Below are 228547 nucleotides of genomic sequence, written 5' to 3' on the forward strand. Positions count from 1 at the left end.
TCGACGGAAACGGCACGGGTCGGTCAGACCGCGGCATGAGACGGGTAGCACCGTGCCCAACCGAGCGCACTCCAGCGACGTCAGGCGACGTCAGTGACGCCGAGGTCAGCCAGCAGTTTCGTTCTCAACTTCACGAAAGACCCGCCCGCCTTGGTGCGGGGATGCGGCAGATCGATCTGGGTGTCCGAAACGAACTTCCCGCCCTCCATGACCAACACTCGATCGGCGAGCAGGATCGCCTCCTCCACGTCGTGGGTCACAAGCAGGACTCCGGGCCGGTGGGCGCGGAACAACTCGAGCAGCAGCGCGTGCATCTTGATCTTCGTCAAAGCGTCCAGCGCACCGAACGGCTCATCAAGGACCATCAGCTGAGGCTCGCGGATGAGCGCCCTCGCGAGAGAGGCCCGCTGGGCCTCCCCGCCTGAGAGCGTGAGCGGCCAGGCATCCGCGCGGTGCTCGAGCCCGACCTCCTGCAAGGTGCGCTGGGCCCGCCGCTTCAGGTCGGAACCGGGAAGCCCGAGTGCGACGTTGCGCCATACCTTCTTCCACGGCAGCAGTCGAGGTTCCTGGAAGCCGACGGAGAGGCGGTCGGTGACGGCGATCCGGCCAGTCGCACCGGTGTCGAGTCCCGTCACGATCCGCAGGAGCGTACTCTTGCCGGTTCCCGACCGCCCGAGCAGCGCGACGAATTGTCCACTCTCGATGTCGAGGTCGATATCCGAGAGCACCTTCGTATCCCCAAACGAGCGCGACACGTCGCGCAGCGACACGACAAGGGCACCGAGGCCAACATCTGCCTTCTCGGGTGCCTTCGCACTCATACCGTCTCCAATCCCTGACGCCAGGCCAGTGTGCGCTTCTCGATGAGCCTCACGAGCAGGTCGGACAGATAGCCCGCAGCCGCGTAGATCAGGATGCCGAGCACGATCACGTCTGTGCGCAAATACAAACGCGCGTTGTTCATGAGGTACCCGACGCCCTCGTTGGCATTGACCTGCTCGCTGATGACAAGGATCAGCCAGGCCACGCCCAGTGACATCCGCAGACCAGTCAGGAATCCGGGCAGCGCGCCGGGAAGCACGATGTGCCGGATCCGTCCGATGGGTGTGAGTCGCACGATCGTCCCCACCTCCATGAGCTTGCGATCGACCCCGCGGATGCCGGCGTATGTGTTCAGGTACACCGGGAACACCACAGCCAGCGCGATCATGAGCACTTTGGACGGCTCGCCGATACCGAACCAGAGGATGAACAGCGGAACCAGCGCGAGGACCGGCACGGTGCGCATCATCTGCATGAGGGGATCGATCAGCGCGTCGCCGACCTTCCAGATGCCGGAGAGGAGTGCCATCACCAAACCGATGCTCACGCCGAGCAGGACGGCATAGGCGATTCGCTCCAGGGACACCAGCAGGTGCATCTGGAGTTCACCCGTCTGCAAGAGTTCCCACCCCGTGACGAACACCTCGGAAGGCGGAGGCAGGACGGTCGGCGGCACCAGACCGGTCATGGTCGTGACCTGCCACAACACCAGGACGATGACCGGTCCGGCCGTGCGCAACGGCTTCATGCGCGACCACCACTGAGTGCGCTTGGGTGCGTGACGCGGTTCGGGCCCGATGTTTCTCGCGTGGGGTTCGGTGAGAGCGGAGGAATTTTGCGTCGCCATGACAGGGCCGCGGTCAGCTCGCGGGAACAGAAGCGACGTCGAACACGATGTCCTTCGCCGCGAGCTTCTCGCTCAGCGTACCGATCTCGTTCCAGCTGTCGATGCTCTCCTGAAGCTCGGCGAGCGTCTGAGCGTCGTAGGCTTCGTACACGAGCAGCCGATCGAAGATGTAGTCCATCTGCTCCGGGCTGAAGTCGTTCGCGGTCTTCTGGATCGACAGATACTCGTCGGGATCCTCGATCACGTGCTGACCGCCTTTGGTGTAGCCCTTCAGCACGGCGGCCGTGACCTCGGGGTGCGCCTCGGCGAAGAAACGGGTCACGACGAGCACCGGGTAGTCGAACTTTCCGGTCAACTCGTCATCGCCGGTGATCAGCACACGTGCTCCCATCTTGGTGACGGCCGCAGGGATAAAGATGTCGAAGGCCGCCCATGCGTCGATCGAACCCTGGATGAACGCGCCGGCCGCGTCGCCTGGGCCGAGGTAGACCTTCTTGATCGAGTCGGCCGGCATGCCGTGGTTGAGCATCGCCTGGTCCACGATGTACTCGCCGGCCGCGCCCTTGGTGACCGCGACCGACTTGCCGGCCAGGTCTTCCACCGTCTTGATGTCGCTGCCGGCCGGCACCACGATCGACGAGCTCTGTCCTGCCGAGGCCTTGGCCACGCCGAGGAAGAGGTAGTCGCCGGTGCCGGTGAGTCCGGTGAGTGCCCCGGAGGTCACGATCGTGGCGAAGTCTGCCGCACCGCCGCTGAGTGCTTCGAGGGCTGGCTGGGTGGAGGGGAAGTAGCCAGCGTCCTCCGCCCCGCCTCCGGCTGCTTCGACGGCCATAGGGATGTCGTCGAAGAGGAACCCCACGTTGGTGCCGGGGGTGCCGACAGTGACGATGCGGGCGATCGGCTTCTCCGAATCGCCGCTGGTGCTGTCGCCGGTCTCGCCTGCGCAGGCGCTGACCGCGAGAACGCTCACCAGAAGAGCAGGAAGGACGGTGGTTCGGAAACGGTGACGAGCGGACACGGTGCCTCCATTGACGGGTGGGTTGGAGCATCTATCAAAAGCGGTCGTTACCGGGCCATAGTCGCGATGTTCGTATACGAACTTGCCCGTGGCGTCCATTTACGCATGCTCCCGGGAAAACTGCAACCCATTGCATTCGGGAGATGGCTACAGCGTTCCGTGGACCACATCCCCTCCGATGACGATGGCTGAGGCGCGGATCGCTCTGAGTGCGCTCGCGGGGCAAGTAAGCGGATCGTGGTCGAGCACGGCGAAATCCGCCGCCATGCCCGTCGCCAGTGCCCCGCGAGTATCCTGCTCTCCGGTGGCCGAGGCCCCGCCCCTCGCGGCTGCGATCAGGGCTTCCTCGCGAGACAGGGCATTCTCCGGTCCAATAGCGGCTCCGCTCTCGGTGAGGCGCTCGGTTACCGCGTAGATCGACTCCCAGATCGAGATCGGAACGTTATCGCTACCGAACGCGAACGGCACTCCGGCAGCTTTCAGTGCAGGCAGAGGCAGAATGCTTCCCGGGGCCGAACCACCGCGGAGGAGTGCGTCGCCGCCTCGAATCAGGGTGTACGGCGCGATGGTGGTCACCATCATCCCCAAGTGTGCGATCTGATCGATCTGTTCCGGAGACAGAACGGGGTGGTGCGACAGCACCCAGCCCAGCGGCGTGACAGGTGTGACGGCGTCGACTTCGGCGATGAGAGGCAGCAGGCGCGCGTCTAGGCCCGACACGCGGATGCCTGCCTCAGCCGCCCTGTGCAAGAGGCGAAGAAGCTGCTCCTCGGGAAGCGCCGCTCCCGTCGTAAAGCCGGCCCAGCCGGAGTGTGAACGTCCCCGAGCGCGCAGCGCGGCATCGCCGGAGCCGTCATCGATCTCGACGAACACCCCCTGCAGATCAAGGCGCGAATCGGCCGCCTGCAGTTGGCGTCGCCGGCCGGCCAGCAGCGCGCCGACCTCATCCGGATCATCCTGAGTCCAGTTGGAACTCCACATCAGGGACGCACGCAAGCCCCCAGCACCAACCTGCTGGTAGGCGTCCAGGACATCGTCCGACAGCCCGTGGCCCTCGAAGAAAGCGGTGGTGCCATAGCCCGCGTAAGCGGCAGCTCCGGCCCTGATCGCCCTGGCTCGTTGCGCGGTCGTGAACGTCGGCGCATCTGCCAGCAGGGTGTGCTCGAGGATGGGGTTTCGGACGCGCTCGACGAAGACGCCCGTCAACTCTCCTGACGAGTCGCGGAGGAGCTCGACCGTGGCGCTGGGCGACCGCGTCGTGCGCAGATCGATACCGGCCGCCCGGAGTGCGGCGGTGTTCGCCGCCGAAACAAGGTCGAGCTCCGCATTCCAGTAACCCCAGATCGGGCGGATGTACACCGGGTTGTCGGGGGCGACCCGGTCGAGTTGCGCACGAGTCGGGACGAGAGAACCCTCACCCAATCGGGCACGCTCGTAGTGCGGCGGCGCCCCGATCGGCCGAGTCACGATCCACTCGCCCGGCTCCCGGGTCTCGACCGCGTGCGCGATCACTTCGAGCACATCGGCGACGCTCACGCAGTCCTCGAAGCCGGGGAGATCTGCACCGAGACCGTAGCGGTCCAGGTGAGCGTGGGCGTCCGTGAGGCCGGGGATGACGGTTCGACCCGCGAAGTCCACCGCATCAGCAGGATCGGCGCCGGTCAGTGCCAGTACGTCACGATCGCTGCCGACGGCCACGACGGCGCCATCGCACCATGCCATTGCGGTTGCGCGCGAGGAGTGATCATCAAGGGTCAGGATGTGACCGCCGAGCGCGATCCGGAGTGGTTGAGCCTGCGTGCTGTCCATGCGTATACGATACGAGCCGCCTCTTGTCAGCCGCCCCTGGAACTCATCAGCATCAGGATGCCTTGCCCTGCCCGGCTTCGTACCGGGCGCGCAACTCCTCGTCGATCTCCGGCCACTCGCTTTCTGCGGTCCAGCCGAGCACCCAATCGCGGGCATCGTCCAGTCTGCGTCGCACGACGTTCATGTCGGACGTGAGGTGGGTGCCGTTGTGGACCACCAACTCGCCGTCGACATAGACGCTGCGGAGATTACGCGCCGTGGCCTGGTACACGACGAAATCAGCGGCGGTGCCGGCGCCCAGACCGAACGGCGCCGTGTCGATGACGAGCAGGTCAGCGCGCTTTCCTGGCGTGACCGTGCCGATCTGCTTCTCGAGCCCGAGCACGCGTGCACCGTCGATCGTCGCCATCCGCAGCAAGTCCATCGTGTCGAGGCTCGGATGCGACGCCGTTCGCGTGCCAGGTCGGTTCTGAGCGCGTTCGGTCTGTGTGTCGATCGTCCGGGTCACCGCTCGAGCGATCCGGAGCTGCGCGAACAGGCTGCCGTTGATACCCGACGGAACGTCTGTTCCGATGGAGACGGGAACACCGCGACGTCGTGCGGCGCCAACGCGAGGTGCGACGCCCATCATCGCCGCCTCCACTTCAGGTGTGAAGGCGATGGAACCGCCGTGCTCGGCGAGCAGAGCGATCTCATCGTCGTCGATGGCGGCAGCGTGCACCCAGCTCAAGTCTTCGCCGAGGAGCCCGTTCCGCGCTGACAGCGCGACCTGTCCAGGCAGGTTCGAGTGCAAGCTCTGGCGCAATCCCAGTGACCGTGCCGCGCCGACCTCCTCGGCATGCACCCTTGGAGGGACGTGGTCGATGTTGTTGAGGGCGACGCCCAGGCCCAGCCGATCATGACTCTTCCAGTCTGAGACGAGTTCTGCGAGAACATCGAACCGCTCCTGGAGCGTCGTGAATCCTTCCACGACGGCCTCTGGACGATGACGAAAACAGAACCCGAAGAGACCGCGGATGCCGGATTCGTCGAGCGCCTGCAATGAGGCCTCCGCATGCTCGCGGGAGTTGGTCGCGTGACAGAAATCGAAGACCGTGGTGGTCCCGGACAGCAGGAGCTCGATGGCGCCTCCGAGAGTGGACGCATGCATGTCTGATGCGCGGAACCTGCCCGACAGCGGATGCACGAGGCCGAAGTACTCGCGTGCCCACGTCCCGGAGGCGATACCACGGATCGCGGACTGCCACAGGTGGATGTGCGTGTCCACGAGGCCCGGCATCACGATCGCACCGCCAAGTTCGACGATATCGGCGGCGTCGGCGCGAATCGATTCGGCGATCTCGATGATGACGCCGTCCTCGATCAGCACATCACCGCCGCGTTCGCCGATCTGGTCGTCCAGAGCCAGCACATGGGCGTTTCGAAGGATCGTTCGTCGTGTCATCGTCAGCTTCCTTCCGTGGCCACCGTTTGCGGGTCAGATCACGGCGCCCTGGTGTCATGCTAGAGGTGGAGGCGCCTCAACTGCAATCGGTTGTAGTAAATTCTGAGCACGACTCGCCTGTCGTGCAGTTCCCAATGGTCTGGAACCCACGCACGCCTCTCTCTCGATCTCTTGTTTCATTGCAATCGATTGTGTAGTGTGATCGCCACATAGCGATGCCGGTGCCATCCGGTGCTGGTGAGGAAGGTGTAGATGATGACGAGCGCTCCCGAAACCCGAGCAAGCGATACAGCGATCGATCACGCCCACAGCATGTGCGACCAGCTGCGCTCTCACGCCGCGGCCGCGGACACGGAGCGCCACCTCGACCCGGCTGACGTCGAGGCGATCACCAGTGCCGGTCTGACGTCTCTGCTGACTCCGACCCGGTTTGGTGGCGGCGAGGCATCATTCCGCACCGTCGTTGAGACTGCGATCCTGCTCGGCCAGGGCGACGCGGCGGCCGGCTGGTTCATGGGTGTGAACAATGCGGCGGCATTCGTGTTCGCACTGTTCAGCGAGCAGGCCAAGGCGGAGATCTGGGCTGGTGGTGCCGGAGTCCGCGGGGCCGGCGTGCTCGCTCCGTCAGGCCACGCGGAGGCTCGCGAAGGGGGTATCGAGCTCACAGGTCGTTGGCCCTACATGTCAGGCGTCACCGTCGCAGACTGGATCTTCGTCACCGCACCGCTGAACGGGAGTCTCGGTCCGGGGGCAGAGCTCGGGTTCGTGTTGCTGCCCCGCGAAGACATCACGGTGGACGACACGTGGTTCGTCACCGGGATGCGTGCCACGGCCAGCTCGACGGCCGTGATCGACGGGGTCTTCGTCCCGGAGCACCGAATCCTTCGCTGGCGCGACTACGACAGCAGCGTCTACCAGGGCATCTACCGCTCCCATATTTATTCTGTGCTGAACATTGCGATCGTGAGCACTCTGGTCGGCGAAGCGGAGCATGCGCTCGAACTGGTCACCGGCAAAGCAGCCTCGCGGCCGATCGTGACCACGACCTACCGGACACAGGCGGAGTCCGCCGCCTTTCAGGTGGAGTTGGGGCGGGCGACCCAGATCATCGAGACCGCGCGGCTGCGGATGCTAGCCGTGGCCGATGATCTGGATCGGATCGTCGCTGAATCGAGGCCGGCCAATGATCACGAGAAGACCAAGAACCGAGCGGACTGCGCCTACGTCGCACAGGCGTGCTGGGAGGCAGTGGACGCACTGGCGAGCGCGCACGGTACGTCGACCTTCTCCCAGGTGAACCCGCTGGAGCGGATCTGGCGGAACACCGCCGTCGGAAGCCGCCATGCAGGGCTCTCCGGTCGCGTCGGATACGAACTCCTGGGGCGTGATGTTCTCGGCATCGAGACCCAGTCGATCGGGCCGACCCTCTAGGAGGAACACCCGTGGCTGCCGCGAGTGACATCGTGCGACAGCACCGGATCCAGCACGAATTCATGGATCCGTCCCAATGCCGGCGACTTCACCTGGAGTCGCCGCACGCCTCAGAACGATGCCGCCAGAGTTGGTCGGTTGCGTGACGAGATTTCAGCACTACTCGAGTTGAAGGTGGGTCACAGTGGTCAATTCCGATGGACAGATTCAGATCGCAGCAGTCTGCGGGAGTCAGCGCGCCGGCTCGTACAACGCCGGCCTCATCCGGGCTCTGCAGGAGATCGCGCAGAAGCGCGGAACCATGGTCATCACGCCGGTCGACGGTCTCTCCGACCTGCCGTTCGCCAGCGTCGAGTACTACTTCGGCGAGGTGCCGGACAGCGTGAAGCATGTTCACGGCCAGATCGGTGCGGCCGACGGTGTGATCATCGCAACGCCGGAGTTCTGCTACTCGCTCCCGGCAGTGCTGAAGAACTTCTTCGACTGGCAGACTTTGCCCGTTCCGGCGCTCAACCCGTTGCGGCACAAGCCGCTGGGGATCATCGGCGCATCGATCGGCACCATCGGCACCAATCGCGCGCAGATGGACCTGCGAAAGATCGCGCTCTACTCCGACCTCGAGGTCATGGGTCGCCCCGAGATCTACGTGAACCACGCGGGGGAGAAGTTTACTCAGGAAGGCGACCTCACCGATGAGGGCGTCCGCACCCTGCTGGAGCGCTGGCTCGACGACTACGAGGAGTTCGCCCGGTCCACGATCGCTCGCGACCTTGCGAGCAAGAACCGCGAGTACCTCGTGACGTGACAACCGAGCCGCGCACGGGGTGCGAGCCGCGTGCGCGGCACGGTATCAGTCGGTACTCGGTCCACATCCCCATGCGGGCGCATTCGCGCTCGTCACCTGAAGGGAGAGCACATGCAACCATTCAGCGATGCTGAACACCTCCTGTCGATCGGCTCGGCGGAGGAGGTGTACGGAATCCCTGGCCTCCCCTTCACGCCAGCGATTCGGGTGGTCGGCAACCACGAGCTCATCTTCGTCGCAGGGGTGCTCGGACCTCCGACGTCCGACGAGCCGTCCGATTCTGTTGAAGCAGAGGTCATCCGGGCATATCGGAACCTCGAGCGGATCCTGGTCGCGGCTGGCGGGACGCTGAGCGACATCGTGTCGATGACGAAGTACGTCCGCGACATCGAAAAGAACAACGCTGTCGTCGAGGCCGTGACCAAGACGTCACTGCCCCACCTCACGACGACGACCACTGTCGAAATCGTGCGCCTCGTTCCCGCGGCTCTCAACTTCGAAGTCAGCGCCATCGCAGCGGTCCGGACGTGACGCGATGCACATGCGCGCGACGTCCCAGCGGCTTCGACCCAAGTAATCGATCGCCAACCAACCAGATTGGGAACCATCATGTCCACTTTCGCCGGAGCGCAGGCCACTGAGATCGCGGCCGCAGTCACCTCGGGGGATCGGAGCGTTGAAGAGATCGTGGACGATGCGCTGAACGCGATCGAGAACGCGGAGCCGCACCTCAACGCTTTCACTCACATCGATCCCGAAGGCGCGCGAGAATCCGCACGCCGACTGCAGCGACGCATCCAAGCCGGCGAGGACGTCGGAATCCTTGCGGGGGTTCCGACGGCGATGAAGGATCTGTACAACATGTACCCGGGTTGGCCGTCCACCTTCGGGGGAGCGCTCCAGCGCACTGGATTCGTCGGGGACATCTCATCCACGTTTCCGCGCCGGATGGAAGCCGCGGGTGCGATCATCGTGGGGACGACCAACAGCCCGGCACTCGGATTCCGCGGGACATGCGACAACGCAATTTTCGGCGCGACGAGCAATCCTTTCGACCTGCGGCGTAACAGCGGTGGCTCCTCTGGAGGAAGCGCGGCACTCGTCGGGGCGGGTGTACTCGCGGTCGCCGACGGCACGGACGGCGGTGGATCGATCAGGATCCCGTCAGCGTGGAGCGGCACATTCGGGTTCCAGCCCTCATTCGGGCGCGTACCGATCGTCATGCGACCGAATGCCTTCGGCGGTACGGCGCCGTTCGTCTACGAGGGGCCGATCACCCGCAGCGTGGCTGATGCGGCGCTCGCACTCCAGGCGCTGAGCGGTCGTGATCGACTCGACCCATACTCGCTGAGGGAGACCGTGGACTGGAGCGGCAGTCTCGACGGCGCGATCGCCGGGAAACGTATCGGTTACACGCGGGACTTCGGAGTCTTCGCGGTCGATCGCCGCATCTCCGAAGCCGTCGAGGCGAGCCTCAATGCGTTCGAACAGCAGGGGGCGATCATCGTGCCCCTGGATGTCCGACTGCCGTTCTCTCGAACCGAGTTGAGCGACCTGTGGTGCCGCATGATCAGTACGGGCAACCTTGCTGCTGTCAAAGGATTCAGGCAGGCCGGACTCGACATGATCCCGCAGCTTCCGGATCATGTCCTGCACTGGATGGACGTCGCCGGTGGTGCCGGCTTCGACGACCTCCAGCGGGACCAGATGATGCGCACTCGTGTTCATGACATCGTCGACGGGCTCTTCGACCAGGTCGACTTCATCGCGTCGCCGACGGTCGGTGCTCTGGCGGTGGAGAATCGTGAGCACGGTGAGACGGTCGGTCCCTCGATGGTCGACGGTGAACAGGTGAATCCGCTCATCGGCTGGTGCCTGACCTACCTCACGAACTTCAGTGGGCACCCGGCTGCTTCCCTGCCGGGCGGGCTCATCGACGGCCTCCCCTTCGGCATCCAACTCATCGCCCCTCGTTTCGAGGACGGAATGCTGATGTCGGCGTGCGCACGCTTCGAAGAAGCAGCACCCTGGCGATGGATGTACGAACAGATCGCGCCCGAACTGCGTGGGGTCGCCGCCGCGGAATAGAGCCTTGAGGCACCGTGAGCGACGCCTGATGCGCAACAGCGTTGCGCGCGTACGCGGCACCTCAAAGGAAAAGCAATCGATTGTTAAATGAAGGAGCACGTTATGACCGCTAAGGCGACTGTGGGTTGGATCGGCGTAGGACGTATGGGGTACCAACTGGCAAAGCGCCTGCTGGATGCGGGATACGACGTCGCGGTCTACAACCGCACGCGTACGAAGGCCGAGGCGCTGACAGAGTACGGTGCCACCGTCGTGGACAAGCCGGTCGAGTTGGCCGACAGGGACATCGTCTTCAGCATGGTCTCTGCATCCCCAGACCTCGAGCACGTCATGCTCGGGCCCGATGGTCTGCTCACCGACAAGAGCCGGGTGCCGAAGATCATCGGCGATGCATCGACGGTCTCATCACAGGCGAGCGCCATGGTCCGTGAGAAGGCCGAGTCGCGCGGCGTGGGCTTCCTGGCCACACCTGTCTCCGGAAATCCGAAGGTCATCTCGACGGGCAAGCTCACTGTGGCCGTCTCCGGCCCACGCGACGTCTTCTCGGTTGCGCTTCCACTTCTGGAGACGTGGGGACGCGGCGTCACGTACGTCGGCGAGGGGGAAGTCGCTCGTACCGTGAAGATCGCGCACAATGTGTTCCTCGGTGTCGTGACCCAGTCTCTCGCCGAGATCACGGTTCTCGCTGAGAAGTCCGGTGTCACGAGGGAGGCATTCCTCTCCTTCCTGAACGACTCCGTCATGGGGTCCGTCTTCACTCAGTACAAGACGCCTGCCCTGGTGAATCTGGACTTCACGCCCACGTTCACTCATGAGCTGCTCCAGAAGGACTTCGACCTCGGTCTGGCGGCTGCGCGCGAACTGGGCGTCGTCATGCCCGTCGCCTCGGTGACACGCAACATCGTCGCTCAGGAAGTCGGCAACGGCAATGTCGAGCAGGACTTCGCCTCGCTCATCCTGACGTCCGCGCATGGCTCGGGGTTGGATCTCCTCCCCGAGGGCGTGGCCGTCAGCGACGGCCTGGAGGAGGAATGACCAGCCTGCAGTTCAGCGGAATGGTCTTCGTCGCGAACCATTGCTGAGCACAGCACTCGGGGTGGGGCCGAGCCTCTCGACCCCACCCCGAGCGTCGTGTCAGGAGGCGGGCAACTGGTGGCGGGAGAAGAACTCCCACATCAGTTCGCTGGCGTTGATGGACATGTCAGTCGGTCCGAACGGGTCTTCGGGCAGAATGAATCCAGCTCCCGGCCACGTGTGTCCGCCGCCTTCGACGGTGTAGAAGATGACTTCGGCATCCTCTGGGCACGGATACGCCGCGCTCTTGACAGTCGGAGTCACCGATTCGATCGTCGGTTCGCCTTCGCAGCCGTTTATGGACGCCCACTGCTCGACGGCGGTATCGACTCCGTAGCCGAAGTTGGTCGTAGTGCCGGTGCCGCCCGTGAACCTGTTGATCGGATCCGCATCGCCATGAAAGGCGATCACGGGGACGGGACGCGCGGGGTGGCAGTCCGTCGGGTCCGGCTCCGGGCCGGCCCGCAGGCCGCCGACGGCGCCGAACGCCGCGATCAGATCTGCATTCGTGCACGCGAGACGCGAGGCCATACGTCCACCCGCTGAGAATCCCGTTGCATAGATGCGTGTCGCATCGGTGCAGACGACCTGTTGCACTTCTTCGATGAGGTCTCTCACCATGAGATCGTCATCGGGTGTGCCCTCGGCTGCCAACTCCGTCCCGCCGTACAGCGGGAATCCGGGGAAGTTCCAGATGTATCCGCGGGTGAACTCGACCGCTCCTGTCGGAGATGCGATGGCGAAAACATGCTCGTCCGCCACCGACATCATGGCGCTGTAGGCGAGGTGTTCCGCCCCGTCGCTCGTGCTGCCGTGACCGTTGATCACGATGGGGATCGGCGTATGTCCGTCGTAGTCGGCAGGGACGTAAAGCTGGAACGGCCGAGACACGCCACCGGACTCCAGGGGAACCTCATTGATGCCGGGCTCGACGTCCAGTGCGCAGCTCTCCGCGGAGGGGGTGCTCGTCGCTTCTGTCGTGAGAGTAGGTACGCATGCGGTGAGGCCTACTGCTGTCGCAAGTGCCGTGATCATCGCGCCGGCTCTGGTGCATCGGCGCAACTTCCGGGCCGCCGCGGTTGTCGTGTCGGGCATGGCTGTGTCCTTTCCGTTGTGTTTCGACGGCGCACCTGTCATGGCCAGACAGAATCTGCAATCGATTGCGGTAGCTTAGGGGCGCGCAAGGATCAGCACAAGAGGTTTAGCAATCGGTTGTAGAGTCGTTTCGACTTCGGGCGAGAGCCGTCCATGGAGGGTGTGCCAATAGCATGTTCGTTGCAGAGCATGAGGTAGTCAGGGGTGAGGCAACGGTGCGTAACGGACGTCCGACGATTGCCGACGTGGCCGCGCTCGCGGAAGTCCACAAGGGCACCGCTTCCCGCGCGCTCAATGCCAGCACGAGGTCGATGGTCAACGCGCGGACCGTTGAGCGCGTTGTTCGCGCCGCAGAGCAACTGGGCTATGTTCCGAATACTCTTGCGCGCGGCCTTCGCACGAACAGTTCGATGACCGTGGGTGTCGTCATCCCAGACATCACCAATCCGCTTTTTCCGCCTCTTGTTCGCGCAATCGAAGCCCACCTGCAACCCCATGGTTACTCCGTCCTCATCGCGAATACAGACGGTTTCGCGGCGGGTGAACGCGGCGCACTCACGTCGTTGCTCGATCGGCGCGTCGACGGATTGATCATCGCCTCAGGCCAGCGCGACGAGTCGCCGATCGCCGATCTCTACGAGGCGGGAGTGAAGGTGGTGCTCCTGAACCGTGACGCTGGCCCCGTGCCCTATCCGCTCGTGGCCGGCAACGATGCGAGCGGCATCACGGCGGCTGTTCGCAGTCTTCACGATCTCGGGCACCGTCGACTTCTGCACATCGCCGGGCCGAGCAACCTCTCGACGAGCACGACGAGAGCCGACGCCTTCGAAGCGGCGTGGCGTTCCTTCGGTGATATGACGGGAACGGTTGTGATCGCCCAAGCTCTGTCGATCGAGGCGGGTCGTGCGGCGATGCTGCCTCTTCTCCACGACCGATCTCACGGCGCCACCGGTGTCGTGGCCAGCAACGACCTGATCGCCGTCGGAATCCTGCGTGCCATGAGGCAGACCGGGATCGAGTGCCCTCGTGACATGTCGCTCATCGGCTTCAACGACGTTCAGTTCGCAGAGGACTTGGCACCGCCGCTGAGCACCGTTCGTGTTCCGGCGACGAGCATGGGCATCCGCGCCGCTCAGCTTCTGCTGGAGGCGCTTTCCGGTGCCGAGCAGGTGCAGGAGACGATCATGCTTCCGGTCAGCCTGATCATGCGCGGATCGACCGCGGCGGTATCAGGGTAATAGTCTGACGAGCGTGGGTGCCCGCTTTGTCGGGAGGCCCACTCTCGTCATTGTGAGCTGTCGGGCTGAACCCTCGGAGCACTCTGCAGCAGGTCGACGGGCAACGAGATTGGATAGTAGGGTCACGAACCCTACTATTCATGTGAGGGGCACGAACCTTGCCGGGTGCGGTGTGGCTCAGACATATCCCAGCATGGAATTCAGATCCCACGGTCCCCAGCAGTGTCCCAGAACGGCCCGAAGTGGATAGGAACGCGCGGACTCAGCGCGAACCCGCGCTGCCGTTGATGTGGTGTGTGGTGTGCGGCAGGCATGTGGGAAGTGCATGTTTTCGCCTGTGATGGGCGCAAGACGGCCCTGCTAAGGTGGATTCCCTTTTCGGACATTAGAGGTATAAGCGGCAACCAGAGGTCGGAGTCCCATCGTCTCCGGCAGGAGTCGCGGCCGGGCTTCTAGATTCACGACGACCACGAAGCTCGCAAGAGCCCTCGATCTGATGCTCGCACTCACGCGTCGCGCGCTGACCAATCGGCGTGGAGTCTCGTGGCAACGTCGTGGCAACAACTGAATCCAATCGACTCCGAACCACCTGATCGCCCGCGAACTCGAATCCCAGTGGTTCCGCGCGAAACGAGGCTTTCATATCGAGCCTGATCTCGTCTTCATGGGTTCAAATCCCACCGTCACCGCCATGGAAACCCCCTCTTCGTGAGGGGGTTTCTTTCGTGTTCGGCGCAGGCAGATACCGAGATCTCCGTCTCCGACGGCAACGGGCGCATCAGGCATCGTCGAGCATGCGGCACTCGTCAGGATCAGCGGAGCGCACCGCGATGTATCAGCGAGCTGCCGACCGCGCTCTTCCTAGTGGGCGACCTAACGGGGTCGTCAGATTCAGAAGAATGCACTCGACGAGATCGATGTCATCGGAAGCGGCCGTCAGCGCCGTTTCCATCCGCATCGATCTATGGAAGGAAGATTCGTATGAGCACCCTGAATGTGGAGAGTTTCGGGTCCGTGGAACTCCTGCGCGCGTACCGGACGCTGGGCATGTCGCCCGGCGATCTGGCGACCGTGATCGAGGACGAGGCCCGACGCATCATCGAGGAGGCCGGCGGGAACCGGCAGAGGGCGATCGGTCTCGGCATCCGGCGCATGCGCGCCAACGGCCTCATCGCCGACGTCGACGTGAAGCGCCTGGAGCAGGTGGCCCGCATCGTCTTCCAGGTCGACGCGGGGAAGCAGTCCTCCGAGGACGCCACGGCGACGCTCGACACGCTGTTCCGGGAATCACTGGACGATCCCGATGCGAGCGCGATGGGCTCGACGATGGTCGGTGCCACCTACGCCGCGCGGAACAGCACGGTCGCCCCGGCGGCAGGGTTGTTCGGCATGCTCATCGGCGGACTGCTCACCGGAGGATCGGGAGGCATGCTGATCGGCGGTCTCATCGGCTGGGGTGTCGGCAAGGTCTGCGGAGACGAGGAGGATTGACATGGCCATTCTGAGACTCACATCGATCGCCTGCCTGGGGCAGGCGGAGACCTTCAGCGATGAGCTGTACGTGACGTTCAACGGCACGAAGAGGGCCCTGCCCAACATGACCAAGGGCGACACGAAGACACTCGGCGATGAGTTCCTCTTCGACGGGTCTCGGCAGCTCAGCCTGTTCGAGAACGATGGAGACCACTGGTACGACCGGGACGACTTCATCGCGAAGCACACGGTCACCGAGTCGCCGGGGGACTCGACGCTCGACTTCGCGACGAACAGCGGCAACGCCGCAGGCGCGCACTACGCCCTGAGCGTGCGGGTGGGCTCGCCGGCTGGTTCGGCCATCCTCCGCCTCCGGTCGATCACGTGTCTGGAGCAGGCGGAGACGTTCGCGGACGAGCTGTATGTGACCTTCAACGGAACGAAGCGCGCGCTGCCGAACATGACCCAGGGACAGACGCAGGTCCTCAGTGATGAGTTCCTCTTCGTCGGCTCGCGGGAACTCAGTCTGTTCGAGAACGATGGAGACCATTGGTACGACCGGGATGACTTCATCGCCAAGCACATGATCTCGACATCGCCGGCCGATCTGACGTTCGAATTCGAGGCGACCAGCGGCAATGCCGAGCCCGCGCACTACGCGCTCAGCGTGAGCGTCGCGGCTGCGCCCTAGAAGGGAAAGAGGATGCGCCATGCCAGTGAGAGAGAAGTTCGTCCGCGCAGGAGACTGGCGGACCTTGGAAACCTTCTGGAACGTGACGACCACGGCTTGGTTCCAGGGTCCAGCCGGCGCCGAGGTCAAGATCCGCTACTCCGGCTGGTGGTTCGGTGCTGACCGGCAGCGCCAACGCCTCGACGGAACCACCGTGAAACGACTCGTCATCAGCCGCTGGTCCGTGTTCACTGCTCGTCTCCAGATTCGAGTGCAGGCCGACACCGCCGTCATCTATGTGGTCGAGCCCGGCAACGTCGCGAACCTGCCACCCGGCATCTCGTTCTAATCCCACGGCGCCACTACCCGCAACTGCAGCGGGCGTATGACGCACACCGAGACCCATGGAGTCGACGGCGTTCATCCCGGCCGATGAGTTGCGCCGAGCATCGATGCCGATGTGGGAACAACTGAATCGAATCGACTCTGATCCGCCGGATCGAATCCGAGGCGAACCCAAGCGATTCCGGCCGAAATCCGGCATTCACGTCGAAGCTGATCTCGGATCTATGGGTTCAAATCCCACCGTCACCGCCATGGAAACCCCCGAGAAATCGGGGGTTTTTCCGTATCCGGGGTTCGGTTCCTGGCTGAGGGCGCCGGAATCGTAGACGCCCCACGCACGTGCGTCGGGCCGATCCTCGGACTCTATGCCGGTGCGGCCGTTGCGGGCATCGCTCCGGTCGGCTTCTCATCCGTGCCCTTGATCACCCAGTGGACGACGGCGACAGCGAGAATGCCGATGACCGGTGTCAGGAAGGCCGCCCAGGCGGTGCCGAGAGGGGCGAAGCCGACCGAGAAGGCGGCGACATCCCAGATGCCGTGCAGGGCCATGGCCCAGATGAGGGAGCCGGTGACCCGACGCACGATGTAGAAACAGGTTCCCGACATCGCGGCGAGCACCACCTGTCCGAGAGTGTTCAAAAATGGTGCACCGAGGGCGGCGTTGATGAGGTGCATCGCGCCGAAGAGGAGCGAGGTGAGCAGCCAGACCCAGACCTCGGAGAGGCGCGAGCGGAACGCTGTCAGCAGGAGGCCTCGCGTCATCAGCTCTTCGCAGAATCCGACGGCGACTCCGAGGGCGAGCAATGACAGGAGGAAAGACGCGTCGAACTTGGACCAGTCGGTGCTGAACAGGTTCACCACGGCGACGACGAGCATGATCGCCGGGACAAAGATCGGCCATTTGTGATGTGACCGCTTCCGCTCGAACAACGCAGGCTTCCACCATCCCAACAGCCAGGTGGTGATGGCGAGCAGGACAGCACCGGCCGCGAGGTCGAGCACCGCTCCGCGCCAGGTGAACTCGGCGGACTTCCCGATGTCGGTGTACGCGACCCCGCTGAGTTTCGATACGACGAAGATGACGAGGACGTATCCGACGTAGATCGCCAAGCCGATCCAGATACGAGGGGTGACGCGCATGCGCTGTTGCCTTCCGTCGGCGAGCAGTTCCAATCCCAACCTATCGACGCTCGGCTTGGGAGTTCTACCCACGGAGTATTCGGGGTGACGGTGGGATCACCTCCCACCGTCACCGCCCGAGAAACCCCGAGAAGTCGGGGGGCTTCTCCATTCCCAGGGGCATGCGTGGCGACATCGGCGACGTCTGCGGCCATCGCACTCGGATCAGGTGACGCGGATGAGCGAGCGCTGCCAGCCCGACGATCCGTCGGGAGCGATCGGTGCGCGTTCCTCGATCTGGAGGTCGCCGTTCTTGTTCACCGCGCGGACGGCGACGTAGTGCGTGCCGGGAGTCGCGTCCCACTCCATGAACCACTGCACCCACGTGTCGTCGTTGATGGGCGTCGACATGGTGGCGGGCATCCACTCGCCGTCGTCGATGCGCACCTCCACGCGCTCGATCCCCACGGACTGCGCCCAGGCCACGCCGGCAAGGGGGATGGTGCCCGCCGGAACGGCCTGGCCGATGCTGGGGGTGTCGAGCCGGGACGAGAACTTGATGGGCGCCTCTGCGCTGTACCCGCGCGGAGTCCAGTAGGCCTCGTCGTCGGCGAAGGTGGTGACCTTGAGCTCGGTCAGCCACTTCGTCGCCGACACGTAGCCGTAGAGTCCTGGTACGACCATGCGCACCGGGAAGCCATGCTCGAGCGGGAGCGGTTCGCCGTTCATACCGACCGCCAGGATCGCGTCGAGGTCCTCGTCGGTCAAGGCCGCGAGCGGTGTGCTCGCGGTGTATCCATCGACGCTGCGCGACAGCACCATGTCGGCGCCGGCCTTCACGCCGGCCTTCTTCAGCACGTCGCGCAACGGCACGCCGAGCCACATCGCGTTACCCACGAGCTCGCCGCCGACCTCGTTCGAGACGCAGGTCAGGGTGATCGCGTATTCGTCGAGACCCATGTCGAGGATGTCCTGGAACGACATCTCGATGCGCTGGTCGACCATCCCGTCGATCACGAGACGCCAGGTCTCTGGATCGATCGTCGGAACTGTGAGGGCGGTGTCGACGCGGTAGAAGTCCTTGTTCGGCGTGAAGAGGGTGCTCAGGCCCTCGATGTCGAGTTCTGCCCCCTTCGGAACCGTCACCTTCGTGCGCGCGGCCGGGAGTCTGAGAGCGCTGCGGATCGAATCGACCGACCCCACCGCCATGCTCACGGTGCGCGCCGTGATGCCGACGATGACGGCGGATGCTCCCGAGATCGCGGCGAGTATGAAGAAGCGGCGGCGGTCGAAGCCCTTCGGGGCGGCTGGGTTCTCGGGTACTGCGTCGGTCAGAATGTCGTCCGACCGCTCCCCGAGCGCCGTGTCCCGCCATGTGCGCAGGCGACCGATGAGCAGGATGAGGATGAGCGCGCCGGCGATCGTTCCGAGGAGGGGCGGTACGAATGCGAGCGGCGTCACGCCGGCGCGGGTGACGATCGCAGCGGTCGACAGTACACCCGCGATGATCAGTGCGACGACGCCGAGCGGCGGGCGCACCCATTGCAGCACGCCGGCGATCGCCGAGGCGATGACCACGGCGAGGCCGAGCCCCGCCAGCAGGGCGATCTTGTCGTACTCGCCGAACGTGGCGATCGCGAACTCCTTGAACGGCTGCGGCACGATGTCGATCACGAAGCCGCCCACCGCCAGGATCGGACTGGCCGCGCGCGCGAAGAGCAGTGCGAACAGCTCGGCGGTCGCCAAGAAGACGGCGCCGCCGATCACGCCCGCGAGGGCAGCCCACGCGATGAATCGTCTTCCGCTGCGGCGCTGGGCCATGATCGTCTCCTGTCCACCGGGGTGTTCCCTGGTTGTTCGGAGGCGACGCCCGAACGGATCGGACGACCTGCCCGTGCATCGGTAGCAGTGGCATCCGAAAGCAGCTAGCGCCCTACGGATGCCGCGCCATACGATCCAATGAGATCGCTCACCATGGAGGAGTCCGTCGATGACGCAGCACACGCTCGAGCTACCAGAGGTCGACCTCGTCTACGACGTCCACGGACCACTGCCGACCGTGGATGGCCGTCCGCCGCTGGTCATGATCGGCCAGCCGATGGACGCGAGCGGTTTCCAGGCCCAGGTGAAGCTGTTCGAGGATCGCACCGTCGTGACCTACGACCCGCGCGGACTGGGTCGGAGCACGCGGAAGGATGGCGAAGTCACGAACCGGCCGGAGACTCAGGCCGAGGACGTTCACGCGATCATCGAGGCGCTCAATTCCGGACCTGTAGACATGCTCGCCAGCAGCGGCGGGGCGGTGACCGCGCTCGCTTTGGTCACGGCATACCCGCACGACATATCGACCCTGGTCGCGCACGAACCGCCGATCGACTGCGTGCTGCCGGATGCGGAAGCTGTCCAGCGAGCTCGAGCGGCCTACACCCAGGTGTATCAGGACAGGGGCTGGGGCGCCGGGATGGCAGCGTTCATCGCGATGACCTCGTGGGAGGGCGAGATCACCGACGAGTACCTCGCTCAGCCGGCGCCGGACCCGGCCGCATTCGGGATGCCGACCGAAGACGACGGCACGCGGGGGGACCCGCTGCTGTCGGACCGGTCCTGGGCAGTGTGCCTCTATGAGCCAGACCTCGAGGCCCTGAAGGCGGCGCCGACCCGCATCGTCGTCGGCGTCGGTGAGGAGTCACTGAAGGTCTACACGGGTCGGACTGCGATCGCCCTGGCTGAACAGCTCGGCCAGGAGGCGACGGTCTTCCCCAGCCACCACGGAGGCTTCATGGGTGGCGAGTTCGGCTACGCCGGCCAGCCCGAGGCCTTCGCGGCCAAGCTCCGCGAAGTACTGAACCTGACCTGAGTCGCTTCGCCGGCGGGTCAACGCAGCGTCGAGTGCTCTCCGAGTCGGTGCCAGGTGCGGTTGTGATAGACCAGCGCGCCGCCGCCGTCAGCGGAGTCCGCATCGCGAGCGAGATGGTGCTGCAGCGCCAACGCCGTGATCACCGTGGATCCACCCGCATCCATCCGATTCACAATCGCGCAGCGCACCCAGGCCCGCACACCGGGGAAGACCGGCTCGCCAGTCGCGAGTCGGGCCCAGGCGGTCGTGTCGGCGAAACGGTCCACACCGCTGGTCGCACCCCGCTTCGCAAGATCGACATCGTGCTCGTCGAGCAGGTGCACCACGATCGAGGCGGATGCGGAGATCGCCGCCGTCGCCGAAGACTGTGAAGACAACGAGAACACCAGCAACGGGGGATCGGCGCTGACCGATGCGACCGACGTCGCGGTCAACGCCACCGGTCCGGAGCCAGGGTCGGCAGTGATGACGGCGACGCCGCCGGGGTGGCCGCGGAACACGGACTTGAAGTCGTCAGCGGCGAGGCTCGCTGCATTGTGCGGCGCGCGGATGGAGTCGCTGCGCGAGATACGGGTCATGGTCGGAACGCTAACCGCCGGCGAATCCTGCCGGCGGTCCCGATCGTGATTGTTTCTTCAGGCGTGTCTTTATGACCTTCGGTGTCGCCTCCATTAACCCGCATGACGCCCCCGCGCTGCAGCGATTTGGCGGTCACCTCCGGGCCTCTGATTCTGAGGTGACCCGCCCGATTCGCCGGCGTCACGCCGCTTCCCACGAGGCGCCGTGGACCCCCACCAGGAGAGATCATGACCCCGACTCCCAGCAGCACGCTCCGCCCCGCACCGGCGGCGAGCGTGAGCCTCGCCGGCCGCGAGGTGCCGCGCCTCGGCTTCGGCGCGCTCCACCTCGCGGGCCCAGGCGGCTGGGGAGCACCGGTCGACCGCCGTGCCGCGATCGCACTCGTGCGCGGCGCCGTCGATGCCGGCATCCGCTACATCGACACGGCAGACAGCCTTGGGCCCGATGTCAGCGAGGCGGTCATCGCGGAGGCATTGTGGCCGTATCCGCGGGACGTCGTGATCGCGACCAAGGCCGGGATGCTGCGCACGGGCCCGACGGGGTGGAGTGCGCTCGGCCAGCCCGCGTACCTGCGACAGCAAGCGCACGCGTCAGCCCTGCGGCTGCGGTTGGACTCGATCCCGCTCTTCTACCTCCACCGCATCGATCCGACCTACCCCCTCGAGGATCAGGTCGGCGCACTTCTCGAGCTCCGCGACGAAGGCGTCATCGAGCACATCGGCTTGAGCGCCGTCACTCTCTCGCAGCTGCACGCGGCGCAGCAGATCGCCCCGATCGCTGCAGTGCAGAACCACTACAACGTGGTCAGCCGAGGATCCGGCGACGTCCTCGCCGCGGCAGAAGACGCCGGCATTCCCTTCGTCTCCTTCTGGAGCCTGGGGCACGGACGCACGCTTCTCGACGACCCGGCGATCGTTGCGCTCGCCGCCGAGGCGCGCCTATCGGCGGCGACGCTTCTCCTCGCGTGGATCCTGCACAGCTCCCGCGCATCGCTGCCGTTGGTGGGCACCGGCCGAATTGTGCACCTCCACGACAACGTGGAGGCGCTCCGCGTCGAGCTGCCCGCTGGAGTCCTCGGCCGACTCGATGCGTGGGCGGCGAACCGCGACCCCGTTCCCGCCTTCCAGACTCGCTGATCACCCGACACCCATACCCTCACAGCACTCCCCAGGAGAACCCATGAAACGCCGAATCACTCTCGCTGCCGCGCTGCCGGTGGTGCTGCTTCTCACCTCGTGTGCCGGGGGTGGAACCAGCACGTCACCTTCCGACGAAGCATCCCGTCGCTTCGTCTACCTCAGCGACCTCGAGCCGACCTGCTTCGACACCGCCGCGTACAAGAATCTCGCGAACTACAACGTGATCCGACAGATCATCGATCCGCTCGTTCGGCAGGACGCCTCGGGAGCCTTCTCCCCGGGCCTTGCGACCGAGTGGGAATCGAACGAAGACGGCACGGTGTGGACCTTCACGCTGCGCGACGACGTCACCTTCCATGATGGCGAGCAGTTGACGGCGGATGCCGTACAGGCGAGCTTCGACCGGTTCATCGCCGACGGCAGCACTTTGAGCGCACCACGCTGGTACGCATCCTCGCGGGCGATCGACGATCTCACGTGGGAGCTCACCCTCACGCAGCCGACCGCGAACATCCTGCAGCAGCTCTCGAACCCCGACTACCCGATCTTCTCGCTCGCGTCACTCGAGAAGTACGACGACGGCGACCGCTGCGCCGACCCGCTTGCGCTCGTCGGAACGGGCCCGTTCGTGCCGGTCGAATACGACCAAGGCGCGAAGCTCATCTTCGAGCGCAACGACGACTACGAGTGGGGTCCCGAGTTCGCCGAGCACACGGGCCCTGCCTACCTCGAGGAGGTCGAGATCCAGTTCGTCCCCGAGGCGCAGGTCCGCATCGGTGCGCTCACCAGCGGCTCTGCGGATGCGATCTCCAGCCTGCCTCCGCTGAACGCCGATGCCGTCGAGGAAGCAGGGTTCGCCCTCGCGAGCGCCCCCGCAACCGGAGTCCCGTTCGTCGCGCCTTTGAACACGACGGACGGCCCGACAGCGGACGTGCGGGTGCGAGAAGCGCTGCGCACGGCCGTCGACTGGGATGCACTCGTCGAGACGATCTACAAGGGGCGATACGACCGCGCATGGACGCCTCTGGCGCCGACGACGGCACCAGAGGGCGCCTACAACGCGGAGATCGAGGGCAGCTACGAGTTCGACTCGGACGCGGCCACTGCGCTTCTGGCGGAGGCCGGATACACCGAGACCGACAGCGACGGCTACCTGACCAAGGGCGGCGAGCGTCTGGTGCTGCGCTGGATCAGCGACGCGAGCGACATTCGCGATCAGCGCGACGTGGTCGCTGAGGCAGTCCAGGCGCAGGCCCGTGAATCCGGTATCGAGATCACCATCGAGCAACTCGACACGTCGGCATACCTCGAGCGGGTCGCGGCGAGCGACTATGAGATCGTCGCGGAATCGTGGGGGCAGTCTGATGCTGCGGTGTTCGGATCCGCGACCAACCCGAAGGGCATCGCCCCGAACGGGATCAACTACTCCCGCTACGGCGACGACGACCTCGCCGCGTGGGTGCCCGAAGCGGCTTCGTCCGCTGATCCGGAACGTCGCGCCGAGCTGTATCGCCTCATCCAGCAGCGGGTGAACGAACAGGTGTCGATCATCCCGATCTACATCCAGTCGTTCCTGGTCGCATCGAAGGACTCGGTGTCGGGAATCGCGTTCGATCCGGTCGGATACCCGACTGCGTTCTACGACGTGCAGATCGCCGATTGACACCCGTGCGGGCGGGGGCTGCCATCGCCCCGCCCGCACTCACTTTCCACCGACGAAGGGCCAGGGCACATGTCTGACACTCTGATCGAGGTGCGTCCGGTGGACGACGCCACCCCGTCGCCCGCCCGCCGGCCGAGTGCCGTCGTCGCGCTCCGATTCGCACGCGCACGAGCGATCGACATTGCGCTGGTCATGGTCGCGGCAGCAACGCTCTCGTTCCTCACCCTGCAGATGATGCCGGGCAACCCGGTGGACACCCTCCTTCGCGGCACGTTCGAGATCACCCCCGAGATGCGTCGGGATGTCGCCGTCGCGTACGGGCTCGACCAGCCCGTGTGGCTGCAGTACATCCGCTACCTCGGTGGGCTGCTCGTCGGCGATCTCGGCGTCAGCTACCAGCAGCGCGCATCGGTCAACGAGATCATCGGCACGGCGCTGCCGCCGACGGCGGCGCTCACCGCATTCGCGATGGTGCTGGCGATCGGCTTCGCCCTCGTCGGTGCACTGATCTCGGCCGGCCGTGGACGCGGAGCGCGTTTCCTGGCCCAGGGCATCGAGCTCGTCGCCATCGCCGTGCCCTCGTTCTGGATCGGACTCATCCTGCTGAGCGTCTTCGCCTTCGCGATTCCCCTGTTCCCGTCGACCGGAGCGGACGGCTTCGGCTCGCTCGTACTGCCCGCGGTCACACTGGCGCTGCCCCTCGCCGGCGTCTTGGGGCAGATCCTGCGAGAGCGCCTCGACGAGACCCTGGAACAGCCGCACGCGCTCACAGCCCGTACCCGCGGAGCGAGCGCCGCGCGGGTGCGGGTCCGGCACGGGCTTCGACACTCGGTGATCCCGGCACTCACCGTCTCCGGTGCGATCGTCGGGTCGCTCCTGGTGGGCACCACCGTCATCGAGACGCTCTTCTCCAGGCCGGGGATCGGCCGCGTGCTGCTCAACGCCGTGATGTCGAAGGATGCTCCGGTGATCATGGGGGTCGTCATCTTCTCGGCGATCGTATTCGTGGTCGTGAACACCGTCGTCGACCTGCTCGCACTGATCGTCGATCCCCGCACCCGTACCCAGAAGGGGCTGGTGGGAGCATGGTGACTCTCGACGTGCCCCTGCCTCGCGCGCAGGCGCGACTCCTGCGTACGGATGTTCCGGTCGGCATGGTCCTCGCCGCAGGCATCCTGATCCTGCTGATCGTGATGGCGATCACGCCTGCCCTGTTCACCGACACCGATCCGCTGCGGACCGACCCGCTGGCGGCATTCCAGCCCCCGGGCGCCGCGCACCCGTTCGGCACCGACCAGCTCGGACGCGATCAGTTCGCCCGCGTGATCCACGGAGCACGACTGAGTCTCGGGATGGGATTCGGGGCCACCGTCATCGGGCTGATCGCCGGGCTCGCCCTCGGACTGCTCGCCGGTCTCTCGCGGGGCTGGGGCGACCGCGTGCTCTCTCGGATCATCGACGTCCTCTACGCCTTCCCCGAGATGCTCCTCGCGATCATCGCGGTTGCGGTGCTGGGCACCGGATTCTCGACGCTGCTGATCGCGATCGGCATCGGATCCATTCCCAGCTACGCACGGGTCCTGCGGTCGCAGGTGCTCCAGGTGCGCTCATCCGGCTACGCCGAGTCGGCTGTCACGCTCGGACAGCGCCCCGCTCTGATCGCCTGGCGCCACGTGCTGCCCAATTCGATCGGGCCGGTGCTCGTGCTGGCCACGATCGGCGTGGGCACTGCCATCATCTTCGGCTCCGCGCTCAGCTTCGTCGGCCTCGGCGCCCAGCCGCCGACCCCGGAATGGGGACTCATGCTCTCAGACAGTCGCAACTACCTCTCGCTCGCACCGTGGCTCGCCCTGTGGCCGGGAATCTTCCTCGCCGCGACAGTGATCTCGGTGACGGTGATCGGACGCTGGTTGCAGCGACGATTCGTCAGCCCGTTGGGAGGTCGGCGATGACCGACGTCCTCAGCCGGCCGGTGCTCTCGACATCGGACGCCGATGCGCAGCCGGTCGCCCAGGGAACGCCTCTGCTCAGCGTCCGCGACCTCACGGTCACCTTCCACGGCGGTCGGGTGCCGGTCCGTGCCGTGCGCGGAGTGTCCTTCGACATCCGCGCCGGCGAGTCCGTCGCCATCGTCGGGGAGTCAGGGTCGGGCAAGAGCGTCACCGCGCGGGCGCTGCTCGGCGTCGCCGGAGCCGGCGCCGCCGTGAACGCCGAGCGGCTGAGCTGGGCGGATGCCGATCTCCGCCGTTTCACCGAACGCCAGTGGCGCGGCATCCGGGGTCGACGAATCGGACTGGTGCTCCAGGACGCGCTGAGCTCGCTCGATCCCCTTCGCCGGATCGGGGCGGAGGTCGCTGAACCGCTCGCGGTGCACCGTCTCCTCACGCGAGGGCAGCACAGGTTCCGGGTGCGCGAGTTGCTGACCAGCGTCGGCATCCCCCGTCCGGATGTCCGCGCTCGCCAGTACCCGCACGAGCTCTCCGGAGGATTGCGTCAGCGGGCGCTCATCGCATCGGCGCTCGCCGGCGCACCGGAGCTCATCGTCGCCGACGAACCGACCACGGCGCTCGATGTGACCGTCCAGGCGCAGATCCTCGACCTGCTCGCCGACCTCAGATCCCGAGGCACCGCTCTGCTGGTCATCAGCCACGATCTCGCCGTCGTCGCCCAGATCGCCGACCGTGTTCTGGTGATGCGCGACGGAGTCGTGGTCGAAGAGGGGCCGACGAGGAGGGTGCTGACCGCGCCTCGTCACGAGTACACGCGACAGCTGCTCGATGCGGTCCCTGGGTCGGGCTCGCGCGGGCGACGGCTGTCCGACGATCGCGAGCGGACGGGACAGGACGACGCCACTCCCGCCGTCGTGGGCTCGGCGCCCGTCGTCGTGCGTGCCGACCGCCTTCGCAAGACGTATCGTGCGCCGGGAGGAGAGGACACGGTCGCCCTCGAGGAGGTGTCGTTCGCGCTTCATCGGTCGGAGATCGTCGGCATCGTCGGGGAGTCGGGGTCGGGAAAGTCGACGGCAGCCCGCGTCGTCCTGGGCCTGGCAGAGCCGGACTCCGGCTCCGTGGAATTCCTCGGCGAGGCGTGGTCCGGAATCCCCGAGCAGAAGCGGCGGATGCGGCGACCTCGCATTCAGCACATCTCGCAGGATCCGCTGGGCTCGTTCGATCCCCGACAGCGCGTGGGCGTGATCATCGCCGAGGCGCTCGCCCGTGTCGGCGTTCCCCGCGCGGAGCGCGCCGGCGAAGTCGGGCGACTGCTGGAATCCGTCGGCCTGACGGCGGATGTGACAGGGCGCCGACCGTCATCGCTCTCCGGCGGCCAGCGACAGCGGGTCGCGATCGCGCGTGCCCTCGCGACCCGGCCAGAGGTGATCGTCTGCGATGAGGCGGTATCCGCGCTCGATGTCTCGGTTCAGGCGCAGGTCCTCGACCTGCTCGTCGAGCTCCGCGACCGCACCGGCGTGGCGCTGCTGTTCATCTCCCACGACCTCGGCGTCATCCATCACATCGCTGATCGCGTCCTCGTCATGAAGGACGGGCGCGTGGTCGAGCAGGGCGACGTCCACGAGGTCTTCACCGCACCGCGGCATCCGTACACCCAGCAGCTTCTCGCATCTCTTCCCACCCTCCCGCCGCGGGAGGCCACCCCCGAAAGGATCCTCGATGCCCAGGATTGATCTCTTCTACTACGGCGACACCTCACCAGGGCAATCGGCTGCCGAACTGTACCGCGACATCGAGGAGCAGGTCGTGCTCGGCGACCAGCTCGGATACAACGGCGTGTGGGTGACGGAGCACCATCTCGACATGCGCGGCGAGATCCCTGATCCGCTCTTGCTGCTCGCCCGTCTCAGCGGCGTCACCAGCCGGATCAGGCTCGGCACCTCGATCGTGTGCGCGCCGTTCTATCATCCGATCCGGCTCGCCGAGTCGGCGCTGCTGCTCGACGCGCTCTCCGGTGGGCGCCTCGACCTCGGTGTGGGCTCCGGGGTGGGCGACGACCGATTCCTCTCGGTGTGGGGGGTGACTCGGGCGGAGTCCTCGGCACGTGCTGCGGAAGTCTTCGAGATCCTCCGACAGGCGATCGACATCGGCGCGGTGAACTTCCACGGCGAGTTCTACGACTTCACCGACGTGATCGTCTCTCCGCCGGCCGGCAGGAGCGCGCGTGATCTCATCTGGGCCGCCGCGGGGCGCAATGCGATCCCGCTCGCGGAGAAGCACGGGTACCGTCTGATGATTCCGCGGCCGCTTCCCCTTGAGGAGCGCCTGCGCATCAACCGCGACTATCGGGCCGTGACAGGGGAGTCCGGCGAGGTGATCCACCTCCGCAGCGGCCTGGTCGCCGCGACTCGTGAGCAGGCCCGGCGCGATTCCGTGGAGTTCCTCCGCGAATACGCGCGTATCTATCTCAAGGTCGATTGGCGCGGCGGACCGGACAGCGCGCAGTTCGACGAGATCGCCGAACAGCTCAGCTTCGCGATCGGCACCGCGGGAGATGTCGCGGAGAAGTTCTGGGACTGGACGGCGCAGTTCGACGGCACCGAACAGACCGCGATCCAGTTCCAGGGGCCCGGCGTCTCGCACGCCAATGTCCTCAAGGCCATCGAGCTCTTCGCCGATGAGCTCCCCGGGCTGCAGGCGGTCAGCTCTGCACCCACCGTCGACCTGGCCGCATCGGCCTAGAAGGATCCGTCATGACTCAAGAACTTCCCCGCACTCATCTGCCGGTGCAGCCCGCCGCGGATCGTCATCTGAGACTCGGGTTCATCACTCACCTCGACCACACCGACGATCTCGAACGGGTGTACGCGGAGAATCTCCGGTTCATCCAGGAGCTCGAGAAGCTCGGGTACGACAGCGCGTGGGTCGCGACGCGCCACTTCCACTCCGGATGGGCGAACCTTCCCAGCCCGTTCGCGTTCTACGGGGCCGCGGCCGCATTGACCTCCACGATCACACTCGGCACCGCTGTGGTCCCGATCATCGTCGACGACCCGGTGCGCCTCGCGGAGGAGGTCTCGGTGCTCGATCACCTGTCGGGAGGTCGTCTGCAGCTCGGCCTCGGGAAGGGTGTTCCCTCGACGGGATATCACGTCTTCGCGCGGTGGGGGAGTGAGCGCGAGAACGACTACCTGACCAAGGTCGAGCAGTTGCACTGGGCGCTCCGCGGGGAGCAGATTCCCGATTCTCAGGCGCGCATCCATCCGCCGAACCACGACCTGCGCGGACGGATCTACCACGGCACATCGACGTGGTCGACGATCCGACGCGCGGCGCAACTCGGTGATGGATTCATCCTGGAGCGGTTCGGGAACGGCGATGAGCGGACGCCGGAGAACCGCCCGGTGTTCCTGAAGCGCCAGGCCGACTCCATCCTCGAGTACCGATCGGAGTTCACGCGCTCGTGGGGGACGGAACGCACGCCCCATGTGGTGCTGTCGCGGTCCGCGTGGCCGGCGGACACGACAGCCCAGGCGCTCGCGGAACTCACCGAGGCCACCCGGGAATGGAACGCGTCCGCGCGATCGGTCGGCCGGCTGCCCGAAGGTCTGAGCCCCGCCGAGGAGCTCATCTCGGACAACGTGGCCTGGGGTACGGTCGACGACCTCGTCGCCGACCTCACGGCCGATCCGTCGTTCGCGCTCTCGGACGAACTCGTCCTCGGGCTGCATCCCGGGCGGTACACGATCCCGGTCGCCATTGAAAAGGCTCGGACGCTCATCGAGCAGGCATACCCGCTGCTGGATGCCGAATGGCGGCGCGCTCAGAAGTCGTTGGGTGAACGCGTCGCCGAGTACGATGCCTCACGCGAATCCGTGATCGCATGATCGCCGTCATCCGAAAGGAACCAGCATGACCTCTGCCCCTGGTCGTACCGATCTCGACGCCGAACGGGAGTCCCGTTGGCGCTCTGTCTCAGGCGAGTACGGGATCGCCTCGCTGAGGCACACGCACTGGCTGGATGCCGAGCATCGTTCCTACCCCGGAGCGCCCGGCTCCTGGGCAGGTCGTGACGGGCGGGTCGTCGGCATCGTCCCGCTCGACCCGGATGCCGAGCCCGAAGAGGTGGCGCTGTCACCGGGGGAGGACGCACGGGTCGGGAAGCTCCGTCTCCGCGCGATCGACCGCGATGGCGCGCTGGCGTTGCGGGTCTTCGATCCGGACGCGCCCAGTCGATCCGAGCTGCGCGAGATCCTCTCCTTCCCCCCGAACGACGACTGGGTGGTCGACGGCGTGTTCATTCCTGCGGCATCCGGAGAGACCAGGGTCGTGCGCAGCGTGGACGGATATGAACGCGAGGAGACCGCCGTCGGAGAAATCGCTCTCGAGGTCGGCGGTGAATCCGTGCGCCTCACCGTCTCCGGCGGCTCGACGGGGTTCAGTGCCGTCATCGCCGACGCCACCAGCGGCGACGACGCCTATCGATTCCGGTTCCTGCCGATCGGGGCGCCGGACTCCGACGGTACGGTGGTCGTCGATTTCAACCGCGCCTACCTCCCGCCCTGCGCTTTCAGTGACCAGTACGTCTGCCCCCTTCCTCCCGCGGGGAACCGGTTGCGGGTGCGGGTCGAGGCCGGCGAGCGGATCGTGGATCGGGCGGCGTAGAGGATCGACACAAAAGGAAACGCAGGCCGCGGCTCCTCCCGCGCTGCGGTCGACGCCGGCCGGGGTAGGTGAGGCAGCGAGAGCAAGTGGAAGTCCTGTTCAGGCGGCTTATCCGAGCGCGTGTGGCGATGAAATCGAGGTTCGAGCGATGCTCTGCTCGGGGCCCGGTTGAAACGCGACGTCACACGATCGTGGACTCGGCCGTGCGCGCGGATGGTCGTCCGTAGTCTGACTGCACGACAACGATCGGCAGGATTCCATGCACCCCTCGAAGCACTCCGCCCACGACGCGTGGTCACACGGCTGGTCCGCCTCGTGAGCCGGTACATCGTCATCGGCGCCGGCGCAGTCGGCGCGTTGCTTGCTGCGCAGTGGACCAGCGCCCGCGTGCCGGTGACGCTGGTCGGTCGAGGCCGCGCGCTCGAGGTCATCGAGCGGGATGGGGTGCGAGTTCGTCGGCCGGGTGGAGACGAGGTGATCGAAGTCGATGTCGTCGGTTCGATCCAGGAGGCGCGTCCGCGTCTGTCCGATGCGATCGTTCTGGCGGTCAAGTCCCAGGATGTGGAGCGCGTCATCGCTGATATCGCCTGGGTGGAACTCGCCGACGGGCTCGGAGTCGTGGCAGATCTGCCGATCCTCACTCTGCAGAACGGGCTGGCGAGCGAGGAGATCGCGCTGCGGAGGTTCGACAGAGTGATCGGCGTTTCAGTCGGCATTCCCGCGAGTCATCTCGAGCCGGGCGTGATCGTCTCACCGGGCCGGCCCGTCGTCGGCGTCGCCTGGATCGGCGGGTATCCCCGGTCGATCCCGGCCGAGGAGGAGCGGCACCGTGGTGCGTTCACTCGGGCCGGCTTCGCTGCGATCATCGAGCCGGACATCGCCGCGGCCAAGCGCCGCAAGCTCATCGCGAACCTGCGGAACATCGTCGACGTGTTCGGAGCGACCAACGAACAGCAGGAGTATGCCGAAGACGCCCTCGCCGGTGAAGCCCGACGCGTGTTCGCCGAGGCGGGGCTGTCGGTCGCTCCCGCCGCGTGGGACGCGCCGCGTCTTGATGTCGATCCCGTGCCGGGGCATGTGCCGGGTCACCTATCGACCTGGCAGAGTTTCGCTCGGGGGACGACGAGCGAAGTCGACTTCCTGAGCGGCGAGGTCGCGCTCATCGCCAGACGGCACGGCCTGGCGGCACCGCTCAACGCTGCGGTCGCGCGCGAACTCGGCATCCACGCAGCGCGCAAGGGGCGACCAGGGGAGTTACCGCTCCCGCCGGAGTTCACGTCCGGATCGCTGCTCGCCGAGCGTGCATGGTGAGGACTGAACTCGGCGCATCGATGCGCACCGTGGCGCGCATCCATCCCTGAGTCATCCGGGTGCGCCGTCTGCCCGCGGCAGCAGGTCGAGGTCGGGATGCTTGTCGACGAGGGCGCGCACGGCCTCGATGGTCGCCTGCACTCGGCGCAGGGGAAGCCCGATCTCCGGAGCGATCATCCAGTAGGCGCGCTTCACGGCGAACGACTCCGGCAGAACGGGGACGAGGCGCGGTTCCCGCTCTCCGATGAATGTGGGAAGCGGTGCGATGCCCAGCCCGTTGATCGCCGCCTGGACCTGACCGGTGATGTTGTTGCACTGCACGCGAGCGTGTGCTCCGGCGAGAATCGTGTCGAGCAGTCGTAGCGGCCGCACGTCCAGCATCGAATCGATGTACCAGATGACGCTGTGTCCGTCGATCACGTCCCGTGTGCTCGAGGGTTCGCCGTTGCGGCGGAGGTAGTCGGCGGAGGCGTAGAGCCGCAGCTCGTACTCGGCGAGCGGTGCGGCACGCACGGTGGGGACGTTCGAGGGCTCGAGTGAGATCGCCACGTCGAAGTCGCGTGCGGTGACGGCGCCCTGACTCGTCGCCGTCGAGATCTCGAGTGTGAGATCAGGGTGCTGGTCCCGAAGATCAGCGAGGCCGGGAATCAGGACGTAGACGCCGAATCCATCCGGTGCGAGCACGCGGATGGCCCCGCTCAAGGTCTGCCGAGATGTCGAGAGCTCGTCGACCGCGGCGAGCCGAGCGTTCTCGATCGCTTCGGCGTGGGGGATCAGTATCTCGCCGGCCGCCGTGAGCTGCCAGCCGTGTCGTCCGCGATCGATGAGCCGGCTGCCCACGCTCTGCTCGAGCCGTGCAAGTCGACGTGACACGGTCGTCTCGTCGAGTTGCATGCGGCCGGCGACGGCGTTGAGTCGCCCCGTGCGCGACAGCTCCAGCAGGATGCGGAGATCATCGGTGTTCATCCCCGCAGGCTACTGCATTTCTGCAGGTCAGCCTGCGGAAACTGCCATTGACGCCTGCGGTCCTGCAGGAGACGCTGAGGCGTGCCCGCATCCGGGCGACAGTACGGAGGAGTGAAGCATGGTTTTCCAGGTCGCGGTCCCTTCGGATCTCCGCATCGGCGGCGGATCCCTCGCACAACTGCCCGACGTGCTGCGGCGCCTCGGTTCTGCTCGGCCATTGATCGTCACCGATGGGTTCCTCACCGGCAACGGCACGGCCGATCGAGTCGCCGCTCTGCTCAGAGACGCGGGCCTGCACCCTGCGGTCTTCTCGGGTGTGGTGCCGGATCCGACCACGATCTCGCTCCGCGGTGGACTCGAAGCCGCGAAGGAGCACCAGGCGGATGTCCTCGTCGGACTGGGCGGCGGGAGTCCGATCGACACCGCGAAGGCGCTCGCTGTGCTCGCCGTGCGCGGCGGCCAGCTGCGCGATCTCAAGGCTCCGTTCAGCTATGACGGGCCCGCTCTCCCCGTCGTCGCCGTGCCCACGACGGCCGGTACCGGCTCAGAAGCGACGCGGTTCACCGTCATCACCGACAGCGACACGGGAGAGAAGATGCTGTGCGCGGGCCCGTCGTACCTCCCGGTCGCCGGAATCGTCGACTTCGAGCTGACCATGAGCATGCCCCCTCGCCTCACAGCCGACACCGGGATCGATGCGCTCACCCACGCGGTCGAGGCTTACGTCAGTCGTCATCGGAACGCCTTCTCCGACTCTGTCGCCCTTCGCGCGATGACCATCATCGGGCGCAATCTGCGCGCGGCCTATCGTGACGGCGGTGACCGAGACGCCCGCGCCGCGATGATGGAGGCGGCCACACTCGCCGGCATCGCCTTCTCGAACTCGAGCGTCGCGCTCGTCCACGGCATGAGCCGTCCGCTCGGTGCGCACTTCCACGTGAGTCACGGCATGTCGAATGCGATGCTCTTCGCCGCCGTCACCGAGTTCTCGCTCGGCGTCGCCGACGACCGCTACGCGGACTGCGCCCGTGCTCTGGGGCTGGTCGACGACAGCATCGCGGATGCGGATGCCGCCATCGCTCTGGTCGACGAACTCCGCGCGCTCGCGACCGAACTCGCGGTCCCGACCCCGGAGGAGTTCGGAGTCTCGAGCGCGGACTGGGCGGCACTCGTCCCCACCATGGCCGAGCAGGCGCTGGCCTCCGGGTCGCCGGGCAACAACCCTCGGGTGCCGACGGCATCCGACATCGAACGCCTCTACCACCGCGTCTTCGACGGCGGCATTCGATGACGAACCACAGCCGAGAACATCAGAAAGGCATCACCGACGTGACCCCCACCGCAGACATCCCCGTCATCTCCCACTGGATCGACGGCGCCGAGAGCGCCTCGACGAGCGGCCGCACCGCGCCCGTGTTCAACCCCGCCACCGGTTCGGTGAGTGCGCATGTCGCACTCGCCGACCAGGCGGAGATCGACGCCGCGATCGCCTCGGCCAAGCGCGGCTACCAGATCTGGAGCGGTTACTCGGTCGCGAAGCGACAGACCGTGCTGTTCGCGTTCCGTGAGCTGCTCAACGCCCGCAAGCAGGAACTCGCCGAGATCATCACCGCCGAGCACGGCAAGGTCATCTCCGACGCGATGGGCGAGATCCTCCGCGGCCAGGAGGTCGTCGAGTTCGCCACGGGCTTCCCGCACCTGATCAAGGGTGCTTTCACCGAGAACGCCTCCACCGGCATCGACGTGTACTCGTTGAAGCAGCCGCTCGGCGTGGTCGGCGTCATCAGCCCGTTCAACTTCCCGGTGATGGTGCCGATGTGGTTCTTCCCGATCGCGATCGCCGCCGGCAACGCGGTCGTGCTCAAGCCTTCGGAGAAGGACCCGTCTGCCGCACTGTGGATGGCGCGGCTCTGGAAGGAAGCCGGCCTGCCGGACGGCGTCTTCACGGTGCTGCAGGGCGACAAGCTCGCCGTGGACGGGCTGCTGGAGAGCCCGGATGTGAAGTCGATCTCCTTCGTGGGCTCCACACCGATCGCGCAGTACATCTACGAGACGGCGTCGAAGAACGGCAAGCGGGTCCAAGCGCTCGGCGGTGCGAAGAACCACATGCTCGTGCTGCCGGATGCCGATCTCGATCTGGTCGCCGACCAGGCCGTCAACGCGGGATACGGTGCCGCGGGCGAGCGGTGCATGGCGATCTCGGTGGTGCTGGCCGTGGAGCCGGTCGCCGACGAGCTGATCGAGAAGATCTCCGAGCGCATCAGTCGACTGCGGATCGGAAACGGGGCCGGCGACTCGGCAGGTGAGCCCGACCTCGGCCCGTTGATCACCGGTGTGCATCGCGACAAGGTGTCGGGATACGTCGACATCGCCGAGCAGGACGGTGCCACGATCGTCGTCGACGGGCGCGGTTGCTCGGTCGACGGGCACGAGGACGGGTTCTGGTTCGGACCGACTCTCATCGATGCGATTCCGACCACCTCACGCGCCTATCAGGAGGAGATCTTCGGGCCGGTGCTCTCGGTGGTCAGGGTCGCGTCCTTCCAAGACGGGCTCGATCTGATCAACTCGGGCGCCTTCGGCAACGGCACGGCCATCTTCACCAACGACGGCGGCGCGGCCCGCCGGTTCCAGAGCGAGGTGGAGGTCGGCATGATCGGCATCAACGTCCCGATTCCGGTGCCGGTCGCGTACCACTCGTTCGGCGGATGGAAGGCGTCGCTGTTCGGCGACGCCAAGGCATACGGCGTGCACGGGTTCGACTTCTTCACTCGGGAGAAGGCGATCACGAGCCGCTGGCTCGACCCGGCGACCCACGGCGGCATCAACCTCGGATTCCCCCAGAACGACTGAACGACCTGAAGAAGCCCCGGCGGGAACATCCTGCCGGGGCTTCTTCGCGTGTGCACGCAGAGGGCGTTTCAGCTCTGCGCATCCTGGTGCTGTGCGTCCCAGAAGCCGTGAAGAACCGTGGCGAGGTCGCGCGAGACGCGGAAGCGGCGATCGTAGTGCGCCGACATGACGGCGTCGGGCTGGTAGACGTGCCTCGTGCGGGTCATGCGTGCGGCCGCGGCTTCGTAGTCGGGGAACACCCCGGCGCCGACGCCCGCGCTCAGCGCCGCTCCCAGCGCGCCCGTCTCGTCTTCGGCCGCGACCGCGATCGGGAGGCGAAGGCAGTCTGCGAGCATCTGCCCCCACACCGCACTGCGGGAGCCGCCTCCGGAGAGGGTGGCCTTGTCGATCTGCGCTCCGGCGTCGCGAAGACGTTCGATGTGCCGGCGGTGCTCGAACACGACGCCTTCGAACAGAGCCCTGATCAGGTGTCCCTCGCCGTGCCAGCCGGCCACTCCGTTGAACCCGGCGCGATGCTCGGCGCCCTGCGGTGATCCGTAGAGATACGGGTGGAAGTACGGATCGTCGATCCGCGGGGCGACCTCGGCCAGCCGCAGATGGCAGAAGCCGAAGGGGTCGTCGTGATGGCTGCCTCGTTCGACGAACTCGCGGACGTACCACTCCAGCTGCGACGCCGACGTGGCGCTGTTGTCCATGATCATGAATCGCTCGGATCCGAAGGCCGCGACCATGAGGACGTCACGGTTCACCACCGGCTCCTCGGCCAGGTACTGGTTCACCGACCAGGTTCCGGCGATGATCGAGGTCGCGCCGGTCTCGACGACGCCCGCGCCGAGCGCACTGGCGATCACGTCGAAGAGTCCACCGACGACCGGCGTGCCCTCAGCGAGACCCGTCTGGGCAGCCGCATCCGCCGTGACCGTTCCGGCGATCTCGGTCGGATCGACCAGCCGCGGCAGAAGCGATCGCAGTCCGTCCAGGCCGTAGAGAGCGAGCAGCTCGTCGTCGTACCGGCATTCCGGCATCTTCAACAGTCCCGCTCCGGACATGTCCGAGATGTCGCTGACCTTCTGCCCCGTGAGCTTGAACGTGATGTAGTCCTTGCACATCAGGAGGGTGCCGGCGCGTTCGATCACTTCGGGGCGGTTCTGTCGCATCCAGGCCAGCAGGACAGGGGTCTGCGACGGCCACGGCTCCTGCAGCGCAGCAGCGTGCAGAGCATCGCCGTGAGCGGCCGCCAGCTCGCCGGCGACGCCGGCCGCACGCGTGTCCAGCGACTGGATCCCGACGAGCGGCCGATCGTCGTGATCGAGGAGATAGAGGCCGTTGCCGTGCCCGGCGCATCCGGCCGCCACGATCTGGCGGGGATCGATTCCGGCCGCGACGATGCAGTGCTGCAGCGCCTCTCTTGCGTTGCGCCAGAGCTCTTCGAGATCCCGCTCCACGTGCCCCGGCTCCGGGGTCGTCGACTGGCCGTCGATCGCATACGACGCGACCCGTTCGCCGTCGAGATCGAACAGCACCGCCTTGATGACGGTGTTGCCGACGTCGATTCCGAGGAGGTACTGCTTCTCGTCAGCCGGCATTGTAGATATCCCACGCTTCGGCGCCGGAGGCGCCCCGGTGGACGATCCCCATCAGTGCGTCGACGACGGCCTTCGGGTTCTCGTGCTGGTAGATGTTGCGGCCGTAGACGAGTCCGGATGCGCCCTGTGCCATCAGGGCCGCCGACTTCGCCAGCACCGACTCGAGTCCTTCCTTGCCGCCGCCTCTGACCAGCACCGGCACGCGGGCGGCTTCGACGACGCGATGGAAGTCCTCGGGGTCGTCGGTCGGGTCGGCCTTGATGATGTCGGCACCCATCTCGCTGGCGAGGCGCACGAGCGTCACGATCTTCTCGGCGTCGCCGTCGACCTGGTAGCCGCCTCTGACGTCGTTGGGCAGCATGACCAGCGGTTCGATCATGAGCGGCATCCCGTACTTGGCGCACGAAGCGCGGACTCTGCTGATGTTCTCGACGCACTGGCGGAAGAGCTCTGGTTCGTCCGGCAGCATGAAGAGATTCACGACGACGCACGCCGCATCCATCTCCAGCGCCCCGATGATCGGCTCGTCGTGGTTCTGCAGCATGGACCACATCACCCGGTGCTTCTGAGCGTTGTAGGGGTTGCCCATGTCGATGCGCATGACGAGTGCGGGCTTGTCCTTGCCGGGGGTGGACTGCAGCAGGTCGGCCTGTCCGTATGCCATCTGGATGGCGTCGGGCATCGCATCGATCAGTGACGAGACGACGCTCGGCATGTCTTCCAGTCCGACCAGGAAGCCGGGCTCGTTGCACACTCCGTGATCGATGGCGACATCCAGACAGCCCCCATCGCTGAAGAGACGGTTCATCCTCGCAAGGTTGCTCAGGCGCATCACACGGTCCTTTCCATAGTTCGACGGTCGAGGGCGTCGCGGTCGACGCGGTGATACCTCTCGAGATCCGTCACCAGTTCACCGATCTCGGCGAGACGGCGTTCGTCATTCCAACCCAGTTCCGCTGCAGCGACGGTGGCGATCGTCTCGATCAGGCCGGCATCCACTGCCCCCGTGATCGCGACCGCCGTGCGGCGCAGGATCAGGTCACCGAGTCTGGTGGCGTACTCGTGATGCACCATGAAGGCGATCTCGGCCGCAGTGAGCTGCACGCCGGCGCCGATCGGCTGATCGTCGTCGCGTCCGGCGCAGTACTCCATGACCTCGGACGCCCGGGTGCCGTACGCGTCGACGAGATGCGCCGCGCGGGCATCGGACACGCCCCACTGCGCGATCAGCGCGGCTTCGATGCGCGACGCATCGACGAAACCCCGCCCTCCGCCGATTCCCAGTTCCGCGGACGACGTGGTGCGTTCGCGTCCGAGCTCGGCGAGAACCTCATCGGTCATGTCCTCGGCGAAGGCGCGGAACGTCGTCCATTTGCCGCCGATCATGCAGAACTGGGGAACGTCGCCGTCGATCCGCTTCACATCGTGACCGCGAGTGATCCTCCCGGTGAAGTCGTGTTCGCTCTTGAGCAGCGGGCGGATGCCGCTGAAGGAGTAGACGATCTGGTCCGTGGACACCGGCACCCTGGGGAAGACGGCCTGCAGGGACTCGAGGATGTAGTCGCGCTCGTCGTCTTCGCACCGCACGCGCTCCGCTCGCTCGACCTTGATGTCGGTGGAGCCCGCGAGTACGCGGCCGAGATAGCCGAAGGCGATGCAGATCCGGCCGTCGGAGTTGTCGAAGTACACCATGTGCCCGTCGAGGGCGTCGTGCAGTTCCGGATTGTCGAGAACGAGATGCGACCCCTTCGTGCCCTCGACCAGCTGACCCGGCAGGTCGCCGGCGGGGACGAGCGTGGCGAGGGATTCGTCGAGCCACGCGCCGGTGGCGTTCACGACCGTCTTCGTCGTCACCGGGTATCGCGTGCCCGTCTCGCTGTCGGTCACCACGAAGCCCGACCCGTCACTGGCGATCTCGGCGTAGTTGAGCGCGATGGAACCGGGCGCCATCTCCGACGTGTCCATGACCAGCTCCACACCCAGCCGCTCCGGGTAGCTGATCCACGCGTCGTAGAAGACGGCGGCGAACTTCATGCGCTCGGTGAGTTTCGGCCACTGCTGGAACGCGGCGCGGGTGCCGAGGAAACGGTGTCGGGGCAGCGCCCGGCGCTCTCGGGTGACCCAGTCGTAGATGCTCAGTCCGATCCGCAAGGGCACGGCCCCGCGTCTGGCCGGCCGGGTGGAGAGCCGGAAGAAGCTCGCAGCGGCGTTGAACAGACCGGAGAACACCGAGGTGATCGGGACCACCGTCGGCAGGGGGCGCACCATGTGCGGTGCATTGCGCAGCAGCGCATCGCGCTCCCGCAGAGATTCGCGCACGAGGCCGAACTCGCCGTTCTCCAAGTACCGGAGTCCGCCATGGATCATCCGGGACGGGGCGGCGCTGCAACCGGAGCAGAAGTCCACGCGTTCGACCAGTAGCACTCGAAGGCCCTGGAGGGACAGCTCCCGGAACACTCCGACGCCGTTGATCCCGCCGCCGACCACGATCGCATCGAACGAGCCGTCGGCACGGATCTGATCGAACCTGGCGCTCCTGGGGGTGGTCATGAGTCTTCCTCCTGCGTGCTCCGTCGGTGGGATGGCCGATCTGTCGACCGCGGCCGCGGGGTCATGCGTCGAGATCGGTCAGGCTCAGTGCCGCGGCGTCGTCGATCAGCTCGAGCTCGTCGCCGGACAGTCGGATGCGTCCCGCCGCGGCGTTCTCCCGAGCCTGCTGCGGATTGCGTGCACCGCAGAGCGAGTAGGTGATGCCCGGTTGCTGCAGCGTCCACGCGATCACGATCTGCGCCTTGGTCGCGGCGTGCGCCTCGGCGACGGGTTCGATCGCCTGCATCAATCGGGCGACCTTCTCCCGATTCGCGAGCGAGAAGCGGGGGTTGTCCTTGCGCTGGTCGTCGCCCGAGAAGGTCCGGTCGGGACCCATGCTCCCGGACAGGAGTCCGAGTGCGAGCGACGAGTAGCTCAGCGTCGAGACGCCGGCGCCCTGGGCGATCGGCAGGAGATCCTTCTCGATGCCGCGGGCGATCATCGAATACTCCTCCTGAATGGCATCCAGAGCGCCCGTCGCCAGGTAGGAACGCAGGTTCTCCTCTGAGACGTTGCTCGCGCCGATGGCGCGGATCTTGCCCTGCTCACGCAGCTGGACGAGCGCCGCGACCGTCTCATCGATCGGAGTCGTGGGGTCCTGCCAATGGGTGATGTACAGATCGATGTGGTCGGTTCCGAGGCGCCGCAGACTCTCCTCCACTTCGTGGACGATCGATTCGCGGCCGAGATAGCGATGCACGGGTTCTCCGTCGTAGTCGAAGAAGTGGTTGCCCTTCCGGGTGTGCCACACGAGACCGCATTTGGTCGCGAGGACCACGTCGTCTCGACGCCCCCGGATCGCCGCGCCGAGGATCTCCTCGGCGCGCCCCTGCCCGTACGCCGGCGCCGTGTCGATGAGCGAGATCCCCTCGTCGATCGAGGCCTGGATGGCGGCGATGGACTCCGACTCATCGGTGCCGCCCCACATCCACCCGCCGATGGCCCAGGTGCCCAGACCCACTGCGGATGCCTCGATCGATGAGTGTCCGATCGTGCGCGTGAGCATCTCAGTCATTTCTCTCCTTCTGGGCCGGTGCGACCACCGACGCCGCGGTCTGCTCATCGACGATGAGCGATCGGATGAAGCCGCCGGCCAGGGCGGCGCGGATGGGGCGCACCTTCTCCGGGCCGACGGCGACGCCGATCGAGGTCGGGCACGCGGAGAGCTCGGACGGGCTGAGCGCCAGCAGACGCGAGTTCAGCGGCGAATCCGCGAGCGATCCGTCGTCGTTGATCACGTGGGCGAGGAACTCTCCGCCGACGTCGCCGCTGCGCAGCAGCTCGCGATCCGACTCCGAGAGCGGTGCGAGATCGTAGTAGCTGGACCCCTCCGTCTCCACCGATCCGATGCCGACCAGCGCCACGTTCGCGCGCCGAGCGAGATCGAACGCGTGCTTGATCGAGCCGACTTCCATGAGGGTGTCTCGCTGTTCGCGGCTTTCCGCGAACAGCGGGGCGTGGAGCAGCACGGCCCTGCCGCCGAGGCGGTCGGCGAGCTGGGTCGCCAGGTGGTTGACGTCGGTGTAGTACTTGCCCTGCACGCCACCGGTGAGCGGGACGACCGTCACATCGAAGACGCGGTCCGGCGCGAGGCCGTCGACGACGGCGCTGAGCGCCTTGCCACCGGTGATCGCGATCACGTCGCCGTCGCGGATCGTCGCGAGCAGTTCGTTGGCGGCAGCGCGTCCGACGACCTGCAGATTCGTGTCGGGGTTTCCCTCCACAGTGGGCGTCACGACCGCGTTGCCGAGCCCTGTCGTCCGGACCAGTTCGCCTTCAAGATCGACGAGCGGCTGGAACGGCCCCGCATCGATCGTGATCTTGACCATGCCGAGCTCGCGCCCTCGCCGGATGAGCCGATTCACTTTGGAAGTGGAGAGATTCAGACGGGTGGCGAGCTCGGACTGCGTCATTCCCTCGACGAAGTGAAGCGTGACGACGGTGTGGATCTGACGGATGGTCGCGATGTCTTCTCTGTTCTCGAACACCATGATCACGCCCCCCGTCGACGCGACAGGTAGTGGTCGACGAGGAGGGCGGCGAGCAGGATGCTGCCGCGCACGATGTCCTGCCAGTAGACCGAGACGTCGAGAAGGGTCAGCGAGCTCGAGACCACCGAGAGCAGGATCGCGCCGAGCGTTGCTCCGAAGATGGTCCCTGACCCGCCCTTGAGGCTCGCTCCGCCGATGACGGCCGCGGCGATGACGTTCAGCTCCATTCCGATTCCGAACGTCGGCTGCGCGGATCCGAACCGTGCCATGTAGATGATGCCGGCCACGCCGCAGAGCGCGGAGCACAGCACGGTCGTGAAGAAGATCGCGCGCTTCGTGCGGATGCCCGAGTACGCGGCGGCCTTCTCGTTGCTTCCGGTGTAGAACACCTTCCGGAACGCGGTCGTGCGTCGAAGCATGAAGTCGAAGGCGATGACCACGACCAGGAAGATGACGATCACGAGCGGGATCGGTCCGAGGGAGCCTTGGCCGATGAACTTGAACTCACTCGGCAGCGAATACAGTCCCAGAGGGCGGCCGCCGGTGAGGAGGAGGCAGACTCCGCGGGCGATGACCATCACGGCGAGCGTGACCACGAAGTGGTTCAGCCCGACCTTGGTCACCAGGACTCCCATCACGGCGCCGGTGGCGATGCTCGCCAGGATCGCGATGCCCGAGGCCAGCCAGGGATCGATGCCCTGCAGGTAGAGCCACCCGGCCAGCACCATCGACAAGGCCGTCACCGAACCGACCGACAGGTCGATGCCGCCGGAGATGAGCAGGATCGTCATGCCGACGACCACGATCCCCTCGACCGCGAAGACCATGGCCATCGCCTCGATGTTGGCGATCGTGAGGAAGTGCGGTGAGGCGAACGACATCGCGACGACCAGGACGAGCAGGATCAGGATCAGACCCGTCTCGCGCATCCGGAGGAAACGGGAGACGTAGTGCTTCAGATCGGGTCGCGCGTCGGGCGCCGCCGGCATGGGCGGCGCGGTCATCAAAGTCTGAGATTGGGTCATCATCACACCAGCTCCTGCTTCCGCTCGACCATCGAGGCCAAGCTCAAGATGTTCTCTTCTGTCATGTCATCGCCGGTGACTTCGCCGCTGGTCTCGCCTTCCCGGATGACGATCACCCGGTCCGAGACGCCGATCAGTTCCGGCATCTCCGAGGAGATGACCACGATGCCGATCCCTTTTCGCGCGAGATCGCGCAGAAGGGCATGGATCTCCGCCTTGGCCCCGACATCCACCCCGCGGGTGGGTTCGTCGAGGAAGATCACCTGCGGGTTGACGGCCAGCAGTTTGGCCAGAGCGACCTTCTGCTGATTGCCTCCGGAGAGCGTCGAGACGGCATCGTCGAGTTCGCCGAACTTGAGGCGCAGCCCGCGGCCGACCTTTGCGGCGAGGCGATGCTCGCGACGTCTGCCGATCAGGCCGAAGCGCGAGATCTCGCGTAGCGACATCGCCGAAGTGTTCTCCGCGATCGACATGTCGAGGAAGACGCCCTCGCCTTTTCGATCCTCGGACAGGTAGACGATGCCGTGGGCGATGCAGTCCTGATAGTGCTTCAGGCGAAGAGGCGCTCCCTTGAGGATCACCTCACCCTTCGCATCCCCCTCCAGCCGGCAGATGCCCTTGGCGATCTCACTGCGGCCGGCGCCGATGAGACCGCCGAGGCCGAGGATCTCTCCCCGGCGCACGTCGAAGGAGATGTCCTGGTATCGGGGGGTGTCGGTCAGACCCCGCACCGACAGGATGACGTCATCTGAGCGCTCATCCTCCCGTTGCTTCTCGGGGTACTGATTGTCGAGTGCGCGTCCCACCATCGAGCGGACCAGCTCCGATGGGGTGGTCTCGGCGACGTTGCTGGTCATGATGTGCTGACCGTCGCGGAACACGGAGACCCGGTCGCAGTTCTCGAAGATCTCCACCATCCGATGGGAGATGTAGATGATCGAGATGCCGCGGGCGGAGAGCTCCCGCATGATGCGGAACAGCGTCTGCGCCTCGATCTCGGTGAGGGCGGCCGTCGGCTCGTCCAGGATGAGCACGCGGCAGTCGAGGGTGAGCGCCTTCGCGATCTCCACGAGCTGCTGGTTCGAGATCGACAGATCTCGAACCAGCGCCCGCGGATCGATGTTGCCGAGCTGCCGGAGGATCTCACCCGCTCTGCGTTCGAGCGAGTCCGGGTCCATCAGCCACGAGCGACTCGCGTTGGTGGCTGCCATGAACATGTTCTCGGCGACCGTCACATCGGGGCACAGCTCGATCTCCTGATGCACGAACCCGATGCCGAGCTTCTGGGCCACGGCCGGCGAAGAGATCTCGACCGGCTGGCCATCGAGCAGGATCGTGCCGCTGTCGGGCCGCACGATCCCGTCGATGACGTTCATCAGGGTGGACTTGCCCGCGCCGTTCTCGCCGGCGATGGCGTGGATCTCCCCCTTGCGGAGGCTGAAGTCGATGGACCTCAGTGCATGGATCGAACCGAACGACTTGCTGACGTTCTTGATATCGAGGATCGTCGTGGGTTCCATGGTTGTCTCCATCCATCGAGCTCGAGGGCAAGGGGCGGGGGCAGGGCAGAGTTACTCGGTCGTGCGCCCTTCCATGTACTTCTCGAGGTCGAACGACGCGGCGTTCTCCTTGGTGATGACGGAGAATCCGTTGTCGACGAACGGGACCTGGGCGGGGTTGTACGCGGACTCCTTGTAGTCGTTGAACGGATCGATCAGGTCGGGGTGCGCCGCCATGAAGAGCGTCATGAAGCCCATGAATCCCTGGATGCCCTGGTTCGGGTTCACCGACAGGTGGATCGTTCCGTCCTTGATGAGGTCGAGCGTCGTGGGAGTGATGTCGGCGTGGAGGATCAGCACGTCGGCGTTCGCTTCGGTGATGGCAGCGGCGGCGCCTTCGGCGGAGCCGGCTTCGGGGATCCACATCGCATCGAGGTCGGGGTTGGCCTGCAGGATCGAGCCGGTGGCCTGGTATGCCTTGGTGCTGTCTTGGTTGGTCGCCTGGCGGCCGACGAGCTTCATGTTCGGGTACTTGTTCTCCATGTACTCGATGAATGCGGTGACGCGCAGGTCGTGGTTGCTCTGACCGGGGTTCTCGAGAACCGCGTACTCGCCTTCCTCGCCGACGACCTTGACGATCTCTTCGGCCGCGAAGGCAGCCTCAGCACGGTTGTCGGAGGTGACGTAGGAGGTCCGGTTGGACTCGGGCGAGTCGGCGGCGAAGGTGACCACCTCGACCCCGTCTTCGATGGCGGAGTTGATCGGCTCGATGAACGGGTCCGCCTGCATCGGGTGCAGCAGCACGCCGGCGGGCTTCTCGACCAGATCCTGTTCGAACGAGGCGAGCTGCTTGCTGATGTCGTAGTCGGGAGTGCCGGAGAACACCGTCTCGCATCCCATCGCCTCAGCGGCCTGCTTGAACCCCTGGTAGACGGGAACCCAGTACTGGTGGGCGGAGACCATGACGTTCATCACGTAGGTCTCGCCTTCGGCGCACTGGAACCCTTCGGATTCCGAGGCGGTCGGCTTCTTGTCGGCTGGCGCCGTGCAACCGGTGATCGCGAGGACAGCGAATGCTGCGACGACGGCGGCGGTGGTGCGGGAGATCTTCATTGATTGCCCCTTACTTGGTGTGGATGATGCAGGACGACTGATTGATGGTGACAGAGTTCCTGCCTCGATGCAATAGATTTCGTTGGCTGAAATATCTTGCACCTGTGGCGTGTTGCGACGCGTGCGTTCTCACCCGCGAGAGCGAGGCGGTTCGCCCGGATGAGGGACGCTCGCGCGAACGCGGCGCTCCAGGCTGGATGCATGACGAATCAACGAGGCGCAGCATCCGTTTCCGCTCCAGAGAGCACCCTCGGTGCGCGCACCCCCGCAGACCGGTTGACCATCGCCGCAGGCGTGTCGCTGCTCGTGATCTGCGCTCTTCACACGGCCCTCTTCGCGGTGCATCCATGGTGGGGGGAGTGGCTGGCCGGTCCGTTCCGGACCACGCAGCCGCCGGTCGACGCGAGCGTGCAGTTCTGGGGACTGCCCGGTGGCTTCGTCGTTCCGGGAGTGCTTCTGGCGCTCCTGATTCTCGGAGCCGGCCGGCGTGGGAAGACGATGCCCGCATACGTCGGCACGGCTCTCGGGCTCTGGGCGCTCGCGTGCTTCTGGATGGTCGGTCCCAGCGGCTTCGTGATGGTCCTGGTGCCCGCTGTGCTGATGATCGTCGCACGAGCCCGATCGCGGCGTCGTGGCGCAGAGGCGGCCGGATGAGCGTGCGGGGCGGACGACTCGTGGTGCGTCAGTCGGCGGATGCGGACGGTCGGCGACGATAGCCGGTCGGACTGATTCCGTACAGCCGGGAAAATCGCCGGGAGAAGTACAGCGGGTCGGACAGGCCCACATCGCGCGCGATGTCGTTCACCGCGCGATCGGTCGTGGTGAGGAGCTGCGCCGCACGAGCGAGCCGCTCGCGTTCCACGTAGCGCTGGGGTGAGACTCCGAGGCTTTCGGTGAAGAGGTGGGAGAGGCGCGAGGGCGACAGCCTTGCCACACCGGTGAGTGCCGGCACGCTCAGGTCGGCGGCGAGGCTGCTGCCGATGTGCTCGATCACGCGGAGCAGGCGTTCGTCCATGCGACCGCGCAGAGGGTTCTGGGTATCGATCCACAGCAGCGCGGACTCGAGGCTGTTCATCGCGAAGAGCTCCGACTGCGGCATGGATCCTGCGGAGAACGCGGCAGACGTTCGCAGCCCGCCGAGGATGCGCAGCCGCACCTCGCCCGGTGCGTGCACGAACCCGACGCCTCCACCTCGGATCGGCCAGTCCAGAAGCGGCGCCCACTCCGCGCGTGCGTGGAAATGGGCGTAGGCCAGGGTCCACGCGCTCGCCGCCGTGCCGTAGTCGTGCCGCGCATGCGGGCGCAGGAGGATGCTGTCGCCGGCCGCGGTGATGACGTCACCTGCGGGTCCGGCCACCCGACCCGCGCCGGCGATGGTGTGGATGAGGAGCCAGTCCGCCGTGCCGTTCTCGCGCCAGGTCGAGTAATCGCTGCCTGCGGCGAACTCGCCGGCGATGACGCGGATGACATGAGGGTGCGGTGTCTCCGCCGGAGGAACCGCGCTGACAATCACAGCAGAATCTTCCATGTCATCGACAGAAAATGCAATGGCGCAGGCGGGATTCGCGGACCAGAGTTACTGTCATGTCCATCTCAAGCAGTGTCACCTCAACCCTCGCCGTCGACTATGAGAACCGCGGCGTCGTCCAGCTTCGCGGCCTCCTGAGCGCGGCCGAGACCGCCGAGATCCGCGACGTGTTCATGGATCAGGTGCAGACCGACAACGACTTCGGCCACGACGACCGCATCAGCGATGGTGATCCCCTTGCCCGGTATCCGCGCTTCATCCATCCGCATCGACGCACCGAGCTGGCTGTCGGTCGTCTGGCACGTCAGTGGATGCTGGACCCACGCATCGTCGATCGGGTGCAGGAGATGGTCGGGCCGGTGTACGCGGCCCAGTCGATGTTCTACTTCAAGCCGCCGGGAGCCCGCGGACAGGCGCTTCATCAGGACAACATCTTCCTGCAGGCGCACCCGGAGACCTGCATCGCAGCGTGGGTCGCGATCGACGACTGCGACGGTGTGAATGGCGGGCTGAAGGTGGTGCCCGGCTCGCATCGCTACGAGATCATCTGCCCGGGCGAAGCCGACCCGGAGGAATCCTTCACGAGCACCGAGATCACCCTGCCCGAAGGCTTCTCCGCCGAGCAGACCGAGCTCGCCTCGGGAGATGTGCTCTTCTTCCACGGGAGCATGGTCCACGGTTCGGGTCCGAACCGGTCGGACGATCGTTTCCGGCGATCGCTCATCTTTCACTACGTCCCGGTGGACAGCATCGAGATCTCGAAGTTCTACAACCCCCTGCTGCGTCTCGACGGCAGCGAGGTCACGATCGCCGAATCCGCTGATGGCGGAGCATGCGGTGACGGGTGGACGCCGACCGCTCCTCACTGAGTCCGCTGTGAGCTCATCGGTTCCGATACGGTAGCGGGATGCACCAGGCCCTCCGCACATTCGGGCGCATCCTCGCCCGGCACTGGCTAGCGCTCATGGCCTGGTACCTCGGTGGAGAGGCCCTGCACGAGGTGCTCGTGCAGGGCGCCGGGTTCGTCGGAGGTCACACCACGCTCGGCGGCCTGCTGCTGTTGCCGCTGGCCGTCGCCGCACGGCTCATCTCCTATGTCGCGATGTACCTGACGGTGCGCTCGTCTTTGCCGCACGTCGCGGCAGACGACGCGGAGAGTAAGTACCGCGGCTTCGCGCGGTCGACCCTCGTCGCGATCCTGCCGTTCTTCGCTTTCTACGCGGCCTGGGGAATGCTGGACGCCGACATGAAGGACTTCTTCGCGATCGCGATCAGTATCGCCTTCGAAGAGTCCGGTTACGGGATCGACGAGGCGATCGGCGATCGCGGCGGTCTGATCTCTGTCGGGCTGATTCCGGTGGTCGTTCTGGTGGTCGCGCTCGTCGCTCGTCTGTTCCTCGCGCGGTTCCGTGAGCGGCTGCCGTCGTGGACACTCGCGCTCGCCGCATACACGGAGGTGCTGTGGACCTTCATGCTCTTCACTCTCGTCGGCCAGTGGTGGGCGGGAGTGAAGGAGTGGTTCTCCGGACGTGCCGGGGCGGTATGGCTGGATGGAATCGGCGACTGGGTCGCGGCATCCCTCCCGCCGCTGGCATCGCTGTGGGAGGCTGCGCTGTGGCTCGTCGGCATCATCGCCGCTGCGGTGATCGTTCCGGCCGCCTGGCTCGCCGTCGCCGGCGTGATCTACGGCGCCGACTTCGACACCTTGCCGCCGCTGCTGCGGCGGGGGACCGAATCGCTGCGCGGCGCCGTCGGCAGTCTGTCCCGGACCCTGTTGCAGCGCCTCGAGGATCTGTGGGCCGCGATCGCCGCGATCTGGCGCGGTGGGCCCCTGCTGTTCGGCCTGTTCGCCTGCGTCTATGCCGTCTGGGCTCTCGCTGAGCGGGTCGGGGCGCGAGGAGTGCTGCAGCTGATCGGAGGCCACGAGAACAACTTCTGGAGTGCGTACTTCCCCTTGATCATGGTGGGAGTCGCCGTCATCGCCGAGCCGCTGCGGGTCGCCATCGTTGCGACGGCCTTCGACTCGATCGTCGCCAGGCCCGGCGCCGGAATCGGGGTGCGATCGTCAGAGTTCGATACGGAATCGCGCGGTCTCGTCGATCCCGACGGGAACGTCGAGCCAGAAGGGGCCGGTCGCGTCCTCCGGCAGCAGGAAGACCGAGAGGATGCGATAGAAGGGTGATTCTTCCCTGCACGTCGCCTCAGCGTCACGCGCGTCCGCATCGGAAGAGGTGTCCAGGTCGGACTGCGCATCGAGCCACGTGCGACTCCCGCTCATCTCCGTGAGCGTGATGCTTCTGCACGGGGCAGCGTCATCGTCGCTGCGAGGGTCGAGCCATACGCTCAGCGTCTTCGAGCCCGCAGGCGCTTCGAACTCGCCCGGCCTCGTGGAGATGAGCGTCAGCTCGTGTCCGCCGATCTCCGTCGTTCCCTCGGCGAGGACGTACGCCGGCTGCTCCGGTCCTCCCGCCTGCAGCACATCGAACCAGATGTGCACTCCCACCGTGGCCGTGGCCGCCACCAGCAGGGCCGCCAGCGCGCGGCCATGCGTCCGCCGCCAGGTCATGGTGCCCCGATTCGCGGCGCGTCGAGTTCGATGCTCGATGCGGTCGGCGCTCCGTCGAGCGGAACAGTGATCGTGATGACGTCGTCGAGTTCGGGTGTCAGATATTCATGCGTCAGCCGCAGTTCGCCGACGCCTCCGCGCAGACCCTCCGGAAGCTCGAACGCCAGGGTGCCCACCGTGTCGGTACCGACATGCAAGCGGGTATTCAGCAGCGACTTCGGCGCCCGCTCGCTCGCATGGAACACGAGGCCGTCGATGTGCAGGGTCGCCAGCGGGATCTCTGCATCCACCTCTGTGCGAGCAGCCGACACCGCGAGTTCCACCACCAGCCAGTTGCCCTCGGCCTCCCATTCCCCATCTGCCGACACGACGCGGTCCGCGAATGAGGCGCCGGAGACGGTCGCGATCAGCATGCGCGAGGTCACTGTGTCCGCGGAGTCCCCCCTGATGAGGAACGGGTCGACGAGGGAATCCTGAGAGGGGGTGACGCCGCTCACGAGACCTGCGGCGACGACGAGCGCAGCGCCGATCAGCCAGGGGCGTGCTCGCCTCACGACCGCACCTCTACGGCGATGCGGGTCGCCAGCTCGGTGCGACGCCAGGTCACTGCGGACGCCGACAGGATGGCCTGCCCTGTCCGCTCTCTGGCATCGAAGACGTCGAGGTGCGCGATGCCGTCGGGGAAGGAGCCTTCGGGGACCGGCCAGACGAGCCGGACTTCGGCGGGGACCCCGGGCTGCAGGATGACCCCGCGGAGCGTGCCGTCGGTGCGCCAGGCGCGGGGGTCTTCTGTTGCCGTGACGCCGGAAAGGGCCAGCAGCGGCTCTTGGGCGCGGATCAGCTGTGATTTGACGCGATCGGCCCCCTGGTCGACGCCGACCGCCTGTGAGCTCAGGTTCTCGAGCCGAACCGTGACGATGAGCAGGTCGTCGTCTGGTTCTGCCTCGAAGAGCTGCTCGTCGACGGAGTCGGCGAGCTCGGCGCTCAGCACGGTCACGGCGTACAGCGATGTGCGCGCTTCTTCGCCCGCAGGCGTGAGGGTCGGGGAGCTCTCGGCCTGCCGCAGGCCACCGAACGCGATGAATCCGAGGATGACTGCGAGCGCGACGATCGCGGCGATCCATATCGGCGCGGAAGAAGAGGCGAACAGCGAGCGCCTGGTCCGACCCCAGAAGGTGCCGACCTTCGCGGCGACACCCCCCGAGTTCGTCATGGGGTCAGCCTACCCACCGTCCCGAGCGAGGTAGGCGTCGTAGCCCAGGCGGCCGCGAGTGACGATGATCAGCACGAGGGCGGTGGCGGTGAACCCGATCAGCACGGGCAGAAGCCCGTAGTCGTCGAAGATCGGTGCGGGAAAGAGCGGGTATCCGACCTTGTTCGCGAACGTGTTGAACGATGCGTGCATCAGCATCATGAGAAGCACGCTGCCCCTCGCATGGTTGAAGACCCAGGTCATCATGATCGTCAGCGCCGTGATCATGACGACGAACATGACCATGTTCGGGATCGTCGGAGGGGTCCACACGCCGCTCCAGAAGAGCGGGAAGTGCCACAGCGCCCACAGCACTCCGAGGATCAGGCTGCCCCACAGCGGGCCGTTGCGCTCCTGCAATCTCGGCAAGGCGAAGCCTCGCCAACCCGGCTCCTCTCCCAGCGGACCGCCGAAGAGGAATGTCATCAGGAAAGCCAGCGGATAGGCGGCGAGCAGAGTGCCGAGGATGGGCTGAAACGACTCCAGGGCGCCCGGCACCACGATCGTGCCCAGGATGATGATGATCGGCACACCGACCAGCAGGAACAGATACCACAGGAGCCCCACACGCCACCGGACGCATCGGCGCAGCAGGTGGACGACGCCGCTCCTGCCCTCCGTCACGCCGGTCATGACGAACGCCGCGACCATGGGCCCGAAGGTCGCGGCGATGATGGCGATCGCCACTGCCGGTTTCGGAATCACCGGGATGATTCCGTGCGTCGAGAGGGCGACGGGTATCTCGATGAGCCATGAGAAGAGGTACGCGATCGTGAAGAACGAGATGAGCGGGTATCGGGCGAGGATGCCGCCTCGAGCGATACCGGACGATGAAACGGGGTTGTCGACGACGCTCATGCTGCGGTCCTCCCAGTCCGGGATAGGCCCGTGGTGACGCGGGCCCGGTGTGTCATGCCTCAGTGTTCCACTCGGGGGCCCGTGCCGCCAGAGGCATATATCGCGCTGCCGCTGACCGCTCGTTCAACTGCACGACCGTTCAACGAGGACAGAGCTCGAACACGTAGCCCTCGTCGCCCGGAGTGACGAGGTTGCGATCACGCAGCACCATCGAGGCCGGCGACCGGTCATCGGCGCACATCTCCGCGAACGATCGGGGCAGGTCGTCGGCGTACTCGATGTCGATGACGTGCTCGCCGTAGACGGCTTCGTAGCCGCCGCACTCCTCATAGACCGCGCACTCCTCGGTCACCGCGAAGTCGAATCCGGCGTGCTCGTGGAGTGCCGGGGCATCTTCGGCCGCGTTCTTCTGCCCGGCGGCCAGGCCGGCGGCATGGGCGGCATCGACGAGCATCGTGGCGAGAGCCAGATTGTTCTCCAGCGTCAGTGCGCCGTGAGAACGCGTGTACGAGTCGAGGTTGTCGAACTCCACGGCATCGAAACCGGAATCGGCGCAGCCCTCGACCCAGTCGACCACCACGTCACTGATCCGTTGCCGACGCTCTGCGGTCGACGTGTCGAGCAGGGCCTCGTCCGGCCAGTCCGGATCGAACACCGTCTCGCCGTCGCGCTGGAGCAGCAGGTCGGACGGCCACGACTCGATCTCGCCCGGCTGCGTCTGGAACCCGTTGACGTAACAGATCGAGTAGGTGCCGGATGCCGGCGAGGCGCTGCGATCCCGACCCACAACGCCGACCCCGGCCTCGGGTTCGTAGGCGCCGCCGAGCTGGTAGTCGGGGAGGGCGCCGGGCGGCGGCAGCGTCACCGTGGCCGGCGGTGTCGAGCACCCGGTGAGGGCCCATGCGAGCGCGAGCGCCCCCGTCGCAGCGACCGCAGCCACCGCGCGCAGGGGTCGACCGACGCGAATCAGCTTCCTGCTCCGTACAATTCCGCGATCTCCTTCGAGCCCATGCCGCGCGAGTGGGGCGGATGCCGCGGCCACCCGTCCGGCTTATCCTGCCACTCCTCCCGGCGTCCGCACGGGAGTTCGCCGGAAGTCGTCAACGGGGACGCGGAACGCCGCCCGTAGACTGGCCGGCGTGGTGCGCGCGGATGCCGGTGAGATCGATGCGGTCGGCGAGCTGCGAGCGATGGTCCTCTCCGGCGAGTTCTCGGCGGGAGCGCGCCTGCCCACCGAAGTCGAGCTCGCCACGCGGCAGGGGGCATCGCGCGGCGCCGTTCGCGGTGCGCTCGCCGCGCTCGCTCGACAGGGCTTGATCGAATCGCGCCGCGGCTCGGGCTGGTTCGTGACCTCAGCGCAGCCGCACGGCTTCGACCGCATGATCTCGTTCGCGCAGTGGGCGCGGGGGTGGGGCAGGACACCCGGCGGCCGCGTCTTTTCGCGAGAGCTGCGGCGGGCCACGCCACGCGAGGCTCGATTGCTGGGGATCGGCACGGCCGCACAGGTGCTGTATGTCGTCAGGGTGCGCACTCTGGAGGGGCGCGAGGTCATGATCGAACGTTCGACCTGGGCTCCCTGGGTGATCGGACACATCGAGCGCATGCCCGACGACGCCGTCTCCACCACGCGGCTGCTCGCCGATGCCGGCATCGTCATCACCCACGGCGATCACCGCATCGAAGCCGTCGCCGCCTCGAGTGAAGACGCGCGGCTGCTCCATGTGCGTCGCTCGAGCCCGATGCTGCAGGTGCGCCGCGAGACCTACGCCGCAGACGGACGACCGGTTGAATGCGGTGAAGACCGATATCTGCCGCACACGATCTCGTTCAAGGGACAGGCTGCGGGCGCGGCGGAGCGGCCGGACACGCGCTGATCGCGCCCCGAGCATCCGGAAAAGCCCACTGTGCGCAGTGGGCTGTCGGATTCGCTCGATCCCTCAGCTCTGTCGCCCAGACGTCTCGTCGCGTTCACCCGATGGACACGTTCGGCCGGTGTTCTGGCAGGGTTCCGACCCAGGTCACCCGAAGGACGTATCGTGTCGCAGCCCTCTGCCCCCACCTCTCCCGCCGCCGCCCGCCGTTCCTGGCGTCGCGCGGCACTGATCGTCGCCACGACGACGGCGCTCGCCGTCAGTGTCGTCACTCCCGCCTACGCCTCGTCGATGCCGCTCGCTCCGGCTGCCGCGTCGCCCTCCACGGTGCCGACGAGCACGCCGGCACCGACACCGAACGCCGAAGCGCCACTCAGCGCCCGGACCGGAGACGCGACGCCAGTGCCGGCGAGCGCCTCGCTCGGCGACGTGATCGCGTTCTCCGCGCCCACCGGACTCGGGGGTGAACTCGTCGTCACGGTGACCAGCCCCGACGGCGTGGTCGCCGCGGTGAGCCCGGGCGACGACGGCCTCTACCGGTTCACGCCGGCTCTCGCGGGCGACTACGAGGTCGCCTTCTCGGCGACGGATGCCGCCGGCGAGATCACTCAGGAGACGCAGGTCGTCGCGGTCACCGGGAGAGCAGTCGAACAGCCGGCGCCCGAGGCATCCGCACCGGCATCCGCAGCGATTGAGGAGGCTCCCGCTACGGGCGAACCCGACATCCGCTTCGCAGCGATCGGCGACATCCACAACAACTGGAGCGAGCTCGCCGAGGCGTACGACTTCTGGAAGGCCGAGAACGTCGACACCGCGCTGTTCGTGGGTGACCTGACGAACAACGCCACCGCGAGCGAGTACGCCGGATTGAAGTCCACCCTCGATTCCAAGGCCGGCCTCGGCATCAAGCTCGTCGCCTCGCTGGGAAACCACGATGTCGCCGCCATCTCCTCGTACGACCTGTTCACGCAGGCCACCGGAGGGCAGAAGCCGAACGCGGACTACACGATCAACGGCTACCACTTCATCACCGTGTCGCCGGGCGCCGGGACCCTCGACCCGACGACGGGCAAGCCCTCGTCGGCGAGCTCCGGAAACTACGCCTACGCCGCGTCCTGGCTGCAGCAGCGACTCGCGGCCGCCACGGCCGAAGATCCCACGAAGCCCGTCATCGTGCTGGTGCACCACCCGCTGCAGTGCACGCACTACGTCTCGAACGAGTGGTACGGCACGGGGCTGTCGAGCGGATGCGGCGACACGCTGCAGTCGGTGTTCGACGACTTCCCCCAGGCAGTCGTCTGGGGCGGCCACATCCACACGCCGCAGAACATCCCGACCTCGGTCTGGCAGGGGCAGGAGGATCGCAGCGGCGACAAGGCGGGCAAGGGCTTCACGACGGTGAATGCCCCGCCGCTGGCCTACTACGAGTTCGAGTCCGGTGTCGTGAACACCAGCCCGACCAGCCGCTCCAATGACACGACGCCGGATGACGCCGGCAACAACCGTCAGACGGCCATCGTCGAGATCACCGGTTCGAAGGTCACGATCAAGAACTACGATCTGCTCGCCGACGAGTGGATCGATCAGACCTGGTCGTGGGATGTCGCTGCGTCCGCCGACACCAGCAAGAGCTACGACGAGCGCTTCCCGCTCAATAACACCCACCGTGCGAGCCTGAGCCAGGCGCCCGTGTGGCCAGCAGGCTCCGCGGTGGCCGTCGACGGGATCGCGGAGGACAAGGCCATGGTCGCCTTCCCGCAGGCGGTACCGGCACCCAACACCGTGCAGGACATCGTGCACAAGTACCGCTACACCACCGTCGACGTGGCCTCGGGTCAGACCGTCAACACCTTCCTGCAGTGGTCGGGCTTCTACAACCTGCCGATGCCCGCGAACCGCAATCACGAGGTGTGGAACCTGCGCCCGTCGCGCGACTACGAGGTCAGAGTCACCCCGATCAACGCCTGGGGCAAGGAGGGCGCGCCCCTCACAGCGCGGTTCACGACCAGCGGTTCGACAGGACCGATGGACCCGCCCTTCGACCCGGCATCCCTCACTTTCGACGATCTGCGCGAGCAGATGCCGAAGGCCGACCTGCTCGACGTCTCCTTCGCCGACGGCAAGGCAGCGGATGCCTCGCCCAAGGCGTGGACGTTGACGGCAGGCAGCGCGGCGAAGGTCGCCGACGATGCCGACCTGGGAGCTCAGGTCGCCGTCGGCGCGCAGGGCACGGCATCCGCCATCCGTACAGCGGCGTGGAGCGATGCGGACTATGCGCGACTCCAGGACGGTTTCACACTCGACGTCACCTTCAAGGTCGACTCGATCGACAAGCCCGTCGGCGGCTATGTCGACATCTTCGGCGGCATGCAGGGCGGCGGTATCGGTCTTGAAGCGGTGCGCACATCTTCGGCGGAGAACTTCGACCTGGAGTTCTGGTACTCGAACCCCCGCCCGACCGTGCAACTGGAGTACGGCACCTGGTACCACGTCACCGGATGGTACGACGGCACGGACGCGCGTCTGTACGTCGACGGTCTGGAGGTGGCTTCGGCGGACAGCGTCACGTTCCCGGTCAAGCCGACCAGCGCCGAAGCCCGCTACATGACGATCGGCGGAGACGCGAACACGAGCGGTTCGCTCGATGACGCCACCTTCAACGGCCGCATCGCGAGTGCGGAGATCTACAGCACCGCGCTCTCGGACAAGAACGTGTACCGGGTGGCCAACCGCGAGCTGAAGCTGCTCGACGAGACCCCGCCCCAGGTGCAGGTCGTCCCCGCACCCGGTGCGAATGCGGTGGTGGGCCACGCCTACATCGCCCCGGCTCCGCAGGCGGTGGACAACTCGGGCGTCGTCAAGGTCGCCGTCGAGGTGACCGATCCGTCGGGCGGCGTCATCGACGTCACCCGCACGAGCGGCGGCCGTTTCACCTTCACCCCGACCGCGCCGGGCGCGCACACGGTCACCTATGTGATCACCGACGCGGCCGCGCGCCAGACGCAGAAGACGTTCACGGTGACCGCCGTGAACGGGTCGGCGGAATTGGCCGAGCTGCTCGAGCCGCTTCCGGTCGCGGACCTGCTCGATCTCGACTACGTCGGCGGCAAGCCCGTCGATCGGTCGCCTGGTGCGCATGCCGTCACCGCGGGCACAGCGGCGGTGGCGGTGGATGCCGCACTCGGCAGCGAGGCGGCGACGTTCACGGCCAGCTCCGCCGAGGGCGCGCGCATCCCCTGGTCCGACTCCGACTATGCGAAGACGGAGGACGGCTTCGCCATCGAGTCGGTCTTCCAAGTGCCGGCGATCACCGCCGAGCGCGACATGATCTCGAACACCCAGAGCTCGGGGCAGGGGCTGGAGATGCTGCCAGGCACCCAGCCCGGCAAGGTGACGCCCGAACTGTGGGTACGCGTCGGCGGCAAGTACGTCGTCGCACGGGCCGAGAACGCGGTCACGGCGGGGAAGTGGACGCACATCGTGGCGACGTACGACGCCCAGAGCGGCGATCTGCGCGTCTACGTCGACGGGCGCGAGGCCGGTTCGGCCGTCGCAGCCGGAGGCGGCAAGGTGCAGAACCCGTCGGGAGCCGCACGCTCCTTCGTGATCGGCGGCGACATCTCCTCGTCTGGTGCCGTCGAGTACCCGTTCGAGGGTGTCATCGCGACGGCGAACATCTACGGCGATGTGCCATCGGTGAGCGACATCACGCGGCTCGCTGCGGCCGCATTGAAGAGCAACGACGTGACGGCGCCGCTGCTGGAGGTCGTCCCCGAACCCGCTTCGACCGCGACCCCTGGCGCCGAGTACACCGTGCCGGCCGGCGTCGCCGGAGACGACTCGGGTTCGGCGACCGTCGCGATCACGGTGTCCGGACCGATCGGAACGGACGTGCCGCTCGAACCGGGCGTCATCGTGCCGCCGACTGCGGGCGAGTACACGCTGACGTACACGGCTGCCGATGCCGCCGGCAACACCACCACCGCCGACTACGTCGTCACCGTGGAGCTGCCGGCGCCGGTCGCCACCGTGGCGCCGAGCATCACCGGAACAGCCGAGGTCGGCGGCATCCTCTTCGTGAACCCTGGCGAGTGGGATGCGGACGGGCTGACCTTCACGTACCAGTGGAGTGCGGACGGCGAGGAGCTCTCCGGGGAGACCGGTTCCCAGCTGAAGGTCGGGCCGGCGCTCAACGGCGCCGAGGTCGCGGTGACCGTCACAGCGAGCGGTGCGGATCTCGCTCCCGGCGTGGCCGAATCGGCGCCCGTGCAGGTCAGGGCGCTCCCGGTCTGGAAGTCAGGGCAGGTCTACGGGGCCGGCGACACGGTGCTGCACTCGGGTCGCGTGTTCGTGGCGCAGTGGTGGACGAAGGGCAACGTGCCGGGTGCCGCTGACCGCAACGGTGCCTGGGCCGAACGCGGCGTCGAGGTGAGTACGTCGCGCGGCGTCGTGCGCGCCTGGACCGCGTCCTGGATCTACACGGGCGGAGAGACCGTGGCGCACAAGGGGCACCTCTATCGCGCATCGTGGTGGACCCGCGGCCAGGAGCCCGGTGCCGCGAAGCCCAAGCACTCGGCATGGGTGGACCTCGGTGCGTACTGAATCACGACGCGTCAGGAGCACGCGCACCCTGCGCGTGCTCCTGTGCGCCCTCGCCGCCGCCTGCTTCCTCCTCCCTGCCGCACCCGCTGCCGCGCACAGCTATGCCGCGACGGTGTTCGCCGAGGTGACCGAACCCGAGCCGGGCCTCGTGCGCACGGTTCTCGAGGTCGAGTACGTGCTGCTTGCGACCGACGGTGCCAGAGAGATGGGCGACAGTGCGTTCGAGGCGGAGGCCTACGCCGACGTGCAGGCATCAGGGCGTGACGCGTCGAAGCTCACGACCGCGGTGCTGGAAGAGCACTCCGACACGGTGCTCGGCTACATCCTGCCGCGCTACTCCGTCACGGTGGAGGCAGCGGCGGCGGATGCCGGAACCGCGGCGGAGCCTTGCCAGAATGCGCTCGCCGAGCCGTACGCGATCACACTGCGTGACGGTGTTCCGTACGCGCGGATCGTCGTGGATTCCGACTGCCGCTCGGAGGTCGGCGCGGCCCCGGCGGTGTATCGGATCGGCACGGAGCTGTTCCCGGGGACCGCACCAGGGGGCAAGACGACGACGATCGTCAGCTACGACCTGCGCTCAGGCTCCGGCGTCACGAACCTCGACACCGACACGGACCCGACGATGACCACGACGCAGGACTGGGGATCCCAGATGGGGGATTTCCTGATCCTGGGTGCCGAGCATCTGCTGCTCGGCCCGGATCACCTCCTGTTCCTGCTCGCGCTCATCGCCGGATCGCGTCGCCTGCGCGACATCGTCGTGGTCGCAACGGCGTTCACGGTCGCCCACTCGCTGACGTTCGTGCTGGCCGCGCTCGGCGTCGTGAGCATCCCGGCGGCCATCGTGGAGCCGATCATCGCGCTCTCGATCGCCGTCGTGGCGCTCTGGAGCGTCTGGGTGCACCGGCGCGGTCGGATCGACGCAGGAGTGCCGGTCGACTCCTCGCGCGCGGATTCCGACGGGCGGCAGACCGCCGCATCCGTTGCCGGCGCGCCCAGGACCGCGGGTGGTCTGGCTGTGCGCGAACGCGTCGCCACTGCAGCACCGCACGGTCGGCAGGATGCTCGCCGCGGATTCAGCCGGTCGGACCTCGTGCGGGTCGCGGTCGTCTTCGCGTTCGGACTGATCCACGGGGTCGGCTTCGCGGGCGCGCTCGGCATCGACGAACCGTTCTCGTGGGGCCTGCTCGGCGCGCTCCTCGTGTTCAACGTGGGCATCGAGCTGGCGCAGCTGCTCATCATTGCGGTCGCCTTCCCGCTCCTGCTCTGGGTCCGGCGTAGGCTCCCGCGGGTGCCGCTGTGGATCGAGATCGCCGTGGCCGCCGTCGGACTCTTCTGGTTCGTCGAACGGCTCCTCAGCCTGGGATGACTGGCGGCTGAGTGAGGGGCGCTCACCCCTCCTGTGCTGCGGGGGCGGCGCCGTCAGGCTCAGCCTCCACCGGGTTCCGCCGGATGCCGATCCAGGACACGACGCCGCCGAGCGCCATCAGTGCCGCCGTCACCCACGCTGCGCTGTGGAAGCCATCGAGGTCGAGCGTGCCGCCCACGATGGTCGACAGCACGGCGACGACGAGGAGGCCGGCCACCCTGGCCACGGCGTTGTTCACCGCCGACGCGATGCCGGAGCGCCCCTCGTCGATGGCGCCGAGGATCGCCGACGTGAGGGGAGCGACGGTGAGGGAAAGACCGAGACCCATCACGATCATCGCCGGGAGCACCTGCCACCAGTAGTCGAAATCCGAACCGACGGCGAGCAGCAGCAGAGCGCCGACCGCCATCAGCAGGGGGCCGACGGTCATGAAGATCCGTGGACCGAAGCGGCCGGCCCATGCGCCGGCTCGTGAACTGAGCAGGATCATCAGGATCGTCAATGGCAGGCTGGCGAGACCCGCCGCTGTTGCGCTGAGTCCTGCGCCCTGCTGCAGATACACCCCGACGACGAAGCCGTTGAGCGCGAGCGCCGCGTAGACGAAAAGTGTCGCGAGGTTTCCCCATCCGAAGTTGCGCACCCGGAACAGCGACAGGGGCATGAGCGGGGCCGGCGAACGCTGCTGCCGCACCAGGAACAGCGCGAACAGAGCCGCACCGATGATGCCGGGGATCCAGATCGCCGGCGACTGCCAGCCGAGGTTCGGCTGTTCGATGAGCGCGAAGACGACGGCGCCGAGTCCGATGGCGCACAGGGCGCCACTCCACCAGTCGACGCGGGCGCCGCGTGGTTGGTGCGGCAGATGCAGTCGCGCCAGGAGCAGCAGCGTGATGCCGATCGGGATGACATTGATCAGGAAGACGAGCCGCCAGGAGAGGTAATCGACGAACAGGCCGCCGAGGAGCGGACCGACGAGCATCGCAGCGGTTGTGAACGCGGTCCACACCCCGATGGCACGCGCCTGCACGTCGGCGCGCATCGTCGCCGTGATCAGCGCCAGCGAACTCGGCACCAGCAGGGCTCCGGCTGCACCCTGCAGAGCGCGGGCGATGATGAGGATGAGCGGGTCGGGTGCGGCAGCGACGGCGACGGACGCCACGCCGAAGGCGATGAGCCCCACGCGCATCACCATGACGCGGCCATAGGCGTCGGATACGGAGCCGGCGAGCAGGATCAGAGCGCTGAGGGTGATCAGGTACGCGTCGACGACCCACTGCTGGGTGGTGATGCCGCCGCCGAGTTCGCGGCTGATCGCCGGGAGCGCGACCGTGACGACGGTGCTGTCGAGGAACGTCACGAAAGAGGCGAGAACGGCGATCGTGATCACGAGCCGCTGGAGCGGGGCGAAGGATGTCACGGCCCGACCCTACTCCCGGCCGAGGACGCCGGGGGCCGTGAGCGCGGAACCGGCTCGACGGTCACGGGGAGAGTGCGGGGGTGCCCTCCCGGTACAGGTCGCGCAGACCGTCGATGCCGGCACGCGCGAACGCCTGCAACTGCCGCTGCGCGCCGGTCCCGTGGCGGCGGATCCGTTCGAGGTGCTCCGCCACGAACTCCTCGTCGCCGAGCTCCGCGAGCACGGGGCGGGTCGCGTCCAGCATCCGTCCCGCCACCTGCCAGGCGTCGGCGACCGCTCCCGTTGTGGGATCGACGACGCGCGCGTCCATCCCGCTGCGCGCGGCCATCCAGAGCGAGGCGTCGATGCCGTCGATCTCACCGATCGACACCCGGTCGTCGGTCAGGACGATCGCACGGCTGAGCGCCGCCGCGAAAACGGTGTCCTCGGGCAGGAGCTGGGCGTCGAACACGCGTACCTCGACCGTCGGAAAACGGTCGGACAGGCGCACGGCCCAGGCGAGGGATGCCGGATCCGGCACCGCCTGCAGATCGACCAGTTGCGCGATGTGCGCTCGGTAGTCGGCGAGGTCCCGGAATCGCGGAGGACACCACGAGGAGGGCAGACGCCGGATCAGGATGCTGCGCCAGCTGGCGAAGCCGGAATGCACGCCGTCCACGAACGGGCTGTTCCCGGTGAGGGCGAGGAGCACGGGCAACCAACCGCGCACCCGATTGAGTGCGCGGATCCGCTCTTCGTCGTCGGTGACCTCGACGTGCACGTGGAGGCCGTTCACCGCGTGCTCGCGGGTGATGTGCGCGAGGTGCGCGGACACATCGTCGTAGTGCGGGGAGGGGGAGACAGCAAGCGTGTGGGTCGAAGCGAACGGAGTTCCGGATGCCGCTGCGATCACCGACTGCCCCGCTGCATGCGCACCGAGCAGGCCGCGGAGATGACGCAGCTGGGCTTCGGCATCCGCCCTCGTCGAGACCGGATCTGTGGCGCACTCCAGCTGGCAGGTCAGATACTCCGGCGTCACGGAACCGAGCGTGCTGCTTCCGGTGATGCGCTCCCTGGATCCGTCGCCGAGCGCGAGCGGTACGAGCGATTCCTCGTCGAGGAGGAGGAATTCCTCCTCTACCCCGAAGCGGGCTGTCGGCATGGTCCCCAACTCCTTTCACAGGCACTTGTGGGGCCCTGAGTCAACCCCCTGAGTCGTAGCGGGCGTTCGTCGCTACGGTGAGTCACCGAACACGGGCGCTCGTCGCCCCTGGCAGAAAGGGAAATCTGATGAACATCCTGTTGATCATCGTCGTCGTCGTCGCCGTGATCCTTGCGATCACCGGTGGGCTCGTCCAGTCGCTCCAGTTTCTGCTGTGGGTCGGCCTGGTCCTGCTGGCGATCGCCGTCATCGCTTGGCTGATCCGCGCGGTCAGCGGAAAGCGCAGCGTCTGACGGCCGGAGAAGAAAGGGCCCGCCGGAAGGCGGGCCCTTTTTCTCAGTCCTTGAGGCCGTCGCGGACGCTGTTTCCCGCGTGTCGGGCGGCATCCTTGACGTGTTCGCCGGCCTGCTTCGCGTCTGCCTTGGCCTGATCGAGCTTTCCTTCGGCTTCCAGCTTCTCGTTGTCGGTGACCTTCCCGACACCCTCCTTGATCTTTCCGCTCAGCTCTTCGGCCGCGTTCTTGATCTTGTCGTCGAGTCCCATGTCCTCGTCCTCTCATTCGTAGATTCGGTGGAGGTGCCACCCTCGCACCACCTCTCGAACTTCACCAAGGCATTGACATCCGCGCGCGAGCATGGCAACCGAATCACGCCGCGAGCATGGCAACGGAATTGAGCATCGACGCCGGGCATCGCGAGGACTAGCCTGGCGTCAGGCGGGTGCACCTGCCCGCACGGGACTCGGCGGAAGCCGACGACGGAAGCGGTGTGCGATGGACTCGATGATGATGAACGCCATGTCGAAGGACATGATGGCGATGCCGGGCATGGACATGATGGACATGTCGGTGATGCAGGCGTGCATGGACGCCTGTTCAGCGTGCGAGCAGGCGTGTACCGTCTGCGCGACGCAGATGATGGACTGCTCGCCCGCGTGCATGAACTGCGCGGACATGTGCAACACGATGATGCGATCGATGATGCGAATGCAGGGCATGACCCCCGCCTCGATGATGGCGATGCTCAACGCCTGCATCGCGATGTGCCAGATGTGCATGGACGAGTGCATGAGGCACGCCGACCACAGCGAAGTCTGCAAGATGTGCGCTCAGGCCTGCCAGGCCTGCATGGATGCATGCATGGCGATGAAGGACATGATGATCGCTGCCTGACCGCATCCTCGACGGGCTCAGGAGCCCGACGTCGTCACGCTGCGGCGACGTTGAACTGCACGCGTCCGACCGCCAGCACGCCGTAGCGAGCATGGAGCGCGACCGGGGTGCCCGGGGACGCTTCGAGTGCCGCGCCGGAGGCGTTCCAGAGCGCGCGGGCCTGACCGTCGAGCGTGCGCACCACGAGGTCACCGCTCACGGGATCCGCCGACTCGACGATCCCGTCGATCCAATCGGCGGGAGTCGCCGACGCCAGCCGCGCCTGGATCAGATGGAGGGCGTGTCCCGGAGCGAGCGAGGAGCAGACGTCTCCGTGCTCGCACATGCACGCTGCACGCTCACGCACCTGGAGGGGCGAAAGGCGGTTGAGCGGCGTGGACACGATGGGTCTCCTTCTGGATGGTGTGTGGGCAACGTTAGATCGCCGTCGGCGGATGCGGAACCCGAGGCGACACGGAACGACACACAGCGGTCACATGATCGGCGGGTAGAATCTCGGGCGTGTCCATCATGAGCAGAGTGCCCTCCGGCAGATCGGAGGTCGTCGGCGTCCACTGCGCCGGCGGCAGAGGCTGACCTTCGTCGCCTCCGATTTCGGCGCCACGGCGCCGCCCGATCGCACGTCTCCGGCGTGCGCCTCTGATGACACCCGCGTACGCGCCCTGCGTGCTGCGCACCTCTTGAATGGATTCCCATGTCTCCCGTGACCGAGCGCGACATCCGCGCCAGCTTCCGCAACGCCTCCCGCAAGGAGGTCTCCGATCTGACCCTGCCTCCCGGCTTCGCCGACGTCGACTTCGAGCGTCTGGATTACCTCGGGTGGTCCGATCCGAAGTTCCCTCGGCGCGCGTACGTGGTCGCCGAGACATCCGACGGGGTCGTCGGGATCGTCCTGCAGCGCGCGGAGCAGCGCGTCGTGGCGCGTGCCCAGTGCTCGTGGTGCGACGACGTCACGCTCCGCAACGAGGTGCAGCTCTTCACCGCGCGGAAGGCGGGTGCCGCTGGGCGCAAGGGCGACAGCACCGGCACGCTCGTCTGCGCGAACTTCGAGTGCTCAGCGAACGTGCGTCGGCTGCCGCCGCTCGCCTACGAGGGCTTCGACCGCGAGACCGCCCGTGATCTGCGGATGCTCCGACTGCAGGAGCACGTCGCCGGCTTCATCCAGGCTGTGACGGGCTGAGCGGCGCGGCGGGGGACACGACCTCGAGCGTCGTGGTCGTCTCCTCGTCATCGCATGATCGGCCGACCCACAGCTGAATCCGTCCGGGCTCGACCCGCCGGTTCCCGTCGACGCCGGTGAAGGAGAGGCGATCGCTCGGCACCTCGAAGCGCACCACCTCTTCGGCACCGGCGTCGAGCGTGATCCGCTGGAAGCCGATCAGCTGCGCCAGCGGTCTGGTCACGCTCGCGACTTCGTCGTGCGCGTAGAGCTGCACGACGTCGGTGCCCGTTGTCGTGCCGGTATTGCGCACCACCACAGACGCGCGGAAGCTCCCGCCGGGCGCGACGGATGCGTCGACCGTGAGGTGCTCGTGCGAGAACGTGGTGTAACCCAGGCCGAATCCGAAAGGGCGCACCGGAGTCGAGTCCGCGCTGGTCACGTCGGTCCGTCCGCCGAGCACCGGGCGCAGATACGAATACGGCTGGGCGCCGGCGGATCGAGGAAGCGAGACCGGCAGCCGACCGGAGGGCGAGACCCTGCCGCTCAGCAGCGCGGCGATCGCCGGTCCGCCCTCCTCGCCGGGGAAGAACGCCTGCAGGACGGCGGCCGGCCGCGCTCCGCCGGCAGTCGTGGCCGCGGCCGTCGGCGCCGCGGAGTTCACCGCACCGAGGCCGGTGATCACCCCTCCGCCGGCGTCGAGGGAAGGCAGTGCCCAGTCCCACACGTACGGGCGCCCCGTGAGCGCCACGAGGATCACGGGCGTGCCTGTTGCGACGACGGCCTCGACGAGTACCCGTTGGATTCCGGGAAGCTCGAGCGTCTCGACGTCGTTACCCTCACCGACCGTGCCGCGCCCGAACAAGCCGGCACGGTCGCCGACGACCACGATGGCGATGTCCGCCGTGTCTGCCTGCGCGACGGCTGCCGCGAGCAGGCCACGATCAGGCGATTCGACCTCGCAGCCGGGCGCGTGGCTGATCTCGGCATCCGAGAACTCCGCACGCAACGACTCCAGCACCGTCGGCAGGGCGATTCCCGGCGGGGTGCCCTGGTGGTGCACGAGCACGTGATTGACGAACGAATAGCACCCCATCAATGCCTCCGCGCTGTCAGCGTTGGGGCCGATCACCGCGATGCGACGCGGCGAGGTCGGGTCGAGCGGGAGGATGCCGTCGTTGCTCAGGAGCACGACCGATTCCTCGGCGAGCCGACGTGCGATCGCGCGGTGCCCCGGTGGGTCGAGGTCGACGACGGCGGGTTCGGCGGTGAAGTCGGCGTCGAGCAGGCCGAGCTCCTCCTTCTGCGCGAGCACTCGACCGACTGCCCGGTCCAGGATGTGCTGCGGGAGCGCGCCGTCGCGCACCTGCTGGGCGAGCGTCGTGTACGCGTCGGGTGAGGGGAGCTCGACGTCGATTCCCGCGGTGATCGCGAGCCGAGCAGCCTCTGACGCGTCGGCCGCCACGCGGTGCATGCTGCGCAGGAAGTCGACGGCGAAGTAGTCCGACACGACCACCCCGTCGAAGCCCCAGCGCTCCCGGAGGATCTCGTCGAGATAGCGGGGGTCGGCGGCGACCGGTACGCCGTCGATGTCCGTGTAGGAATTCATCACGCTGCGTGCTCCGCCTTCGCGCAGCACCATCTCGAAGGGGGGCAGCAGCACGTCCTCGATCTCCCTGAGGCCGATGTGCACCGGGGCGTGATTGCGCCCGGCCTGCGAGGCGGAGTATCCGACGAAGTGCTTGAGGGTCGCGTGCACGCCTTCGGACTGCAGGCCGCGGACGTAGGCGGTGCCGAGCACTCCGACGACCAGCGGATCCTCCGCGATGCACTCGTCGACCCGACCCCACCGCGGATCGCGGATCACGTCGAGCACAGGCGCCAGGCCCTGATGGATGCCGAGGGCGCGCATCGTGCCGCCGATCGCGCGGCCCATCTCCTCGACGAGCTCGGGGTCGAAGGAGGCGCCCCACGCCAGCGGGGTCGGGAAGGTGGCCGCCTGCCACGCGGCAAGGCCGGTCAGGCACTCCTCGTGAACCAGCGCCGGTATGCCGAGACGGGTCTCCTGCTGCAGCCGCCGCTGCTCGGCCCAGAGCCACTTCGCCCGCTCCAGGGGCGCCACAGGGCGGGTGCCGTACACCCGTGTCAGGTGACCGATCCCGTCGGATGTGGCTTCCTCGTAGCGGGTCGATGTCTTCTTCTCGCCCGACATCGGCGCCACGACCTCATCGCCCTGGTCGACCCAGAAGCCCACGAGTTGCGCCTGCTTCTCTTCGAGGGTCATCCGGGCGAGGAGCGCCTCGACGCGCGCGGAGAAGGGGCGCGGGGTCTGCTGCAGCACGTTCATCTCTTTCTTCGTTCTGATGGGGTTGCTCTGGTGGGGGCTTTTCCTGTGGTGCCGGTCGGCTTCAGCCCTTGACCGCGCCGGTCAGCCCGCCGACGATGCGTCGCTCGAACAGGCTGAAGAACACCAGCGCCGGAATCATCGACAGCGACGTGAACGCGAGCACCTTGGCGGTGTCCACCGAGTACTGGGATGCGAAAGCCTGCGTCCCCAGCGGCAACGTGTACAGCTGCTCATCGCTGAGCAGGAACAGTGGCAGCATGTAGCTGTTCCAGCTCCCGATGAAGGCCAGGATGCCGACGGTGATCACTCCGGGCACGGCAAGCGGGATGACCATCCGCCAGAAGAACCCGAGGCGGCTGCATCCGTCGATCGATGCGGCCTCCTGAAGTTCGTTCGGAATCGCCGCCAGGAACGGCACCAGGATGATGATCGTCACGGGGAGCGCGAACGCGATCTGCGGGACGATGACGCCGGCGAGCGAGTTCGACAGGCCGAGGTCGCGCACCAGGATGTACAGCGGCGTGATCGCCACCGTCATCGGGAACATCAACCCGGCGGTGAAGAGGGCGAACAGGGCCCCTCGTCCGCGGAACGTGTACCGCGAAAGCGCGAAGGCCGCCATGAGGCCGAGGACGACCACGACCGCGGTGGTGGTCCCCGCGGCGATCGTGGAGTTGAGCACCTGCCTCCAGAACGCCCCGCTGGCGAGAACGTCGACGAAGTTCTCCCAGCGCCATACCGACGGCAGACCCGACGGATCGACAGTGATGTCGGAGTTCGTGCGGAATCCGCCGATCACGGTATAGACGACCGGAGCCAGCATCAGTCCGATCAGGAGCAGCGCGGCGAAGTAGATGAGGAACGTGCTGCCGCGGCGCCGGCCGGGGACATACCGTGCTCGGGGCTCGGACGTGAGGATGAGTGCGGTGGCCATCATGGTGTCGCTTCCGCTGTCGTGTCGGGTTTCTCGGTCAGTGCTCCCGCGGTGTCTCGGCGCAGCACGAAGCGCTGGTAGATCAGCGCGATGGTGAGCGAGATGAGGAAGAGGACGACGGCGACGGCGCTGCCGTATCCGAAGCTCCCCGCGCCGCGGCCATTGGCCACCATGTAGGTCGCCATCGTCGAGGTCCCAGCCGTCGACGAGACGTACTGCCCCCAGATGATCCAGACGAGGTCGAACAGCTGCAGTGAGCCGATGACCGACAGGAACGCCCAGATCCGGATCGTCGGTCCCAGCAGCGGCAGCACGATGAGGCGCTGCACCTGCCAGTACGACGCACCGTCGATGGCGGCGGCCTCGGAGAGCTCATCGGGGATGCCCTGCAGACCGGCGAGGAACAGGATCACCGCGAAGCCGATGTACTTCCAGGTGATGATCAGCATCAGGGTCCAGATCGCGAGCGCCGGGTCCGAGAGCCAGTCCGCCTGCAGACCGGTCAGTCCGATCTTCTCGAGCAGGCCGTTGAAGGCTCCTTCGGTCTGCAGCATGAGGCTCCAGCCGATGCCGACCACGACCTCGGAGATCACGTACGGCACGAAGATCAGCACCCGGATGACCGATTGGAATCGCAGTTTGCGGTTGAGCAAAAGGGCGAAGACGAGAGCGATCGGCCCTTGCAGGACCAGAGACATCACCAGGATGAACAGGTTGTGGCCGAGCGCCTCGTGGAAGGCCGGGTCGCTGAGGATCGTGACGTAGTTGCGGAAACCGACGAAGTCGGTCGGCGTCCCGAAGCCGGACCAGCTGAAGAATCCGTAGTACGCGGCCAGGCCGACGGGAAGGATGACGAAGGCGAGGAAGACGATCAGGGCGGGCCCGATCAGGATCATCAGTTCGGCACGGGCTCCCCAACCGATGCCCCGACGTCGGGGTGGCTGCGATGCCGGCCGGGAGATCGGCGGTCGCCCGACCGGGGGCTGCGCCTGCACGCCCCCGGCCGAGTCCGGTGTCCCTGGCGCGATCGCAGCGCCCTGCGGTGACACGCGAGTGGTAGTCATGCGATGCCGTTCAGGACTTCGCAGCGGCGCTGTTCACCGCGTCGACGATGTCCTGCGCGGTGCCTTGGCCTGCGAACATGTTCACGACTGCGACGTTCAGCGCGTTGCCCACGCTCTGGCCGTAGAGCGTGTCCAGCCACACGACGACGTACGGTGCCGCGCTGTAGGCGTCGAGGATGTTCTTCAGCACCGGGTCGGTGACGGCGGCCTGGGCTTCGGAGGAGGCCGGCACGGTCTGGAACGCCTTCGCGTAGGCCTCCTGGTTGCCCTTCTCGGCGATGAAGTCGAGGAAGTCGACGCACTCCTTCGGAGCGTTGACCCAGCACGAGAACCCGTCGACTCCACCCATCATGGCGCCGGGTTCGCCGTCGCCGCCCTCGACCTCGGGGAACGGGAACCACGCGAGGTCGGGCAGCGACTTCTCATCCGGGGTCAGGGAGGCGATCACGCCCGGGTCCCACGCGCCCATGAGTTCCATCGACGCCTTGTGGTTGGCGAGCAGGCCTGCGGAAGATCCGGCGCCCTGCTGCGCCGTCGTCGTGAGGAAACCGTCGTTGAAGGGTTCGGCGTCGATGACCGTCTGCAGGTTCTCGCCGGCGGTCAGCCAGCACTCATCGTCGAACGTCCTGGTGGATGCGGCCTCGTCGAGCGCCTCTTTCGAGCACGCACGCAAGGCGAAGTTGTAGTACCAGTGCGCAGCGGGCCAGGCGTCTTTCGCGCCGACCGCGATGGGTGCGACGCCGGATGTGCGAAGTTCCGCCGTGACGTCGGTCAACTCGTCGATCGTGGTGGGCGTCGCCGTGACGCCGGCGGCCTCGAACAGGTCGGCCGAGTAGAAGATGCCGGAGGGCAGCACGGCCGTCGGCACCCCGTACTGCTTGCCGTCGATCTCGAACGCCGACAGCGAGCTGCTGACAGCGGACTTCGTGGCATCCGAGATCTTGTCGGTGATGTCCATCACCTGACCGGCTTCCACGACGTCGGCGAGTTTTCCTCCGCCGCGCGCCATGAAGATGTCCGGACCCTCGTTGGAGTTGAGCGAGGTCTGCAGCTTGCCGTCCATCTCCTCGTTCTGGATCGACTGCATCTTGACCGTGACGTCGGGGTACTTCGCCTCGAAAGCGGCGATCGTGTCCTTCCAGTACTGCTGGCCGTCGCCGGTCGTCGAGTTCTGCCAGAACGTGAGCGTGACCTTGCCGTCGGCGGATTCGCCGGGAGGGGCGCTGCATCCGCCGAGGGCGAGAACGCCCGCGGTCACGATGGCCGATGCCAGCAGGAGCTTGTTGGCTTTCATGTGATTCCCGTTCTCTTCGTTGAGGGCCTCGTCGTCGTCAGCGTCAGGTGAGGCGTTGGAGAGCTTCGCGGGAATCGACCGCAGCGTCAAACGTTTTCGAAAACAGTTTCCATCCGTGGATGGATCGCCGCTACGCTGTCCAGACATGAGCGGACGAACGACGATCCACGACGTCGCGAAAGCGGCGGGGGTGTCGGTCTCGACCGTCTCCAAGGCGGTCAACGGACGCTACGGAATCGCAGATGCCACGGTTCGGCGCGTTCTCGATGCGGTGCGCGAGCTGGGGTACGAGTCCAGCCTGGTCGCCAGCAGCATGCGGGCGCGACGGACCGGAGTGATCGGAGTCCTCCTGGCGGACTTCGAGCCGTTCAGCGCGGAGATCCTCAAGGGGGTCGGATCCGCGGCGCATGGCACGGCCTTCGATCTGCTCGCCTACAGCTCTCGCCAGGGTGCGGCGGAAGGATGGGAGCGCCGGTCGCTGAGCAGGCTGTCCGGCACGCTCATCGACGCGGCGATCATGGTGACGCCGACGGTCGTGAGCGCGTCGACGGAGATCCCCGTCGTGGCGGTCGATCCGCATACCGGCCGGGCCGGATTGCCGACCGTGGAGTCCGACAGTTTCGGCGGTGCCCTTGCCGCCACGCGACACCTGATCGAACTCGGACACCGACGCATCGGCTTCCTCGCAGGGCGACCGGATCTGCGTTCAGCCGGGCTCCGTGATGCCGGCTACCGCCGGGCGCTGGGAGATGCCGGCATCCTCGTCGATCCCGCGCTGATCGGTGTCGGGCGTTACGACCTGGAGACGACCCGAGAGTCGGCTCGTCTCATGCTCGCAGGCGACACCCGTCCGACCGCCGTCTTCGCCGCCAACGATCTCTCTGCGATCGCCGTCATCGATGTCGCCCAGGAGATGGGGTTGAGAGTGCCGGATGATCTGTCGGTGATCGGCTTCGACGACGTTCCCGAAGCGTCGCGGCGGGCACTGCCGCTGACCACCATTCGGCAGCCGATGCATCGCCTCGGCGTCGTCGCTGCCGAGATGGTTTTCGCCCAGCTCTCGGGAGAGCCGCTCGAGCAGCTGCACGTGATCCTGCCGACGCGACTCGTGGTCCGCGCCACCACGGCCCCGCCGCGCGTCAGTCCGCGCTGAGCGCCGCGTCGTGATCGGGCCTCGCGGACGCCCGATCGGCGATGGCCGTACGCACGAAATCCCATGCCGGCCCGGCGAGCTGCGCCGAAAGGCGGGCATGGGCGTCGAAGCTGCGGTGCCCTGGCCAATCCGCCGGAAGCAGCGCTGCGGGAAGGCCGGGATCGCGATAGGGAAGCACGCGCCACGCGTCGATGAGCCGCACGTACGCGGCGAAGGGTCCGGGGGCGGCATCCGGTAGCGGAGCGATCGACTCCTGGAAGAGCTCGTGCTCCGCGCGGAGGGCGGTGAGATCCCACCAACCCGACACCGCATCGGCGAGGGGGCCGGCGACCTCCGGAGTCTGGGTGCGGAAGAGGGTCGCCCACTCGCGTGCGTGCAGCTCTGTCAGGATCTCCTCGACCTCGTCCTGCAGATAGCCGGGGCAGATCCACAGCGCGGGCGAGACCATGCCGCAGCCGATCCATTGCAGCCGTCGACGCAGCTGATGGCGCAGGTCGCGGCGGGTCTCCGGAATCGAGAACGAGAGCAGGCACCATGGGTCGCCGAGCGCCATCTGCCGGACTTCGAAGATGCGCCGGTCGCCGCGCTCGAGCATCGGGATCGCCGCGGGATTGAGGCGGTAGCCGATGCCGCCCTCCCGCTCGGCGAGCAGGAGGCCCTTCTGTTTGAGTCGGGTGACGCCGGTGCGTGCGGTCGCGGCAGGGATGCCGAGGAAGCCGGCGATGCGCACCAGATCGGCCGCGGAGATCCAGTCGTCGAGACGACGCAGGTAGAGTCCGATGAACGTGCGCAGCAGCGAGGCGGTGCTCCCGGGGCGCGCGTCGATGTCGTCGAGGATCACGCCCTCGACGGGCGGGGGGACCACGGCATCCGGCATTCGGTTCATCCGCGCAGGGCGTCCCGGATCGCGAGCACACCGGTCACGGTCTCGACGTGCGAGGTGCTCAGCGGTGACAGGCCGAGGCGGATGCCGTCGGGGAAGCGGAAGTCCGGGATGATGCCGTCCGCCCATAGGCGCTGGGTGACGGCGCGGAAGTCGGGGTGGCCGATGGTGACATGACCGCCGCGCAGGTCCGCGTCGCGCGGGCTCAGCAAGCGGACGCCCGACGGGGCGAGCACCTCGTCGTATGCGCGCACGGCGAGGTCGGTCAGCGATTTCGATTTCGTGCGGACCTGCTCGATCGTGGACTCCTCGATGAGGTCGAGCATCCCCTGCATCGCGAGCATCGAGGTGACCGGCGGGGTGCCGCTGAGCAGTTGGCGGATGTCGCCGGCCGGCACGTACGCAGGCCCCATCGCGAAGATGTCGGCGGCACTCCACCATCCCTGGATCGGCTGCCGAAGGACGCCCTGCAGCGAACGGCGCAGGTAGGCGAAGGCCGGAGAGCCGGGCCCGCCGTTCAGGTACTTGTAAGTGCAGCCGACCGCCATGTCGACGCCCCAGGCGTCGAGCTGCATCGGGATGACGCCGACCGAGTGACAGAGGTCCCACATCATCAGCGCGCCGGCGTCGTGCGCGACGGTCGTGATCGCCGGCATGTCGGCGAGGGCGCCGGAGCGGTAGTCGACGTGGCTGAGCGAGACGAGCGCGGTGCGGTCGGAGACGACAGCCGCGACATCCGCCGGCCGTACTCCGTGCACCGGGTCGGGTTCCAGCCACCGCAGGGTCATCCCGGTCTCGCCGGCGACGCCCTCGGCGAGGAACCGGTCGGTGGGGAAGTTGCCGGCCTCGATCACGAGCTCGGTGCGGCTCGGGTCGGCGGCCGCCGCGGCGCGCATCAGCTTGTAGATCAGCACGCTGGTGGAGTCGGCGACGACGGTCTGGCCGGGCGCAGCGCCGAGGGCGACACGGCCGATCCGATCGCCGAGCTCGAGGGGGAGCGCCATCCACTGTTCGTCCCAGGAGCGGATGAGACGTGTGCCCCAGTCCTCGCGCACGAATGCGGCGAGCTTCTCGGGGATGTCCTTGAGCGGTCGTCCGAGAGAATTGCCGTCGAGGTAGGCGCCGACGCCCGGCGCTTCGGCGAACGCGTCGAGGTGAGCCGCGAGCGGGTCGGCGGCGTCGAGAGCGCGGGCGGCTGTGAGGAGGTCGGTCATGTCATGCCTTCAGAGGTCTGGCGTCGAGCGGATCGAGAGTCGTCGCGGGAAGGAGGAGAAGGGCGGATGCCGGATCGAGCGGGTCGGCAGGTGCGAGTGCGCGCAGCAGATCGATGCCGTCGACCCCCGCTTCGCGCAGCGCCGCAATTTCGCCGGGATTCAGGCCGACAGGCGTCGGGCCGTTGCCCATATCGGTGCCGTAGCGCACGGTGCCGCCCGAGGCGTGGAAGCGACGCACGTTGTCGATCGCTCGGGCGCGGTCGCCAGCGTCGTGGATGGCGAGAGTGGAGATCCAGGAGACGGATGCCGCCTGCTCGACGATCTCCTCATCGGTGAGGCGTTCGGTGAACGGTGCGTGGGCGAGCGCCCTGGCGCCGAGTCGGGCCACCCGCTGCGCTTCGCCCGTTCCTTCGGCGTGCGCGATCACGGGCAGGCCGCGCTCCGCCGCGAGCTCGACGATCGTGCGCAGGATCCCGTCGCCGAACACCGGTCCGGCGGTGCGGTTGCTGGCGACCTTGATGCAGGATGCTCCGGCATCCGCCATCTCGGCGATCGTCGCCTCGGCATCCGCGACGGTACCGATCTCGCGCCATGAACCCTCCGGCGCCCAGTCGCGATCCGACGGATATCCGCCCGGCGCGGTGAGGAAGGCCCCCGCGAACTCGATGTTCACCGATCTCCGGTTGTCGAACGTCGGATCGATGCGTTTCGTCTCGCTCCGCTCGCTCAACGACCGCGGGGCAAGGTTTCGGTCGTTGAGCGAGGGAGCGCCAGCGAGTGAGACGAAACGCGCTTCTCCGGCATACGACCGGAGAATCTCGGGATTCCCGCCGAGATCCACGACCCGCCCGAGCGCGGAGTGGGCGAGGAGCGACGGGTCGACGAGCTGCAGGTGCACGTGGTGGTCGGTGAACCCACCGACCACGACGCCGTCGAGGCGGGGGAGATCGGGGGCCGAGGGCTCGTCGCGAAGCAGCATCCGGCCGCCGTCGTCGACGGACAGGATGCCGTCGCGCCATCCCCCGCCGTCGAAGAACGTGGCGGCGTGCATCAGCTGCCGATCGAGGTGCGCACGGTGTACAGCTCGGGGAAGAACGTCAGTTCGAGGGCGCGCTGCAGGAAGCCGGCCCCGCTGGAGCCGCCGGTGCCGACCTTCATGCCGATGGTCCTGGTGACGGTCTTGAGGTGGCGGAAGCGCCAGAACTGGAAGTTGTCCTCGAGATCGACGAGGTCCTCGCAGGCCTCGTACAGATCCCAGTGCTGCTGGTGGTTCTCATAGATCTCGCGGATCGCCGGGACGAGCGCGGGGGACTCGCGGTAGGGCAGGCGCACGTCGCGCTCGAGGATCTCGGTCGGGACCGGAAGCCCGCGCCGCGCGGCGAAGCGGAGGAACTCGTCGTAGAGGGTGGGCTTCTCCCACTCGGCGGTGAGCAGGGCGAGGTTCTCCGGGTGATCGGCGAAGACCTGCAGCATCCGCTCGTTCTTGTTGCCGAGCGCGAACTCCACGGCCCGGTACTGCACCGACTGGAACCCGGAGGAGTTGCCGAGCGCGCCGCGGAACTGCGCATATTCGGTGGGCGTGAGGGTGGCGAGCACGGACCACTGCTGCGTCATCACGTCCTGGATCTTCTTGACGCGCGCGACCCGCTTCAGGGCCTCGCGGAGATCGTCGCTGGCGAGCAGCTCACGCGCGGACGAGAGCTCGTGCAGCAGCTGCTTCAGCCAGAGCTCCGTGGTCTGGTGCTGGATGATGAACAGCAGCTCATCGTGGTGCTCGGGGTTCGAGACCGGATGCTGCGCGTTGAGCAACTGGTCGAGACCGAGGTAGGACCCGTACGTCATTTTGCCCGAGAGGTCGGTGACGATCCCCGTCTCGAGTTCGCGCTCGTTCTGCTCGGTGCTCATGGCCTGAATATATCACCAATGTGGCGGGCGTCACAGATCTGAAATGTTTACTTGTGGCACCGATACCCCCGGTTAGCGCCGACGCCCCCGGTTATCGCCGAGACCCCCTGGCACTGACGTGAATACCAGAGGGTCTCGGCGACAGGCGGGGGTCTCGGCGAGGGCGGGCGGTCTCCCGACAGCGACGAGCATCCGGGTGAAGCCTCAGTCGTCAGAGGCGGGGTGTGCGCGGTGGTGGTGTGCGGCGAGAGCCAGGAGCGCCGACCGCCTCGAAGCCCGCGGCGAGGCGGAGCAGTCGGGCATCGTCGTAGGCCCGGCCGGCGAACGTGAGGCCGATCGGCATGCCGATATCAGCCATCAGACCCATCGGCACCGTGACCGTCGGGATGCCGAGGTGCCGCACCGCGAGGTTGCCGTTCGCGATCCATACGCCGTTGCGCCAGCCGAGATCAGCGGATGCCGCATTCACATCCATGTTGGCCGGGCCCACGTCGGCCACCGCAGGGAACACCACGGCATCGAGGCCGAGGGCGTCCATCCACGACTCGAGGTCCACGCGGCGGGTCTCCTCGAGTCCGCGAATGCCCGACTCGAGCTCCGGTATCGCGTCGAGGCCGGCGCCCGGGTTGTCGCGCACCCATTCGGGGTACTCGGCGATGTCGTCGTCGAACCCGGTGTAGCGGTCGGGCAACGCACCTTCCGGATGAGGGAAGATCGCTGCCCCGTCGACATCGGCCAGCGTGCGCAGCTGAGGGTCGCCGTTCGCCTGCAGGAAGTCCTCCCAGCCCCACGCGCAGAGGTCGACGATCTCGCGCTTCAGGAACGCGGGCGAGACGAGACCGCGGGTCGCGATCGTCGGTGCGCCTGGTCGGTCTCCCTCGTAGTTCGACACCACCGGGAGGTCGACCTCGACGACGGTGGCGCCGGCCGCTTCGAGGTCGCGGCGCGCGGCCTCCCACCGGGCGATGACCGAAGCGCGCGTCTGGATGCGCCGGCCAGTCGGTCCGCCGATTCCGGGTTCGTCCGCCGTTCCGGCGGCGGGGTCCGCGTTGATGTACATCCGCGGAATGCCGATGCGGGCGCCGGTCAGTGCGCTCGACGCGTCGGCCGCCAGTTCCGGATATGACGTCGGGCGAAGAGTCGAAGCCTGCGGAATCGGCACCCACGGCTGCACGCGCCAGAAGTCACCGCGGGTCTCGGCGTCGTCGGCGACGATCACGTCGAGCACCTCGAGCAGATCAGCCATGCTGCGCGTGTGCGGCACCACGACGTCCATCGTCGGAACCAGCGGCCAGTTGCCCCGCACCGAGATCACGCCGCGGGAGGGCGTGTACGCGCACAGGGCGTTGTTGGTGGCGGGGCCGCGGCCGCTCGACCAGGTCTCCTCGCCGAGGCCGAAGGCGGCGAAGCTCGCGGCCGTCGCCGTGCCGGAGCCGTTCGACGACCCGGAGGCGAACGGTGCCGTCAGCCAGTCGCCGTTGTACGGGCTCTCCGCGCGGCCGTAGACGCCGCGCTGCATGCCACCGTTCGCCATCGGCGGCATGTTCGTCAGACCCAGGCAGATCGCCCCGCCTGACCGGAGCCGTTCGATCGTGAATGCATCGTGCTGGGCGATGAGGTGCTGGAAAGCGGGGCTGCCGGCGGCGGCGGTGAGCCCGCGCACGAGGTAGCTGTCCTTCGCCGTGTACGGGATGCCGTCGAGCGGGCCGCGCACCTCGCCCCGCGCGCGGCGTTCGTCGGATGCGGCGGCCTCGGCGCGGGCATCCGGGTTCGAGACGACGACCGCGTTCAGCGCCGCGTCGGTGCCGGGGGCGTCGAACGCGGCGATACGGGCGAGGAACGCGTCGACGAGTTCGACCGAGGTCGTGGCCCCCGTCTCGAGGGCGCGGCGGAGGTCGGCGATGGATGCTTCGTAGACGTCGATCATGCGGGGCTCCTTGGCGGATGGGGGCGTTTCGTCTCGGTCGCTGCCCTCCCTCGCTCAACGACCGGCACTGGTCGTTGAACGAGCGGAGCGAGACGAAGGGGGGCGAGGTCAGAGCGAGGGCTGCTGCTGGGTGATGCAGTGGATGCCCCCGCCGCGGTCGAACAGCGGCCGTGCATCGACGGTGACGACGCGGCGGCCGGGGTAGGCATCCGCGAGGATCGCGCGCGCTGCGGCATTTGCCTGCTCATCGCCGAAGCCGCACGCGACCACGCCGTCGTTCGTGACGAGGTGGTTCACGTAGCTCCAGTCGACGAAGCCTTCGCCGTCGCGCAGCGTCGAGGGGGCGGGAAGGTCGATGATCTCGAAACGGCGGCCGGCGGCATCCGTCTGCTGCTCCAGATGCGCGCGCAGTTCGCGCGTGACGACGTGGTCGGGGTGTTCGGGGTTCGGCTGGTCGTGCAGGAGGATGCGGCCGGGCGAGGTGATCGTCGCCACGATGTCGACGTGACCCTTCGTGCCGAAGTCGTCGTAGTCGCGGGTGAGGCCACGGGGGAGCCAGACGGCCGTCGTCGCGCCAATCGTGCGCAGCATCTCGGCTTCGACGCGCCGCTTGTCGGCGTAGGGGTTGCGGTTCGGGTCGAGCTGCACCGTCTCGGTGAGCAGCACCGTGCCCTCGCCGTCGACATGGATGCCGCCGCCCTCGTTGACGAGTGCAGAGCTCACGAGTTCCGCACCGACGGCCCCGGCGACGATGCGAGCGTGCTGGGCCGCCTTCTGCCACTGGGCCCAGTCCGGCGCCCCCCAGCCGTTGAACACCCAATCCACGGCGCCCAGCGTGCCGGATTCGTCGATGACGAAGGTCGGGCCGGAGTCGCGCATCCAGAATTCATCCACCGGTGCCTCGATGATGTCGATCGCTCCGCTGAGCATGCGCCGGGCGCGGGCCACCTCGCTGGGATCGACGAGCATCGTGACCGGCTCGAACTCGGCCACCGCGTGCGCGACGGCGGTCCAGGTGGCATACCCCTCCTCCCGCTCCGATGCGGTCTCGCCGAGGGTGACCCCTTCGGCGGGGAACGCCATCCAGGTGCGGTCGTGGCGTGCGGTCTCTGCGGGCATGCGCCAGTTCATCGTGATCTCCTCGCTGCAGCGCTCTATTGAACACATGATCAACAGGTGCTACGGTATCCGGTGATGAAGACCACGTCAACAGGTGCGGCGCCTCGGCGGATGTCGCCGGAGCAGCGCGATCGCGCCATCCTCGACGGCGCCATCGCCCAGGCGCGCGAAGAGGGACTCGACAGCGTCACCGTGCGCTCTGTCGCCGCCCGCGTCGGCGTGACCCCTGCTCTCGTCGCGCACTACCGGCCCGGCATGGGGGCGTTCGTCGCCGACGTCTTCGGGACGATCGTCGCCGCTGAGCGCGACGAGGTGTTCGCCGGGTTCGCATCCGGCGACGTCCAACGTGCCGATCTGCTCCGTCTGGTCGAGACGCTCCTCGACCCCGCTCGCGACGACGTCACTCTGATCTGGGTGCAGGCGTGGGCGCTGGGCACCCGCAACGACGATCTCGCGGCGCGCGTACGGCAGGAGATGGATCTCTGGCAGCGTGCCCTCGAGGGAACGCTCGCCCGCGCCGCATCCGCCGGTGGGATTCCCGCTGTTCATGCCGCTTCCGCTGCCTGGCTGCTGCTCGCGATGGTCGACGGCATGAGCGCGCATTCCCTGGTGAAGTGGGCGCCGCACGACCGGGCCGACCTCGCCCGCCGCGCTCTCTCCGCCGTCCTCGACCGCACCGATCCACCCGCACCCGTTCACTCCGACGAACCCTAAGGACCGCCCATGGATGCTGTGCGCATGCACGCCGCCTCGCCCGAATCGACAGCGATCGTCGATGCCGTGCTCGACTACTCGCGGCGCCGGATGCTCGCCTCCGACGTGCCGCTCGACAAGCCGCAGACCGAGGCAGAGCTCAACCGACTCGTCGGCCCGACGATCACCGACTCGGGTCTCGGCGCGCAGCGCGCGCTGAGCGTGTTCGAGCACATCCTCGCACCGGCCTGTCTGACGACGAGTCATCCGCTCTACCTGTCGTTCATCCCCACCGCGCCGACCATCGCGGCCATGGCGTTCGACCTCGTGGTGTCGGCGTCCGGCCTCTACGGCGGCAGCTGGCTCGAGGGTGCGGGCGCGGTGCACGCCGAGAACGAGGTGCTCTCCTGGCTCGCCGCCGAGTTCGGATTGCCGGAGACCGCGGGCGGGGTGTTCGTGCAGGGCGGCACGATCGGAAACCTCTCGGCGCTGGTCGCCGCGCGCGAGGCGGCGAAGGCGCGGCTGGCCGCGGAGGGCAAGCAGCCGCCGGCACGCTGGAAGATCATCTGCAGCGTCGAGGCGCACTCCTCGAACAAGTCAGCGGCGAAGATCATGGATGCCGATGTGCTTCTCGTTCCGGCGGGTCCGGATGGCGTGCTGCGGGCGGAGGGCGTGCGTGAGGCGCTCGCCGAACACGGTGACGAGGTGTGCGCCGTGGTCGCGACCGGCGGGTCGACGAACTTCGGGATCGTCGATGACATCGCCGGCATCGCAGCGCTCAAGGACGAGTTCGACTTCTGGTTGCACATCGACGGCGCATACGGACTCACTGCGATGCTCGCACCGGAGGCGCGGCACATCTTCGCCGGTGTCGAGCGGGCGGACTCGGTGATCGTCGATCCGCACAAGTGGCTGTTCGCACCGTTCGACTGCTGTGCGCTGATCTACCGCGATCCGGACAGCGGGCGTCGGGCCCACACCCAGCACGCCGAGTACCTGGATACGTTGACGGACGCCGAGGAGTTCAGCCCCTCGGACTACTCGATCCAGCTGACCAGACGCCCCCGCGGGTTGCCGATGTGGTTCTCGGTGGCGACCTACGGCGTCGCCGCCTACCGGGATGCAGTGAGCTCGACGCTCGCGCTGACCCAGCGGATCGCCGCCGAGATCGCGCGTCGCCCTGAGCTCACGCTGGTGCGTGACCCGCAGCTGTCGGTCGTCGTGTTCGAACGCAACGGCTGGGAGCGGTCCGACTACGACCGCTGGTCTGACGAACTGCTCGATTCGCAGCGCGCCTTCGTGGTGCCGAGCTCGCACGCGGGCCGGCCGAACACCCGGTTCGCGATCCTGAACCCGATGACGACGTTCGAAGACCTCGTCGGGATCCTCGACACGATGAAGTAGGGAACGCGGCGCGGGAGCCCCACGCTCAGCGGGTCGTGTGCGCGTCCAGGAAGTCGATCGTCTTCTGAAGCGCGGTCTGGGCGTCAGGCAGGTCCAGGTGGAACTGGTACTCGTGCGGCAGCGCCGGCTTGTGGGGCGCGGGCCAGAAGAGCGTGGTCACGTCGACACCGAGCTCGTCGAGTCGCTGCGCCATCGGGATCGACTGCAGCCAGGTGAGTCCATCGCCGTTGCCGCCCGAGATGTACGTGGTGGGGAAGTCGGCGGTGACCCAGTCCACGGTCGACATCGTCGCACCGGTGGAGTCCTCGGCCCAGGTGCGGGTGCCGGAGTACGCCCACATCGATGTCTTGAGTCCCCAGCCGATGATGCCGTCGAGCGCCGCGAGCGCTGCGAGGTCGTAGACACCGCAGTTGAGCACGGTGGCGACCACCTGGTCGGATTCGATCTTCGGGGTGATGTCGAGGATCTCGGCGTAGTCCTTGCTGGTGACGAGAGTCGCCATCTGGCTGGCCAATTGCGCTCCGGCTGAGTCGCCGGCGAGCACGATCTGCGCCGGATCGACACCGAGTTCCTCGGCGTGCTCGTCGATGTAGCCGAGCGCATCGTTGAGCTGGTGCACCGCGAGCGGGTAGACGCCCTCCGGCCCGATCGTGTAGTTCACCGCGATGGTGGTGTAGCCCTCGGCGGCGAGGATGCGCATGTAGGGGTCGACGTTCTCCTTCGACCCGGAGACCCAGGCTCCGCCGTGGATCCACACGATCGTCGGCAACGGGCCGCTGGCGGATGCCGGGCGGAAGACGTCCATCGTGGTGTCGGCGCCGCCGTCCGCGTAGGGCACGTCGAGCGTCTCGGTCAGTTCCGTGTCGGGAACGTGCTTGTCCATTTCGGCGGCGGTCTCATCGCCGCCCTTGGTGAACACCGAGCGGATCAGCATCGCGGAGGGCCACGGGGTGATGGAGCCGACGACGACGACCACGACGACCAGCGCGGCCAGCGCGCCGACGGTCACCTTGGTGCGATGCCAGGGGCGGCGTGACGCCTTGCGCTCATCGGTGTTCTGGCCGTCGGGCTCATCGGTGTGCGCGTGCGCGGTCATGGCGCCCCCCTTCTGGCATCAGTCTGGCAGGAGCGGGCCGGATTCCAGCGATTCGTGCGTCAGGGTGACGGCGATCACCGGCATCAGCGAGTCCGCCACCGTGGCGGGAATCATGATCTCCAGATCGCCGAGCGGGTCGGAGGTGCCGGAATGCACCTCCGGGAGGCTCGGGATGCTGCGGTATCCGAGATTGTCGTCGAAGCCGAGAGCCCGAACGGACGAGACGCGATTCACCGGTACGCCCGAGACGGTGAGCGTGTCCCATGGGCGCAGCGTGCAATAGAGGAAGAGGGTCTCGCCCGAGGCCGTCACTCTGTGGGCGAGCGGGACGGCTGCGCGGATTCCCGGGACGACAGGGACGACATCCGTGACAGCCTCGTCGTTGCGCCGCATCCACTCGCCGATCTCGCGCAAGCGCTGCTGTGCCTCGGGCGGGACCGTGCCGTCGCCTCGAGGGCCGACGTTGAGGAGCAGGTTGCCGCCGCCGGTGATCGTCTCCACGAGCCGGCTGAGGATCAGTGGCGTGCTCTTCCAGTGATCATCCTCAGAGGTCCATCCCCACGAGTCGTTCATCGTCATGCAGATCTCCCAGTGCGCGTCCGGGTTCTCCGCAGGGATCTGCTGCTCGGGTGTCGCGAAGTCGCCGTGACCGACGCAGCGATCGTTGACGAGGCAATCCGGCTGGAGCGTGCGCACATGCTCGCGGATGCCGGCGAAGTCCCACTCCTCGGCAGTGTGCTCGAATTCGCCGTCGAGCCACAGCACGTCGATCGCGCCGTAGCGGGTGAGGATCTCGGTGAGCTGGGAGAGGAAGAACGCCCGATAGCTCGCCCACTGCGTGGGGGACGTGCGCACGTAGCTGCCCAGCCGGTACGGCTTCGTCGTGGTGGCATCCGTCATCGGCGGATAGTCGGCGTGGTGCCAGTCGGGGAGAGAGAAGTACAGTCCGACGCGGATGCCGCGGGCGCGCAACGCAGACGTCAACTCGGCGGTGATGTCGCGACCGAAGGGTGAGGTGCGGGTGATCGAGTAGTCGCTGTGCGCGGTGTCGAACATGGCGAAGCCGTCGTGGTGCTTCGTCGTGAACACCGCGTAGCGGGCGCCGGCGTCGTGGATGTGCGCCGCCCACTCCTCGGCGTCGAACTGCTGCGGGTCGAATTCGGACGCGTTCGCGAAGTACTCCGCGCAGGCGACGGGCTCTCGGGCCGGGAACTGCCCCTCGACGCCGCCGGTCATCTGCCAGGAGAGCTCCCAGCCGCGGTGGGCCGAGTGGCCGAAGTGCAGGAAGATGCCGAACTTCGCGCTGGTGAACCAGTCGAATGCGGGTTGCGAGGTGTTGATGGGAACTCCCTTGTTCGAGGCCTCTTGCCAAAGGTCGGATGTTACGCGTATCATCCAGAGATCATGGTACGCGTAACAACGCGGGCCGATCAACACCCCGACGAAGAGCGGGCCGTCACACTCGAGGAGGAGTCATGAGCACGATTCGCGATGTCGCAGAACGAGCGGCGGTGGCTCCGATGACGGTGTCCCGAGTGCTCAACAATCCCGATTCGGTCTCGCCGGAGACGCGCGGCCGCGTCGAAGCAGCCATCACCGAGCTCCGCTACATCCCCAACCGCGTGGGCCTGGGTCTGCGCCGCAAGCGCACCAAAGCCATCGGGTTGATCGTGAGCGATATCACCAACCCGTTCACGATCCAGCAGATCACCGGTGTCGGCACCGCCGCACGCGAAAACGGGTACACCGTGATCTTCGCGCAGACCGAATCGGACCCCGCGGAGGAGTTGCGTCAGCTGCGCTCGATGATCGAGCGTCGCGTGGATGGCGTCATCCTCTCGCCCGTCTTCAACACTCCCGAGTCGGTCGACTTCGCCCAGCACGCGCGCTCCGAGATCGTGGTGCTCGGCTATCCGATGCCCGATAACGACGTCGACGTCGTGCGGTGCGACACGCGCACGGCTGCGAAGGCAGCGACCGAGCATCTGCTCGACCTCGGGCATCGGCGCATCGCGATGCTGAGCGGCGCGGAGACGATCGTGACCGCTCGCGAGCGGGCAGACGGCTATCGCGACGCCATGCGCGATGCCGGGGTTGCGCCTGTCGTGCAGTTCGGCGCCTTCACCGCAGGCAGCGGCCACGAGATGGCCTCCGTCGTCCTGCGCGCGAGCGAGCCGCCGACCGCGCTGGTCACCGCAGGAAACGTGATCGCCCTCGGTGCCGCTCAGGCGGCGCGCGCGCTCGGACTCAGCATCCCCGGCGATCTGTCGGTCACCACGTTCGACAACGCACGAACCGATGTCGTTCTCGACCCGTTCTTCAGCGGCGTCATCCAGCCGATCTCCGAGATGGCGGCATCGGCGACTGCGCTGCTGCTGCAGCGCATCGAGGGCGAGTACGACGGCCCCGGACGCGATGTGCTGTTCCCCACCACCTGGGATGTGCACAGTTCGACAGGACCACCGCCCGCGTAACAGAGCACCGATCAACACGATTGACACACCCCGGTCCGCTTCCCTGAGCGGACTGATCACGAAGAAGTGAAAGGAAACGACATGAAGAATCGCACAACGCTCACCGCCCTCACGCTCACCGCCGCGATGGGCATCGCGCTCGTCGGCTGCGGCGACAGCGGCGGCGTGGGCGGGCCAGGAGAGGTCGAGCAGAACTCCGGCGACAAGGCGACCATCACCTACTGGACCTGGTTCCCGCCGCAGGCCACTCTGGATGCCGCGATCGAGGCGTTCGAGAAGGAGAACCCGAACATCACGGTGAAGCTGCGCACCTTCGAGGCAGCCGACTACCAGAAGCAGTTGCCGCTGGCGCTCAGCGGCGGCGAGGAGATCGACGTCGTCGGCGTGCAGGTGTCGGCGATGACCGACTCCGTCAAGGACTACCTCACGCCCGTCGACGAGTGGGCAGGCGACTGGCTCGGCGGCGTCAACGAGACCATGGTCGAGCAGACCGCAGGGATGGCATCGGACGGGGAGCTGTACTCGGTGCCGATGGGCTCGATCGGCAGCCCATTGATGTACTACAACGCCGAGATCCTCGATTCGCTCGGTCTCGACGTGCCCACGACCGGCGCGGAATGGAAGGCGGCCGTCGACGCGATCGCCGCGGCCGACCCCGGCGTCACTCCCGTGGTGTTCAGCGGTGAGCCGTACTGGCAGGAGGAGATGCTGTTCGGCATCGCCGAGCAGAAGTCGCCCGGCCTCTCCGACGACATCATCGGCGGCGAAGGGGCGTGGGACCAGCAGGGCGTCATCGACGGCCTGAACGCGTACAAGTCGCTGTTCGATCAGGGCATCGTCGGCGCCGATGTGCTCAGCCTCCTCGGCTCCCGTCCGAGCGAGCTGTTCGCCGCCGGTGACGCCGCGTTCTACATCGACGGCTCCTGGCAGAACTCGCTGCTGTCGGAGACCTTCCGCGCCGACAACGGCATCGACCTCGCCGACGTCGGCGTGGCGCCCCTCCCGGTGCTCGACGGCGGCAAGCCGGCTGTGCGCGCGCTCGCCGAGGGCGGCCTCGGCATCCCCTCGTCGTCGAAGAACGTCGAGGCGGCGGCGAAGTTCGTCGAGTTCATGCTCGGCGCCGGAGGCGCGGACGTCTGGGCGAAGGACCTCGTGCTCGTGCCCAGCCTCACCGGCTACGAGCTGCCCGACACCGTGCTCACCAGCGACGCCGCCCGCGACGGCTTCGCCGCGGCCACCGAGGTCATCTCCGCGCCGACGTCGCAGCGCGACAGCCAGCAGGACTTCCTGAACCAGGTCGAGGGCAACGCGATCCTCGACGTGCTGCGCGGCACCGCGACCGCGGAGGACGCCGCCGCCCGGATGCAGTCCGAGTGGGAGTCGGGCCGCTACCCGCACGGAACCGACAAGTGACATCCGACGAGACCCGCACCATGGTCACTCGCGACGGGGGTCGGCGTTCGCGCCGGCGCCCGTCGCGGGCGGGTCGTTCGCCGATGCGCGGGTGGGGATACGCGGTCGGCTTCCTCGCGCCGCTCGTGGTGTTCTATGCGGTGTACTTCCTGTACAGCTTCGGCATCCTCGGCGTCGTCAGCACCCAGCAGGTCGGGCTCACCTTCCGCAACGCGGTGGATGTCGGCTTGCAGAACTTCGTACTCGTCATCCAGGACCCGTCGTTTCATCGGTCGCTGCTGAACACCGTCCTGTTCGGTGTGATCAGCGTGCTGGTCTCGTTGACCCTCGGCTTCACCCTGGCGATGATGCTGGCCTCCGGCATCCGCGTCCGACGGCTCTTCTACACCGTCTTCCTGCTGCCGTCACTGATCCCGATGTCGCTGTTCGCGACGGTCTTCGGCCGGATGCTGGAGACGAAGGACGGTGCGTTCAACCAGTTCCTGCGACAGTTCGGGCTCGACGCGATCGCACCCGACTGGCTGGGCGATCCCACCGCGGCGTACGTGGCCGTCGGCATCCTGCTCACCTACACGATCGGCTTGCCGATCATGTACTACACGACCGATGTCGCTCAGGTGAATGCCTCGATCGTCGAGTCCGCAACCCTCGACGGTGCCTCGGTCTGGCAGATCTACCGGATCATGCTGTTCCCGCTGCTGCGCTCGACGCACATCACCGTCATCCTCTCGGTGATCCTCGGCAGCTTCCGGGCCTTCGACATCATCTACTTCTCGACGGGCGGACAGCCGGGAGGGCGTACCGACATCGTCGGCACCTACATCTATAAGGCGACCCTCGGCCTCGACCGGGTCGGGTACGCCGCAGCCGCTTCGATCCTCGTCCTCGTCATCGCCCTCGCGATCTCAGTGATCCAGATCGTCGTCAAGCGAAAGGAGCTGTGACCATGGCGCGAACCGAAGACGTCGAGGCGCTGCCGCTGCGCGCACGCCCGGTCGACCGCATCCTCATCTACGGGTTCCTGATCGTGTTCGCCGTGGCGTTCGCGGCGCCCCTCGTGAACGCCGTGCAGATGTCGCTCGCGGTGGGCGGCATCGGCAACTACTGGGCGGTTCTCACCCGCGATCTCAACGGCGTCTCCATCCCGCAGAGCTTCCTGAACAGCGCGATCGTCGCCGTGATGCACGCGCTCCTCGTCTGCACGATCGGCGCGCTCGCCGCGTACGCCTTCTCGTTCATCGACTTCCGCGGCCGCGAGGCGATGTACTACGGCGTCCTGCTGTTCCTCGCCGTTCCCGCGACCGCGATCCTGGTGCCGGTCTACTTCATCAGCGGCACCCTCGGCCTGTTCAACAGCCACATCGGTGTCGCGCTGCCCGAGGCGGTGCTCACCCTGCCGTTCGCGGTGCTGCTGCTGCGCAACCGCATGGATGACATCCCCCGCCAGCTCGTCGAGGCGGCGATCATCGACCGGGCCACGCACGTCGGCATCTTCCGCCACGTCGTGCTGCCGCTGTGCCGCGGACCGCTGGCGAACCTCGCCGCGCTGAGCATCATGTGGTCCTTGCAGGACTTCATCTTCCCCTCGGTGCTGCTGCGCTCGTCTGAGCTGACCACCGCGGCGCAGGCCGTGCAGTCGATCAAGAGCGCCTTCGCGCCGACGCCGCTCGAGTCGTCGCAGTACTTCGCGGCCCTCGTGCTCCTCGGCGTTCCGGCGCTGCTGATCATCGTCTTCGCCTTCCGATTCGTGACGAGGGGACTCGCCGCCGGCGGATTGAAGGAGTGATTCGGGCGGGCGGAACAACCTCGGGGGACTACCAAATGATGCAAAGGAGCATGATGAATACAACGACACGCGTCGGCAGAGGCCGACGTCTGACAGCCCTGGCCGCGGCCACGGCGGTCGTCGCGGCGCTGCTCGGGGCGGGGGCCACGAACGCAGCGACTGCGGCGACAGAAGCAGTCTCGCTGCCGTCGTCCGGGGCAGTGGAAGCGCCGACCGTGCTGATGGCCGCTTCCGGTGAGAAGTCGCCCGGGCTCACCGTTCGCTGGGAGACAGCTCAGCCCAAGCACTTCTGGGTCGATGGATTCACCGACAGCTCGCGCACCGTGACCTGGTCGGTCAGCACTGAGGTCGAGACATCGTTCCGCGTCGATCTGCTGGCTGCAGCGCAGTCGGGGGACGACTTCGTGATCGACGTCGCCGGCGGTGCAGGAACGCGGGTCACTGCTCCGGAGGCGGGCTGGCTGCGGTTGGATGCCGGCACCATCACGGTCCCTGCCGGTGAGAGCACGATCACGGCGTATCGCGATGGCGGATCGGGCGACGCGTCGATCAAGTCGATCGAGCTGGTCTCCGCCGATGCCTGGGCGGGATTCCAGGAGCGGGTCGCCGACTTCAAGGCAGCGGCGATCCCGACGAGAACCGAGTTCTCGAAGTCCGGCCTCGGGCTGATGTTCCAGTACGGCCCGTGGTCCTACCCGACCACCGGAGAGAACCCCGATATCGAGGCGCACACCGACGCCTTCGATGTCGAAGCCTTCGCCGACCTGGTGGAGAGCGTCGGCGCAGGCCATGTCATCTGGTCGGTGTCGTGGTGGACATATCAGCTGCAGGCGCCGATCTCGTCGGTGGACGGCGTCGTCGGAAACGGCGACCGCACGGCATCCCGCGATCTGATCGGGGAACTGGCGACCGAACTGCAGTCGCGGGGCATCATGTTCATGCTCTACTACCACGTCGGGCAGGACGAGCACCTCGGCTACAACTCGACGGACTTCTGGCAGGCCCAGCAGTTCCCGAATTCGTTCACCCCGACCGGCGCCGGTGACCGTTCGACGATGATCCAGAACTGGAAGACGATCGTCGGCGAGATCGGCGAACGTTATGGCGACAAGCTCGACGGTTGGTTCTTCGACGACGGCCTCATCTACTACCCGGCCGATTTCGAAGAGCTGGGCAACGCTGCTCGCACCGGAAACCCGGAGCGACTCGTGTCATGGAACTCGTGGATCGCTCCGAGCTACACCCCCTTCCAAGACGTCGTGTTCGGGGAGGAGGGCTGCGTGCAGGCCACTCCGACCGGTGCAGCCGCGCCCGGCGGAGACGGTGTCATGACCTCGGGCAAGCATGCCGGCTCCCTGGAGCACTGCATGGAGCGCATGGAGCAGGACTGGGGCGTGCACAGCGCCGATACCACGATCACACCCCAGCACAGCGTCGCATCCCTGGAGTGCGCGGTCGCCGCACGCGTCGACCGCAACGCGCCGGTGAGCCTGAACCTGATGATGCACTTCCCCGGCACGCCGGCGGACTCATCGATGCAGGTGCTCGAGGACCTCGCCGCCTCGCTCGGCGAGCCCGGTTCGAAGATCAACAACGACGACCCCGGGATCGTTTACAGCGAAGGACAATGGGGGTACTCGGGCAACCGCAATGCCGATGACCACTGCCGTGATGTGAGCTACACCCAGACCGATGGCGCGTTCTTCGATTACGCCTTCGACGGCACCGGCATCGACGTCTTCGGCCCGACCGGGGAGACCATCAAGGCGGACGTGTACATCGACGGCGAACTGGTTGATTCCATCGACCGGACGGACGGCGGATACACCTCTCAGGTGCTGCTCTCGTCGGTCACCGGGCTCCTGGCAGGCGAACATACACTCCGAGTCGTGCGGACCGGCGGGTCCTACCTGCAGATCGATGCGCTCAGCATCCGGAACGAGCCGCTTCCGGCGGAGGCGACGATCGCCGTCTCGAAGCCGTCGGTGCAGGCCGGCGCCGAGGTCGTCGTCACCGGCACGGGGTTCACCCCGGGTGAGACCGTCGCACTCGAGCTCCGGTCGACCCCGATTTCGCTCGGGAGTGCGGTGGCGGATGCAGACGGGAAGATCAACGTCGCTGTTCGCGTCCCCGCGACGGCGCCCGTCGGAGCCCACATGCTGTACGCGCTCCGCACGCAGCCCGCAGGTGAGGTGGGGGTCGCACTCGAGGTGACGGCCGCCGCGGATGGCGGGGGGAACGGCGGAACCGACCCCGGTGGTGCCGACCCCGGAACCCCGGCCACACCCGGTAGCGGCCTCGCCGCCACCGGGGCCGATGCGCCGATCATCGCGGTGCTCGCCGCGCTGGTGCTCGCCGCGGCCGGGGGAGTACTGCTCGTCCGCCGTCGCGTGACAGGTCGCTCCCCGCGCTGAGCGCCCAGGATCGGCGGTTGTGTGCGCTGCCCCGAAGGCACCGTTTCGCAGCCGCCGATCCGTCGTCTCGTTTCGCCGTTCCGACTGCTCCCGAGGGCCGGAATCGGACCATCAAGCCGGAGCGGTGGACGCCCGCTGCTCGAAAGCCATGGGCAGCAGGATCTCTCGGCCGGGGGCTTGCCCGTCGCCGTTGATGCGCTCGAGAAGGAGGCCCGTGGCGATCGACGCCATCTTCTTCACGGGCTGCACCACCCCGGTGAAGAAAGGATCGAGCACGAAGTCCTCTCCGGGGTCGTCGAACGTGACGATCGACAGGTCCTCCGGGATCCGCAGCCCTTCGCGGATCGCTGCGCGCGCCGCTCCGAGCGCGATGAAATTGTTCGCCGTGACGAAGGCCGTCGGCTGTCGGTCCGTGCGCAGGACAGTCTCGGCCATCACTCCGCCGCTCTCGGCGGAGTACTCCCCGAACAGCACCTGTTCGCCCAGCCCCGCAGCGGCCATCGCCGATGCGTAGCCGGCGGCGCGCTCCCGGGCAGTGACGATCTTCGCGGAACCCGACAGCATCGCGATGCGTTCGTGTCCCAGCGAGATGAGGTGCTCGGTGAGCCCGTGCGCGGCAATGACGCTGTCGCAGCGGACCGTGTCGACGTCGACCTCCGGCATCGGATAGTCGAGCACGACCACGGGTATCCGTTGCTCGAGGAGGAACTGCACGGCATCGGGCGTGTTGAGTACGGGGGAGAGGATGACGCCGTCGACCCTGCGCTCGACAAGGCTGCGCAGCTGAGCCATCTCCTCGTCCGGGGAGGCATCGGTGTGCACGAAGATCACCGTGTAGTCGTGCTGGCGGGCCGCGGTGCTCACGCCCAGAATCTGTTTGATCGCGAACGGGTTGCGGATATCGCTGACGACGAGGGCGAGCACACGGGTGTGTCGGCTGCGCAGGCCGATACCGAGGCGATTCGGGATGTAGTGGAGCTCGTCGATCGCTTGCTGCACCCGCGCCCTGGTATCCGGGGCCACGGATTCCGGATCGTTGAGAACTCGCGACACGGTCATCGCCGCGACAGAGGCGTGCCTGGCGACATCACGGATCGTCGTCATCGGCCAGTGCCGGCCAGGATCGTCGCCGTGTCGCTGACGGTGATCTGGGGCGGATACAGCCCCATCACCTGGATCGCGGCGGCGTGATTCTCGGCTGTCGAGCCGGCGCAGGCGTCGGCGGCGATACTGATGTGCGCCCCGGCATCCGCGGCCGCCAGCGCGGTCGAGACCACGCAGCAATCGGTGGAGACGCCGGCGAGCACCACGTGGGCCCCGCGCCCGACGATCGCCTCGAGTTCGGAGCCCCACTTGCCGAAGGTCGGCAGGTCGAGGGTCGGCCGGATGCTGAGATCCCGCGCCTCGGCGACGAGTTCGTACAGCGGATCGCTCGGTGGCTGATCGGCGAACGGCCAGGCCGCGAAGTACGCGCCCCACGAGGTGGAGCGGTCGGCGGTCGGCATCCACCGCGTGACGATGACGCGGTCGCCGAAGGCGGCCGCCAGGGCGCGGATACGCGGCATCGCGTCGGCGAAGAAAGGCGAGCCCCACGCCGAATCCGCCGAGGCGAAGATCACCTGCGGGTCGATGACGACCAGCCAGGGGCCCGTCGGCGCGCCCGCGGCATCCGTCACGCCTGCTCCTGGCGTCGGATCTTCCCCGCCCTCGCGAACCAGGTCACCAGGAAGGACAGCACCAGGGCGATGAAGACGCCGAGGTTCGCGTAGGCCCACTCGCCCTCCCTGCCGCCGACGAGGCCCAGCAGGTAACCCTGCCAGTTGTTCCACGGCGCAGCATCCGCGAAGAGATTCACCACGAGCCCCCAGCCGATGACGGAGGCGACGATCATCGTGACGATCGAGACGGCGTCCCAGGCGCCATAGCGGCCGTTCGCGTCGAACAGCGCGTCGTCGTCGTAGTCCTTCTTGCGCCGCAGGATGTCGGCGATGAGGATGCCGGCCCACGATGCCAGCGGAACTCCGAGCGTGATCAGGAAGCTCTGGAACGGGCCGAGGAAGTCGGTCGCGAAGAACACCACGTAGATGGTGCCGATCGTGAGGATCACGCCGTCGATCGCCGCGGCCGAGGGGCGCGGGATGCGGATGCCGAGGCTCAGCAGGGTGAGACCGGAGGAGTAGATGCCGAGCACCGCACCGGAGACGAGGGCGAGGACGGCGGTGAGCAGGAACGGCACCAGCACCCAGATCGGGAGGATGCTCGCCAGGGCGCCGATCGGATCGCCGGCGATCGCGGCGCTCAGGTCGTCATCGGAGCCGGCCAGCAGCAGGCCGAAGACGACCAGGATCACCGGGGCGATGGATCCGCCGATCGTGTTCCAGGCGACGATCGCGCCGTCTGATGCCGTGCGCTTCTGATAGCGGGACCAGTCTGCGGCGATGTTGATCCAGCCGAGGCCGAATCCGGTCATCACCATGACGAGCGCGCCGATGACCTGGCCGATACCGCCGTCGGGCTTGGCGAGGACGACGGCAAGGTCGATGGCGGGGATCGCGAGGATGACGTAGAGGATCGTCACGACGCCGGTGACCCAGGTGAGCACCGACTGCAGCTTCATGATCGTGTGATAGCCGAGCACGGATGCCGTGACGATGAGCGCCGCGACGATCACCGTGGCGGTGATCTTCAGCGCGATGCTGTCTCCATCGCCGCCGAGCTGCGTGATCACGGTCGCCGTGGCGAGCACCGCCATGATCGCCAGGAACGTCTCCCAGCCGATCGATGTCAGCCAGGACACGATGCCAGGCACCTTCTGGCCGTGCACGCCGAAGGCAGCACGGGAGAGCACCATCGTCGGTGCGGAGCCGCGCTTGCCGGCGATCGCGATGAGCCCGCAGAGCAGGAAAGACACCACGATGCCGATCACGGAGACCAGGGTCGCCTGCCAGAAGGAGATGCCGAACCCGAGCACGAACGATCCGTACGACATGCCGAACACCGAGACGTTCGCCGCGAACCACGGCCAGAACAGGTCTCGCGGCTTCGCAGTCCGTTCGGATTCGGGGATGATCTCGATCCCGGCGCGCTCGATCAGCTCGGGGCGTGTGACGGGAGAGGCGCTGTTCTCGCTCATGCCCTCATCCTGGCACCGCGGCGGGTGTTCCGGGGGAAAGGTGCGTTTCGTCTCGCTTCGCTCGCTCAACAGAACGAGGTGGTTGTTGAGCGAGGGAGCGCCAGCGACCGAGACGAAACGCGCCTCTCCGCGATCGAGGTCAGGTGATGCGGCTCAGTCGCGAGCTCGACGCCGGGTCCGCGTCAGCAGGAAGGCGCCGATTGCGAGCAGGACGCCGGCGGCGGCGACGAACGGAGCAGGGTTCGCTCCACCTGTGGTCGCCAGCCCGGAATCTCCGGGCTGGCCGCCAGGGCCGACCGCTCCCGGAGCACTCGGAGTCGGAGTCGGCGTCGTCGTCACCGGGATGAGGGTGAAGTCCTGATCGACGATCACCTCGCCGGAACCGGTGATGGTCACGGCGAGCTCCGCGGGCTCAGCGACGGTGTATCCATCTGGTGCGGTCGCCGTGATCGTGTACGCGCCCGGCACCAGCTCATCGGCGACGTAGGTGCCGTCGTCTTCGCTCGTGACCGTGCGGTCGCCATCCGGCCCGTCGATCGTCAGGGACACGCCGCCCAGGGGTGTTCCCTTCGAGTCTTCGACGACGCCGGAGACGGAACCGAGACGGGCCAGCGCGAAGTCCACGCCGGTCACGTCTTCGGACGCCACCGTCTCGGTTCTCGTGGTCGCTCCGACCGGAACCGTGCCCTCGGGCACCTCGATGCTGATGGTGTACTCGCCGGAGGTCAGCTCGGGGAACGAGTAGTTTCCGGAGTCATCCGTGACGGTGGTCAGCGTCCCGGTCGGCCCTACCGCCGTCACCGCGACGCCTGCGACTCCGGTTCCTGCCGCGGTGACCCGGCCGGAAAGGGTCTCCGTCACCGGCGCGACGTCGCGCATGCTCAGGTCGACCACGGCGTCTTCGGTGCGGAGATCTGCCGTGCCGGAGCCGATGACGGCCTCTTTGCCTGCGGGTGGGGTCGCCGTGACCGTGTATCCGTCCGTGGCGATGTTGCCCGGGAACGCGTAGGTGCCGCCAGCAGCTGTCGTCGTCGTCGCGATCACATCGCCGTTCGCGTCGGTGAGCGTGACGGCGATGCCGTCGAGCGGGCCGGAGTCCACATCGACGACGGTGCCGGTGATGTCACGCGCGAGGACCGCGAACCACGTCTGGTAGATGGGGAAGCCGGAGCGTCGCGTGAACTCGAACGTGAGGGTCGAGAGCGGTGTGGTCGGTTCGAACCACGCGGCTGATCCGAAGGTGTCGACCGCGCCGGCGTTGCCGGTGAGGGTGAGTGCGACCGGATCCCAGGCGGGCACGTCATCCGCAGCGCCGGTGCAGGACGGCTTTCCCGCGATGCCAGGAGCGCAGTAGTTGAAGCCGCCCTGGAACCCGAGATCGGCGGCGGTGATCGGTGCGCCGGCCGCCGTGGTGCCGTGAATCCGCACGGCATCCGCGTCGATGTCGCCGAGCGCGAAGGCCCAGCCCGAGGACGGGGTGGGCGACGCGAAGGTGTACGTCGTCGTCGAGGGGGCGCTCGCCGAGTCGGCTTTCGGGCGGAGGTTGAGGTAGGGAAGGTCGCGACTGGAGCCGTACTTCGCTCCGATGGGGGTGCCTTCGGAGAGCCAGGTCGAGGCGCCGGAGATGACGCCGACCTGTCCGGCGCGGGAGTCGCTGGTCACGGTGGCGGTGAGGGAGGGCTGACCGGCGAACGACACGGCGGTCGTGTACGCGCCGCCGGAGCCGGAGAGCGGCGCCCATTCCGCCCATGCCGTCGTCGTCGCCGCCGATGCCGTCATCGCGCCGGAGACGCCCAGCGCGGCGATTCCCACGACGGCGAGCAGCGCGCGGACGGGTCGACGGCGCGGTCGGGAGCCTTGTCCCTGCGCTCGATTACGGGTGTGCGGCGTCGCGAAATACGTCATGTCGGCCCTCCGGTTGGCTCCGGATCAATATAGCGGTGCCGCACGGCGGGGTGAGAACATCACCCGCGGAAGAACGCCTCCGCCACCCGGGTGAGATCGTGCAGGTCGGCGACGCCGGCGAGTTCACGGGCGGAGTGCATCGACAGGATCGGGATGCCGACGTCCACTGTGCGCAATCCCAGACGGGTCGCCGTGATCGGGCCGATCGTCGAGCCGCACGGAACGGTGTTGTTCGAGACGAATTCCTGCGAGGCGATGCCGGCGCGCTCGCACCACGCCGACCAGGCGGCAGCGCCGACGGCATCCGTCGCGTAGCGCTGGTTGGCGTTGATCTTCAGGATCGGCCCAGAGCCCAGGACCGGCTGCACGACGGGGTCGTGCTTGGCGATGTAGTTCGGGTGCACCGAGTGTCCGACGTCGCTGGACAGGCACCAGGACGAGGCGTAGGCCTGACGGCGCTGGGAGGAGTCGGCGCCGAGGTGTGCGTACACGCGCTCCAGGACGTCCTCGAGGAAGGGACCGGCCGCGCCGGAGCGCGAGGCGGAACCGAGCTCCTCGTGGTCGAAGGCGGCGAGCACGGCGATCGGTCCGTCGGCGGTGGCCTCGAACGATGAGAGCGCCACGAGTCCGGCGTGCACCGAGGCGAGGTCGTCGAGGCGGCCCGCGGCGAAGAATGCGTCGTCCTTGCCGAACACGGCGCCGCGCGCCGAATCCGCCACGACCACGTCGTAGCCGCGGATATCGGCGGCATCGACGTCCGCGGAGGCGGCGAGCTCGGCGAGGAGATCGGCCGACGTCGGGTCGCCGAGTCCCCAGACCGGCTGGGTCTGGAACTGCTTGTCGAGTTCGAGTCCGCTGTTGGCACCGCGGTCGAGGTGGATCGCCAGTTGCGGCAGGCGCAGGAGTGCGCCGGTGTCCGCCAGCACGACGCGTCCGTCGGCGAGGGCGAGGCGTCCGGCAAGGCGAAGCTCGCGGTCGAGCCACGAGTTCAGCAGCGGGCCGCCGTAGATCTCGACCGCCGCCTGCAACCAGCCCTTCGAGCCGGTTGTCGGCTGCGGCTTGAGCTTGAAGCCGGGGGAGTCGGTGTGTGCACCGAACACCTGCGTGGGTGTCGTCGCGGCAGCATCCGTCGGCACGACCCAGGCGATCGCCGCACCGTCGCGGACGACCACGAAGCGTCCGCCGGACTGCGCCGGCCACGGCTGGCTCTCGTCGAGGCGGGTGAATCCGGCATCCTCCAGGCGCCGGGCGACCTCGGACGCCGCGTGGTAGCTCGACGGGGATGCGGCGATGAAATCGGCGAGATCGTCGGCGTGAGCGAGGGCAACCGGGGTGACGGGCATGAAGGGCCTTCCTGAAAGGGGGTACTTCGATCGTAATCGGGCAGGGACGGGGAGGCCGCCGGGCGGTCACCGGCTCCTCGCGGTCACCTGCGCCGGATAGGGTGTGCGCGATGTCTCCCCTTGCATTCGCCCTGGTACTCGCCGCCGCCCTGGCTCACGCGTCCTGGAACATCATCGCTCACGGTGTCAGTCGTGCCGGCGTCCCGTTCCTCTGGTGGGGAGCGGTCGGGAGCACCGTGATCTGGGCCGGGGTCGTGCCGTTCACCGGTGGTCTCGGCACAGACGATCTCGCCGGCTTCGCCCTCGGTGTCGGCGTTTCAGCAGTGCTGCACGTCTGCTACATGGCCGTGCTGCAGCGCGGCTACCAGGCAGGAAACCTCTCCACCGTCTATGCCACAGCGCGCGGTACCGGGCCGTTCCTCTCGGTGATCATCGCCGTTCTGGTCCTGGGTGAACGGCCATCGCCGATCGCCTTGATCGGGGTCGCGGCCGTCATCATCGGCGTGGTCGCCGTCGGTCTCGTGGATCGGGGGCGGAGCGTCAGGGGCGGCCTTGACCGCGGGCTCGTCTTCGGTCTGCTCACCGGGGTGGCGATCGCGATCTACACGATCTGGGATGCGAACGCCGTTCGCACCTGGAATCTGTCGCCGGTCGCGTTCATGGTGGGCACCACGGTGCTTCAGGTTCCCTTCTATTCGATCGCCGTGCGCGGGCGGTGGAAGGCGGTCTGGGCGCTGGGGCGGACCGAATGGCGCCGCATCGTCGCCTTCGGGGTGCTGTCGCCGTTGTCGTACATCCTCGTGCTCACCGCGATCCAGATCGCGCCGGTCGCGCTCGTGGCGCCGCTGCGCGAGGTGAGCGTCGTACTGGTCAGCCTTTTCGGCGCCTTCGTGCTGCGCGAATCGCGACCGGGATGGCGAGTGGCCGCTGCGGCCATCGTCGTGGTCGGGATCGTGTTGCTGGCGGTGTGAGAGCGCGCTGCAAGCAGCCTGTTGATCGTTGCGCGGGAACCGCGCATGCGCCACGCAGGAACATCCGCGGAAAAGGCTTTTGATCAGGATGATTTAGGGGTCGGAATGTCGGTGGCCCCGGGTTGAATGGAGGTATGAACAGCACCGCAGCGCTCCTGGATCAGGTCGTCGCCGACCTTGGTCCGGTGCTGCGGATGGATGCTCCAGTGGGCCGTTCAGATGCCGAGAAGATGGACATTCTTCGTGCTGCGGGGGAGGTGCAACGTCTGCTGGATGCTCTGGTCGTCGAGACAGTCGCCTCCGTGGATGGGCGCCCGGAAGGACCGGGGGATCCGTCGTTCGCGGGCCGGTTCGGATGCCGGAACATGAACGAACTCCTCCAGCGGGTCCTCCGGGTCGATGCGGCAGGAGCTGGCCGGGTGGTGAAGGCAGCGAAGGTTGTGTATCGCGAGACGGAGCTCACCACGGGTGCCCCGTTGCCGGCACGGTGGCCGGAGTTGCGGGGCGCGCTGCTGGACGGCGTGGTCGGTGTCTCGGGGTTGCTCGCTGCGACCGGACCGATCGAACAGGCCGGTCGTCGAGTGGGATGCGAGGACCGGGTGCGGGCGGATGCGCAGCTTGCGGCGTTCGCGCGAGGGTGTGCGATCGCCGACGCGGACGCGACGACCGCTGAGTCGATCGGGGAGTCTGGGCCGCCGGCCACACCGGATGATCTGCGGTTGTTCTCCCAGGTCATCGCCACGTATCTCGACCCGGACGGGGCAGAGCCCGCGGATGACCGTGCGATGCGGGCACGGTTCCTGAGCTTCGGGCGGGAGAAGGACGGCGGCATCCCGGTCCACGGGAACCTGCTTCCCGATGCTGCCGGACAGTTCCAGCGTCTTCTCGACGCCTACAACAACCCGAAGGTCGACGGCCCAGCCGCGCCCCACGCGAGCGGGGTGATGTTCCGACCGAGCGATGAAGACTCCACCGACGATCTCCGCGACAGCGAGGACACGCCTGAGGGCGACCTGTGTCCGGCACCGTACGACTCCCGAACGCCCGGGCAGAAACGCCACGATGCGCTCGCGGCGATCCTGACCATCGCCGCCCGCCACGACGACGTCCCGACCCTCGGTGGTGCCGCCCCGACCTTGGTCGTGTCCGTCACGGCGGAGGATTTCGCGTCCGGGCGCGGGTGGGCGCACGTCGACGGCATCGACACCCCGGTGCCGGTATCCGTCGCCGCCCACACCGCGTGTGCCGGGCACGTGCAGCGGGTGCTGTTCGACGAGAACGGGCGTATCCGGAGCATCAGCACAACCGACCGCATCTTCAACGTCCACCAGCGCCGGGCCGTTGCCCTCCGCGACAGGGAATGCCTCATCCCTGGCTGCCACGTCCGCGCGACCTGGTGCGAATACCATCATGTCCGCGACCACGCGTACGGCGGTCCGACCCACACCGACAATGGTGTCGCTCTGTGCTGGTGGCATCATCGCACCCTCGACGCCAGCGGGTGGGAGATCCGCATGAACAACGGACTTCCCGAGATCCGCGGCCCCGCCTGGTGGGACCCCGATCGGCACTGGCGCTACCCGCAGCACCTCCGATCGCTGCAACAGGCCGGGGCTCCATAGGGTGCGAGCCGTCGGTCGATTCCGGCATCCGCCGAGGTCCTCCGCCGAGCCCTTGTGTAGCATCGCAGGCATGCAATCGTCGGGCTGGACCTTCCTCGCTGCTGTGCTGTTCCTGGGCGTCGGGATCTACATCCTGCTGACGGGGCAGACCGACTGGTGGTCGATCGTCACGATCGTCGTCGCCCTGGCGGGATCCCTGGTGTACTTCGTCCGGGGCATCATCGAGCACAGGCGACGCAAGACTCCGTCGAAAGGCGCTTCCGGCGAGTCGGGTCTCTGATGTCCGATCTCACGAAAGTTCGACAGTCGGTGAGACGATACATCCCGTGATGCCGCGCGACTGATGCGGCGGCGGGCAGCCTTCTTGTCTCACGAAACTTGTCGTTGGTTGCGTTTCGCCCGTGTGCCTCGGCTCCCCTGTCGGAAACCGCGTGACCGGCGTGTCGAGCGTGCCTCGAACCGAGAGTGTCAAGCTGCCGCAAACGATCGTTTCGGTGGAGCGGTCGGCAGGGGCTTTCGGGATGTATCGGTTGGCGAACCTGGATGTCGACAAGACGCCGATCACGGGCGTCACGGTGGCGGTCTACAACGCCGAGCGCACCGATCTCTCTAGCCGGTCGTATCATCCGCGAGGGGGCGAGTGATGGGCGCCGGAGCAGCGCACACGCGCCCCGAGGGAGATTCTCACGACTGGGCGGCCGTCTGCCGCTGGGAGGACGCGGGGCGCCCTCCGCTGCCGTGCGAGAAGCCCGCCGAGCCCGAGAGCACGGATGAGTCCTAGCGCCCTTGCGGCGATCGCTGCGCGGGTCCACCCCGTGCGTGACGCTAGCCGGCTTGGGAGCGCCGCCCGCGCCAGCGGGCAGGTCATCCCCGGACGTCGGTGCCAACCCAGTTCAGGGCGCCGTTCTTGCCGGCTACGGTCGCGCCCAGGTGGATCTGGTGGTACGGGGCGTACACGCGGATGGCGTCGGTCTGATACGAGAAGCGGCCGGAGTCGGCGCCGTGGTCGTGGGCTGAATCCAGTTCCAGCTCGGTGAAGGTGGGCACGCCGTAGACCGGTCCTGCCTTCACCAGCACAGCGCACATGTAGTTGCCGTCTCTGTAGACACCGACCCGACCGAGAACGGTTCCCGAGGCGTTCGTGACTCTCTTCGTCGTAACGTACGTTCCCTTACAGGACGATGAGTACGATGCTGCGTTGGCGGTCGCAGGCACGGCGACCGCCAGGCCCGCCACGAGCACAGCGGCACCAAGACCGGCGACCAGTCGCTTCTTGATCGACTTCATGGTTTCCCTCCCGTGATCCGGAGCGCCGGCGCGCTCCCCGAACACAGCATGGCCGATACGCGACGAGGAAGGGAATGGGGAGAAATACCCTGACCTTCCGTTGGGCAGCTGCAGCGGTTTCATCACGTGCTCAGTCCTCGATGCCGAAGCCTCGACGGCGTGCACGAGCTTGTCGATCCCTCTCATCGTCCCAGCGTTCCAAATGGCCGCTAGCGGGCGGTCCGCTCGCGTTCAGCGAGGTCCTGTCGCACGCCAGCCCTGCGACCTCAGGCCACCGCGCGTCTCGCACGTGAGAAATCGACGTCAAGGTCCTGCAATCGCAGGGTTGCAAGACTGTTGAAGCCCCGATACGTTTAAGTGCAACCAAAAGGTTGCTTCGAGTTGACTTAGATTGAGGTGCTCATCATGTCCGAGACCAACTCCGCGTTCTCCGGCGGCCGTAACATCGCGCTCAAGGTTCCGCCGCATCGCTACGAAGAGACATTGGCGTTCTATCGAGATGTGCTGCATCTGCCCGCAGTCGCGGGACCGTCGGGCGGCGCGACCGGATTCGTCTTTGGTCCGTGCAACCTATGGGTCGACAACTGCCCTGGGCTCTCCCAGGCGGAGATCTGGCTGGAGGTCGTCACTTCGGATGTGGGAGAGGCGGCGAGCGTCATGGCATCCGTCGGACTTGCCAGACGAGATGAGATCGAAGACCTCGGCCCCGGGTTCGACGGCTTTTGGATCTCGTCGCCGTCGGACACGATTCACCTCATCGACTCGCGCGAACAGACGTGGGCCTGACGGATTTGCCGCCTGATCGCTAGCGGCGTCAGTCGGCTGCGATACGAGCCAAAACTCTCGAGCCTGCGGATTCGGAGGGCGATCCCTTCATCTGATTCAGACGGCAACCCGTCGCAACTCCGCCCGGCGCGTAACACCGACTCCCCACCGTTAGCCGAAACCGACCGTTACCGGTGAGCCGATGGCTGGGTCGTCAATCAGCGCTCCAACAAATTTCCCGCGAGCCCGACAGGTTCCGTGAGACGCTCCACCATCTTCGTGAGAATCCGACAAGCTTGTGAGATCGACCCCTGATTCGGGTGACGATTCGTCCGTTACCGTTGTGCGATGGAGACCGCCTCGATAACCAGGACCGCGTGGGATGAACTGCCCGATCACGTGCATGAGCTCGTCGCCGAGCGTCTGGACGGGCCGATCACCCTTGCGGTGAGTCAGAGCAACGGGTTCTCGCCGGGAAGCGCCGACCGGGTGCGCAACGACGCCGGCGAGCGGGCCTTCGTCAAGACCGCGCATCGCACGCCGCACCACCCAGGCACCTACGATCTGCATCGCCGCGAACTGGGCGTGATGCAGGCGATGCCCCGCGGCATCCGCGTGCCTGCCCTGCTCGGGTCCTTCGTCTCGGACGACTGGGCGGTGCTGATTCTCGAGGACATCGACGGCAGGCATCCGGGAGCCGCGCTCGACGGCACCGACGTCGTCGCCGTCCTCGATGCTCTGGGAACACTGCCCGAGTTGCGGGGAGCGGATGCCGCCGGACTACCGCGCGCGACGGACGAGTTGGCCGTCGATGCGTCCGGTTGGGCCGAGATCCAGGATGCGGACGCCGTCGGCGACTTGCCCGAGTGGATCGTCGAGAACTTCGATCGCCTCCGCGACGTGGCCGATCAGATCGTCATCGCCGCTGAGGGCGACCGCCTCCAGCACCTCGACTGCCGCGCGGACAACGTGCTCATCGATCGCGTGGGAACGGCCTGGATCATCGACTGGCCGTGGGCCGCCGTCGGTGCGCACTGGATCGACGGGCTCTGCTATCTCTTCGATGTACGCCTGCGAGGCGAAGAGGTGGACGCCGAAGAACTTCTGCGGACTCATCCGCTGTTCACCGGCGTCTCTGCCGCGCACATCGACGCACTTCTCGCTGCCCTCACCGGCGGCTTCTTCGCCAAGGCGCGACGTCCCGCGGTGCCGAGCATGCCGACGCTGCGTGAGTTCCAGCGCAGTGAAGCGCTCGCCGGAATGACCTGGCTCCAGGAGCGCTGGGGCTGACCCCGAAGTTCGGGGTCGTCGTCAGCGGAAGTCGACGAGCCCCGCGTGTGCGGCCGTGACGAGGATCTGCACCCGGTCGCGCACCTGCCACTTCGACATGATGCGGCCGAGGTGGGCCTTGACCGTGCCTTCGGACACGATGAGCGTCCGCGCGATCTCTGCGTTCGACATGCCCTGAGCCAGACGTTCGAGCACTTCGGACTCGCGCTCGGTGAGGGACTCGAGGTCGCGCGCTCCGCGGCCGGTGGGCTCGGTGTCGCGGACGTGCTTGATCAGCATCGACGCGATCCTCGGCGAGAGCGAGCTGGCGCCCTTGTAGACCTCGCGCACTCCGAGCACGATGTCGTCGGCGCTCGAGTCCTTGAGCAGATACCCGGAGGCGCCGGCGTTCAGCATCGGAAGAACCGTGTCGCTGCCGTCGAGCGTCGTCACCGCGAGGATGCGGACATCGGGCCAGCGCTCGGCGATCACCGCCGTCGCCTCGATTCCGTTCATCTCGGGCATCTGGACGTCCATCATGACGACGTCCGGGCGGTCGCGCTCCACGGCGGCGATCGCTTCGACGCCGCTTTCGGCCTCACCGATGACCTCGATCTCCGGGTCGCGGGATACGAAGTGCGAGAGCGCTGAACGGACGAGGGGATCGTCATCGACGATGAGAACGCGGATAACCGGCATGGAGGAAGCCTAACGGCGGCAATAAGTCCGTCAATTTGTCGATATAGACCTTTGGCCAGAAAAGACTGCCGGGTAGTCCGATGTGGTCGCTGCAGATCACCGAGAAGATGAAGTCAGTTCTCGACAAAAGACCAATCAGGGAGGTGAAAGACCATGACTTTTTGGCAGCAGCTTTGCTACATTCTGGGCATCATTCGCTAGATTACCTGGCGAGTAGGAGATAGTGAACCATGGCGTTCGCCCCCTCAACCCGAGAAGACTCGGGCATTCTCCGGCTGAGCCGCGGAGAGGCGTTGAGCGTTCTCGAGCGCATCTTCGTCCTGGTGGTCATCATCGTCGTCGTCGCTGTCGATCTGCTCGGCGTGTTCTTCTCGCCCGGCGTGAACGTCATCGCGTCCGTGCTCAGCATCGCGACCACGTCCGTGCTGATCCTCTATCTTTGGTCGCCCCTCCTCGCTACCTGCGCGTTGGGGCTCATGCTGGCTCTCTCATTCGTCACGGGCAACGAGATCCAGACACTCTTGGCTGTCGCCGTCGCGGCAGCGCTGGTCATGCGGCTCGGGTGGAATTCGCTGATCCTCTCCTACATCGGTGGTTTCCTCGTCGCAGCGGCGATCATCGCCTACGGCGATCTGAGCGGCCCGGTGAACGTCGGGATCTATCTCATCGTCGCCACCGTGGCCGGAGCGATCGGCTTCGCCCTTCGGATGGCCTTCGCCCGCGGCCGCCGCCTCGAGCAGCAGCTCGTGGAACAGGAACTGCAGGAGCGCGAGGCCGTGCTCGCTGAGCGCCGATGGATCGCCGGCGAACTGCACGACAGCATCGCGCACCACCTCACCGTCGTTGCCATGCACGTCCAGATGCTGGACGACGCGCAGGTGACTCGGCAATCCCAAGAGGCGATCCGCGTCGCCGCGAGGAAGGCGATGGCCGATCTGCGATTCGTGATCGAGCTCGCCGATGACGGACCACGCGCGTCCGCACTGCAGACCGGGGACCTCGCTGCCGCCGTCGACGAAGCCAGAAGCGAGTTCGAATCCGCGGGACACCCGGTGGTCAGCCAGGGAGACCCCCGAGACGAGCGGATTCCTCGCGCCGCAGAGATCGTGTTCGCACGGATCATGCGCGAATCGGCCACGAACATCCTGAAGCATGCGGGACCCGGTGAAGTCGGGATCGGGTTGCAGGTCGACGATGAGTCGGCGACGCTGACCATCAGCAGCCCGCTTCCGGCAACGCCCCGGCGAGACCTTCCCTCCAGCGGCACCGGCCTGAACCGGATGGCGGAGCGCGTGCTCGGGGCGAGTGGCACGTTCAGCGCGGGCGCGGTCGACGGTCAGTGGCGCGTGTCTGCCCGGCTGCTGATCGCCTGAGCGGCCGGTCGACGGCGTCTCCGCGCCGATGGATCCTGGACGAACGTCTATATGACTTTCGACCTTTGGCGCTTCTGGGCGACGTCTCCTATTACTACCGTAGGGAATGCCCCAATTGAGGCGCCCCCAGCGCCTTGGCGAGAAGCGTCCCCAGCGCTTCTGCGATCGCGAGCGCGATCTTCGGCTTCTGACTTCCTATCGCGCTCGCGGTCGCACTCTCTGGCCGGTTCCCGGTCTCAGCCGCCCACTGCCCGCATGTAGTGGCCGTCGGTGGAGATTCCGGATGCTGCGACCGTGAACCGCACGAAGTCGCTGAGGTAGCGGTCCTCCGACGCCTCGAAGATGAGGCCGTCCGCGTCGCGGGAGATGCGGCTGAGCCGCAGGATCGGGGTACCCAGCGGCACACGCAGCAGTGCGGCATCCTGTTCGTCCGCGGCCACGGCGTCAATCTCGTGCTGCAGTCCGACGATCGGATGCCCCTGCGCGGTGAGGTACTCGGTGATGGACACCGTGTCGAGATCCACGTCGAACAGTCGACGCCCCACGGCCTCGGTGTAGAAGAGTCGCTCGAGCATCGTCGGGCGACCGTCGAGCAGCCGCAGCCGCGTGACGCTCACGATGGTGTCGTCAGGGGAGACCCCCAGAGCCGCGGCGCGTGTACCGGCCCGGCGAAGGCTCAGTTCCTGGGTCTGGGCGCCCGGTTTCACACCCAGCTGTCGCGCCCAGCGCGTGAACGGCACCGAGACATCCACTGCTTGATTAGCCTTCCGGGCGACCACGCGCGCGGGCCGTCCGCGGCTCGTCTCGATGAGTCCGTCCGTCCGCAACGCGGCCAACGCGTTCCGGATCGGGCCGCGAGACGTGCGCCAGCGTTCTGCAAGCTCCGCCTCGGTCGGAACGTCGTCGCCGGGGCGCAGAGTGCCCGCCGCGATCTGCGCTCGGAGGTCGTCGGCGATCTGGGTGTACACAGCTTCTGCCACATAGGCATACTACTTGGCTTCTTGGGAATGACTGCCCTGTTCTGTCGATGTTCACCCGGGCAAAATCCGGGTAAACAGCCGTTGAACAGTTCCAAGTTAGGTATATTTCTCGATCGCCCTCCTGTCAGAGTTGCTCGTGGATCACCCCACCCACCCTGAAAGGTCCTCATGAAGCTCCGCGCTCTCCCCGCCCTCGCCGGCGTCGCGATCCTCGCACTCGGCCTCGCCGCCTGTTCCGGTTCGGCCGAGGCCACCGGTACACCGGGCGCCGATGAGTCCTCCGCCGCCAGCGGCTTCGCCGTCGACGAGAACACCCTCGTCTTCGGAGTCGTGCCCGACTCCGTCGACACCGAGACCAACTACCAGCCGCTGATGGACTACATCGCCGAGCTCACGGGCAAGACCGTCGAGTACCACGAGTCCACCGACTACGCCGCTCTCATCGAGGCGGCCGTCGCCGGCAAGGTCGACGTCGCTTCCTTCTCCGGCTTCACCTACGTCACCGCGACCAACAACGGCGCGAAGCTCACCCCGATCTCCTCGATCGTCACCGAAGAGGGCCAGGAGCCCGGCTACTTCTCGCAGGCGATCGTCCCCAAGGGCAGCAACATCTCCAGCATCGCGGACTTCAAGGGCAAGAAGGTCTGCTTCGTCGACCCGTCCTCGACGTCGGGATACCTCTTCCCGTCGTACAACCTCCTCAAGGCCGGCATTGACCCGAAGACCGACATCACCCCGGTGTTCGCCGGAAAGCACGACGTGAGCGTGCAGAAGACGGGCGAGGGCGTCGAATGCGAGGTCGGCTTCGCTGAGGACTCCGAGGTCGAGAAGTCGGATGCCGTGAAGGTCATCGACGAGACCATGGTCCCCGGTGCGCCGCTGGTGTACTCGTCCACGCTTCCGGACGACGTCTCCTCGAAGCTCGTCGACGGTCTCGCCGAGGTCACGATCGACGACATCATCGCCGCCGGCATCGACAGCGCAGACAGCGACGCGTTCCGCAGCGTCTTCTACGCCACCAAGCCGGTCGATGACAAGTACTACGACCTCATCCGCGACATCTGCAAGGAGACCGAAGCGGAGCAGTGCCAGGGCTGATCCACCCGGATCGCCCCTGAACAGCTGAGACCCCTGGAGACCTGACCATGAGCGCGAACACCATGACCGCGGCATCCGATGCCCTCATCCGTCTGACCGGCGTGACGAAGACCTTCGGGTCGACCACGGCATTGAAGGATGCTTCGCTCGAGGTCGCCCGCGGCGAGATCGTGGTGCTGCTGGGTCTCTCCGGTTCCGGCAAGTCGACGCTGCTGCGCCACCTCGACGGACTGGAGGTTCCCACCTCCGGCTCCGTCGAGGTGCTGGGCTCGCAGGTTCCCGCTCTTCGGGGCAAGAACCTGCGGCGCCTGCGCAGCCGCGTCGGCTTCATCTTCCAGCAGTTCGAGCTGGTTCCCTCCCTGACCGTGCTGGAGAACGTGCTCACCGGCTCGCTCTCCGGCGTGCGCGGACCGCGTCTCGGTCTCTGGGGCTACTCGAAGGCGGCGAAGATCCGTGCTCTCGAGCACCTCGACCGCGTCGGTCTGCTCGACCGCGCGTATCAGCGCAGCGACACCCTGTCCGGCGGGCAGCAGCAACGCGTCGCCATCGCACGCGCCCTGATGCAGCAACCGGAGATCCTCCTCGCCGACGAGCCGGTCGCATCGCTCGATCCCGAGTCCAGCGACCAGGTGATGGCCCTGATCCGCGAGATCGCCGCCGACGAGGGCCTCACCGTCGTCTGCAGCCTGCATCAGGTCGATCTCGCGATCACCTGGGCCGACCGGATCGTCGGCCTCCGCCACGGCGAGGTCGTCCTGGACACACCCACGACCGACCTCACCAAGTCCGAGGTCATGGAGATCTACGGCCGGGTCGCGACGACGACCGCTGAGCTCAGGGCGGTCTCGATCGAATTGGCGAATGCCGGCGACGTCTCGGCGGCTTCGGAGGAGGCTGAGGCTTCCAGAGTCAAGGTGCAGGAGCGCGTCTCGTGACCCTCCTCGCCGAGCGGCCGGGCGCGGCGTCATCCGGCGTCGCGGATCGCGCCCCGAAACGCCCGATCTCCCCGGAGCGGATCGCCGCCTCCCTCACGCTCCTGACGCTCGTCGTCGTCGGTGTGCTCGCCGTGAACGAGGTCGGCATCTCCATTCCGGCGATGATCAAGAGCTGGGGCAACGCCGAGAACTTCATGGGCCGCGTCGGCGGACTCTCCTTCCCGGAGCCGGGCGACCTCGTCTGGTTGATCGCGCTCACCGTCGGCCTCGTGCTGGTCGGCACGCTGCTGGCCGCCGTGCTGTCCGTGCCGATCGCCTACCTCGCCGCGTCGAACACGACGCCGGGGAACGGCTGGCGTGCGGCGGCCCGTTTCGTCGGCGTGTTCACGCGCGCGCTGCCCGATGTCGTCCTGGCGATGGCTTTCGTGCTGATGTTCTCGCTGGGGACGCTTCCCGGCATCCTCGCCATCGGGATCCACTCGATCGGCATGATCTCGAAGATGTTCGCCGATGCGATCGAGCAGGTCGACGAAGGGCCTCGTCTGGCGATCCGTGCCGCCGGCGGCACGAAGATGCAGGAGTTCGCCTCCGGCATCCTGCCTCAGGTGCTGCCCAGCTGGGTCGCGACCGTGTTGCACCGCAACGACATCAACCTCCGCGGCAGTGTCGTGCTCGGCTACGTCGGCGTCGCCGGCCTGGGCCTGGAGATGTCGTACGCCTTCAAGTCGCTGAACTACGGCAAGGGCCTCGGCATCGCCCTGGTCATCTTCCTCCTCTGCATCGCGATGGAGATCGTCTCCAGCCTGGTCCGCGGCGCGATGCTCGGGCAGCAGAGGCACACGCGCTCCTGGATCGACCGGATCATCCACCCGCGCCTGCAGGACGCGGAGGCGGGGACGTCGTCGTCCTCGCGTGCGGCGTGGGCGACGAGCCCGACAACCGCGGTTCGCCGCCCGTGGACGGCGGAGCGCGTGCGCAACACGATCGGCGGCGTCGTCGCCGTGCTCGTCGTGATCGGGAGTGTCGTCGTCAGCCAGATCAACTGGCTCGACTTCTTCACCTTCTGGGGCAAACTCCCCGAGGTCGCCGCCAAGTTCTGGCCGCCGTCGTTCGGCAGCTACGAAGCTTCGGCGATGTTCGAGGCGATGCGCGAGACGGTGTCGATCGCGCTGGCTGCGACCGTGCTGACCCTCGTTCCCTCGATCGTTCTCGGCTCTCTCGCGGCCACGAACGTCGCCCCCGGTTCGGGTGTGCGTGCAACGGCCAGATTCCTCCTGGTGGGTATCCGCGGCATCCCCGAACTGATCCTCGCCATCGTCCTCGTGGTGATCACCGGACTCGGGGCCCAGGCCGGTGTCATCGCCTTGGCGATCGGCGGCATCGGACTTCTCGGCAAACTCATCGCCGACTCCTTCGAAGAGGTCGACCGCGGCCCGGAGCGTGCGCTGCGCGCCGTGGGTGCCAGTCGTCTGCAGACCTACGCCTCGGCCACCGTCCCGCAGGGGATGCAGGCACTGATCGGACACAGCTTCTACATGCTCGACACCAACATCCGCGCGGCGACGATCCTCGGTATCGTCGGCGGCGGCGGAGTCGGCTACTACCTGCTCAATGCCAGCCAGGGGTCGCGCTACGAGACCGTGACGGCCATCGTCCTGATGATCCTCGTCACCGTTCTCGTCGTCGAAGGCCTCGCGATGTGGATGCGGAAGGTGTTCCGATGAACGCGCCGATGAATGCAACCCAGAACCATGCCGATGTCGTGGTCGTCGGATCCGGCATCGTCGGACTCGGTGCGGCCTACGCCGCCGTGCGCCGGGGACTCCGCGTCGTCGTCGTCGACCGCACCGATGCCCCGGTCGGTGCGACGATCCGCAACTTCGGTCACCTCTGCATCGGAGCGCAGTCCGGCGAAGCACGCCGCTATGCGGACACCTCGCGCGAGCTGTGGCTGCGTCTCTCCCACGACGCCGGCTTCTGGCTGCGCGAGTCCGGCACCCTGGTCGCCGCCAGGCACGACGACGAGATCGCCGTACTCGAGGCGGCGACGCGTGACGGCGGGATGCGGATGCTGGCGGCAGACGAGCTGCTCCGTCTCGCCCCGCTTCGGGCCGAAGGGCTCGTCGGCGGCGCGCACATCGAGACCGACCTGCAGACCGATCCACGATCCGCCGCAGGGGCCATCGTCCGTCACCTGATGAGTCTGGGCGTGGAGTTCCGATTCCGCACGGCGGTCACCGCGGTGACCACGGGGATCGTCGAGACCAGTCGCGGCTCGATCACGGCCGGCAGCATCGTCGTGGCCGTGAACCACGACGTCGACCAGCTGCTTCCTGAGATCGCCGAACGACGTGGCGTCGTCCGCTGTTCGCTCGACATGATGCGCGTCGCCGTGTCCTTGCCGCGTCCGCTCGGGGCGCCGTTGCTCACCGGGTGGTCGCTGCTGCGTTACGGACGCTTCACCGGCGGACCCGAGGCGACCGCCCTGCGCGAGCGACTGCACTCTGAGAGACCGGACCTCGCGGCGCTCGACCTCAACCAGATGTACACCCAGCTGCCGGACGGCACCCTCATCGTCGGCGACTCGCACGTGGCCGCGGTTGCGCCCTCACCGTTCCAGCCGGAGGCGGCCTTCGCGGCGTTCCTCACCGAGGCGGAGGAACTGTTCGAGATGCCCGCGCCTCGTGTGCTGGAGCGCTGGCAGGGCGTCTACGCGAAGGGACCAGGGGAATTCGTCATCGAATCCGACGTACCCGGCGTGCTGGTCCTCGCCGCCACGAGCGGTATCGGCATGACGACGGGTCTGGGGCTCGCTGAAGAGAATCTCACCGCCACCTTCGGGTGGACACCCGCAATGGAAGGAACATCATGACCACTCCGCTCGAATTCGCCCCCATCGAACTCGTCGTGCTCGACATGGCCGGCACGACGGTGCTCGACGATGGGGTGGTCGAGCAGGCGTTCCAGCGCGCTGCAGAGCAGACCGGCGTCGCTGACCGGATGCCGTGGCACGACGCCCTCGAGTACGTCAGGGCGACCATGGGCCAGTCGAAGATCGACGTGTTCACGCACCTCGCCGCGGGTGATGTCGCCGCGGCCGAGCGCGCCACGGCCGCGTTCGAGGGGGCCTACGCGGACATCGTCTCCGAGCAGGGCGTCTCCGAGATCCCCGGCGCGGCCGATGCCATCCAGGGTCTGCGCGACTCGGGTCTCACCGTCGTGCTCACCACCGGCTTCGCGCCGGTGACGCGCGACACGTTGATCGACGGTCTCGGCTGGCGCGACCTCGTGGACTTCGCACTCTCGCCGGCGGATGCCGGTCGCGGCCGTCCCGCGCCAGACATGGTTCTGACGGCGATCATCCGCACGCAGACGTCGCACGTCGCCGCGGTCGCCGTCGCCGGTGACACGATCAGCGACGTCGAATCCGGCCGCCGAGCCGGTGCGGGATTCGTCGCCGGTGTTCTCAGCGGTGCGCACGATCACGCAACGCTCACCGCGGCGGGTGCCGACATCGTGCTCCCCGATGTCACCGGACTCCGTGGCGCGCTCGCCGAGCGCGGACTGCTTCGCCTGAGCACAACGCACTGAGAGTCGAGCGTCTGACATGGGCTCGGCTCTGATTCGGCCTTCCGTCCCGCGTACCGACGTCGCGCTGCGCCCGTCCGCAACGGCGATGGTGTGGGTCGGGGAGGGGCATCCGCACGAGACGATCGCGGTTCCCGGCGTGGCGCTCGCCGACGGCGACGTGCTCGTCGCGGTGGAGATGTCGACGATCTGCGGCTCCGATGTGCACACGGTGCTCGGACGGCGGACGGCGCCCACGCCGCTGGTGCTCGGCCACGAGAGCGTCGGCCGGGTGATCGCCACGGGGCACGCCGGAGCGGCCGCCGTCGACGGCACGCCGCTGCGCATCGGCGATCGCGTGGTGTGGTCGGTCACCGTGTCCTGCGCGAGTTGCGATCGCTGCCTGCGCGGGATGCCGCAGAAGTGCCGCACGCTCGGCAAGTACGGGCACGAGCGCATCGGCGCGCACGGCGACCTCACCGGCGCATTCGGCAGTCACGTGCAGCTGCGAGAGGGCACGGCGATCGTGCGCGTTCCGGAGTCGCTGCCGGCAGCCGTGCTGGCGCCGGCGTCGTGCGCGACGGCGACGGCGTGGGCGGCCGTGGCCCGCGCCGGCCGCGATCGCGATCTCGAGGGCGCCGCAGTACGGATCCACGGGGCCGGCCTCGTCGGGCTGTCCGCTGCGGCGATAGCGACCGAGCAGGGAGCATCCGTCGAGGTGCGCGACCCGAACGCGTCGCGCAGCCAGCTGGCCACCCGATTCGGCGCGCGGTCGCTCGGCCGCGATCCCGACGTGGTGATCGAAGCATCCGGTCATGCCGTCGCCGAGGCGCTCGCCGGCGTCGACACCGGTGGCACGGTGGTGCTCGTCGGCAGCGTGTTCCCGACAGAACCCGTCGCGCTGGATGCCGAGAGCATCGTGCGTCGGTTGATCACCGTGACCGGAGTGCACAACTACACCGGCGTCGAGCTCGCGGAAGCTGTCGCGTTCCTCGCCGGCCGAGGTCGCGCCTACCCGTTCGCCGACGTCGTCGGCGACGTCCGGCCGTTGACCGCCATCGACGACGCGTTGCGCGCGGCATCCGCTCCGGATGCTCCGCTGCGGATCGGCCTCATTCCCGGGCGCTGACGTGCGTCGCCGGCTGCCCTGAGGTGAGAGACTCCGCCACGCAGACGCGCAGCCGGCGGCTGGCCGCGAGTTCGCTCAGGCGATCGATGTGATCCACGCTCGAAGCCTCGGTCACTGCGAGATGCTCTCGACCGTCTCGCCGGTCTGCTCGGCCGAGAGCGACCGGGCGATGTCGGCCTGGCTCACGATTCCGACGAGCAGATGGTCTTCGATCACGGGTACCCGGCGGATCTGGTGCTTCTGCATCAGCGCGAGTGCGACGTCGATGTTGTCGTCGACGTCGACCGTCACCGGCTTTCCCTGAGCGAGCGCACTGGCCGGAGTGGTCTCGGTGTCGAGACCGACGGCGACGGCGCGCACGATGATGTCGCGGTCGGTCAGCATTCCCTTCAGCTTGCTGTCCTCTCCGCAGATCGGCAGGGACCCCACGTCGAGGTCGGACATGATGTTCGCGGCGATGCGCAGCGAGTCGTTCTCGCCGATGCAGCGGGGGCTCGGAGTCATGATGTCGCGTGCGGTGGTCATTGCGCTCTCCCTCTCGTGCCATTCGATGTTCTTTCCTTCTGCGATCGACGCTAAGGGCAATGGCGCGACTCGCGAGGGGCATTGACAAGGCGGCGTGCGTGCGTCAACCCCGCCAACGCGGTTCAGTGGTCGGGGTGCGCGTCGTCCCGGTAGTCGGGACGCGGTGGCTGCAGCCGCTGATCCGAGTACTCGCCGCCCAGACGCCCGCCGTAGGGTCGTCCGTGATCGGCGTACTCCTCACGCGCGAAGACGAAGGTCCACGGCCCCGCGGTGAAGCGCGCGCCGGTGCGGAGGGTCTGAGTGCGCTCGCCCGCGTGGGTCGCGGCTGCATCCGGTTGGGCATTCATCTCGCCTTCGCCGTGCAGTGTCAGAACGTACTCGTCGCGCTCGTCGTGCTGGATCGTCGCATGCACCGGATCGGTGTCGCTGAGCTGCAGTTCATTGCCGCCGGCAGAGCCGATCCGGACGACATCGACATCGAGCGGATGCTCCGTCCGCTCGTCATCCCTGGTGATCAGCAGGTGCGGGTTGCCCGCACCCCATTCGGCGTGGGTCGTGGTGGGGGTGTTTCCGTCGAGCGTTTCACTCTCATCGGTGCGGTTCTCGTCCATGGGGCGCCTCCTCAGCGGGTCTGCTTGACGACGCTAGACGCGACCGCCCACCTCGCCGAGGGGGTTGACTTCACGACGACGCGGCGTCAACTCCGTCGGGGGGCGTCGTGTGCTCGGGGACCAACGTGATACCGCCACTGGTGTTCGCGGAATTCGCCAAGGCCGTGATCCATTCGACGTGCAGCTTCGGCGGCTCCGGCTCGTCGAAGACGAACCGCAGGGGGATGGACGGATGCAGCCATATCGTCGATCGTCCGGGCGGATGATCATCGGAGTGCTTCCAGGACAGGGTGAAGCTCTCGTTACGACGAAGCTTGGTGGCGATGACGACCTTCAGATGCGCGAGGGTTCGGTCCTCGATCAGGATGGGGTCGGCCGTGCCGCCGTAGAAGAGCATGCCCATAAGGCTTACGCTACGCATGAGGGTTGAATCCGACAATCCCCTAGAGACGGAAGGGCGAATCTGCATGGGCAAGTTCATCTACGAGGGCGGCGTGAAGACCGAGATCGAGGACCGTGCTCTCACGCATCTGCAACTCGTGATCACGGCCAAGCTGCGCCGGGGTGAGCCGTTCCCGTTCAGCTGGCGAGAAGATGCGAGCGTCGGCGGTGGACGCACCACCGTGTGGATCCAGCCGAGCAGTTCTCTGGTCTTCAAGTACTTCGGGAGCAGGCAGCCGTCGATCAACCGGGCCTGGATCGAAGCACTGGCCTTCACGGCCAATGCACCGAGCGGTCTCTACCTCGTGCCAGAGCCGGCTGAGACCGGCGAAGCGCCCAGCAGTCCGGACCTGCCGGTCACGCCGCCGCTCTAGCGCTTCGTCAGCGCTCGCGTTGCCAACTCCCGCGTGATGCCGGAATAGCCGAAGGTGTGTCAACCCCCTGGGGCTCACCGGTCGGGGTATCGGATGCTCGTCTGACCGGACCCATGACTCGAGGAGACATCACGATGGCAGAGAACACCTCCGATCCCCGCACGCTGCACACGGGCGGCCCTTTCCCTCCGCAGCAGCAGGATCAGCCGGGGCTGACCGACGAGACACGTCCGACGCCGGACCACGGCGAATCGAGCTACGTCGGCCATGGCCGCCTCGAGGGGCGGCGGGCGCTGATCACCGGCGGAGACTCCGGCATCGGCCGCGCGGTCGCGATCGCCTTCGCCCGAGAGGGTGCGGATGTCGCGATCGTGCACATGACCGAGGAGCAGGAGGATGCCGACGCGACGCTCGAACAGGTACGAGCGGCGGGACGGAAGGGTGTGAGCCTCGCGGGCGATGTGCGAGAAGAGTCGTTCGCATCGGATGCCGTGTCCCGGACGCGCCGTGAACTCGGCGGCCTGGACATCCTGGTCCTGAACGCGGCGTATCAGCACGACATCGACGGCTTCGAGAGCCTCCGCACCGAGGACATGCGCCGGGTCTTCGAGACGAACCTGTTCGGGCTCCTGTATTCCGCGCGAGCGGCGTTCCCCGAGCTCGAAGCGGGTGCCAGCATCATCGTCACCGCATCGATCCAGGCGTACAACCCCTCGCCTGGACTCATCGACTACGCGATGACCAAGGCGGCTCAGGTGGCCTTCGTGAAGGCGCTCGCCGAAGAGGCGGGGCCCAAGGGCATCCGCGTGAACGCCGTCGCGCCCGGTCCGATCTGGACGCCGCTGATCCCCGCCACAGGGTGGGATGCCGAGAAGCTGGCGTCGTTCGGGCAGGACACGCCGCTCGGGCGGGCCGGACAGCCCGCTGAGCTCGCCGGAGCCTACGTCTACCTCGCCTCGAACGAATCGTCGTACGTGTCCGGTGCCGTGCTCCCGGTGACGGGCGGGAAGCACCTCTAGAACAAGCGCCGCACCGCCCCGCGCCGAATGGACGCGGCGCCGGGTGATGCCCCAGGGTGGAGTACGTGCCATCGAACGCGTCGCCTCGTCCTCTCCTCGGTGTCGCGCTCGTCGTCGGGTCTTGCCTGTCACTGCCCTTCGGCGCCGCCATCGCGACTCAGCTCTTCCCGGTGCTCGGCGCCTGGGGCGTGACCTCGCTGCGCATCGCGATCGCCGCACTGCTCCTCGTCGTGATCGTGCGCCCGAGACCACGCCGTTGGACCCGCACGCAGTGGATCGCCGCGGCGCTCTTCGGGCTCTCACTGGCGGGGATGAACGGCTTCTTCTATGCCGCGATCGACCGCATTCCACTCGGTCCCGCTGTCGCGATCGAATTCCTCGGCCCTCTCATCCTCGCCGCCGTGCTCACCCGCCGCCTCGCCGACGCCGCTTGGGTCGGCGTCGCGCTGCTGGGCATGGCGCTGCTGGGCATCGACGGGATGATCGGTGCCGATCCGCTCGATCCGCTCGGTGTGCTCTTCATCCTGATCGCGGCGGGCTTCTGGGTGATGTACATCCGGATGAGCGCGCGCGTCGGTGCGCTCATCCCTGGTAGCGCGGGGCTGGCGGTCGGATTGGTCGTCGCCGCGGTGCTGCTACTGCCGCTCGGTGTGCCGGCCTCGATCACGATCGCGGCAGATGGCCAGCTGATTCTGCTGGCAGTTCTCACCGCCGTGCTGTCGTCGGTGATCCCGTACAGCTTCGAGCTCGCCGCGCTTCGCCGTCTCCCGCAGCGGGTGTTCGGGGTGCTGCTCAGCCTCGAGCCCGCGTTCGCGATCCTCGCGGGCTGGCTCGTGCTCGGTCAGGACGCGACACCGTTGCGGCTGGCCGCCGTCGGTCTGGTCGTGGTGGCGAGCGTCGGAACGACTCTCGGTGTGCGACATGCACGGCGGCGAGCGGATGCCGAGGCGAAGGACGTCGACGACCCGCCCACCGTGTTCACCGGGACGATCCCGCTCCCGGACTGACCGCTCGTCCCCACCCGGTTGTTGAGCGAGCGCCAGCGAGACGAAACGCGTTGATCCGATGCCGACCGCGGATCGACGCGTTTCGTCTCGGTCGCAAGCTCCCTCGCTCAACGACCGGCGCGTCGAGGCGATGCCGCGTCGGGCAGCGGGAACCGCCTGCGCAGCAGCATCCGCTGGACGAGCGTCCAGACGACCGTGACGGCGAGATAGAGGGCCGCGGCGAGCGGGACCAGCACGGCGAAAACGGCGGTCAGATAGTGCATGGCCGCCATGATGCGCAGCATGCCGGGCGAGTTCAACGGCGAGTCGTCGACCGGGGCCGGTCGGAACACTCGGCGGGTGACTTCGGCCACGGCGATCATGAGCGCGAGGAGGGTGCCCCACACGAGCATGGTCGCTGCGTCGGCGGAGCCGCCGAACACGACCGAGACGAAACTCGCGCCCAGCGGAGCGCCGAGCAGGTCGTGGGAGAGCAGCGCGTTCGGATGCCCGGCGATCTCGGGTCGCAGGAACAGGGTGTACAGGATGCCGATCACCGGCGCTTGGGCGAGCACGGGCAGCATCCCGGCGAAAGGCGAGGTGTTCTCGCTGCGATACAGCGCCATGGTCTCGCGCTGCAGCCGTTCGGGGTTCTTCTTGTGCCGCCGCTGCAGTTCGCGCAGTCGGGGGGCGAGGCGCGAGCGGGTCTGCTCGGCCTTCGCCTGCGAGACCCCGACAGGGATGAGGAGTGCGCGCACCAGCAGGGTGACGAGAACGACGGCGCCGGCGGCGGCGATGCCGCCGAGGGCAGGCGTGAGAGCTGTGGAGAGGCCGGCGAGGGCGCCGTAGGCGGCGTTCAGGAGCGCGGCGAGGGGTGGAAAGGCAAAGGGGTCCATGAGGGTCCGTTCGTGGCATCGGGAAGGGTCGGCCGAGGCCGCGTTTCCCGAGCCAGGAAGGACGGGTTACGCGGCGGGCACGACTCCCGGCGCACGAGGACGCGGATGGCCAGCGGCATCCGGATCGCTCTGAGTGAGGAGGGTTCCGATATCGATCGCGCGACGCGGATGGGGCGAACCGCCGCCTCCGGTGGGAAGTGCGCTGAGCGTGATGGCGAGGGCGAGAACGGCGACCGCGACGACGGCGATGGCGAGCCCGAGGGCGGTTGCATCCGGCGTGGAGACGAGGCCGAGCGCGGTGAGGACGATGCTCAGCATCTGCCCGAACCATTCGCCCATGTGTGCGCTCCCTTCGCTGCGAGGGTAGCACTCGTGGTCGAGTCGTCGGCCGAGAACCCGGTCGCGGAAGCCAGCTAGCATCGCGGGGACGGCACTCTCGGCGACTCTGCGTCGCGACGGCGGGGCAAGCCGACTTCCTGGAGCACGCAATGATCACCTACCGGCAGGATGACTGGGCCGCGAGCCCTTCGCATCCGTCGACCGTGACCGGACCGTACCTGATGGGTACCGGGGTCGTCACAGGTGAGGACACCGGCACTCGACCGCTCTCGCCTCCGCATTCGCACGCGGACGCGATGCTCGCCTGGTGCTACCGCGGCACGGTGTGGGTGCACCTGCAGGATGCGATGTGGCGCCTCGCGCCGGGGCAGGGAGTGTGGATCCCCGCGCACACCCCGCACACGGCCCACCACGAATCCGACTCGACCGGCTGCTACACCTACATCCCCGACTCGTCGCTGATCGCCCCGATCGACGACGTCACGCGGGTGCTCGTTCCGCGCGCGGTGCAGGAGATGCTCCTCCACCTGGGCATCAACGACATGCCGACCGACCTGCGTGTGCGCATCCAATCGGTGCTCATCGAGATGCTGCAGCAACCCCTGCCGGAGGCCGCGACCGAATGGGGTGAGGTGCCGATGCCGGCCGACGAACGGGTCGCTCCGCTCGTGCAGGCGGTGCTCGCGGACCCCGGCGATCCGCTCAGCACCCAGGATCTCTTCCTGGCGCACGGGCTGCACGAACGAACCGTTCTGCGCATCTTCCAGAACGACGTGGGCATGAGCTTCGGGCGGTGGCGCACCGGCGTACGGATGACCCTCGGAGCGCGACTGATCGTCGCCGGTACGCCGATCGGGGCGGCGGCGCACCGCTGCGGCTACGCGACGACGAGCGCCTTCTCCGCGGCATTCAAGCAACGGTTCGGTCTCACGCCGCGGCAGTACGTCGCGCGTGTGCAGGCCGATGCCGCTCACCAGACGTACTGGCGGTGACGTCGAGCCGGTCCGGTTCACGACAGTTGTCGGTTCTTCGACACAAGTCGTCGATCCTTCGACACTGAGCACCGCATCCGCGTTCTACCATCGAATAGTTAGGACATGCTTACCTAACTTCTCGCTGCGTTGACGCGGCACACCCCCTCCCCATCCCGAAGGAGAATCATGACGCACGCTCTTGCGCGCCCGAAGATCCGGCGAGGTGCCGCGCTCGTCGCCGCAGCCGTCGCCGCAGCCCTCACCCTCGCGGGGTGCTCGGCACCGGAGGAGAACTCCGGATCCGCAGCCGCGGCCACGGACGGCGTGGTCATCGAGCACGCCCACGGTGAGACGGTGATCCCCGAGAAGCCCACGCGTATCGTCGCCCTCGGCTGGATGACTCCGGATATCGTCGCCGCTCTCGGAACCAACCCGGTCGGCATCGAAGAGGTGTGGGGTGCTGACGAGAGCGGCTATCAGCCGTGGTTCGAGGACTTCGTCACCGAGGAGTACGGCGACACTCCAGAGATCATCCCCTTCGTCGAGGACGGCCCGAACTACGAGGCGATCAAGGAGCTCAAGCCCGACCTCATCCTGAGCCTCTACTCGGGAGTCACCGACATCGAGTACGACCGGTTGAGCGAGATCGCCCCGACCATCCCTTACATCGAGGGACCCTGGAACCCGGGCACCTGGGAGGGCATGACGCGCACCATCGGCGCGGCGATGTCCGAGGACGCCAAGGCCGAGGAGCTGATCGGCGAGACAGAAGATCTCATCACCTCGCTCGCCGACGAGCACCCCGAGTTCGACGACAAGACGTTCGTCTGGGGTCTGACCCTGAACGAGGGCGGCACCGATCTCGGCGTCTACCTCGAGTACGACCCGCGCGTGCGCATCACCGAAGCGCTCGGGTTCACCTCGACTTCGGCGATGGACAGCTTTCTCGCCAGCGCCGAGGGCGACAACTGGTACACGGGCGTGAGCCTCGAGAAGCTCTACGACGTCCCGGCCGATCTGTTCGCCGCCTGGGGCGGCAGCGCCGCCGAGGGCACGTACACGGTGGAGAACAAGGTCGTGTCGCGCTGGGACCCGATCGCCAACGGTTCGTACGTCATCTACGCGGACGACGCCGAGGCCTCGGCGATCAGCGCACCGACTGTGCTCTCGCTGCAGTACATCCTGCCGAAGTACGTCGACGACCTCGCCGCCGCGCTGCAGGGCAAGCCGACCATCGCGGGGAAGTGACCTCGGCGATGCTCCGGCCGGCTTCTCGCCGGATCCCGCTGGCGGCAGAAGACGGCACCGATGTCTCGGACACGGGTGCGGGGAGTCGTGCAGACGGCTCCCCGCACCGCAACGGGACCCTCATCACAGGTCTCGCGATCTCGGTGGTGGTGCTGGTGGTCGCCGCCGTCGCCTCGCTCGCGGTCGGCAACCGCGCGATCGATCCGGTGACCGTGCTGCAGTCTCTCTTCGCCTACGACGACGACAACCCCCTGCACCTGATGGTCGCGGAGCTTCGGGTGCCCCGCACGCTGCTCGGTATCGCGGTGGGGGCCGCGCTGGCCGTCTGCGGCGGGCTGATCCAGGCCTTCACGCGCAACCCGCTGGCGGACCCCGGCATCCTCGGTGTGAACGCCGGGGCATCGTTCGCCGTCACGTTCGCGGTCGGCGTGCTCGGTCTGACCGCCCCGGGCGCATATGTGCCCTTCGCCCTTCTCGGAGCACTCATCCTCACCCTGCTCGTCTACGTTCTGGGCTCGTTCGGGGCGTCGGGCGCCACGCCCATGAAGCTGACGCTCGCCGGAGTCGCCCTGGGTGCAGCCTGCACGGGCTTCACGACCGCGATCGTGCTGCGCGACCACAGCACCCTTCAGGTCATGCGCTTCTGGGGGGTCGGCTCGATCGGTGGACGCACCCTCGACCAGCTCACCTGGGCGGTTCCCCTGATCGTGATCGGCCTGCTGATCGGGCTCCTGTGCGCACGTCCGCTGAACGCTCTGGCACTGGGCGATGACCTGGCGCAGGCGCTCGGAGCGCGCGTGCGCGTGACCCGTGTGATGGTGATCATCGCCGTCACCCTGCTGGCGGGAACGAGCGTCGCCGCCGCCGGACCCATCGCGTTCGTGGGGCTGATGATCCCGCACATCGTCCGCTGGTTCACCGGTCCGGACCAGCGCTGGGTGCTGAGCTACTCGATGATCATCGGTCCGGCCTTCCTGCTGTTCGCCGACATCCTCGGCCGTATCGTGCTTCCCAGCGGTGAGCTCCGTGTCGGTATCGTCACCGCACTCCTGGGGGCGCCGATCCTGATCGTCCTCGTGCGCCGCAAGAGGGTGAGCGGACTGTGAGCACCGATCAGAAGTCTGTCGCCCCGCGGGGCGCAGCAGCACAGCACACCGCATCCGCGCCGGTCGACCGCGGACATCGCCTGATCCGGATCGAGACCCCGCGTATCGCCGCACTCATCCCGGTGCGTTCGGTCATCGTGTGCGCCGCACTCGTCGTCGTGATCGTCCTGGCGGGCCTGGCCTCCATGACCATCGGCGCGTACGAGGTGGACTTCGGCTCGGTCGTCCGGGCGATCGCGGACCCGGCATCCGATCCGGACATCCGGCAGGTGGTGTTCGAATGGCGACTCCCGCGCGTGCTGTTCGCGGTGCTGTGCGGGGCGGCGCTCGCTCTCGCCGGCGGCATCTTCCAGTCCCTCACCCGCAACCCGCTCGGGTCTCCGGACATCATCGGCTTCGGGATCGGCGCCCAGTTCGGCGTGACGCTCGTGATGATCGTCCTCGAGCTGAACACGTACATGTTCAAGGCGGCGGGCGCGCTCGTCGGCGGTCTCGCCACCGCACTGATCGTCTACGTCCTTGCGAGCAAGAACACGATGTCGTCGTTTCGTCTGATCATCGTCGGCATCGGCGTCTCGGCGGGGCTCGGATCCCTCACCTCCTGGATCCTCATCTCGGTCAGTGTGGAGAAGGCCATGATGGCGGCGACCTGGGGTGCAGGCTCTCTCGCCTCGCTCGGCTTCGACCAGCTCATCCCCGCGGCGATCGTGTTCGCGATCGTGACCGTTCTCTCTCTCCCGCTCCATCGAACGCTCCCGGTGCTGGAGATGGGCGATGACGCGGCGACCGCGCTGGGCGTCAGCCCTGGGCGCACCCGTCTCGCGGCGATGCTGTTCGGCGTCGCTCTGGTCGCCCTCGTCACCGCGGCCGCCGGACCCATCTCGTTCATCGCGCTCGCGGCTCCGCAGATCTCGCAGCGTCTCACCCGTTCGAACACTCCGATGGGCACGCTTCCGGTGATGCTCACCGGCGCCGCCCTCGTTGTCGTGTCGGACGCCGTCGCCCAACTCGTCGCCGTGCCGGTGGGCGTCGTGACGGTCTCGGTCGGCGGCGTCTACCTCGCCTGGCTGCTGGCCGCCCAGTTCACGCGCCGCACCTGAAAGGAACACCCATGACCGCTTCACTGCTGGCCCGCGACATCACACTCGGGTACGGAGACATCCCCATCGTCTCCGCGCTGTCGCTGCAGGTTCCCGATGACTCGTTCACGATCATCATCGGACCCAATGCGTGCGGCAAGTCGACGCTCCTGCGCGGGTTCGCCCGCCTGCTGCGCCCGACCACCGGCGCCGTGTACCTCGAGGGCGACGAATTGCGCTCCCTCCGGCCGAAGGAAGCCGCGCGCAAGCTCGGGCTTCTACCCCAGTCATCCATCGCACCGGACGGCATCACGGTCGCCGACCTCGTCGGCCGGGGGCGTTTCCCCCACCAGAGCGCGATGCGCACATGGAGCAGCGCCGACGAACGTGCGGTGTCCGCAGCGATGGCGGCGACTGGGGTCACCGACCTGTCGCGCCGGCTCGTCGACGAGCTCTCGGGAGGGCAGCGGCAGCGCGTCTGGGTGGCGATGGCCCTCGCTCAGCAGACGAAGCACTTGCTGCTGGACGAGCCGACGACCTTCCTCGATATCGCGCACCAGATCGACCTGATGGAGCTGTTCGCCGACCTGCACCGCAACGGCACCACACTGGTTGCCGTGCTGCACGATCTCAACCACGCCGCGCGGTACGCGACCCACCTCGTGGCGATGCGCGACGGGGCCATCGTGGCGCAGGGCGATCCTCGTGAGATCATCACCGCCGAGCTCGTCGAGGCCGTGTACGACCTTCCGTGCATGGTGATCACGGACCCGGTGTCGGGAACACCGCTCGTACTCCCGCTCGGTCGGCGGACGTCGTGACGAGCACACCACGGCGACTCTTCGGTATCGCGCTGTCCGCCGAAGGACGCGGGGTCGCTCTCACCGCTGCGACGGCGCTCCTCGTCGTGCACACGCTGGCCGAAGCCGCGATCCCCGTCATCATCGGCGCGACGATCGATCGCGCGGTGCTCCCTGCTGACCCGATCGCGCTCGGGATCTGGGTCGGCGTGCTGGTCGGCACCTTTCTCGTGCTGACCGTGAGCTACCAGTCCGCATCCCGCCTCATGGTGACGATCTACGGACACGGCGAGCAGGCGCTGCGCCACCTCGCCCTCTCCCGGATGCTCCGGCCCCGGCTCTCCCGTCGCACCGTGACCGCGGGTGAGGCCTTGACCTTCGTCACCTCCGATACCTACCGGGTGGCCGGCGTCGCCTGGTCGGTCGCGCAGCAGTGCGCCGCGATCGCTGCGATCATCGGCGCGGGGCTGGCCATGCTGGTGATCTCGCCGGCTGCGACGATCGTCGTGTTTGGCTCGACCATCGCGATGATGCTCGTCATGCGCGTCGTCTCGCGGCCCCTCGAGAACCGCGGTCTGGTCGAGCAGCGGGCGGCGACCGAGGCGGGGGCGGTCGCCGCCGACTTCATGAGCGGATTCCGGGTGCTGGTGGGCATCGGTGCCCGTGAAGAGGCCGTGCGGCGTTATGTCGCGGCGAGTGACGTCTCCCGTCGCGCCGCAACGGCTGCCGGCCGATCGCTCGCCGCATACGAGGCGGTGAGCGCGACCCTCGCAGCCGTGGCCACGACCGCTCTGGCCGGCATCTCGGCATGGTTCGCCGCGGAGGGCAGGATCAGCATCGGCGAGCTGGTGACCGTGCTCGGACTCGCCCAGTTCATCAGCGGCTACCTCGCCTATGCCGGGTCGTTCCCCTCGAACTGGATCCACAAGCTCGCCTCGGCGAAGAGGCTCGCCGAGGTCATCGACGCCGAGGATCTCCTCGAGGTGCCATCGGAGCCGGAGCGCCCCACGACTCCGCCGAACGGCGCGGTGCTGGCCTTCCGCACGGCTTCCGCGGGTTCACCGCTCGTGGAGGTGCGCGCGGGTGAGCTGCTCGGTATCCGCCCCGCGGACAGCGACGCGGCAAGAGCCCTCTCCCGTCTCCTCGGCCTGCGCACGCGCGCGGATCGGGGCCGTGTCTCGCTCGTCGTCGACGGGGAGTTCAGGGACGTTGTCGATCTGGATCCGGTGGAGTACCGCCGCCGCGTCGTCGCCCCGCCGCACGGGCAGACGATCGTGAGCGGCACGCTGAGCGAAGCTGTGCGGGGACGCTCGATGACGGACCTCCCGCGCCCCGCCTTCATCGAGATGGCGGCTCTGCACGAGACCGTCGCGCAGGTCGGCGGCTGGGACGCGCAGGTCGGCGAGGCCGGAAGGCGATTGTCCGGCGGACAGCGGCAGCGCATCGGGATCGCTCGCGCCCTGCACGCGGACGCCGATGTGCTCGTGCTCGACGAGCCGACCTCGGCCGTGGATGCCATCACCGAGGCACACATCGCCCGCGCGCTCTCGGCGCACAGCTCGACCGTCGTCGTGATCACGACCTCTCCTGTGCTGCTCGGCATGTGCGATCGGGTCGTCGAACTCTCCGCCGAAGGATCGGACGCTCGAGATGAGTAGTGATCCGAGTTCGACCGCCGCGCTGCTGCCGATCGCCTCCAGCGTCCGCGTGCGTGCCGCCGTCGGAGCGCTGCTGCGACAGCATCGGGGGAGGGCCGCAGCCGTCGCTGGGCTCTTCCTCATGGCATCCGCTCTCGGGATCGTGACGCCGACATGCCTCGGCCGCATCGTCGACGCCGTCTCGTCACGCGCGGGGTTCGCCACCATCGCCGGCTGGGTGATCGGCGCCGGTGCGGGCGCCATCGGCGCGGCCATCGTGATGCTGTGGGCGGTACGGATGCTCGCCGGGCTGGTGCAGGACATGCTCGCCACCCTGCGCGAGGACGTGTTCGCCTCGGCGATGCGTCTTCCCGTGAGTGCGATCGACGACGGCGAGAGCGCCGATCTGCTCTCGCGGGTCACCGGCGACGTCGACGCCGTGGCGGAGGCCGGAGGGAACGTCGCCCCGACGCTCCTCTCGGCGGGGTTCGCGATCGGAGTCTCGGTCGTCGCGCTGACCGCTCTGGACCCCTGGCTCGCTCTCGCCGGCGTCGCCGCTGCTCCGTTCTATGCGCTCGGCACCCGTGCGTTCCTGCGGAGATCCCGCGTGGTGTTCCGCGAGGTCCGGGTGCGCGAAGCAGCGCGCAGTCAGGCGGTGCTCGATGCGGTCGAGGCCATCGACACGCTCACGGCGTTCAACGAACAAGAGCACGCGCTGGAGCGGGTGCGGGAGCGCGCCGAATCCTCGATCCGGATGCAGGTCGAGGGCGTTCGCGTGACGAACCGATTGTTCCGGTGGATCAACGCCGGAGAGCTCGTCGGCCTCGCCGCGATCCTCTGCACCGGCTTCCTGCTGCATTCCGCCGCTGCGATCACCGTGGGGACGGTCACCACGGCGGCGCTGCTCTTCCATCGGCTGTTCGACCCGGTCGGGCAGCTGATCTTCGGACTCGACGACATCCAGCGGGCGACCATCGGACTCGCGCGACTCGTGGGGGTCATCGATCTCGCGACTGCGGCGGTCACGGCGCGGGAGTCGGCGTCGGATGCTGCGCCGCAGCGCTCAGCGGTCATCGAGGCAGCGGGAATCGAAGTGCGCGATGTCACCTTCCGCTACCCGAGCACCGGTCGCGGGATCAGTGAGGTGACGCTGCGGGTGGAGCAGGGCAGCACCGCGGCCCTCGTCGGGACCTCCGGGTCCGGCAAGAGCACGCTCGCCCGCGTGATCGCCGGCCACCATCCGCCGACATCGGGCAGCGTGCACCTCGCTCCGGGCGGAGGCGCCCCCTACTACCTCTCGCAAGAACTGCACCAGTTCCGGGGCACGATCGCCGACAACCTCCGACTCGTCGCACCCGGGGCGAGCCACGACGACATGGTCGCTGCCCTGCGCGCGGTCGGGGCGGGGTGGGCGGTCGATGCGATGGCGACGGAGCTCGCCGAGGATCCCTCCGCGAATCCTGTGGTGCCCCTCGACGAAGGCCGCATCCAGCAACTCGCTGTCGCGCGCGCGTTCCTCGCCGACCCCGAGGTGGTGATCCTCGACGAGGCGACCGCCGATGTCGGGCTGCATCATCGCGATGCGGTGGAGGAGGCGATCGGGGTGCTGCGCCAGGGCCGCACCGCGCTGCTCATCGCGCACCGGCTGCAGCAGGCAGCGAGTGCCGAGCAGATCATCGTCTTCGCCGACGGCCGGGCGACGCAGCGCGGCACCCACGCGGAACTCCTCGCGACGGACGGACCATACCGCTCCTCTTGGCTCGTCCAGACGCCGAGCTCGCCAGCCCCTCAGACCACCCCAGAAGAGACGGAGACTCCGTGAACATCCACCGCGGCATCGTCAGCAGCACCACCACCCTCACACCGACGCTCGTGCGCGTGACGCTCGCAGGCAGCGGCATCGCCGACTTCCTCAGCACCGGCATCGGCGACGAATACGTGCGGGTGTTCTTCCCGCACGGCGAAGACCCCACCGATGTCTCGCTGCCCGTGCCGGCCGGCGACTGGTGGGAGACGCCGGAGGGCGCACCGGAGGCCCCGATGCGCACCTACACGATCAGCGGCGTCCGTCCGGATGCCGACGAGCTCGACATCGATTTCGTGATCCACGAAGCGGGAGTCGCCGGCCCCTGGGCCGCGCGCGCCCAACCGGGGCATGTACTCGGGCTGAACTCCCCGACCGGCCTGTATTCGCCGCCGCCGGGAATCACCTGGCAGGTGCTGGTGGCGGACCTGACCGGGCTCCCCGCGGTGGCGCGGATCGCCGCCGAGACGCCGGAGGGCGTGCGGACGCGGGTCGTCCTCGAGGTGCCGAGCGAAGCCGATCAGGTCGCGTTCGAGGTGGGTGGCGACGTCGAGGTCACCTGGGTCATCGGCGGCAACGGCCACGGGCCGAGCGCGCTCGGTCCGATCCTGCGCGGCATCGTCGACGACCGGCTCCGGCTCGAAGACGGGTACGTCTGGGTCGCCGGTGAGACCGTCGCCCTGCGCGACGTGCGCAAGTACCTGCGCAAGGAACTCGGCCTGCCGGCCACGCGGTTCAAGGTCGTCGGCTACTGGACGCCGATCGCAGCGTGGGACGAGAAGTTCGCAGCGCTCCCCGACGCGGTGCAGAAGGAGCTCGACGCGATCTGGGCCGAGACCGACGATGCCGAGCCGGAGGACGTGCAGATCCGCTTCGAGGAGCAGCTCGACCGGCTCGGCCTCTGAAGCCGGGCACCGGCACGCGCCTCGCCTCTCCGTGCCGGGCGTAGCCTCAGATCATGAGTGATCTGCGCACCCTTCTCGGCATCGAGCATCCGATCGTCCTCGGCCCGTTCGGCGGACTCTCCTCCGTCGCGCTGGCGGCGGCGGTGAGCGACGCCGGCGGCCTGGGCTCGTACGGCCTCTACGGATACGACGGCGAGCGCATCCGGTCGACCGCGTCCGCCCTGCGTCAAGCCACCTCCCGACCGTTCGCGCTGAACATCTGGCTGCCCACCGGCGACGAGGTCGCGCCGAACGCGCAGCATGCGATCTTCGCGCAGGCGCTCCAGCCGTTCTTCGCAGCGGTCGGGGTGGACGTGCCTCAGCGGCCGACCGCCTACCTCCCCGAGCTCGGCGAGCAGCTGGAGGCGATCTGGGATGCCGCGCCGGCGGCGCTCAGCGTCGTGTTCGGAGTGCCAGAGGCGGAGGTCGTCGAGGAGGCGCATCGCCGTGGCATCCGTGTCATCGGCACCGCCACCACGGTTGCTGAAGCCACGGCTCTCGCTGACGGCGGCGTCGACGCGATCGTGGCGACCGGCGCCGAGGCCGGCGGGCACCGCGTCTCGTTCCTGCGCCCAGCCGAAGAATCTCTCATCGGGACCTTCGCACTCGTGCCGCAGATCGCCGACGCCGTCTCGGTGCCGGTGATCGCGGCCGGCGGCATCACCGACCGTCGCGGGGTGGCCGCCGCGTTCGCCCTCGGGGCCGCCGGCGTGCAGGTGGGCACGGCGTTCCTCGCCACGGCCGAGTCCGCGGCGAACGATGCGCATCGCGCGGCGATCCACTCGACAGCCGCTGATGAGACGGTGCTCACCCGGGCGATGAGCGGGCGACTCGCGCGCGGCGCGCGGAATCGGGTGGTGCGCGCGATCGAAGCCAGCGGCACGATCGCGCCGTTCCCGATGCAGAACTGGCTCACCGGACGCTTCCGCACCGCCGCCGGTGAGCAGAACCTGGGGGAGCTGCAGTCGCTCTGGATGGGGCAGTCCGCGCCGCTCGTGCGCTTCGACACCGCGGCCGACGTGTTCGCCGAGCTGGTCGCCGGTGCGCCGGAGCGCTAGAGGATGACGGTCGAGCGGCCGTGCACGATCACGCGATCCTCCGCGTGCCACTGCACGGCGCGGGCGAGCACCAATCGTTCGACGTCAGCGCCGCGGCTCTGCAGCTCGGCAGCGGATTCGGAATGGGTCACCCTGGTGACGTCCTGCTCGATGATCGGGCCCTCGTCGAGGTCGGCCGTCGCATAGTGCGCGGTGGCGCCGATGAGCTTCACGCCGCGGTCCTTCGCCCGTGCATAGGGGTTGGCCCCGATGAAGGCCGGCAGGAAGGAGTGGTGGATGTTGATCACGGGCGCCCCGACGCGTTCGATGAAGTCGTCGGTGAGGATCTGCATGTACCGGGCGAGCACGACGAGGTCGACGTTGCCCTGCAGCAGCTCGAGCTGGCGCGTCTCCATCGCGGACTTGTCGCCGGAGGGGATGTGTACGAAAGGCACACCGAAGGAGCGCACGGACTCGGCGAGGTCAGCGTGATTCGACACCACCATCGTCACGTCGATGTCGAGCTGTCCGCGCTGGGTGCGCCAGAGCAGTTCCATGAGGCAGTGATCGTACTTCGACACGAAGATCGCGACCCGCTTGCGGCGTGCGACATCGTGCAGCGACCACTCCATGCCGAAGCGCTCGGCGACGGTCGCGATGCTCGCCTCGAGTGCGGGTCGCGCGGCGGACAGCCCCTCCAGGTGGATGACGGTCCGCTGGAAGAAGCGCCCGCCCTCGGCATCCGTCGAATGCTGATCGAGCGAGATGATGTTCGCACCGTGCTCGGCGAGCACGCCGGCGACGGCGGCGACGATGCCGGGCTGGTCGTCGCACGCGATCAGAAGACGGGCGGTATCGGGCTGGGACATGAGGGCTCCTCAGAGGGTGTCAGTCGATTCTGTCGCGGATGCGGCGACCGGGCGAATCGCGCGGTCGGGTCGCTAATCTGAGAGCGTGAACGCGGGCGACGTCGGACTGGTGCTGATCCCGCTGCTCGCGGTCGCAGCACCGCTGCTCGCCCGAGGCGTGCGCCGGGTCATCCGCGTTCCGATCATCGTCTTCGAGCTGGTTCTCGGGATCCTGGCCGGACCCGCCGTGCTCGGCTGGGTCGAGCCGCACGAGATCCTGCAGAAGCTGAGCGATTTCGGGTTGGCGATGCTCTTCTTCGTCGCCGGATCCGAGATCGACTTCCGCGCCGTGTCGGGGAAGCCGCTCATGCGGGCCTCGATCGGCTGGGTGATCAGCGTCGCGCTCGGCATCGGCGTCGGTCTCTTCTTCGCGCCGGGCGACGGCATGATCGTGATCGGTATCGCGCTGAGCTCGACCGCGCTCGGCACGTTGATGCCGATCCTGCGCGATGCGCGCGAGCTCGACACGCCGTTCGGCAAGGTGGTCACCGTGATCGGTGCGGTCGGCGAGTTCCTGCCCCTCATCGCCATCTCCGTCTTCCTCAGCGCGCGCTCGACGCCGGTGGCTGCCGGGATCCTGCTGGCGTTCGTCGTGCTCGCCGGACTGGCCGTGCTGCTGGCGCGTCGGCTGCCGCACGGTGGACTGCACGAGTTCATCCGGGTGACCCTGCACACCTCCGACCAGTTCGCAGTGCGCTTCGTGCTGCTGCTCATCGCCGCACTCGTCGGCCTCAGTGTGATGTTCGATCTCGACATGCTGCTCGGCGCCTTCGTCGCCGGAGCCATCTGGCACATCATCATGGCCCGTGCACCGAAGGACGACGCCGCGGCGGTCGAGAGCAAGGTCGAAGCCGTCGCATTCGGCTTCCTCGTGCCGATCTTCTTCCTCTACACCGGCGTGAACTTCGACCTGGCAGCATTGCTCGCGTCTCCGGCGGCGCTCGGACTCGTGCCGCTGTTCCTGGTCGCCCTTCTCGTGATCCGCGGGTCGGCGGCGCAGTTGTCGGCGCCGCGGGGAATGAACGTGCGCGATCGTGCGGCGCTCGGGATGCTCGCCGCCACCGGGCTGCCGATCATCGTCGCGGTGACCGCGATCGGCGTCGAGCGAGGGATGCTCGACAGCGGGACGGCCGCCGCGCTGGTCGGAGCCGGGATGCTGTCCGTGTTGATCTACCCGCTCATCGCGATGATGCTGCGCGGGGACCGTGAGCGCGTCGTCGGCCCCCGGCCCGCCGACGAGCGGCCGCAGGGAGAACTGTGATGACGGCATCCGATCTGCTGAGTGAGGCGCGGGCCGCGCTGGCCGGTGCGCCGCAGGAGGGACTGGGCGAGGAGCGCAGCTCGCGGTGGCGCGGGCGGCGTATCGTTCGGGTCGGTTCCGCGTGGCATCTCGGCGTGCTGCTACTCACGGACACGCGCGTGCTGGCCACCGCCGAGGTGCTGCGGGCGGCCGACCCCGGCCGGCGCGGCTACACGGCGGAATCCGCTCGTGCGCGTGCGGCTCGCCGCGAGGAGGCGCTGCGCGGGGGCTTCGCCGAGGGCGAGGTCGTGCACGTCGGCTGGAGCGTCGTCGATGTGTCGGCCGTGGACGCCGGCGGGTCATCCGGTCCGCTCGCCGTCGTCGACGCGGTGGTGTCCGTGCACTGGAGCAGCGCCGGCGGCTACATGCCGCTGGCGACATACCTACGGGAACGGGTCGAGCTGCTGCAAACCCCCGGCCGTTGAGCGAGGAGCGCAGCGACGAGACGAAACGATCTCATCGGGCGCTCAAGGTCGGCGAGGCGCGTTTCGTCTCGTGAAGACCTGCACTGAGCGAGCGCCAGCGAGTCGAAGGGGCGCTCAACGACCGGGAACGAAGGTTTCCGCGAATCGGCGCAGGAGAGCGGCGCCCTCGGTGACGGATGCTGCGAGCACCTGTCCCTGCACCGCGTCGAACTCGGACGGATCGAAGTATCCGGTCGTGCGGTAGAACGTCATCCGATCCGCGAAGTCGCGCGGGGTGGGCTCGGGATGGAACTGCGCCGCGTACAGATGCGTGCCGACGCGGTAGGCCTGCACCGGGCACACGTCGTTGGTGGCGAGCAGCTCGGCACCGGGCGGGACGGATGCCGCGCTCTCTTTGTGCGCAGTGAAGACGGTCAACGCGGGAGCGCTGGGGCCGAACAGCGGGTCGGCGTCGCCGGCGGCAGTCGTACGGATGACTGTGGCGCTCGCGGCCTCCGGCGTGTCGATCGTCACGTCGCCGCCCAGCATCCGGGTCACGACGCCGATGCTGAAGCAAGTGAAGAACGCGGCCACCTCGCCCTCGATGGCGCGGTCCGCGATGGACTCGAGGTCTGCTTCGACACGGGCCTGCAGGGGCGACTTCGTCGCGTCGCTCACATTGAACGGCGACCCGCCGACGACGATGCCGCGGTAGTGCGCGAGCCGCACGGGATCGAGCGACTCGGTGAGCAGATCGAGGCGATCGACGACGTCCACGCCGAGCGCTCGCCGGAACGAGGCGTGCTCGGCATCCGCCGCCCCGATCTCCGGGCGCACGCAGACATAGAGAAGCGAGGCCATCCGGCGATTCTAACGAGCGCGGATGGCCGTCACCGAACGCCCGTCACACGGCGTCGCCGTCAGCGCGAGGAGTTCTGGGTGCGCCCGCGGACGATCCCGACGAACGTCTCGACGTCGGCAGTGGTGCGCTCACGCGGCCAGACCAGTGCGACAGTCGACGTCGGTCCGTCGAGAAGAGGCCGGTGGCCCACGTCCTTGCGATGGTGCAGTCGCGCCAGCGACATCGGCACGACGACGATCCCGACGCCGGTCGCGACGGTGACGATCGCCTCTTCGGTCGTCGAAAGCGGCGGAAAGGATGGGGCGAGGGTGCCGGGCAGATCGAGCGACGCGAGGACGTCATCCTCCGGCGTGATCAGCACTTCGCCGGCCAGATCCGCCGCGGAGAGTTCGTCGACGGCCATCAGATGAGAGTCGACGGCGGCCACGACGACGGGAGTCTCCACATAGAGCGTGATGATGTGGAGCGTGTCGTCCTCCAGCGGCAGACGCATCAGCGCCGCATCCAGATCGCCCAGCGCTTCACGCTGGCCGGCGGCCTCGATCGGGATCAGCTCCAGCGGGACCTGCGGCATCCGCTGCTTCCAGGCATCGATCCACTTGCCGGGTGTCGCACCGGGGACGACGCCGAGGCGGAAGGTGCGGGATTCCTCCACGGGAACCGCGGCGTCGAACACGACCGTCGGCTGCTTCTGCGGGCGCTTCTGGGGCTGCGCCTTCTTGGATCCCGCACCGAGAGGCCGCTTCGTGCCGCGCGCTGGCACCGTCTTGCGGCCGCGCGCGCCGCCCTGTTTCGCCATGCCCTCAGGGTATCGGGCTGTTCAGTGCGAATGCCGTCGCTGAGCGTGACGGATCAGACCGACTGCTCCGCTCACCAGAACCAGGGCGCCGATGCAGAGGAGCACGGTGGCGGTGATCGTGCCAGGAGTCATCCCGAGCGCCCAGTCGGCGACGGCATCGCTGCGATCGCGGTCGATCAGCAGCCAGAGGCCGAGGCCGGCGAGCGTGACGAAGACCGCACCCCACACGACGGCCGCCCAGCGCGTGCGCGGCAGCGCGTCAGCTGTCGATCCCTCTGCGGATGCGGGAGGGATCGGTGTCATGGTGTCGATGCTCATTCTTCGCCGTCCTTGCGTTCGTAGACCGTGATGGAGATCTCCCCGGCGGTCTGTTCGATGGTCATCTTCTGTCTTGTCACGATCGGGCCCTCCGCGCTGATCGTCTCAGCGAAGACGCGTTCGTCCTCACCGTTGGTGCGTGCCTGCCAGGTCCCCACATCGATCACGGTCCCGGTCGTCGGGTCGACGCGCTTCCACACGATCGAGGCGGTGCCGACGGTGGCTTCGAGATCGAGTTCCACTCCCTCCGAGACGGAGATCAGCGTGCTGCCGGTGCCCTTCTCGACGCTCATCGAAGGGGGCGTGCCGTCGTATGGGTCGAGGGTGATGTCGAGGTTTCCGAACGGCTGCTGGATCCCCAGAGAATGGGCGTTGCTCGCCCAGGCGTCGCCGAATGTGAACTGTCGCAGTGTGGCGACGCCGGTCGCGACCGCACCTCCGACCAGCACCAGCACGGTCAGGAATGCGAGGAAGCCGCTTCGGCGGCGAAGTGCACCGGCGATGATCATTCCCACCGCGAGCACGAGCGCCGCGGAGAGCAGTCCCACGGCCAGCCGGAGCCGCTCGTCGCCGCCGGACCAGAGCCCCACGGCGGCGCCGGCCACCAGCGCCAAGCCGATCACCGATGCGACGAGGGCGAAGCTCGCGCGGGGGTTCGATGCGCGCCGGATACGCCGGCGTTCTGCAGCCTCGGCGGCGAAGGCCGCCGCCACCGTCTGCCGCTCGCGCCGAGCCTGGTCCCGCGCTGCGCGCTCGGCATCCTGCTGCTGGCGCCGCCAGGCCTGATCCTGCTCCTTCCAGGCTGCGTGCTGCCGGCGCCACGCGTCGAGATCTTCCGGGTTCTCCGGCCGCTCCGGGAGCGGGGCCGGCGCGGGCGGCGGGCTCGTGAGGAGAGCGGATGCCGGAGCCGCCGAATCGGCGAGCGCTCCGGCATCCGACTCCAGCGCGTCCGCGTGCTCGACGGCACCCGAGCCGTCGAGCACAGGAGACGCATCCGGGGCCGCATCGTTCGTGGAAGCCATCGACGGACGAGGCGCGGAAGCACCCGGGGTGTGGCGCGCAGCGCGCACGATGAGGACGATCAGCGTGCCGACGAGCACGAGTCCGACGATCCAGGCGATCACCGACAGGGCGGTCCAGTCCGCGTACCAGAAACCGAACAGTGATCCGGTGATGGGCGCCGTCGGAATCAGTCCGATCACCGCCATGCCGAGGATTCCCAGCTGTGTCGGCTGGAAGTCCTGTGCCAGCAGATCACGGGTGTGCACCCGGCCATCGGCGTCGGGGAGCAGCGCCCACGCGACGGCGTAGAGGAAGATCGCCGGCAGGCCGAACAGCGCCGCGACGACGAACACGCCGCGTACGATCAGCGGGTCGATGCGCAGTCGTGCGGCGATTCCCGCGCACACGCCGCCGAGCCACCCGTCCGAGCGGATGACACCGAGGTCGGCAACCCAGAGGAAGAACTTGTCGGCGGGAGGCACCGGCGCAGCGGGCGAGGTCGTATCGGCAGCGGGTGGCGGCGCGGTCGGAATCGTCATGATTCGATCCTTGCGCCCGGCAGCGGGCCTCGACCATGGGGTGTTCCCCTGAGTCGACCCTGATCTTCGGCTGCTGGTCTGCCCTGGTCGCCTTCCGGGTGATTGGATGGCGACATGTCTTCTTCGGCTCCGATCGTGCCGGTGCGACCCGCGCCGGTCGCTCCGCCGCCGCGTCCGCCGCTCGCTCGCGATCGCGAATGCCTGGTCGCCGGGGTCAGCACCGGATTGTCACGGCACCTCGGAGCGCCGCTCTGGGCCGTGCGTGCGCTGTTCGTCGCTCTCACCCTCTGCGGCGGGGCAGGAATCCTGCTCTATGCGTGGTGCTGGGTATTCATGCCCTGGCAGCCGGGGGAATCAGCGCCGACGCGGAGGGCGCCGGTCGCATGGCTGCTCCTGGTGCCGGCGAGTATCGGCACCCTGCTGGTGAGCATCCGATGGGCCGCCGGGGACTCGTGGGGTGCTGACGCTCCTGTCAGTTCCTCGACTCTCGCGCTCGCAGGCGCAGTGGTGTTCGCGACGGCTGCGAGTCTGTGGGCGACGCTCATCGATCGCACCGACACCGCGAGAGGGCCGCGGCACACGGCGGTGATCCGGATCGTGGCGGTGGCGCTTCTCGTGCTGGTGTTCCTGATCGTTCTCGGGCGGCCGTTCGGTGGAACAGCCTTCGCCCTGATGCTTCCTCTCGCCGGGCTCATGGCGGTGGCCTCGTCGACATTCATCCACCGCTGGCGGGAGCTCGCCGGGGAACGCGTCCGGCGCATCCGTGAGGAGCAGCGCAGTGAGATGGCCGCGCACCTGCATGACTCGGTGCTGCAGACGCTCGCACTGATCCAGAACCGGGCCGGTGCCTCGAGCGAGGCTGCTCGTCTCGCTCGCGCCCAGGAACGGGAACTGCGGGCGTGGTTGTACGACGGCGATGCCCCGGCCGACAGCGATCTGCCGACCGATCTGCGCGACTATGCGGGCGGACTGGAACTCGACTATCCCGTGCGCATCGACGTCGTCTCCGCCGGTCTGTCCGCCGAACGCGCGAGCGGAGAGCTTGCGGCGGCCGCGCGCGAGGCGATGCTGAATGCGGCGCGGCATGCCGGCGGCGAGATCTCGGTGTACATCGAGGGCAACGGCACCGGGGTCGACGTCTTCATCCGCGATCGCGGCCGAGGCTTCGTCCTCGCCGCCGTCCCGAGCGACCGCCTCGGGGTCCGGGAATCCATCATCGGACGGATGCGTCGCGCCGGCGGCACGGGCACCGTGCGCAGCGACGAGAACGGAACAGAAGTGCATCTGCACATCGACACGGCAGGGGATGACCGTGGCTGACGGCATCCGCGTCGTCATCGTGGACGACCATTCGATCTTCCGCTCCGGGCTCCGGGCCGACCTCGATGCGAGCGTCGAGGTCGTCGGAGAGGCGGCGGATGTGCCGTCGGCGATCGCGGTCATCCGGGCCACCGCCCCGGACGTGGTCCTGCTCGACGTGCACCTTCCCGGCGGTGAGGGGGCGGATGCGGCGGGCGGTGAAGCGGTGATCAGAGGCAGCGCTCCGACGGCATCCCGCTTCCTCGCGTTGAGCGTCTCCGATGCCGCCGCAGACGTCGTGCGGGTGATCAGGGCCGGTGCCAGGGGCTACATCACCAAGGGGTCATCCGGCGTCGAGGTGAGCAGCGCGGTTCATGCCGTCGCGGGCGGCGATGCGGTGTTCTCGCCGCGCCTGGCCGGGTTCGTGCTCGACGCCTTCGGGGCGGTCGCCGGGGAGACGGCGACCGCCGACTCCGAACTGGATCGACTCTCGGCTCGTGAGCAGGAGGTCATGCGGCTGATCGCCCGCGGCTACGCGTACAAAGAGGTCGCCGCCGAGCTGTTCATCTCGATCAAGACGGTCGAGACGCACGTCTCCGCTGTGCTGCGCAAGCTGCAGCTCTCCTCGCGGCATGAATTGACCGCGTGGGCCTCGGAGCGACGGCTGCTGTAGCGCCGCGCGCCTCAGGCGGCGAGCCAGAGACCCTTCGGGTTGGTCGCGATCCTCATGCCTGCCGCCACCGTCTCGTCATCGCCGATCTTGGCACCGCGCGCGATGCGCGCGCCGGCTCCGACCTCGGTGCGGACGCCGATGTGTGCGCCATCACCGACAGCGGCACCCTGGCCGATGTGCGCGTGCGCGTCGATGAAGGCGCCTTCGCCGATCACGGCATCCGGTTCCACCCACGCGCCGCGAGCGACCTTCGCCCCGGCGGCGACCCGCGCGCCCGGTTCGATATACGCGCCCGCTTCCACCATGGCCCTCGGATGCACCTTCGCGCCGTGCGCGACGAGACCCCGGCCATTCGCGTGCTTGCGGTAACGCAGCGTCGCTCCCTGGTCGTTCTCGATGTCGACGTAGTTCTTTCCCACGATTCCTCCCGTGCCCGGAGTTCTCCGGATATATCAACAACCACGGGTGGTGCGGATTCATTCCCGCCGAGGGATGCTGTTCACCTCTGGCAGAACGGACACCAGAACGTGATCCTCTCGCGGGTCGGATCGGCCCCGAGTTCGCCCCTCTGAATGAGGGTTCCGCAGCGTCGGCACGGGCGTCCGGCGCGGCCGTAGACCCACGTCGTCTGCCCAGGGCGGTTGACACCGGTGAAGGTGCGGTCGGGCCGGTCGCGATTGGCTCGAATCGTTCTCACGCCGAGGTCGAGAAGGGCGGCGACATCGACGTCGGGTGTCGGCGTCGTCGGCAGCACACCGCGCAGAAACAGCAGCTCCGCGGCGTATTCGTTCCCGAAGCCCGCGACGTTGCGCTGATCGAGGATGGCGACGTGGATGCTGCGCGCATCCGCGCCGAGTCGCCTCACCGCCTCCCGCGCATCCCAATCCTCGGCGAGCGGATCCGGTCCGAGATGGCCGACCAGGCTGTCTTCTTCGCGTGTCGGCACGACCTCGATCTCGGCCAGATCGACGCCCACCGCCTCACGCTGCTCGGTGCCGACGACGGCCCGCACCTTGTACGCCGGATGCCGCCACTTCTCGCCCGGTCGGTAGACGAACCAGGCGCCGTCCATGCGCAGGTGCGAATGAACCGTGCTGTCGCCGATGCGCAGCAGCAGGTGCTTGCCGCGCGCTTCAGCTCCATGCACGCGCTGGCCGCGCAGATCGATGGTCGCCGCGCGAGGAACACGGAGATCGAAGCGGGTGACATCGGCTCCGGCCAGCGCCTCGTCGAGGCGGCGGGCGGTGCGGTGAACGGTGTCGCCCTCGGGCATCAGACGGGTCCGGCCGGTGGCGCCCCGGCGCCCGGCGGAGGTGGCAGCAGCGGTGTCGGGGTGGCGCCCACAGGGGGCGGTGGCGGATTCTGAGTCCGTCCGGAACGGTCGAGCATGGTCCGAGCCAGCATCGTGGAGCCGGCGACCGCGGCGGGCATGGCCACGACCGCACCGAGCGGAATCAGGAAGCACAGCTGCGTCGCGACGCCGAACCCGAGAACACGGGCCCTGCTTCCGGCGAAGAGCGCAGCGCGGTCCAGCGGCGTCAGATCCCTGGCGTCGAAGGCGCGCCCGGTGAGCTCGCGCGCCAGCAGGCGTCCGGTGAAGATCACGCCGCCCACCGCGCCGAGGACTCCGCCGACGATCGGGATGAGACCGACCACGAGGACGAGAATCGCGATGAGCAGGCCGAGCAGCACCAGTCGCACCCCTTCGCCGAGCGCGTTCCAGAAGCCGCCTCCGTCGACGGGCTGTTCGCCGCCGAGGTCGGATTCGACGGCCCGCCAGATCCGCTCGTAGAAGGGATCGCCGATCGTGAGCGCGAGGGCGCTGAACACGGAGGCGGCCAGCGCCAGCGCGGCGATGAACACGACGATTCCGACGGCTCCGCGCACGACGCCGCGCCAGGGCTCGGTCCAGCCGGAGGCGAACGGGGTGATCCACTCGGCGATGCCGCCGAGTGACAGCAGCAAGGGGACGAGCGCGGCGGCCAGGAGCAGGAAAGCGACCACGGCCGGGATGAGGCCGAGCGCCATCAGGCCCGGCCGAGTGCGCCACATCCCGAATCCCCGCAGCAGCAGGCGGACTCCGGCACCGAACTCGCGAATCATGGATTCAGCCTATGCGGCGCTCGTGGTGGCGGCAGAGCTGCGCACAACTTCGGATGCCGCAGGCGACACGCCGCAGAATCGTTCGCCTGCGTGGCGTGTCTCGAGGTCGGTCCGAAGTTGTGCACAGCCGCTCAGATGGCTTTGCGCAGGGTGTACCCGCGGGGGGTCACGACGAAGCCGGCCTCCTGAAGCGCGATCGCCAGAACCGTGCCGTAGACGCCTTCGCCGTTCACCTTCTCGACGGTGAGCGTGTCGAGCCGCCTGGCCCTGGCGGTGGTCGCCAGGTCGGATGCCGCCGCCTGCAGCACATCCGGGTCATCGCTGAACGACAGCACGGTGCGGCCGCCGCGCTCGAGATACAGCACGAGCTCGCCGTCGACGAGCACGACCAGACCACCCGCCTTCCGTCCAGGACGGTGCGAAACGCCCTCGCGGCGCGGCCAGCCGAGCGCGGCACCATAGGGATTCGCGGGATCGGTGGCGGCGAGCGTGATGGCCTTCCGAGGCGGGGGATCGCTGAGTCCGGCGAACGTGCGCAGACGGTCGACCGTGGCGGATGCCGCGAACTGCGCCGCTCCGAGCTTCTCGATCACGTATCCGCGGCGGCAGTGCCCGGCCTCTTCGAAGCCGGCGAGCACGCGATACGCCTGGGCGAAACCGCCGGGCACGCCTTCGGCCTGCACCGCGCCGCGGGTGACGACGCCGTAGCGATCGAGGAGAAGACCGGCGGTGACGGTCGCCCGGCGTGCCGCATCTCTCTCGGCCGTGGGGAGCAGCGACCATCGTCCGCCGGCCGTCGTCGGTCGCGCCGTCGAGCGTGCCAGGGACATGCCGCGGTAGGTCCGCGCCCGTGGAGCACGGCGGGTCACCCGATGCGCCTGCGACCCGCCGCCGAGGAGTGCGCGGATCGGCGCGAAGGTGTCGTTCGTCACCCGTCCGGCCCAGGTCAGGTTCCACAGTGCTTCGAGCACGGACTGCTCGTTCTCGGCGCCGGTCATCTCTTTGAGCTGCGCGGCGAAGTAGGCGCCACCGGCGCTGAGAGATTCGATCAGACGCGCGTCCAGCGAGTCGGTCGCGAGGTCGTCGTCCGGTTCGGGAAGTGTGAACGGCGCGAGATCGGCGGGATGCAACGAGACCCAGCCGTCGCGCCCCGGCAACGTGCCGTGTCCCGACCAGATCACTTCGCCGCTGGCGGTGAGCTCGTCGAGCAGGGCCGGCGTGTAGTCGCTGACGCGTGAGGGCAGGATCAGCGATTCCCATGCGCTCGCCGGGATCGGCACTCCGGCCAGCTGCTCGATCACGGCGAGCACGCCGTCGAGGCCCTCCTGCGGTCGAGTGAGGTGCTGCCATTCGGGGAGGAAGCGCGCGTACGCGGCGGGTGGCACCGGCTCGACGCTTCCGCGGATCGCGGCCAGCGACCGCATCCGCAGTCGGCGCAGCACCTCGGTGTCGCACCATTCGATGTCGGAGGCGCTGCCGGCGGCCTCGGGCAGGAAGTAGCCGCTGGTGATGCGTCCGGCGTTCTCGAGTCGTTGCAGCGTGTGGCGCGCGACGGCGGTACCGATGCCGAATCGAGTGGCCACGGCGTCGGTCGGGAAGGGCCCGTGGGTGCGCGCATGCCGGGCGACGAGGTCGCCGAGCGGGTCGGCGACCGGGTCGAGGAAGGCGACGGGGATGCCGGTGGGCAGTGCGACCCCGAGTGCATCGCGCAGGCGTCCGGCGTCTTCGATCGCGGCGACCCGGGTGGCCCCGGCGATGGTGACCGGGATGGCGCGGCGTGCGGCCACGAGGGCGTCGAGGTGGGCGGATGCCGCGTCCGGCTCCTCCAGCCGTGCGGCGACCTCGAGGGCATCCAGCGGGCCGAGCAGGCGCAGCAGGTCGGCTGTGCCCTCGAGCCCCCGTGCGTGACGTTCGGGATCGAGGCGCTGCGCCTCCTGTTCGAACTGTGTGATGACGGCGGGATCGAGGAGTTCCCGCAACTCGACGGTGCCGAGCAGCTCTCCGAGGAGCGCCGGGTCGACCGAGAGCGCGGCGGCGCGACGTTCGGCCAGCGGCGAGTCGCCCTCGTACATGAACGCGCCGACGTAGCCGAAGAGCAGATCGCGCGCATACGGCGAGGGCTGCGCCGGCTGCGTCTCGACGAGCCGGACACGGCGGTCGGCGATCGCGGTGGCGAGCTTTCGCAGCGACGGCAGGTCGTACACGTCCTGCAGCACCTCGCGCAGGGTCTCCAGGATCACCGGGAAAGTCGGATGCCGTCGCGCGACCTCGAGCAGTTGTGCGGAGCGCTGGCGCTGCTGCCACAGTGGCGATCGCCGATTCGGATTCGTCCGAGGCATCAGCAGCGCCCGCGCTGCGCACTCCCGGAAGCGCGAGGCGAAGAGAGCGGAGCCGCCGACCTCTTCCGTCACGAGTTGTTCCAGCTCGGCCGGATCGAAGACGAACAGCTCCGCTCCCGGCGGCTCTGCTTCGGCATCCGGGATGCGCACGATGATGCCGTCGTCGCTGGCCACAGCTGATCCTTCGACCCCGAGACGTTCCCGAACGCGCGCGTTGATGGCCAGCGCCCACGGGGCGTGCACTTTCATGCCGTACGGGGAATGAAGGATGACGCGCCAGTCGCCGACCTCGTCGCGCCCGCGCTCCACCGTGAGCGTGCGGTCGGTGGGGAGCGTGCCGGTGGCCTCGCGCTGCTCGCTGAGGTGCGCCAGCAGATTGGCGCGGGCCTGCTCGTCGAGTCCGGCGTCGATGAGCCGCTGCGCGGCCTTCTCGGGGGTGGCCGCCGACACCTCGCGGGAGAACTTCCCGAGCGCCTCGCCGAGCTCGTACGGCCGGCCGATGCCGTCGCCGTGCCAGAACGGCACTTTGCCCGGCTGGCCGTATGCGGGGATGACATTCACCCGGTCGTGCGTGATCTCGGCGATCCGCCAGCTCGTCGTGCCGAGGGTGAAGACGTCGCCGACGCGCGACTCGTAGACCATTTCCTCGTCGAGCTCACCGACGCGGGCGCCGGTCGTCTCGCCGGCGACGAAGACCCCGAAGAGGCCGCGATCGGGGATGGTGCCGCCGCTCGTCACGGCGATCCGCTGGGCTCCCGGTCGTCCGGTGAGCGTGCCGGCGTCGCGGTCCCAGACCAGGCGCGGGCGGAGCTCGGCGAACTCGTCTGAGGGATAGCGGCCGGCGAGCAGATCGAGTGTCGCCTCGTACGCCGAACGGGGGAGCGACTGGAAGGGCGCGCTGCGTCGCACCGTCTCGAACCACTCCTCGACGCCGATTGCTCCGAGGGCACTGGCGGCGACGGTCTGCTGGGCGAGGATGTCGAGCGGATTGCGCGGCACCTGGATCGCCTCGATCTTGCCCGCCAGCATCCGCTCCGTGACGATCGCAGTGTGCAGCACGTCGCCGCGGTGCTTGGGGAACATCGCGGCGCGGCTGATCTCACCCACCTGGTGGCCCGCTCGCCCGACTCGCTGCAGACCGGATGCCGCGGAGGGAGGTGCTTCGACCTGGATGACGAGGTCGACGGCACCCATGTCGATGCCGAGCTCGAGGCTGCTCGTCGCGACGACGCAGCGGAGCACACCGGACTTCAGCTCCTCCTCGACGAGGGCGCGCTGCTCCTTCGACACCGACCCGTGGTGCGCTTTGGCGAGCACCGGATCTGCTCCGGCGGTGGCGCCGGCCTGCGCCATCATCGCCGCGGGCACGGTGGCCTCGGGAAGAGCGATGCCCATCCGCTCGGAGTAGATCTCGTTCAGGCGACCGGTGAGACGCTCGGCGAGCCGCCGGGAGTTGGAGAACACGATCGTGGAGTTGTTCTGCAGGATGCGGTCGACGATCGCCTCCTCGACATGCGGCCACACCGAGCCGGTGACCTCCGTGTACTCGGCATCGGCGGCTTCGCCGGGGACGCCGGGCGGTGGCGGGGGATTGGTCATGTCGTCCATCGGGACGACGACGCCGATCTCGAAGGTCTTGGAAGCCGGTGGAGCGACGATCTCGACGGGGGACGAGCCGCCGAGGAACCGTGCGACCTCGTCGATCGGCCGGACGGTGGCCGACAGGCCGATGCGCTGCGCGGGCGCGGCATCGGGATCGTACGACTGCCGCAGCGCGTCCAGACGCTCCAGGCTCACGGCGAGGTGCGCTCCGCGCTTCGTCGCCGCGACCGCGTGCACCTCGTCGATGATCACGGTGTGCACGCCGCGCAGCGTCTCGCCGGCGCGGCTCGTGAGCATCAGATAGAGAGACTCCGGCGTCGTGATCAGGATGTCGGGCGGGTCGGAGACGAGTTTCCGCCGGTCGCTGGAGGTGGTGTCGCCGGAGCGGACGCCGACGGTCACGGCCGGAGCCGGGATGCCGAGGCGCCGCGCGGATTGCCCGATTCCGACGAGCGGCGAGCGAAGGTTGCGTTCGACGTCGACGCCGAGCGCCTTCAGCGGCGAGATGTAGAGGATGCGGGTACGCGGCTCGCCCTTGGCGGGCGGCGCGGCATCCGCCATCCGCTCGCGGAACACGCTGTCGATCGCCCACAGGAAAGCGGACAGGGTTTTTCCGGAACCGGTGGGCGCGACGACCAGCGCGTGCTTTCCCGCCGAGATCGCTTCCCACGCGCCCGCCTGGGCCGGTGTGGGGGCAGCAAAGGCACCCCGGAACCAGTCCTGCGTGGCCGGGGTGAAGCGGTCGAGCACGTCGCTCATCACTCCATCATGCGGCCTGCGTCCGACATCGGACCCGATGTGCCTGGCGGTCGGTCAGGAGCGGCTACTCGTTCGGCATCAGGATCCACAGGAGGATGTAGGCCCAGAGCGAGAGCCCGGCGAACAGGACGAGGATGACGGAGAGGATTCTCACGGTCGACGGCTTCATGTCGAATCGCCGAGCGATGCCGGCGCAGACGCCGGCGATGACGCGGTCGCCGCGAGGGCGTACGAGTGAGTTCATGCCTCCATCCTCTCTCGGGTGTCGGCGCGACGCAGCGTTCGCGGCGAGGTTGGGTGATACTGAGGCCAGGAGGCACGACATGAAGCTCACGACCCCGGCCACGCAATCCGGCTACATCCTGAACGGCTCATCCGTGCAAACGCCCGGTTGGCTGCCACCCGAGAAACCGCGCAAGGAGCCTGCCAAGGCCCGTGGGGTCATCATCGCGGCGGTGGTGCTGATCGCCGTCATCGGCGCCGCGATCGCGGTGTCCGTGAGCGTGCTCGCGCCCTCCACCAGGGATATCGAGATCGCGTCGACCTCGGGCATCGTCGACATCGACGGCGAAGACGTCGCGGTCCTCGTCTACCAGGACTCCTCGCGACCGGGGCTCTTCGTATCGGGCTTCCAGACACGGATCTCCGCGATCCGCACCTCCGACGGCGAACAGCTGTGGGATCAGCAGCTCAACGACGATCTGATGGGCGATGCCGTCGTGCTCGCCGGCGATGCGAATCTCGTGTACGTCGGCAGCGACGACGGCCTCGTCATCCTGGATGCCGCCACCGGCGCCGTGCGCTCCCAGGGGCTTGAGATCGCCGGTCTCGGCGCCGACGCGGTGCTCGCCGCCAGTGCCTATGGGTATGACGCGGAGGCGAACGCGGTGGTCGCCCTCGCCGGAACCGGGCAGGTCATGCAGCTGCCCGTCGGACAGGAGCAGGCGACGTCCGCCGATGCGGCGCTCGCCGGGCGCTGGAAGGACGTGCTGAATGCCGGGCCCTTCTACGACGACACCGTCCTCGTCGACCAGGTCGAACTCGCCGTGTCCGGAGAAGGCACCACCTACGAGGTGGAGTCCGTCTCCGAAGCCGTCGAGCGCGATGCCCTCATTGCCACCTCCGCCGATGGTCGGGCCGTCTTCCGGACCGAGCTCGTCGACATGTCGATTCTGCCGGCCACGGATATCGGCCCCCGACGCGGTGTGATGCTCGAAACCGGACAGTTCCTCGACGGAGATTTCGGCGACATCGATGAGGACGACATCCAGGCGCTCATCGAGAAGGTGATGGGCACGGGGCCCGACGGGAACATGCCGCCGGCGCCCGCCGGTCTCGGGCAGGGGTTCCTGCTCGTGCAGCACAAGGAATCGGTCAACGCCGAGCTGATGGCGCTGAGCAGCATCGACGCCGAGACCGGCCGGATCGTCGACACGGTCGAGATGAAGGTCGACGCTCTGCGCGCGCTGACCGGCCCAGGAGGGACGACGGCCGTGATCGCCGCCGCCCCCGACGCCTGGCGGCCGAACACCATGGTGGTCCTGCAACCGGACGGAACTCTCCGAACGGTCGAGGTCGGCACGCTGCCCTGGTGGCAGCGGCTGTTCATCTAGTTCATCTCGGCAAGCACCCCTTCCGCGTCGATCTCGAGTGTGAGGTCGAGATCGAGTCGCGCCAGGAACGCATCGTCGTGGCTGACGACGAGCACGGCGCCGCGGTAGGCACGGAGCGCCTCGACGAGCTGATCGACCGTGTCGATGTCGAGGTTGTTCGTCGGTTCGTCCAGCACGACGAGATGCGGTGCCGGGTCGGCGAGCAGTACTCGTGCCAGCGCGACGCGGAAGCGCTCGCCGCCGGACAGACTCGCCACCGGCCGGTCCACGGTGCCGCCGCGGATCAGGAAGCGCGCCAGCCGGTTGCGCAGTTCCTTCTCCGGGATCTGCGGCGCCGCTTCCGCGATGTTCTCGATCACCGAGCTGTTCTCATCGAGGCCGTCGATGCGCTGCGGCAGGTAGCCGACCCTGCCGGTATGGGCCGTCGCGCTGGCGCGCGATTCATAACTCCGGAGATCTGTCCCAGATTCGCCCGAATCGGTTCGCTCGGGTCCGATGTGCTCGGATTCTCCGGAGTTGTGGACAGCATCCGCCGCACTCTCGACGAGCCGCTGCAGCAGGGTGGTCTTGCCCGCCCCGTTCCGTCCGATCAGCGCCGTGCGCTCTGGACCCCGGATGACCCACGCGCGTTGCTCATCGCTGATCGTGGCGATGCGGCGACTGCGTGACACCAGCGGATCCGGCAGCTCGATCTTCATCGAGGCGTCACCACGGAGGCGATGACCGGCCTGATCGAGGGCTGCGCGCGCGGCCTCCTCCTTCTCGCCGACCTCGACGCGCAGCCTTCCCGCCGAAACCTCGGCGGCCATCTTGCGGCCGTGCGCGACGATCTTCGGCACCCGTTTCTCGAGTTCCGCCTTGCGAGCGGTCCTGGCGCGGTGCGCGAGTTTGGTCTCGGCCTCGATCCGCTGGCGCTTCTCCTTGCGGAGCACTTGGGCGGCGGCCACCTCGGCCTGCTTCGCGGCATTCTGCTCGGCATCCAGCCATGCTCGCCATTCGGAGTACGGTCCGCCGAACACGCTCAGCGTGTGCGCGTACAGTTCGGCGGTGTCATCCATCAGTTCGAGCAGTGCGACGTCGTGACTGACGACGATGAGTGCTCCCTTCCATGAGGTGATCATGGCGGCGAGCTTCGCCCGCGCGTCTCGATCGAGGTTGTTGGTCGGCTCGTCCAGGAGCGTGATCGGCGCTCGCCGAAGGCGGATGCCGGCGATCGCGACGAGCACGGCCTCGCCGCCGGAGAGTTCACCGACCCGGCGGTCGAGGAACGACGGATCGAGTCCGGCTTCGGCGAGGGATGCCTCGGCACGAGCCTCGATATCCCAGTCATCGCCGACCGCGTCGAAATGCGCCGGATCGACATCTCCCGCGGCGATCGCGCGGACCGCATCGAGCGGGCCGGCGACACCGAGAAGATCGGCCACGCGCCGATCGACATCGAGGGACAGTTGCTGCGGCAGGTACGCGACTTCGCCGGTGACCTGGACCACGCCGGACGTGGATTCCAGGTCGCCGGCCATCAGCCGCAGCAGCGTGGACTTACCGGAGCCGTTGCGGCCGACCAGCCCGGTACGGCCGGTGCCGAACGAGCCGGAGACCTGGTCGAGCGCGGTCGAGCCGTCCGGCCAGGTGAGGGTGAGGCGGTCGAGGGTGACCGATGCGTGCAGGGTTGGTGTTGACATTGAGCGTCTCCCGGAGGTGTTCGGGGTGCGCTGACGCCGGGCATCCGGGGACGTCGAAGAATCGACGCCGGAAGGCGGATGCGGCCGTGTGAGTCGGCGATCGTCGGGTCAGCGCGCGGAAAGAAGAGCGCGGAGGCGACGGATCAGATCAAAGGACTTCCAGACACGGCGGACAGGACCCGTCGACTGTACTCCGGGGGTGTCGCGCCTCGCAACTCCCGGGCGTGTCGCGGGCCACCGCCGCAGCGCGAACGTCGCAGAACCGCAGGAATCTCGCAGGGATTCGCCGGATCCCTGCGAAGATCATGCCTTTCTGCGACGTTCACCGGCCGGCCTTCAGGACGTCACCGACCGGCGTTAGGGTGGCCCGATGAAGATCACGTATCGTCGAGCGCGCGCCGCAGCCCTTGCCGCAGCCCTGCTGGTGTCGTCCGTTGCGGTGACCGCCGCCCCCGCGTCCGCGGACTACCGCCCCGCGGACTCCCGCCCCGCGGCCGCTACCGTGGCGGATATGCGATTCGCCACGTTCAACGCCTCGCTCAACCGCGGCACCGAGGGTGCGCTGGTGCGCGATCTGTCGGCACCGGGGAACGCGCAGGCGGATGCTGTCGCGGAGATCATCCAGCGCGCCGCTCCCGACGTGCTGCTGATCAATGAGTTCGACTACGACGCCGAGGGTGCGGCGTTGCGTCTCTTCCACGACAACTACCTTGCGGTTCCGCATGGCGACGCGCCGGCGGCGTCCTACCCCTATCGCTACACCGCGCCGGTGAACACCGGTGTGCCGAGCGGGTTCGATCTCAACAACAACGGAAGCGTGTCCGGCGGCGACGACGCCTGGGGGTTCGGCTTGTTCCCCGGACAGTACGGGATGGCCGTCTACTCGAAGTTCCCGATCGATGAGGACGCGATCCGCACCTTCCAGAACTTCCGCTGGGCCGACATGCCCGGCGCGCTCCTGCCTGACGATCCGAGCACCCCGGAACCGGCTGACTGGTACTCGCCGGAGGAGCTCGCCGAGTTCCCGCTCTCGAGCAAGTCGCACTGGGATGTGCCGATCCAGGTGTCGAAGAACAAGACCGTCCACTTCCTCGTCTCGCACCCCACGCCGCCCACCTTCGATGGCGACGAGGACCGCAACGGCACGCGCAACCACGACGAGATCCGGTTCTGGGCCGATTACATCTCGGGCGGCAAGACCGGTGGGTACATCGTCGACGATGCGGGCCGTGCCGGTGCTCTGAAGGGCGGCTCTCTGTTCGTCATCGCCGGCGACCAGAACGCCGACCCGAACGATGGCGACTCGACCGCGGGCGCGATCGATCAGTTGCTGACGCACCCCAGGGTGAACACCGGATCGGTGCCGACCAGCGAGGGCGGCGCGGAGGCGGCGGAGCTGCAGGGCGGGGTCAATCTCGAACACCTCGGTCGTTCCGCGGAGGACACCGCCGACTTCTCCGAGCCCCCGGGCAACTTGCGCGTCGACTACGTGCTGCCGAGCCGACAGATCAAGATCGTCGATTCCGGCGTGTTCTGGCCGACCGCGGCCGATCCGCTCTCCCGTCTCACGGGCACCTACCCGTTCCCGTCGAGCGACCACCGACTCGTGTGGGTGGATGCCGACGTTCCCGGTGCGAAGTCCGGGCGCTGACGCGCGGAGCGACTCAGCTCTTGCCGGCTGCCTCGGCGACGGCATCCCGCCACTTGGTGACGAAAACGCCCACATCCGTGAGCTCCTGCTCCGAGATGCTGTGGGTGAGGCCGGGATACACACGTCCGGAAAGTTCGGAGTGTTCGGGCAGCCACTGGGCGGTGTGGTCGACGAGGAACGCCGGGATGACGTCGTCGTGCGAGCCGCGCCCCCAGAAGACCGGCGGACGCCGCTCGCGCAGCGCTTCGTCATGGGGGAGATCGCCTGGCGCGACGTAGCCGCTGAGTGCGACCACCGCGCCGAAGCGCTCTGGCGCGAGGCGGAGTGCCTGCAGAGACACGGCGGCGCCCTGAGAGAACCCGAGGAGCGCGATATCGGATGTCGGGGCATGGGCGTCGAGCCAGGTGAGAAGCGATTCGGCCGCCGCCGACACGGCTGTGTAGTCGCGCCCGTTGAGACCCTCGATCGGATACCAGGATCGCCCGGGCATCGGCCGGGGCGGGGCCAGGGGAGCGGCGACGGATGCCACGGCGATCCCGTCGGGGAGGTAGGGAACCAGGCCGAAGAGATCGTTCTCATCGGCACCGTAGCCGTGCAGGAGCACGAGCAGCGGCATCCCTTCCCGCTTGTTGGGCGCCCACAGGGTCGCCGCGGCGTCGATGACGAGGGAAGAACTCATGCATCCATCCTGCCAGCGATGTCGGACGGCCCATCGGATGGGCGCTGCCGTATGCGGATGCCGATGCGGCTGATAGAAATGAGTCATGTCCGTGCGCACCCCTGACCCCGACCCCGAACCGAATGACGGTCTCGGCGGTTTCGGCGACGGCTCAACCGGCGGGAACCCGGGCTGGCTGACCGACGTCGAGCTCGAGGAGGCGCGTCGCCGGCTTCCCATGCTCTACGTCGAGGCCATCCCGGTGCGCACCGACGGGTCAGGGCAGGTGACCGAGATCGGCATCCTGCTGCGGTCCACCCCGATGGGGGAGATGACCAGGACGATCGTGTCCGGCCGGGTCCGCTTCGGCGAGACCATCCGCGATGCGCTGTTCCGGCACGTCGAGAATGACCTCGGGCCGATGGCGTTCCCGTTGCTGCCGCCGCAGCCGCTCCCGTTCACGGTGGCCGAGTACTTCCCGATCCCCGGGGTCAGCGCGTACCACGACGACCGGCAGCACGCCGTGTCACTGGCGTTCGTCGTGCCGGTCACCGGCACCTGCGAGCCGCGTCAGGACGCGCTCGAGGTCACCTGGTTCCCGCCGGAGGCTGCTGCGTCCGACGCGGTTTCGGCCGAGATGGAGGGCGGCCGAGGCACTTTGATCCGCCTGGCGCTCGCGAACCTCGGGCTGCTCCGCTAGCGAGCGCCGTCCGCGTGTTCAGTCGCGCAGGCGCGCCGCCAGCGCATCGAGCCGGACGCTGTCGACACCGGCAGCGCGAAGGTATGCCCGGACATCCAGTTCCGCGATCCAGTCGCGAAGCACCGCGACACGATCGGCGATCCGCTCCTCGATCTCGTCGTCGCTGAACATCGGCTCGACGTATCCGCCCTGCCCGGGGAGCGGCGCCGCTGGAAGGTCCCGCGCATGGCGCCGGCTCGCCTCGCGGAAGGCGGCGGCGTAGTCATCGGCGATCGCCTCAGGCTCGGCGCCGGTCAGCGCGAGCAGCATCGCCGAGATCATGCCGGTGCGGTCGCGTCCGCCCGCGCAGTGCACGAGCACAGCGCCCTGCGCATCGGCGATGGCGGTGAAGACGGCGGCAGCCTTCTCCGGATACATCTGCAGGTTGTCGGCATACGAGCGAGGGTGATCGAGCCACGGGCCGCAGACCCGCATGAACTCCGCGTCGTCCGGGTCCTCGGTCGGCGCGTGCACGATGTCGACGCCGGCGGAATGGTCGTCTGAGACCTGCGGATCCGTCTCCCGCCGTTTCCGCTCCGGCTCGTTGCGCAGATCGATCACTGTCGAGACACCGGCACCGCGGAGCGCGGTCCAGCCGGCGTCGGTCAGCGTCTCCGGGCGCCCCGAGCGGTAGACGCGACGCGCAGCCGTCATGCCGCCGTCCGCCAGCGGAAGGCCGCCGAGGTCGCGCAGGTTGAACGCGCCCGCCCAGTCGGTCATCAGCGGGTGAGGCGCGCGAGCTCGGCGACGAAGGCGTCGACGTCTGACTCCTCCGTGTCGAATCCGCACATCCAGCGCACCTCGTTGCGCGCGGCATCCCAGTCGTAGAACCGGATCGATTCGCGCAGCGCATCGGCGATGCCGTCGGGCAGCGTCGCGAAGACGCCGTTCGACTGCGTCGGCTGGGTGAACGCGACGCCGTTGATCGCCCCGTCCGCGATCCTCGCCTCGATCGCGCCGCGCAGACGCTGCGCCATCGCGTTGGCGTGGCGGGCGTTGCGCAGCCACAGGTCGCCCTCGAGCAGAGCGATCAGCTGGGCCGACACGAAGCGCATCTTGGAGGACAGCTGCATGTTGAACTTGCGCGAATAGATGAGACCGTCGGATGCTTCGGGGTTCAGCACCACGATCGCCTCGCCGAGCATGGCGCCGTTCTTGGTGCCGCCGAAGCTGAGCACATCGACGCCGACGTCGCTCGTGAAGGCACGAAGCGGCAGGTCGAGAGCGGCGGCGGCGTTGGAGAGCCGGGCGCCGTCGAGGTGCAGCTTCATGCCGCGCTCGTGCGCATGATCGGCGATGGCACGGATCTCGTCGGCGGTGTACAGGGTCCCGAGTTCCGTCGACTGCGTGATCGAGACCACGAGCGGCTGCGCACGGTGCTCATCGCCCCAGCCCCAGGCCTCGCGGTCGATGAGCTCGGGGGTGAGCTTGCCGTCGTCGGCGGGGACGGTGAGCAGCTTGAATCCGCCGATGCGCTCGGGCGCTCCGCCTTCGTCGACGTTGATGTGCGCGGTGGATGCCGCGATCACGGCGCCCCAGCGCGGGAGCATCGACTGCAGCCCGGTCACATTCGCGCCGGTGCCGTTGAACACCGGGAAGGCCTCCACGCCTTCGCCGAAGTGCTGCTGGAACACCTCCTGCAGGCGGGCCGTGTAGAAATCCTCTCCGTAGGCGACCTGGTGGCCGCCGTTCGCCGCCGCGATGGCCGCGAGGACCTCGGGGTGGATGCCGGAGTAGTTGTCACTGGCGAAGCCCCGGATCGCGGGGTCATGCTGGATGCTCACTGCACAAGCCTATTGCCCGGGCGGGTCCGCCCGGCTCACGGCGCGAGCGCTCGAGGGAGAGCACGAACTTCGCAGAACCGCAGCAGCTTCGCAGGAATGCTGCGATTTCCTGCGAAGTCAGTGACGTTCTGCGAGAGGGGGCGACCACGACAGAGACGAGGGGCACTACCGGATGTCGGAGCCTCGATCTACGCTCGAACCTGTGACCGATACCGCAGATTCCGCGGGCACGACCCGCGAAGCCGCAGGCCCCTCAGCACCGGGTGACCCGCGCACGCATGCGTTCGCCAATGTCCTCGTGAACACCCTCATCGCCAATGTGACGACGAGCTTCCTGTGGTTCGCCCTCACCTTCTGGGTGTACATCGAGACCCAGTCGGTACTGGCCACCGGCATCATCGGCGGCGCGTACATGCTGTTCGTCGCCTTCTTCGCGATGCTGTTCGGCACGATCGTCGATCGACACCGCAAGCACACCGTGATGGTGATCTCCAGTGTCATCTCAGCCGGTGCCTTCCTCATCGCCGGCGTGCTCTACCTCTGGCAACCCGAGTCGGCTCTGCTCGACCTCACCGGTCCCTGGTTCTGGTTGTTCTCGGGGGTCATCCTGTTCGGCGGCGTGATCGAACAGCTGCGCAACATCGCGCTGTCCACGACCGTGACCCTGCTGATCCCCGAAGAGAAGCGGGCGAACGCCAACGGCCTGGTCGGCACCGTTCAGGGCATCGCCTTCATGGTGACGAGCGTGTTCTCCGGGCTCTCCATCGGCTTCCTCGGCATGGGGTGGACTCTCGCGATCGCAATCGGCGCGATGGCGCTGACCTTCGCGCACCTGTTGTTCGTGCGCATCCCCGAGGGGGCTCCTGAACCTGATCCGAACGCATCGAGCGCACTCGACTTCCGCGGCAGCGTCCAGGCGATCCGGCTCGCGCCCGGCCTGTTCGCGCTCATCATCTTCTCCACGTTCAACAACCTCATCGGTGGCGTCTACATGGCCCTGATGGACCCGTATGGACTCACACTGTTCTCCCCGCAGATCTGGGGCATCGTCCTGGGCGTCTCGTCGACGGGCTTCATCATCGGCGGCGCGATGGTGGCGAAGTTCGGTCTCGGCAAGCGGCCGATGCGCACGATGCTGCTCGTCGTCATCGCGATGGGGCTCCTCGGCGCGGTGTTCATGATCCGCGAGTGGTGGTGGCTGTTCGCGCTCGGAATGCTCGTCTACATGGCCCTGATCCCGCCCGTCGAGGCCGCGGAACAGACGGTGATCCAGAAGGTCGTGCCGTTCCAGCGCCAGGGTCGGGTGTTTGGAGTTGCCGCCGCGATGGAGGCGGGGGCGGCCCCGATCACGGCTTTCCTGATCGCTCCGATCGCCGAGTTCCTGATCATCCCCTACATGAAGACACCAGCCGGTCAGCGGCAGTGGGCATGGCTGCTCGGCGAGGGCGAGGCCCGCGGGATCGCGCTCATCTGCCTCTTCGCCGGTCTCATCATGGTCGTCGCCGCGACGCTCGCGTTCTTCACCCGTTCGTATCGCAAGCTGACCGATCTGTACGCGCACGCGCCCGAGCAGGACATCGACGCCGGCGAGTCAGACGCCGCCGAGGCGACGGATACCGCAGATGCAGATGCAGATGCAGGTGCAGAGCGGGCGGATCGCGAGCGCCTGTTCGATGCGCCGCCGCCCGTCCGTGGTCAGGCGCCGGACTACCGGGGTCCTCGAAGCTGAGGTCGCTCAGGCATCGAGGTCGATGATCCGGTCGTTGAGTTCGGTGGCGTCGTCGTCCCACAGCCCTGCGATCGCGTGCGCCAGAGACTCTGAATCGAGCGCCTTGGCGCGGAACACGACGGATGCCGCGCGCAGCGGCTCTCCGGCATCCCTTGCCGTCTTGGCGAAGCCCTGCGCGACGGCGCGCGTCCACGCTTCGCTCGCGGCCTTCACCGCGGCGTAGTTCGCGCCGCCGGCCAGCGGGCGAGCGACGGCGGTCGATGAAACGATCGCGAAGCGACCGGCCTCCGCTGCGCGAAGCGCTGCGTCGAAAGCGCGGCTGGTCGCACGAACCGCCTCCAGCGCGGGCAGCAGCGCCAGGAAGTCTTCGTCGGACTGTCCGGCGAGTCCGCCGCCGCCGCGCCAGCCGCCGACCAACGGCACGAGGGCATCGACGGTGCCGAGGCGCTCTGCCAGCGCCGTCATGTCGGACAGCGAAGTCGCATCAGCGATCTCGACCTGCGCGCCTGCCGCATGCAGCGGCTCCAGGCGTGCGGCCGAACGGCCGGTGGCCACCGCGTGCGCCCCGGCAGCGATCAGGGCGCGGGCAACGGCGAGACCCGAGTCGCTTGTCGCGCCAGCCAGCACGATGGTGCGTCCGGATACGCCTGCAGCATCCGATGCGTTCATGAGTTCACTTTCGTGGATCGATGCGACTTCGGCGGCCGATCCCTGAGGATGTGGCCGCCGAAGTCGTTCAGGCTGGTGCGTCGACGTGAAGTCTTCTCAGTCGTCGGTGCCGCGGATGCCGACGGTCGATTCGATGACCGGCTTCATCTTCTTGTCGAGGGCCTCGAAGAACATCGACAGCGGGAACTCGTCATCCAGCACGGCGTCGGTGAAGCCCTTCGGTGCGCCCATCAGGACCTCGTCCGACAGGCCACGAGCCCACGCGGATGCCGGGTGGGGGGTGAGCACGCTGCGCACCAGGTCGTACGCGGCGAGCCAGTGCGACGTCTTCGGGCGGTCGATCGAGCGCCAGTAGAGTTCGTCGATCGCGTCACCGAGGGCGACGACGGCATCCGGCACGCCGTCCCAGTCGAACGCGAGTTGCGTGTCGGTCCAGTGCAGCACGCCGCGCTGGTGCAGCCAGGCGAACAGGAGCTGGCCGCCGAGGCCGTCGTAGTTGCGCACCCGCGAACCGGTGATCGAGAACCGGAAGATCCGGTCGAAGATGACGGCGTACTGCGCGAGGGGAGCGTGCTCGAGCATCTCCTGCTCGGCTGCCGTGAGCTCCTCGCCGTTCGAAACGCGCGCCGACAGCGAGCGCTGGATCTTCACCGACTCGCGGAACGCGGTCAGGTCGCACCGCAGCTCCTCGAGCGAGTAGAGGAAGAACGGCATGCGCTGCTTGATCATGAAAGGGTCGAACGGCAGATCTCCGCGCATGTGCGTGCGGTCGTGGATGATGTCCCACATCACGAAGGCCCGCTCAGTGAGCGCCTGATCGTCGAGCATCGCTGCGGCGGCGGCCGGCATCTCCAGCTTCGTGATCTCCGCCGCTGCGCGGGTCACGCGGCGGTACCGGGCGGCCTCGCGGTCCTGGAAGATCGCGCCCCACGTGAAGGTCGGGATCTCGCGCATCGCGACGGTCTCCGGGAACAGCACTGCCGAGTTCGTGTCGTAGCCGGGCGTGAAGTCGACCAGGCGCAGCGAGAGGAACAGCTTGTTGCCGTAGTCGCCGGCTTCGAGCTCCGCGATGAAGTCCGGCCAGATCGCCTCCACGATGAGCGCCTCGACGAGGCGGTCGCTGGAGCCGTTCTGCGTGTACATCGGGAACACGACCAGGTGGCGGATCCCGTCGACGCGGTGCAGCTGCGGCTGGAAGGCCACGAGCGAGTCGTAGAAGTCCGGTACGCCGAAGCCGTCGGCAGCCCAGCGGTCGAAGTCGACGATGGATGCGGTCAGGTAGTCGGCGTCGTGCGGGAAAACGGGCGCGAGTGCGCGGATGCCGGCCGTGATCGCGGCGACGAGCTCGCGTGCTGCGGCGTGGTGCGTGGCATCCGGAATCGAGCCGTCCTTGGTCTGCAGCTCGCGGATCGCGATCGCCGCGTCCTTGAGCTGGATCCAGGCGGCGGATGCTTCGACGAGGGAAGCGTCCTCGACGACCTCGGGTTCGCCGACGAAAGCGTTGCTGTGGGTGGTGGTGAGGGACATCGGGACCTCCGATCGCTGAATGCAGGAAATATTCCGGCGATTGCCGGTAACTACAGTTATTATTCCATGCATGGATGATCCTGTCGACCACGCCATCCTCGCTGCCATCTCCCTCGACGGGCGTGCCACGCTGTCGCAACTGTCGGATGCCGTCGGGCTCTCGGTGTCGGCCGTGCAGTCGCGCCTGCGCCGCCTCGAGACCCGCGGTGTCATCGCCGGTTACCGGGCGATCCTCGATCCGGAAGCGGTCGGAACACCGCTGTCGGCGTTCATCGAGATCACGCCCCTCGATCCCGCTCAGCCGGACAATGCCCCGGAGCTTCTCGAGCACCTCACCGCGATCGAAGCGTGCCATTCGATCGCCGGCGACGCCAGCTACATGCTCTTCGTGCGGGTCGCCTCGCCGCGGGCGCTGGAGGAGCTCGTCCGTGACATCCGCCTCTCCGCGAACGTCAGCACTCGCACGACGGTCGTCCTGCAGACCTATTACGAGCACCGGCCCCTCGTCACGGCCGAAACGCCGTAGGGGTCACAGCACGGCGCCGACCATCGCCTCCCCGAGAGGGGTGCGCAGGTGCAGCATCCTGGCGCCGTCGCGTTCGCTTCCGATGAGCCCCGCCTCGCGGAGCACGGTGAGGTGATGGGATGCCGTGGATACCGCGATGCTCGTGTCCTCGGCGACCTGAGAGGTCGTGCGTGCGGTTCCGGCGCTCATCAGGATGCCGGCGCGAGCGGGGCCGAGCAAAGCGCTGAGCGATGCCGCGACCTCGACCTGATCACGCGCCCACCCGGCGGTGACACCGCGTGCCGGATAGAACAGCGTCGGCTGCGCCGGCGGCTCGGTCAGCACCATGCATCCCCACGATGACATCACCGACGGCACGAGAACGAGCCCGCTGCCCTGGCAGTCGACCTGCTCGCTGTGTCTGCGCAGCGAGACGCGTACGGCACCGTCGCCCCAGCTGACCTTGGGGTGCAGGTCGTTCGCCATCCCTGAAAGCCCGTTCGTGGCGATGGTGCGCGCCCGCACGGCGATGTCTGCGCGCAGCAGTCGTTCGAGCTGCGGCCACACCGGTGCCAGCGCGGCATCCCAGACTTCCGACCAGGCGTCGGCGATCATGCTCCTCGCTCGCGCGGGGTGCTCCTGCATGCCACGCAGCGCCTGCTGTCTGGAGCCCGAGGAACGCTTCACCATCTTGCCGAAGTCGACCCTCATCGGCTCGAGCGCTGTCTCGCGGAGCGCGGCGAGTTCGGCGTCGGGTGTCATGTCCCAGCGAGGAGTCGCAGTCAGGAAGTCCGGCAGGTAGCCGTCGTCGCCGATGACGGCCACGAGCAGACCGAAGCTGTCCCGGGGGAGGCGGTCGCGTACCGCGCGCAACCAGCCCCATTGCAAGGGGTGCTGCTCGGGTCGCAGCAGGATGCGCACGGCATGCGCCAGCTCGTGTCCGGGGGAGATGCCGAATCGGACGGCCTGGATGTCGCCGGGGCTCAGCTGGAACTCGACGCGGTGGTCTGGATGCTCGACCCCTTCGATCGGGCTCTTGTTTCGATCCACATCGAAACTCTAGGCCGACATTCTCACGCTGTCGAGACTGGGCTTATGAACAGCACATCACTTCCTCACGGGGTCGTCGCCGGAGCTGACATCCGGATAGGCGCGGGCCGAAGCCGCAAGTTCGTCGGCGATGAGCACGGCGCCGACGTCTCGTACTTCTACGTGGAGAATCAGCCGGGCGAGGGGCCGGGTCTGCACTGGCATCCGTATTCTGAGACCTGGGTCGTCCTTGAGGGCACCGCCCGGGTCACCATCGGCGAGGAGACATTCGACGCCGAGGTCGGCGACACGGCAACGGGTCCGGCGTACGTGCCCCACTGCTTCACCAATGTCGGAGATGGGCTGCTGCGCATCATCGGCATCCACGCATCAGCCACCATCATCCAGACGTTCCTCGACGAGGACTGAGAAACAGGAGAACCAGATGTCGTTCCAGGCATACCTCGACAACATCGAGACCAAGACCGGCCTCACCCCGCGGCAGTTCATCGAACTCGCCACCGAGAAGGGATTCGACGCGAGCACCAAGGCCACGCCCATCATCGCGTGGCTGAAAGAGGAGTACGCGCTCGGCCAGGGCCATGCCATGGCACTCGTGCACGTGATCACGAAGGGGCCGTATATCGGCGACAAGCACGTCGGAAGAAGCGGCCCGCACGGCGACAAGTCCGACTCGCTCTGGCTCGACGGCAAAGACAGCAACCCGAACCCCTGATCCCGCACACCGGAGGAGCGCGAAACATGGCAGTACGCATCGACCTGAACATCTCACTCGACGGATTCGCGTCGACGACCGACCAGACGCCGGAGAACCCTTTCGGCGACGACTGGGGGCGCCTGGTCGCCGCCTATGTCTCGACCAGGACGATGCGCGAGCGCGTCCTCGGCGATGCGTCGGGCGCCGGCACGACGGGCGTCGACGAGAAGTACGCGAGCGGATACTTCGAGGGCGTCGGCGCCGAGATCATGGGAGCAGGGATGTTCGGGCTGCAGGCGAACCCCGATGATCCGGATTGGCGCGGATGGTGGGGCGACGAGCCGCCGTTCCATGCGCCGGTCTTCGTGCTCACGCACACGCCCCGCCCCGCGATCGAAATGCTCGGCGGTACGACTTTCCATTTCCTCGACGCGACTCCTGAGGAGGCGCTCGCCCGCGCGACCGAGGCCGCGGGTGGCAAGGACGTGCGGATCGGCGGCGGCGTCGAGGTCGCGCGCTCGTTCATCGCGGCACGTCTCGTCGACCGTATCCATCTCGCGGTGGTGCCGATCGTGCTCGGGCGTGGACAGCGCATCTGGGACGATCTGCGCGGTCTCGAGAACGACTACGACATCAGCAGCGAGGTCGCCGAGAGCGGCGTCACGCATGTGACCTTCACCCGGCGCTGACCGCGGCGCACGCCGGGTCGACGCGTTTCGTCAGCCCGGGGTCGCTCAACGACCGGAAAGGATGCTGCCAGTAGGATTCCCTGCGTGGCAGCATCCTCCCAGCGTAAGAAGAGCACGAGCCCGAAGCGCACGCCGAACCGCACCAGCGGCAACCCGGCGCGGCGCCCTGTCGTGGAGGCCGGACCGGTCACCGTCCGCGACTGGATAGGGGCTGCCCGTCTGCGCACCCTGCCGCTCGCCGTGGCCCCGGTCCTGATCGGAACGGGGGCTGCCCGCAGCACCGGGCCGGAGTTCCACTGGGTCATCGCGCTCGCCTGCCTCGCGGTCGCGGTGCTGCTGCAGATCGGCGTCAACTTCGCGAACGACTACAGCGACGGCATCCGTGGCACCGACGCGCAGCGCGTGGGTCCTGCCCGGCTCACCGCATCAGGACGCGTGCCGGCGAAGCGCGTGCTCGCCGTCGGCCTCGTCTTCTTCGCCCTCGCCGCAATCGCGGGGCTCGCGATCGTGATCCGCACCGGGCAGTGGTGGATGCTGGCTGTCGGCGCCGTGTGCATCGCCGCGGCGTGGTTCTACACCGGTGGCAAGCGCCCCTACGGTTACTACGGCCTCGGTGAGGTCTTCGTCTTCGTGTTCTTCGGTCTTGTCGCAACCCTCGGCACGACCTGGGTGCAGATCTTCGACCTGCCGCAGCAGGCGTGGGTGGGAGCGATCGCCGCCGGCCTCTTCGCGTGCGCCGTGCTGCTCGCCAACAACCTCCGCGACATCGACCAGGACCGCGCGGTCGGCAAGCGCACGCTGAGCGTGCTCATCGGCCGCCGAGCGACCCAGGTGCTGTACACGGTGTTCGTGCTGGTGCCGTTCGGGCTCTCCAGCTTCCTCGCGCTGCTGTTCCCGATCGCCTGGCTAGCTCTGCTGGCTCTCCTCGCCGCGCTTCCGGCGATCGCCATCGTCTGGTCCTACCGCAAGGCGCAGGAGCTGGTCATCGCTCTCGGACTGACGTCGCTGGCGGCGCTCCTCTACGCGGGCGTACTGTTCTGGGCCTTCGTAGGCTGACCCGTTCGGCGCCCTTCGAGCGTCGACCAGGGGCAGGGGGTGCAGATGGTCGCCTCATCCCCTTCAACGCGACAATGTGCGTCCCCTCGTGCCGAGGCGCAGCTGCGAGGGGGTCGCAGATGGCCGCTTTCCAGTGGTCGACCCGACAATGTGCGCCCCCTCCCCAGGGGAGGTTCGTCGCTACTGAAGTGTGATCAGGTGCGGTCGGCTGCTTCGTCTTCGGCATCCTCGTCGCGCTGACGGTCGGCCGCGCGTGCGCTTCGACGCTCGTGCAGTTCCGCCGAGGCGCCCGACAGGGGCGCACGCAGGAAGAGCAGCGAGATGCTGGTGCCGATGAGGGCGGCGAAGATCGCTGCGAGCCACCAGAATTCGCGGAAGATCGGGAAGAAGAACCACAGGATCGCGAGCGGCACGAGGAACGCGAGCAACCGCAACACGGTGTAGACGAGGAGGGGTGGCAACTTCACCTGACCAGTGTACGTTCGCGTTTCTATGCGTCGAATCCGAGCCGTGAGAAGGGAATGCCGCGCACCACGCGACGCCACGGATGCTCGCCGAGCGACCACAGCAGCCGGGCCTCCAGATCGAGTGCGAGATCTTCGCAGCCGACCGGCAGCGCAACGCTGTCGCGTTTCAGCGAATCGCGGCCTCCGCTCCACAGGACGCCCGCTCGCATCCCGTCGGACTGCGAGACGAGGTAGCGGTCGCCCCAGCGCACGGCGCCCTGCATGCTCGGGATGCCGGGGGAGAACTGATCCAGGCGATCGAACCGCCCGTCCGGATCTTCCGGAATGGAGAACTCGCCGATCCGTCCGTTCTCGTCGCCGCGATACTCGCCGATGAGAACGCGGCGCAGTGGCTCGCCTGCATCATCGAACACCCGACCGAGGTAGGAGCACCGCAATGGCACTGGATGCACGCGGGAACGCACCGCGACGAGTGCGCCCGCCCGCCGGCCCCGTCCCCGCGCGCCGGCCAGTCGCCGCGCGAGCGGACCGCGCACGCGGCGGAGGTCGGAGAGATCGAACTCCCATATGCCCTGCCCGGTGGCGGCGACGAACAGCCGATCGCCGAACCAGGCGAGCCCGCCGGCATGGATCTGCGCGGGAAGCAGCTCGCCATCGGCGTCTTCGATGGCGAGCGCGACGTCGAGGTGACGCGAGCGCTCCAGATCCACGAATGCGATACGGGATGCGAGGTGCTGGCGCATCCGATCCTGCCGGAACCAGCTGACGGCCAGTGTGCGCCGCCCTTCCCAGATGCCGAGATCGATGCCCTGGGGATACCACTTCGTCGTCCAGGAGCGCGCGGTCAGCCACCGCAGATCGACGGTGCCGCGCAGCTTTTGCCGCATCGGACGCCAGGTCGATCCGAAGGGCCAGAGCATGCTCCCATCGTCGCTGATCCGCATTCGGATTGCACATTGCGACGAGGGAGCATGCCGGCGCTCAGCTGCTGCGACGGATGGACCGCACGCCGACGATCAGCCCCACCACGGCCACCGCGATCGCTGACACCGCACCCCACAGCACGGTGCTGCTGCCGAGATCACCCGCGAACAGCGCCCTTTCGGCCTGCACGATCCAGTTCACCGGGTTCACCGATGCGACCGCGCGCATCCATGCCGGGCCGTCATCGAGCGGCATGAGCATGCCAGAGAGGATCAGCAGCGGGAAGATCAGCGACTGCTGCACGCCCCAGAAGAGCCATTCGCGATCTTTCGTGGCCAGCGCCAGCGAGTACGACAACGAGCCGAGACCGACGCCGAACACCGCGAGAAGTGCGAGCCCGATGAGGAGTCCGCCGACATGGATGGCGAACCCGAACGGCCAGGCGATGAGCACGATCACGAGCGCCTGGATGACGATCGGAGCGATCTCCTTCAGGGCGCGCCCGACCAGGAGAGAGGACCGCGCGAGGGGAGCGACCAACGTGCGCTCGTGCGAGCCGGTCATCATCTCGTACTGCAGGTTCGACCCGGTCGCGCCGGTGCCGAACAGCACGATCATCACGAGCACGCCAGGCACGAACCAGGCCAGCGTCTCGCCGGCGGGCTGCCCGGAGCTTCCGACGAGCAGCGGCCCGAAGAGGCCGAGGAACACCAGCGGCTGCAGCAGGCTGAAGATCAGCGTGAAGGGATCACGGACGACCGGCTTGAGCTCGCGGGCGAGCACATTGCGGGTGTCGCGTACGAGGTTCGGCCGGACGAGGGTTTCGTTCATGGTCATGACAGGACTCCGGTCTTCTCGGTTTCGGGAGCGGATGCTCCCGCGGATGATGCGGACGTGAGGTCGTCCGCTGTGGATGATTCGGATTCGGCTGCGCCTTCCCCGGCTTCGCGGAGTGTGCGTCCGGTGAGGGCGAGGAACACGTCGTCCAGGGTCGGGGGAACGCCGGTCGCGCTCCGCACGGTGATGCCGGCGGCGTGGAGCTCGCGGATCACGATCGGGAGCAGCTGATCACCGTCGGGCACCGCGAGCGAGAGGGAGGCCTCGTCGAGGGTGATGTCGGCGTTGCTGAGTCGTGCGACGATCGCCCGTGCGCGGGTCGCGTCTGCGGCATCCGCGAATCCGAAGGTGAGCACGTCGCCGGCGAGCGTCGCCTTGAGCGCGGTGGCGTCGTCGTCGGCGATGATGCGTCCCTTGTCCATGACCATCACCCGCTCCGCGTAGCGGTCTGCCTCCTCCAGGTAATGCGTGGTGAGGAACACCGTGGTGCCGTGCTGGGTGCGCAGGTCGAGGATGTGGTCCCAGAGGTTCGCCCTGCTCTGCGGGTCGAGACCCGTGGAGGGCTCATCGAGGAAGATGAGCGGCGGCGCGTGCATGAGACCGAGGGCGATGTCGAGCCGGCGCTTCTGTCCACCGCTGAGCTGCTGCACCGTACGTGTCGCGAAGCTGCCGAGATCGAGCGATTCGATCAGTTCGTCGGCTCGGCGGATGCTGTCGCGCCGCGACATCCCGTAGAACGCACCCTGGCTGAGCAGTTCGTCACGGACGCGCTGGGCGAAGCTGCCGCTGGTGAGCTGGCCGACGTACCCGATCCGAGCTCGTACGCCCGCGGCATCCGTGCGGATGTCGCGTCCGACGACCCGTGCCGTCCCCGAGGTGGGCGGGATGAGCGTGGTGAGCATCCGCAGGCTCGTGGATTTGCCGGCGCCGTTGGGCCCGAGGAACGCGACGAGCTCGCCGCGCGTCGCGGTGAAGGAGACGTCGGTGACAGCCTGCACCGAGGTCTTCTTGGCGGTGAAGACCTTGGTCAGGCCCTCTGTTTCGATGATCGGTTGATTCGTCATGGATCGACAGTAGAAAGCAACCAGGACAGATCCTGTCCGCAATGTCTGGCAATCTGTGAACATGTCCGACACCACCTCTCGCGCACTCGCACTGCTCAACCTGCTGCAGACGCACCGGCATTGGCCGGGGACCGAGCTGGCCGGACGCCTCGGTGTCACCGAACGCACAGTGCGCCGCGACGTCGACCGGCTCCGCGAACTCGGTTACCGCGTCGAATCGACGCCCGGCGCTGCCGGCGGGTATCGCCTGGAGGCGGGCAGCGCGGTGCCGCCGCTGCTGCTCACCGACGACGAGGCGGTGACGATGGCGATCGGCCTCCGCGTGGCGGCGACCCAGCAGCTCGTCGGCGGTGCCGAGGTCACGCTCACCGCGCTGGCGAAACTCGAGCAGGTGCTGCCGGCTGCACTCCGGCGTCGGGTGAACGCGCTCGCTGCGTCCGTGCAGCCGACGCGCATCGGCGACAGCCCGGTCGTCTCCCCGGAGGTCATCGGCGAGATCGCGCTTGCCGCCCGTGACAACGAGAGGCTGCGGCTGCGCTATGTCGACGCAGCCGGCGTCGAGAGCATCCGAAGGGTGGAACCGCAGGTGCTCGCGCCCGCCGGTCGCAAGTGGTATCTGCTCTGCTGGGATCTCGATCGCGACGACTGGCGTACCTTCCGTATCGACCGGATCGAGTCGGTCGAGCACACGCGAGCCCTGTTCGTACCGCGCGACATCAGCGAGAAGGAGATCGAGGAGCGCATCCTCGTCGCTTCGTCGTGGTCGCCGCAGAAAGTCGAAGTGGATGCCGTGATGGACCTGCCGCTCGCGAAGATGCAGGAATGGTTCGGTGTCTGGTCTCAGGGTGCGAGTGCCGAGGGGGAGACGCGGACCCGGTGGCCGGTCGGCGGCTCGGACTGGCGCGAAGCGATGTACGCACTGCTGTGGATCCCGGCGGGAGTGGAGTACGTCACCGATTTCCCCGAACCGGAGCGCGCCGAACTCCGCGAGGCACTGGAACGGATGCTGCGCGCGATCGACGCTCCGACACCCAGCGTCCGCGGCTGATCGTCGATGTCATCGACCGACTCATAGGGTTATCCCAGGCAACGATCCTGGCCAGGCAGGTCACGGCCAGGTAACGTCATTCCCATCGCGGCGATCCGGGCGGTCCCGGGCCTCAGTTCATACCTGATGGCGTGGCGGGTTCGACTCCCGCCGTCGCGTCCACTTCGCAGATCATGCAGGGGATGATGGTTCCATGCCTGCTTCTCATCGCCCCGGTCTGCGGATCTCGGCGGGGCTCACGATCCCCGAATCCGAGTTGTCGTGGCGATTCTCGCGCTCGTCGGGTCCCGGCGGACAGAGTGTGAACACCGCGGACTCGCGGGTGGAACTCGTCTGGGATGCGGCCGGTTCGACGGCCCTCTCGCCGATTCAGCGCGAGCGGCTGTTCGAGCGGCTCAGCGGTCGTCTCGTCGGCGGCGTGTTGACGATCGTCGCTTCCGAGCACCGGGCGCAGGTGCGAAACCGTGATGCCGCACGGGATCGGCTCGCCACGATCGTGGCCGAGGCGCTGCGCCCGCCGGCACCGCCGCGCCGACCGACCAAGCCGAGTCGAGGCTCGAAGGAGCGACGGCTGAAGGCGAAGCAGCAGCGGACCGACGTCAAGCAGTTGCGCCGGAGGCCGCGCGATACGTGATTCAGTCCTTCCCGCCCCGCACGAGTTCCAGCCCGGCGCCGGCGAACTGACGCAGCGTGGCATCCGGGAGGAATGCCCGGGTGAGCGCTCCGCCGATGCGCGTCAGATCGCTCTCGTCGCGGAACAGCAGGTACATCGTCTCGTACCGCGGATTGAACTTCTGCTTGAACTTGTGCAACGACCCGAACCCGTACACCGGCTCGAGAGACTCGGCGAGTTTGTCGCTGAGCGCCGCGATCATGCCGGCATCCGGTGGGTAGTCGTGGGCGAGCGGAGCCCCGGAGAGCGACATGATCTGCGCGCCCTCCTCGGAGAACAGCTTCGCCGAAGAGCCGATGAGGAACTCCATCACCGGGCCGAATCCGCCGTCTCGGCGTCGCATGAGGTCGAGCGTCCAGCCGTGCACCGATCCGTCGCTCCCGTAGACCGGAAGCCACGACAGGAATCCGTCGACATCGCCGTTCGGGGCGACAGCCAGTGCCAGCCGCACCTCCGGGTCTTCAGCCTCATCGAGGGTGCCCAGAGTGAATCGCATCTCCGGAAGGTCCTTGTCGCCGACCCATGCCTCCGAGATCGCACGCAGTTGCTGCCGCACGCCCCACGTCTCGTCCTTGAGGTGCGTCATCCGGAAGGTCATCTCCTCCCGCCCCGCGCGGTTGAGGGATGAGCGCACCGAGTTCCACTGCTTGCCGGTGAAGGCGAGACCGGGCAGGTCGACGATGGTGTCGTCGGCGACGACGATGCTGCGCCACGACGGCGGCACCGCAGCGCGGGTGTCGGCATCGGCGCTGAAGAAGCACGGCACAAGGCCGGCGTGCTCCGCCATGCGGATGAACTCCTCGACCGCCTGACCACGTGTTTCGGCGGGGCCGATGGGGTCGGCGAGCGCGAGCGCCACTCCGCCACGCCGTTGGTATGTCACGATGCCGTGCTCGGTGCGGGCGTAGCTGTTGCCCTCCCATGTCGACATCCAGGACAGCGTCCCGCCGCCGTGCGCGTGCAACGCCGCCTTCACCTCATCGATGTCGGGAGAGGGCTGCAATCCGAGGGTGGAGGACCGGCGCGCGCGGAACGCGCGACGCACCCAGATCAGGTAGACGAGCACCAGCAGCCACAGGAACCCGCTCCCGAGTGCGAGTTCGGTCTCGCCGTCGATCTGGGCCTCGATCCGCGCCTCGCTCGTGATGATGATCGCGGCCAGGATGAGTGCCGCCACGAGTACGTTGAAGACGCTGAGGATGATCGCCAGCACCCACGACCAGCGACGACCGCGGCGCAGGCCGTTTACGACCATGAGGATCACGACGGTGTCGATAGCCACGTCGATGAATCCGCCGGATGCCGGCTCGGTCGGACCGAAGGGTCCATCGGTGGGGACGAGGATCGTGATGATCTGCGTCACGCCGAGAACAAGCACCGCCATCACGGCGATGAGGCGCTGCTCGCGCACGGTGGTCCGCCGGATGCGGAGCGTCCTGTCGACGACGAGGATGAGCAGCACGGCGAGCAGGTGCTCGAGGTCGGCGATCGCTCCCCAGAACAGCATCGCGACGAACACGAAACCCAGCAGGATGAGCCAGCCGCGCACCCGCCACGGCGGGCGGAACAGCCCGATCGCGGCGGCGATGCACGCCATCGTGCCGCCGGAAGCACCGACATCGAGCGCGGTCGCCTGCGCCTGCGCCCACTCCCACTGCAGCTGTGAGAAGAGGAGCAGGAGCAGAGCCGTGGCGAGGATCGCGAAGAGCTGCCCGATCCAGTAGTACGCCAGGGCCACGCGGGAGCCGCGCCGGAACTCGAGGTAGGCCATGCCCCAGAAGCCCGCGATCGTGAAGAGATAGACCCACGGCTGGTTCACGAAGAAGGTGCCGGTGAGGGGAGTCCACCACCGGCCGTCGGTGAGATTCGGAAGCCCGTAGGCCACCGCGCCGAACAGGTCGTTGCGCTCGAACGGAATCCACAGACCCTGCCACACGATCCCGACGACGAGAATCAGCACGACCATGGTCAGCGTGGCCGGAATTCGCTTCAGGAAGAGCAGGATGCTGTTGGGTGTGCGGGTGCGAGGCTCGCTCATGCGTTCAGCGTAGCGATGCCGCTTCCGTGCCGGGCGTCGTTCGGCGCGGCGTGTAGTGGTTCCATGCCGAGCGGAAGCCGATCCCCCCGTAGGTGGCGAAGCCCACTCCGTCGAGCAGCCCGACACCGATCCCGACGGCCACCGCCCACTCGAACGCACCGCCGCCGGCGATGATCATCGACCCGGCGAAGAGGCCGATGACGCAGGCGTTGACGACGATGAGCAGCATGGCCGAGCTGCCGATGAGGATACTGGCGCCGCGGCGCCGCAGAAATGAATACGTCACCTTCATGCCGTCGAAGTCGTCGTACGTCGAGGCGAGGAAGACGTCGCGGACGGACGGGTCGAGGTCGACGTACGCACCGCGGAGTCTGTTCATCGCGACGACGTACATCATGTCCTCTTCGGACACGTTCATGACGCGGGTCTGAGTCATGAAACCGATGAGCGTGAGAAACCCCAGAATCGCGATCGACGCGCCCCCGAACCAGCCACGGAATTCCGATGCCTGGCCCAGGAGTCCGATCGTGACAAGACCGGCGGAGACGAGCGTGAGGAAGATCGTGATGCGAGTGAGCACCTCGCTCTGTGCGGTGCTACGCGCTGCCAGCAGGCCCCAATGCTCTGTCGCGAGTATCTGCGCGCGCCGGGCGAGGGCCGCATCCGTCTCGTTCGACCCGGGTGCGGCTTCCGTCTCCGTTTCCGGGAGGGGATCGCCGGCTGTCGGCGGCTGCTCCGGGAGTGAGCGTTCGCTCATATCGACATTGTGCACCCGGTGGGCTCCGGCCGATAGAGCGCAGCGGCGACCACTCATGACTCGCTGTGACGTCTGCTCGAGGCCGTTTCCCTGCCGTTCTTTTTCGGCCTGTAGCCTTATCGCCCGTATCACGCTGCCGCGACCCGTTCAGCGGCGCCCCCGATGAGTGAAGAGGTATCGCGATGGCGAAGACGACGAAGGCCGTGAAATCGGCGAACGCAGCCCTGGCAGCGGCGGCGGATGCCGCAAAGGACGCCAAGCGCCTGAGCAAGACCCTTCCCAAGAAGGATGCGAAGAAACTGCGCACCCTCGCCGACGAGGCGAAGGACGTCGCCAAGGCGCCGAAGAAGAAGGTGGAGCGCAAGCCCCGCAAGGTCGAGAAGAAGGCTGTCGCCGCCATCGGCCGCATCGAGAAGGCGTCGGACAAGATCGAGAGCAAGCTCGCTGCCGCCGCCGCAGCGGCGAAGAAGGATGCAGCGAAGAAGGCCGCCGCGAAAGCGGGCAAGGCGGCGAAGTCCGCCGAGAAGAGCGTCAAGCCTGACAAGGAAACCAAGGCAGCGAAGCCGGCGACCGCGTCAGCTCCGGCTCCGGTGACGTCGGAAGTCACGGCGGAGAAGGCGACGAAGCCCGTGGTCGCGACCAAGCCGGCGGCGAAGCCAGCGGCAGCGACGAAGCCGGCTGCGGCGACGAAGTCGGCTGCCGCGACCAAGCCGGCGACGAAGCCGGCTGCTGCGGCGAAGCCGGCGGCAGCAACGAAGCCTGCGTCAGCGACCAAGACGGCACCGGCCGCCAAGCCTGCTGCGAAGCCCACGACTAAGCCGACCGCCAAGCCGGCAGCAAAGCCCGCCGCCGCGCCCGCAACCCCCAAGGCATCCGCAGATCTCGCCGGCCTCACGGTCGCCGAGTTGCGTGCCAGGGCACGCGCCGCAGGGCGCACCGGCTACTCGAAGCTCACCAAGGCGCAGTTGCTCGCTCTGCTGTCCGCCTGATCGATGACAGCGCAGGAGTATCTCGACCGGACGGATGCAGCGCCGGCACCACGGACGCTGATCGACGTGCTGCGGGAGACCGCACGGCGGTTTCCTGAGGCCTCAGCGCTGGAGGATGCCGCCGGTGCGCTCAGCTACTCCGAGCTGCTCGCCAGCGTGTGGCGCACCGCCACCCGGCTGAGCGTGCAGGGTGTGCGTCGTGGCGACCGCGTCGGGGTGCGAATGCCGTCGGGGGATCGCGAGCTCTACCTCGCGATCCTCGGGATCATGGCGGTCGGCGCCGCCTACGTTCCGGTCGACGCCGACGATCCGCAGGAGCGCGCGGATCTCGTCTTCGGTGAGGCCGGTGTTCGCGGCGTCATCACCGGAAAGGGCGAGTACGGAGCACGCCACGACGAATCGCGAGCCGAGCCCGCAGCATCCGGCGGCCTGTTCGACGGCGCCGATCCGCATCCGAGTTCGAGCCTGACCGCCACGGTGCCGCCGCCGACCCTCGAGGATGACGCCTGGATCATCTTCACCTCGGGTTCGACAGGCGTGCCGAAGGGCGTCGCCGTCAGCCACCGTTCGGCCGCGGCGTTCGTCGACGCCGAGGCGCGCCTCTTCCTGCAGGACGCACCGCTCGGTCCTGGCGACCGCGTGCTCGCCGGCCTGTCGGTCGCGTTCGACGCCTCCTGCGAGGAGATGTGGCTCGCCTGGCGGCACGGCGCGTGCCTGGTGCCCGCTCCGCGTGCGCTGGTGCGCTCGGGCGAAGACCTCGGCCCGTGGCTGCTCGGGCATGGGATCACGGTCGTCTCGACCGTGCCGACCCTCGCCGCGCTGTGGCCGCAGGACGCGATCGAGAACGTCAGACTGCTGATCTTCGGCGGCGAGGCATGCCCGCCGGAACTCGTCTCCCGGCTCGTCGCCGAGGGGCGCGAGGTCTGGAACACCTACGGCCCGACCGAAGCCACCGTCGTCGCCTGCGCGGCTCTCCTCGACGGCACGGGCCCGGTGCGCATCGGTCTTCCGCTCGATGGCTGGTCTCTCGCCGTGGTCGACGCCGATGATCAACCGGTCGCCGATGGCGAAGTCGGCGAGCTCATCATCGGGGGAGTGGGTCTCGCCCGCTATCTCGACCCGGTCAAGGACGCCGAGAAGTACGCGCCGATGCCCTCTCTCGGCTGGGACCGGGCGTACCGCTCCGGTGACCTCGTGCGCGCAGACACGGCCGGGCTCCTCTTCCAGGGGCGGGCGGATGACCAGGTGAAGGTCGGCGGGCGGCGCATCGAACTTGGTGAGGTCGAGTCCGCTCTGCAGGCGCTGACGGCTGTCTCCGCGGCGACCGTCGTGGTCCAGCGATCCGAGGGTGGAGTGTCGCTGCTCGTCGGCTATGTCGTCCCGACCGATGGCTTCGATCGGCAGGTCGCTCGGGCCGAACTCGCGGAGACGCTCCCCGCACCCCTGATCCCGCTCCTCGCCGTGATGGACGACCTCCCGGTGCGCACCTCCGGCAAGGTCGACAAGGCAGCGCTCCCGTGGCCGCTCGTCGACACGGACGCCGCGGACTCCACCCTCTCCGGCACGCAGGCGTGGCTCGCCGAGCAGTGGGTCACCGTGCTCGGCATCCGTCCCACCGACGAGAAGGCCGACTTCTTCCAGCTGGGCGGCGGGTCGCTGGCCGCTGCGCAGCTGGTCTCCCGCATCCGGGCTCGCGCCCCGGAATTCACGATGGCAGACGTCTACGATCTGCCGCGTCTCAAGCAGATGGCGGATGCGGTCGACGCGGCGTCGTCCGACGAAGACCCTTCCGATTCGTTCAGCAGGGCACGCCCGACCCCGCGGGTCATGCAGTGGGTGCAGACCATCGCGGGGGTCCCGCTGTTCATTCTCGCGGGTCTTCGCTGGGTCACCTGGCTGCTCACCGCGAGCTGGCTCCTGCGCCTCGTTCCCGGCTTCGACTTCCTGCCCACCGCGCCGGTGTGGGTCATCGCCGGTGGCCTCCTGCTCTTCGTCACGCCATGGGGCCGGATGGCGGTCTCCGCCGGGCTCGCCCGCCTGCTCCTCCTCGGGTTGGAGCCCGGCGACTATCCGCGGGGCGGCGGCGTGCATCTGCGTCTCTGGCTGGCCGAGCAGGTCGCCCACCAGATCGATCCGGTGGGTCTGGCTGGGGCGCCGTGGGTCTCGTACTACGCCAGGGCGCTGGGCGCCAAGATCGGCCCGAACGTCGATCTGCACACGCTTCCTCCGGTGACCGGCATGCTCGATGTCGCCGAGGGGGCGGCCATCGAGCCCGAAGTCGACCTCACCGGGTACTGGATCGATGGCGACACGGTCCGAGTCGGCGGCATCCGCATCGGCGCGAACGCCACCATCGGCTCGCGCAGCACCCTCGCGCCGGGTACCAGGATCGGCCGCGGTGCCGAGATCGCGCCTGGCTCCGCCGTCTTCGGCCGGGTGCGCGCCGGACAGCGCTGGGCAGGGTCGCCGGCGGCACGCGTCGGCGGCACCTCGAAGCCGCTCGCCCCGGCGCGCCCGCCCGCGCGCCGCCGCTGGCTGTGGGCGTACGGGCTCTCCTCCGCTGCGCTGGGCCTCCTGCACTTCGGCGCCTTCGGCGTTGGGGCGCTCGTCATCGCGCAGGGAATCCGGGGTGCGACGTCGCTGGCTTCCGCGATTCCCGGCGCATTGTTCTGGCTGATTCCGGCTGTCCTCGCAACCGGCGTCACCTTCGCCGGCGCGGTGCTGCTCTTCACCCGGCTGCTCTCGATCGGACTGACCGAGGGAGTGCATCCCGTTCGCGGGCGGGTCGCCTGGCAGGCATGGACGGTGGAACGCCTGCTGGATTCGGCGCGCACGCTGCTGTTCCCGATCTACGCCAGCCTGTTCACCCCGATCTGGCTCCGGATGCTGGGGGCACGCGTGGGCCGCGAGGTCGAGGCATCCACCGTCCTCCTCCTGCCGTCGATGACCACGATCGACGACGGCGCGTTCCTCGCCGACGACACGATGGTCGCCACGTACGAACTCAAGGGCGGGTGGATGCGGCTCGCGCACGCCAGGATCGGCAAGCGGGCATTCCTCGGCAACTCCGGCATGGCCGGCCCCGGGCATCGGGTTCCGAAAGACGGTCTCGTCGCCGTGCTGTCGGTGGCTCCGGAGAAGTCGAAGCCGGGTTCGTCCTGGCTCGGATCTCCCGCTGTGCGCCTGCGCCGGGTCGTGAACGACTCCGATCTGAGCCGCACCTACAAGCCCCGCACGTCTCTGCGCGTGGCGCGGGCGCTCTGGGAGGCGTGCCGCCTCATCGCGGTGTTCGTCACGTGCGGGCTGGGCCTGGCCGTCTTCTTCGTACTCGCGGCACTCATCGACAGCTGGGGGCTCGTGGCCGCCGGAGTGCTCTCCGGCTTCGTGATGCTGCTCGCCGGTGCTGTCGCTGCTGCCGTCTCGACGATCGCGAAATGGGCGTTCGTCGGGCGGATCCGCCCCGGCGAGCATCCGCTCTGGTCGAGTTTCGTGTGGCGCACCGAGGTCGCCGACACGTTCACCGAGATGGTCGCCGCGCCGTGGTTCGCCAACGCGGCCGCCGGTACGCCGGCGCTAGCGCTGTGGCTGCGCTCGCTCGGCGCGAAGATCGGTCGCGGCGTCTGGACCGACAGCTACTGGCTGCCCGAACCCGATCTGGTGACTCTCGGCGACGGGTCGACGGTGAACCGCGGATGTGTGGTTCAGACGCATCTGTTCCATGATCGAGTGATGAGCACCGACACCGTGACACTCGAAGCTGGCGCCACGCTCGGGCCGCACAGTGTGATCCTGCCTGCGGCGACCATCGGCGGCAACGCCACGGTCGGCCCGGCCTCACTCGTCATGCGCGGGGAATCGGTGCCGATCGGCAGCCGATGGAGCGGCAATCCCATCGGCCCCTGGCGTGCGGTGAAGGTGCGCGCGTACCAGGCGGACCACTCATGACCGGCGACCCGTACACACCCCAGTCCGGTGATGCGAACCTCGACGTCGAGCACTACGACCTGACGCTCGATTACAAGGTGAGCACGAACCGCCTGGCCGGCGTCGCGGTGATCCGCGGGCGGGTCATCGCATCCACCTCGTCGCTGTCCTTCGACCTCGTCGGCATCCGGGCGAGCAAGGTGCTCGTCGATGGTCGACGACCCGCATCCGTCCATCAGAGCGATCGCAAGCTGCGCATCTCGCTGGCTGGTCCGCTGGCGGCGGGTGCGGAGTTCACTGCAAGCGTCACGTATGCCGGTGCGCCTCGACCCCGGCGATCGCGCTGGGGAACGATCGGTTGGGAAGAACTCGAAGACGGCGTGCTCGTCGCTTCCCAGCCCACCGGAGCTCCGACCTGGTTCCCCTGCAACGACGTGCCGTCCGACCGGGCGACCTACGTGCTGAAGGTCACCACTGACTCGGCGTACACGGTCGCATCCGGGGGGAGCGCTTCGCGAGCGGTGCGCGGCGGCAAGACGACCTGGACGTTCGAGCGGGCTGCTCCGACACCGACGTACCTCGTCACCCTCCAGATCGGCAGATACACGACCGAGGTGCTCGACCTGGGGAAGACGAAGGGCGAGGTGCACTACCCGCGCCCGCTCGCGAGCAGGGTCCACGCGGACCTCGCCGACCTGCCGCGGATGATGGCGGTGTTCGAGGAGTCGTTCGGTGCCTACCCGCTCCCGGACTACACCGTCGTCGTCACTCCGGATGACTTGGAGATTCCGCTCGAGGCGCAGGGGATGGGCATCTTCGGCGCCAACCATGTCGACGGTGCCGGCGGATCCGAACGTCTCATCGCGCATGAGCTCGCACATCAGTGGTTCGGCAACGGCGTCGGGTTGACCCGGTGGCGCGACATCTGGCTCAACGAGGGTTTCGCCTGCTACGCCGAGTGGATCTGGTCCGAGCGATCCGGCGGACCGAGCGCGCACGCCAAGGCGCTCGCCCACCACTCCCGGCTCGCGACGCTTCCGCAGGATCTCGTGCTCGGCGATCCGGGACCGGATCTGATGTTCGACGATCGCATCTACAAGCGCGGCGCGCTGACGCTCCATGCGCTGCGGCTCACGGTCGGAGACGTGCTCTTCTTCGAGATCCTGCACCGATGGACGACACGGTTCCACGGGAAGACAGTGACGACGACGGATTTCCGGGTACTGGCTGAAGAAGTGACGGGCCGACCGCTCGCCGCGCTGCTCCACGCATGGCTCGAGGCGGAAGCGCTCCCTGCGCTGCCGGCGACGGCGCTGTCGGTGGAGCCTGCTCCGGTCACGGGGATGGTGCCGCAGCAGCCGATATCACCGCAACGCTGACGACGAAGCCGGCAGGTCCCGGCGCCGGTGCTGCTTCGACCGGAGCATCTCGCCCCGGCATCCGCACCGCGAGTCCGCCGGGGAGCACCTCGGGGACGACGTCTTCGAAGCGCACGTCGGATGGCGGCACCTGCAGGCCCCGGCCGTCTGCCTTCAGCGCCGCCTCGATCAGCGTCCACCCGCGCAGCGTCGGGGGCGGGTGCGGGGCGAACAGGGGCGTGAGGTCGGCGAGGGCGGTGTGCTCGGATGAGATCACCCGTTCGATGTCGACGCCGATCGCCGATATCCCGTCCAGCCGGGCGGCGGCCGCGACGACCATGTCGCCGGCGTAACTGACGCTCACACCGAACCGATCGCCGAGCACGCGGGGACGACCGTGATCTCCTCCGCAGCGCTCGCAGACGCTGGAGATGCGGATGCCGTCCAGCGGGGTGAGGGCGGAGAGAACGTCCGCCAGCAGCGCACGGCCGGTGGCGAATCGGGTGGCGCGAACCGGGTCCATGGCCCTGTGCCGACGCTGCTGGGACTCGCCGAACTGTGCGACCGCCTCTCCGGAGCGCGTGGCGACGTCGGTCCAGGCGAGCCGGACCGGGCCGATCGTGCTCCGTTCGACGGTCATCCTCCCAGCGTAGGTCGCGGGCGCTGCCGCCGATCCGCACCCCGCTGCATTGTCAACGCCCGATCCCGGCGACGCAGGCACGCCTAGACTGGAGGGGTGGTGAGACTGTTGATCATCGGCGGCGTCCTCGCCGCCGTGTTCTGGGTGTTCAGTGTCGTCGACTGCGCAGTGCAGCCGGCGACGCGGCACCGTGGCGTGTCCAAGGCCGCATGGCTGGCGATCGTCGTCCTCATCCCGGTCATCGGCGGCATCCTCTGGTTCGTGATCGGCCGTCGCCGCGCGAACGACAACGGCGCGGTCGTCTACATCCCGCCGGATGACGACCCCGCGTTCCTGCGCAGCATCAACAAGACCGAGCAGGATGCCCGCATCCAGCAGCTCGAGGAAGACCTCGCGCGCCTGAACGACGAGACCGACGAGGGCCCGACGCCGGAACCGCGCCCGTGACTTCGTCGCCCGCGACGGATGCTGCGGCATCCTTGATCGCGGACCTCATCGGGCACGGCGTCCGCGATCTCGTGCTCTCACCCGGCTCGCGCTCGCAGTCGCTGGCCCTCGCCGCCATGCACTTCGCCCGCGAGGGCACCCTGCGGGTGCACGTCCGCATCGACGAACGAGTCGCCGGGTTCACCGCGCTGGGCATCGCGCGCGAGACCGGAGTTCCGGTCGCCGTGCTCTGTACATCGGGGACGGCGGTGGCGAACCTGCTGCCGGCCGTGATGGAGGCGTTCCACGCCGGCGTTCCGCTGCTCCTGCTCACCGCCGATCGGCCACCCGAGCTGCGCCGGGTCGGGGCGAACCAGGCCACGATTCAGCCCGGCATCTTCGACCCGTGGGTGCGGACGGCGATCGATGCCGCGGTTCCCGGCGACGGGGAGTGGACCGGATTGGCCGGGCTGGCGGTCGCCGCCGCGATGGGGGCGTCGGTCGAGAACGGGCTCCCCGGTGTCGCCGGCCCCGTGCACCTCAATCTCCCCTCGCGGGAGCCGCTGTCCGGCGTCCTGCCCGAGATCGAGGTCTCGCCGGGGCAGGCTCCCCGACCGCCAGCGGAAGAGCCGCTGTTGCTCGATCGCGGTCCGCGTACCGTCGTCATCGCCGGTGCCGACGCGGGGCCAGATGCCGAGGAGATCGCGCACACCGGGTCCTGGCCGCTGATCGCAGAGGTCGTCAGCGGAGCGCGGTACGGCCGTCAAGTCGTGCACGGCTATCGAGCGCTGCTGAGCGACGACGACCTGGGCGGACGAATCGAGCGGGCCGTCGTCTTCGGGCATCCCACGCTCAGCCGCGAGGTCGCGCGCCTGCTCTCCCGATCCGACGTCGACGTCATCGCGATTCGTCGCGGGGGCGAGGCGATGAATCTCAACCACCGCACGCGCGCAGCCGCGTCCGTCTCGATCGAGGACGGGGCGCCGGATCGCCCCTGGCTCGGTGCGTGGCTGGAAGCCTCGGCCGCGGCAGCCGTCGACCTCAGCGAGCGGGCACCCGACCAGGACGGCCTCGCGTCGGCCGACTTCGCCACCCGCCGTGATGCGGTGAAAGCCGAACTCGACGCCGTGCGGCGCCCGCTCGATCGGGAACTTCTCGTCGACGCGGTGTGGCGGGCGACCTGGCCGCATGACCGGCTCGTGTTCGGATCCTCGCGACTCGTGCGCGTCGCCGACGCCGTCCTCGGCGGCAAGAAGGTGCCCGTGCACGCCAATCGCGGGCTCGCCGGCATCGACGGCACGATCGCGACGGCGACGGGCATCGCCCTCGCCAGTCAGGCCGACGGAGCGCCCGGCGTCACGCGGGTACTGCTCGGCGATCTCGCTTTCCTGCATGACGTCGGCGCGCTGCTGCTGCCACCGGACGAGGCCGAGCCGCGTCTGCAGGTGATCGTCGGAAACGACGGCGGCGGCACGATCTTCGACGGACTCGAAGTGGCGGCATCCGCGCCTCGCGCCGACCTCGACCGTGCGTTCTACACTCCGCATACGGTGCGCCTGGAGAATCTCGCCCTCGCCTACGGCTGGGAGTACCAGCGCGTGACAACCCGGACGGCGCTGGATCAGGTGCTGACGACCCCGTACGGCGGTCGCCAGCTCATCGAGGTCCCCCTGGCCCGCTGAGCAATTCCCCTGCGGGACTGCCGCATCGCGACGGTATTCGGCAGGATGAGGTCATGACTGCGCACAGCTGGACGACAGAGCCCGCCGACATCCTCCGCGTGGGTGAGGGCTTCCAGCTCGCCGATGTCGATCCGGACAGCACGCCGGGATTCGACGGCGACAAGGTTCGAGGCAAGAAAGAACTCGCGGCGCGGGTCACGGAGCTCGATGCTCTGCAGGAGCGGTTGTTCGCCGAGAGCCGCGTCGGCGCGACGACGGATGCCGTGCTGCTGGTGCTGCAGGCGATGGACTCCGCGGGCAAAGGCGGCATCGTCCGGCACGTCGTCGGGGGAGTTGACCCGCAGGGGGTGCTGCTCACGGCGTTCAAGGCACCGAGCGATGAAGAGCGGGCGCACGACTTCCTCTGGCGCATCGAGAAGCGCCTGCCGGCGCACGGATTCATCGGCGTCTTCGATCGCTCGCACTACGAGGACGTACTCATCGGCCGCGTCCGCGCCCTCGCTCCCGACGAAGAGATCGAACGCCGATACGAGGCGATCAACGACTTCGAGGCACGCGTGGCGGCATCCGGAACGCGCATCATCAAAGTCATGCTGCACATCTCACCGGATGAGCAGAAGGAACGGTTGATGGAGAGACTCGACCGTCCGGACAAGCACTGGAAGTACAACCCGGGCGACGTCGACGAACGGATGCGGTGGTCGGACTACATGGCGGCATACCAGACCGTCTTCGAACGGACGGCGACGGATGCTGCGCCGTGGTTCGTCGTGCCGGCGAACCACAAGTGGTACGCACGCCTCGCGGTGCAGGAGCTGCTGCTCAGCGCGTTGCAGGACATCGACCCGCAGTGGCCCGTCGCCGACTACGACGTCAAGGCAGAGAAGAAGCGCCTCGCCGCCAGCTGACCGCGCCGGTCCATGATTCCACTCTCTCCCCGGTCGTTGAGCGAGCGGAGCGAGTCGAAACGTGCCCAACCGGCGTCTGACGTTGGATAAGCGCGTTTCGTCTCGTCGCTGCGCTCCTCGCTCAACGACCGAGAGTTGCCGGTCAGGCCAGGGCGTCGACGAGCGGTCGGAACTTCACCCGGGTCTCCAGCAGCTCCGTCTCCGGGTCCGAGCCCGCGACGATTCCCGCCCCGGCGTACGCCGTGACGCCGATCGCGTCGCCATCGTCGCCGGTGTCGAACTGGGCGCAGCGCAGCGCGATCGCCCATTCGCCGTTGCCCGCGGCATCCACCCACCCGACCGGTCCGGCGTAGCGCCCGCGGTCGAAGGGCTCGAGCTCCCGGATCGCCTGGATCGCCGCTGCGGTCGGCGTGCCGGCGACGGCAGCGGTGGGATGCAGTGCGCCGACCAGGTCGAGGGCCGACTCGCCGTCCGACAGCTCGCCCTCCACGTCGGTCGCGAGGTGGAACAGGTTCGGCAGCTTCAGCAGGAAGGGCTGCTCGCTCGCGGCCAGAGCGCGGGTGTGCGGGCGGAGTGAGGCGAGCACACTCTGCACGGCGTACTGGTGCTCGTCGAGGTCTTTGTCGCTGGAGGCGAGGGATGCCGAGACAGCCGTGTCGGCATCCGCGTCGGCACCGCGGCCGATCGTGCCGGCGAGCACCCGGGCGGTGATCGTGCCGTTCTTCACGGTGACGAGGGTCTCGGGGCTTGCGCCGATGAGGCCGTCGACGGCGAACGTCCAGGTGTCGGGATACTCGGTCGCGAGCGCCCGCACCAGTCGGCGGAGGTCCGAGCCCCTCGGGATCGAGCCGGTGAGGTCCCGCGCGAGCACGACCTTGCTCAGCTCGCCGGCCGTGATGCGTGCGAGAGCCTGACGCACCGACTCCTGGTAATCCTGCGGAGTCTGCAGACCGGGGCCGACCGTGCCCGCCCAGTGCGGGCCGTAGGTGCGAAGGCCCTGGTCCGCCACGAACTCGCCGGCGGACGAGCGGACCCGCGTGCGCCAGAAGCGCCCGCGGTGCCGGCCGAAGAGCAACGAGGGCACGACCAGCACGCTGTCGGCGGTGGAGTCCTCGTCGAACGCGAACGCGCCGAAGGCCACGAGTCCGGACCCGGGCAGGCCGACGGGGTCGTCGATCTGAGCGGATGCCGCGGCATCCCGCCAGGCTTCGGCGATCAGTTGCGAACGGGGAGCGCCGGAGTCCGCCGGAACGCGGATCACGAGCGGGGATGCGGAGCCCGCGGCGACGATCCCGTCGCCGCGGCGAAGCCAGGCGAGCGGACGGGCAGGGTCCGCGAAGGCGAGGAGGTCCTCGACCGGATCGATCTCCCGTGTCTCCACGACCAGGTGAGTGGTGTTCACGCGTCCAGCCTATTCCGCCGCGGTGAGTCGACTTGCCGAGATGCCTAGAGTGAAACCATGAGTGCACGTCGTCCCGAGCCCGGTTCCGAGATGATCATGCAGTGGCGCAAATGGGACGGCTCGGCGCACTGGCGGCACGAGTGCGTGTACCTCGGCTCCGACGAGTGGGGGGACTGGCTCGGGCAGCCGACCGGCTGGCGCAGTGCCCGCCCCGGGGCATCCTTCATCGCGGCCACCCCGAATGTCACCCTGGTGCCCGCAGCCGGAGACTTCGCCCTCACCGTCAATCGCGATCACCCCAAGCGGATGCGAATCTACATCGACCTCGGCTGGGACATCCGCTGGTCGGATGATCCGCTGCTCGTCACGGGGATCGACATGGATCTCGACGTCGTGCGCGTCGAAGGAGAGCGGGGCACCTGGGTCGATGACCGTGACGAATGGGCGGAGCACAGCATCCGCTACGGATACCCGGCCGAGGTCATGACGCACCTCGAGGCGCTCGCGCTCGACCTCGAGGAGCGCGTCCGTGCGCAGCATCCGCCCTTCGGCGATGCGGTCCCCGACGTCTGGCTCGACCGTCTCGAAGCTCTCGCACTGGCACCGACGCCTAAACTCGACCTATGACCCCGAACGAGCCCAATCGCCCGGACCTCGGCAAGGACCCCGCCCGCGTCAGTGCGATGTTCGACCAGGTCGCGGCGGGCTACGACCGCACCAATATCGCGATGACGTTCGGCAATGACGCGCTCTGGCGTGCCGCGACGACCCGCGCTGTCGCGCCGAAGCCGGGGGAGCGCATCCTCGACCTCGGCGCCGGAACCGCATCGTCGTCCGCGTCTCTCGCTCGCAGCGGAGCCGATGTCGTCGCCGCTGATTTCTCGCCGGGGATGCTCGCCGAGGCGAAGCGCCGCCACGGCAGCATGCGCAATCTCTCCTTCGTCGAGGCCGACGCGACGAACCTCCCGTTCGGTGACGCCGAGTTCGACGCCGTGACGATGTCGTATGCACTGCGGAACGTGAACGACCCGAAGAAGGCTCTCGCCGAGCTGTTGCGGGTGACGAAGCCCGGTGGCCGACTGGTCATCAACGAGTTCTCCACGCCTCCCGGCAAGCTGTTCCGCTTCGCCTACCGCGTCTACAACGACCAGGTGCTGCCGCGGGTCGCCCGCGTCGCCGGCACCAACGGCGAGGCCTACGACTACCTCAACGAGTCGATCCGCGAGTGGCCGGACCAGAAGAAGTTCTCCGGGTGGATCCGCGAGGCGGGCTGGACGAACGTCGCGTACCGCAACCTCGCCATGGGAATCGTGGCTCTGCACCGTGCCACGAAGCCCGCGTAGGAACCGCGCGCAAACGGTGCACGCGACGAAGGTAGGCTGAGAGACGTGACTTCGAGCCCCGCCGCCCCGGGTTCGCGCCTGGCGAGCCGACTCGGCTTCAGCGACCGCGTGTTCATCGGTCGTGCCGCCCGCCGCGTGGCCCACACGATCGAGACCGGCCTCGAACTGGTCGAGACGGGTCTCGCTGAAGACCTCCGCGTCGCGGACTCCCTGGCGGATGCCGCCAGCCGCTATCTCTACGAGGCGGGTGGCAAGCGCATCCGCCCCGTGCTCACGCTGCTGGCCGCGCAGCTCGGCGACGGCAACACCGACGCCGTGATCGACATCGCCAAGGCGCTGGAGATGACGCACCTCGGCTCGCTCTATCACGACGACGTCATGGACGGCGCGGATCGTCGTCGCGGCGTACCGGCGGCGCACGCCGTATGGGGCAACAGCGTCGCCATCCTCACGGGTGACATCCTCTTCTCCCGCGCCAGCCAGCTCATGGCCAGGCACGGCGATCGCGCGATCCGGCTGCAGGCCGACACCTTCGAACGTCTGGTGCTCGGTCAGATGCACGAGACCATCGGCGCGCAGCCCGATGACGATCCGATCGCCTTCTACATCCAGGTGCTCGCGGACAAGACCGGTTCGCTGATCGCCGCCGCGACGCAGGCCGGCGTGATCTTCTCGAACGCGCCGTCCGAGTTCGAAGAGCCGATGCGCGTCTACGGCGAGAAGATCGGCGTCGCCTTCCAGCTTCTCGACGATGTGATCGACCTGTCCGCGAAGCCCGAGGACACCGGCAAGGTCCCAGGCACCGACCTGCGCGCAGGTGTGCCGACCATGCCGTATCTGCTGTTGAAGGCCGAGTCGGATGCCGCTGCCGGTGCTCTCGCCACGCGCATCGACGAGGGCGTCGCCCTGATCGCCGACGGCGCGGATGCCGCGATTCTCGACGGCCCGCTGGCGGAACTGCGCGATCATGCGGTGACGCAGAAGACGCTCGAGCTCGCCCACACCTGGACCAGGGATGCGGTCGCGGCCCTCGAACCGCTGCCTCAGGGCCCGGTGCGCGATGCGCTCACCCGATTCGCCGAAACTCTCGCAGAGCGCTCGAGCTGAACGCGGCTGCTGACGAAAGGATCCCCATGACCAAGCTCAGGCTGGCCATCGTCGGGGCGGGACCGGCAGGCATCTATGCCGCCGACATCCTGCTCAAGGCCGAGCGCAAGTTCGACGTCTCCATCGATCTCTTCGAGCAGCTTCCGGCGCCGTACGGCCTGGTGCGCTACGGCGTCGCCCCCGATCACCCCCGGATCAAGGGCATCATCAACGCCCTTCGCGACGTGCTCGACCGTGGCGACATCCGGATCTTCGGCAACGTCCGCTTCGGTACGGACATCGACCTGGAAGACCTCAAGAAGCACTACAACGCCGTCATCTTCGCGACCGGCGCGATCCGGGACACGTCGATGGACATCCCCGGAGTAGACGCGGTCGCCTCCTACGGCGCCGCGGACTACGTCAGCTGGTTCGACGGCCACCCCGATGTGCCGCGCGAGTGGCCGCTGGATGCCGAGTCGGTCGCCGTGATCGGCAACGGCAACGTCGCCCTCGACGTCGCCCGGATGCTGGCCAAGCACGCCGAAGACCTGCTCGTCACCGAGGTTCCGGCCAACGTCTACGAGGGACTCAAGGCGAGTCGGGTCACCGACGTGCACGTCTTCGGACGTCGTGGCCCCGCACAGGTGAAGTTCACCCCGCTGGAGCTGCGCGAGCTCGGCGAGCTGCGCGACGTCGACATGGTCGTCTACGACGAGGACTTCGACTACGACGAGGCTTCGAAGGATGCTGTCGCCAGCAACAAGCAGGTCATGGTCATCGACCGCGTCCTGCAGTCGTGGCGCAAGCGCGATTCGGTGAACAACGCCGGTGGCACGGCATCCCGTCGCCTGCACCTGCACTTCTGGGCGCGTCCAGTCGAGATCCGCACGGATGAAGACGGCCGGGTCGCCGCACTCGTCTACGAGCGCACGCAGCCCGATGATGAGGGCGCTGCCGTCGGAACCGGCGAGATGCGTGAGGTTCCGATCCAAGCCCTGTACCGGGCCATCGGCTACTTCGGATCCCCGCTTCCCGGTGTGCCCTTCGACAAGAAGCACGGCGTCATCCCGAACCGCGAGGGACAGGTGCTCGCCAAGGACTCCAACCAGCGTGTGCCCGGCATCTACGCGACCGGCTGGATCAAGCGCGGACCGGTCGGACTGATCGGCCACACCAAGTCCGACGCGATGGAGACCGTCCGTCACATCATCAACGACCAGGGCTCCTGGTGGCACCCGGAGGAGCCGTCGGAGGCGGCGATCCCGGCACTGCTGGCGGAGCGTGGCGTGCAGTGGACCGACCTTCAGGGCTGGCATCGCCTCGACGAGCACGAGGTCGCCCTGGGGGCACCCGAGGAGCGGGCGCGCGTCAAGGTCGTACCGCGCGACGAGATGGTGCGCATCTCTCGCGGCGAGTAGCGCGCCGCGGCCTGAGCGTCAGCCGGACGAAGGACGGCTAGCCTGGCGGCATGGCCGATTGGATTCCGGATGTGCTCGGGGACGAGTTCGAGCAGTTGACGCTCGAACTCGACGACGACACCGAAGGGCCGGTCGTCGCGACGCTCGTGCGTGCGCTGCCGGTCGAGGCGACCTGGTGGCAGCGCCTGCAGGGGCAGCGACGTCTGCTCGACGGTGTCGACGTGCTGTACGTGCACGGCTGGTCCGACTACTTCTTCCAGAAGACACTCGCTCGGTTCTGGACATCACGCGGTGCCCGCTTCTTCGCCCTCGACCTGCGCAAGTACGGCCGCAGCCTGCGCGACGGTCAGACGCCGGGATACATCGCCGACCTCGCCACCTACGACGAGGACATCGCGGCGGCGCTGGAAGCCATGGGACGCGGGACGGATGCCGGGGCATCCGGTCGTCGACTGGTGCTGTTCGGGCACTCGACCGGGGGGTTGATCCTGAGCCTGTGGGCATCTCGCCATCGCGGAGTCGCCGACGCCGTGATCCTGAACAGTCCGTGGCTGGAGTTCCAGATCGCACCGGCGAGGGCGGCCATCGCGCCGATGGTCGAGCTGCAGGCGCGGCTGCGTCCACTCGACGTCGCACCCCAGGTCGATCTCGGCTTCTACACCCGTGCGCAGCAGGAGGTCGCCGACCCGGATGACCCGATGGACGTGAATCCGCTGTGGCGCCCTGCGCAGACGATGGCCGTGCACGCCGGATGGCTGCATGCGATCCTCAGCGGGCACAAGGCGGTCGACGCCGGTCTCGCGATCGACGCTCCGGTCTGCACGCTGCTCTCGGCGCGCAGCGCGACGCCGACGCGGTGGTCAGAAGATCTCACCTCGGCCGACACCGTGCTCGTCGTCGACGACATCGCGCGAGCCGCGCTCAAGCTCGGGTCTTCGGTCACGGTGGAGCGTATCGATGGCGCGCTGCACGACGTGTTCCTCTCCCGGCGTGATGCGAGGCAAGACGCCTACGTCCGGCTCGATCGTTGGGCGAAGGGGTGGGTCGCCGCTCGTCGCTAGCCTGCGCGGCTGAGGAGACCCGATACGATGCGCATGAGTTCCTCGGCGGAACCGGACGGCAGGAGCATGCGATGACGATGACCGACACCTCGACGCGACCGATCAGAACCCGCGCGACCGTTTTCGCGATTCTGAGACTCGCCGTCGTCGCCCTCGTGGTGACCGCGATCGTCGCGACCTTCTTCGACACGGCGACCCGGGCCACGATCAACCCGTTCAACTTCTTCGGGTTCTTCACCATGCAGAGCAACATCATCACCGCTGTCGTGCTGCTGCTCGCGGCCGTGGCAACCCTCACCGGACGCACGCAGAAGCCGGGGCTCGTGCTCGCGCGCGCGTGCGCGACGACCTACATCGTGGTCGTGGGCATCGTCTACAACACTCTGCTCACCGGCCTGGAAGGCGGTGTCTCGCTGGAATGGGCGAACTGGGTGCTCCACGTCGCGTTCCCGATCTACGCCGCGGTCGACTGGGTCTTCTTCGGCGATCGCGCAGCTCTGCCGTGGAAGCAGCTCTGGGTCGCGCTGATCTACCCGGCGGTCTGGATCGCCGTGGTCCTCATCCGTGGAGCGACCGACGGCTGGGTGCCCTACCCGTTCCTCGACCCGGCCACCGGCTATGGGACCGTCGCGATCTACTGCGTCGCGATCCTCGTCGTGATCATCGTGGTGGCGGCGCTCGTCTTCGCCGTCAGCCGGATGCGCAAGGCGAAGCCCTAGCGCGTCGTCACCGGCTGACTCGGGGTCAGCGGTAGTTGATGAACTGGAGGTCGACGTCGAGATCCGCGCCCTTGAGCAGCGAGATCACGGCCTGCAGATCGTCGCGGCTCTTGGACTGCACGCGCAGCTCGTCGCCCTGGATCTGGCTCTTCACGCCCTTGGGGCCTTCGTCGCGGATCAGCTTGCCGATCTTCTTCGCGTTCTCGGAGGAGATGCCGTCTTTCATCGTCGAGACGATGCGGAACTCCTTGCCGCTGGCGAAGGGGTCACCGGACTCGAGGCTCTTCAGCGAGATCCCGCGCTTGATGAGCTTCGTCTGGAACACGTCGAGGACGGCCTTGGCGCGCTCCTCGGTGTTCGCGATGATCAGGATCGATTCGCCGCTCCACGCGATGGACGCGCCGGTTCCCTTGAAGTCGTAGCGCTGCTCGATCTCCTTGCGGGCCTGATTCAGGGCGTTCTCTGCCTCTTGGTGGTCCACTTTCGAGACGATGTCAAAGGAGCTGTCAGCCATGCCCCCATTCTACCGATCAGCGGGCGCAACGGAATTTTGGAAGCGCTTGCACAGCCCGGGCGCCCAGCAGCTGGGTCACGGATCGATATCGACGCCCATCGGGCGTTGCTTCTCTGTCGACTTTCATTGCATACTGTAAGCGCTTGCAGTAAACGCAGGCTTCCAGCATTGAGAGAGGCATACACCAATGAAGGTGAACAAGAGGGGCATCGTCGCCTTCGGCGCCATTGCCATGATTTCGACTCTGACGCTCGCCGGTTGCTCGACCGGATCCAGCGACGACGGCGCATCCGACGGAGACAAGGCCAGCGCGCTGACCGTCTGGGTCGACGCCGAGCGCGTGGACGCGCTGCAGGGCGCCGCGGACGCGTACGAGGAGAAGACCGGTGTCAAGGTCGAACTCGTCGGCAAGAGCGTCGATGACATGAAGGACGACTTCATCCAGCAGGTTCCGACCGGCAAGGGCCCCGACGTGGTCATGGGAGCGCACGACTGGCTGGGCGAACTGTCCACGAACGGCGTTGTCGCTCCGCTCGAGCTCGGCGACTCCGCATCCGACTACCTGCCTGTCGCTGTGCAGGCAGCCACGTACGACGGAACCGTCTACATGCTCCCCTACGCCGTCGAGAACATCGCGGTGCTCCGCAACGCGGACCTCGTCCCCGCGGCAGCGACCAGCTTCGATGACATGATCTCGAAGGGCAAGTTCGTCGTCGAGCAGGGCGCCGAGGGCAACCCGTACCACCTCTACCCCTTCCAGACGGCTTTCGGTGCTCCGGTCTTCGGCACGGACGAGTCCGGCAGCTACGACTCCGCTGACCTGCAGCTCGGCAGCGAGGGTGGCACGGCCTTCGCCAGCTGGCTCGCAGCTCAGGGTGCGGCAGGCACGCTGAACACCGATGTCGACGGTGAGATCGCCAAGCAGCAGTTCCTCGACGGCACGGCGGCTTTCTGGCTGACCGGCCCGTGGAACGTCGGCGCAGCAGTCGACGCCGGCATCAACGTGGCGATCGACCCCGTGCCGAGCCCGACCAGCGAGGCGGCCTCGCCGTTCGCCGGCGTGAAGGGCTTCTTCGTCAGCGCCGAGTCCAAGAACAAGGTCGCCGCGAACGACTTCCTCGTCAACTACATCGGCACCGAGGACGTCCAGCTCGAGCTGTTCAAGGCCGGCAACGTCCTGCCCGCGCTGACGGCTGCGGCCGACTCCGCGGCATCCGACCCGATCATCGCCGGCTTCCAGTCCGTCGGCGCCGACGCCGTCCCGATGCCGGCCATCCCCGCGATGGGTTCGGTCTGGCAGTTCTGGGGCGTCGCAGAGGCAGCGATCATCAACGGCTCCGACCCGGCGACGACGTGGCAGAAGCTCGTCGACGACGTGACGGCCGCCATCAAGTAACGGTTCCACCACCCCTGCCGGGGCGGGCGATCATCGCCCGCCCCGGCAGAACCACGACGGGGACGAGATGACAGACACCACTGAGACCACGGCGCCTCCCACCAAGAGGCAGCGCCAGGCCGCACAGATCGCCGAGGCCGCATCCGGTCCGATCGGCTGGATGCTGCTGAAGATCCTGCTGCTGGCGGTCGTCGACGCGATCGCTCTCTACGCGGTCTTCGTCCTCTTCGGCCACCAGGAATGGGTGCTCCTCGGCCTCGTCGTCGCCGTCACCGTCCTGGTCAACTACATCTACTTCTCGCGCAAGCGCGTGCCGGCGAAGTACCTCACGCCCGGCATCATCTTCCTGCTGATCTTCCAGGTGTTCACGCTCGTCTACACGGGCTACATCGGCTTCACGAACTACGGCACCGGGCACAACGGCACCAAGGATCAGGCGATCTCCGCGCTCCTCGCCAAGTCTCAGGAGCGCGTCGAGGACTCGCCGACCTACCCGGTCAAGGTCGTCGAGCAGTTCGGCACCTACGGTCTTCTCGCCACCGACCCGGAAACGGGTGACGCTCTGCTCGGTACCAACGAGCAGCCTCTCCAGGAAGTCGACGCCGAATTCGAAGGCGGGCAGGCCGTCTCCGTCGACGGCTGGACCACCCTGCCGCTCGCGACCGTCTTCACCCTCTCCGAGGAGCTGGAGAACCTCGCGGTGCCGTTCAGCGACGACCCCAACGACGGCAGCCTCCGAGCGGCAGACGGGCAGAAGGGCAACCTCTACGTCTCGACGCTCGAGTACGACGCGGATGCGGACACCATCACCGACACCAGTGACGACGTCGTGTACTCCGACGTCGGGTCCGGGGCATTCACCGCCGAAGACGGCACCGAGATGCTTCCCGGCTGGCAGACCACCGTCGGTTTCGACAACTTCGTCCGCGCCGTGACTGACGAGTCGATTCGTGGACCACTCATCTCGGTGACGGTCTGGACCTTTGTCTTCGCGCTGCTCTCCGTGGCGACCACGTTCTTCCTCGGCCTCCTGCTCGCGCTGGTGTTCAACAACACGCGGATGCGATTCCGCAACGGATACCGGATCATCATGATCCTTCCCTATGCGTTCCCGGCGTTCCTCTCCGCCCTCGTCTGGGCCGGCATGATGAACGAGAGCTTCGGCTTCATCAATCAGGTCATCTTCGGGGGAGCGCAGATCCCGTGGCTCACCGACCCGGCCCTGGCCAAGGTGTCTGTGCTGCTCGTGAACCTGTGGCTCGGCTTCCCGTACATGTTCCTCGTCTGCATGGGCGCGCTGCAGGGCATCCCCGAGGATGTGAACGAGGCGGCCGTCATGGACGGCGCCAACCCGTGGCAGGTCTTCCGTCGCATCAAGCTGCCGCTGCTGCTGGTGACGGTCGCACCGCTGCTGATCTCGTCGTTCGCGTTCAACTTCAACAACTTCAACCTGATCTACATGCTCACCAAGGGCGGGCCGCGCTTCGAGGACGTGAGCATCCCGGTCGGGCACACCGACATCCTGATCTCGATGGTCTACAAGGTGGCCTTCACCGGCCAGAATCGCGACTACGGTCTGGCCTCCGCCTTCACCATCCTGATCTTCATCGTGGTGGCGACGATCTCGGTCATCAGTTTCCGCAAGACCAAGGCCCTCGAGGAGCTGAACTGATATGAGCACTTCCAGCCCCGCCACCGTCGAGCAACGCCTCGCCCCGCGTCGCCGCAGCCTCGGCGCCTGGTTCGCCGACACCGGATGGCGCCACCTGGTCGCCATCGTGGTGAGCGCGTTCGCGCTGTTCCCGCTGCTGTACGTGCTGTCGGCATCACTCAACCCGAAGGGCACGCTGACCGGATCCAACCGGCTGTTCTCCGCCATCGGCATCGACAGCTACGTGCGCATCCTCAGTGATCCGCAGAACCCCTACGGGCTGTGGTTCCTGAACACGCTGATCATCGCTGTCATCACGGGGGGCGCGACCGTCTTCATCGGCGCGCTGGCCGCATATGCCTTCTCGCGCATGCGCTTCGCCGGCCGTCGTATCGGCCTCGTCACGATCGTCGTCGTGCAGATGTTCCCGCAGCTTCTCGCCGTCGTCGCGATCTTCCTGCTCATGTCGACCCTCGGCGACTGGTTCCCGGCGATCGGCCTGAACACGCACACCGGCCTCATCCTGGTCTACCTCGGTGGCGCGCTCGGCGTGAACACCTATCTCATGTACGGCTTCTTTAACACGCTGCCGATGGAGCTCGACGAGGCGGCGCGCATCGACGGCGCCGGGCACGCGCGGATCTTCTTCACCATGATCCTGCCGCTGGTGGCGCCGATCCTCGCGGTGGTCGCACTGCTGTCGTTCATCGGCACGGTCAACGAATACGTGATCGCCAGCGTCATCCTCGGCGATGTCGAACAGCAGACATTGGTCGTCGGTCTCACTAAGCTCGTCGCGAACCCGCGTTACGCCGACTGGTCGGCGTTCTCGGCCGGCGCGGTCATGGCCGCAATCCCGGTGATGATCCTGTTCCTCTTCCTGCAGCGGTACATCGTCGGCGGGCTGACAGCGGGGTCCGTGAAGTAGGAGCTTCTCATGACTGTTCTGCTGCCCCATCACGATGGGTCGCCGCTCCACGTCTCGAACGACGCACCGCGGCTCGGCGACGTCGTCACCGTCCGCCTGCGGGTTCCGGCGGGGTACGGGCCGATCGCCGATATCCGCACCCGATCCAACCCCGACCATGAGCCGGAGTGGACGGCCGCAACCAGCATCGGAATCGCCGACGGCTGGGAGTGGTGGGAAGCGCCGATCACGGTGCGCAACCCGCGCCACGGTTATCGCTTCGCGATCGAGCACGCAGACGGCACGCTCGAATGGCTGAATCAGACGGGCATCCACCGCCTGGAGACCTTGGATGCCGAGGACTTCGCACTCGTCGCGAACTCGGCGCCGCCCGCCTGGTTGCATGAGTCCGTGATGTACCAGGTGTTCCCCGACCGCTTCGCGAGGTCGGCGCAGGCAGACGATCGGCCGACCCCGGACTGGGCGCTGCCGGCTGCCTGGAACGACCCCGTCGACCCGGTGATGCCGGCGCGGGCGACCCAGTTCTACGGCGGCGACCTCGACGGCCTGACCGAGAAGCTCGATCATCTCGTCGGTCTCGGGGTCAACCTGCTCTATCTCACCCCGGTGTTCCCCGCCGCCTCCAATCACCGCTACGACGCGTCCCGCTTCGACGCCGTCGATCCGATGCTGGGCGGCGACGAGGCCTACATCCGTCTTGTCGAGGCAGCGCATGCGCGCGGCATCCGCGTCATCGGCGACCTCACCAGCAACCACTCCGGCGATCGCCATGAGTGGTTCCGTGCGGCGTACGGTCACCCGGGAGCTCCGGAAGAGGACTTCTACTACTTCACCGACGAGGGCAATACCGAGTACGAGTGCTGGCTGGGCGCGAAGAGCCTGCCGAAGTTCAACTGGGCATCCGAAGAACTCCGCGAGCGTTTCATCACCGGCGACGATTCGATCGTCGCGAAGTGGCTGAAGCCGCCGTACAACGCCGACGGCTGGCGCGTCGATGTGGCCAACATGACCGGTCGCCTCGGCGATATCGATCTCAACACCGAAGTGCGCCGGCTGCTGCGCGAGACGATCCTGGGCATCAACCCGGATGCGATCCTGCTGGGGGAGTCGACGAACGACGCGGCGAGCGATCTGCAGGGCGACGGATGGCACGGGGCGATGACCTACCCGTCCTTCACCCGTCCCCTCTGGGGATGGCTGAGCGAGCCGAACCTCGAGCCGTATCTGAATGCTCAGGGCGGCGAGGAAACCGTGCCCTGGTTCTTCGGGATGCCGATCGGCGGCATCCCGCGGTACACGGCACGCGACTTCGTCGACGCGGTCACGCGGTTCACAGCCGGCATCCCGTGGCGGGTGCGCCAGGGGAACATGCAGCCTCTGGACACGCACGACACCGGCCGATTCGCGACCAACGCCGCGCCGGGAACGGTGCCGGTGGCCGTCGGGCTGTCGATGACGATGCCGGGGGTCCCGGTCGTGTTCGCCGGCGACGAATTCGGTCTGACCGGGGTCGACGGAGAGGCGAGTCGCACTCCGATCCCGTGGGGCACCGAGACCGCCCCCGATGTGGCCGAGCGGCTGTCCCTGTACCGCGATCTGGTCGCGCTCCGGCGCCGGCATCCGGTGCTGGGAACGGGCGGGCTGCGGTGGCTGCACGTCGACGATGCGGCCGTGGTGTTCGTTCGGGAGTCGGCCGACGAGTCGGTCCTGGTGCTGGCGACGAGAGACGGCGTGGATGCCGGGCTGCCGGCGGGTGCGCTCCTCGGCGCTGCGGCCGCCGAAGCACTGTTCGGCGAAGCGACGCTCGCCGTGGCATCCGACGGCTCCGTCGACATCGTCGCCGAGGGGCCGATGTTCGCGGCCTGGAGTCTTCCCGGCGTGACCGTCCCGGCGTGACCGTCCCGGCGTGACCCTCCCGGCGTGACCTTCTCGGTTCGCTGAGGGGAACGCTGGTCAGTTTTCGGCCGCGACCTGCTGCTTCTGGCCGCCGCTGACCGAGGCTAGGACCTCGTCCTGAGTGACCGTCACGGCGAGCCACAGCGCACCCGTGAGAACCGGGTTGCCCTCGACTGTCGTCAGCAGCACCGGCGGCCGCGCGGTGACGATCGCGTACAGATGGTGCTGCACCAGGCTTCGGAGGCGGTCGGATCCGGCAGCGGAGAGGGAGCCAGCGAGTACTAGGAGTTCCGGGTCGATGATCGCGACGACGGCGGATAGGCCGAGGGCGAGGCGGCGTGCGATCTCATCGAGCGCGGCTGCAGCGCCCTCGGCATCCGAGTCGACGGCCGCAGCCAGCGCCTCGGTGACCGTGTCGCCCGTGAAGCCGTGCTGACGGAGAACCTCTTCGAGTGCCGGTGCGCCGGCCAGAGCCTGCATCCCGTTGCTGCCGTACTCCGGCGATTCCTGCACGGTGGGGGCACCGGGAATGGGCATGTCAGAGATCTCGCCCGCGCCACCGGTGAGCCCGCGATGGAGCCGGCCACCCAGCATCAGCCCCATTCCGATCCCGTCGGAGACCCAGAGCAGCGCGAAGCTGTCGAGGCCCTCGGCGGCACCGCTCACCCGTTCTGCGATCGCGGCCAGGTTGACGTCATTCTCGATATCGATCGGAACGCCGACACGCGCCTCGATCGTGCTGGAGAGTCCTGCCCGTTGCCACCCGGGGATGTGTGCGGCGAAGCGCAGGCGATCCGTGGTCGGATCGATCGCTCCCTGGATGCCGATGACGACCCGGCGCAGATCGGTGAGGTCGATCCCGGCGGCTGCGCAGGCGCCGGCGAGGGCGGCATGCACGTCCGCCGCCGGATCGGGGGTCTTGTCCGACAGGGTCGGAAGCTCGAACTCGCCGACGATCGTGCCGGCGAAGTCGACCACAGTGGCCGCGATCCGCTCGGGGGTCACGTCCAGCGCGGCCATGTGGGCGATGCGCGCATCGGCGCTGAACAACTCGGCTGCGCGCCCGATCGCGCCGTCGCGGTTGCCGTCGCTCTTCACGAGTGACATCTCCCGCAGCTGGGAGAGGAGGTGGGAAGCCGTCGGTTTGGAGACGCCGAGGCTGGCGGCGATCTCCGGTCGGGTCAGCGGACCATGATCAAGCAGCAGACGGAGTGCAGCACGAGCGTTGATGGCCCGGACCACGCCGGTGCCGATGGGAGGGCTGGCGCCGGTAGGTGGATTGAGCACGGTGTCCTCGAGGATTCTGGGTCGGGTGAAATCGAATGCTACCGAAGCTACGCCCCGGTGAACGCACTGAGAAGTATCGAGTTCACCATTGCGCCCGGGGGATGCTCGGTGTATAACTTCGGAAAGGACGTTTCTTAACGTTCAACCCGACCCCCCTCGGAGGAACTCATGCGTCATCGTCGACCATTGCTCGCCTTACTGGCTGCGGCCCTCGTCATACCCCTCGCCGGGGTAGTGGCGACGTCCGCGCAGGCGGCGCCCGTCACCCTTCGCGACCCGATCAAGCGCGAGGTCGCCATGGCGGTCATGATCTCCGCCGAGAACTCGGATATCCAGTGGTGGACCAAGTACGGCTACATCGAGCCGATCAACGACCACCGCGGCTACACCGCCGGTATCGTCGGCTTCACGTCGGGCACGGGCGACATGCTCGAGCTGGTGAAGTACTACACCAGCAAGGTTCCGAACAACAACCTGGCCAAGTGGATCGACGAGCTCGAGGATGTGAACGGCACCGATAACATCGGCCCACTCGGCTCTGCATACGTAGCGGACTGGGAGGCAGAGGCTCAGCAGCCTCGCTGGCAGCAGGCGCAGCGCGACATGGTCAACCGGATGTACTTCGATGTGTCCGTCGACCAGGCCATCGCCGACGGACTGGGCCCGCTCGGCCAGTTCATCTACTTCGACGCCTACGTCATGCACGGCGACGGGGGCAACACCGGGTTCGACGCGATGCGCACCAGGACGCGTGCGAAGGCGAAGACTCCGGCCTCGGGTGGTACGGAGGCGGCCTATCTGAAGGCCTTCCTCGACGAGCGCCGCACGACGATGAAGAACGCGCCGGAAGACGTGGATGGGGCATGGGAAGACACCAGCCGCATCGACACCGCGCAGCGTGTCTTCCTCAACAACGGCAACTTCAACCTCAACACGCCCCTGACCTGGGCCGTGTACGGCGAGTCCTTCTCGCTCCCCGCGACCGTGACGCCGCACTGGCCTGCCGACATCCCCTACACGGACCCCGGTACGCCGACCCCGACTCCGACGCCCACGTCGAACCCGGGCACCGGCACGCTGATCTCGAAGAACCGGCCGGCGACGGCATCCACGGTCGAGGCGGCCGGCCATGAGGCCGCGAAGGCCGTTGACGGCGACGTGACCACGCGCTGGGCGAGCACCGAAGGTGTGGAGAACCAGTGGGTACGCGTCGATCTCGGCGCCGGCGCGAAGGTCGACAAAGTCGTCCTGAAGTGGGAGGCGGCCTACGCCTCGAAGTACCGCATCGAAACCTCCAACGACGGCACCACCTGGACTGTGCTCAAGACCGAGTCCGCCGGCAACGGTGGCACCGACGAGCACACCGCCTTGAACGGCACCGGACGGTACCTGCGGATCTTCGGCACCGCACGAGGCACGGCCTACGGCTACTCGCTGTTCGAGGTCGAGGCCTACGGCACAGCCGGTGGTACGACGCCGACGCCGACCCCGACTCCGACGCCGACTCCGACCTCGACGCCGACGCCGACTCCGACGCCGACTCCGACGGCCGACGTGCTGATCTCCAAGAACAAGACCACCACCACCTCAACCGTGGAGGCGGCAGGTCACGAGGGTGCCAAAGCCGTTGACGGCGATGCCACCACCCGTTGGGCGAGCATCGAAGGCGTTGACCCCCAGTGGATCAGCGTCGACCTCGGTACCGGAGCGAAGGTCAACAAGGTCGTGCTGAAGTGGGAGGCGGCCTATGGCAAGAACTACACCATCGACATCTCCAACGACGGCACCACCTGGACCACGCTGAAGACCGAGTCCGCCGGTAACGGTGGCACCGATGAGCACGTGAACTTGAACGGCACGGGACGCTACCTGCGCATCAAGGGCACCGCACGCGGCACGACCTACGGGTACTCGCTGTTCGAGCTCGAGGCGTATGGCACGGCCGGCACCGGTGGGGGCAACCCCAACCCGGGTACGTCGTTCACGGTGGTCGCCGCTGGTGACATCGCCGGTCCGAACTGCACGACGCGTGGAGTGCCGACCGACAACGGAGACATGCAGTCCGACTGCAAGCACTTCGAGACGTTCGATCGTGCGAAGGCGATCAACCCGGCGTTCTACATCACCCTCGGCGACATGCAGTACGACGACGGTCACATGGAGGACTTCATGGGCGCGTACAACAAGACCTGGGGCACGGTCAAGAACAACACCTGGCCTGTCCCGGGCAACCACGAGACGTACGACGACTACGAGAACCTGGACCCGAAGGCGTACCGCGACTATTTCGGAAGCCGTGCCACGCCTCAGGGCAAGATGTACTACAGCTACAACTACGGCAACTGGCACTTCATCGCGCTGGACTCCAACAACGTCGATGACCAGGCGCAGCGCGACTGGCTGGCAGCGGATCTCGCGTCGAACACCAAGCAGTGCGTGGCCGCGTACATGCATCACCCGGGATACAGCTCGGGCAGCCACGGCAACGAGCCGGTGGCCCAGCCCTTCTGGAAGATGCTCGCGAACGCGAACGTTGAGCTCGTGCTCAGCGGACACGATCACGACTACGAGCGCTTCGCTCCGATGAACGCCTCTGGTGCTGCGTCCTCCTCCGGGACGGTCCAGATCGTCAGCGGCCTCGGCGGCCACGAGATGCGCGACTTCGGCAACACCAAGCCGAACAGCGTGAAGCGCATCAACACCGCGTACGGGGTGTCGCAGCTCGACTTCACCGACACCACCGTGACGCAGAAGTTCGTCGACATCGGCGGCAACGTGCTCGACAGCACCACGATCACCTGCCACTGACGAACATGTATCTCGCCGGCAGCAAAGCGCGGCAAGACGAAGGCAGCACGGCGGTCCACCCTCAGGTGGGCCGCCGTGCGGCTGGAGTCGGCAGCACCGCGATCGCACTCGGAGCGGTGAGCCTGCTCACCGATCTCTCCTCAGAAATGGTCACGGCGGTCCTCCCGCTGTACCTCGTCATCGGGCTGGGCATGTCCCCGCTCGCCTTCGGCTTCCTCGACGGCCTCTACAACGGCGTCACCGCCTTCGTGCGGCTTCTCGGCGGGCACCTCGCTGACCGCTGGTCGCAGCACAAGCTCGTCGCCGGCATCGGTTACGGGCTTTCCGCCGTCTGCAAGCCGTTCCTTCTGCTTTCTGGGTCCTCGACGACGGCGCTCTCTGCGACGCTGGCGATCGACCGGATCGGCAAGGGCATCCGCACCGCCCCGCGCGACGCGCTGATCTCGCTGTCGGTCGACGACGCGCACCAGGGGCGTGCCTTCGGTGTTCACCGCGCCATGGACACGGCCGGTGCGCTGATGGGTCCGCTCGTCGCGTTCGCCCTGCTCTGGTTCGTGGCGGATGCCTTCGACGCGGTCTTCATGGTGAGCTTCTGCGTCGCCACTCTCGGCGTGATCGTGCTCATCGCGTTCGTGCCGGGGCGCAAGTCGATGCCGGTCGGAGCGCCGCGTCCGACACTGCGAGAGACGCTCGGCCTTCTGGCGGAGCCGAAGTTCCGTCGGCTCCTGATCGCTGCGACGATCCTCGGGCTCGCGACGATCGGCGATGGTTTCCTGTACCTCGGTCTTCAGGAACGTCTGCAGCTCGACGTCGCGTTCTTCCCGCTGCTGCCTCTCGGCAGCGCCCTGGTCTACCTTCTGCTCGCGGTGCCGATGGGCAAGCTCGCGGATCGCATCGGTCGTCGACTTCCGTTCCTGCTGGGCAACCTCGCCCTGGTCGGCGCGTACTCGACGCTGCTGCTGCCGATCGAAGGCCCGATCCTGCTCGTGCTGCTGCTCGCGCTGCTCGGTATCTTCTACGCAGCGACCGACGGCGTGCTGATGGCCCTCGCCGGCCCCGACATCCCGCGGGAGCGCCGTGCCGGCGGTCTCGCGCTGCTGCAGACCGGGCAGGCTACCGGCCGGCTCTTCGCCGCGGTCATGTTCGGTGCTGCCTGGACCTTCTGGGGCGTGGCGACGGCGCTTGCGGCCGCCGCAGTCGTCCTGCTGCTGGTCCTGATCGCCGCAGCCGTGCTGATCCGGCCGGAGCCGCGTGTGCAGGAGGTCGCCGAATGACCACGGAGGCGGATGCTCTCGCGTCGGACGTTACGGAGCCAGCGCCGGAGACCGAGCCCGACGGGCGCTCGCTGAAGAAACGGCTGCTGCTCGTCGGGGTCGCAGCTCTCGCGCTCGCGGCCATCGGCATCGGGTACACCGTGTGGGCCGGTGCTCGACCTTCGGACAGCGCGTACGCGTCGGGGGATGCTGCGCCGGTGAGCGATCCTGGCCTCTACCTCCACGATCAAGGCGGCTATGTCGTGCTCCAGGACGGTGGTGGAAAGGTCAGCGTCGACGACGGTTCGAAGACGCCGCCGCGCACCGGCACCGGTGTGGATTGCCTCCGCTTCTACGCGGCGGGGGAGAACGCCGTGTGCGTGCGTCCGCAGGGCGGACTGAAGCCGATGACGACGGTGGAGATCCTGGACACCGAACTCGCGGTCAAGGAGACCTTCAAGTTCGAAGGGGTGCCGAGTCGCGCGCGGGTGTCGCCGTCCGGGAAGATGATCGCGTGGACGCTGTTCGTCACCGGTGACAGCTATGCCGGGACGAACTTCTCGACGAGGACGGGCCTGTACGACGTCGACTCGAACTATCTCGTGGACTCCATCGAGGAGATTCAGTTGTACATCGACGGCAAGCGCGTGCGCCGGCCGGATGTGAACTACTGGGGTATCACCTTCGCCGCGGACGACAACACCTTCTACGCGACCGTGGCCACCGACGGGAAGACCTATCTCGTCAAGGGTGACTACGAGAACTGGACGGCGACGACCGTGCGGGAGAACGTGGAGTGCCCGTCTCTCTCTCCGGACGAAACCAGGCTGGTCTTCAAGAAGCGCGTGAACGAGGGCGTCGAGGATCCCTGGCGGCTGTACGTCCTCGATCTGGAGACGATGCAGGAGAAGCCGCTGGCTGAGGATCGGAATGTCGACGATCAGGCGGCGTGGCTCGATGACGATACGGTCGCGTACATGATCGACGGTGACGTCTGGTCAGTGCCGGCCGACGGCAGCGGTGAGCCGAAGCTGATCGCACCCGATGCGACGTCGCCCGTCATGGTCGGCGGCTGACGCGAGTCCGAGAAGGCGGTGTCTTCGGGCACCGCCTTTTTTCGGACCGGCTACCTTGCGTTGCATGCTACCTTGTCATGCATGACAGCGGACGTCGGTGCGCAGATGCGCAAGGGAGTGGTCGAGTACTGCGTGCTCGGACTCCTTGCGCGCGAGCCGATGTACGGCTGGCAGCTCGCCGAAGCGCTCACCGCGGCCCGGCTGATCGCCAGTATCGGCACGCTCTACCCGCTGCTCGGTCGGCTGCGTGACAACGGATGGGTCAGCACGTTCGACCTCCCGTCGGAAAGCGGTCCGGTGCGCAAGTACTACCGGTTGACGGATGCCGGCACCTCCCAGCTCGCGCATTTCCGTGTGCAGTGGACGCCGTTCGCTCGGGTCGTCAGCGGGCTCGTCGGAGAGGGATAGACATGTCTGAGAACGAAGTCGCCTGGCAGCGCGAGGAATTCCTCGCCCGACTCGACGCCGCGATGCGCGACGTGCCCCACGGTGTCGCCACGGACATTCGTCGGGGGATCCTGGAAGAGCTCGAAGGGTTGGATGCGAACGCGACGGCGGAGCGCATCGCACGCCTCGGCGATCCGGTGCTGATCGCCACGGAGGCTCGGATGGACGGTGCGGATGCGGCGGCCCCCGCGCCCGTTGTCGTGGCGCCGAGGGAGCCGATGACGCAGACCCGCGGGTTCGCGATCATCGCCGCTCTCGGTTTGGGGTTCGGCGGATTCCTCATTCCTGTCGTGGGTTGGGTCATCGGCGCCGTGCTCGTGTGCCTGAGTCCGCTGTGGAGGCGAAGGGAGAAGATCATCGCGTTCGTCGCCCCATTCGTGTTCGTCGGGCTCTCGGCCCTGATCATCTCCCTGCTGTCGGGGTTCGGGTCGGGAAGCCGCAGCGACTCCACAGGCACCTTCGAGACGCCCGTGGCTAACAATCCATTGGTGCCGTCAGGACTCGACCTGTGGCACAGCGGCTTCCTCTTCGCGTTCCTGCTTCTCCCAGCATCCGGTCTCTGGCTCCTCTGGCGCCTCCGCGGCCGCGCCGCGCGCTGAACCGGCCGTGCCCTGTTGCACTTGCAGGATGAGTGCACGGATGTCGGACGAAAACAGTGAAATCGTCCGACAGGTGTGACAACGTCCTGCAGGTGCAACAGGGCTCCGCGAAACACACGACCGGTTCGTCCTGAATCGGCGCGCTGAGTCCGAGGTCGGCCGGCACCGCCGTAGCCTGAGGGCATGTCACGGGTGGGGGGTCGAAATCTCGCAGTGAGCTGGGTGGCCGGCATCCTGTGCGCCGGCGTGATCGGCGGCCTGCTCTGGTTCGCTGTTCCGATCGTGCCCTCGCTCGTGGAGCTCGCCGGCGGACTTCTCCGAGACGCCTTTCCTTGAGCGAGGCGCGCGGGCCGGATGCCGCGGAATCACGCCGATTGCCGACACGTCGGCACGCCTCCTGGCCCGTGTCTGTCTGCGGCGGTACCCTCACACTGCACACTTCCCACGAGAGGCGCACCCCATGAGTGACCCCGACGTTCCCAAGGACGATAAGCCGAACGACGTGAACGACGTCGTCGACAGCGCGAACGCCGGTCTCGCCGAGGCCGAGGCGGCTCGCGCCGACCTCCCCGACACCACCGCGGACGCTGCTCACGACGCGCATGTCGATCCCGACCTCGCAGCCTTCGAAGAGGCCGAGCGCGACTATCCCGGTACGTTCGCGGCTGCCCAGGCAGCCGAAGCGGCTCGGGTCGACGCAGAGACATCGGTCGTCGACGACGTCAGAGTCACCGAGACCGAGGTGTACGCCGCTCCGCACGTCCACGAGGAATCGGCGATGGCCGGTGCCGCCTACACAGCACCTGTGGCGAACGACGCCGAGACCCGCGTGGTTCCCTCGGAACCCGTGCTCTCGCCGGTTCTGCAGCAGCCGATCTTCGTCCAGGCGCCGGAAGCGCCTCGCGAACGCGGCAACCGCGGCACCGCGGCCGGAATCGGCCTGCTGGCGACTCTCAGCTTCGCGGTCCTGTATCTCGGTGCCGCCCTCGGCTTGGGCGCGATCGCGGGTGACGTCACCGGTGCGAACATCGGCGAAGCGGCGCTCGCTCCACTGACCACATGGGGCTTCTGGGTGCCCGTCGTCGTCTTCTTCATCGGCTTCTGGTTGCTCGGCGCGATCATCAACCGCGGACGCTGGGGCCTGTGGGTGGTCCTGGGAATCCTCGTCGGACTCTTCGCATACGCCGGGCACATCCTCGGTCAGCTGTTCGAAGCCCCCTTCTGGACCCTCACGGCAGCACAGGGCAACGCGCTCGTGGGGGAGCAGTTGCTCGCCCCGCTCGCGATCGCGGCCTTCGTGTTCGCGCGGGAGCTCACCATCTGGTTCGGCGCCTGGGCTGCACGCAGCGGCGCTCGCAAGACGGAACTCAACGCCGAGGCGCAGCGCGAGTACGAGCGAACCCTCGAAGCCGGTCCCACCCTTTCGAGGTAGTCACGAACACCACGACGCCGAACCCCCGCGGATCCGATTCCGCGGGGGTTTCGGCTGTCCTGGCGCTGACGCTTTCGACGGTGAGCTTCTTCGCGCTGACCGTGTTTGGTCTCGGAGCCATGAGCGTTGCGACGGACACCGACATCATCGCGGTGCCGGGGCTCGGCCAGTCGCCGGGAATCGTGGGGATGCTGGCCGCACTCGTCGTGTTCGCCACGACTCTGCGCTCTGCGCTGCGGCGCCAGCATCCGACCTTCCTCGCCGCACCGGTGACGGCGCTGACGACCGCGCTCGTGCACCTGATGGCGGTGTGGTTCGCCACGCTGGTCTCGAGCGGCGACCTCGTGATCGCCACCGTCGTCGCCGGCGGCCTGGTGCAGGGCGGCCCGAGCCTGGTGCTGCTTCTCGCGGCCGCGATCGCGGCCTGGGGCGGTATCGCTCTGCGGCGTACGCGCGCCGAGCATCCGCGTTGGCCGTGGGAGCGCGACGAGGACGAGTGACTGGCGCCCTGAGACCCGCGCCGCGGCGCGATGCGGGAAATCAGGAGGGGGGAGCCCCACGCGCCGTACCCTGGAGACGTGGAGCGCTCATTGGAGACGCAGGTGGATCAGGCCGTCGAGGCCTGGTTGCGCTGGGTGCCGCGCTGGGAGCCGGCGACCCACCGAGGGCGCGTCGCGCCCTGTCGCCGCTGTCTCGGCTCGCCCATCCTGTCTGCGGCCGGCATCGGCGGGAACGTTCCGCACGGTGTGCAGCACGGACTGTCGACGCGCATCAAGACCATCGTCGACCACGCGGTCGCCGACTACACGGCTCGCAACCTCCCGATGCTCCAGCACGAGCTCGACCAGCAGGCGGAGCGCAACCGGGCGCGTAGCTACCGTCCGGCCGAAGACCTTGCGCCCGAATTCGACGGCCTTCCGCTGGATCCGGACCCGGTGCCCGGAGCACCATTCCTGTTCACGATTGCCGGGATGGCCGACGACGCCGCGGACGAGTTGCCGCCGCTGCCGCCGTTGACCGACGAGGCCAAGGCCGCGCTCCGGCAGGAGGTCGCCCTCGCCGACGAGTACGCGAACATGGTGGGGCGCGAGATCTGCGGCATCCTGCTGCGGCATCGGCTCTACATCCAGGCCGCGATCTCCCAGCACGTCGAGCCCCAGATCGAAGCTCTGCTCGCCGAACTCACCGAGTCGCTCGATTCGCCGTTCGACCCCGACGTCTCGTAGCGCCACTCGCCGAAGAAGTCCGTAAGCCGTGTATCGGCTGTGAGGTGACGGTTTCGACTAGGTGTGTCCGGATGCCAGTCACTATCGTTTTTCGATAGATATACGTCGATCTTCGATAGGGGCATCATGCAACCGCGCGTCACCTTCCTGCTCAAGGCTCTCATCGCCGTCATGCTGCTTCTGCTGCTGACGAGCCAGGTCGTCGTGATCCCCGAGGTGGCGCGCATCACCGCGATCCGCAACCCCGACGTCGCTCACCTCGAGCTCCCCGGCATCGTTGGGTCGGTCGTGTTCCTGCTGCTCATCCAGGTCACCCTCATCTGCGTCTGGCGGCTGCTCTCGCTTGTCCGGGCGGAGCGGATCTTCAGCCCCGACGCGTTCCGCTACGTCGACGTGATCCTCGGGGCGCTCATCGCGGCGGGTGTGCTCATCAGCGCCTCGTATGTCGTGATCCTCGCGAACCGTGCCGTCTCCCTTCAGCTCACCCTTCTCGCCGTCCTCGGTGTCGTCGTCAGTGCCGCGCTCGCGCTGCTCGTCGTCGTGCTGCGGGGTCTGTTGCGCAAGGCGCTCGAGCTCGAGCAGGACCTGGCCGAGGTCGTCTGATGCCGATCGTGATCGACCTGGACGTGCAACTCGCGCGCAAGAAGATGAGCGTGCAGGAGTTCGCGGATGCCATCGGCATCACACCGGCCAACGTCGCCGTGCTCAAGAACGGGCGTGCGAAAGCGGTGCGCTTCACGACGCTCGAGGCCATCTGCCGGGTGCTCGAATGCCAGCCGGGGGACATCCTGCGCTGGGTTCCCGGTGATGACGCGGACGAGGAGAGATGATGACGACGACGATGTCGGTACCGGCGGCGACCGGCTGGGGGGAGAGCGTCGCCCGGCGGCTGCTCGATGACCACGCGTGTCCGGTGTGCGTGCAGGGGCCGCTCTCGGGCGGGTACTGCACCCATTGCGGCGCAGACCTGACAGGGCAGATCGGTACCGAACTGTGGAATGCGTCCGTCGCGGCGGCCGAGCAGATCCGCGCGCGGGACGCACTCCTGCACCGCGTGCCGCGCCTACGGCCGGCCCTTCTGAAAGCGGTGCACGCTGAGTCCGGACTCGTGGTGCCGCCTCCGCCGGTCGCCGCGACTCCCGCCGCTGCCGCCCCGACCCCGCGGAACAGTGCAACCCTCCAGTCGGTCCTGGCGACCGCCGGCGCCGGCCTCTTCGCAGTGGCGGCGATCGTCTTCACATACTTCAACCCCGACCTCGCCGATCGCGCGGCCCGCGGCGTGGTCACGGGCCTGATCACGCTGATCTTCCTCGGTGGCGCGTGGTTGCTGGCGCGGCGTCGACTGCAGTTCTCTGCCGAGGCGGTGGGTGGGCTCGGCCTGGTCTTCGCCGGCCTGGACGTGCATGCCGCCGTACAGCTCGCCGCTCCCGGGGCGAACGCCTGGCTGACCGCTGCTCTCGTGACCGCGGCGGCAGCCGGAGTCATCCTGGCAGCGGCGCTGCGCTCGGGGATTCGGATCTGGCTGTGGACAGCTCTGGTCGCGCTGGCGGTCACTCCGGCGATGCTCGGATATGCCGCTGATGCTCCGCTCCTCATCGCGCTCGGTCACGTCGCAGTCGCGTTCGCGGCGGCAGGGATCGTCGAGGTGCTTCCGCCGTTGGCGGCGCGATTCCCGCGGGCGGTTTCTGCGGATACGGATGCGGACGCCGATACAACGGATGCGGATAGGACGGATGCCGACACGACGGACGTGACCGCCCTGGCCGGCCGGGGGAGTGGCGGTGCGCCGAGGCGTCTGCTGACGGCAGAGCGCACGACGCTGGTCGCCCTCCAACTGCTCGCCGTGCTCAGCGCGCTGGTGCTGACGCTGCGCCTTCCGTCCGCCGACGCGACGGCCTTCGCGTTCTCGGTGAGCGGGGTGCTCGCCCTCGTCGCCGCGCACGCGCTCGTCGCCTCGCGGCAGGCGCTGACGCGGCTGTGGAGCTTCGCCGCGGGCGCGACCGCCGCGACCGCCCTGACCGTCGGTGTCTACGGTGCGAACCAACCGGCCGTCGTCGGAGGCGCCTGGTTCCTCGCGATCATCCCGGCGGCCGCGGCCGGCGCCCTGGTTCTCGTCGGAGGCCTGCTTCCCCTGCCGAGACGGACCCGGCGCGGCTTCCTCGTGGGTGGCGCACTCACCGTGCTGGCGGCGGTCGGTGCTCTGCCGCTCCAGTTCTCCGTGTTCACCGGTGGTTTCACCGTGATCGATTTCCTCCGCTTCAGTGGCGGGGACGTAATGGCGGGCGCCGGGACCGACCAATGGGGCTGGGCGCCGTTGGTGGGGCTGACCGCGATGGCCGTCGGCCTCGCCCTGTTCGGCATCGTCGCGCGTCGGCGTCCCGAGATCCGGGGTCTTGCCAAGGGGACGGACACGGTGGCGGTCATGCTGGGCGTCGTCGTCATCCTGACGCTCGGCTGCCTGCGGGTGCTCCCGCTGCCGGCGGCCGTCGGCGTGCTCGCCGGATTCGCCGCGGTCGTCGGATTCGCGCTCCGGGGGCTCCCTCTGCTGCGCCAGGCCCGCGGGGGCCTGCGCCTGCCTCTCCTGATCGGCGCGCACCTCGCGATCCTGGTCTCGGTCATGATCGCATGGCGCGATCTCGCGATCGTCACACCCGCCGGAGTGGCGAGCATCGTCGCGCTCGCGGCCGTCGGCGCCGCGTCCGCCCGGGGGAGCCGCTTCCTGCATGTCGGTCTCGGGTTCGGCTACGCACTGGTCATCACATCGACCGCTCTCTCGCAGGCCGGTGTCGGCGGTATCGCGCTCCTCTGCCTCACCGCATCCGCCGGTCTCGCCGTCGCGATCGCCGCGACCTTCCTGCCGCGCATCGGAGCACGCGCCTGGCAGGCGGTGCTCGTCGTCGCTGCGGTGCCGTTCGGCCTCGGGGTCGTCCAGGTGATGTACGAGCGCAGCGGGTGGACCGCGGTCTCGACCGGGCTGATGTTCGTCCTCGCCGTCTCGCTGCTGCTGACCCGCCGCCCAGGACTCACACCGGTCGTGCGCACCGCGGCCGCAGGAATGCTGGTGCCGACCCTCGCCGTCGTGATCGTCTGTCTCGGCGCGCAGGTTCTCGCCGCCAGCGCGTCGCCGGTGACGCTGCCCGTCATCGCCGTGCTGGTCGCAGCGGTGCTGCCTTCGACCACGCTGATCAGCGAGGCGCTCGCGATGCACGGCATCGGTGTGCGGGCATCGGACGCTGCGCGGGTGGCGATCGAGGCGTCGGCTCTTCTCACGGGGGCGATCGCGGTCGGTCTTGCTCTGGTGCGGGATGCCGCAGGGCTGGGGACGACCTTCCTGGTGCTGCTGATCCTCGGCGTCGGAGCCGTCGCGAGTGCCGTGTTCACCGGTCGTCGCTACGCGTGGTGGGTCGCGGCGGCCTCCTTCACTGGTGCGCTCTGGTGCGTCTGGGGCCTGATCGGCGTCGATCTGCTCGAGGCCTATCTGCTCCCGCCGGCGCTCGGCGCCGCGAGCGTGGCGGTCGTGCTCACCGTCCGCGGTCGACGGGCGACCGGCCTGTACGCGGCGGGCCTCGGCGCGGCGATCGCGCCGCTGCTCGCGGCGCTGGTTCTCGCCGACGCGCGTGCGGACACGGTCCCGTGGCGTGCCGCCGGACTGCTGGCCGCGGCCTGGGTGCTGCTCGGACTCGCCCGATTCCTCGGCTCGGCGTCCGCGAAAGCGATCCGGTTCCGGCGGCTCAGGGTCCTCCGTACGTCGACGTTCGGCGCTGCGGGCCTCGCCGGCCTTGCCGGTTCCGTTCAGGGCATTCGTCTCGGACTCGGCGACGACGTCGCCGACCTGCACGGCGCGATCCTGTTCCTCGTCTGCTTCGGCGTCAGCGCCGTCGGCGCTCTGGCGCTCGCCGCCGCCGGACACGGCATCCGGCTGGCGTCTCCTGAGGGATCGCGGAGACGGACCACGCGCTGGTTGCAGGCTCCTGCTGCATTGGCCCTCGCTGCCGGGACCTGGTGCGCCATCGAACGCGACTGGTTCTCGATCTGGGCGATGTGGGCGCTGATGCTCGCGTACCTGTTCGCCGTCGTCCTCGTCGCCGCGCGCGGAGTGCGCACCGCGATGCCCCCGGTGTGGTTCCTGTTCGCGCTCGCGTTCGTGACGGCGATCGTGGCCTGGAGCCCTCGAGACCTCCGCGTCGAGTGGTTCTCCCTTCCGCTGGGGGCATTCCTGCTGGTCGCGGGCGCATGGGGCATGCGGTCGGATGCCGCGGCGCACGTGGCGACACCGGGGATGCCGGGGGACCGGCCGACGTTGAACAGCTGGCCAGGACGCTGGACGGGATCGTGGGCACTGCTGGCGCCCGGGATCGTGACGATGATGATCGCATCCATCGTGTCGACCTTCACCGATCCGCTCACCTGGCGGGCGATCCTGGTGATGGTGCTCGCGCTCGCCGCGATCCTGGTCGGCTCCGGCCGGCGACTGGCGGCGCCGTTCCTGCTCGGGCTGCTCGTGCTGCCGATCGAGAACGTATTCGTGTTCGCCGTGCAGATCGGTCGCGGCATCGAGTCGATGCCGTGGTGGATCACGCTCGCCGTCATCGGCGCCGTCCTGCTGATCATCGCTGTGACCGCAGAACGACGCACTGGAACGGAGAACTCGATGGCGGCACGCATCCGGGATCTGCGCTGACGCGTGGACCGCGACCGTCCGCCCATTTGACCGCCAGGTTACGCACCATTACACTTGGCCAGGTGTGTGCACGTCTTGACGTGCGCGCTGGGCGTCGGCACCATGCCGGTCCGCCTCCACGGCATACCCACCACACCAAAAGCTCGCCGATTCCGGCGTGCCGGTGGGGCATGATGTGAAATCCATCACGCTGTCACCGTGCAGCACTATGAGGAGAGAACGTGCCAACCATTCAGCAGTTGGTTCGCAAGGGTCGCTCGCCGAAGGTCACCAAGACCAAGACGCCTGCCCTGAAGTCGAACCCGCAGCAGGCCGGGGTCTGCACCCGCGTCTACACCACCACCCCGAAGAAGCCGAACTCGGCGATGCGCAAGGTCGCTCGTGTGAAGCTCCGCAACGGGGCCGAGGTCACCGCCTACATCCCCGGCGAGGGCCACAACCTGCAGGAGCACTCGCTCGTGCTCGTCCGCGGCGGTCGTGTCAAGGACCTCCCCGGTGTCCGTTACAAGATCGTCCGTGGTGCACTCGACACCCAGGCCGTCAAGAACCGTAAGCAGGCTCGTAGCCGCTACGGCGCGAAGAAGGGTTAAGACCAATGCCTCGTAAGGGTCCAGCCCCCAAGCGCCCCGTCGTCAACGACCCGGTATACGGCGCTCCGATCGTCACCTCGCTGGTGAACAAGATCCTCGTCGACGGCAAGAAGTCGCTCGCCGAGTCGATCGTCTACGGCGCCCTCCGCGGCGTCGAGGCGAAGAACGGCGGCCAGGACGCCGTCGCCACCCTCAAGAAGGCGCTCGACAACGTGCGCCCGACCCTCGAGGTCCGCAGCCGCCGCGTCGGTGGCTCGACCTACCAGGTGCCGATCGAGGTCAAGCCGCACCGTGCGAACACTCTCGCGCTGCGCTGGCTCGTCAGCTACGCCAAGGGCCGCCGTGAGAAGACGATGACCGAGCGTCTCCAGAACGAGATTCTGGATGCCTCGAACGGCCTCGGTGCCGCGGTCAAGCGTCGTGAGGACACTCACAAGATGGCCGAGTCGAACCGCGCGTTCGCTCACTACCGCTGGTAAACCCTTCGGCAGGCTCGGTGACGCACCCGCGACGCCGAGCCTGCCGAACACCCCACTCTTCGCAGTACAACTGCTCACCAAGATAAGGACACTCCTGTGGCACAAGAGGTGCTCACCGACCTGAGTAAGGTCCGCAACATCGGCATCATGGCTCACATCGATGCCGGCAAGACCACGACCACCGAGCGCATCCTGTTCTACACGGGTGTCAACCACAAGCTCGGCGAGACGCACGATGGCGCCTCGACCACCGACTGGATGGAGCAGGAGAAGGAGCGCGGCATCACGATCACGTCTGCCGCCGTGACCTGCTACTGGGACAAGAACCAGATCAACATCATCGACACCCCCGGTCACGTGGACTTCACCGTCGAGGTGGAGCGTTCGCTCCGCGTCCTCGATGGTGCGGTTGCCGTCTTCGACGGCAAGGAGGGCGTCGAGCCCCAGTCCGAGACCGTCTGGCGCCAGGCCGACAAGTACAACGTTCCGCGCATCTGCTTCGTCAACAAGATGGACAAGCTCGGCGCCGACTTCTACTTCACGGTCGACACGATCATCAACCGCCTCGGCGCGAAGCCGCTCGTCATCCAGCTGCCGATCGGCGCGGAGAACGACTTCGTCGGTGTCATCGACCTCGTCGAGATGCGCGCACTCGTCTGGGCCGGAGACTCCAAGGGTGACGTCACCATGGGAGCCTCCTACGAGATCCAGGAGATCCCTGAGGACCTCAAGGAGAAGGCGGCCGAGTACCGTCAGCAGCTCCTCGAGACCGTCGCCGAGACCGACGACGTGCTGCTCGAGAAGTTCTTCGGTGGCGAAGAGCTGACCGTCGCCGAGATCAAGGGCGCGATCCGCAAGCTGACCGTCGCATCCGAGATCTACCCGGTGCTGTGCGGCTCCGCGTTCAAGAACCGCGGCGTTCAGCCGATGCTTGACGCGGTCGTCGACTACCTGCCGAACCCGCTTGACGTCGGTTCGATCCAGGCGCACGACCCCAAGGACTACGACACGATCATCGAGCGCCACCCCGACGCGAACGACCCGTTCGCGGCGCTGGCGTTCAAGGTCGCGGTGCACCCGTTCTTCGGTCGCCTCACCTACGTTCGCGTGTACTCGGGTCACCTCGACTCCGGCTCTGCGGTCATCAACTCGACCAAGGGCAAGAAGGAGCGCATCGGGAAGATCTTCCAGATGCACGCCAACAAGGAGATCCCGGTTCCCTCGGTCACCGCCGGCAACATCTACGCGGTCATCGGTCTGAAGGACACCACCACCGGTGACACCCTGACCGACCCGGCATCGCCGGTCGTCCTCGAGTCGATGACGTTCCCCGAGCCCGTCATCGAGGTCGCCATCGAGCCGAAGACCAAGGCCGACCAGGAGAAGCTGGGTGTCGCCATCCAGAAGCTCGCTGAGGAGGACCCGACCTTCCGCACGGAACTCAACCCCGAGACCGGTCAGACGACCATCAAGGGCATGGGCGAACTGCACCTCGACATCCTCGTCGACCGCATGAAGCGCGAGTTCAACGTCGAGGCGAACGTCGGCAAGCCGCAGGTGGCGTACCGCGAGACGATCCGCAAGGCCGTCGAGAAGCACGACTACACCCACAAGAAGCAGACCGGTGGATCGGGTCAGTTCGCAAAGATCCAGTTCAACATCGAGCCGCTCGATCTGGATGCCGACAAGACGTACGAGTTCGTCAACGCCGTCACCGGTGGTCGCATCCCGCGCGAGTACATCGGATCGATCGATGCCGGTTTCCAGGACGCGATGAACGTCGGCGTCCTCGCCGGCTACCCGATCGTCGGCGTCAAGGCGACCATCGTCGATGGTGCGGCGCACGACGTCGACTCCTCGGAGATGGCGTTCAAGATCGCCGGATCGATGGGCTTCAAGGAGGCGCTTCGTCGCGCCAGCCCTGTGCTCCTCGAGCCGCTGATGGCCGTCGAGGTCCGTACTCCTGAGGAGTACATGGGCGACGTCATCGGCGACCTGAACTCGCGTCGTGGCCAGATCCAGTCGATGGAGGATGCCGCAGGCGTCAAGGTCGTCCGCGCACAGGTTCCGCTGTCCGAGATGTTCGGATACATCGGCGACCTGCGCTCGAAGACCTCGGGTCGCGCCGTCTACTCGATGGAGTTCCACAGCTACGCTGAGGTTCCCCGCGCGGTGGCCGACGAGATCGTCCAGAAGACCAACGGCGAGTAACACTTCTGGGAGCCGGGTTCGCGCCCGGCTCCCAGGTCCCCTACAACTTCACATTCCCTCTCTACTAAACTGAGAATCAAACCCGTAGAGAACCGGTCACAATCCAGTGCCCGGCACCCTCTACACGAACGTCCTGAGGAGGACCCAGTGGCTAAGGCCAAGTTCGAGCGCACCAAGCCGCACGTCAACATCGGAACCATCGGTCACGTCGACCACGGCAAGACCACGCTCACTGCAGCGATCTCGAAGGTTCTTGCTGACAAGTTCCCGTCGGCGACCAACGTTCAGCGCGACTTCGCGTCGATTGACTCCGCTCCTGAAGAGCGTCAGCGCGGCATCACGATCAACATCTCGCACGTCGAGTACGAGACCCCGAAGCGTCACTACGCACACGTTGACGCTCCTGGTCACGCCGACTACATCAAGAACATGATCACCGGTGCTGCTCAGATGGACGGCGCGATCCTCGTGGTCGCCGCCACCGACGGCCCGATGGCCCAGACCCGTGAGCACGTTCTGCTCGCCAAGCAGGTCGGCGTGCCGTACCTGCTCGTCGCGCTCAACAAGAGCGACATGGTCGACGACGAGGAGATCCTGGAGCTCGTCGAGCTCGAGGTCTCCGAGCTGCTCGCATCGCAGGGCTTCGACGAGAACGCTCCTGTCGTCCGCGTCTCGGGCCTCAAGGCTCTCGAGGGCGACGAGAAGTGGGTCCAGTCGATCCTCGACCTCATGGACGCCGTCGACGCGAGCGTTCCGGACCCGATCCGCGACAAGGACAAGCCGTTCCTGATGCCGATCGAGGACGTCTTCACGATCACCGGTCGTGGCACGGTCGTCACGGGCCGCGCCGAGCGTGGAACGCTCGCGATCAACTCCGAGGTCGAGATCGTCGGCATCCGCAACACCCAGAAGACCACGGTCACGGGTATCGAGATGTTCCACAAGCAGCTCGACGAGGCATGGGCCGGCGAGAACTGTGGTCTCCTGCTCCGTGGCCTCAAGCGTGAGGACGTCGAGCGCGGCCAGGTCGTCGTCAAGCCGGGTTCGGTTACGCCGCACACCGACTTCGAGGGCACCGCGTACATCCTGTCCAAGGATGAGGGTGGGCGTCACAACCCGTTCTACACGAACTACCGCCCGCAGTTCTACTTCCGCACCACCGACGTCACCGGCGTCATCTCGCTGCCCGAGGGCACCGAGATGGTCATGCCCGGCGACACCACCGACATGACGGTCGCGCTGATCCAGCCGATCGCCATGGAGGAGGGCCTCGGCTTCGCCATCCGTGAGGGTGGACGCACCGTCGGCGCCGGTACGGTCACGAAGATCATCAAGTAAGCATCTGCTTCCTCGCAAAGGGGTCGGGCCTTCGGGTCCGGCCCCTTTGTCGTATCCCTGAGCATGGGGGTTCCCTTTTGGGGGCGCGCCCATGCAGAATAAGTGAGAGTTGACGGGACCGTCGGCTGCAGACACCTCATAGGGGGACACATGGGTATCCAGGAATCGTTCAACGGCGCCGTCGACAAGGGCAAGGAACTCTTCGAGCAGAACCGCGACAAGATCGAAGAGGCCGTCAAGAGCGAGCAGGCCGAGGACGTCAGCGACAAGGTCCTCGACGGCGTCGCCGACTTCGCGAAGAAGATCGCACCGGGTGCGGCGGACAAGATCGATGAGATCCGCGACAACGCCGACAAGGCCGTCGGCAACGAGTAGCAGTCGGACCACACGCGTCGAACGGCGGCTCATCCCCTCGGGATGGGCCGCCGTTCTGCTGCGTGTGGCGACACTCGCAGCGAGATACTCGCGCTGAGGGCATGCTGCCCACTAACATGATGCTGACCGCCTGGGGTTCTTGCGGTCACGGATAGTCGAAGGGGTTCGGCAATCCACACTCGCGCGGCTCGCCGCGCACGATCTGGGGACGACGATTTTGGGGATCATCGTACGACGCATGCGCACTCGGCGCTTCGTCGTCTCCATGCCCGCGCAGTGTTTCGCTGCGCCCTCGATCGAGGGTCTCGACGTCCCTTCACGTCTGGATCCTCGCGTTCGATGCCTCCCCCTCGCATCGGACGCTCCCCAGGCAGGGCGAGGCATGGGGATGCCTCGCCCTGCCGTTGGGTGACACCCGGATCCACTGCGCTGCAGCGCTCGGAGGCGGCACCGAAGCGAGTGCGACACGCCCGGGTTTGCGCAAGTGAAATCAGGCATGGCAGAATAGACAGGTTCGACATTTCGGCTGTGCCTCGCGTGCGCCGGATCACCATCATGGCAGTGCATAGGCGGCGTCCTCTCTCACGAGAACGATGCAGGGATCTAGGCCGCGGGTGGCAGGACAACCCCGACACCTCCTCACGGAGGCTCTGCCGTGCGCGGCAGGCTCGGGATCCGCTTGTCGAGAGATCGGCGGGCTGACAGTAGAACAGTGGTGCAGCAGATCGACTCGCGAGTCGTTCGAGTGCCGAGGCGCGAACAGCGTCGACGTGCGTCCAATGCCCCAGGGTCACCCGGCCCAGGACGGTAAGACGCTTTATAGAGAGTGAACAGACAATGGCGGGACAGAAAATCCGCATTCGCCTGAAGTCGTATGACCACGAGGTCATCGACTCGTCGGCGCGCAAGATCGTCGACACCGTGACCCGTGCGGGCGCGACCGTCGTAGGCCCCGTGCCGCTTCCGACCGAGAAGAACGTCGTGTGCGTCATCCGGTCGCCGCACAAGTACAAGGACAGCCGCGAGCACTTCGAGATGCGCACCCACAAGCGTCTGATCGACATCGTCGACCCGACGCCCAAGGCTGTCGACTCGCTGATGCGTCTCGACCTTCCGGCTGACGTCAACATCGAGATCAAGCTCTGAGGATCGACATGGCTGACATCAACGCAAAGATTTCCAAGGGAATGCTGGGCACGAAGCTCGGCATGACCCAGGTGTGGAACGAGAGCGGCAAGCTCGTTCCCGTCACCGTCATCGAGCTGTCCCCGAACGTGGTCACCCAGCTCCGCACGCCTGAGAAGGACGGCTACAAGGCCGTTCAGATCGCGTACGGACAGATCGACCCGCGCAAGGTGAACAAGCCGCTCACCGCTCACTTCGAGGCTGCCGGCGTCACGCCGCGTCGCCACGTCACCGAGATCCGCACGGCGGACGCTGCTGACTACACGCTTGGTCAGGAGCTCACGGTCGACGGTGTCTTCGAGGCCGGCCAGCTGGTCGACGTCGTCGGCACGAGCAAGGGCAAGGGCACCGCGGGTGTCATGAAGCGCCACAACTTCAAGGGCGTTTCGGCATCCCACGGTTCGCACCGCAACCACCGCAAGCCCGGCTCGATCGGCGCATCGTCGACCCCGAGCCGCGTCTTCAAGGGCATGCGCATGGCCGGCCGTATGGGTGGCGAGCGCGTGACCGTCCTCAACCTCACGGTGCACGCCATCGACATCGAGAAGGGACTCATGCTCGTCAAGGGCGCCGTCCCCGGTGCTCGTGGCCGCATCGTTTACGTCCGCAACGCAGTGAAGGGGGCCTAGTCCATGGCTGACTCGACTCTCGCGCTCGACGTCCTCAACGCAGACGGCAAGAAGGCAGGCTCCATCGAGCTTCCCGCCGCGCTGTTCGACGTCAAGACGAATATCCCGCTCATCCACCAGGTCGTCGTCGCGCAGCGCGCGGCAGCACGCCAGGGCACCCACTCGACCAAGCGTCGCGGTGAGGTCTCCGGTGCCGGCCGCAAGCCCTTCAAGCAGAAGGGCACGGGTAACGCCCGTCAGGGCTCGATCCGCGCGCCGCACATGACCGGCGGTGGCGTCGTGCACGGCCCCAAGCCGCGCGACTACTCGCAGCGCACCCCCAAGAAGATGATCGCGGCCGCCCTGCTGGGCTCGCTGAGCGATCGTTTCCGCGGGAACCGCATCCACGCCATCGAGTCCTTCGGGATCGACGGTACGCCTTCGACCAAGACCGCCGTGAGCTTCCTCACGAACGTCGTGTCGTCGAAGAACGTGCTCGTCGTGATCGAGCGCGACGACGACGTGACGCTGAAGAGCATCCGCAACCTGTCGAACCTGCACGTGCTGACGTTCGACCAGCTCAACGCCTACGACGTGCTCGTCTCCGACGACATCGTCTTCACCCAGGCCGCACTCGAGGCGTTCATCGCCTCGAAGTCCGGTGCAACCAAGGAGGTCTCGGCATGAGCGAGCAGGCAACTGTCCTCCAGACGGCCCTGAACAAGGACCCGCGCGACATCATCCTGAAGCCGGTCGTGTCTGAGAAGAGCTACGGTCTGATCGATGAGGGTAAGTACACCTTCCTCGTCGACCCGCGCGCTACGAAGACCGAGATCAAGCTCGCCATCGAGAAGATCTTCGGCGTCAAGGTCGCATCGGTCAACACGATCAACCGGGTCGGCAAGGCCCGCCGCACCCGCTTCGGCACTGGCAAGCGCAAGGACACCAAGCGCGCCATCGTGTCCCTGAAGTCGGGCACCATCGACATCTTCACGGCCGTCGGCTGACCGGGGGATAAGGACTAATAATGGCTATTCGCAAGTACAAGCCCACGACCCCGGGCCGTCGCGGCTCGTCGGTGGCTGACTTCGCCGAGATCACTCGATCGACGCCGGAGAAGTCGCTGCTGCGCCCGCTCTCGAAGACCGGTGGTCGTAACAACCAGGGCCGCATCACGACCCGTCACATCGGTGGTGGCCACAAGCGCCAGTACCGTGTCATCGACTTCCGTCGCAATGACAAGGACGGCGTCAACGCCAAGGTCGCTCACATCGAGTACGACCCCAACCGCACGGCACGCATCGCGCTGCTGCACTACTTCGACGGCGAGAAGCGCTACATCGTGGCGCCGAACAAGCTGAAGCAGGGCGACATCGTCGAGTCGGGTCCCGGGGCTGACATCAAGCCGGGTAACAACCTCCCGCTGAAGAACATCCCCACGGGTACCGTCATCCACATGATCGAGCTCCGCCCCGGCGGCGGCGCGAAGATGGCACGTTCGGCCGGAGCATCCGTCCGTCTCGTCGCCAAGGACGGTCCCTACGCTCAGCTGCGTCTGCCCTCGGGCGAGATCCGCAACGTCGATGTGCGCTGCCGCGCCACCATCGGCGAGGTCGGCAACGCCGAGCAGTCGAACATCAACTGGGGTAAGGCCGGCCGTAAGCGCTGGCTGGGCGTCCGCCCGACCGTTCGTGGTGTTGCGATGAACCCTGTCGACCACCCGCACGGTGGTGGTGAGGGTAAGACCTCTGGTGGCCGTCACCCGGTCACCCCGTGGGGGCAGGCCGAAGGCCGTACCCGTCACGCCAACAAGGAAAGCGACAAGTACATCGTGCGTCGCCGTAACGCCGGCAAGAAGCGCAAGTAGGAGTAGAAGAAGATGCCACGCAGTCTTAAGAAGGGCCCCTTCGTCGACGAGCACCTGCTTCGCAAGGTTGTCGTCCAGAACGAGGCGGGTACGAAGAACGTCATCAAGACCTGGTCACGTCGTTCCATGATCATCCCGGCAATGCTGGGTCACACGATCGCGGTCCACGACGGTCGCAAGCACATTCCTGTGTTCGTGACGGAGACCATGGTCGGTCACAAACTGGGCGAGTTCTCGCCCACCCGCACCTTCCGCGGCCACGAGAAGGACGACAAGAAGGGCCGCCGCCGCTGACGCGGGGGCGATAGAGGAGAGAGAAATGGTGGAGTCCATCGCACGCGTGCGACACATCCGCGTGACCCCTCAGAAGGCTCGTCGTGTCGTCGCGCTCATCAAGGGCAAGCAGGCCCAGGAGGCTCTTGCGATCTTGAAGTTCGCAGCGCAGAGCGCCAGTGAGCCGATCTACAAGCTTGTCGCGTCGGCCATGGCCAACGCGCAGGTCAAGGCGGATCGTGACGGCGAATACCTCGACGAGCAGGACCTGTACGTGGCGAATGCCTACGTAGACGAGGGAGCGACGCTCAAGCGTTTCCGCCCCCGTGCACAGGGTCGCGCTTTCCAGATCAAGAAGCGCACGAGCCACATCACGGTCGTGCTCTCGACGCCGGAGGCTGCCAAGGCAGTTGACGGCGACAGCAACAAGAAGGCGAGCAAGTAATGGGACAGAAGGTAAACCCGTACGGCTTCCGTCTCGGTATCACCACTGACCACGTATCGCGTTGGTTCTCGGATTCGACGAAGAAGGGTCAGCGTTACGCCGACTACGTCGCCGAGGACATCAAGATCCGTCGTCTGCTGCAGACGCAGCTCGACCGCGCCGGCGTCTCGAACATCGAGATCGAGCGCACCCGTGACCGCGTCCGCGTCGACATTCACACCGCCCGTCCGGGCATCGTGATCGGTCGTCGTGGCGCCGAGGCCGAGCGCATCCGCGGCGACCTCGAGAAGCTCTCGGGCAAGCAGATCCAGCTGAACATCCTCGAGGTCAAGAACCCCGAGGCTGACGCTCAGCTCGTCGCGCAGGGTGTCGCCGAGCAGCTCTCTGCTCGTGTGGCGTTCCGTCGTGCGATGCGCAAGGGCATGCAGGGCGCGCAGCGCGCTGGTGCCAAGGGCATCCGCATCCAGGTCTCCGGCCGCCTCGGCGGCGCCGAGATGAGCCGTTCGGAGTTCTACCGCGAGGGTCGTGTGCCGCTGCACACGCTGCGCGCGAACATCGACTACGGCTTCTACGAGGCGAAGACCACCTTCGGCCGCATCGGCGTGAAGGTCTGGATCTACAAGGGCGATCTCACCAACAAGGAGCTCGCACGCGAGCAGGCCAACGCGCCGAAGTCCCGCGGTCGCGATGACCGTGGTGGCGACCGTCGCCGCGGACCTCGCAACGAGGCCCCCGTCGCAGAAGGAGCGTCTGCCTGATGCTTATTCCCCGCAAGGTCAAGTACCGCAAGCAGCATCACCCCAAGCGTGATGGCCAGGCCACCGGTGGCACGAAGGTCTCCTTCGGCGACTTCGGCATCCAGGCACTCACGCCCGCTTATGTGACGAACCGTCAGATCGAGTCCGCTCGTATCGCGATGACCCGTCACATCAAGCGTGGTGGCAAGGTGTGGATCAACATCTACCCCGACCGTCCGCTCACGAAGAAGCCGGCCGAAACCCGCATGGGTTCCGGTAAGGGTTCCCCCGAGTGGTGGGTCGCAAACGTCAAGCCGGGTCGCGTCCTCTTCGAGGTCGCAGGCGTCAACGAGGAACTCGCCCGCGAGGCCCTCACCCGTGCAATTCACAAGCTGCCGCTCAAGGCACGCATCATCAAGCGCGAGGAGGGCGACGCGTAATGGCGATCGGCACCAAGGAGCTCGCTCCGGCAGAGCTCGACACGTTCGAAGACCAGCGCCTCGTTGAGGAGCTGCGTAAGGCCAAGGAGGAGCTGTTCAACCTCCGTTTCCAGTCGGCCACCGGCCAGTTGGAGAGCCACGGCCGCATCCGCGCCGTCAAGCGCGACATCGCGCGCCTCTACACCGTGATCCGCGAACGCGAGCTGGGCATCCGTGCGACGCCCGCTCCGGTCGAGGCTCCGGTCAAGAAGGCGACCAAGTCGAAGGCGAAGAAGGCGGACTCCGCCGACGACGCCGTGAAGGAAGAGGCTGAGTGATGGCCACCGAGAAGAAGGTCGCGGAGAAGCCCGCGACGAAGAAGGCAGAGGCCGTCGTCGAGCATGCAGCTCACGATGTGCGTGACGCCGAAGCGCGTGGGTACCGCAAGTCCCGCCGCGGCTACGTCGTCAGCGACAAGATGGACAAGACCATCGTCGTCGAGGTCGAAGACCGCGTGAAGCACCCGCTGTACGGCAAGGTCATCCGCCGCACCTCCAAGGTCAAGGCGCACGATGAGACGAACTCCGCCGGCATCGGCGACCTCGTCCTCATCAACGAGACCCGGCCGCTGAGCGCCACCAAGAACTGGCGTCTGGTGGAGATTCTGGAGAAGGCCAAGTGATTCAGCAGGAGTCCCGCCTCAAGGTCGCCGACAACACCGGCGCCAAGGAACTGCTCACCATCCGCGTTCTCGGTGGCTCGCGCCGCCGCTACGCAGGTCTCGGTGACACGATCGTCGCCACCGTCAAGGACGCGATCCCCGGTGGCAACGTGAAGAAGGGTGACGTCGTCAAGGCGGTCATCGTTCGCACCAAGAAGGAGGTCCGTCGTCCCGACGGCTCCTACATCAAGTTCGACGAGAACGCCGCCGTCATCCTGAAGAACGACGGGGAGCCCCGCGGCACCCGCATCTTCGGACCGGTCGGCCGTGAGCTTCGCGACAAGAAGTTCATGAAGATCGTCTCGCTCGCGCCGGAGGTTATCTGATCATGGCGAACATCAAGAAGGGTGACCTGGTTCAGGTCATCACGGGCGCCAAGCCCGAGCGCGGCGGCGACCGCGGCAAGCAGGGCAAGGTCCTCGAGATCCTGTCCGGGCAGAACCGCGTCATCGTCGAGGGTGTGAACTACGTCACCAAGCACACGCGTGTCGGTCAGACGCAGCGCGGCACCAAGACGGGCGGCGTCGAGACTGTCGAGGCACCCATCCACATTTCCAACGTCGCTGTCGTCGACCCCTCCACCAAGAAGCCGACTCGTGTCGGCCACCGGGTCGAGGAGCAGGTCAAGGACGGCGTGAAGCGCAACGTTCGCGTTCGCTTCGCGAAGAAGTCAGGTAAGGACCTCTGATGAGCACCGACACTGCCGCGCCGGCTGGCAAGATCCAGCCGCGCCTGAAGCAGAAGTACAAGGCCGAGATCCAGCAGAAGCTGCAGGAAGAATTCGGCTACAGCAACGTGATGCAGATCCCCGGTCTGGTCAAGGTCGTCGTCAACACCGGTGTCGGTGAGGCAGCTCGCGACAGCAAGGTGATCGATGGTGCGGTCGACGACCTCACCAAGATCACCGGCCAGAAGCCGATCGTCACGAAGGCCCGGAAGTCCATCGCGCAGTTCAAGCTGCGCGAGGGCCAGGCCATCGGCGCGCACGTCACCCTCCGTGGTGACCGCGCGTGGGAGTTCCTGGACCGTCTGGTCACGCTGGCGCTTCCCCGTATCCGCGACTTCCGTGGCCTCTCGGCCAAGCAGTTCGACGGCAACGGCAACTACACCTTCGGTCTCCAGGAGCAGAGCGTGTTCCACGAGATCGATCAGGACAAGATCGACCGCGTACGCGGCTTCGACATCACCGTGGTCACCACGGCGAAGACGGATGACGAGGGTCGGGCTCTGCTCCGTCACATCGGATTCCCCTTCAAGACCGACGACGCGCAGGCGTAACCCTTCGACAGGCTCAGGGACCTCACCGGTCACTGAGCCTGTCGTTCGGTCACTGAACATGTCGAAGTGGCCGTACAATTGAAGATTGCGTGCTCATCGCAGGCCGGCTGTCGTGTAACGGCAGTCGGAACCTCATGAACAAAGGAAAACAACAATGACAATGACAGACCCGGTCGCAGACATGCTGACCCGTCTGCGCAACGCGAACTCGGCACACCACGATTCCGTGACGCTGCCGTCGAGCAAGCTGAAGACGCACATCGCCGCGATCCTCCTTCAGGAGGGATACATCGCCAGCTGGGAGACCTCTGAGGCTCGTGTCGGGCAGAGCCTGACCCTGCAGCTGAAGTACGGCCCCAACCGTGAGCGTTCGATCGCGGGCATCAAGCGCGTGTCGAAGCCCGGCCTCCGCGTCTACGCGAAGTCGACGGAACTCCCCAAGGTCCTCGGCGGCCTCGGCGTGGCCATCCTGTCCACCTCCTCCGGTCTCCTCACTGACCGTCAGGCAGAGCAGAAGGGCGTGGGCGGAGAAGTTCTCGCCTACGTGTGGTAATTCATCATGTCGCGTATTGGACGACTTCCCATCGAGGTTCCCGCGGGCGTGACCGTTTCGGTCGACGGCCGTGAGATCGCGGTGAAGGGCCCCAAGGGTGAGCTCACCCTGACGGTCGCCAACCCCATCGAGGTCGCGGTCGAGGAGGGCCAGGTTCTGGTCACCCGTCCCGACGACGAGCGTGAGTCCCGGTCGCTGCACGGCCTGACCCGCACGCTCATCAACAACAACATCATCGGCGTGACCCAGGGTTACACCAAGGGTCTTGAGGTTGTCGGTACCGGTTACCGCGTGGCGCAGAAGGGCAGCTCGGTCGAGTTCGCCCTCGGCTTCTCGCACCCGGTCCTGATCGACCCGCCCGCCGGGATCACCCTCACGGTCGAAGGCACCAACAAGGTCACCGTGAGTGGCATCGACAAGCAGGCTGTCGGCGAGGCAGCTGCGAACATCCGCAAGATCCGCAAGCCCGAGCCGTACAAGGGCAAGGGTGTGCGCTACGCCGGCGAGATCGTGCGTCGCAAGGCCGGAAAGAGTGGTAAGTAACCATGGCTCTCAAGTCAAAGTCTGACGCCCGCGCGCGTCGTCACGCCCGCCTTCGCAAGAAGGTCGTCGGCACCGAGGCGCGTCCGCGTCTCGTCGTCAACCGCTCGGCTCGCCACGTCTTCGTGCAGCTCGTCGACGACAGCAAGGGTCACACCGTGGCGTCGGCATCGACGCTCGAGACCGACCTGCGCTCGCTCGAGGGTGACAAGACCGCCAAGGCCCGCAAGGTCGGCGAGCTTCTCGCCGAGCGTGCGAAGGCTGCCGGCGTTTCCGAGGCGGTGTTCGACCGTGGTGGCAACCGCTACGCAGGTCGTGTCGCTGCCATCGCCGATGGCGCCCGTGAAGGGGGGCTGGCACTGTGAGTGACAACAAGGAGAACGAAGTGACCGAAACGGCTGCTGCCGCTCCCGAGACGGCTGCTGTCGTCTCCGAGACGGCTGCCGGCACGACGCAGGCGGAGCCCGCTCGCGAAGGTCGCCGTGGCGGCGGTCGTGGCGAGCGCAACCAGGGCGGTCGTGACCGCAACTCGCGTGACCGCGGCGACAACCAGTTCCTGGAGCGTGTCGTCACGATCAACCGCGTCTCGAAGGTCGTCAAGGGTGGTCGTCGCTTCAGCTTCACCGCTCTCGTCGTCGTCGGTGACGGCAACGGTCTGGTCGGCGTCGGCTACGGCAAGGCCCGCGAGGTCCCTCTGGCGATCTCGAAGGGTGTCGAAGAGGCCAAGCGCAACTTCTTCCGCGTTCCGCGCGTCGGCAGCACCATCCCGCACCCCGTGCAGGGTGAGGCCGCTGCTGGTGTGGTGCTCCTGCGCCCCGCCTCGGGTGGTACCGGTGTTATCGCCGGTGGCCCCGTTCGCGCCGTCCTCGAGTGCGCCGGTATCCACGACGTGCTCTCGAAGTCGCTCGGTTCGTCGAACACGATCAACATCGTGCACGCGACGGTCGCGGCCCTGAAGCAGCTCGAGGAGCCCCGTGCGGTCGCCGCACGTCGTGGCCTCGAGTTCGACCAGGTCGCCCCGGCGCGTCTTGTCCGCGCGGAGGCCGAGGCCATCGCCGCACAGAAGGTAGGTGCCTGATGGCCGCCCGGCTGAAGGTCACACAGATCAAGTCCAAGGTGAGCGAGAAGCAGAACCAGCGTGACACGCTGCGCAGCCTCGGTCTTAAGCGCATCGGTGACAGCACCGTTCGCCCCGACGACGCGCAGAATCGCGGATACGTCAAGACCGTCGCACACCTCGTCAAGGTTGAGGAGATCGACTAATGGCTGAGAAGAACGACGCCGTCGAGGCCGAGAAGGCCCCGAAGAAGGCTGCCGCTCCCAAGGCTGCTGCTGAGAAGAAGCCCGCGGCTAAGAAGCCTGCAGCGAAGAAGGCGCCGGCTACGTCCGCTGCCGCCGACGCTGCGGCTGACAAGCCCGCAGCGAAGAAGCCCGCCGCCAAGAAGGCAACGCCGGCGAAGGATGCTCCGGCATCCCGCCCCGGCGTGCTGAAGGTGCACCACCTGCGTCCGGTCCCCGGATCCAACACCGCGAAGACCCGTGTCGGTCGCGGTGAGGGCTCCAAGGGCAAGACCGCCGGTCGCGGCACGAAGGGCACCAAGGCCCGCAACACCGTGCGCGTCGGATTCGAGGGTGGGCAGATGCCGCTGCACATGCGCACCCCGAAGCTGCGCGGCTTCAAGAACCCGTTCCGCGTCGAGTACCAGGTCGTGAACCTGGAGAAGCTCGCGGAACTGTACCCCAAGGGTGGCGACGTCACCATCAGCGACCTGGTCGCCAAGGGTGCTGTTCGCAAGAACGAGAAGGTCAAGGTTCTCGGAGACGGCGACATCGCCGTCAAGCTCACCGTCACGGTCGACAAGGTCTCGGGTTCTGCCGAGCAGAAGATCGTGGCTGCGGGCGGATCCGTCAAGTAGCCAGTGCACAAGAGGGGTCGGAGAATTCTCCGGCCCCTCTTGTGGGTTACCCTGGTCTTTCAGCCGCCCTGCAGGGGCGGCAACCTTTTCAGGAGGAACGCCCTTGTTTAGCGCTATCGCGCGGATCTTCCGCACGCCCGACTTGCGACGGAAGATCGGTTTCACACTGGCGATCATCGCCATCTACCGATTCGGCTCCAACGTCCCGGCCCCGTTCGTGCACTTCCCCAACGTTGAGGAGTGCCTCGCCGAGAACGCCGGCGCCGATGGACTGCTCGGGCTCGTCAACCTCTTCTCGGGTGGCGCGCTGCTGCAGCTCTCGATCTTCGCGCTGGGCGTCATGCCCTACATCACGGCGACGATCATCACGCAGCTCCTGCGCGTGGTCATTCCACACTTCGAAGCGCTGCACAAAGAGGGCCAGGCCGGTCAGGGCAAGCTGACCCAGTACACCCGCTACCTCACGATCGCGCTCGCGCTGCTCCAGTCGACGACGCTGATCACCGTGGCACGCAGCGGCCAGCTCTTCGGTAACACCGACATCGCGGCGTGCCAGAACCTGCTCACGAACGACGTGTGGTGGGCGCAGCTGCTCATCATCATGACGATGACCGCCGGAACCGGCCTCATCATGTGGTTCGCCGAGCTCGTCACCGAGCGCGGCATCGGCAACGGCATGTCCCTGCTGATCTTCACCTCGATCGCAGCGACGTTCCCGTCCGCGATGTGGCTGATCTGGGAGTCGCGTGGCTTCGAGGTCTTCCTCCTCGTCCTCGCCGTCGGCATCGTCGTGATGGGTCTCGTGGTCTTCGTCGAGCAGTCGCAGCGCCGCATCCCGGTGCAGTACGCCAAGCGCATGGTCGGACGCCGCACCTACGGCGGCACGAACACGTACATCCCGATCAAGGTGAACATGGCGGGCGTGATCCCCGTGATCTTCGCCTCCTCGCTGCTGTACATCCCGATGCTGGTCGCGCAGTTCAACACCCCGCAGGACGGCTCAGCGCCGCCGGCCTGGGTGACCTGGATCTCGACGCACTTCGCCACGGGCGACCAGCCGTTCTACATGGCTGTCTACTTCCTGCTGATCATCGGCTTCACCTACTTCTACGTGGCGATCACGTTCAACCCGGTCGAGGTCGCGGACAACATGAAGAAGTACGGCGGCTTCATCCCGGGCATCCGCGCCGGACGTCCGACCGCCGAGTACCTCGACTACGTGCTCACCCGCATCACGCTGCCTGGCTCCCTCTACCTGGGTCTCATCGCTCTGATCCCGCTCGTGGCCCTGGCCACGGTGGGCGCCAACCAGAACTTCCCGTTCGGCGGCGCATCGATCCTCATCATCGTCGGTGTGGGTCTCGAGACGGTCAAGCAGATCGACGCGCAGCTGCAGCAGCGACACTACGAAGGGCTCCTCCGATGACAGCATCCGCTCGTCTCCTCATCGTCGGCCCGCAGGGTTCCGGCAAGGGCACGCAGGGCGTGCGCATCGCCGAGTCCTACGGAATCCCGGTCGTATCCACCGGCGACATCTTCCGGGCGAACATCAAGGCGGGAACGCCCCTCGGCCAGCAGGTCACGGCCATCCTCGACAAGGGCGACCTCGTCCCGGACGAGCTGACGAGCGAGATCGTCCGTGACCGTCTTTCGCAGGACGATGCTGCGCACGGATTCCTCCTCGACGGCTACCCGCGCAATACGGCGCAGGTGGCGCACCTGGATGCATTCCTGAGCGACCGCGGCGAGTCCCTCGACGCAGTCATTCTGCTGGATGTTCCGCGTGACGAGAGCATGGAGCGCCTGCGGCTGCGGGCGAGCGAGCAGGGGCGTTCGGATGACACGGAAGATGCGATCGCGCATCGTCTGGACATCTACGAGCGCGAGACTGCTCCGATCCTCGAGGCGTACGGCGACAAGAACATCGTCGACCGCATCGATGGTGTCGGCTCGCTCGACGAGATCACCGAGCGCATCGTCGCCGCGCTGGACGCGCGCGGCCTGCGCGTCGCGGTCTGAGCCGACGCGATGTTCCGCCGATCGATCTACAAGACTCCCACCCAGCTTCGGGCCATGGTGGAGCCTGGACTGATCACGGCAGCAGCGCTGGATGCCATTCGTCCCCTGATCCGCGCCGGGGTGACGACCCTCGAGCTCGACGCGGCGGCGAACCGTGCGATCCTCGAACGCGGGGCCGAGTCCAACTTCCAGCTGGTCCGGGGGTACCACCACACGATCTGCGTCTCCGTGAACGAGCAGGTCGTGCACGGCATCCCGAGCGACCGCGTGCTGCAGCCGGGCGACATCGTCTCGGTCGACTGCGGGGCGCAGTTCCAGGGCTGGAACGGCGACAGCGCGATCACCGTCGTGATCCCCGACCCGTCGCGCGCCGATCTCGTCGCGCAGCGCGAGGAACTCTCGCGCGTCACCGAGGGGTCGATGTGGGCCGGTATCGCGACGATGGCGACGGCGTCGCACCTCGGCGACGTCGGCGCAGCCATTCAGGACTACATCGAGGCGCAGGGATCCTCTGCGGTGACGGGGGAGCCGTACGGCATCCTCCGCGAGTACGTCGGACACGGCATCGGGCGCAAGATGCACGAGGCGCCGAGCGTGTTCAACTACCGGACGCCGGATCCCGGTGCCGAGGTGAAGCCGGGCCTGGTCGTCGCCATCGAGCCGATGGTCACCGCCGGCGGCGAGATGACGTTCGTCGAGGATGATGACTGGACCGTCTCGACCATCGACGGCACCGACGGCTCGCACTGGGAGCACAGCGTGGCTGTGCACGACGGTGGCATCTGGGTGCTGACGGCGCCTGATGGCGGCGCTGAGGGGCTGGCGCCGTTCGGCGTCACTCCGGTGCCCGTCGCCTAGAACTGCGCAGCTCCAGGCGCTCACAAGAGGCGCATAGGCGCGCCGGGCAAAATAAGATCGTAGGGTGCGCGCTGCGCACGGAGACTTCAGTCGGGTTCGCGCTTCGGGCGAGCCTCGAGAGAAACGGAACGCAATGGCCGCTGCGAAGGGCAACACCACCAACTGGTTCGCCATCTGGATATCGATCGCCGTGGTCGTCGTCCTCGTCGGACTCGGCGGCCTCGTCGTCTTCCTGAACAACATGGCCACCGCTCCTGGTGCCGCTCCGAAGAGCGACATCGTCAACGAGGAGACCGGCGCGATCTCCTTCGGCACCGGCGAGGATGTCGTCGACACGTACGTCGACTTCATGTGCCCCGCCTGCAACGCTTTCGAGGGTCAGTTCGGCGAACAGCTTCAGAGCGCAGCGGCGGACAATGAGATCACCCTCAACATCCACCCGATCTCGATTCTCGACCGCCTGTCGCAGAACACGAACTACTCGACGCGGGCAGCGAATGCGGCGTACTGCGTCGCGGAAGACGCTCCCGACGCCTTCTTGGACTTCTTCAACCTTCTGTACGCGAACCAGCCGGCGGAGAACTCCACCGGTCTGACGGATGACGAACTCGCGGCCTTTGCTGAGCAGGCGGGGTCCGCTGGAGCGGCTGACTGCATCGCGGACGGCACCTTCAGCGACTTCGTCGCGGACCGTACGCCCGAGACGCCTCCGGGCCCGCAGGGCATCAGCACGCCGACGGTCACCATCAACGGAGAGCGTCTCGACCTGCAGGCCGGCGGAGCCGCGGAACTCGCGAAGCTCCTTGGCATCGGCTGATCAACAGACGCGAGGAGGGCGGGCCCGCACAGCGCGGGTCCGCCTTTCCCACGCCGGGGTGTCCGCATTTGCCGGATGCCCCGCCGTCAGATACCATGGATCTTTGGTGCCTTGCGCCTTGATTCGGCGTGTCTGAATCGGCGAAGCATCAATATCCAATCACCCACCGCAGATCGACCGGTCTGCAGAAGCGTCAGCGAGGCTATGGCTAAGAAAGACGGTGTCATCGAGATCGAGGGCGTGATCTCCGAGGCGCTGCCCAACGCGATGTTCCGCGTTGAGCTCGCCAACGGGCACAAGGTCCTTGCAACGATTTCCGGAAAGATGCGGCAGAACTACATCCGCATCATCCCCGAGGACCGCGTGGTCGTGGAGCTCAGCCCCTACGACCTGACGCGCGGTCGTATCGTCTACCGCTACCGCTGATCGGTCGAGAAGTAACGGCCTGATTCCGCGGAGCGGGGTCGGTACGAAGACAGCGAACAGGAAACATCATGAAGGTCAACCCCAGCGTCAAGCCCATCTGCGATCACTGCAAGGTGATCCGCCGTCACGGCCGCGTCATGGTGATCTGCAAGAGCAACCCGCGCCACAAGCAGCGTCAGGGCTGATCTTTCAGATCCCCCAGCACAACTGAATACACAACAGGCAGGATCAGAACCCGCGCAAGCGGGGGACACCTCGGGGCAGAGGCCCGGGCACCGATCCTGCTCCACACCTCTACAACACTCAGGAGAGTCGCATGGCACGTCTTGCCGGCGTTGACATCCCGCGCGATAAGCGCGTGGTGATCGCCCTTACCTACATCTACGGCGTTGGCCGTACCCGTTCTGTCGAGATCCTCAAGGCAACTGAGATCGACGAGAGCATTCGCGTGAAGGACCTCAGCGATGACCAGCTGATCATCCTCCGCGACTACATCGAAGGCAACTACAAGGTGGAGGGTGACCTGCGCCGCGAGGTCGCCGCAGATATCCGCCGCAAGGTCGAGATCGGCTCCTACGAGGGCATCCGCCACCGTCGTGGTCTCCCGGTCCGTGGTCAGCGCACCAAGACCAACGCCCGTACCCGCAAGGGCCCGAAGCGCACCGTCGCAGGCAAGAAGAAGGCCCGCTAAGCAGCGGCCCCAGGGACTAGGAGAACACTTTCATGGCTGCACCCAAGGCCGCCGCGCGCAAGCCGCGCCGCAAGGAAAAGAAGAACATCGCGCTGGGCCAGGCCCACATCAAGTCGACGTTCAACAACACGATCGTCTCGATCACCGACCCGTCCGGCGCTGTCATCAGCTGGGCATCGTCCGGTGGAGTGGGCTTCAAGGGCTCGCGCAAGTCGACCCCGTACGCGGCCGGCATGGCCGCCGAGTCGGCTGCTCGTCAGGCGCAGGAGCACGGCGTCAAGAAGGTCGACGTCTTCGTGAAGGGTCCGGGCTCCGGCCGCGAGACCGCGATCCGCTCGCTGACCGCTGCCGGCCTCGAGGTCGGCTCGATCCAGGACGTGACGCCGCAGGCTCACAACGGCTGCCGTCCGCCGAAGCGCCGCCGCGTCTGATCCGGCAATGACGAGGGATGCTTCGGCATCCCTCGTCATGCCCGCGTGCGGGCACTGATTCAACTAAAGACCTCACCCACCACATGTCATATAGCGGTCATGTGATCGAAAGGAACACAGAGTGCTTATTGCACAGCGTCCCACACTCATCGAGGAAAAGATCGTCGAGAACCGGAGCCGGTTCATCATCGAGCCTCTGGAGCCCGGCTTCGGATACACGATCGGCAACTCGCTGCGTCGCAGCCTGCTGTCGTCGATCCCCGGTGCCGCTGTCACCAGCGTTCGCCTCGACGGTGTGCTGCACGAGTTCAGCACCATCCCCGGCGTGAAGGAGGATGTCACCGAGATCATCCTCAACATCAAGCAGCTCGTCGTCTCGAGCGAGCGCGATGAGCCCATCACGGCATACCTGCGCAAGACCGGTTCTGGCGAAGTGACCGCTGCAGACATCTCGGCTCCGGCCGGTGTCGAGGTGCACAACCCCGAGCTCGTCATCGCGACCCTGAACGACACCGCGAAGTTCGAACTCGAGCTCACGATCGAGCGCGGCCGTGGCTATGTCTCGGCGACGCAGAACCGCAACGAGTACGCCGAGGCCGGTCAGATCCCGATCGACTCGATCTACTCGCCGGTCCTGAAGGTCAGCTACCGGGTCGAGGCGACTCGTGCCGGTGAGCGCACCGACTTCGACAAGCTCATCCTCGACGTCGAGACCAAGTCCTCGATGCTGCCGCGCGACGCTGTCGCGTCGGCCGCGAAGACGCTCACCGAGCTGTTCGGTCTCGCCCGCGAGCTGAACGTCGAGGCCGAGGGCATCGAGATCGGCCCGGCGCCGGTCGAGGCGGTGAGCTCCAGCGAGCTCTCCATGCCGATCGAAGACCTCGACCTGTCGGTCCGCTCGTACAACTGCCTCAAGCGTGAAGGCATCAACACGGTGTCCGAGCTCGTCGCCCTCTCGGAGACGCAGCTCATGAACATCCGCAACTTCGGCCAGAAGTCGGTCGACGAGGTGCGCGACAAGCTCATCTCGCTCGGTCTGTCGCTCAAGGATTCGGTGCCCGGTTTCGACGGCGCCCACTTCTACGGCGGCAGCGAAGACGAGTCCTTCTGACCTTCCCGAAATTCTGACCAGGAGTTAGTCAACTATGCCTAAGCCCACCAAGGGTCCCCGCCTCGGAGGCGGCCCCGCACACGAGCGCCTGATGCTTGCCAACCTCGCGGCGGCGCTCTACACCCACAAGTCGATCAAGACGACCGAGACCAAGGCCAAGCGCCTTCGTCCGCTCGCCGAGCGACTCATCACCTTCGCCAAGCGCGGCGACCTGCACGCACGCCGTCGCGTGCTGTCGGTCATCGGTGACAAGGAAGTCGTACACATCCTTTTCGCCGAGATCGCGCCGCTGGTTGCAGACCGTGAGGGCGGCTACACCCGCATCACGAAGGTCGGCAACCGTAAGGGCGACAACGCTCCGATGGCCGTGATCGAGCTCGTTCTCGAGCCCGTCACCCCGAAGGCGAAGTCGACCAAGAAGGCTGCTGCTGCCCCGAAGGCTGCGGAGAAGCCGGCCGAGGAGGCCCCCGTCGAGGAGGCCGCCGAGGAGACCGCTGCTCCTGCCGCGTTCGCCGCCGCAGAGTTCGGTGACGACTCGGCAGAGCCGCTCGAAGACGGTTCCGCTCCCGAGGGCTTCGACATCAAGGGCAACAAGGACTCGATGAAGTTCCACCGCCCCGATGGCCAGTGGTACGAGGCCACCGTCGCCGAGGTGTGGTTCCGCACCGCTGAGGCCGCTGAAGCCGCAGGTTTCGTCGAGGCCGGCAAGTAAGCCACAGCTTCACAACGAAGAAGCCCGCCCACCCTTCGGGGTCGGCGGGCTTCTTCGCGTTCGCGGCGCGGGTCAGCGGGCGCGAAGGTCCTTGCGTAGGATCTTCCCGGCAGCGGACTTCGGGATCGCATCGATGAACTCCACCTGGCGCACTTTCTCGTGCGGTGCGACCTTCGCCGTGACGTGAGCCATCACCGCATCCGCGTCGATCTCCGCGCCCTGCTGCACGACGACGAATGCCTTCGGCACTTCCTGCCCGTCGCTGTCGAGTGCCCCGATGACGGCGGCATCGGCGATGGCCGGATGCTCGAGGAGTACGGCTTCCAATACCGCAGGCGCGACCTGGTACCCCTTGTACTTGATGAGTTCCTTCAGGCGGTCGACGATCCGGAAGATGCCGTCGGCGGACACCGTCGCCACATCGCCCGTGTGCAGCCAGCCGTCGGCGTCGAGCATCTCGGCGGTGGCCTCGGGGCGATTGAGGTAACCGCTCATCACCTGCGGCCCGCGCACCCACAGCTCGCCGGGTGCGCTGACTCCGTCGGCAGAGGCTGGGACGTCTGCTCCCGATTCGGGATCGACGAGCCGCGCCTCTGTGTTCGGGACGAGCGGGCCGATCGACGACTTGTCGACGTCGTGGCGTTCTGCGGGGATCAGGGTGACCGCCGGGCTGGTCTCGGTCATGCCGTAGCCCTGTACGACCGTGCAGCCGAGTCTGTTCGCCACGGCAGCAGCCAGGGCGCCATCCAGCGGCGCGGCGCCCGAGAAGATCACATCGACGGCGGAGAGATCGTACTGGTCGATGATCGGATGCTTCGCGAGGGCCACGGCGATCGGCGGGGCGACGAAGACCCAGGTCGTGCGATGCTCGCTGATGATGCGGAGGAACTCGGGCAGATCGAACTTCGGCATCGTCACCAGGGACGCGCGCTGCCGCAGCGCGAAGTTCAGAAGTACGGTCATCCCGTAGATGTGGAAGAAGGGGAGCACGGCGAGCAGTCGGTCGGTCTCATCCACGCTCAGGACGGGGCGGCACTGTGCGACGTTCGCCACGAGATTGCGGTGCGTGAGCATGACGCCCTTGGGCCTGCCGGTCGTTCCCGAGGAGTACGGCAGAACGGCGAGATGCGTGGCCGGATCGAATGTCACCTCCGGTGCACCCCGGCCTTCACCGAGAAGGGCAGGGAGTGACGGATGGCCCTCGGCGCCATCGAGCACGATCACGTGATCCGCATCCATGCCCACCTTCTCGGCCGCTGCCTTCGCGCCGGCCAGTAGTGGCGAGACGGTGACAAGCCAGGTCGCCTCTGCGTCGACGAGCTGATTGGCGATCTCCTCCGGCGTGTAGAGCGAGTTGATGGTCGTCGCGGTTGCGCCGGACCGCAGGATGCCGTGGAAGACGGTGGCGAAGGCGGGGATGTTCGGGCAGAGAAGGCCGATCGTGGTGCCCACTCCGACTCCGCGAGCAGCGAGTGCACCCGCGAAGAGGTCGATCTGACCGATCAGCTGACGATAGGAGGTCTCCGCGCCACTGGTTCCGTCTACGATGGCGACAGCATCCAGTCGAGACTCCTCCAGGTCTCCGAAGAGATAGTCGTACACGGAGACATCGGGGATGTCCACGTCGGGGAACGAACTGCGATGCATGTGATCTCCTTTGACCGAACCGAACGACGGACCTCTCCGACGATGCGATTCAGTGTCGCATAAATCGACACTGCGTCCCAGGGGTCATTCCGGCGACCCGATCAGAGGGGGCGGACGTCCGTTGCCTCATGCGCGCGGTAGCGCGTGCTCGGGCGCCCCTTGGTCGTGTAGTCGAGCGCACGGAGCGCGCGGCCGGAGCCGGCGAGATGCTCCAGGTAGCGACGGGCGCTCACTCGGGAGATCTGCACGTCCTCGCCGATCTCGCTGGCCGAGGCATTCGGCCGAGCGGAGAGCGCAGACACGACCCGATCCAACGTCTCGGCGCTGAGTCCCTTGGGCACCCCGAACCGCTGACGGAACGCGATGA

General features: G+C 67.4%; 225 protein-coding genes and 1 tRNA gene (2 of these 226 only partly in view). 143 read left to right on the top strand and 83 right to left on the bottom strand.

Features of this window, described 5'->3' with window-relative positions; all coding sequences use genetic code 11:
• Positions 1–97 carry the final stretch of a hypothetical protein gene (locus LTA6_RS09795; protein ID WP_407357736.1) on the top strand. It extends 386 nt beyond the left edge of the window, so 97 of the gene's 483 nt are visible here — the last part of the coding sequence; its start codon lies beyond the left edge, outside the window; its stop codon occupies positions 95–97.
• Here the strand turns inward: LTA6_RS09795 and LTA6_RS09800 are convergent.
• The 5 genes from LTA6_RS09800 to LTA6_RS09820 all read right to left on the bottom strand — a co-directional run bounded on the left by LTA6_RS09800 (position 81) and on the right by LTA6_RS09820 (position 5940).
• A complete protein-coding gene (locus tag LTA6_RS09800) occupies positions 81–821 on the bottom strand; it encodes an ABC transporter ATP-binding protein (RefSeq protein ID WP_341977951.1) in 741 nt (246 codons plus the stop codon). The genes LTA6_RS09795 and LTA6_RS09800 overlap by 17 nt on opposite strands.
• On the bottom strand, positions 818–1570 hold the full coding sequence (locus tag LTA6_RS09805) for an ABC transporter permease (RefSeq protein ID WP_341977953.1): 753 nt from the start codon (positions 1568–1570) through the stop codon (positions 818–820). The genes LTA6_RS09800 and LTA6_RS09805 overlap by 4 nt, the downstream gene beginning before the upstream one ends.
• Positions 1571–1682: 112 nt before the next feature.
• The gene (locus tag LTA6_RS09810; protein WP_341977955.1) at positions 1683–2687 is read right to left on the bottom strand and encodes an ABC transporter substrate-binding protein; all 1005 of its coding nucleotides are present in this window, start codon (positions 2685–2687) and stop codon (positions 1683–1685) included.
• A 147-nt stretch (positions 2688–2834) separates the two neighbouring features.
• Positions 2835–4496, bottom strand: coding sequence for an amidohydrolase family protein (locus LTA6_RS09815; protein WP_341977956.1), 1662 nt, complete (start codon positions 4494–4496; stop codon positions 2835–2837).
• A gap of 52 nt (positions 4497–4548) precedes the next feature.
• A complete protein-coding gene (locus tag LTA6_RS09820; protein WP_341977958.1) occupies positions 4549–5940 on the bottom strand; it encodes an amidohydrolase family protein in 1392 nt (463 codons plus the stop codon).
• A gap of 255 nt (positions 5941–6195) precedes the next feature.
• Here LTA6_RS09820 and LTA6_RS09825 point away from each other — a divergent pair, with 255 nt between their 5' ends.
• From LTA6_RS09825 to LTA6_RS09845, 5 genes are all read left to right on the top strand, one after another.
• Positions 6196–7371 carry a hypothetical protein gene (locus tag LTA6_RS09825; protein ID WP_363548771.1) on the top strand — a complete coding sequence of 392 codons (1176 nt, stop codon included), beginning with the start codon at positions 6196–6198 and terminating at the stop codon, positions 7369–7371.
• A 184-nt stretch (positions 7372–7555) separates the two neighbouring features.
• Positions 7556–8176: an NADPH-dependent FMN reductase gene (locus LTA6_RS09830; protein WP_341977962.1), complete on the top strand. Its 621-nt coding sequence runs from the start codon at positions 7556–7558 to the stop codon at positions 8174–8176.
• A gap of 111 nt (positions 8177–8287) precedes the next feature.
• The gene (locus LTA6_RS09835) at positions 8288–8707 is read left to right on the top strand and encodes a RidA family protein (RefSeq protein WP_341977964.1); all 420 of its coding nucleotides are present in this window, start codon (positions 8288–8290) and stop codon (positions 8705–8707) included.
• A gap of 78 nt (positions 8708–8785) precedes the next feature.
• Positions 8786–10264: an amidase gene (locus LTA6_RS09840; protein ID WP_341977966.1), complete on the top strand. Its 1479-nt coding sequence runs from the start codon at positions 8786–8788 to the stop codon at positions 10262–10264.
• A gap of 102 nt (positions 10265–10366) precedes the next feature.
• On the top strand, positions 10367–11299 hold the full coding sequence (locus LTA6_RS09845; protein WP_341977968.1) for an NAD(P)-dependent oxidoreductase: 933 nt from the start codon (positions 10367–10369) through the stop codon (positions 11297–11299).
• A 99-nt stretch (positions 11300–11398) separates the two neighbouring features.
• Here LTA6_RS09845 and LTA6_RS09850 read toward each other — a convergent pair whose 3' ends face one another.
• On the bottom strand, positions 11399–12433 hold the full coding sequence (locus LTA6_RS09850) for a PHB depolymerase family esterase (RefSeq protein WP_341977970.1): 1035 nt from the start codon (positions 12431–12433) through the stop codon (positions 11399–11401).
• A gap of 245 nt (positions 12434–12678) precedes the next feature.
• Between LTA6_RS09850 and LTA6_RS09855 the strand changes: the two genes are divergently transcribed.
• The 4 genes from LTA6_RS09855 to LTA6_RS09870 all read left to right on the top strand — a co-directional run bounded on the left by LTA6_RS09855 (position 12679) and on the right by LTA6_RS09870 (position 16163).
• Entirely contained in the window at positions 12679–13671 is a 993-nt protein-coding gene (locus LTA6_RS09855) for a LacI family DNA-binding transcriptional regulator (RefSeq protein ID WP_341977972.1), read from the top strand.
• A 981-nt stretch (positions 13672–14652) separates the two neighbouring features.
• Positions 14653–15162 carry a hypothetical protein gene (locus tag LTA6_RS09860; RefSeq protein ID WP_341977974.1) on the top strand — a complete coding sequence of 170 codons (510 nt, stop codon included), beginning with the start codon at positions 14653–14655 and terminating at the stop codon, positions 15160–15162.
• 1 nt (position 15163) lies between these two features.
• A complete protein-coding gene (locus LTA6_RS09865; RefSeq protein WP_341977975.1) occupies positions 15164–15835 on the top strand; it encodes a hypothetical protein in 672 nt (223 codons plus the stop codon).
• A 19-nt stretch (positions 15836–15854) separates the two neighbouring features.
• Positions 15855–16163, top strand: coding sequence for a hypothetical protein (locus LTA6_RS09870; protein WP_341977977.1), 309 nt, complete (start codon positions 15855–15857; stop codon positions 16161–16163).
• A gap of 359 nt (positions 16164–16522) precedes the next feature.
• Here LTA6_RS09870 and LTA6_RS09875 read toward each other — a convergent pair whose 3' ends face one another.
• Together LTA6_RS09875 and LTA6_RS09880 are read right to left on the bottom strand one after the other, a co-directional pair.
• Entirely contained in the window at positions 16523–17299 is a 777-nt protein-coding gene (locus LTA6_RS09875) for a CPBP family intramembrane glutamic endopeptidase (protein WP_341977979.1), read from the bottom strand.
• Positions 17300–17503: 204 nt separating this feature from the next.
• Positions 17504–19099 carry a molybdopterin-dependent oxidoreductase gene (locus tag LTA6_RS09880; RefSeq protein ID WP_341977981.1) on the bottom strand — a complete coding sequence of 532 codons (1596 nt, stop codon included), beginning with the start codon at positions 19097–19099 and terminating at the stop codon, positions 17504–17506.
• A 169-nt stretch (positions 19100–19268) separates the two neighbouring features.
• Here LTA6_RS09880 and LTA6_RS09885 point away from each other — a divergent pair, with 169 nt between their 5' ends.
• Positions 19269–20135, top strand: a complete 867-nt coding sequence (locus tag LTA6_RS09885; protein WP_407357737.1) for an alpha/beta fold hydrolase — start codon at positions 19269–19271, stop codon at positions 20133–20135.
• 17 nt (positions 20136–20152) lie between these two features.
• Here the strand turns inward: LTA6_RS09885 and LTA6_RS09890 are convergent, their stop codons facing one another.
• Positions 20153–20713 carry a flavin reductase family protein gene (locus LTA6_RS09890; RefSeq protein ID WP_341977985.1) on the bottom strand — a complete coding sequence of 187 codons (561 nt, stop codon included), beginning with the start codon at positions 20711–20713 and terminating at the stop codon, positions 20153–20155.
• A 228-nt stretch (positions 20714–20941) separates the two neighbouring features.
• Between LTA6_RS09890 and LTA6_RS09895 the strand changes: the two genes are divergently transcribed.
• The 9 genes from LTA6_RS09895 (at position 20942) to LTA6_RS09935 (ending at position 31441) form a co-directional block, all read left to right on the top strand.
• Complete coding sequence (locus LTA6_RS09895) at positions 20942–21850, top strand: aldo/keto reductase (protein ID WP_341977987.1); 909 nt, start codon at positions 20942–20944, stop codon at positions 21848–21850.
• Between the two features lie 43 nt (positions 21851–21893).
• Complete coding sequence (locus LTA6_RS09900) at positions 21894–23516, top strand: ABC transporter substrate-binding protein (protein WP_341977989.1); 1623 nt, start codon at positions 21894–21896, stop codon at positions 23514–23516.
• 69 nt (positions 23517–23585) lie between these two features.
• The gene (locus LTA6_RS09905) at positions 23586–24608 is read left to right on the top strand and encodes an ABC transporter permease (RefSeq protein WP_407357738.1); all 1023 of its coding nucleotides are present in this window, start codon (positions 23586–23588) and stop codon (positions 24606–24608) included.
• On the top strand, positions 24602–25468 hold the full coding sequence (locus LTA6_RS09910) for an ABC transporter permease (protein ID WP_407357739.1): 867 nt from the start codon (positions 24602–24604) through the stop codon (positions 25466–25468). The genes LTA6_RS09905 and LTA6_RS09910 overlap by 7 nt, the downstream gene beginning before the upstream one ends.
• On the top strand, positions 25465–27198 hold the full coding sequence (locus LTA6_RS09915) for a dipeptide ABC transporter ATP-binding protein (protein ID WP_407357740.1): 1734 nt from the start codon (positions 25465–25467) through the stop codon (positions 27196–27198). Before LTA6_RS09910 ends, LTA6_RS09915 begins: the two co-directional genes overlap by 4 nt.
• Positions 27185–28207 carry an LLM class flavin-dependent oxidoreductase gene (locus LTA6_RS09920; RefSeq protein ID WP_407357741.1) on the top strand — a complete coding sequence of 341 codons (1023 nt, stop codon included), beginning with the start codon at positions 27185–27187 and terminating at the stop codon, positions 28205–28207. The genes LTA6_RS09915 and LTA6_RS09920 overlap by 14 nt, the downstream gene beginning before the upstream one ends.
• 11 nt (positions 28208–28218) lie before the next feature.
• Complete coding sequence (locus tag LTA6_RS09925; RefSeq protein WP_341977999.1) at positions 28219–29352, top strand: LLM class flavin-dependent oxidoreductase; 1134 nt, start codon at positions 28219–28221, stop codon at positions 29350–29352.
• Between the two features lie 25 nt (positions 29353–29377).
• Positions 29378–30130, top strand: coding sequence for a DUF1684 domain-containing protein (locus LTA6_RS09930; RefSeq protein ID WP_407357742.1), 753 nt, complete (start codon positions 29378–29380; stop codon positions 30128–30130).
• 291 nt (positions 30131–30421) lie between these two features.
• On the top strand, positions 30422–31441 hold the full coding sequence (locus tag LTA6_RS09935; RefSeq protein WP_407357743.1) for a ketopantoate reductase family protein: 1020 nt from the start codon (positions 30422–30424) through the stop codon (positions 31439–31441).
• A 51-nt stretch (positions 31442–31492) separates the two neighbouring features.
• On the opposite strand, the gene LTA6_RS09940 is transcribed toward LTA6_RS09935, so the two are convergent.
• Positions 31493–32407, bottom strand: a complete 915-nt coding sequence (locus tag LTA6_RS09940; protein ID WP_407357744.1) for a LysR family transcriptional regulator — start codon at positions 32405–32407, stop codon at positions 31493–31495.
• 118 nt (positions 32408–32525) lie between these two features.
• On the opposite strand from LTA6_RS09940, the gene LTA6_RS09945 reads away from it, so the two are divergent.
• Positions 32526–33698, top strand: coding sequence for an iron-containing alcohol dehydrogenase (locus LTA6_RS09945; RefSeq protein ID WP_407357745.1), 1173 nt, complete (start codon positions 32526–32528; stop codon positions 33696–33698).
• A complete protein-coding gene (locus LTA6_RS09950; RefSeq protein WP_407357746.1) occupies positions 33695–35260 on the top strand; it encodes a CoA-acylating methylmalonate-semialdehyde dehydrogenase in 1566 nt (521 codons plus the stop codon). Before LTA6_RS09945 ends, LTA6_RS09950 begins: the two co-directional genes overlap by 4 nt.
• A 68-nt stretch (positions 35261–35328) precedes the next feature.
• On the opposite strand, the gene LTA6_RS09955 is transcribed toward LTA6_RS09950, so the two are convergent.
• From LTA6_RS09955 to LTA6_RS09990, 8 genes are all read right to left on the bottom strand, one after another.
• Positions 35329–36846 carry an FGGY-family carbohydrate kinase gene (locus LTA6_RS09955; RefSeq protein ID WP_407357747.1) on the bottom strand — a complete coding sequence of 506 codons (1518 nt, stop codon included), beginning with the start codon at positions 36844–36846 and terminating at the stop codon, positions 35329–35331.
• Positions 36836–37654, bottom strand: a complete 819-nt coding sequence (locus tag LTA6_RS09960; RefSeq protein WP_407357748.1) for a class I fructose-bisphosphate aldolase — start codon at positions 37652–37654, stop codon at positions 36836–36838. The genes LTA6_RS09955 and LTA6_RS09960 overlap by 11 nt, the downstream gene beginning before the upstream one ends.
• A gap of 23 nt (positions 37655–37677) precedes the next feature.
• Entirely contained in the window at positions 37678–39396 is a 1719-nt protein-coding gene (locus LTA6_RS09965) for a glycerol-3-phosphate dehydrogenase/oxidase (RefSeq protein ID WP_407357749.1), read from the bottom strand.
• A 61-nt stretch (positions 39397–39457) separates the two neighbouring features.
• On the bottom strand, positions 39458–40450 hold the full coding sequence (locus tag LTA6_RS09970; RefSeq protein ID WP_407357750.1) for an aldo/keto reductase: 993 nt from the start codon (positions 40448–40450) through the stop codon (positions 39458–39460).
• Positions 40443–41426 (bottom strand): sugar-binding transcriptional regulator, encoded by a 984-nt coding sequence (locus LTA6_RS09975; RefSeq protein ID WP_341978020.1) that lies wholly within the window; start codon positions 41424–41426, stop codon positions 40443–40445. Before LTA6_RS09975 ends, LTA6_RS09970 begins: the two co-directional genes overlap by 8 nt.
• Before the next feature lie 2 nt (positions 41427–41428).
• On the bottom strand, positions 41429–42430 hold the full coding sequence (locus LTA6_RS09980) for an ABC transporter permease (protein ID WP_341978022.1): 1002 nt from the start codon (positions 42428–42430) through the stop codon (positions 41429–41431).
• 23 nt (positions 42431–42453) lie between these two features.
• Positions 42454–43971 carry a sugar ABC transporter ATP-binding protein gene (locus LTA6_RS09985; protein WP_407357751.1) on the bottom strand — a complete coding sequence of 506 codons (1518 nt, stop codon included), beginning with the start codon at positions 43969–43971 and terminating at the stop codon, positions 42454–42456.
• 51 nt (positions 43972–44022) lie between these two features.
• Positions 44023–45063 carry a substrate-binding domain-containing protein gene (locus tag LTA6_RS09990; protein WP_341978026.1) on the bottom strand — a complete coding sequence of 347 codons (1041 nt, stop codon included), beginning with the start codon at positions 45061–45063 and terminating at the stop codon, positions 44023–44025.
• A gap of 201 nt (positions 45064–45264) precedes the next feature.
• Here LTA6_RS09990 and LTA6_RS09995 point away from each other — a divergent pair, with 201 nt between their 5' ends.
• Positions 45265–45717, top strand: a complete 453-nt coding sequence (locus LTA6_RS09995; RefSeq protein ID WP_341978028.1) for a DUF6463 family protein — start codon at positions 45265–45267, stop codon at positions 45715–45717.
• A 28-nt stretch (positions 45718–45745) separates the two neighbouring features.
• Here the strand turns inward: LTA6_RS09995 and LTA6_RS10000 are convergent, their stop codons facing one another.
• The gene (locus LTA6_RS10000; RefSeq protein WP_407357752.1) at positions 45746–46576 is read right to left on the bottom strand and encodes a helix-turn-helix domain-containing protein; all 831 of its coding nucleotides are present in this window, start codon (positions 46574–46576) and stop codon (positions 45746–45748) included.
• Between the two features lie 71 nt (positions 46577–46647).
• Here LTA6_RS10000 and LTA6_RS10005 point away from each other — a divergent pair, with 71 nt between their 5' ends.
• Positions 46648–47460, top strand: a complete 813-nt coding sequence (locus LTA6_RS10005) for a phytanoyl-CoA dioxygenase family protein (protein ID WP_341978032.1) — start codon at positions 46648–46650, stop codon at positions 47458–47460.
• Positions 47461–47498: 38 nt separating this feature from the next.
• Positions 47499–48773, top strand: coding sequence for a hypothetical protein (locus LTA6_RS10010; protein ID WP_341978034.1), 1275 nt, complete (start codon positions 47499–47501; stop codon positions 48771–48773).
• Here the strand turns inward: LTA6_RS10010 and LTA6_RS10015 are convergent.
• The 5 genes from LTA6_RS10015 to LTA6_RS10035 all read right to left on the bottom strand — a co-directional run bounded on the left by LTA6_RS10015 (position 48657) and on the right by LTA6_RS10035 (position 52207).
• Positions 48657–49157, bottom strand: coding sequence for a hypothetical protein (locus LTA6_RS10015; RefSeq protein WP_407357753.1), 501 nt, complete (start codon positions 49155–49157; stop codon positions 48657–48659). The genes LTA6_RS10010 and LTA6_RS10015 overlap by 117 nt on opposite strands.
• Positions 49154–49711 carry a hypothetical protein gene (locus tag LTA6_RS10020; RefSeq protein WP_341978038.1) on the bottom strand — a complete coding sequence of 186 codons (558 nt, stop codon included), beginning with the start codon at positions 49709–49711 and terminating at the stop codon, positions 49154–49156. The genes LTA6_RS10015 and LTA6_RS10020 overlap by 4 nt, the downstream gene beginning before the upstream one ends.
• Positions 49708–50370: a hypothetical protein gene (locus LTA6_RS10025; protein ID WP_341978040.1), complete on the bottom strand. Its 663-nt coding sequence runs from the start codon at positions 50368–50370 to the stop codon at positions 49708–49710. Before LTA6_RS10025 ends, LTA6_RS10020 begins: the two co-directional genes overlap by 4 nt.
• A 9-nt stretch (positions 50371–50379) precedes the next feature.
• On the bottom strand, positions 50380–51267 hold the full coding sequence (locus LTA6_RS10030; RefSeq protein ID WP_341978042.1) for a CPBP family intramembrane glutamic endopeptidase: 888 nt from the start codon (positions 51265–51267) through the stop codon (positions 50380–50382).
• Positions 51268–51406: 139 nt separating this feature from the next.
• On the bottom strand, positions 51407–52207 hold the full coding sequence (locus LTA6_RS10035) for an endo alpha-1,4 polygalactosaminidase (protein WP_341978044.1): 801 nt from the start codon (positions 52205–52207) through the stop codon (positions 51407–51409).
• Positions 52208–52406: 199 nt separating this feature from the next.
• Between LTA6_RS10035 and LTA6_RS10040 the strand changes: the two genes are divergently transcribed.
• The 3 genes from LTA6_RS10040 to LTA6_RS10050 all read left to right on the top strand — a co-directional run bounded on the left by LTA6_RS10040 (position 52407) and on the right by LTA6_RS10050 (position 59112).
• Positions 52407–53141, top strand: coding sequence for a GntR family transcriptional regulator (locus LTA6_RS10040; RefSeq protein WP_341978046.1), 735 nt, complete (start codon positions 52407–52409; stop codon positions 53139–53141).
• A gap of 162 nt (positions 53142–53303) precedes the next feature.
• Entirely contained in the window at positions 53304–57740 is a 4437-nt protein-coding gene (locus tag LTA6_RS10045) for a LamG-like jellyroll fold domain-containing protein (RefSeq protein WP_341978048.1), read from the top strand.
• Positions 57730–59112: a HupE/UreJ family protein gene (locus tag LTA6_RS10050; RefSeq protein WP_341978050.1), complete on the top strand. Its 1383-nt coding sequence runs from the start codon at positions 57730–57732 to the stop codon at positions 59110–59112. Before LTA6_RS10045 ends, LTA6_RS10050 begins: the two co-directional genes overlap by 11 nt.
• 22 nt (positions 59113–59134) lie before the next feature.
• Here LTA6_RS10050 and LTA6_RS10055 read toward each other — a convergent pair whose 3' ends face one another.
• The gene (locus LTA6_RS10055; protein WP_341978052.1) at positions 59135–60529 is read right to left on the bottom strand and encodes an MFS transporter; all 1395 of its coding nucleotides are present in this window, start codon (positions 60527–60529) and stop codon (positions 59135–59137) included.
• Between the two features lie 61 nt (positions 60530–60590).
• Positions 60591–61670, bottom strand: coding sequence for a YbdK family carboxylate-amine ligase (locus tag LTA6_RS10060; protein WP_341978054.1), 1080 nt, complete (start codon positions 61668–61670; stop codon positions 60591–60593).
• Positions 61671–61798: 128 nt separating this feature from the next.
• Between LTA6_RS10060 and LTA6_RS10065 the strand changes: the two genes are divergently transcribed.
• On the top strand, positions 61799–61963 hold the full coding sequence (locus LTA6_RS10065) for a hypothetical protein (protein ID WP_341978056.1): 165 nt from the start codon (positions 61799–61801) through the stop codon (positions 61961–61963).
• A gap of 43 nt (positions 61964–62006) precedes the next feature.
• On the opposite strand, the gene LTA6_RS10070 is transcribed toward LTA6_RS10065, so the two are convergent.
• Positions 62007–62213 (bottom strand): CsbD family protein, encoded by a 207-nt coding sequence (locus tag LTA6_RS10070; protein WP_341978058.1) that lies wholly within the window; start codon positions 62211–62213, stop codon positions 62007–62009.
• Positions 62214–62466: 253 nt separating this feature from the next.
• Here LTA6_RS10070 and LTA6_RS10075 point away from each other — a divergent pair, with 253 nt between their 5' ends.
• Positions 62467–62841 (top strand): hypothetical protein, encoded by a 375-nt coding sequence (locus LTA6_RS10075; RefSeq protein ID WP_407357754.1) that lies wholly within the window; start codon positions 62467–62469, stop codon positions 62839–62841.
• Between the two features lie 34 nt (positions 62842–62875).
• Here LTA6_RS10075 and LTA6_RS10080 read toward each other — a convergent pair whose 3' ends face one another.
• Positions 62876–63223 (bottom strand): hypothetical protein, encoded by a 348-nt coding sequence (locus tag LTA6_RS10080; protein WP_341978062.1) that lies wholly within the window; start codon positions 63221–63223, stop codon positions 62876–62878.
• A gap of 312 nt (positions 63224–63535) precedes the next feature.
• On the opposite strand from LTA6_RS10080, the gene LTA6_RS10085 reads away from it, so the two are divergent.
• Positions 63536–64021 (top strand): FBP domain-containing protein, encoded by a 486-nt coding sequence (locus LTA6_RS10085; RefSeq protein ID WP_341978064.1) that lies wholly within the window; start codon positions 63536–63538, stop codon positions 64019–64021.
• On the opposite strand, the gene LTA6_RS10090 is transcribed toward LTA6_RS10085, so the two are convergent.
• The 4 genes from LTA6_RS10090 to LTA6_RS10105 form a co-directional block, all read right to left on the bottom strand.
• Positions 63999–66347, bottom strand: a complete 2349-nt coding sequence (locus LTA6_RS10090; protein WP_341978066.1) for a glycoside hydrolase family 3 N-terminal domain-containing protein — start codon at positions 66345–66347, stop codon at positions 63999–64001. The genes LTA6_RS10085 and LTA6_RS10090 overlap by 23 nt on opposite strands.
• A gap of 61 nt (positions 66348–66408) precedes the next feature.
• On the bottom strand, positions 66409–67284 hold the full coding sequence (locus tag LTA6_RS10095) for a carbohydrate ABC transporter permease (protein ID WP_341978068.1): 876 nt from the start codon (positions 67282–67284) through the stop codon (positions 66409–66411).
• A complete protein-coding gene (locus LTA6_RS10100; RefSeq protein ID WP_341978070.1) occupies positions 67281–68345 on the bottom strand; it encodes a sugar ABC transporter permease in 1065 nt (354 codons plus the stop codon). Before LTA6_RS10100 ends, LTA6_RS10095 begins: the two co-directional genes overlap by 4 nt.
• A 10-nt stretch (positions 68346–68355) precedes the next feature.
• The gene (locus LTA6_RS10105) at positions 68356–69639 is read right to left on the bottom strand and encodes an extracellular solute-binding protein (RefSeq protein ID WP_341978071.1); all 1284 of its coding nucleotides are present in this window, start codon (positions 69637–69639) and stop codon (positions 68356–68358) included.
• 145 nt (positions 69640–69784) lie between these two features.
• On the opposite strand from LTA6_RS10105, the gene LTA6_RS10110 reads away from it, so the two are divergent.
• Complete coding sequence (locus LTA6_RS10110) at positions 69785–70792, top strand: LacI family DNA-binding transcriptional regulator (protein ID WP_341978073.1); 1008 nt, start codon at positions 69785–69787, stop codon at positions 70790–70792.
• Here LTA6_RS10110 and LTA6_RS10115 read toward each other — a convergent pair.
• From LTA6_RS10115 to LTA6_RS10140, 6 genes are all read right to left on the bottom strand, one after another.
• Positions 70779–71678 (bottom strand): PaaX family transcriptional regulator C-terminal domain-containing protein, encoded by a 900-nt coding sequence (locus LTA6_RS10115; protein WP_407357755.1) that lies wholly within the window; start codon positions 71676–71678, stop codon positions 70779–70781. The two genes, LTA6_RS10110 and LTA6_RS10115, sit on opposite strands and share 14 nt — an antisense overlap.
• On the bottom strand, positions 71675–72889 hold the full coding sequence (locus tag LTA6_RS10120; RefSeq protein WP_341978077.1) for an aminotransferase class V-fold PLP-dependent enzyme: 1215 nt from the start codon (positions 72887–72889) through the stop codon (positions 71675–71677). Before LTA6_RS10120 ends, LTA6_RS10115 begins: the two co-directional genes overlap by 4 nt.
• Before the next feature lies 1 nt (position 72890).
• On the bottom strand, positions 72891–73940 hold the full coding sequence (locus tag LTA6_RS10125) for a hydrolase (RefSeq protein WP_341978079.1): 1050 nt from the start codon (positions 73938–73940) through the stop codon (positions 72891–72893).
• Positions 73940–74794, bottom strand: coding sequence for a tryptophan 2,3-dioxygenase family protein (locus LTA6_RS10130; protein ID WP_341978081.1), 855 nt, complete (start codon positions 74792–74794; stop codon positions 73940–73942). The genes LTA6_RS10125 and LTA6_RS10130 overlap by 1 nt, the downstream gene beginning before the upstream one ends.
• A gap of 211 nt (positions 74795–75005) precedes the next feature.
• On the bottom strand, positions 75006–76721 hold the full coding sequence (locus LTA6_RS10135; RefSeq protein ID WP_341978083.1) for an amidase: 1716 nt from the start codon (positions 76719–76721) through the stop codon (positions 75006–75008).
• Positions 76722–76829: 108 nt separating this feature from the next.
• Entirely contained in the window at positions 76830–77852 is a 1023-nt protein-coding gene (locus LTA6_RS10140; protein ID WP_407357756.1) for an agmatine/peptidylarginine deiminase, read from the bottom strand.
• A gap of 63 nt (positions 77853–77915) precedes the next feature.
• Here LTA6_RS10140 and LTA6_RS10145 point away from each other — a divergent pair, with 63 nt between their 5' ends.
• On the top strand, positions 77916–78554 hold the full coding sequence (locus tag LTA6_RS10145; protein WP_341978088.1) for a TetR/AcrR family transcriptional regulator: 639 nt from the start codon (positions 77916–77918) through the stop codon (positions 78552–78554).
• Positions 78555–78563: 9 nt separating this feature from the next.
• The gene (locus LTA6_RS10150; RefSeq protein ID WP_341978090.1) at positions 78564–79937 is read left to right on the top strand and encodes a pyridoxal-dependent decarboxylase; all 1374 of its coding nucleotides are present in this window, start codon (positions 78564–78566) and stop codon (positions 79935–79937) included.
• A gap of 25 nt (positions 79938–79962) precedes the next feature.
• Here the strand turns inward: LTA6_RS10150 and LTA6_RS10155 are convergent, their stop codons facing one another.
• A complete protein-coding gene (locus LTA6_RS10155) occupies positions 79963–81033 on the bottom strand; it encodes an alpha/beta hydrolase (protein WP_341978092.1) in 1071 nt (356 codons plus the stop codon).
• Positions 81034–81051: 18 nt separating this feature from the next.
• On the bottom strand, positions 81052–82428 hold the full coding sequence (locus tag LTA6_RS10160; protein ID WP_407357757.1) for an alpha-L-fucosidase: 1377 nt from the start codon (positions 82426–82428) through the stop codon (positions 81052–81054).
• A gap of 80 nt (positions 82429–82508) precedes the next feature.
• Between LTA6_RS10160 and LTA6_RS10165 the strand changes: the two genes are divergently transcribed.
• The 5 genes from LTA6_RS10165 (at position 82509) to LTA6_RS10185 (ending at position 89120) form a co-directional block, all read left to right on the top strand.
• Entirely contained in the window at positions 82509–83507 is a 999-nt protein-coding gene (locus tag LTA6_RS10165) for a LacI family DNA-binding transcriptional regulator (protein WP_341978096.1), read from the top strand.
• Positions 83508–83588: 81 nt separating this feature from the next.
• Entirely contained in the window at positions 83589–84920 is a 1332-nt protein-coding gene (locus LTA6_RS10170) for an extracellular solute-binding protein (protein WP_341978099.1), read from the top strand.
• On the top strand, positions 84917–85864 hold the full coding sequence (locus tag LTA6_RS10175) for a sugar ABC transporter permease (protein ID WP_341978101.1): 948 nt from the start codon (positions 84917–84919) through the stop codon (positions 85862–85864). Before LTA6_RS10170 ends, LTA6_RS10175 begins: the two co-directional genes overlap by 4 nt.
• A gap of 2 nt (positions 85865–85866) precedes the next feature.
• Positions 85867–86706, top strand: coding sequence for a carbohydrate ABC transporter permease (locus LTA6_RS10180; RefSeq protein WP_341978103.1), 840 nt, complete (start codon positions 85867–85869; stop codon positions 86704–86706).
• A gap of 53 nt (positions 86707–86759) precedes the next feature.
• Positions 86760–89120, top strand: coding sequence for an LPXTG cell wall anchor domain-containing protein (locus LTA6_RS10185; protein WP_341978105.1), 2361 nt, complete (start codon positions 86760–86762; stop codon positions 89118–89120).
• A gap of 111 nt (positions 89121–89231) precedes the next feature.
• Here LTA6_RS10185 and LTA6_RS10190 read toward each other — a convergent pair whose 3' ends face one another.
• From LTA6_RS10190 to LTA6_RS10210, 5 genes are all read right to left on the bottom strand, one after another.
• Positions 89232–90224 carry a LacI family DNA-binding transcriptional regulator gene (locus LTA6_RS10190; protein ID WP_341978107.1) on the bottom strand — a complete coding sequence of 331 codons (993 nt, stop codon included), beginning with the start codon at positions 90222–90224 and terminating at the stop codon, positions 89232–89234.
• Positions 90221–90796, bottom strand: a complete 576-nt coding sequence (locus tag LTA6_RS10195) for an isochorismatase family protein (protein WP_341978109.1) — start codon at positions 90794–90796, stop codon at positions 90221–90223. Before LTA6_RS10195 ends, LTA6_RS10190 begins: the two co-directional genes overlap by 4 nt.
• Entirely contained in the window at positions 90793–92253 is a 1461-nt protein-coding gene (locus LTA6_RS10200) for a cytosine permease (RefSeq protein WP_341978111.1), read from the bottom strand. The genes LTA6_RS10195 and LTA6_RS10200 overlap by 4 nt, the downstream gene beginning before the upstream one ends.
• A gap of 153 nt (positions 92254–92406) precedes the next feature.
• Positions 92407–94158, bottom strand: coding sequence for a carboxypeptidase-like regulatory domain-containing protein (locus tag LTA6_RS10205; RefSeq protein ID WP_341978113.1), 1752 nt, complete (start codon positions 94156–94158; stop codon positions 92407–92409).
• A gap of 59 nt (positions 94159–94217) precedes the next feature.
• A complete protein-coding gene (locus LTA6_RS10210) occupies positions 94218–95501 on the bottom strand; it encodes a M18 family aminopeptidase (protein ID WP_341978115.1) in 1284 nt (427 codons plus the stop codon).
• A gap of 110 nt (positions 95502–95611) precedes the next feature.
• Between LTA6_RS10210 and LTA6_RS10215 the strand changes: the two genes are divergently transcribed.
• The 4 genes from LTA6_RS10215 to LTA6_RS10230 all read left to right on the top strand — a co-directional run bounded on the left by LTA6_RS10215 (position 95612) and on the right by LTA6_RS10230 (position 98738).
• Entirely contained in the window at positions 95612–96472 is an 861-nt protein-coding gene (locus tag LTA6_RS10215) for an EamA family transporter (RefSeq protein ID WP_341978117.1), read from the top strand.
• A 134-nt stretch (positions 96473–96606) separates the two neighbouring features.
• A complete protein-coding gene (locus tag LTA6_RS10220; RefSeq protein ID WP_341978119.1) occupies positions 96607–98094 on the top strand; it encodes a DUF222 domain-containing protein in 1488 nt (495 codons plus the stop codon).
• 70 nt (positions 98095–98164) lie between these two features.
• The gene (locus LTA6_RS10225) at positions 98165–98374 is read left to right on the top strand and encodes a hypothetical protein (RefSeq protein ID WP_341978121.1); all 210 of its coding nucleotides are present in this window, start codon (positions 98165–98167) and stop codon (positions 98372–98374) included.
• Positions 98375–98525: 151 nt separating this feature from the next.
• Positions 98526–98738 carry a hypothetical protein gene (locus tag LTA6_RS10230; protein WP_341978122.1) on the top strand — a complete coding sequence of 71 codons (213 nt, stop codon included), beginning with the start codon at positions 98526–98528 and terminating at the stop codon, positions 98736–98738.
• A gap of 220 nt (positions 98739–98958) precedes the next feature.
• Here LTA6_RS10230 and LTA6_RS10235 read toward each other — a convergent pair whose 3' ends face one another.
• Entirely contained in the window at positions 98959–99567 is a 609-nt protein-coding gene (locus LTA6_RS10235) for a hypothetical protein (protein ID WP_341978124.1), read from the bottom strand.
• 219 nt (positions 99568–99786) lie between these two features.
• On the opposite strand from LTA6_RS10235, the gene LTA6_RS10240 reads away from it, so the two are divergent.
• Entirely contained in the window at positions 99787–100167 is a 381-nt protein-coding gene (locus LTA6_RS10240; protein ID WP_341978126.1) for a hypothetical protein, read from the top strand.
• Between the two features lie 327 nt (positions 100168–100494).
• On the top strand, positions 100495–101436 hold the full coding sequence (locus tag LTA6_RS10245; RefSeq protein WP_341978128.1) for a hypothetical protein: 942 nt from the start codon (positions 100495–100497) through the stop codon (positions 101434–101436).
• Between the two features lie 21 nt (positions 101437–101457).
• Here LTA6_RS10245 and LTA6_RS10250 read toward each other — a convergent pair whose 3' ends face one another.
• The gene (locus tag LTA6_RS10250) at positions 101458–102114 is read right to left on the bottom strand and encodes a response regulator transcription factor (RefSeq protein ID WP_341978130.1); all 657 of its coding nucleotides are present in this window, start codon (positions 102112–102114) and stop codon (positions 101458–101460) included.
• A gap of 230 nt (positions 102115–102344) precedes the next feature.
• Here LTA6_RS10250 and LTA6_RS10255 point away from each other — a divergent pair, with 230 nt between their 5' ends.
• Positions 102345–103487 (top strand): histidine kinase, encoded by a 1143-nt coding sequence (locus tag LTA6_RS10255; protein WP_341978132.1) that lies wholly within the window; start codon positions 102345–102347, stop codon positions 103485–103487.
• 236 nt (positions 103488–103723) lie between these two features.
• Here the strand turns inward: LTA6_RS10255 and LTA6_RS10260 are convergent, their stop codons facing one another.
• Positions 103724–104467 (bottom strand): GntR family transcriptional regulator, encoded by a 744-nt coding sequence (locus LTA6_RS10260; protein ID WP_341978134.1) that lies wholly within the window; start codon positions 104465–104467, stop codon positions 103724–103726.
• Positions 104468–104635: 168 nt separating this feature from the next.
• Between LTA6_RS10260 and phnD the strand changes: the two genes are divergently transcribed.
• The 6 genes from phnD to LTA6_RS10290 all read left to right on the top strand — a co-directional run bounded on the left by phnD (position 104636) and on the right by LTA6_RS10290 (position 111196).
• On the top strand, positions 104636–105565 hold the full coding sequence (gene phnD / locus LTA6_RS10265) for a phosphate/phosphite/phosphonate ABC transporter substrate-binding protein (RefSeq protein WP_341978136.1): 930 nt from the start codon (positions 104636–104638) through the stop codon (positions 105563–105565).
• A 62-nt stretch (positions 105566–105627) separates the two neighbouring features.
• Positions 105628–106500 carry a phosphonate ABC transporter ATP-binding protein gene (gene phnC, locus LTA6_RS10270; RefSeq protein WP_407359267.1) on the top strand — a complete coding sequence of 291 codons (873 nt, stop codon included), beginning with the start codon at positions 105628–105630 and terminating at the stop codon, positions 106498–106500.
• Positions 106497–108224, top strand: a complete 1728-nt coding sequence (gene phnE, locus LTA6_RS10275) for a phosphonate ABC transporter, permease protein PhnE (RefSeq protein WP_407357758.1) — start codon at positions 106497–106499, stop codon at positions 108222–108224. The genes phnC and phnE overlap by 4 nt, the downstream gene beginning before the upstream one ends.
• A complete protein-coding gene (locus LTA6_RS10280) occupies positions 108221–109372 on the top strand; it encodes a TIGR03364 family FAD-dependent oxidoreductase (RefSeq protein WP_407357759.1) in 1152 nt (383 codons plus the stop codon). Before phnE ends, LTA6_RS10280 begins: the two co-directional genes overlap by 4 nt.
• On the top strand, positions 109369–110091 hold the full coding sequence (locus LTA6_RS10285) for an HAD family hydrolase (protein WP_407357760.1): 723 nt from the start codon (positions 109369–109371) through the stop codon (positions 110089–110091). The genes LTA6_RS10280 and LTA6_RS10285 overlap by 4 nt, the downstream gene beginning before the upstream one ends.
• A 16-nt stretch (positions 110092–110107) precedes the next feature.
• The gene (locus tag LTA6_RS10290) at positions 110108–111196 is read left to right on the top strand and encodes an alcohol dehydrogenase catalytic domain-containing protein (protein ID WP_407357761.1); all 1089 of its coding nucleotides are present in this window, start codon (positions 110108–110110) and stop codon (positions 111194–111196) included.
• Here the strand turns inward: LTA6_RS10290 and LTA6_RS10295 are convergent.
• The 4 genes from LTA6_RS10295 to LTA6_RS10310 form a co-directional block, all read right to left on the bottom strand.
• Positions 111180–111311, bottom strand: coding sequence for a hypothetical protein (locus LTA6_RS10295; RefSeq protein WP_407357762.1), 132 nt, complete (start codon positions 111309–111311; stop codon positions 111180–111182). The two genes, LTA6_RS10290 and LTA6_RS10295, sit on opposite strands and share 17 nt — an antisense overlap.
• Positions 111308–111721 carry a CBS domain-containing protein gene (locus LTA6_RS10300; RefSeq protein WP_407357763.1) on the bottom strand — a complete coding sequence of 138 codons (414 nt, stop codon included), beginning with the start codon at positions 111719–111721 and terminating at the stop codon, positions 111308–111310. The genes LTA6_RS10295 and LTA6_RS10300 overlap by 4 nt, the downstream gene beginning before the upstream one ends.
• 122 nt (positions 111722–111843) lie before the next feature.
• A complete protein-coding gene (locus LTA6_RS10305; protein WP_407357764.1) occupies positions 111844–112332 on the bottom strand; it encodes an FHA domain-containing protein in 489 nt (162 codons plus the stop codon).
• 70 nt (positions 112333–112402) lie between these two features.
• Entirely contained in the window at positions 112403–112735 is a 333-nt protein-coding gene (locus tag LTA6_RS10310) for a hypothetical protein (RefSeq protein WP_407357765.1), read from the bottom strand.
• A 64-nt stretch (positions 112736–112799) separates the two neighbouring features.
• On the opposite strand from LTA6_RS10310, the gene LTA6_RS10315 reads away from it, so the two are divergent.
• From LTA6_RS10315 to LTA6_RS10325, 3 genes are all read left to right on the top strand, one after another.
• Entirely contained in the window at positions 112800–113147 is a 348-nt protein-coding gene (locus LTA6_RS10315; RefSeq protein ID WP_341978154.1) for an ATP-dependent DNA ligase, read from the top strand.
• Positions 113148–113281: 134 nt separating this feature from the next.
• Positions 113282–114166, top strand: coding sequence for an SDR family oxidoreductase (locus LTA6_RS10320; protein WP_407357766.1), 885 nt, complete (start codon positions 113282–113284; stop codon positions 114164–114166).
• A gap of 65 nt (positions 114167–114231) precedes the next feature.
• Complete coding sequence (locus tag LTA6_RS10325) at positions 114232–115173, top strand: EamA family transporter (RefSeq protein ID WP_341978158.1); 942 nt, start codon at positions 114232–114234, stop codon at positions 115171–115173.
• 107 nt (positions 115174–115280) lie between these two features.
• Here LTA6_RS10325 and LTA6_RS10330 read toward each other — a convergent pair whose 3' ends face one another.
• Complete coding sequence (locus tag LTA6_RS10330; protein ID WP_407357767.1) at positions 115281–116048, bottom strand: YidC/Oxa1 family membrane protein insertase; 768 nt, start codon at positions 116046–116048, stop codon at positions 115281–115283.
• A gap of 66 nt (positions 116049–116114) precedes the next feature.
• Positions 116115–116387, bottom strand: coding sequence for a DUF6412 domain-containing protein (locus tag LTA6_RS10335; RefSeq protein ID WP_341978162.1), 273 nt, complete (start codon positions 116385–116387; stop codon positions 116115–116117).
• Positions 116388–116536: 149 nt separating this feature from the next.
• Here LTA6_RS10335 and LTA6_RS10340 point away from each other — a divergent pair, with 149 nt between their 5' ends.
• The 9 genes from LTA6_RS10340 (at position 116537) to LTA6_RS10380 (ending at position 127037) form a co-directional block, all read left to right on the top strand.
• Complete coding sequence (locus LTA6_RS10340; protein WP_407357768.1) at positions 116537–117379, top strand: helix-turn-helix domain-containing protein; 843 nt, start codon at positions 116537–116539, stop codon at positions 117377–117379.
• A 168-nt stretch (positions 117380–117547) separates the two neighbouring features.
• Complete coding sequence (locus LTA6_RS10345) at positions 117548–118609, top strand: ABC transporter substrate-binding protein (protein ID WP_407357769.1); 1062 nt, start codon at positions 117548–117550, stop codon at positions 118607–118609.
• A complete protein-coding gene (locus tag LTA6_RS10350) occupies positions 118606–119715 on the top strand; it encodes a FecCD family ABC transporter permease (protein WP_407357770.1) in 1110 nt (369 codons plus the stop codon). Before LTA6_RS10345 ends, LTA6_RS10350 begins: the two co-directional genes overlap by 4 nt.
• Positions 119712–120815, top strand: a complete 1104-nt coding sequence (locus tag LTA6_RS10355) for a FecCD family ABC transporter permease (protein ID WP_407357771.1) — start codon at positions 119712–119714, stop codon at positions 120813–120815. Before LTA6_RS10350 ends, LTA6_RS10355 begins: the two co-directional genes overlap by 4 nt.
• 11 nt (positions 120816–120826) lie before the next feature.
• A complete protein-coding gene (locus LTA6_RS10360; protein WP_407357772.1) occupies positions 120827–121615 on the top strand; it encodes an ABC transporter ATP-binding protein in 789 nt (262 codons plus the stop codon).
• Positions 121612–123252, top strand: a complete 1641-nt coding sequence (locus tag LTA6_RS10365) for an ABC transporter transmembrane domain-containing protein (RefSeq protein ID WP_407357773.1) — start codon at positions 121612–121614, stop codon at positions 123250–123252. The genes LTA6_RS10360 and LTA6_RS10365 overlap by 4 nt, the downstream gene beginning before the upstream one ends.
• Positions 123245–125053, top strand: coding sequence for an ABC transporter ATP-binding protein (locus LTA6_RS10370; RefSeq protein WP_407357774.1), 1809 nt, complete (start codon positions 123245–123247; stop codon positions 125051–125053). The genes LTA6_RS10365 and LTA6_RS10370 overlap by 8 nt, the downstream gene beginning before the upstream one ends.
• Positions 125050–125940, top strand: coding sequence for a siderophore-interacting protein (locus tag LTA6_RS10375; RefSeq protein ID WP_407357775.1), 891 nt, complete (start codon positions 125050–125052; stop codon positions 125938–125940). Before LTA6_RS10370 ends, LTA6_RS10375 begins: the two co-directional genes overlap by 4 nt.
• Positions 125941–125993: 53 nt before the next feature.
• Complete coding sequence (locus tag LTA6_RS10380) at positions 125994–127037, top strand: NAD(P)H-dependent flavin oxidoreductase (RefSeq protein ID WP_407357776.1); 1044 nt, start codon at positions 125994–125996, stop codon at positions 127035–127037.
• Here the strand turns inward: LTA6_RS10380 and purU are convergent.
• The gene (purU, locus tag LTA6_RS10385; RefSeq protein WP_341978183.1) at positions 127034–127885 is read right to left on the bottom strand and encodes a formyltetrahydrofolate deformylase; all 852 of its coding nucleotides are present in this window, start codon (positions 127883–127885) and stop codon (positions 127034–127036) included. The genes LTA6_RS10380 and purU overlap by 4 nt on opposite strands.
• A gap of 85 nt (positions 127886–127970) precedes the next feature.
• Between purU and LTA6_RS10390 the strand changes: the two genes are divergently transcribed.
• Both LTA6_RS10390 and LTA6_RS10395 read left to right on the top strand, forming a co-directional pair.
• Positions 127971–129185 carry a cation:proton antiporter gene (locus tag LTA6_RS10390; protein ID WP_407357777.1) on the top strand — a complete coding sequence of 405 codons (1215 nt, stop codon included), beginning with the start codon at positions 127971–127973 and terminating at the stop codon, positions 129183–129185.
• Positions 129185–129649 (top strand): glutaminase, encoded by a 465-nt coding sequence (locus LTA6_RS10395; protein ID WP_407357778.1) that lies wholly within the window; start codon positions 129185–129187, stop codon positions 129647–129649. Before LTA6_RS10390 ends, LTA6_RS10395 begins: the two co-directional genes overlap by 1 nt.
• 114 nt (positions 129650–129763) lie before the next feature.
• Here LTA6_RS10395 and LTA6_RS10400 read toward each other — a convergent pair whose 3' ends face one another.
• The 4 genes from LTA6_RS10400 to LTA6_RS10415 are packed head-to-tail and all read right to left on the bottom strand — an operon-like array spanning position 129764 to position 133148.
• A complete protein-coding gene (locus LTA6_RS10400; RefSeq protein ID WP_407357779.1) occupies positions 129764–130489 on the bottom strand; it encodes a glutamine amidotransferase-related protein in 726 nt (241 codons plus the stop codon).
• 59 nt (positions 130490–130548) lie between these two features.
• Positions 130549–131289: a LysR substrate-binding domain-containing protein gene (locus tag LTA6_RS10405; RefSeq protein WP_407357780.1), complete on the bottom strand. Its 741-nt coding sequence runs from the start codon at positions 131287–131289 to the stop codon at positions 130549–130551.
• A gap of 21 nt (positions 131290–131310) precedes the next feature.
• Positions 131311–131607 carry a hypothetical protein gene (locus LTA6_RS10410; protein WP_407357781.1) on the bottom strand — a complete coding sequence of 99 codons (297 nt, stop codon included), beginning with the start codon at positions 131605–131607 and terminating at the stop codon, positions 131311–131313.
• Positions 131604–133148 (bottom strand): PspC domain-containing protein, encoded by a 1545-nt coding sequence (locus tag LTA6_RS10415; RefSeq protein WP_407357782.1) that lies wholly within the window; start codon positions 133146–133148, stop codon positions 131604–131606. Before LTA6_RS10415 ends, LTA6_RS10410 begins: the two co-directional genes overlap by 4 nt.
• Before the next feature lie 114 nt (positions 133149–133262).
• Here LTA6_RS10415 and LTA6_RS10420 point away from each other — a divergent pair, with 114 nt between their 5' ends.
• Both LTA6_RS10420 and LTA6_RS10425 read left to right on the top strand, forming a co-directional pair.
• Positions 133263–134468 (top strand): PspC domain-containing protein, encoded by a 1206-nt coding sequence (locus tag LTA6_RS10420; protein ID WP_407357783.1) that lies wholly within the window; start codon positions 133263–133265, stop codon positions 134466–134468.
• The gene (locus tag LTA6_RS10425; RefSeq protein ID WP_407357784.1) at positions 134455–135120 is read left to right on the top strand and encodes a LuxR C-terminal-related transcriptional regulator; all 666 of its coding nucleotides are present in this window, start codon (positions 134455–134457) and stop codon (positions 135118–135120) included. The genes LTA6_RS10420 and LTA6_RS10425 overlap by 14 nt, the downstream gene beginning before the upstream one ends.
• 11 nt (positions 135121–135131) lie before the next feature.
• Here the strand turns inward: LTA6_RS10425 and LTA6_RS10430 are convergent, their stop codons facing one another.
• From LTA6_RS10430 to LTA6_RS10450, 5 genes are all read right to left on the bottom strand, one after another.
• The gene (locus LTA6_RS10430; protein ID WP_102191599.1) at positions 135132–135539 is read right to left on the bottom strand and encodes a transferase; all 408 of its coding nucleotides are present in this window, start codon (positions 135537–135539) and stop codon (positions 135132–135134) included.
• A gap of 80 nt (positions 135540–135619) precedes the next feature.
• Positions 135620–136393, bottom strand: coding sequence for a DNA-formamidopyrimidine glycosylase family protein (locus tag LTA6_RS10435; RefSeq protein ID WP_407357785.1), 774 nt, complete (start codon positions 136391–136393; stop codon positions 135620–135622).
• Positions 136393–137223: an EI24 domain-containing protein gene (locus LTA6_RS10440; protein WP_407357786.1), complete on the bottom strand. Its 831-nt coding sequence runs from the start codon at positions 137221–137223 to the stop codon at positions 136393–136395. Before LTA6_RS10440 ends, LTA6_RS10435 begins: the two co-directional genes overlap by 1 nt.
• A 131-nt stretch (positions 137224–137354) precedes the next feature.
• Positions 137355–141923, bottom strand: a complete 4569-nt coding sequence (locus LTA6_RS10445; protein WP_407357787.1) for an ATP-dependent helicase — start codon at positions 141921–141923, stop codon at positions 137355–137357.
• A gap of 64 nt (positions 141924–141987) precedes the next feature.
• Entirely contained in the window at positions 141988–142167 is a 180-nt protein-coding gene (locus tag LTA6_RS10450) for a PspC domain-containing protein (RefSeq protein ID WP_341978208.1), read from the bottom strand.
• 79 nt (positions 142168–142246) lie between these two features.
• On the opposite strand from LTA6_RS10450, the gene LTA6_RS10455 reads away from it, so the two are divergent.
• Positions 142247–143536 (top strand): PA2928 family protein, encoded by a 1290-nt coding sequence (locus LTA6_RS10455; protein WP_407357788.1) that lies wholly within the window; start codon positions 142247–142249, stop codon positions 143534–143536.
• On the opposite strand, the gene LTA6_RS10460 is transcribed toward LTA6_RS10455, so the two are convergent.
• Complete coding sequence (locus LTA6_RS10460) at positions 143533–145218, bottom strand: ABC-F family ATP-binding cassette domain-containing protein (protein WP_407357789.1); 1686 nt, start codon at positions 145216–145218, stop codon at positions 143533–143535. The two genes, LTA6_RS10455 and LTA6_RS10460, sit on opposite strands and share 4 nt — an antisense overlap.
• A 370-nt stretch (positions 145219–145588) precedes the next feature.
• Here LTA6_RS10460 and LTA6_RS10465 point away from each other — a divergent pair, with 370 nt between their 5' ends.
• On the top strand, positions 145589–146869 hold the full coding sequence (locus LTA6_RS10465; RefSeq protein ID WP_341978215.1) for an endonuclease/exonuclease/phosphatase family protein: 1281 nt from the start codon (positions 145589–145591) through the stop codon (positions 146867–146869).
• Positions 146870–146882: 13 nt separating this feature from the next.
• On the opposite strand, the gene LTA6_RS10470 is transcribed toward LTA6_RS10465, so the two are convergent.
• Complete coding sequence (locus tag LTA6_RS10470; protein ID WP_407357790.1) at positions 146883–147548, bottom strand: alpha/beta hydrolase; 666 nt, start codon at positions 147546–147548, stop codon at positions 146883–146885.
• 85 nt (positions 147549–147633) lie between these two features.
• Here LTA6_RS10470 and LTA6_RS10475 point away from each other — a divergent pair, with 85 nt between their 5' ends.
• Positions 147634–148227 (top strand): DUF4916 domain-containing protein, encoded by a 594-nt coding sequence (locus LTA6_RS10475; protein ID WP_341978217.1) that lies wholly within the window; start codon positions 147634–147636, stop codon positions 148225–148227.
• 18 nt (positions 148228–148245) lie between these two features.
• Here the strand turns inward: LTA6_RS10475 and LTA6_RS10480 are convergent, their stop codons facing one another.
• Both LTA6_RS10480 and LTA6_RS10485 read right to left on the bottom strand, forming a co-directional pair.
• A complete protein-coding gene (locus LTA6_RS10480) occupies positions 148246–148986 on the bottom strand; it encodes a tyrosine-protein phosphatase (protein WP_407357791.1) in 741 nt (246 codons plus the stop codon).
• Positions 148986–150050 (bottom strand): threonine aldolase family protein, encoded by a 1065-nt coding sequence (locus tag LTA6_RS10485; protein ID WP_407357792.1) that lies wholly within the window; start codon positions 150048–150050, stop codon positions 148986–148988. Before LTA6_RS10485 ends, LTA6_RS10480 begins: the two co-directional genes overlap by 1 nt.
• Before the next feature lie 172 nt (positions 150051–150222).
• Here LTA6_RS10485 and LTA6_RS10490 point away from each other — a divergent pair, with 172 nt between their 5' ends.
• Positions 150223–151779, top strand: a complete 1557-nt coding sequence (locus tag LTA6_RS10490; RefSeq protein ID WP_407357793.1) for an MFS transporter — start codon at positions 150223–150225, stop codon at positions 151777–151779.
• 6 nt (positions 151780–151785) lie between these two features.
• Here the strand turns inward: LTA6_RS10490 and LTA6_RS10495 are convergent, their stop codons facing one another.
• Both LTA6_RS10495 and LTA6_RS10500 read right to left on the bottom strand, forming a co-directional pair.
• Positions 151786–152448 (bottom strand): SDR family NAD(P)-dependent oxidoreductase, encoded by a 663-nt coding sequence (locus tag LTA6_RS10495; RefSeq protein WP_407357794.1) that lies wholly within the window; start codon positions 152446–152448, stop codon positions 151786–151788.
• 96 nt (positions 152449–152544) lie between these two features.
• Positions 152545–153975, bottom strand: a complete 1431-nt coding sequence (locus LTA6_RS10500) for a DUF6421 family protein (protein ID WP_341978225.1) — start codon at positions 153973–153975, stop codon at positions 152545–152547.
• A gap of 70 nt (positions 153976–154045) precedes the next feature.
• Here LTA6_RS10500 and LTA6_RS10505 point away from each other — a divergent pair, with 70 nt between their 5' ends.
• Complete coding sequence (locus LTA6_RS10505; RefSeq protein WP_341978227.1) at positions 154046–154501, top strand: Lrp/AsnC family transcriptional regulator; 456 nt, start codon at positions 154046–154048, stop codon at positions 154499–154501.
• 3 nt (positions 154502–154504) lie between these two features.
• Here the strand turns inward: LTA6_RS10505 and LTA6_RS10510 are convergent, their stop codons facing one another.
• Positions 154505–155530, bottom strand: a complete 1026-nt coding sequence (locus tag LTA6_RS10510; RefSeq protein ID WP_407357795.1) for a DUF5937 family protein — start codon at positions 155528–155530, stop codon at positions 154505–154507.
• 45 nt (positions 155531–155575) lie between these two features.
• Between LTA6_RS10510 and LTA6_RS10515 the strand changes: the two genes are divergently transcribed.
• From LTA6_RS10515 to LTA6_RS10530, 4 genes are all read left to right on the top strand, one after another.
• Positions 155576–155938: a cupin domain-containing protein gene (locus tag LTA6_RS10515; RefSeq protein ID WP_407357796.1), complete on the top strand. Its 363-nt coding sequence runs from the start codon at positions 155576–155578 to the stop codon at positions 155936–155938.
• Between the two features lie 16 nt (positions 155939–155954).
• Positions 155955–156245: a DUF4287 domain-containing protein gene (locus tag LTA6_RS10520; protein ID WP_407357797.1), complete on the top strand. Its 291-nt coding sequence runs from the start codon at positions 155955–155957 to the stop codon at positions 156243–156245.
• Positions 156246–156271: 26 nt separating this feature from the next.
• Positions 156272–156916 (top strand): dihydrofolate reductase family protein, encoded by a 645-nt coding sequence (locus LTA6_RS10525; RefSeq protein WP_341978236.1) that lies wholly within the window; start codon positions 156272–156274, stop codon positions 156914–156916.
• A gap of 84 nt (positions 156917–157000) precedes the next feature.
• Positions 157001–157972, top strand: a complete 972-nt coding sequence (locus tag LTA6_RS10530) for a 1,4-dihydroxy-2-naphthoate polyprenyltransferase (RefSeq protein WP_407357798.1) — start codon at positions 157001–157003, stop codon at positions 157970–157972.
• A 194-nt stretch (positions 157973–158166) separates the two neighbouring features.
• Here the strand turns inward: LTA6_RS10530 and LTA6_RS10535 are convergent, their stop codons facing one another.
• From LTA6_RS10535 to LTA6_RS10550, 4 genes are all read right to left on the bottom strand, one after another.
• Positions 158167–158439 carry a DUF4229 domain-containing protein gene (locus LTA6_RS10535; protein WP_363548573.1) on the bottom strand — a complete coding sequence of 91 codons (273 nt, stop codon included), beginning with the start codon at positions 158437–158439 and terminating at the stop codon, positions 158167–158169.
• Positions 158440–158462: 23 nt separating this feature from the next.
• Positions 158463–159359: a hypothetical protein gene (locus tag LTA6_RS10540; protein ID WP_407357799.1), complete on the bottom strand. Its 897-nt coding sequence runs from the start codon at positions 159357–159359 to the stop codon at positions 158463–158465.
• A gap of 61 nt (positions 159360–159420) precedes the next feature.
• Positions 159421–160200: an ABC transporter permease gene (locus tag LTA6_RS10545; RefSeq protein WP_407357800.1), complete on the bottom strand. Its 780-nt coding sequence runs from the start codon at positions 160198–160200 to the stop codon at positions 159421–159423.
• A complete protein-coding gene (locus tag LTA6_RS10550) occupies positions 160197–161264 on the bottom strand; it encodes an ABC transporter ATP-binding protein (RefSeq protein ID WP_407357801.1) in 1068 nt (355 codons plus the stop codon). Before LTA6_RS10550 ends, LTA6_RS10545 begins: the two co-directional genes overlap by 4 nt.
• 61 nt (positions 161265–161325) lie before the next feature.
• On the opposite strand from LTA6_RS10550, the gene LTA6_RS10555 reads away from it, so the two are divergent.
• The 3 genes from LTA6_RS10555 (at position 161326) to arfB (ending at position 162946) form a co-directional block, all read left to right on the top strand.
• Positions 161326–162312 carry a WYL domain-containing protein gene (locus tag LTA6_RS10555; protein ID WP_341978246.1) on the top strand — a complete coding sequence of 329 codons (987 nt, stop codon included), beginning with the start codon at positions 161326–161328 and terminating at the stop codon, positions 162310–162312.
• A gap of 86 nt (positions 162313–162398) precedes the next feature.
• Positions 162399–162474, top strand: a tRNA-Met gene (locus tag LTA6_RS10560).
• Positions 162475–162505: 31 nt separating this feature from the next.
• The gene (arfB, locus tag LTA6_RS10565; RefSeq protein WP_407357802.1) at positions 162506–162946 is read left to right on the top strand and encodes an alternative ribosome rescue aminoacyl-tRNA hydrolase ArfB; all 441 of its coding nucleotides are present in this window, start codon (positions 162506–162508) and stop codon (positions 162944–162946) included.
• A 1-nt stretch (position 162947) separates the two neighbouring features.
• Here arfB and LTA6_RS10570 read toward each other — a convergent pair whose 3' ends face one another.
• On the bottom strand, positions 162948–165023 hold the full coding sequence (locus LTA6_RS10570) for a bifunctional lysylphosphatidylglycerol flippase/synthetase MprF (protein ID WP_407357803.1): 2076 nt from the start codon (positions 165021–165023) through the stop codon (positions 162948–162950).
• Positions 165024–165027: 4 nt separating this feature from the next.
• On the bottom strand, positions 165028–165780 hold the full coding sequence (locus tag LTA6_RS10575; RefSeq protein ID WP_407357804.1) for a hypothetical protein: 753 nt from the start codon (positions 165778–165780) through the stop codon (positions 165028–165030).
• Between the two features lie 182 nt (positions 165781–165962).
• On the opposite strand from LTA6_RS10575, the gene LTA6_RS10580 reads away from it, so the two are divergent.
• The 3 genes from LTA6_RS10580 to LTA6_RS10590 are packed head-to-tail and all read left to right on the top strand — an operon-like array spanning position 165963 to position 172072.
• A complete protein-coding gene (locus LTA6_RS10580; RefSeq protein WP_407357805.1) occupies positions 165963–166769 on the top strand; it encodes a hypothetical protein in 807 nt (268 codons plus the stop codon).
• A 3-nt stretch (positions 166770–166772) separates the two neighbouring features.
• Positions 166773–170714 carry a Pls/PosA family non-ribosomal peptide synthetase gene (locus LTA6_RS10585; protein WP_407357806.1) on the top strand — a complete coding sequence of 1314 codons (3942 nt, stop codon included), beginning with the start codon at positions 166773–166775 and terminating at the stop codon, positions 170712–170714.
• Entirely contained in the window at positions 170711–172072 is a 1362-nt protein-coding gene (locus LTA6_RS10590) for a M1 family metallopeptidase (protein ID WP_341973723.1), read from the top strand. Before LTA6_RS10585 ends, LTA6_RS10590 begins: the two co-directional genes overlap by 4 nt.
• On the opposite strand, the gene LTA6_RS10595 is transcribed toward LTA6_RS10590, so the two are convergent.
• Positions 172029–172691: a hypothetical protein gene (locus LTA6_RS10595; protein ID WP_341973724.1), complete on the bottom strand. Its 663-nt coding sequence runs from the start codon at positions 172689–172691 to the stop codon at positions 172029–172031. The genes LTA6_RS10590 and LTA6_RS10595 overlap by 44 nt on opposite strands.
• Before the next feature lie 96 nt (positions 172692–172787).
• Here LTA6_RS10595 and LTA6_RS10600 point away from each other — a divergent pair, with 96 nt between their 5' ends.
• From LTA6_RS10600 to LTA6_RS10610, 3 genes are read left to right on the top strand one after another with little or no spacing between them, the layout of a single operon-like run.
• Positions 172788–173138: a PLD nuclease N-terminal domain-containing protein gene (locus LTA6_RS10600; protein WP_341973725.1), complete on the top strand. Its 351-nt coding sequence runs from the start codon at positions 172788–172790 to the stop codon at positions 173136–173138.
• Positions 173135–174799: a 2-succinyl-5-enolpyruvyl-6-hydroxy-3-cyclohexene-1-carboxylic-acid synthase gene (menD, locus tag LTA6_RS10605; RefSeq protein ID WP_407357807.1), complete on the top strand. Its 1665-nt coding sequence runs from the start codon at positions 173135–173137 to the stop codon at positions 174797–174799. The genes LTA6_RS10600 and menD overlap by 4 nt, the downstream gene beginning before the upstream one ends.
• A 53-nt stretch (positions 174800–174852) precedes the next feature.
• Positions 174853–175707: a polyphosphate kinase 2 family protein gene (locus LTA6_RS10610; RefSeq protein ID WP_407357808.1), complete on the top strand. Its 855-nt coding sequence runs from the start codon at positions 174853–174855 to the stop codon at positions 175705–175707.
• Positions 175708–175849: 142 nt separating this feature from the next.
• Here LTA6_RS10610 and LTA6_RS10615 read toward each other — a convergent pair whose 3' ends face one another.
• Complete coding sequence (locus LTA6_RS10615; RefSeq protein ID WP_341973728.1) at positions 175850–177109, bottom strand: isochorismate synthase; 1260 nt, start codon at positions 177107–177109, stop codon at positions 175850–175852.
• Positions 177110–177166: 57 nt separating this feature from the next.
• Here LTA6_RS10615 and LTA6_RS10620 point away from each other — a divergent pair, with 57 nt between their 5' ends.
• The 6 genes from LTA6_RS10620 (at position 177167) to LTA6_RS10645 (ending at position 182739) form a co-directional block, all read left to right on the top strand.
• Entirely contained in the window at positions 177167–177736 is a 570-nt protein-coding gene (locus tag LTA6_RS10620) for a hypothetical protein (RefSeq protein WP_341973729.1), read from the top strand.
• Positions 177733–178452, top strand: a complete 720-nt coding sequence (locus LTA6_RS10625) for a ubiquinone/menaquinone biosynthesis methyltransferase (protein ID WP_341973730.1) — start codon at positions 177733–177735, stop codon at positions 178450–178452. The genes LTA6_RS10620 and LTA6_RS10625 overlap by 4 nt, the downstream gene beginning before the upstream one ends.
• Positions 178453–178497: 45 nt before the next feature.
• Positions 178498–179559, top strand: coding sequence for a polyprenyl synthetase family protein (locus LTA6_RS10630; protein ID WP_341973731.1), 1062 nt, complete (start codon positions 178498–178500; stop codon positions 179557–179559).
• A 26-nt stretch (positions 179560–179585) separates the two neighbouring features.
• Positions 179586–180959: an FAD-dependent oxidoreductase gene (locus LTA6_RS10635; RefSeq protein WP_341973732.1), complete on the top strand. Its 1374-nt coding sequence runs from the start codon at positions 179586–179588 to the stop codon at positions 180957–180959.
• 50 nt (positions 180960–181009) lie between these two features.
• Complete coding sequence (locus LTA6_RS10640) at positions 181010–182020, top strand: alpha/beta hydrolase (RefSeq protein ID WP_341973733.1); 1011 nt, start codon at positions 181010–181012, stop codon at positions 182018–182020.
• 71 nt (positions 182021–182091) lie between these two features.
• Entirely contained in the window at positions 182092–182739 is a 648-nt protein-coding gene (locus LTA6_RS10645; protein ID WP_341973734.1) for a Pr6Pr family membrane protein, read from the top strand.
• 25 nt (positions 182740–182764) lie between these two features.
• On the opposite strand, the gene LTA6_RS10650 is transcribed toward LTA6_RS10645, so the two are convergent.
• Complete coding sequence (locus LTA6_RS10650; RefSeq protein ID WP_341973735.1) at positions 182765–183253, bottom strand: YajQ family cyclic di-GMP-binding protein; 489 nt, start codon at positions 183251–183253, stop codon at positions 182765–182767.
• A 187-nt stretch (positions 183254–183440) separates the two neighbouring features.
• On the opposite strand from LTA6_RS10650, the gene LTA6_RS10655 reads away from it, so the two are divergent.
• The 4 genes from LTA6_RS10655 to LTA6_RS10670 all read left to right on the top strand — a co-directional run bounded on the left by LTA6_RS10655 (position 183441) and on the right by LTA6_RS10670 (position 189124).
• Entirely contained in the window at positions 183441–184649 is a 1209-nt protein-coding gene (locus LTA6_RS10655) for a maltose ABC transporter substrate-binding protein (RefSeq protein ID WP_341973736.1), read from the top strand.
• Between the two features lie 67 nt (positions 184650–184716).
• Complete coding sequence (locus LTA6_RS10660) at positions 184717–186321, top strand: ABC transporter permease subunit (protein ID WP_341973737.1); 1605 nt, start codon at positions 184717–184719, stop codon at positions 186319–186321.
• Position 186322: 1 nt separating this feature from the next.
• Positions 186323–187228: a sugar ABC transporter permease gene (locus LTA6_RS10665; protein WP_363548540.1), complete on the top strand. Its 906-nt coding sequence runs from the start codon at positions 186323–186325 to the stop codon at positions 187226–187228.
• 9 nt (positions 187229–187237) lie between these two features.
• Positions 187238–189124 carry a glycoside hydrolase family 13 protein gene (locus LTA6_RS10670; protein WP_407357809.1) on the top strand — a complete coding sequence of 629 codons (1887 nt, stop codon included), beginning with the start codon at positions 187238–187240 and terminating at the stop codon, positions 189122–189124.
• Between the two features lie 57 nt (positions 189125–189181).
• Here the strand turns inward: LTA6_RS10670 and LTA6_RS10675 are convergent, their stop codons facing one another.
• A complete protein-coding gene (locus LTA6_RS10675) occupies positions 189182–190411 on the bottom strand; it encodes an ROK family protein (protein ID WP_407357810.1) in 1230 nt (409 codons plus the stop codon).
• 234 nt (positions 190412–190645) lie between these two features.
• Between LTA6_RS10675 and LTA6_RS10680 the strand changes: the two genes are divergently transcribed.
• From LTA6_RS10680 to rplQ, 47 genes are all read left to right on the top strand, one after another.
• Complete coding sequence (locus LTA6_RS10680) at positions 190646–193219, top strand: chitosanase (RefSeq protein ID WP_407357811.1); 2574 nt, start codon at positions 190646–190648, stop codon at positions 193217–193219.
• Between the two features lie 5 nt (positions 193220–193224).
• Complete coding sequence (locus LTA6_RS10685; RefSeq protein ID WP_341973742.1) at positions 193225–194493, top strand: MFS transporter; 1269 nt, start codon at positions 193225–193227, stop codon at positions 194491–194493.
• Positions 194490–195548 carry a hypothetical protein gene (locus tag LTA6_RS10690; RefSeq protein WP_407357812.1) on the top strand — a complete coding sequence of 353 codons (1059 nt, stop codon included), beginning with the start codon at positions 194490–194492 and terminating at the stop codon, positions 195546–195548. The genes LTA6_RS10685 and LTA6_RS10690 overlap by 4 nt, the downstream gene beginning before the upstream one ends.
• Positions 195549–195629: 81 nt before the next feature.
• On the top strand, positions 195630–195956 hold the full coding sequence (locus LTA6_RS10695; RefSeq protein ID WP_407357813.1) for a PadR family transcriptional regulator: 327 nt from the start codon (positions 195630–195632) through the stop codon (positions 195954–195956).
• Positions 195957–195958: 2 nt separating this feature from the next.
• Positions 195959–196594, top strand: coding sequence for an HAAS signaling domain-containing protein (locus LTA6_RS10700; RefSeq protein ID WP_407357814.1), 636 nt, complete (start codon positions 195959–195961; stop codon positions 196592–196594).
• Between the two features lie 183 nt (positions 196595–196777).
• Positions 196778–196930: a hypothetical protein gene (locus LTA6_RS10705; RefSeq protein ID WP_341973746.1), complete on the top strand. Its 153-nt coding sequence runs from the start codon at positions 196778–196780 to the stop codon at positions 196928–196930.
• 124 nt (positions 196931–197054) lie between these two features.
• A complete protein-coding gene (locus LTA6_RS10710; protein WP_407357815.1) occupies positions 197055–198026 on the top strand; it encodes an ABC transporter in 972 nt (323 codons plus the stop codon).
• Between the two features lie 119 nt (positions 198027–198145).
• Entirely contained in the window at positions 198146–198526 is a 381-nt protein-coding gene (locus tag LTA6_RS10715) for a hypothetical protein (RefSeq protein ID WP_407357816.1), read from the top strand.
• Positions 198527–198604: 78 nt separating this feature from the next.
• On the top strand, positions 198605–199252 hold the full coding sequence (locus tag LTA6_RS10720) for a spermidine/putrescine ABC transporter substrate-binding protein (protein WP_341973749.1): 648 nt from the start codon (positions 198605–198607) through the stop codon (positions 199250–199252).
• Positions 199253–199378: 126 nt separating this feature from the next.
• The gene (locus tag LTA6_RS10725; protein ID WP_341973750.1) at positions 199379–199855 is read left to right on the top strand and encodes a DUF2975 domain-containing protein; all 477 of its coding nucleotides are present in this window, start codon (positions 199379–199381) and stop codon (positions 199853–199855) included.
• Positions 199855–200082: a helix-turn-helix transcriptional regulator gene (locus LTA6_RS10730; protein WP_341973751.1), complete on the top strand. Its 228-nt coding sequence runs from the start codon at positions 199855–199857 to the stop codon at positions 200080–200082. The genes LTA6_RS10725 and LTA6_RS10730 overlap by 1 nt, the downstream gene beginning before the upstream one ends.
• Positions 200082–203933, top strand: a complete 3852-nt coding sequence (locus LTA6_RS10735; RefSeq protein WP_407357817.1) for an SCO7613 C-terminal domain-containing membrane protein — start codon at positions 200082–200084, stop codon at positions 203931–203933. The genes LTA6_RS10730 and LTA6_RS10735 overlap by 1 nt, the downstream gene beginning before the upstream one ends.
• A gap of 221 nt (positions 203934–204154) precedes the next feature.
• The gene (gene rpsL / locus LTA6_RS10740) at positions 204155–204523 is read left to right on the top strand and encodes a 30S ribosomal protein S12 (protein ID WP_046013400.1); all 369 of its coding nucleotides are present in this window, start codon (positions 204155–204157) and stop codon (positions 204521–204523) included.
• 5 nt (positions 204524–204528) lie between these two features.
• On the top strand, positions 204529–205002 hold the full coding sequence (rpsG, locus tag LTA6_RS10745; RefSeq protein ID WP_028502477.1) for a 30S ribosomal protein S7: 474 nt from the start codon (positions 204529–204531) through the stop codon (positions 205000–205002).
• Between the two features lie 96 nt (positions 205003–205098).
• On the top strand, positions 205099–207213 hold the full coding sequence (fusA, locus tag LTA6_RS10750) for an elongation factor G (protein WP_341973753.1): 2115 nt from the start codon (positions 205099–205101) through the stop codon (positions 207211–207213).
• A gap of 147 nt (positions 207214–207360) precedes the next feature.
• Complete coding sequence (tuf, locus tag LTA6_RS10755) at positions 207361–208551, top strand: elongation factor Tu (RefSeq protein WP_102191654.1); 1191 nt, start codon at positions 207361–207363, stop codon at positions 208549–208551.
• Positions 208552–208701: 150 nt separating this feature from the next.
• Entirely contained in the window at positions 208702–208926 is a 225-nt protein-coding gene (locus LTA6_RS10760) for a hypothetical protein (RefSeq protein WP_363548513.1), read from the top strand.
• Between the two features lie 837 nt (positions 208927–209763).
• Entirely contained in the window at positions 209764–210072 is a 309-nt protein-coding gene (gene rpsJ / locus LTA6_RS10765) for a 30S ribosomal protein S10 (RefSeq protein WP_030147986.1), read from the top strand.
• An 8-nt stretch (positions 210073–210080) separates the two neighbouring features.
• On the top strand, positions 210081–210740 hold the full coding sequence (gene rplC, locus LTA6_RS10770; RefSeq protein WP_341973755.1) for a 50S ribosomal protein L3: 660 nt from the start codon (positions 210081–210083) through the stop codon (positions 210738–210740).
• A gap of 3 nt (positions 210741–210743) precedes the next feature.
• On the top strand, positions 210744–211406 hold the full coding sequence (gene rplD, locus LTA6_RS10775; RefSeq protein ID WP_341973756.1) for a 50S ribosomal protein L4: 663 nt from the start codon (positions 210744–210746) through the stop codon (positions 211404–211406).
• Entirely contained in the window at positions 211403–211726 is a 324-nt protein-coding gene (rplW, locus tag LTA6_RS10780) for a 50S ribosomal protein L23 (RefSeq protein WP_102191658.1), read from the top strand. Before rplD ends, rplW begins: the two co-directional genes overlap by 4 nt.
• 20 nt (positions 211727–211746) lie before the next feature.
• Entirely contained in the window at positions 211747–212586 is an 840-nt protein-coding gene (rplB, locus tag LTA6_RS10785; RefSeq protein WP_341973757.1) for a 50S ribosomal protein L2, read from the top strand.
• A 12-nt stretch (positions 212587–212598) separates the two neighbouring features.
• Positions 212599–212880 (top strand): 30S ribosomal protein S19, encoded by a 282-nt coding sequence (rpsS, locus tag LTA6_RS10790; protein ID WP_102191660.1) that lies wholly within the window; start codon positions 212599–212601, stop codon positions 212878–212880.
• A gap of 25 nt (positions 212881–212905) precedes the next feature.
• A complete protein-coding gene (gene rplV / locus LTA6_RS10795; RefSeq protein WP_341973758.1) occupies positions 212906–213304 on the top strand; it encodes a 50S ribosomal protein L22 in 399 nt (132 codons plus the stop codon).
• Positions 213304–214062, top strand: a complete 759-nt coding sequence (rpsC, locus tag LTA6_RS10800; RefSeq protein ID WP_102191662.1) for a 30S ribosomal protein S3 — start codon at positions 213304–213306, stop codon at positions 214060–214062. Before rplV ends, rpsC begins: the two co-directional genes overlap by 1 nt.
• The gene (gene rplP / locus LTA6_RS10805) at positions 214062–214481 is read left to right on the top strand and encodes a 50S ribosomal protein L16 (protein ID WP_053097481.1); all 420 of its coding nucleotides are present in this window, start codon (positions 214062–214064) and stop codon (positions 214479–214481) included. The genes rpsC and rplP overlap by 1 nt, the downstream gene beginning before the upstream one ends.
• Positions 214481–214798: a 50S ribosomal protein L29 gene (rpmC, locus tag LTA6_RS10810; RefSeq protein WP_270409973.1), complete on the top strand. Its 318-nt coding sequence runs from the start codon at positions 214481–214483 to the stop codon at positions 214796–214798. Before rplP ends, rpmC begins: the two co-directional genes overlap by 1 nt.
• Positions 214798–215142 carry a 30S ribosomal protein S17 gene (gene rpsQ, locus LTA6_RS10815; protein WP_341973759.1) on the top strand — a complete coding sequence of 115 codons (345 nt, stop codon included), beginning with the start codon at positions 214798–214800 and terminating at the stop codon, positions 215140–215142. Before rpmC ends, rpsQ begins: the two co-directional genes overlap by 1 nt.
• Complete coding sequence (rplN, locus tag LTA6_RS10820; RefSeq protein WP_102191664.1) at positions 215139–215507, top strand: 50S ribosomal protein L14; 369 nt, start codon at positions 215139–215141, stop codon at positions 215505–215507. Before rpsQ ends, rplN begins: the two co-directional genes overlap by 4 nt.
• A gap of 2 nt (positions 215508–215509) precedes the next feature.
• The gene (gene rplX, locus LTA6_RS10825) at positions 215510–215869 is read left to right on the top strand and encodes a 50S ribosomal protein L24 (RefSeq protein ID WP_102191665.1); all 360 of its coding nucleotides are present in this window, start codon (positions 215510–215512) and stop codon (positions 215867–215869) included.
• A complete protein-coding gene (gene rplE, locus LTA6_RS10830; protein WP_341973760.1) occupies positions 215869–216459 on the top strand; it encodes a 50S ribosomal protein L5 in 591 nt (196 codons plus the stop codon). Before rplX ends, rplE begins: the two co-directional genes overlap by 1 nt.
• A gap of 154 nt (positions 216460–216613) precedes the next feature.
• Complete coding sequence (rpsH, locus tag LTA6_RS10835; protein ID WP_341973761.1) at positions 216614–217012, top strand: 30S ribosomal protein S8; 399 nt, start codon at positions 216614–216616, stop codon at positions 217010–217012.
• A gap of 6 nt (positions 217013–217018) precedes the next feature.
• A complete protein-coding gene (gene rplF, locus LTA6_RS10840) occupies positions 217019–217555 on the top strand; it encodes a 50S ribosomal protein L6 (RefSeq protein WP_341973762.1) in 537 nt (178 codons plus the stop codon).
• Positions 217556–217557: 2 nt separating this feature from the next.
• Positions 217558–217917, top strand: coding sequence for a 50S ribosomal protein L18 (gene rplR, locus LTA6_RS10845; protein WP_017201578.1), 360 nt, complete (start codon positions 217558–217560; stop codon positions 217915–217917).
• Positions 217914–218630, top strand: a complete 717-nt coding sequence (gene rpsE, locus LTA6_RS10850) for a 30S ribosomal protein S5 (RefSeq protein ID WP_341973763.1) — start codon at positions 217914–217916, stop codon at positions 218628–218630. Before rplR ends, rpsE begins: the two co-directional genes overlap by 4 nt.
• A complete protein-coding gene (gene rpmD / locus LTA6_RS10855) occupies positions 218630–218815 on the top strand; it encodes a 50S ribosomal protein L30 (RefSeq protein ID WP_102191670.1) in 186 nt (61 codons plus the stop codon). Before rpsE ends, rpmD begins: the two co-directional genes overlap by 1 nt.
• Positions 218815–219468, top strand: a complete 654-nt coding sequence (rplO, locus tag LTA6_RS10860) for a 50S ribosomal protein L15 (protein WP_341973764.1) — start codon at positions 218815–218817, stop codon at positions 219466–219468. Before rpmD ends, rplO begins: the two co-directional genes overlap by 1 nt.
• A 103-nt stretch (positions 219469–219571) precedes the next feature.
• Complete coding sequence (secY, locus tag LTA6_RS10865) at positions 219572–220894, top strand: preprotein translocase subunit SecY (RefSeq protein WP_341973765.1); 1323 nt, start codon at positions 219572–219574, stop codon at positions 220892–220894.
• Positions 220891–221487 carry an adenylate kinase gene (locus LTA6_RS10870; protein ID WP_363548503.1) on the top strand — a complete coding sequence of 199 codons (597 nt, stop codon included), beginning with the start codon at positions 220891–220893 and terminating at the stop codon, positions 221485–221487. The genes secY and LTA6_RS10870 overlap by 4 nt, the downstream gene beginning before the upstream one ends.
• 9 nt (positions 221488–221496) lie before the next feature.
• A complete protein-coding gene (gene map / locus LTA6_RS10875) occupies positions 221497–222345 on the top strand; it encodes a type I methionyl aminopeptidase (RefSeq protein ID WP_407357818.1) in 849 nt (282 codons plus the stop codon).
• Between the two features lie 133 nt (positions 222346–222478).
• On the top strand, positions 222479–223162 hold the full coding sequence (locus LTA6_RS10880) for a thioredoxin domain-containing protein (protein WP_363548499.1): 684 nt from the start codon (positions 222479–222481) through the stop codon (positions 223160–223162).
• 204 nt (positions 223163–223366) lie between these two features.
• The gene (gene infA, locus LTA6_RS10885) at positions 223367–223588 is read left to right on the top strand and encodes a translation initiation factor IF-1 (RefSeq protein ID WP_102191677.1); all 222 of its coding nucleotides are present in this window, start codon (positions 223367–223369) and stop codon (positions 223586–223588) included.
• 68 nt (positions 223589–223656) lie between these two features.
• Positions 223657–223773 (top strand): 50S ribosomal protein L36, encoded by a 117-nt coding sequence (gene rpmJ / locus LTA6_RS10890; RefSeq protein ID WP_005050492.1) that lies wholly within the window; start codon positions 223657–223659, stop codon positions 223771–223773.
• 131 nt (positions 223774–223904) lie between these two features.
• Positions 223905–224279 (top strand): 30S ribosomal protein S13, encoded by a 375-nt coding sequence (gene rpsM / locus LTA6_RS10895; RefSeq protein WP_341973769.1) that lies wholly within the window; start codon positions 223905–223907, stop codon positions 224277–224279.
• Positions 224280–224311: 32 nt separating this feature from the next.
• Positions 224312–224710, top strand: coding sequence for a 30S ribosomal protein S11 (rpsK, locus tag LTA6_RS10900; protein ID WP_033106075.1), 399 nt, complete (start codon positions 224312–224314; stop codon positions 224708–224710).
• Between the two features lie 121 nt (positions 224711–224831).
• Positions 224832–225821, top strand: coding sequence for a DNA-directed RNA polymerase subunit alpha (locus LTA6_RS10905; RefSeq protein ID WP_341973770.1), 990 nt, complete (start codon positions 224832–224834; stop codon positions 225819–225821).
• A 34-nt stretch (positions 225822–225855) separates the two neighbouring features.
• Positions 225856–226533 carry a 50S ribosomal protein L17 gene (gene rplQ / locus LTA6_RS10910; protein WP_407357819.1) on the top strand — a complete coding sequence of 226 codons (678 nt, stop codon included), beginning with the start codon at positions 225856–225858 and terminating at the stop codon, positions 226531–226533.
• Between the two features lie 72 nt (positions 226534–226605).
• On the opposite strand, the gene LTA6_RS10915 is transcribed toward rplQ, so the two are convergent.
• Both LTA6_RS10915 and LTA6_RS10920 read right to left on the bottom strand, forming a co-directional pair.
• Positions 226606–228180, bottom strand: coding sequence for an AMP-binding protein (locus tag LTA6_RS10915; protein WP_407357820.1), 1575 nt, complete (start codon positions 228178–228180; stop codon positions 226606–226608).
• Between the two features lie 101 nt (positions 228181–228281).
• On the bottom strand, positions 228282–228547 hold the final stretch of the coding sequence (locus tag LTA6_RS10920) for a hypothetical protein (RefSeq protein ID WP_407357821.1). It continues 970 nt past the right edge of the window; the window shows 266 of its 1236 coding nt (coding positions 971–1236); the start codon falls outside the window, past its right edge; it ends in the stop codon at positions 228282–228284.

Origin of the sequence: Microbacterium sp. LTA6 (genome assembly GCF_045690355.1) — a bacterium.
In the GTDB taxonomy this organism is placed as follows: domain Bacteria; phylum Actinomycetota; class Actinomycetes; order Actinomycetales; family Microbacteriaceae; genus Microbacterium.

Bases quoted from the DNA above. Each gene is read 5' to 3' on its own strand.
- LTA6_RS09800 (WP_341977951.1), bottom strand. From the start codon at position 821: ATGAGTGCGAAGGCACCCGAGAAGGCAGATGTTGGCCTCGGTGCCCTT.
- LTA6_RS09805 (WP_341977953.1), bottom strand. From the start codon at position 1,570: ATGAAGCCGTTGCGCACGGCCGGACCGGTCATCGTCCTGGTGTTGTGG.
- LTA6_RS09815 (WP_341977956.1), bottom strand. From the start codon at position 4,496: ATGGACAGCACGCAGGCTCAACCACTCCGGATCGCGCTCGGCGGTCAC.
- LTA6_RS09820 (WP_341977958.1), bottom strand. From the start codon at position 5,940: ATGACACGACGAACGATCCTTCGAAACGCCCATGTGCTGGCTCTGGAC.
- LTA6_RS09825 (WP_363548771.1), top strand. From the start codon at position 6,196: ATGACGAGCGCTCCCGAAACCCGAGCAAGCGATACAGCGATCGATCAC.
- LTA6_RS09835 (WP_341977964.1), top strand. From the start codon at position 8,288: ATGCAACCATTCAGCGATGCTGAACACCTCCTGTCGATCGGCTCGGCG.
- LTA6_RS09840 (WP_341977966.1), top strand. From the start codon at position 8,786: ATGTCCACTTTCGCCGGAGCGCAGGCCACTGAGATCGCGGCCGCAGTC.
- LTA6_RS09845 (WP_341977968.1), top strand. From the start codon at position 10,367: ATGACCGCTAAGGCGACTGTGGGTTGGATCGGCGTAGGACGTATGGGG.
- LTA6_RS09850 (WP_341977970.1), bottom strand. From the start codon at position 12,433: ATGCCCGACACGACAACCGCGGCGGCCCGGAAGTTGCGCCGATGCACC.
- LTA6_RS09860 (WP_341977974.1), top strand. From the start codon at position 14,653: ATGAGCACCCTGAATGTGGAGAGTTTCGGGTCCGTGGAACTCCTGCGC.
- LTA6_RS09865 (WP_341977975.1), top strand. From the start codon at position 15,164: ATGGCCATTCTGAGACTCACATCGATCGCCTGCCTGGGGCAGGCGGAG.
- LTA6_RS09870 (WP_341977977.1), top strand. From the start codon at position 15,855: ATGCCAGTGAGAGAGAAGTTCGTCCGCGCAGGAGACTGGCGGACCTTG.
- LTA6_RS09875 (WP_341977979.1), bottom strand. From the start codon at position 17,299: ATGCGCGTCACCCCTCGTATCTGGATCGGCTTGGCGATCTACGTCGGA.
- LTA6_RS09880 (WP_341977981.1), bottom strand. From the start codon at position 19,099: ATGGCCCAGCGCCGCAGCGGAAGACGATTCATCGCGTGGGCTGCCCTC.
- LTA6_RS09885 (WP_407357737.1), top strand. From the start codon at position 19,269: ATGACGCAGCACACGCTCGAGCTACCAGAGGTCGACCTCGTCTACGAC.
- LTA6_RS09890 (WP_341977985.1), bottom strand. From the start codon at position 20,713: ATGACCCGTATCTCGCGCAGCGACTCCATCCGCGCGCCGCACAATGCA.
- LTA6_RS09895 (WP_341977987.1), top strand. From the start codon at position 20,942: ATGACCCCGACTCCCAGCAGCACGCTCCGCCCCGCACCGGCGGCGAGC.
- LTA6_RS09900 (WP_341977989.1), top strand. From the start codon at position 21,894: ATGAAACGCCGAATCACTCTCGCTGCCGCGCTGCCGGTGGTGCTGCTT.
- LTA6_RS09905 (WP_407357738.1), top strand. From the start codon at position 23,586: ATGTCTGACACTCTGATCGAGGTGCGTCCGGTGGACGACGCCACCCCG.
- LTA6_RS09910 (WP_407357739.1), top strand. From the start codon at position 24,602: ATGGTGACTCTCGACGTGCCCCTGCCTCGCGCGCAGGCGCGACTCCTG.
- LTA6_RS09915 (WP_407357740.1), top strand. From the start codon at position 25,465: ATGACCGACGTCCTCAGCCGGCCGGTGCTCTCGACATCGGACGCCGAT.
- LTA6_RS09920 (WP_407357741.1), top strand. From the start codon at position 27,185: ATGCCCAGGATTGATCTCTTCTACTACGGCGACACCTCACCAGGGCAA.
- LTA6_RS09925 (WP_341977999.1), top strand. From the start codon at position 28,219: ATGACTCAAGAACTTCCCCGCACTCATCTGCCGGTGCAGCCCGCCGCG.
- LTA6_RS09930 (WP_407357742.1), top strand. From the start codon at position 29,378: ATGACCTCTGCCCCTGGTCGTACCGATCTCGACGCCGAACGGGAGTCC.
- LTA6_RS09940 (WP_407357744.1), bottom strand. From the start codon at position 32,407: ATGAACACCGATGATCTCCGCATCCTGCTGGAGCTGTCGCGCACGGGG.
- LTA6_RS09945 (WP_407357745.1), top strand. From the start codon at position 32,526: ATGGTTTTCCAGGTCGCGGTCCCTTCGGATCTCCGCATCGGCGGCGGA.
- LTA6_RS09950 (WP_407357746.1), top strand. From the start codon at position 33,695: ATGACGAACCACAGCCGAGAACATCAGAAAGGCATCACCGACGTGACC.
- LTA6_RS09955 (WP_407357747.1), bottom strand. From the start codon at position 36,846: ATGCCGGCTGACGAGAAGCAGTACCTCCTCGGAATCGACGTCGGCAAC.
- LTA6_RS09960 (WP_407357748.1), bottom strand. From the start codon at position 37,654: ATGAACCGTCTCTTCAGCGATGGGGGCTGTCTGGATGTCGCCATCGAT.
- LTA6_RS09965 (WP_407357749.1), bottom strand. From the start codon at position 39,396: ATGACCACCCCCAGGAGCGCCAGGTTCGATCAGATCCGTGCCGACGGC.
- LTA6_RS09970 (WP_407357750.1), bottom strand. From the start codon at position 40,450: ATGACTGAGATGCTCACGCGCACGATCGGACACTCATCGATCGAGGCA.
- LTA6_RS09975 (WP_341978020.1), bottom strand. From the start codon at position 41,426: ATGGTGTTCGAGAACAGAGAAGACATCGCGACCATCCGTCAGATCCAC.
- LTA6_RS09980 (WP_341978022.1), bottom strand. From the start codon at position 42,430: ATGACCGCGCCGCCCATGCCGGCGGCGCCCGACGCGCGACCCGATCTG.
- LTA6_RS09985 (WP_407357751.1), bottom strand. From the start codon at position 43,971: ATGGAACCCACGACGATCCTCGATATCAAGAACGTCAGCAAGTCGTTC.
- LTA6_RS09990 (WP_341978026.1), bottom strand. From the start codon at position 45,063: ATGAAGATCTCCCGCACCACCGCCGCCGTCGTCGCAGCATTCGCTGTC.
- LTA6_RS09995 (WP_341978028.1), top strand. From the start codon at position 45,265: ATGACGAATCAACGAGGCGCAGCATCCGTTTCCGCTCCAGAGAGCACC.
- LTA6_RS10005 (WP_341978032.1), top strand. From the start codon at position 46,648: ATGTCCATCTCAAGCAGTGTCACCTCAACCCTCGCCGTCGACTATGAG.
- LTA6_RS10010 (WP_341978034.1), top strand. From the start codon at position 47,499: ATGCACCAGGCCCTCCGCACATTCGGGCGCATCCTCGCCCGGCACTGG.
- LTA6_RS10015 (WP_407357753.1), bottom strand. From the start codon at position 49,157: ATGACCTGGCGGCGGACGCATGGCCGCGCGCTGGCGGCCCTGCTGGTG.
- LTA6_RS10025 (WP_341978040.1), bottom strand. From the start codon at position 50,370: ATGACGAACTCGGGGGGTGTCGCCGCGAAGGTCGGCACCTTCTGGGGT.
- LTA6_RS10030 (WP_341978042.1), bottom strand. From the start codon at position 51,267: ATGAGCGTCGTCGACAACCCCGTTTCATCGTCCGGTATCGCTCGAGGC.
- LTA6_RS10060 (WP_341978054.1), bottom strand. From the start codon at position 61,670: ATGCCGACAGCCCGCTTCGGGGTAGAGGAGGAATTCCTCCTCCTCGAC.
- LTA6_RS10065 (WP_341978056.1), top strand. From the start codon at position 61,799: ATGAACATCCTGTTGATCATCGTCGTCGTCGTCGCCGTGATCCTTGCG.
- LTA6_RS10070 (WP_341978058.1), bottom strand. From the start codon at position 62,213: ATGGGACTCGACGACAAGATCAAGAACGCGGCCGAAGAGCTGAGCGGA.
- LTA6_RS10075 (WP_407357754.1), top strand. From the start codon at position 62,467: ATGTCGAAGGACATGATGGCGATGCCGGGCATGGACATGATGGACATG.
- LTA6_RS10085 (WP_341978064.1), top strand. From the start codon at position 63,536: ATGTCTCCCGTGACCGAGCGCGACATCCGCGCCAGCTTCCGCAACGCC.
- LTA6_RS10090 (WP_341978066.1), bottom strand. From the start codon at position 66,347: ATGAACGTGCTGCAGCAGACCCCGCGCCCCTTCTCCGCGCGCGTCGAG.
- LTA6_RS10095 (WP_341978068.1), bottom strand. From the start codon at position 67,284: ATGATGGCCACCGCACTCATCCTCACGTCCGAGCCCCGAGCACGGTAT.
- LTA6_RS10100 (WP_341978070.1), bottom strand. From the start codon at position 68,345: ATGACTACCACTCGCGTGTCACCGCAGGGCGCTGCGATCGCGCCAGGG.
- LTA6_RS10105 (WP_341978071.1), bottom strand. From the start codon at position 69,639: ATGAAAGCCAACAAGCTCCTGCTGGCATCGGCCATCGTGACCGCGGGC.
- LTA6_RS10110 (WP_341978073.1), top strand. From the start codon at position 69,785: ATGAGCGGACGAACGACGATCCACGACGTCGCGAAAGCGGCGGGGGTG.
- LTA6_RS10115 (WP_407357755.1), bottom strand. From the start codon at position 71,678: ATGAACCGAATGCCGGATGCCGTGGTCCCCCCGCCCGTCGAGGGCGTG.
- LTA6_RS10120 (WP_341978077.1), bottom strand. From the start codon at position 72,889: ATGACCGACCTCCTCACAGCCGCCCGCGCTCTCGACGCCGCCGACCCG.
- LTA6_RS10125 (WP_341978079.1), bottom strand. From the start codon at position 73,940: ATGCACGCCGCCACGTTCTTCGACGGCGGGGGATGGCGCGACGGCATC.
- LTA6_RS10130 (WP_341978081.1), bottom strand. From the start codon at position 74,794: ATGAGCACCGAGCAGAACGAGCGCGAACTCGAGACGGGGATCGTCACC.
- LTA6_RS10135 (WP_341978083.1), bottom strand. From the start codon at position 76,721: ATGATCGACGTCTACGAAGCATCCATCGCCGACCTCCGCCGCGCCCTC.
- LTA6_RS10140 (WP_407357756.1), bottom strand. From the start codon at position 77,852: ATGAACTGGCGCATGCCCGCAGAGACCGCACGCCACGACCGCACCTGG.
- LTA6_RS10145 (WP_341978088.1), top strand. From the start codon at position 77,916: ATGAAGACCACGTCAACAGGTGCGGCGCCTCGGCGGATGTCGCCGGAG.
- LTA6_RS10150 (WP_341978090.1), top strand. From the start codon at position 78,564: ATGGATGCTGTGCGCATGCACGCCGCCTCGCCCGAATCGACAGCGATC.
- LTA6_RS10155 (WP_341978092.1), bottom strand. From the start codon at position 81,033: ATGACCGCGCACGCGCACACCGATGAGCCCGACGGCCAGAACACCGAT.
- LTA6_RS10160 (WP_407357757.1), bottom strand. From the start codon at position 82,428: ATGATACGCGTAACATCCGACCTTTGGCAAGAGGCCTCGAACAAGGGA.
- LTA6_RS10165 (WP_341978096.1), top strand. From the start codon at position 82,509: ATGAGCACGATTCGCGATGTCGCAGAACGAGCGGCGGTGGCTCCGATG.
- LTA6_RS10170 (WP_341978099.1), top strand. From the start codon at position 83,589: ATGAAGAATCGCACAACGCTCACCGCCCTCACGCTCACCGCCGCGATG.
- LTA6_RS10180 (WP_341978103.1), top strand. From the start codon at position 85,867: ATGGCGCGAACCGAAGACGTCGAGGCGCTGCCGCTGCGCGCACGCCCG.
- LTA6_RS10185 (WP_341978105.1), top strand. From the start codon at position 86,760: ATGAATACAACGACACGCGTCGGCAGAGGCCGACGTCTGACAGCCCTG.
- LTA6_RS10190 (WP_341978107.1), bottom strand. From the start codon at position 90,224: ATGACGACGATCCGTGATGTCGCCAGGCACGCCTCTGTCGCGGCGATG.
- LTA6_RS10200 (WP_341978111.1), bottom strand. From the start codon at position 92,253: ATGAGCGAGAACAGCGCCTCTCCCGTCACACGCCCCGAGCTGATCGAG.
- LTA6_RS10205 (WP_341978113.1), bottom strand. From the start codon at position 94,158: ATGACGTATTTCGCGACGCCGCACACCCGTAATCGAGCGCAGGGACAA.
- LTA6_RS10210 (WP_341978115.1), bottom strand. From the start codon at position 95,501: ATGCCCGTCACCCCGGTTGCCCTCGCTCACGCCGACGATCTCGCCGAT.
- LTA6_RS10215 (WP_341978117.1), top strand. From the start codon at position 95,612: ATGTCTCCCCTTGCATTCGCCCTGGTACTCGCCGCCGCCCTGGCTCAC.
- LTA6_RS10220 (WP_341978119.1), top strand. From the start codon at position 96,607: ATGAACAGCACCGCAGCGCTCCTGGATCAGGTCGTCGCCGACCTTGGT.
- LTA6_RS10225 (WP_341978121.1), top strand. From the start codon at position 98,165: ATGCAATCGTCGGGCTGGACCTTCCTCGCTGCTGTGCTGTTCCTGGGC.
- LTA6_RS10235 (WP_341978124.1), bottom strand. From the start codon at position 99,567: ATGAGAGGGATCGACAAGCTCGTGCACGCCGTCGAGGCTTCGGCATCG.
- LTA6_RS10240 (WP_341978126.1), top strand. From the start codon at position 99,787: ATGTCCGAGACCAACTCCGCGTTCTCCGGCGGCCGTAACATCGCGCTC.
- LTA6_RS10245 (WP_341978128.1), top strand. From the start codon at position 100,495: ATGGAGACCGCCTCGATAACCAGGACCGCGTGGGATGAACTGCCCGAT.
- LTA6_RS10250 (WP_341978130.1), bottom strand. From the start codon at position 102,114: ATGCCGGTTATCCGCGTTCTCATCGTCGATGACGATCCCCTCGTCCGT.
- LTA6_RS10255 (WP_341978132.1), top strand. From the start codon at position 102,345: ATGGCGTTCGCCCCCTCAACCCGAGAAGACTCGGGCATTCTCCGGCTG.
- phnD (WP_341978136.1), top strand. From the start codon at position 104,636: ATGAAGCTCCGCGCTCTCCCCGCCCTCGCCGGCGTCGCGATCCTCGCA.
- phnC (WP_407359267.1), top strand. From the start codon at position 105,628: ATGACCGCGGCATCCGATGCCCTCATCCGTCTGACCGGCGTGACGAAG.
- LTA6_RS10280 (WP_407357759.1), top strand. From the start codon at position 108,221: ATGAACGCGCCGATGAATGCAACCCAGAACCATGCCGATGTCGTGGTC.
- LTA6_RS10285 (WP_407357760.1), top strand. From the start codon at position 109,369: ATGACCACTCCGCTCGAATTCGCCCCCATCGAACTCGTCGTGCTCGAC.
- LTA6_RS10290 (WP_407357761.1), top strand. From the start codon at position 110,108: ATGGGCTCGGCTCTGATTCGGCCTTCCGTCCCGCGTACCGACGTCGCG.
- LTA6_RS10300 (WP_407357763.1), bottom strand. From the start codon at position 111,721: ATGACCACCGCACGCGACATCATGACTCCGAGCCCCCGCTGCATCGGC.
- LTA6_RS10305 (WP_407357764.1), bottom strand. From the start codon at position 112,332: ATGGACGAGAACCGCACCGATGAGAGTGAAACGCTCGACGGAAACACC.
- LTA6_RS10310 (WP_407357765.1), bottom strand. From the start codon at position 112,735: ATGGGCATGCTCTTCTACGGCGGCACGGCCGACCCCATCCTGATCGAG.
- LTA6_RS10315 (WP_341978154.1), top strand. From the start codon at position 112,800: ATGGGCAAGTTCATCTACGAGGGCGGCGTGAAGACCGAGATCGAGGAC.
- LTA6_RS10320 (WP_407357766.1), top strand. From the start codon at position 113,282: ATGGCAGAGAACACCTCCGATCCCCGCACGCTGCACACGGGCGGCCCT.
- LTA6_RS10330 (WP_407357767.1), bottom strand. From the start codon at position 116,048: ATGGACCCCTTTGCCTTTCCACCCCTCGCCGCGCTCCTGAACGCCGCC.
- LTA6_RS10335 (WP_341978162.1), bottom strand. From the start codon at position 116,387: ATGGGCGAATGGTTCGGGCAGATGCTGAGCATCGTCCTCACCGCGCTC.
- LTA6_RS10340 (WP_407357768.1), top strand. From the start codon at position 116,537: ATGATCACCTACCGGCAGGATGACTGGGCCGCGAGCCCTTCGCATCCG.
- LTA6_RS10345 (WP_407357769.1), top strand. From the start codon at position 117,548: ATGACGCACGCTCTTGCGCGCCCGAAGATCCGGCGAGGTGCCGCGCTC.
- LTA6_RS10360 (WP_407357772.1), top strand. From the start codon at position 120,827: ATGACCGCTTCACTGCTGGCCCGCGACATCACACTCGGGTACGGAGAC.
- LTA6_RS10370 (WP_407357774.1), top strand. From the start codon at position 123,245: ATGAGTAGTGATCCGAGTTCGACCGCCGCGCTGCTGCCGATCGCCTCC.
- LTA6_RS10380 (WP_407357776.1), top strand. From the start codon at position 125,994: ATGAGTGATCTGCGCACCCTTCTCGGCATCGAGCATCCGATCGTCCTC.
- purU (WP_341978183.1), bottom strand. From the start codon at position 127,885: ATGTCCCAGCCCGATACCGCCCGTCTTCTGATCGCGTGCGACGACCAG.
- LTA6_RS10395 (WP_407357778.1), top strand. From the start codon at position 129,185: ATGACGGCATCCGATCTGCTGAGTGAGGCGCGGGCCGCGCTGGCCGGT.
- LTA6_RS10400 (WP_407357779.1), bottom strand. From the start codon at position 130,489: ATGGCCTCGCTTCTCTATGTCTGCGTGCGCCCGGAGATCGGGGCGGCG.
- LTA6_RS10405 (WP_407357780.1), bottom strand. From the start codon at position 131,289: ATGGCGAAACAGGGCGGCGCGCGCGGCCGCAAGACGGTGCCAGCGCGC.
- LTA6_RS10410 (WP_407357781.1), bottom strand. From the start codon at position 131,607: ATGAGCATCGACACCATGACACCGATCCCTCCCGCATCCGCAGAGGGA.
- LTA6_RS10415 (WP_407357782.1), bottom strand. From the start codon at position 133,148: ATGACGATTCCGACCGCGCCGCCACCCGCTGCCGATACGACCTCGCCC.
- LTA6_RS10420 (WP_407357783.1), top strand. From the start codon at position 133,263: ATGTCTTCTTCGGCTCCGATCGTGCCGGTGCGACCCGCGCCGGTCGCT.
- LTA6_RS10425 (WP_407357784.1), top strand. From the start codon at position 134,455: ATGACCGTGGCTGACGGCATCCGCGTCGTCATCGTGGACGACCATTCG.
- LTA6_RS10435 (WP_407357785.1), bottom strand. From the start codon at position 136,393: ATGCCCGAGGGCGACACCGTTCACCGCACCGCCCGCCGCCTCGACGAG.
- LTA6_RS10440 (WP_407357786.1), bottom strand. From the start codon at position 137,223: ATGATTCGCGAGTTCGGTGCCGGAGTCCGCCTGCTGCTGCGGGGATTC.
- LTA6_RS10445 (WP_407357787.1), bottom strand. From the start codon at position 141,923: ATGAGCGACGTGCTCGACCGCTTCACCCCGGCCACGCAGGACTGGTTC.
- LTA6_RS10450 (WP_341978208.1), bottom strand. From the start codon at position 142,167: ATGAACTCACTCGTACGCCCTCGCGGCGACCGCGTCATCGCCGGCGTC.
- LTA6_RS10455 (WP_407357788.1), top strand. From the start codon at position 142,247: ATGAAGCTCACGACCCCGGCCACGCAATCCGGCTACATCCTGAACGGC.
- LTA6_RS10460 (WP_407357789.1), bottom strand. From the start codon at position 145,218: ATGTCAACACCAACCCTGCACGCATCGGTCACCCTCGACCGCCTCACC.
- LTA6_RS10465 (WP_341978215.1), top strand. From the start codon at position 145,589: ATGAAGATCACGTATCGTCGAGCGCGCGCCGCAGCCCTTGCCGCAGCC.
- LTA6_RS10470 (WP_407357790.1), bottom strand. From the start codon at position 147,548: ATGAGTTCTTCCCTCGTCATCGACGCCGCGGCGACCCTGTGGGCGCCC.
- LTA6_RS10475 (WP_341978217.1), top strand. From the start codon at position 147,634: ATGTCCGTGCGCACCCCTGACCCCGACCCCGAACCGAATGACGGTCTC.
- LTA6_RS10480 (WP_407357791.1), bottom strand. From the start codon at position 148,986: ATGACCGACTGGGCGGGCGCGTTCAACCTGCGCGACCTCGGCGGCCTT.
- LTA6_RS10490 (WP_407357793.1), top strand. From the start codon at position 150,223: ATGTCGGAGCCTCGATCTACGCTCGAACCTGTGACCGATACCGCAGAT.
- LTA6_RS10495 (WP_407357794.1), bottom strand. From the start codon at position 152,448: ATGAACGCATCGGATGCTGCAGGCGTATCCGGACGCACCATCGTGCTG.
- LTA6_RS10500 (WP_341978225.1), bottom strand. From the start codon at position 153,975: ATGTCCCTCACCACCACCCACAGCAACGCTTTCGTCGGCGAACCCGAG.
- LTA6_RS10505 (WP_341978227.1), top strand. From the start codon at position 154,046: ATGGATGATCCTGTCGACCACGCCATCCTCGCTGCCATCTCCCTCGAC.
- LTA6_RS10515 (WP_407357796.1), top strand. From the start codon at position 155,576: ATGAACAGCACATCACTTCCTCACGGGGTCGTCGCCGGAGCTGACATC.
- LTA6_RS10520 (WP_407357797.1), top strand. From the start codon at position 155,955: ATGTCGTTCCAGGCATACCTCGACAACATCGAGACCAAGACCGGCCTC.
- LTA6_RS10525 (WP_341978236.1), top strand. From the start codon at position 156,272: ATGGCAGTACGCATCGACCTGAACATCTCACTCGACGGATTCGCGTCG.
- LTA6_RS10540 (WP_407357799.1), bottom strand. From the start codon at position 159,359: ATGCTCTGGCCCTTCGGATCGACCTGGCGTCCGATGCGGCAAAAGCTG.
- LTA6_RS10545 (WP_407357800.1), bottom strand. From the start codon at position 160,200: ATGACCATGAACGAAACCCTCGTCCGGCCGAACCTCGTACGCGACACC.
- LTA6_RS10550 (WP_407357801.1), bottom strand. From the start codon at position 161,264: ATGACGAATCAACCGATCATCGAAACAGAGGGCCTGACCAAGGTCTTC.
- LTA6_RS10555 (WP_341978246.1), top strand. From the start codon at position 161,326: ATGTCCGACACCACCTCTCGCGCACTCGCACTGCTCAACCTGCTGCAG.
- arfB (WP_407357802.1), top strand. From the start codon at position 162,506: ATGCCTGCTTCTCATCGCCCCGGTCTGCGGATCTCGGCGGGGCTCACG.
- LTA6_RS10570 (WP_407357803.1), bottom strand. From the start codon at position 165,023: ATGAGCGAGCCTCGCACCCGCACACCCAACAGCATCCTGCTCTTCCTG.
- LTA6_RS10575 (WP_407357804.1), bottom strand. From the start codon at position 165,780: ATGAGCGAACGCTCACTCCCGGAGCAGCCGCCGACAGCCGGCGATCCC.
- LTA6_RS10580 (WP_407357805.1), top strand. From the start codon at position 165,963: ATGGCGAAGACGACGAAGGCCGTGAAATCGGCGAACGCAGCCCTGGCA.
- LTA6_RS10585 (WP_407357806.1), top strand. From the start codon at position 166,773: ATGACAGCGCAGGAGTATCTCGACCGGACGGATGCAGCGCCGGCACCA.
- LTA6_RS10590 (WP_341973723.1), top strand. From the start codon at position 170,711: ATGACCGGCGACCCGTACACACCCCAGTCCGGTGATGCGAACCTCGAC.
- LTA6_RS10595 (WP_341973724.1), bottom strand. From the start codon at position 172,691: ATGACCGTCGAACGGAGCACGATCGGCCCGGTCCGGCTCGCCTGGACC.
- LTA6_RS10610 (WP_407357808.1), top strand. From the start codon at position 174,853: ATGACTGCGCACAGCTGGACGACAGAGCCCGCCGACATCCTCCGCGTG.
- LTA6_RS10620 (WP_341973729.1), top strand. From the start codon at position 177,167: ATGAGTGCACGTCGTCCCGAGCCCGGTTCCGAGATGATCATGCAGTGG.
- LTA6_RS10625 (WP_341973730.1), top strand. From the start codon at position 177,733: ATGACCCCGAACGAGCCCAATCGCCCGGACCTCGGCAAGGACCCCGCC.
- LTA6_RS10635 (WP_341973732.1), top strand. From the start codon at position 179,586: ATGACCAAGCTCAGGCTGGCCATCGTCGGGGCGGGACCGGCAGGCATC.
- LTA6_RS10640 (WP_341973733.1), top strand. From the start codon at position 181,010: ATGGCCGATTGGATTCCGGATGTGCTCGGGGACGAGTTCGAGCAGTTG.
- LTA6_RS10645 (WP_341973734.1), top strand. From the start codon at position 182,092: ATGACGATGACCGACACCTCGACGCGACCGATCAGAACCCGCGCGACC.
- LTA6_RS10650 (WP_341973735.1), bottom strand. From the start codon at position 183,253: ATGGCTGACAGCTCCTTTGACATCGTCTCGAAAGTGGACCACCAAGAG.
- LTA6_RS10655 (WP_341973736.1), top strand. From the start codon at position 183,441: ATGAAGGTGAACAAGAGGGGCATCGTCGCCTTCGGCGCCATTGCCATG.
- LTA6_RS10660 (WP_341973737.1), top strand. From the start codon at position 184,717: ATGACAGACACCACTGAGACCACGGCGCCTCCCACCAAGAGGCAGCGC.
- LTA6_RS10665 (WP_363548540.1), top strand. From the start codon at position 186,323: ATGAGCACTTCCAGCCCCGCCACCGTCGAGCAACGCCTCGCCCCGCGT.
- LTA6_RS10670 (WP_407357809.1), top strand. From the start codon at position 187,238: ATGACTGTTCTGCTGCCCCATCACGATGGGTCGCCGCTCCACGTCTCG.
- LTA6_RS10685 (WP_341973742.1), top strand. From the start codon at position 193,225: ATGTATCTCGCCGGCAGCAAAGCGCGGCAAGACGAAGGCAGCACGGCG.
- LTA6_RS10690 (WP_407357812.1), top strand. From the start codon at position 194,490: ATGACCACGGAGGCGGATGCTCTCGCGTCGGACGTTACGGAGCCAGCG.
- LTA6_RS10695 (WP_407357813.1), top strand. From the start codon at position 195,630: ATGACAGCGGACGTCGGTGCGCAGATGCGCAAGGGAGTGGTCGAGTAC.
- LTA6_RS10700 (WP_407357814.1), top strand. From the start codon at position 195,959: ATGTCTGAGAACGAAGTCGCCTGGCAGCGCGAGGAATTCCTCGCCCGA.
- LTA6_RS10705 (WP_341973746.1), top strand. From the start codon at position 196,778: ATGTCACGGGTGGGGGGTCGAAATCTCGCAGTGAGCTGGGTGGCCGGC.
- LTA6_RS10710 (WP_407357815.1), top strand. From the start codon at position 197,055: ATGAGTGACCCCGACGTTCCCAAGGACGATAAGCCGAACGACGTGAAC.
- LTA6_RS10715 (WP_407357816.1), top strand. From the start codon at position 198,146: ATGAGCGTTGCGACGGACACCGACATCATCGCGGTGCCGGGGCTCGGC.
- LTA6_RS10725 (WP_341973750.1), top strand. From the start codon at position 199,379: ATGCAACCGCGCGTCACCTTCCTGCTCAAGGCTCTCATCGCCGTCATG.
- LTA6_RS10730 (WP_341973751.1), top strand. From the start codon at position 199,855: ATGCCGATCGTGATCGACCTGGACGTGCAACTCGCGCGCAAGAAGATG.
- LTA6_RS10735 (WP_407357817.1), top strand. From the start codon at position 200,082: ATGACGACGACGATGTCGGTACCGGCGGCGACCGGCTGGGGGGAGAGC.
- rpsG (WP_028502477.1), top strand. From the start codon at position 204,529: ATGCCTCGTAAGGGTCCAGCCCCCAAGCGCCCCGTCGTCAACGACCCG.
- LTA6_RS10760 (WP_363548513.1), top strand. From the start codon at position 208,702: ATGGGTATCCAGGAATCGTTCAACGGCGCCGTCGACAAGGGCAAGGAA.
- rpsJ (WP_030147986.1), top strand. From the start codon at position 209,764: ATGGCGGGACAGAAAATCCGCATTCGCCTGAAGTCGTATGACCACGAG.
- rplC (WP_341973755.1), top strand. From the start codon at position 210,081: ATGGCTGACATCAACGCAAAGATTTCCAAGGGAATGCTGGGCACGAAG.
- rplD (WP_341973756.1), top strand. From the start codon at position 210,744: ATGGCTGACTCGACTCTCGCGCTCGACGTCCTCAACGCAGACGGCAAG.
- rplW (WP_102191658.1), top strand. From the start codon at position 211,403: ATGAGCGAGCAGGCAACTGTCCTCCAGACGGCCCTGAACAAGGACCCG.
- rplB (WP_341973757.1), top strand. From the start codon at position 211,747: ATGGCTATTCGCAAGTACAAGCCCACGACCCCGGGCCGTCGCGGCTCG.
- rpsS (WP_102191660.1), top strand. From the start codon at position 212,599: ATGCCACGCAGTCTTAAGAAGGGCCCCTTCGTCGACGAGCACCTGCTT.
- rplV (WP_341973758.1), top strand. From the start codon at position 212,906: ATGGTGGAGTCCATCGCACGCGTGCGACACATCCGCGTGACCCCTCAG.
- rpsC (WP_102191662.1), top strand. From the start codon at position 213,304: ATGGGACAGAAGGTAAACCCGTACGGCTTCCGTCTCGGTATCACCACT.
- rplP (WP_053097481.1), top strand. From the start codon at position 214,062: ATGCTTATTCCCCGCAAGGTCAAGTACCGCAAGCAGCATCACCCCAAG.
- rpmC (WP_270409973.1), top strand. From the start codon at position 214,481: ATGGCGATCGGCACCAAGGAGCTCGCTCCGGCAGAGCTCGACACGTTC.
- rpsQ (WP_341973759.1), top strand. From the start codon at position 214,798: ATGGCCACCGAGAAGAAGGTCGCGGAGAAGCCCGCGACGAAGAAGGCA.
- rplX (WP_102191665.1), top strand. From the start codon at position 215,510: ATGGCGAACATCAAGAAGGGTGACCTGGTTCAGGTCATCACGGGCGCC.
- rplE (WP_341973760.1), top strand. From the start codon at position 215,869: ATGAGCACCGACACTGCCGCGCCGGCTGGCAAGATCCAGCCGCGCCTG.
- rpsH (WP_341973761.1), top strand. From the start codon at position 216,614: ATGACAATGACAGACCCGGTCGCAGACATGCTGACCCGTCTGCGCAAC.
- rplF (WP_341973762.1), top strand. From the start codon at position 217,019: ATGTCGCGTATTGGACGACTTCCCATCGAGGTTCCCGCGGGCGTGACC.
- rplR (WP_017201578.1), top strand. From the start codon at position 217,558: ATGGCTCTCAAGTCAAAGTCTGACGCCCGCGCGCGTCGTCACGCCCGC.
- rpmD (WP_102191670.1), top strand. From the start codon at position 218,630: ATGGCCGCCCGGCTGAAGGTCACACAGATCAAGTCCAAGGTGAGCGAG.
- rplO (WP_341973764.1), top strand. From the start codon at position 218,815: ATGGCTGAGAAGAACGACGCCGTCGAGGCCGAGAAGGCCCCGAAGAAG.
- LTA6_RS10870 (WP_363548503.1), top strand. From the start codon at position 220,891: ATGACAGCATCCGCTCGTCTCCTCATCGTCGGCCCGCAGGGTTCCGGC.
- map (WP_407357818.1), top strand. From the start codon at position 221,497: ATGTTCCGCCGATCGATCTACAAGACTCCCACCCAGCTTCGGGCCATG.
- LTA6_RS10880 (WP_363548499.1), top strand. From the start codon at position 222,479: ATGGCCGCTGCGAAGGGCAACACCACCAACTGGTTCGCCATCTGGATA.
- infA (WP_102191677.1), top strand. From the start codon at position 223,367: ATGGCTAAGAAAGACGGTGTCATCGAGATCGAGGGCGTGATCTCCGAG.
- rpmJ (WP_005050492.1), top strand. From the start codon at position 223,657: ATGAAGGTCAACCCCAGCGTCAAGCCCATCTGCGATCACTGCAAGGTG.
- rpsM (WP_341973769.1), top strand. From the start codon at position 223,905: ATGGCACGTCTTGCCGGCGTTGACATCCCGCGCGATAAGCGCGTGGTG.
- rpsK (WP_033106075.1), top strand. From the start codon at position 224,312: ATGGCTGCACCCAAGGCCGCCGCGCGCAAGCCGCGCCGCAAGGAAAAG.
- rplQ (WP_407357819.1), top strand. From the start codon at position 225,856: ATGCCTAAGCCCACCAAGGGTCCCCGCCTCGGAGGCGGCCCCGCACAC.
- LTA6_RS10915 (WP_407357820.1), bottom strand. From the start codon at position 228,180: ATGCATCGCAGTTCGTTCCCCGACGTGGACATCCCCGATGTCTCCGTG.